Raw genomic sequence first — 230,686 nt, 5'->3', positions numbered from 1 at the left:
ATCGCCGCCAGTGAGCGAGAAGAGGGCGGTGAGCAGCAGATTGCCCATCGAGTGTCCGTCAAGCGCATGGTCGCCCTGGACAGACTGGAAGCGGAATTCAAGCAGGTCGCGGTAGATGCCTTCGGCCTCGGACAGCGCGATCAGCACGTTGCGGATGTCGCCGGGTGGCGGCACCTGCCAGTCACGCTGCAAGCGGCCCGAGGAGCCGCCGTCGTCAGCGACGGTCACGATCGCGGTGATTTCGACCGGAAAATGCTTCAGCCCGCGCAGCAGTGCGGCCAGACCTGTTCCGCCGCCGATGGCGACAACTTTGGGATAGGCGGACATCATCTCGACTGGGTAACTCCACGTGGCGGCAAGGCAGCCTGAACGCATTGTAAGTCGTGCCGGCAGGCTGCAGAAAAATCTGGCGGGCCGCTGACATGGTTTTGCAACAGTCTGGCAGGAAAACGCAGCAGGCAAAACCGCTTTGGTCGCTGGAAAAGCAAAAAGGCATCCGGAGATGCCTTTTTGCGGGTGAGTTGCGACTGCCGCTCAGGCGTTTTCGCGGGCCAGTTCTGCGTCGTCGTCGTCCACCGATTCGTCAACGCTGTCTGCCGCGATGCAGGCAGCGGCGGTGAACAGCACATCGGTCGAGCTGTTGAGCGCGGTTTCGGCCGAATCCTGCACCACGCCAATGATGAAGCCGACCGCCACGACCTGCATGGCCAGATCGCTGCTCATGCCGAACAGGTTGCACGCCAGCGGGATCAGGAGCAGCGAACCGCCGGCCACGCCCGAAGCGCCGCAGGCGCCGATGGTGGAAACCACGCTCAGCAGCAGGGCGGTGGCGATGTCGACCTTGATGCCCAGTGTGTGAACGGCGGCGAGGCTCAGCACCGAAATGGTGATGGCTGCACCGGCCATATTGATGGTGGCGCCCAGCGGAATCGATACCGAGTAGGTGTCTTCATGCAGGCCCAGCTTCTTGCACAGGTTCATGTTCACCGGAATATTGGCCGCCGAGCTGCGAGTGAAGAAGGCGGTGATGCCGCTTTCGCGCAGGCAGGTGAAGACCAGCGGATAGGGATTGCGGCGGATGGTGAGGAACACGATCAGCGGGTTGACGACCAGCGCCACGAACAGCATGGCACCGACGAGCACCAGCAGCAGGTGCGAATAGCCCAGCAGCGATGCAAAGCCGGTGGTGGCCACCGATTCGGCCACGAGGCCCAGTACGCCGATCGGTGCGAAGCGGATGACGATCTGCACGATTTTCGATACGCCGCCCGATACATCACTCATCAGCTGCTTGGTGCTCTCGCCCGCATGCTGCAGCGTGATGCCAAGGCCCACTGCCCACGCCAGAATGCCGATGTAGTTGCCATCAGCAATCGCCTTGACCGGATTGCTGAAAATCTGGAACAGCAGCGTTTTCAGTACTTCACCGATGCCGCCGGGCGGGTTGGTGCTGCCGGCCGGGGCAACCAAGGTCAGGTTGGACGGGAAAAGGAAGCTGGCCAGTACGGCGACAAGAGCTGCAGCAAAGGTGCCGAGCAGATAGAGCACGATCACGCCGCGCATATTGGTCTGGCTGCCGTGCTTCCTGGTGGCGATCGAGGAAGTGACCAGCAGAAACACCAGAATCGGCGCCACGGCCTTCAGGCTGCTGACGAAAACGCTGCCGAGCAGAGCCGCAGCCTTGCCGGCCTCCGGCGAAATCAGCGCAAGAACGATACCGGCGATCATGCCGCAGAGAATCTGCAGCACGATATTGCCGTTCATGAGTTTTTTGAACACGGCTTTCCCCCTGGAATTGACTGGAACTGTCCTTATCCGCCCGCCTTCATGCGGGTTGGTCGCAGTTTGCAGGATCAATCAGAACATGTTGCCGGGATATGAAACATTGGGACAAGCCGCAATGCGCACCATCTCCTTGTTCCAGCGCAGAAATTTACGCCTGGGAAGGGGCGTGCACGGCCTAGGTGATGCGCTCCGCCGGCATGATGGGCGGTTTTATATACGGCTGCATGTATATACCTGTAGCCATTTGAATGAAATGGCTACAGGCGCATACCTTGTTGTGTGGCGAGGCTGGCGCGGCGGCTTATTTCTGCTGCAGCTCGTTCAGCAGCTCTTTCACCCGCACCGTGCGCAGGGCGCTTTCCGGCCAGTTGCCTTCGATGCGCAGGCGGTCGGGCGGCACCATCTTGTAGTGCTTCTTCGCCTGGACGAGCTGGATGATGCGGAAGGGCTCGATCACCGTGTTCTGCGCAAAGGTCAGCACAATGGCCGTATCGGCCGCATCGATTTTCTGAATGCCCAGCGGCTTGGCGAGCATTCTGAGCTTGTGGCAATCGAGCAGCACCCGCGCGGCGTCGGGAAGCAGACCGAAGCGGTCGATCAGCTCCTGCGTCAGCTCGTCAAGCTCGTCTGCGGTTTCGCAGTTGGCGAGGCGCTTGTAGAGGCTCAGGCGTTCGTGCACGTCCGGGCAGTAGTCGTCGGGCAAGAGCGCCGGGGCGTGCAGATTGATCTCGGTGGTGACGCCCAGCGGCTGCGACAGATCGGGTTCCTTGCCAGCCTTCAGCGCCTTCACGGCTTCTTTCAGCATCTGCGAGTAGAGCGCAAAGCCGATTTCCTGCATTTCGCCCGATTGCGAATCGCCCAGCACCTCGCCGGCTCCGCGAATTTCCAGATCATGCATGGCCAGATAGAAGCCGGAGCCCAGGTCTTCCATCTGCTGGATGGCTTCCAGGCGCTTTTTCGCGTCGCCCGAGAGGCCTTCCACATCCGGCACCAGCAGGTAGGCGTAGGCCTGGTGGTGACTGCGGCCCACGCGCCCGCGCATCTGGTGCAGTTGCGCGAGGCCGAACTTGTCGGCGCGGTTCATCACGATGGTGTTGGCGTTCGGGATGTCGATGCCGGTTTCGATGATGGTCGTGCACAGCAGCATATTGAAGCGCTGCGCGGAAAAATCGCGCATCACGTGTTCGAGATCGCGCTCGCGCATCTGGCCGTGTGCCACGCCGATGCGTGCTTCGGGTAGCAGCGCGGCGAGCTTTTCGCGCATATTGTCGATGGTGTCGACTTCGTTGTGCAGGAAGAACACTTGACCGCCGCGTTTCAGTTCGCGCAGGCAGGCCTCGCGGATGATGCCGTCGGAAAATTTGGCGACAAAGGTTTTGACCGAGAGGCGCTTCGACGGTGCGGTGGCGATGACCGAGAAATCGCGGATGCCTTCCAGGCTCATCGCCAGCGTGCGCGGAATCGGTGTGGCGGTGAGCGTGAGAACATCGACATTGGCACGCAGCGCTTTCAGCTGCTCCTTCTGGCGCACGCCGAAACGGTGTTCCTCGTCGATGATGACGAGGCCGAGATTCTTGAACACCACATCGGGCTGCACCAGCTTGTGCGTGCCGATGACGATGTCGACCGTGCCTTCTGCCAGCCCCTTGATCGCGGCGGCCGTTTCCTTGCCCGAGCGGAAGCGGCTCAGCTCAGCAATCCTGATCGGCCAGTCGGAGAAACGGTCGGTGAAGGTCTGGAAATGCTGTTCGGCCAGCAGGGTGGTGGGCACCAGCACCGCGACCTGCTTGCCGCCGGCGACGGCGGCAAAGGCAGCACGCAGTGCGACTTCGGTCTTGCCGAAGCCGACGTCGCCGCAGACGAGGCGGTCCATCGGCTGGCCGACGCGCATGTCGATGAGTACTGCCTCGATGGCGGCAGCCTGGTCAGCGGTTTCCTCGAAACCGAAACCGGCGGCAAAGGCTTCGTAATCGCGGTGGCTCCACTCGAAGGCATGGCCTTCGCGCGCGGCACGGCGGGCATACAGATTCAGCAGCTCGGCCGCCGTGTCGCGTACCTGCTCGGCCGCGCGGCGCTTGGCCTTGTCCCACGAGCCGCTGCCGAGCTTGTGCATTGGCGCGGCGTCAGTGGCTCCACCAGAATAGCGGCTGATGACGTGCAGCTGGCTGACCGGCACATAGAGCTTGTCGCCACCGGAGTATTCCAGCAGCAGCAGTTCGGTCGCACCGTCACCCAGATCCATGCTCACCAGCCCCTGATAGCGGCCGATGCCGTGTGCCTCGTGCACGACCGCATCGCCGACCTTCAGCTCGGTGAGGTCGCGCAGCATCGCATCGGTATTGCTGCGTTTCTGCTGCCGTCGGCTGCGGCCGGTGGCCACGCTGGCGTAGAGGTTGGCTTCCGCGATGATGGCCAGGCGGTCCTCATTGCGGATGAAGCCGTAGACCAGCGGACTGGCCGTCAGCAGCACCGGATCGCGCAGGGTCTGCGCCTGCTGCCAGGTTTCAGTGAGTACGGCCTTGATGCCGTATTCTGCCAGATACTGCGCCATCGTTTCGCGCCGGCCCAGGCTCTCGGCGCAGATCAGCACGCGGCCGGCATGGCTGGCGATGAAGTCCTGCAACTTGGCGAGCGGGTTTTCCGCGCGACGGTCGACATCCAGCGCCGGCAGGCTCTGGTAGGCCGGCGTGCTGTCGGCGTCCGAAATGCTGCCGATTTCGATGCGCGGCCAGTCTTTTGCGCGGGCGAAGAGCAGATCAGGCATCAGGAACAGTTCGCGCGGCTTGAGTACCGGACGGTCGGGGTCGGCGACGGAAAGCTTGTGGCGTTCTTCCACGTCCAGCCAGAACTGTGCGGCTGCATCATGGATGGCACCGTGCAGAACCAGCAGCGCGCTTGCCGGCAGGTAGTCGAACAGCGTGGCTGTCGAATCGAAAAAGAGCGGCAGGTAGTACTCGATACCGGCTGGAACGAGGCCGTTGCTCACATCCTTGTAAAGCCGGCTCTTGCTCGGGTCGCCCTCGAACACTTCCCGGAAGCGCTGGCGGAATTTGCTGCGACCGGCATCATCGGTGGGAAATTCGCGCGCGGGCAGCAGGCGGATTTCCGGTACCGGATACAGGCTGCGCTGCGTATCGACATCGAAGGTGCGGATCGACTCGATCTCGTCGTCAAACAGGTCGATGCGGAAGGGCAGCGTCGAGCCCATCGGGAATAGGTCGATCAGCCCGCCGCGAATGGAAAACTCGCCCTGGCCGTACACCTGCGTGACGTGGCTGTAGCCGGAGAAAATCAGATCAGCGCGCAGCTTTTCCGGATCGAGCTTCTGCCCTTTCTGGATGAAGAAACTATACCCTGTTATGTATTCGACCGGAGCCATTACACCCATTGCGGTCTGGACTGATACCAGCAGAATGTCGTTCTGCTGGTTGCGCAGCTGCCACAGGGCGGCGAGGCGGTCGGACACCAGCTCCTGATGCGGGCTGAAATGATCGTAGGGAAGGGTTTCCCAGTCGGGGAGCAGTGCAATCGATTTTTCCGGCAGCAGCCAGCTCAGCTCGTCTTTCAGCCGGTGCGCATCCTGTGCCTGGGCACAGAATACGATCAGCGGGCGTACTCGAGGGGCAAGTTGCGCCAGTTCGAGCGCATCGGCCGAGCCGGGCGGCTGCACCATGCGCAGGCGTTCACCGGGTTTGGGCAGGGCAAAGGTCGTCATGGCAGCAGACTGGGGAAGTGATGCAGAAAGGCCGCAAGTATAGCAGCAGCCTTATGCCATCCTTCTGGAAGATTTGATTTTTGGCCCCCGTTGGCGAATGATTGCCGAGTCCGTACGCGCGGGCGTGGGGGAGCAAAATAATTATGAACGCACCGGTAAATGACCGGGTGCGCTGCGTGACAGCATTCGGCCTGCTTGTGCTGGCGATGGCCGTGCTGCACTGGCTTGGCACTTTCTATGGGGAATTCGGCAGCTATGGCGTGCTGCTGGCCTGTAGCCTTCCTGCCCTTGCTTCGGGCAGGGCGCGCTGCATCGCCATGGTCGGCGCAGCTTTTCTCGTGTTTTTTCTTCTGCGTCTGTCGCTGCTGCAGTCACTCGGCCTGTCCACCCTGTTTGTCCTTTGCGGTCTCTGGATTGCCAGTGCCCTGCCGCGGCGCAGCCTGGTTTTTCATCTGGCGGATGCCCGCCAGCTCCTGTTGAGGGGCGCGCTGGCCGGCTGCATGCTGGTGGCTCTGGGCGATGTCGTGCTCATCCGTTTCGCCAGCCAGCCGCTGCCCGAGCTGATCTTCAGCGCGCTTGCCGATTCACTGACGGGCAGCCTGGTCCTCCTGCTTCTGCTACCCCTGTTGCATTCCTGGGCCGGCAACCGCTGGCGCTGGTCGAGTGCCGGCGAATTGCTGCTGATCGGCTTGCTGACTGCCCTGGTTTGTGTGCTGGTCAGTCGCAACGGGCAGGACACCCAGGCACTGCTTCTGCTGCTGTTTCCATTGATGATCTGGGCAACCCAGCATCGCCGCTATCCGGGTTTTCTGGTGGTTGCTTTTGCCGCAACGTCGGTCATGCTGGCCAGCAGGGGTATGGTGCCGCAGCAGGCTGACTATCTCTCATGGCTGGGGGATCTGGTTTTTCTGAATGCGCTCGCCGCGACCGGCTTGCTGCTGGCTGCCTCCGGCAGCGACGAGCGCGAGATGGCGCGCAAACTGGCCGCCGAACAGCAGAAACTCTCGCGCCTGCTTGACCACGTGCCGACCTACATTTTCATCGAGGATCAGCAGGGCAGGCTGACCTATGCGAATCGAGCCTTTGCCGCGCTGACCGGTCATCTGGCTGAAGACCTGCTTGGCAAGCCAGCCAGAACGGTGTGCAGCCTGCTCAGTCAGGGCGAGCCGCCGGGTATCTCGCCGCAGCCTTTCGAGTGGCGGATTCGCGGTGCAACGGGCGAGCATGTCCTGCTCGGTAGCTGCTTTCCGCTGCTCGACGGTAATGGCGAGCCTTGCGGACAGGGCTTTGCCGCCACCGATATCAGCGAACAATTGCTGGCCGATGAGCAGGCGCACCTGACTGCCAAGGTCTTCGAAAATGCCTCGGAAGGCATTCTGATTACCGATGGCAGCGGCATCATTATTGCGGTGAATGCCGCATTCAGCCATATCACCGGTTACACGGCCGCAGAGGCCATCGGCCGGCGCTCGCGCATGTTCGCGCCGCAGTCGAGACGCACCAGCGAACTGCAGGCCATTCTGCAGCAGGGCGGACACTGGCAGGGAGAAATGCTCGATCGGCACCGCAATGGTCACAGCTATCCGGCCTGGCTGTCGATCAGTGCGATATGCGGCAACGATGGTCGCGTGACCCACTGCGTGGGTGTCTTCAGCGATATCACCGCCCGCAAGGAAAGCGAAGAACGGCTGCAGTATCTGGCCAGTCATGATCCGCTGACCGCGCTGTTCAACCGCGCCGGCCTGCAGGAGCAGCTCAATGCGCGCATCAGGGCCAGCGAGCGGACCCAGCGGCCACTGGCCTTGCTCTTCATCGACCTTGACCGTTTCAAGGGGGTGAACGACAGCTACGGCCACGCGCTGGGCGATGCCCTGTTGCAGCAGGTGGCCCTGCGCCTGCAGACCAGCCTCAAGGAACAGGATCTGGTGGCCCGCCTGGGCGGTGACGAATTTACCGTCGTACTGGAAGACGTACCCAGCCATGCCGCACTGGCCGCGATTGCCGATTGCCTGGTGGGCGAACTGGCGCGCCCCTATCGTGTCGACGGGCACGAACTCTACCTGACCAGCAGCATTGGTGTGAGCCGCTATCCGCAGGATGCCGATGACGCGCAAAGCCTGCTCCGTACGGCTGATATCGCCATGTACCGGGCCAAGGAGCTGGGCAAGAACAATTACCAGTTTTACGCCAGCGAACTCAATTCGCGTGTGAGCGAGCGCATGAAACTGGAAAGCGAAATGCGCCGTGCCATGCGCGAGCGCCAGTTCCAGCTGCATTACCAGCCGCAGTACAATCTGGCGAATCGCCAGCTGATCGGTGTGGAAGCACTCTTGCGCTGGGATTCGCCGACGCGCGGGCAGGTCAGCCCGTCGGTGTTCATCCCGGCGGCGGAAGAGTCCGGGCTGATTGTCCAGCTGGGCGAGTGGATTCTGCGTACGGCCTGTTTGCAGATGCGGCAATGGATCGATCAGGGGGTCGATGTGCCGGTGGTTGCCGTGAACCTGTCTGCCCGCCAGTTCGTCATGCACAAGCTGGTTGCGATGGTGCAGCAGGCGCTGCAGGATGCCTGTATACCAGCATCAAGGCTGGAGCTGGAGATTACCGAGAGCATGATCATGGCGAACCCCGACGAGGCCGTCGCTATTCTGCGCGAATTGCGGGCGATGGGCGTAAAAGTATCGATCGACGATTTCGGCACGGGCTACTCGTCGCTGTCGAATCTGAGGAATTTTCCGCTCGATGCGCTTAAAATTGACCGCTCTTTCATTCTCAATCTGCCCGATGACGACGATAATGCGGCCATTACCGCAGCAATTGTCGCGATGGCGCGCAAATTGCGGCTGACTGTCGTGGCCGAAGGGGTCGAGTCTGCCGAGCAGGCCGCCTATCTGTGCAATCTGGGGTGCCATGTGGCACAGGGTTTCCTCTATAGTCCGGCCATTGCGGCGCCCATGTTGCCGAAATACCTGCAGGATGCGGCCGCGTCTGAGCTAGCCGTCGCCTGCTGAACCCGAAACTGGAATCAAATCAAATGCAAAAGAAAGTCATCCACGGTTTTCATGCCGTGCTCGCCCGCCTGCGCCGCATGCCTGACAGCGTGCAGGAAATCTATTTTTCCAGCGAGCGCCAGGATGCCCGGATGAAGGATGTGCTGCAACTGGCCGAGCGTGAAGGCAAGAAGGTGCATGGCATGCCGGCTGATCGTCTCGATGGCATGACCGGGCATGCCCGCCATCAGGGGGTCGCTGCACTGATTGATGCAGGCCGCAGTTATGTTGCGCTGGAAGATGTGCTGGACGATATCACCGAGCCGCCACTTCTGCTGGTACTCGATGGCGTGACCGATCCGCACAATCTGGGAGCCTGCCTGCGGGTGGCCGACGCGATGGGGGCGCACGCCGTGATTGCCCCCAAGGACAAGTCGGTAGGCTTGACTGCCACGGTGTCCAAGGTGGCCTGCGGTGCGGCAGAAGTGCTGCCCTACATCATGGTGACCAATCTGGCGCGTACCCTGCGTGACCTGAAGGATCGTGGCGTGTGGATTGCCGGCACAGCCGCGGAAGGCTCGACCGACCTGTTCCATTTCGGGCAGACTGGTGCGCTCGCCTGGGTGCTGGGTGCCGAAGGTGACGGCATGCGCCGTCTTACACGCGATCTGTGCGATGTGCTGGTGTCGATCCCGATGTTCGGCTCGGTTGAAAGCCTGAATGTGTCGGTGGCCAGCGGTATCGTGCTCGCGGAAAGTCGTCGGCAAAGGCAGATGGCCGTGCAGGCCTGATTTCCGGCATTGCTCAGCTAGTCGACAAGCCCGGCGTTTGCCGGGCTTTGTTTTGCCGGTGTGCATGGCACTGGCGTGGTGTGGCGCGGATGTCGCGGCTTGCGGTAACGGCAATGCCGCTAAATGGGGGCCCGGTTGAACTCGGGTAGAATGGGTTTTCTTGATTGGTGTAAAACCCGTTCGGCAGTCTTTCGCGCAGGAGCGCACAGATGACGGACAGGTTCAAAGTGTTTCGGGGCAGTGTATGACAGCAAAGCGTTTGTCCGGCGTATTACTCCTGTTGGCAGCAATGGTCTGCAATGGCGTGCTGGCGGCTCAGCCAGACCGTCCCCGCATCGGTCTGGTACTTGGTGGCGGCGGTGCGCGCGGCTTGTCGCACATTGGTGTGCTCAAGATCATGGAAGAGGCGCGTGTACCGGTCGACTGCATCGTAGGTACCAGCATGGGCGCGCTGGTTTCGGGCAGTTTTGCCGTAGGCAGAACCCCGGCCGATCTGGAAAGCCGCATCGTCAAGGCGCCGTGGGATCAGCTGCTCAAAGGTGGTGCTGATCGCGGTAGCAGCAGCTATCAGTCCAAGCGCCAATCGGATCTCAACCTGGCGCTTGAACTCGGCTTCAATGATCTTGAGGTTCAGTTGCCGGAAAGTGCCATTTCCACGCAGCGCATCGAATTTTTCCTGCGCGAGATGACTTATGCGGCAACCGTCAGCAGCTTCGACGAACTGGCAACGCCCTACCGAGCCGTTGCCACAGACCTTGTGACCGGCGACATGATCGTTCTGAAGGACGGCGACTTGGTCACGGCGATGCTGGGCAGCATGGCTGTGCCGGGTGTATTTCCTCCGGTTGATAATCGCGGGCACCTGCTTGCCGATGGCGGCCTGGTGCGCAATGTACCGGTCGACATCGCCCGCGAACTGTGTGCCGATGTGGTCATTGCGGTCAATGTAGGTACCCCGCCGCTCAAACGCTCGCAGCTGAAGAATGTGCTGAATATTGCCGACCAGTACACTCGGCTGATGATGAACCAGAATGTGCTGCCGCAGCTGGCCAGCCTGACGTCCAAAGACGTGCTGATCGAACCCGAGCTGGGCGAGCTGACCTCGTCAGATTTCGACAAGTCCGTCGAATTCATCAAGCTGGGGGAGGAAGCTGCTCGCAAGGCCTTGCCCAGTCTGCAGCGCTACAGCCTGTCGCCGCAGCAATACGCGGCCTGGCTGGACAGCCGCGCACAGCGCCTGCCCAAGGCGCAAACACTCGAGTCGGTGGAGATCGGCACGCAGAAATGGGTCAATCCCGAGGTCGTGCAGAATATGGTCGAAGTCTCCGCAGGTGAGGTGCTGGATCAGAATGCACTGGATGAAAGCCTGCACAAGCTGCAGGGCACTGGCGATTTTTCCCAGGTCAATTACCAGCTCTTGCAGGGCAAGCATGGGCAGCGCCTGGTCGTGCATCCGGTGGAGAAAGTCTGGGGGCCGAATTACCTGGGCCTGGGCCTGAATTACGGCACGGATTTCGATGGCTGGTCATCGTTTGATCTCACCGCGCAATACCGGCGCACCTGGATGAACAGCCTCGGTGGCGAATGGCGTGTACTGGGCCAATTCGGCAGCAATTTCAATGCGTATACCGAGGTATTCCAGCCGCTGTTTGTTGATCGCTCCCTATTTGTTGCCCCATACATGGGGTACAGCAAGGAAGGTGAAGACCTCTGGATCGGGAACAACAATATTGCTTCCTACGACAACCAGACCACGCAATTCGGTGTTGACGTGGGTACCATCCTCAGCACATATGGTGCGGAATTCCGTATTGGCCCGGTGTATCACGATTACAAATCAAAAGTCACGATCGGTATTCCTGCCATTGCCGATCACAGCAGCAAGGACTATGGCGTGCAGCTGCAGGTTTATTACGATCAGCTTGATGATGTGTCTTTCCCGAGAAGTGGCGCGATGGTGCATCTGCTCGGTTATCAGGCGCTGGGGGGGACGGACGGTTATGATGATTACAACCGCCTGCGCTTCACCGGCCGCTGGGCATTTGATACAGGCAAGCTGGCCGGCAATCTGAAGGTAGCCGGGCAACTGGGGCAGGGCGACCAGCCTGTTCCGGAATTGGCGTATCTGGGCGGTTTCATGAATCTTTCCAGTTACCATCACAACCAGCTCTTTGCCGAGCAGATGGCCTATGCCGGGCTGAATCTGTATTACCCGATCGACATCGGCTATCTGGGCCTGATGCTGGAGGGCGGGATTGCGCAGGGGTGGCCGGGCAGCAGCCGTTTCTATTCGGACGACGTACATTATTCCGGCATGCTGTACTGGGGGATGAAGAGCATACTGGGTCCGTTCTACCTGGGCATGTCGTATGGCGACAACAAGTCGGGCAAGTTCTATCTGATCCTGGGTCAGCCGAACTGATGTGGCTGCCCTGAATGCAAAGCCCGCCGGCGGAACCGCGGCGGGCTTTGCTGTTGCCGGCCAGAGTGTCGCGTGCACCGATCCTGGCTGAGGCATGGTTTTTATTTGTAGGTATGTGCTTGCAGCCTTTCTGATTGTTTGGCTTTGGTGTAATACGGTGCCGTGTATGTATCTGGGCTGACACTGGCGGCAGCACGTCGGCCTGACGTCTTCCTGCCACCAGTTCAGGCCTGTGCCAGCAGCGTGGCAATCCTTTTTTCCAGTGTGAGGCGATCAGCCGAAGTGGCGAGCAGTGCTTCGCCAGCGCGGAGCGCAATTCTGGCGCGGAAGCGGCGCGGCCATTTCAGCATGGCGCTGCCGTCCTTGCGGCTGAAGAAACTGCCCCACAGCCCCTGCAGGGCCAGCGGCACCACTGGCACGGGAGTGTCGCGCAGGATGCGGTCCGTGCCGGGCTGAAAGCGCGCGAGCTTGCCGCTGCGCGTGATGTGACCTTCGGGAAACAGGCAGACCAGCTCACCGGCACGCAAGGCTGCGGCAATCTGCTGGAAGGCGTCTTCCTTGATGCCGGCATCCTCGCGTTCCGGCGCGATCGGAATGGCGCCGGCCAGGCGGAAAATGAAGTGCAGCACGGGCAGGCGATAGATGCGGTGATCCATCACGAAACGCACCGGGCGGCGCACCGAGCCGGCGATCACCAGCGCGTCCATATAGCTGACATGGTTGCATACCAGGAGCGCCGCGCCTTGGTCGGGAATGTGATGGAGATCCTGTTCGCGCACGCGGTAGAGCGTATTGACGAGCAGCCAGACCAGAAAGCGCAGGATGAATTCCGGAATCAGCGTGTAGATGTAGATGGCGACCAGCACATTCAGGATGGTCACGGTCAACAGGAGTTCCGGCACCGTCAGCCCGGCGCCGAGCAATACAATGCTCATGCCGGCTGCAACGACCATGAACAGTGAATTGAGGATGTTGTTCGCGGCAATGGCTCTGGATGTGAACTCCTTTTCGGTGCGCGTTTGCACCAGCGCATAGAGCGGCACGATGAACAGGCCGCCAGCCACACCCATCAGCAGCAGATCGAGCATCACGCGCCAGTGGCCAGCAGCAGCGATGAAATTCAGTGGCGTCCAGACTGTCGTGCTGGCGGGCAGGCTGTTCAGTGCGAAGTAGAGGTCGATGCCGAAAAGGCTGAGGCCCAGCGAGCCCAGCGGTACCAGGCCGACTTCCACCTTGCGGCCGGAGAGCTTTTCGCACAGGGCTGAGCCCGCGCCGACGCCTACCGAGAAAATCGTCATCAACAGCGTGTAGACGCCCGGGTCGCCATGCAGTACCGATTTGGCAAGATCCGGCAATTGCGTCAGATAGACGGCGCCGAAGAACCAGAACCACGATATGCCGAGAATGCTGTTGAATACTGCCTTGTTGCGGCAACTGTGGCGGATGATGTGCCAGGTTTCGCTGGCGATGTTCCAGTTGAGGCGCAAATTTGGCGCGGTTGGTGGCGCTGCGGGCATGCTGCGGCTGGCGAGCCAGCCCAGCAGAGCCACGCCGAGGCAGGCGGCAACAATCAGATATTCGCCGTGCTCATGCTGGATCAACAGCGTGCCGGAAATTTGTCCCAGCAGAATGGCGACAAAGGTGCCCATTTCGATCATGCCGTTGCCGCCGAGCAGCTCGTCGTCACGCAGGTATTGCGGCAGGATCGAGTATTTCAGCGGACCGAACAGTGCCGAATGCACGCCCATCAGGAACAGGCAGGCCATCAGGAGGCTGGCGATGTGCCAGACAAAGCCGATGCCGGCCAGCGCCATGATGATGATTTCGAGAATTTTGACCGCGCGCGCCAGCACTGCCTTGTCGTATTTTTCGGCCAGTTGGCCGGCAAAGGTCGAAAACAGGAAAAAAGGCAGGATGAAGATGCCGGCAGCCGCATTGACCAGGGTCTGAGCATCCATGCCGGCGGCAGCCAGACCATGGAAGGTTATCAGCACCAGCAGGGCGTTCTTGAACAGATTGTCGTTGAAAGCGCCAAAGAATTGCGTGATGAACAGCGGCAGGAAACGGCGGGTTCTGAAGAGGTCAAACTGGTTGGGCTGGTGCATGACGTTCCCGGCAATTGGACGATGGGGCTAGTCTAGCCGAATCATTCGGCAGGTGTATGAATCGGCGGGCAGCTATCGGGAAAGCAGCAGAATCTGACCGCCGGCCGTGCAAATGGTGTTCGGGGTGCAGCGGTTCAGGCCCGCCAGATGGCGCCGAGAATGCGCGGTCCGCGCGCGCCGGTGACAGCCGGCAGGCTGGCCGGGCGCTGTTCCAGGCAGTTGCGCGCCAGCCAGGCGAAGGCATAGGCCTCGACCCATTGCGGATCGACGCCCAGTTCGGCGCTTGTCGCGATGCGGCTGTCCGGCAGGCATTTGGCCAGATCGCCCAGCAGGGTTTGATTCAGCGCGCCGCCACCGCAGACATATGCCGTGTCGGCACGCCCCTTGCGTGCCAGTTCGGTAGCAATGCTGCGTGCGGTCAGCATGCTCAGCGTCGCCTGTACATCTTCTGGCGCAGCCGTGCCGATTGCCGGAGTGGCCAGCAGCCAGTCGGGGTTGAAGTAGTCCCTGCCGGTGCTTTTGGGCGGAGCCTGCCGGAAGTAGGGGTCCGCCAGCCAGTGTTCGAGCAGGCCCGTAATGACCTTGCCGCTCGCTGCCCAACGGCCAGATTCATCATGGGTATGCCCTTGTGACCTTTGTATCCAGAAGTCCAGCAGCACATTACCCGGGCCGGTATCCCAGCCGCTGACGCTGCCGTCCGCCCCCAGCCAGCTCAGGTTGGCGAAACCGCCGATGTTGACGACGGCACGATCAAGCCCCGGCATGGCAAACAGCGCCTGGTGAAAGGCGGGAACGAGCGGCGCCCCCTGGCCCCCTGCAGCAATGTCGCGGCTGCGGAAGTCACCGACAACGGTGATGCCAGTCAGCTCGGCCAGCAGGGCATGGTTACCGATCTGCAGGGTGTAACCGAGTTCCGGCCGATGCCGGATGGTCTGGCCATGATTGCCGACTGCAGCAATGGCGCTGGCCGGCAGGGCGCTTTGCCGCAGCAATTCATGCACGACCGTCGCATAGCATTCGCTCAGCGCATTGGCGGCGAGGGCGCTGGCGTGCAGTTCATCGGCAGCGCTGGCCTGCAGGGCCAGCAGGGTTGTGCGCAAGGCTGCCGGCATGGGCAGGGAATGGCTGGCAAGCAGCCGCGGGGTTGTACCGCCCCAGTCGAGCAGTACACCATCGATGCCGTCGAGGCTGGTGCCACTCATCAAACCGATATACAGGTCTTGCGCCATTGCACCGTTCTCCCGCCGGAAGTGCATAAAAGCGCGATTTTAGCAGGCTGGCGGCAAACGGGCCGTGTGTTGCCTTCTGCCGTGCGGCAGCAGAAGCACGCCGCACGGCAGAATTGCGCAGGGTGAAGGGATTATTGAATCATTCGAATCGTGCGGGATGATTCAGGGCGAGGGCAGTCTGGCTGGCGGTCTGCAACTGTGTCAGCAGTGCGGGCAGCTGTTGCCGGAAAGCCTGCAGATTCTGCCCGCCGAGCGCTGGAAGGCTTGGCAGTCGGGTATTGTCCGGGTTCAGTGCAATGCCGTTGCGGCGGATTTCATAATGCAGATGAGGGCCGGTGGAGCGGCCCGTGCTGCCGACATAGCCGATCACATCGCCCTGCTGCACGGCTTGTCCGGTTTTCAGTCCGGCGGCGAAGCCCTGCATGTGGCCATAGAGCGTGCTCATGCCGTTGGCGTGTTCCACTTCGACAAAATTGCCGTAACCGGCCTCGGTGCCGATACGGCTTACCTTGCCGGCTGCGGCACTGTAGATATTGCTGCCAGCGGGTGCGGCAAAATCCGTTCCCTTGTGCTGGAGCCACACCCCCAGAACCGGATGCAGGCGCATGGCGAAGCTTGAGCTGATTGCGGCGTGGTCGACAGGGACACTCAGAAAGGCGGGCAGGGCCGCGCGGCCATCGCTGAAATAGTATGAGCCAGTCTCGCCCTGGTGGTGCAGGAACACCTCGATCAGGCGGCCATTGCCCGGCAGGCGCGCAGCCAGCAGACGTGGCGGACGCAGTGTTTCGCCATCCACGCTAGCGGTTTCGATGACGAGGCTGAAGGCTTGGCCCGCCGGTATTCCCCGTTCCCCGCCATACTGTTGCTTGATTTCATCAAGCTGACGCAACGTTTCCGGATTCAGGGCTGTCGCTGCGAAACTGGTCAGAAAATCTTCTTTAATCAAGCCGTTGATCAAGCGCTGGCTGATGAATGGCGTGGGCGTTTGCGATTCGGCGTTCCAGTCATTTCCCGTTCTTTGCACAAGAATCCGCTTGCCTGAGCTGTGCAGGTAGCTGATGGATTGAACTTTGCCGCTCTCGTCGATGCGTGCTTTCAGCAGACGCCCGGCCTGGAGTTCCAGCAGTTCGCGCGCAGTGGCATCGCTGCGAACGAAGCGCAGTAGTGATGGCTCGTTGGCGTTCAGCCGGTGTAGTGCACTGCCCAGCGTGTCGCCGCGCCGCAGCAGGGTGTCCTGCCAGAACGGGCCGGAGGCTACCGTACTGCCGAGATCGGGCGTGGGCAGCTCGCTGCGTTTCACGTTGCGTTCGGGCGGGACAACTGGTGCCAGTTCAGCAACGCCGTATGCACTCAGGGTGAAGACGGAGGAAAGGAGCAGGCTGCCCAGCAGCCAGGGGCGCAATGCGCGGGGCGAAGGCAGGTGGCGGGCAAGGTCTGTGGAATTCGGAAGAAACTGAAACGGCATCGGGCTGTCTGTGCTTGGTGTCGTGATTCGGACAGCGCGCAGCCTAGCAAAGTTGCATCGAAAAGCGAATTTCCCTTATCCAACATTGGCTTATATTTTCTTACACAAGCTCTGTGCCCGTGACTCAGATCCAGCAGGGCTGACCGGCCCGCTTGATTGGCAAGGGCAGCCCGGCCTGAATCAGTGTGACATCCGGAACGCAAGCGGCGATACGCTGGTGCAGGCGGCCGGCTGCATCGCGAAATTGCCGTGCCACTGCATTGTCCGGAACAATACCGCTCCCCACCTCATTGCTGACGAGCAGGATGCGCTGCCCCGTTGCGCCGGCCAGATGAGCCAGTAGTGCATTTTCCTGTTCGTCATGGCTGGTTCCCGTCGCGTCGAACAGGCAATGGCTCAGCCAGAGCGTCAGGCAGTCAACGACGATCAGTGTTTCCGGGGCATGACCTGCGTCGCGCAGGGCGCGGGCCAGCCACAGTGGCTCTTCGATGGTGCGCCAGTGAGCGGGGCGTTCGTGGCGGTGGCGTTCGATGCGCTCGCGCATTTCGCTGTCACAGGCCTGTGCGGTGGCAATCCAGCATACATCGCCGTGCCAGGCCAGTGCCGAGCTCAGTGCATGGCTGCTTTTCCCGCTGCGCGCGCCGCCAAGGATCAATTCTGCTGCAACAGGGCGGGGGAAGAAGTTCATTGATTGGTGCCGGAAGTCAGGGTCATCGGTGCGGCAGTATAAAATATCAACGCCGGCACGCGGGGCCGGCGTTGCGTAGCGAGGTGCGAGAGCTGGCTTAGCTGAAAAGCTTTCCTTTCAGCAGGTCCAGTCCGGCTGCCAGCAGGTTGCCATCGCCTTCGGGCAGTTCACCGTTCGGTGTCAGCTGGTCAATCAGTTGCGGCAGCAAGGCGGAAATCTGGCCGGCTGCCGTCTGCGGGTCAATGCCGAGTTTTTCGGCCAGCGGTGCCAGGGTTTCGCTGCCCAGCACGGCTTCGATCTGCTCGCTGGATACCGGCAGGTTTTCACCGCTCGCTACCCAGGACTGTGCGACTTCACCCAGTCCGCCTTGCTGAAATTTATCCAGCAGTCCGCCGATGCCGCCTTGCTGTTCCAGCAGATTGCCCAGAAGATTGCCTGCCTCATCGCCGCCAAGCTGGCCGGCCAGTGAATCGAGTAGTCCCATGCTGAATGCTCCGTCATGTCGTTGGTCGCGAAAAGGCCGTATGAAGCCAGCCCGAACTCCATCCTAGCTGCTTTGTATTACACGTGAGCTTTTTGCATGCCGGGCCGGAAGCAGTCAGCGGAATGGGTGCTGCTGGACGGCAGGGAATTCGGTATAATCCGTCGTTTTTCCGTTTTCGGGGATGAATGATGCCGATCTATGCTTACCGTTGCGCTGCGTGCGGTCATGAGGGCGAGCACATGCAGAAAATGGCCGATGCTCCACTGACCGATTGCCCCGCCTGCCATGCCGCCGAATACAAGAAACAGCTGACTGCCGCAGGCTTCCAGCTCAAGGGTTCTGGCTGGTATGCCACCGATTTCAAGGGGGGAGGGGCTTCGTCGGCCAAGTCCGGCGATTCGGCTGCGCCGTCCTGCCCCGGGGGCAAATGTGCCTGCCACTGAACATCCCGCCAAGGTTGCCAGCGGCATGGCCAGTCTGCGCCGCTACCTGATAGCCGGTCTGCTGATCTGGGTGCCGCTTGCCATTACGATCTGGGTGCTGAACCTGATCATCGGTACCATGGATCAGTTGGGTGCGCTGCTGCCTACCATCATGCGGCCGGATTTCTGGCTCTTGCAGGGTGTGTCCTCGACACTTCCGTTCCTTGCTGGTCGCGACCATATACCCGGCTTTGGCGTCATTCTGACGGTGCTGGTGGTGCTGGGGACGGGCGTGCTGGCAACCAATCTGCTGGGGCGTCGCCTGCTGCGGGTGTGGGAAGGACTGCTGAAGCGAATTCCGATCGTCAATTCCATCTACTCCAGCGTCAAGCAAGTGTCGGATACGCTGTTTTCCGATTCTGGCAATGCGTTTCGCGAGGCCGTACTGGTGCAGTTCCCGCATCAGGGTGCCTGGACGGTTGCATTCCTGACCGGTGTTCCGGGCGGCGAAGTCGCGCAGAAGCTGGCGGAGGAACTTGATGGTGAGCTGGTTTCGGTTTACGTGCCGACCACGCCCAATCCGACCTCAGGTTATTTCATTATGGTCAGAAAGGTTGATGTCAAGCCGCTGGCGATGAGTGTCGATCAGGCGCTGAAATACGTGATTTCCATGGGGGTTGTCATGCCGGGAGCACCGGCGGCGGCGCCCGCAACACTTTCTGCTGCGCCGGCTGGCCAGCACACCGCATAAACAACAAGGATAGCTGTCAATGCGTACCAACTATTGTGGTTTGATCAACGAGCATTACCTCGGCCAGACTGTTACCCTGCAGGGCTGGGCCCACCGTCGTCGTGATCATGGTGGCGTGATCTTCATTGATCTGCGTGACCGCGAAGGCATCGTACAGGTCGTGATCGACCCCGATACCCCGGATGCTTTTGCGACGGCCGATGCGTCGCGTTCTGAATACGTGCTGGAAGTGAAGGGCATCGTGCGCGCCCGTCCGGAAGGAACCACCAATGCCAAGATGATTTCCGGCCAGATCGAAGTGTTGGCGAAGGAAATCGTCATCCTGAACAAGGCCGACACGCCGCCGTTCCAGATCGACGATGAAAACCTGTCGGAAAACGTGCGTCTGACCAACCGTGTCATCGACCTGCGCCGCCCGACCATGCAGCGCAATCTGCGCCTGCGCTACAAAGTGGCGCTGCTGGTGCGCAACTTCCTCGACACCAAGGGTTTCATCGACATCGAAACGCCGATGCTGACCCGCTCGACGCCGGAAGGCGCGCGCGACTATCTGGTGCCTTCGCGCGTGCACGACGGTCAGTTCTTCGCGCTGCCGCAATCGCCGCAGCTGTTCAAGCAGCTTTTGATGGTGGCCGGTTTCGACCGCTATTACCAGATCACCAAGTGCTTCCGCGATGAAGATCTGCGCGCTGACCGTCAGCCTGAATTCACCCAGATCGATATTGAAACCTCGTTCCTGAACGAGGAAGAAATCATGAACATCACCGAAGAAATGGCGCGCCATGTTTTCAAGGAAGCCATCGGCGTCGATCTGGGCGCATTCCCGCGCATGCAGTATGACGACGCGATGTTCTACTACGGCTCGGACAAACCCGACCTGCGCGTTGACCTGAAATTCACTGAACTGACCGACGTGATGAAAACCGAAGAATTCAAGGTTTTCCACCACGCGGCAAATATGGACGGCGGCCGTGTCGTCGGCCTGCGCATTCCGGGTGGCGCCGATTTCAGCCGTTCGATGATCGACGAGTACACCAAATTCGTCGGCATCTATGGCGCCAAGGGCCTGGCCTACATCAAGGTCAATGACGTAAGCAACATCAGCAACGAAGAAGGCTCCGGTTTGGCCGCGCCGATCGTCAAGTTCCTGTCGAACGACGCGCTGAAAGCCATCATCGAGCGCACTGGCGCGCAGAACGGCGACATCATTTTCTTTGGCGCCGACAAGCGCAAGATTGTCGACGAGGCCATCGGTGCGCTGCGCATCAAGATCGGTCATGAGCGCGGCGAAGCCGGCGGCTACTTCACCAAGAGCTGGAAGCCGCTGTGGGTCGTCGACTTCCCGATGTTCGAATACGACGAAGACGACAAGCGCTGGAACGCGTGCCACCACCCGTTCACCAGCCCGAAAGCCGAACACATCGATCTGCTCAAAACCGATCCGGGCGCCTGCAAGGCGCGCGCCTACGACATGGTGCTTAACGGCTGGGAAATGGGCGGCGGCTCGGTGCGTATCCACTCGGCCGAAGTGCAATCGACCGTGTTTGACGCGCTGGGCATCGGCGAGGAAGAAGCGCAGAACAAGTTCGGCTTCCTGCTGGACAACCTGAAGTTCGGCGCGCCGCCGCACGGCGGCCTGGCCTTCGGTCTGGATCGTCTGGTGACGCTGATGACCGGCGCCGAGTCGATCCGCGACGTGATTGCCTTCCCGAAGACCCAGCGTGCGCAGTGTCTGCTGACCAATGCACCGAACGCGGTCGACGAGAAGCAATTGCGCGAGCTGCACATCAAGCTGCGCAACCCGCCGCAAATCGTATAAGCCGGAACAGGTGAGAGAAGGCCCGCGCAAGCGGGCTTTCTTTTTGCGCATATCCCCGTGACTCCGGAAATTCGGGGTCTGTGCAATTGAGAAAATGCTTGCCAATGGCGGGGTTGAGGGCTATTATGCGGCCTCTCTTGCGGAGAGATGGATGAGTGGTTTAAGTCGCACGCCTGGAAAGCGTGTATAGGTTAATAGCCTATCGGGGGTTCGAATCCCCCTCTCTCCGCCAGCCGAATCAGTTAAAGCCCCAGTGTTTACACTGGGGTTTTTATTTGTCGCATCTTCGCGCATTTTCAGCGAAAAGTTGACAAAACCGGATTGCAGGCCGGCGTTCTGCCGTGTATAGTTCGCCTCCTTGTCCGGAGAGATGGATGAGTGGTTTAAGTCGCACGCCTGGAAAGCGTGTATAGGTTAATAGCCTATCGGGGGTTCGAATCCCCCTCTCTCCGCCAGTTTTCACACAGAGCCCCGCCAGTCGGGGCTTTGTTGTTTCTGCCGTATCCCTCCCTTTTTTTACCGTTTGGCGCTTTTTGTTGCACCGCAGAACAATTACTCGGAAATTATCTATAATTTTCACATGTGTAAGTATTGGCATGTGTTCATGTGTGATGATGCCGGCAAGCGGTTCACATGAGCGCTTTGATTATGTGCTGGAGGTGTCAAATGAGCTGGTTCAGAAACATGCGGGTGGGCGGAAAGCTGATTCTTGCGTTCCTGTTGCTTGCCCTGATTGGCGCGATTATCGGTGTGCTGGGCATTCGCAGTGCGGCCCAGATCAACGGTATGACCGAGCGCATTTATGAAAAAGATCTGCTTGGCATCAACGCAATCCATGAGGCCAAGGCTGCCCAGCTGAATGTCGCACGTGCTTACCGTAATATTCCGCTGGCAACGAGCCAAGCAGAAAAAGAAGCTGCGCAGGCTGATCTGAATCGGTGGCGCGCTGAGCTCAATCAGAAAATGACTGAGGCCCGGACGTACTACACAACCGATAAAGGCAAGCAGATGCTGTCGAATTACGACACTCTGGTTGCTGAATATAACCGCAATCTTGATCAGCTTGTGCCGTTGCTGATGCAGCAGCCGTTGTATGCCAGCTCGCCAGCCAGTGTCATGATGAATGGCGATCTTGATCGTAATGGGAAGGCTGTTCGCCAGCAAATTGACGAACTCGTTGATCTCAAGGTCAATTTTGCCAAGGGCGTGTTTGATGAAGCGGTCAGCCTCTATGGCAGTGCCAGGCAGACACTCATCATCATCGTCGTGCTCGGTGTCGCGCTGGGCATCATCATGGGATTCCTGATCGCACGCAGCATTACCCGTCCGCTCGGGCGTGCGGTCGAGGTGGCCAATGCACTTGCTGCCGGCGATCTGTCCGGCCATGTCGAGGTCAGCTCGCGTGACGAAACCGGCCAGCTGCTTGCTGCCATGCAGAACATGCAGGATGCCCTGAAGCGCATCATCGGCGATGCGCAGGGGCTCGTCAGCGCGGCCAGGCAGGGGGATTTCAGCCGCAGCATCGATGTGAAAAATCATCAGGGTTTTGCAGCAGAGCTTGGGCAATCGCTGAATGATCTCTCCGTAACAACCGATGCGGGTCTCAAGGATGTGACCCGTGTTGCCAATGCGCTGGCTGCTGGTGACCTGACCCAGAAGATCGACCGCAACTATCCGGGCGTTTTCGGTGAGGCTGCAGCTGGCGTAAACGGTACGGTAACGGCACTGTCCACCGTGATCGGGGAAATCCAGGGAATGGTCGATGCAGCCGCCAATCGCGGTGATTTCACCCGCCGGCTTGAGCTGTCCGGCAAGCAGGGCTATACGCTGACACTGGCCGAACTGCTCAACAAGCTCTCCGCCACAACGGAAGAAGGCCTCAACGACATCAATCGTGTTTCGCAGGCTCTGGCTGCCGGAGATCTTGGCCAGAAGATCAGCAAGGATTACCCGGGCGCATTCGGGCAGACGCGGACTGCGGTCAATGGCATCGTGCTTGCACTCAATACGACTGTCGATGAAATCCAGCAGCTGGTGGATGCGGCTGCCAATCGTGGCGATTTCAGCAACAAGCTGACGCTGGCCGGCAAACAGGGCTATACGCTGACGCTGGCCGAGCTGCTCAACAAGCTCTCTGCCACCACCGAGGCTGGCCTCAATGACGTAACCCGTGTTGCCGGGGCGCTGGCCGAAGGTGACCTTACACAGCGGATCACCGCCCAATATGCCGGTCTTTTTGACCAGACCGCGCAGGGCATCAACGGGACAGTCGACCACCTCAAGCAGCTGGTTGGCGAAATCGTTCAGGCGGCCAGCCAGATCAATACCGCTGCCGGTGAAATTGCTGAAGGCAATATGGATCTTTCCAGGCGCACCGAATCGCAGGCGGCCAGCCTGGAAGAGACGGCGTCCAGCATGGAAGAGCTCACTTCGACCGTGAAACAGAATGCCGAAAATGCCCAGCAGGCCAACCAGTTCGCCATCGGCGCGCGCGAGGTGGCCGGCAAGGGTGGGGCTGTGGTCGGGCAGGTCGTGGAAACGATGCAGTCGATCAGCGATTCGTCACGCAAGATTGTCGAGATCATCAGCGTCATCGACAGCATCGCCTTCCAGACCAATATCCTGGCGCTCAATGCAGCGGTCGAAGCTGCGCGTGCCGGCGAACAGGGCCGGGGCTTTGCAGTGGTGGCCAGTGAAGTGCGCACGCTGGCACAGCGTTCCGCCTCTGCCGCACGGGAAATCAAGGGGCTGATTGGTGACTCGGTCGAGAAGGTCGATGGCGGTGCGCGGCTGGTCAATCAGGCGGGCAGCACCATGCAGGAAATCGAAACCAGCGTGAAGCGGGTGACTGATATCATGGCAGAAATTTCGGCGGCCTCGATCGAACAGAGCGCGGGCATTGCCCAGGTCAATCAGGCGGTCTGCCAGATGGATGAAACCACGCAGCAGAATGCCGCGCTGGTGGAAGAAGCTGCCGCGGCGGCCGGCTCTCTGCGTGAGCAGGCCCAGGTTCTCAGCCGTGCCATTGCTGCCTTCAAGCTCGATAATGTGGTCAGCCGGAGTCTGCCTGCCGCAGCCCAGCCCGTGCGCAGCAGCAGTGCCACCACTGCGGCAGCCAGGCCCAAGCCGGCATTGGCTGCCAGCGGCAAGAAGCCGGCCAAGCCTGCCCCGGCGCGGGGTGTGACTGAGCACGACGAAGAAGCCTGGGAGGAATTCTGATCCGGGTAGAAGTTGGCAGTAGAAAGGCCGGGTATGTTTGCCCGGCCTTTTCATTTAAAGGGTTGTGGCGACATACTATGTTTGGTATTCAAGCCGCTACTATTGGTTTCAGTGTGGATGCTGGTTTCAGTGCAGGTGCTGGGGTGTCTGTTCCTGGGCTTCTTCCGGCGGTTCCGTATGCAATAGTTCGCCATCGGCGTTCGGGAAGAAAGGGCTGCCGCAATCGTCGCAGAAGTCGGTTGGAAAGGTATGGTCATGCACGGTGATGTTGCTGACACCGCATTCGCGCAGGATGGCCTCGATATCACTGATGCAGTCGGTGTGTTCGCCCTCGCCATCCAGCAGTGGCCACACCACACCGTGAATGACCTGGCTGCTGCGTTTGAGCATGAAGCCGACACGGTATTCTTCCAGGCGCTGGCCATGGCAGGCGGCAATTGCCGCCGAGATCTCGCGTGCTTCCACATTGAGCGTAAGCTGTAGAAACGCGACCGTGGCGCGCACTGAATAAGCGCGTGAGGCGTGATCGGTGGCACGCCATGCGGCGAAATAGGCCTGTGGCAACAGCGCTTCCATCGCGCAGCCGGCAAAAACGGGAGCGAGCGCTCCGCCACCCTGTTTCAGCCATTGCTGCTCGGCTTCACGGCGCTCGCCATCGTCTTCCTGCCAGCGGAACAGGGCCTGGCCGAGAGGTGCGGCAACCGCGCAGACGATGTAGCGCGAGTCGGACAGAAAGGCCGCCGTTTCCGGCATCTGGCTGCCGGCGAGGGAGAGGTCTTTGCCAGCGACGGCCAGTGGCGCGAGCTCCTGCAGTAGCCCGTATGTCGGGCAGAAGCCCTGCGGAAGCTGGTCGGGGCTGAACAGATAATCGACCATCGCCAGCCGCGTGTCGCGGGCCAGAACATGCGCCCCAAGCTGCACGCGCAGCGTCTGCAGCAGCTCGCGGCCAAGCATGCCTGCCGGAATGCCATAGCGCGACCAGCTCAGAACCGGTGCTGCGAGCAGCACGACCTGCCAGTCGGTGCCGTCGGCGTGGATGATCCGGGTTTCGCAGGCGGTCTCGATTTCATTCGCCAGCTCGTTCCACGCTTCGCTTTCGATCTGTGCGAGGCTTTCCAGTGCGGTATTCAGGGTTTCCTCGTCACCAGTTTGCAGCAGATGCAGTACCGCTTCGCCGAGCGCTGCCTGCCAGAATTCATCTTCCGGCCGCGTGCAGGATTCCGACAGGCCGGTGGCGAGACGGATCAGCTCGTCGATGTCAGTCGTGCGGCGGTTGCGGCGGGGAGTGCGGGGGCGTTTCAGCATGATCGTGCGCTTGAGCGATGGTGTGTCTCGGAAGGCTGATTCTAGCACCCGGGCCGGTTGCCGGCTTGGCAAGACGCAAGGAAAACGGTAAAAGCCTCTGCATTCCCATTGTCACGCACACGGTCATGGACAATCCCTGTCTGAGCTGCGGCGCCTGCTGCGCCGCCTTTCGCGTCACCTTTCATTCTTCCGAGCTGGAAAGCGAGGGTGGGCGCGTGCCCGATGGTCTGGCCGACATGGAGGGGCGCGAGCATGCTCGCCTCAAGGGCACCGACTATGCCAGCCCGCGCTGCCTGGCTCTGTGCGGCAAGATTGGCGAGAAAGTCTGGTGCGGCATCTACAGCGAACGCCCCTCACCCTGTCGCGAATTCGCGCCGCTGGCCGAAATCGGCAATTACGCCTCGGCCTGTAACCGCGCGCGGGCGAGGCACGGGCTGCCGGAATTGCCTGTCGTGGATGGCTGAGCGTATCAGGCGTGCAGCCGGGTATGCGCTGCGGTGCTGCGGTTGCGGGCAGGTTACAGATCATCCGGCACGGTCAGCTGAATGCTGAGCCGCTTGGGCAACTGGAGCGGCTGCAATTGTTCACGGAAGTACTGATCCATCAGCCGCTGCTGCAGCCCGCTTGCTTTTGCCGCGCGTAGCGCTTCGGTGATGGTCTTTTGCAACTGCGGGTCCGTGCGACTGACATAAAACACAAAGTCGCGGTCATAGATCAGCACTAGCCGGGGCTCGATCTCCAGCTCTGGGTGTGCCTGCTGCTCGCTGACAATTTCCAGTGCGCCACGTGGCAGGTAATTGATCTGCCGGTCTGCGGTGCTGACCATCCGGTAGAGCAGTTGCCAGTCTCCCGGCTGCTCAAGCACCGGCAGCTGGTTGGCCTGCCAGATGCGGACATCGAACCAGTCCTTTCCCATCCCGGCACGCAGCTGCAGGGCCTGAAAATCGGCCAGATTGTTCACTGCGGCAAAGCGCCCCGCAGTACCCCTGGGGATGAGCAGCAGGCGCTGGCCGATCAGCCCCTTGGTCAGGTCGACCGGAACCTGCAGATACATGCCATCCCGCTGCTTGCTGCGCAGTAGCCAGTGCACGTTCAGTTCGCCGGTTTCCAGCATGCGGTTGCGCCGGGTGGCAGGTAACTCGGGGCTGGCCAGCAGTGTGACGGTATGCCCCTGCGCGCGCAGGGCGTCGGCCAGCAGGCGATGATAGTACTCGTGCTGGCCATCGCGGCGGGTCATCATCCGCAGGGTGATGTCTGCTGCCAGCGCGGAGGGCGCCAGCAGGATGAGAAGAACGAGGATCAGGGCTCGCATGATGTTGCTCCCCTGTTGTGATCTGATCTTCGAAGCTTAGCCTGACATTGCGCCAGAAATTGGCATTTAAATTCCGCTGGCCCGACGGGGCGCAGGCGGGCGGGTAATTTCTGCCTGCGCCGTGCGGGGCCGGCATGGCCAGTTACAGATACAGCATCGCCCTTCCGACCTGCTGTGCGGTGGCAGCGTCAGTCAGGCGCTGCAGGATGGTCAGCGCAAAGCTGGCTGCGGTGGCGGGTCCGCGCGAGGTGATGACATTGCCGGCTTCGACCACGTTGTAGCTCCAGACTTCCGCACTGCCCTCAATCAGGGCCGGCTCGCAGCCCGGGAAGCAGCAGGCATCCAGCCCGGCAAGCACGCCGGCCTTGGCCAGCACCATCGGTGCCGCGCAGATGGCGGCGACCAGTTTGCCGGCAGCCTGGTGTTCCTGCAGACGGGCGTGCAGGGCGGGGCTGGCGAGCAGTGCCTGTGTGCCCGGGCCGCCGCCGGGCAGGATGATGGCGTCGGCCAGTGCGTTGTCTGCCGTGCTGAAAGAGAGGTCTGCCGCGATTGCAATGCCGTGCGCGCCGATCACTTGCAGTGAGTCGCCCAGTGCGACCATTCTTGTGTCCACGCCGCCGCGGCGCAGGATGTCGACGATGGTGACGAGTTCGACTTCTTCAAAACCGGGGGCGACGTAAACATGAGCGACGGGCATGGCGGACTCCTTGCGGGGCGGTGGATGTGCGTGTCCGGCAATCATAGCCGATCATGCCGGTCCTGGCCGCATGGAGGGTGGCTGGCAGCAAGGGCGTTCCGGTCGGACTTTGGAGTGAAGCCATGGGTATGTCCTTGTATCCATTTAAATATAATGGCTACGGTGATATATCTTGCATGGTTTTCTTGTTGCTATATTTGGCAGCTAGCCGGTTTTTGGTGCAAATGAAGGATTGTCGGGATGAGTCTGCAGTAGGGCCGGTGCCGCCAGAACCTCGGCAAAGGCTCTGCGGTGAGCAGCCAGCAGCACCGACCAGTCGAATTCCTGCTCGGCCCGTTGCCGGCCTGCGTCTGCCAGCTGCCGGCGCAGTGCGGTATCGCGGTAGATGCGCGTGAAGCAGGCCAGAAAATCCTGCGCATCGTCAGGCCTGAACAGCAGGCCGTTGTGTTCATGCCGCACCACGCTGGGAATGCCGGCGCTGTGGCTGGCGAGCAGCGGCAAGCCTGCCGCGTTGGCCTCGCACAGCACCCGTCCCATGGTTTCGGCGTCGGCAAGCCCGCTGACGCGGTTGATGCTGATGCGGCTGGCCAGGACAAACAGATCACTGGCGGCGTAGGCGTGCTGGATCGCTTCCTGTGCAATGCGACCGGTGAAGGTGACATGCTCCGCGATCCCCAGAGAGGCAACCAGCGTTTCGCAGCGCCTGCGTTCGCGCCCGTCGCCGACCACCAGCAGGTGCAGCTCGGGCGCGATGCGGCGCAGGGCCGGCACTTGCGCCAGCAGAAAGTCGATGCCTTTCTTGGCAACGAGTCGGCATGCCGTCATCAGCACGAAGGCCTGCTCCGGAATGCCATGGTGCCGGCGCCAGCCATCCGGCGGGGCTGCCCGAGCAAAACGCCGGCTGTCGACGCCGCCCGGCAGGACACGGATGCGGCCACTGGCCAGTCCGACCTGCTGCAGCAGGTCACGGGTGTAGTGGCTGTTGGCCAGTACCAGTGCGTTGCCGTGTGCGCTACGCTGCATCAGCTGCAGGCGCTGTTGGCGCAGCAGGGCTTCCAGCCACTCCGGCGTATTGCAGCGGCGATACAGCCGGTGCAGCCATCGTTCCAGTTTCGGGTGACTGACCAGCTGGCTGCCGGTACGGAAGGGGTAGCTGATCCACGGACGCTGCACGTCATTGCCGACCGAGCGGCAGATGACGGGAATGCGGAGTTCCTCGGCCAGCAGGCCGTAATACACATTCGATGCATACACCAGATCGGGAGCGAAAGCCCGCAGCTCGCGCATGAGCAGGTGGTGGTTATGCCAGAAGCCGATGCGGCTGAGGATGCGGCGCACCGGATAGCCGGAAGCGGCATCGAAGCTTGCCGCTTTCTCCTGCAGCTCGTTCTGGTCGGCGCGATAGGTGAATACCATGCAGGCATGGCCGTCGGCATGCAGGGCGTGTGCCAGATGCTGTGCATGCGTCTGCATGCCGCCAAACGAGGGCGGGAACTCGGTCAGGATGAGGGCGATGCGGGGCAGGCGGGCAGGGGGCATGAGAGGATGATGCCCAAGCACCGGGCTGGCGCAAAGCAATTCATCCGGGCTGTTGGATTTGCTTCATCCGGGGAGTAATGCGCTGATAGTCATGCCAATATGCGGTAATTATTAACATCTATTGGATTGTGGTGTTTGATAGATTTATGATCAATCAACGGTGCTTGCCGGCATCCGCAATCCATTTCACGGAAGGAGATCCATCATGGCAAAACAGAAATCACCGCGCATCGACATCGGTATCAGCGACAAAGACCGCAAGGCGATTGCTGCTGGTCTGGCAAAGCTGCTGGCCGACAGCTATACCCTGTACCTAATGACGCACAATTTCCACTGGAATGTCACCGGCCCGCAGTTCAACAGTCTGCACAACATGTTCATGACCCAGTACACCGAACAATGGAATGCGCTCGATGTGATTGCCGAGCGCATCCGCGCGCTGGGTGAGCCTGCTCCCGGCACCTATCGTGAATTCGTGCAGCTCGCCTCGATCAAAGAAGTGGAAGGTGTGCCGAAAGCGAACGAGATGATCCGCCATCTGGTTGCCGCGCAGGAAGCCACTGCCCGCACCGCCCGCAGCCTGTTCCCGCTGGTGGATGCTGCCAATGACCAGCCAACGGCGGACATCCTGACGCAGCGGCTGGAAATCCACGAGAAAACCGCGTGGATGCTGCGCAGCCTGCTCGAAGAATAAGCGGCAGGCAGGAGAAAAACAGCGCGTTCTGCCGGCATTGCAGGTCTATACTCAACAGCATCCGTTTACCGTTGAGTGAAGGAGCTGTCATGTCGGACGTTCTGCTGCGATTTGCGCGCTTTGGCGTGCTGCTGTTTGTGCTTGGCCTCTTCCCGCTTGCCGCCCATGCGGCCGGCCCGAGCAAGGCCGAGCTGGAGAAAACCTCGAAGGCTGCGCTGCAGACGCTGCTGGCGACGACGCCGGCCGCCAAGTCGCTGAATGCGCAGGCGGTTGCCGTGCTGGTTTTTCCTGCGGTCAAGAAGGGCGGCGTGATGGTTGGCGGGCAATACGGTGAAGGTGTGCTGTGGCGCAATGGCAAGGCCAGTGCGTACTACAGCACGGCCGGCGCGTCATACGGCATGCAGATTGGCGTGCAGAAATATGGCTACGCCATGTTTTTCATGAATGAAACGGCGCTGCAGGCGCTGGATGCTGCCCAAGGATTCGAAGTCGGCGTGGGACCGAGCGTGGTGCTGGTCGATGAAGGCATGGCCAGGCAAAAAACCACCACCACGATGAAGGATGACATCTACGCCTTCATCTTCAGCCAGAAGGGGCTGATGGCGGGGCTGGGCCTGCAGGGCAACAAGCTTACCCGCATCGAGAAGTAAGAGGCCGCGACAACTGGCCGGATAATGCTGCCGGCCAGGCTTGCTCTTCGGTACAATCGGCGCACCGCCTTTTCCCCGAGTCGCCGTGCGCCTTTCCCACATCAAGCTGGCCGGTTTCAAGTCCTTTGTCGATCCCACGAGCATTGCCGTGCCGGGTCAGCTGGTGGCTGTGTGCGGTCCGAATGGCTGCGGCAAATCGAACGTGATCGATGCCGTGCGCTGGGTGCTGGGTGAGTCGAGTGCCAAGCAGCTGCGCGGCGAATCGATGATGGACGTGATTTTCAACGGTTCGACCACGCGCAAGGCGGTCAGCCGGGCGTCGGTCGAGCTGGTGTTCGACAATTCCGCCGGCCTGATCCAGAGCCAGTGGGGCCAGTTTTCAGAGATAAGCATCAAGCGCGTGCTTACGCGCCAGGGCGATTCCAGCTACTACATCAATAACCAGACCGTGCGCCGCCGCGATATCACCGACCTGTTTCTCGGCACCGGTGTGGGCAAGGGCGGCTACGCCATCATCGGCCAGGGGATGATCAACCGCATCATCGAGGCCAGCCCCGAAGAATTGCGGCATTTTCTCGAAGAGGCTGCTGGCGTTTCCAAATACAAGGAGCGCCGCCGCGAGACCGAATCCCGCCTCGCCGACACCCGCGACAATCTGGCGCGCGTCGAGGACATCCGCCAGGAGCTCGAACGCCAGCTGGAAAAACTCGCCGCCCAGGCCGAAGTCGCCAGCCGTTACCAGAATCTGCGCGAAACCATCGTCGAAAAGCAGAATCTGCTGGCGCTGCTCAGAAAGCTCGACGCCGCCCGTGAAGCGGAGGCCGCCCGACAGGCCATCGAAACCGCCCTGACCGCACTGGAAGGCCAGCTTGCCGCCCTGCGTGCCCGTGAAGCCACTATTGAAAGCCTGCGCGAAAGTCACTTCACCGCCAGTGATGACGTCCACCATGCGCAGGCGCATCTTTATGATGCGAATGCTGCGGTCGCGCGCCTGGAACAGCAGCTGCAGCATCTGCGCCAGAATCGCCAGCGCCTGACCGGAGAATGCCAGCAAACGCGCGACGGTCTGGCGCGGCTGGACGATACGCTGCGCCAGTTGCAGGCCGAGCAGGAAGAATGGGAGTCGCGCAGCGAAGAGGCAGCGCTGCAGGCCGAAGAGGCGGCACTGGCCGCCGAAGAAGAATATCTGCGTCTGCCCGAGCAGGAGGCCGCCCAGCAGGACATTGATGGCCGCTACCAGCAACTGCGCGAGCGGCATGCCCAGGCGCGCGCAGCAGCCCAGCTGGCGCGCCAGCAGGCACAGAATCATGCCCGTGCACGGGATGCGCTGCGCGATCGCCTTACGCGGCTGATGACTGAATCCGCACGCTTTGCCTCGCCCGATACGGATGACGAGGCCCTCCTGCAGCTCGAAGAACGCCGCCTCGCACTTGAAGAGCGCGTGCTGGCGCTGGCGGATGCCGAGGCGGCAGTGCAGGCTGCACGTGGCCGAGCGCAGCAGAGCCGTCAGCAGCACGACGCCTGCAGGCTGGACGTCGCACAGATGCAGGCTCGCCATGATGCCCTGGCCGGCATGCAGCAGCGCCGTGACGCGGATGCGCTGGCAGGCTGGCTGCAGCAGCATGGCTTGCAGGATGGCGCGCGTCTGTTCGAACTGCTGGATGTTGCCACCGGCTGGGAACAGGCTCTGGAAGCGGTGCTGGGTATGCGTCTGCAGGCAATTATTGGAAAGGGCTTCACCGATATACCTCCTGATGATTCGCTGATGCTCATCCATCCTGCCTCCCATGGCGAGTACATCCGCGTCGCCGGGCTGGCCGGCGCGCAGCCTTTGCAGCCGCTGGTGCAGTGTCGTGATTCTCGTCTGGAGTCCGCGCTCGATGACTGGCTGGCTGGTGTCTTCGTGGTCAGTGACTGGGCTGCGGCAAAGGCATTGCAACCGCAACTGTCAGCCCGGCAGCTGCTGGTGACGGCGGACGGGCATCTGCTCGACCGCAATGCCGTTCATTTCCATGCCGGCACGACTGGCGATAGCGGTGTACTTGCGCGGCAGCAGGAATTGCTGGCGCTGCAGGAGCGGCTGGCCGCCGGTGAAGAAACCCTGCGGCAGGCGGCGATTGAACTGGCGCAAAGCGTTGCCGCCAGCGAAGAGGCGGAGGCGCAACTGCGCACCCTGCGGCAGCAGGAGCAGGTCGAGCGGCAGCAGCTCGGGCAGCTGGAACGGGAACACGCACGCCGCGAAGAAGCCCGCGTGCAGTCACAGAGCCGCCTGCAGGCGTTGCAGGACGAGCTGAAACACCTGCGGCAGCAGCTTGATGCCGAGGAGGCTGCGCTGCGCGACTGCGAAACCGAAGCCGTGATCCAGGAGGCCGCGCTGGCACCGCTGGATGATGAGCTTGAGACGCTGAAGCTGGACCGCGTCGAGGCGGAAACTGCGCTGACACTCTTGCGCAGCCGCCTGCGCGAAGTGGATCGCCGCGCGCAGGAAGCGCGTTTTGCTGTGCAGAGCGCGACACAGCGGCTCGCCGATCTGGCGCGCCGGCACGAGGATCTGGTGCAGCAGCGCGAAGCGCAGGAAGAGCGCCTTGGCATGCTGCTGGAAGAGCTGGCAGGCATCGACGAGGGTGATTTCGACGTCGGCTTCCAGGAAGCCGTCAATGTTCGCACGGACAAGGAAAGGGCGCTGGCGGCCGCACGCGATGTCCTCAACGGCATCACGCAGCAACTGCGCGACGAAGAGGCGGGCAAGCAGCTGATCGAGACAACGCTCGAGCCGGCGCGCGAAGCCGTGAGTGCGGCGCGGCTGGCCGAGCAGGAAGCGCGCCTTGCGCTCGAGCGCTTTGCGCTGGAGCTGGCAGAGGCCGCCGCCGATGAGGCGGCGCTGCAGCAGAAACTCGAACCCGGGATGAAGGTTTCCGGGCTGGTATCGGAAATCGGCAAGCTCTCGCAGGCGGTGAATGCGCTGGGCGCGGTGAATCTGGCTGCGCTGGAAGAGCTGGAGGCTTCGCGCGAACGGCAAGGCTATCTGCAGGCGCAGAGCGAGGATCTCTTTGCCGCGATGGATACGCTGGAAAATGCGATCCGCCGCATCGACCGCGAAACGCGCGCCCTGCTGCAAAGTACCTATGACGCGGTGAACGGCAATCTGCAGGAGCTTTTTCCGCTGCTCTTCGGTGGTGGCCATGCGGAACTCGTGCTGACGGGTGAGGAAATCCTCGATGCCGGCCTGCAGATCATGGCCCAGCCTCCGGGCAAGAAGAACGCGACGATTCACCTGCTTTCCGGGGGCGAGAAAGCACTTACGGCGCTAAGTCTGGTATTCTCGCTGTTCCGGCTGAACCCGGCGCCTTTCTGCCTGCTGGACGAGGTGGATGCGCCGCTGGATGATGCCAACACCTTGCGCTTTTGCGATCTGGTCAAGAAAATGGCCGAACGCACACAGTTTCTGTATATCAGCCATAACCGGCTGACGATGGAAATGGCGGAGCAGCTGGTGGGAGTGACCATGCAGGAGCAGGGCGTGTCGCGCGTGGTGGCGGTGGATATTGCCGCTGCCCTGTCGATGCGCGAAGCGGCTCCGGCCTGAGCGTTGCACTGGGTGCAATGGATAAATGCAGAGCGCAAAAGCGCCGCACAATGGATGAAAACGCGTAGCCGGCGATGCCGGCTGCGAAGAATCACATGCTGATACTGTCTGATCTGATATGACCGACTTACAACTGGGATCACTGATTGTCGGTGGCGTTATCGTCGCCGCTGTCTATGCCTTCAACTGGTGGCAGGAATACCGCTATCGTCGCGAAGCCGGTCAGGCTTTTGCGCGCAATCAGCCCGACGTGCTGATGGATACACCGCGGAATATGGTGCGCCAGGGCGAAAGTCTGCGTGTCGAGCCAATGGTCGACGAACCGCGCCTGCGTCCTGCGCTGGTTGACGATGTGCCCGAGCCCATCGTCGGAGAAGACGATATTCCGCCGCTGCCGGTCGGTCTGGCCGGCCGTGCTGCGCCACAGCCAGAGCCGGTTGCACCTGCCTATGTTCCGGCCGAACCGGTGGTTCGCCCGGTAGCCCCGGCCGCGACGCCGGCATCAGCTCCGGTGGCAGAGGAAGAGGATGCTCCTGCTGAAGCACTGGCAGGCAGCCTGCTTGATCCGGCGCTGGATTTCATCGCCGAAATCCATGCCGGTGAGCCGGTGAGCGCCGGTGAGGTACCGCCATTCCCGGCAGCGAAGCGCGTGCAGGTGATTGGCCGCACGCTGCAGGATCATTGGGAAGCGGTGCAATCCACCAGTCGCAGCCGCTTTACCGAACTGCGTGTCGGTCTGCAGCTGGCCGACCGGCAGGGGCCGGTGACTTCCGAGCAGCTCAATGCCTTTACCATGGGCGTGCAGCAGTTCGCCGACAGCATCGAGGCCAGTGTCAGCTACCCGCAGCGCAGCGCCAAGCTCGCCGCCGCCCAGGATCTTGACGAATTCTGTGCCAGTGTCGATGTGCTGATCGGACTGAACGTGCTGGCGATTGATCGCCCCTTCCCGATGGAAAAGGTGCGGGTGCTGGCCGAGCAGGCCGGCCTGGTGCGCGGCCCCGATGGCGCCTTCCATTACCGCAGTGATTCCGGCAAGACCCTGTTCACGCTGACCAACCAGGACCAGACCCCGTTCGGCAAGACGTCTGAGGCGCTGACCCTGCTGTTTGACGTGCCGCGAGTAGCGGGCGGTCTGGCGGTATTCGATTACCTGAGCGAATTCGCGCAGAACCTGGCCGGGTCGGTGGCCGGAAATCTGGTCGATGACAATGGCAAGCCACTGACGCCAAGCAGCATCGCCAGCATCCGCAAGCAGCTGGCCGGGATTTACGCCCGCATGGATGATCGTGGCATTGCGCCGGGGTCGATGGCGGCGCTGCGCCTGTTTGCCTGAACGTTTTCCGAATCTGAATTGAATACCGGACGCCGCTGTGATCAGCGGCGTTTGCATTGGAGCCCGCCGTGCCCGAACCGACCTCCGCCGAACTTGCCCGCGCCGCCGATCTGCGCGACCTGCTTAACCGCTATGCGCATGAGTATTACGTGCTGGATACACCCAGCGTTCCCGACTCTGAATACGACCGGCTGTTTCAGGAGCTTGAGGCGCTCGAAGCGCGCTATCCCGCACTGAAAACCGTCGATTCGCCCACCCTGCGCGTCGGCGGCAAGCCGCTGCCGTACTTCGAGCCGGTCACGCACGTCGTCCCCATGCTGTCGATCCGCACCGAAACCGACGTGACAGCCGCCGGTGCCGAGGCGTTTGACGCCAGCGTGCGCCGCGAGCTGGATCTGCTGCCGCTCGATCCGCCGGTGGAGTACGCCTGCGAACTGAAATTCGACGGCCTGGCGATTTCGCTGCGCTATGAAAACGGCGTGCTGGTACAGGCCGCGACGCGCGGCGACGGCGCGACCGGCGAGGATGTGACGCAGAACATCCGCACCATCGGGCAGATTCCGCTGCGGCTCAATGGCGTCGCGCCATCTGTGCTGGAAGTGCGCGGCGAGGTTTACATGCGCCGCGACGATTTCGCGGCGCTGAACGCGCGCCAGCTTGCCAGAGGCGAGAAAACGTTTGTCAATCCGCGCAACACGGCCGCCGGTGCCGTGCGCCAGCTCGACCCGGCGATTGCCGCGCAACGACCGCTGTCATTCTTCGGGTATGGGCTTGGAGCCATTGAGAGCTGGAGCAATCAGCCTGATACACATGCCGGTATTCTGGACGCGCTGGCGGGGTTCGGCTTTCCGGTCTGCGACGTGCGCGCGGTGGTGCAGGGCGGAGCGGGCCTTGCCGCCTTTCATGATCGCGTCGCCGAGCTGCGCGAGACGCTGCCCTTCGATATCGACGGCGTCGTCTACAAGGTCAACGATCTCGCACTGCAGGCGCAACTGGGATTCCGCACCCGCGAACCGCGCTGGGCCGTCGCGCACAAATACCCGGCGCAGGAAGCGCTGACCACCGTCGAAGCCATCGACGTGCAGGTGGGGCGTACCGGTGCGCTGACGCCGGTCGCGCGTCTGGCGCCGGTGTTTGTCGGCGGCGTGACCGTGACCAATGCGACGCTGCACAACCAGGACGAGGTCGACCGCAAGGATGTGCGCGTTGGTGACACGGTGGTCGTACGCCGTGCCGGCGATGTGATTCCCGAAGTGGTCAGCGTGGTGCTGGAGCGCCGGCCAATGGTCGAGGTATCTGGCGCTGACCTTTTTGATGCAAGGGCTGTAGAGCAATACCCCCGTTATCGTTTGCCCGATGCCTGCCCGGTGTGCGGCTCGCACGTGATCCGTGAAGAGGGCGAGGCGGTGACGCGCTGCTCGGGCGGGCTGTTCTGTTTGGCGCAGCGCAAGGAAGCAATCCGCCACTTCGCCGGCCGCCGCATGATGGACATCGAAGGTCTGGGCGAGCGCTACATCGACAATCTGGTCGAGCTCGACTATGTGAAGACACTGGCCGATCTGTACCGGCTGAGCTTGGACGATTTTCTGGAAATGAAGCGCCGGGCTGATTTGCTTGAATCCGGGGGGCGCGACGGTGTCGTGCCGGAAACCGTAAAGGCCGGGCAGGTGACGACGAAATGGGCGGAAAACCTGCTCGCCGGCATCGCCGGCAGCAAGACGCCGCCGCTCAACCGCTTTCTGTTTGCGTTGGGTATCAGGCATGTCGGCGAATCAACGGCCAAGACGCTGGCCGACTGGCTGGGCAATCTGGCGCTGATCCGCCGTGCACCGGCGCCGCTGTTGCGCCTCCTGCCCGACGTTGGTGCAACAGTTGCCGAAGCGATTGCAGACTTTTTTGCCGAAGCGCACAACCAGCAGGTCATTGATGATCTCCTCTCTTTGGGTGTGCTACCGCAGGGAGAGAAGGCGCCGAACCCGGCGCTGCGTTCTGATCTGGTACCCGAAAAGCTGCTGGCTGCGCTCGATGCGCCCAAGCTCACCGCAGCACGTGCGGCGTCGCTGGCGCAGGCCTTGCCGGATGGCCAGCTTGCTGCATTGCGTGACTTCAGTGCCGGACGCCTGCAGGATGCCGGGCTGACTGCGGATGGCGCACAGGCGCTGCTCGGCTGGTTGCATTGCCATCCGGGCATGCTGGAGCAGCTCGATGCCTTGCGTGCGGAATTGCTGGCGCAGCTGCCTGAAACTGCCGCCCAAGTGGAAGGTGTGCTCAGCGGCAAGACGCTGGTGCTGACCGGGACGCTGCCGACACTGACGCGCGATGCTGCGCAGGCACTGATCGAGGCGGCCGGTGGCAAGGTCAGCGGCAGTGTCTCGAAGAAAACCGATTACGTGGTGGCGGGCGAGGCTGCCGGCAGCAAGCTGACCAAGGCCGAGCAGCTTGGCGTACCAGTGCTTGACGAGGCCGGGTTGCTGAATCTGCTGGCTGAGGGAAGCGCATGATGGGAAAGTTGCTTGCGGGTATCGGGCTGGCCGTATTGTCAGTAAATGGCTGTGCGGAGGTACTTTCCGGGGTATATGGCCACGCCTTCACCGGCAAACGCAATGACGCGGTATGGACTGTGCAGCGCAGTACTGCCGGTATTTATCAGGTGCTGCAGCATGGTGACGATAGTTGCATGGCGGGCAAGGTGCTCGATGACGCGGCACGCCTGCGATTCTGGCAGAAAATGGACTGGCCCCAGGCAACGGTGAGCGTTGCGCAATGCCTGCAATTCGGTGATGGCATGATTTGCCATGTACCACAGCCGCAGCGGCGGCAGATCGTCTGGCTGGCGGATAATCGCAGTGATTACTTCTACTACGACACCATGGCCGGGGTGATGGAGGTGCATCGCATCGGCTAGTCATGGATTCGATTCGGCCCGCTGGCTTTGCGGAATACTACTCTTGTAGATGGTGTTTAATTATTTGAACATTTTTTGGTGCTTTCGGATGTTGACATTGCTGTTCAATAGTTTGAACATGTGCTCATGCGCAAATCCGAAGCCCTGCAACTGTTTGGCACCCAGACCCGTCTTGCCGAAGCACTCGGCCTCGGGCGCTCGGCCATTTCGCAGTGGCCCGATCTTTTGCCGCAACGTCAGGCCGATCAGGTGCTGGGTGCGGCATTGCGGCTCGGTTTGCTGAAACACCATCCCCGACTTATCCCTTCGATTGCAGAGGACAGCAGCATGCAAAAGGTTCGCAAGGCCGTTTTTCCGGTTGCCGGTATGGGCACCCGCTTCCTGCCCGCCACCAAGGCCAGCCCCAAGGAAATGATGCCGGTGGTCGACAAACCGCTGATCCAGTATGCCGTCGAAGAGGCGCTGGCGGCCGGCATCACCGAGATGGTCTTCATCACCGGGCGCAACAAGCGCAGCATCGAGGACCACTTCGACAAGGCCTACGAGCTGGAAAACGAGCTGGAAGCCAAGGGCAAGGACAAGCTGCTGGAAATTCTGCGCGGCATTATTCCGAAATCGGTGACCTGCATTTACATCCGCCAGCCCGAGGCGCTGGGCCTGGGCCACGCCGTACTGTGCGCCAAGCCGGTGGTCGGCGACGAACCGTTTGCCGTGATTCTGGCCGATGACCTGATTGATGGTCCGGAAATGAAATACATGGTGGATGTGTTCAACGACACGCATTGCTCCGTGCTGGGCGTCGAGGAAGTGGCGAAGGAAGAAACCGGCTCCTACGGCATTGTCGAGGTGCAGGATGCGCCGGCCAATCGCCTGCGCATCAACAACATCGTCGAGAAGCCGAAGCCCGAAGAAGCGCCGTCCAACCTGGCTGTCGTCGGTCGCTACATCCTCACTCCGCGCATCTTCCATCACCTCCAGCACGTACAGCCGGGCAAGGGTGGCGAGATTCAGCTCACCGACGGCATTTTTGCGCTGATGCAGGAGCAGCACATCCTCGCGCACAAGCTTGAGGGAGTGCGCTATGACTGTGGCTCGAAGCTGGGTTACCTGAAGGCAACGGTCGAACTGGGGCGCAAGCATTACGAGGTGGGCGAGGAGTTTGACCGCTACCTGCGGGCATATTGCGCGCAGAAAGGCTGATTCCACTTTTTCTTGCCGAGGGCCTCGGAGTCGCGCCTCCGGGGCCTTTTTGTTTGGCCTGCATAAAGTCGTGTGCTTTGTCGCCGATATGCTTTGCAGAATAAGCATCCGATTGCTGTACTTACAGCAATAAAGGTAAGCTGCCATTTCGGCAGTAAGCCGCCTAACGACCAGGGAAGCGTATGTTTGACCAGAAATCCATTCTAATCACTGGTGGCACAGGATCATTCGGCAAAATGTTCATCCGAACCTTGCTGCAGCGTTATAAGCCGGCACGTATCGTTGTTTTCTCTCGTGACGAACTGAAGCAGTTCGAGATGCAGCAGGAGTTTACTGACCCTTGCATGCGTTTCTTTCTAGGTGATGTGCGTGATGCTGATCGCCTGAAACAGGCCATGCGCGGCATCGATTATGTAGTACACGCTGCTGCGCTGAAGCAGGTTCCTGCTGCCGAATATAATCCGACCGAGTGCATTCGTACCAATGTCTCAGGGGCAGAGAATGTCATTAGCGCTGCGATCGAGAATGGGGTTGAAAAAGTCATCGCACTTTCAACCGACAAGGCGGCCAGTCCGATCAATCTCTACGGCGCCACCAAGCTGCTGTCAGACAAACTGTTCATTGCAGCAAACAATATCGTTGGCGGTCATCGCACACGCTTTGCCGTCGTGCGCTATGGCAATGTGGTCGGTTCGCGTGGTTCCGTCGTACCGTTTTTTCGCAAGCTGATTTCCGATGGTGCGCAGAGTCTGCCGATTACCGATGCGCGAATGACCCGTTTCTGGATTACCTTGCAGCAGGGAGTGGATTTTGTGCTGGCCAATTTTGGTCGCATGCAGGGCGGCGAGTTGTTCGTTCCGAAAATTCCGTCGGTGCGCATCACCGACCTTGCGCGCGCGATGGCACCGGATTTGCCCCAGCACATCATCGGAATCCGGCCTGGCGAAAAACTGCACGAGCTGATGATTTCCAGCGATGACAGCTTTCATACCTATGAATTTGCCGATCATTATGTGATCGCGCCATCGATCACTTTCATCGTCAAGCACGGCTACGAATCGAATGAGGCCGGCGAAACCGGCGTGCTGACGCCGGAAGGATTTTATTTCGCATCGGATAACAACCCTCAGTTTCTCGATATCGCCGAACTGCAGGCGCTGGATCGGGCAACGCCATGATTCCGTATGGCCGCCAGCAGATCAGCGAGGACGATATTGCCGCTGTCGACGGGGTGTTGCGCTCCGACTGGCTGACGCAAGGTCCGGCTGTTCCTGCCTTCGAGGCTGCGTTGTGCGCGCGTACTGGTGCCAGGCATGCAGTGGCAGTCAGCAGTGCTACGGCCGCACTGCATCTGGCGTGTCTCGCCGCTGGCGTTGGTGAGGGCGATCAGGTCTGGACAAGTCCGAACACCTTTGTAGCTTCGGCAAACTGTGCAATGTATTGTGGGGCAACCGTTGATTTTATTGATATTGATCCATATACCCTCAATATCGATATCGGGCTGCTGGCTGAGCGGCTGGCTGTAGCCTCACAGTGCGGCAGTTTGCCGAAAGCCGTGATCCCGGTGGCGTTTTCCGGGCGTAGTGCGGACATGCAGGCACTGTGGCAATTGGCCCGAGAGTATGGCTTTGTCGTGATCGAAGATGCCTCGCATGCGGTGGGTGCAAACTATCTCGGGCAGCCGGTGGCGAGTGGTGAATATGCCGATATGACGGTGTTCAGCTTTCATCCGGTGAAAATCATCACCACCGCCGAAGGTGGAGCGGTGCTCACCAACCGTCGCGAGTGGGCTGATCAGCTGCAGCGCCTGCGCAGTCACGGAATTACCCGCGACCCGGCACTGATGAATTCGGCCTGCGAGGGAGAATGGTACTACCAGATGCTGGAGTTGGGTTTCAATTACCGCATGACTGATCTTCAGGCTGCGCTGGGGCTGTCCCAGCTGCAGCGGCTTGACGTATTTCTGCTGCGGCGTCGTCAGTTGGCACGCCGTTATACCGCGTTGCTCGCCGATCTGCCGCTGATTCTGCCGCCCCCTAGTGAGGAATCAGCCTGGCACCTGTATGTGGTGCAGCTGGCCGATGCATCCCGTCGCAAGGCCATTTTTACCGAGCTGCGCGCACGTGGCGTCGGGGTGAACGTGCACTATATTCCCGTGCATCTGCAGCCTTATTACCAAGCGCAAGGCTTCACTAGGGGCTATTGCCCGGTTGCCGAAGCATATTATCAGCGGGCAATCACGCTGCCACTGCATGCCGGAATGACGGATGCACAGCAGGATGAAGTGGTCAGTGTATTGAAGGAGTTGCTGCAATGAGCGGGAGCATTGCCATCATTCCGGCGCGCGGTGGCAGCAAACGGATTCCGCGCAAGAACATTCGCCTGTTCCACGGCCAGCCAATGATTGCCTATTCGATCAGGGCTGCGCTGGATTCGGGTTTGTTCGACCGCGTTGTGGTTAGCACGGACGACGCTGAGATCGCCGCTGTGGCGCGAGACCTTGGAGCAGAAACGCCGTTTGTGCGTCCGGCCGAGTTTTCCGGTGATTATTCCACTACGGTCGAGGTGATCCGACACGCCATTCTTGCGCTTCGCGAGCAGGGTAATACTGCGGAGTTTGTCTGCTGCATCTATGCAACCGCTCCTTTTGTGCAGCCACAGTATCTCCGCCAGGGCTATGAGCAGCTCACCGCGCACCCCGATGCCGCCTACGCTTTCTCGGTGACTACGTTTCCGTTTCCGGTGCAGCGGGGTATTCGGCTGAATGCCGCTGGCCGTGTTGAAGCCATGTACCCGGAGTTCCGGAATACCCGCTCGCAGGATCTGGACGAGGTCTATCACGATGCGGGCCAGTTCTACTGGGGGCGTTGTGAGGCTTGGGTAAGCGGAGAGGTGATTTTTTCGCCCGCTTCTCTGCCGGTGATTCTCCCGCGCCATCTGGTGCAGGATATTGATACGCCAGAAGACTGGATTCGTGCCGAACTAATGCATGCTGCGCTGACCGATTCGGCGCAGGCGCAGGCATGACACAGATCCTGTTTCGGGCTGATGCTTCACCGGCAATCGGGACGGGCCATATCATGCGCTGTCTGGCACTGGCCGATGGTTTGTCTCATTCCGGAGCGGAAATCACCTTCGCATGTCGCGAGTTGCCGCAGTCCTTGCAGGATATGCTGCGGCAGCGCCAATACCGCTTGCTGCCTTTGCTTGGCGCGGTCGATGCGCAGGAAGAGGCTGACTGCATACTGCAGAGCCTGCCACAGCCTCCAGACTGGCTGATCGTTGATCATTACGAACTCGATGCCCACTGGGAACTGGTCATGCGCCCCCGGGTGCGGCATCTGCTGGCGATAGATGACCTGTGCAATCGTCCTCATGCAGCAGACATTGTGCTTGACCATAATCTTTCCTTTTCAGAGAGTGACTATCGCCCTCTGGTGGGTAAGGGCTGCCGTTTGCTGCTTGGGCCTCGCTATGCCCTGCTGCGCGAGCAGTTTGCCGGCAAAACATACCAGGTATCCCGGACGATAAGGCGGGTGCTGGTCAGTTTCGGCGGGAGCGATCCAGGTGGTGAATTATTCAAGGTCATGGACGCAGCGACCGGCCTGCCGGGCATCCACTTTACTTTTCTGGCAGGGCAGGCCAACCTGGCCTGGAACGCCTTGCAGCAGCGTGCAGTGAGTCAGCCTGACTGGTGTCTGCTGCGGCATGTTGACAATCTGGCCGAGCTGATGCTCGAGCACGACCTGTTTATTGGTGCTGCCGGAGGAATGGCTCTGGAACGCGCTGCAATCGGCCTGCCGGGGTTGGTGATTGCCGTCGCTGACAATCAGATACCGGGAGCGGAGGCAATGGCCGAAGCGGGTCTTCATCATTATCTTGGTCGGGCTGATGAGGTGGATGCGCCCGCGATTCGCGCAGCTGTGCTGGCAGCCGATTACCAGCAACGCACACACTGGTCGGCGGCGGGGCGAAAACGAGTCGATGGCAAGGGTATTGCCCGGGTAGTCAATGAAATAAGAGCATGTGCGCTGATACTTAGACGTGTATTGGAAGTGGATCGTGACTTGCTGTTCGCTTCGCGCAATGCGCCTGAAATCCGCCGCTGGGCATTGCAGACAGATGAAATCAGTCGCCCTGTTCACGATCGCTGGTTTAGTGCGCGGCTCAAGGACGAGGATTGCCTGTTCCTGATCGGCGAGCTTGATGCGGAACCTGTCGGTGTGGTGCGTTTTGATCGTTTGCCGCAGCAAACTGATGTGTGCGTATCAATCTATCTGTTGCCCCAGTTCATCGGACAAGGGTTGGGCGCGGCTTTGCTGCGGCGCGCACAGCACGAACTGGTTTGCCACTGGCCCGATGTTACGATGATACGGGCTGAAATTTTGCCCGCTAATCATGCATCACTAGCCCTTTTTCAAGGCGCAGGCTATCAACGTGATGGCGAGGCCTATGTCCTTTCTATTGGAGATATCCGCACATGAGCGAGATGCGTATCGGCCCCATGCCCATCGGAGAAGGTCACCCGCCCTTTGTGATTGCTGAAATGTCCGGCAATCACAATCAGTCACTGGAGCGGGCGCTGGCAATAGTCGATGCCGCTGCCGCTGCCGGGGCCCATGCGCTCAAGTTGCAGACGTACACTGCTGACACGATGACACTGGATATTGATGAAGGCGAATTCCGCATCGCCGATCCTGCCAGTCTGTGGGCGGGTACGTCCTTGTACCGGCTGTATCAGCAGGCTCATACTCCCTGGGAGTGGCATGCACCCATCATGGCTCGTGCAGCTTCCCATGGCATGCTCTGTTTTTCGACGCCATTTGATGAAAGCGCCGTCGATTTTCTGGAGTCGCTGGCTGTTCCTGCATACAAGATTGCGAGCTTTGAAAATACCGATCTTCCCCTGATCCGCAAGGTTGCCGCGACCGGTAAGCCGATGATCATTTCTACCGGCATGGCAACCGTCGCCGAGCTGCATGAGGCGGTGACCGCGGCAAGAGAGGCCGGCTGCCGGCAGTTGGTGCTGTTGAAATGCACCAGCACCTATCCGGCGTCGCCGGAAAATACCAATCTGCGCACCATTCCGCACCTGCGCGAGCTGTTTGGCTGCGAAGTCGGATTGTCGGATCACACAATGGGCGTCGGAGCCTCGGTCGCGGCCGTGGCGCTGGGTGCCACGGTGATTGAAAAGCACTTTACGCTGAGTCGCGCCGACGGCGGTGTGGATTCGACCTTTTCGCTGGAGCCGGAGGAAATGGCCCAACTCGTGGTCGAAACCGGTCGGGCGTGGCAGGCGCTGGGGCGCGTGAGTTATGGCGCCACCGTCGCTGAGGAGAAATCCCGCGTGTTCCGGCGTTCGCTCTACATTACGGCAGATTTGCCGGCAGGAACGGTGCTGGATGAAAGCAATGTCCGTGCGATTCGCCCCGGTTTGGGCTTGCCGACGAGGCATCTGCCTCAGGTGCTGGGACGGGAACTGAAAGTGGAAGTGAAGCGTGGCACGCCCTTGACCTGGGAGTTGCTGCGGTGACCTTGCGAGCGGGCCTGATCGGTTGCGGCCGGATCGGCTTTGGCTTTCAACAGGATGTGCAGCGGGTTGGCATTGCTTCGCATGCCGGTGCCTACGCTGCGCTGGATGGGCTTGCATTGCAAGCGGTGGCTGATCCGGATTTGGCCACAGCCAAGCGCTGTGCGACCCTGTTCGGGGCGCCGGATTGCCGGGTATTCCGCGATCCGGCCGAGATGCTCGCGACAACCGAGCTGGATGTGATCAGTATTGCCAGTCCGGATGAGCTGCATGCCGGTCATCTGGACGAGTCGCTTAAAGTGCCGCAATTGCGGGGAGTCTTGCTGGAAAAGCCGCTGGCGCTGTCCACCGGCGTAGCCGAGTCGCTGTTGTCACGGATTGCTGCTTGTGGCATTCCCGTGCTGGTGAATTATTCGCGCCGCTTTTGCTCCGCGCATCAGGCTGTCCGTCAGGCGATCATTTCCGGTGAGCTGGGTGAAATTCGCACGGTCACCGGCTTCTACGGCAAGGGTCTTCGCCATAATGGCACGCACTGGCTTGATCTGGCGCGCTGGTTTTTTGGCGAATTGGCCGTGCATGAGGTGAGGCAATCGCATGCTAGGCCATTCGGGGTTGATGCAACCCCCGACGTGATACTGTCTGCGGCGTCAGGCTTGCTGCTTCATCTGCATGCAGCCGATGATCGCGATTACACGCTTTTCGAGATGGATATTGTCGGTACTCATGGCCGAGTGCGGGTGCTCGACGGAGGGCTGAATATCGAATGGTATCGCGTGGAGGCCAGCCCGTATTTCAGTGGTTACCAGCAGCTGGTGCGCTGGCAGACCGTATCGGGCTTGCGTGACAGTTTGCTGCACGCAGTGGCAAATCTGCGTGATGCTGTTACGCAGGGGGCCGCCCCGCTGTGCTCGGCGGATGATGCTGCGCAGGCCTTGCGGCTTGCATGTCAGGCTGCTGCATATCTGCCTGTTGCCAGCGAGGGCGCTTGATTGATGCGCGTGGCCGTTGTTGCGGGCGATCCCGGAGGTGGAAATGTGCTCCTGCCGGTTTTGCAGGAGTTGCGGGATGCTGGCTTTTCGCTGCGCCTTTTTGCCTATGGCTCGACTCTTGCCCGCTGGGCTGCTGAGGGCTGGGTTGTTGTATCAGCGGAAACTCCTGATCTGAGCGATTGTGATGTGTTGCTGACGGCAACCTCAGTCAACGCCATGATGCATGAATTGCACTGGTGGCAAGCCGCGAAGGCGGCAGGCATACCTTCATTTGCCGTGGTGGATTTCTGGAGCAACTACCTGGCACGTTTTACCACAGCGGATGGCAAGCCTGTTTTTCCTGACCGGATCGGCCTGCCAGATGGGGCGGCACTTGCTGCGGCAGCAGATGCCGGCTTGCCGGCCGAGCGCTTGTGTGTTGCCGGGGTTCCGGTGCTGGAGCAGCTTGGTCGGCGTCCGCCGTTGACCGCTACGCGTAAAGCTGAAATCCGCCGCATCAATCATGTGGCTGCCGGGAAAGAGTTATGGATATTTGTCTCCCAGCCTCTGCGCGAGATGGCTGCCCTGACGGGGCGGGGCGGGCTGGATGAGTTGCAGATTCTGCAGGATATACAGCGTGCGCTTGCCGAGTTGCAGCTGCCTGTGGCCTTGCGTCTGCGGCAACATCCACGCGAACCCGCTTGCGAGTTTACGAGTGACTGGGCGGATTTCGCTTTGCTGAAAGCGGATGATATTTACGATTGCCTGTGTGCTGCCGATAAAGTACTGGGGATCAGTTCCATGCTGCTGCTGGAGGCAGCTGCGTTGGGCTGCCCTGTGCTCAGTTACCAGCCCGGCATGACAGCCTGTACAGATGGGCTGCCCTGGCAGGAACAAGGGGCGATTGTGCGTGCCTATGGATTTCCGGAATTGCTGGTTCGGCTGCGGCAAAGGAATACGCATGGGTGTATGATCATGAAGCCCAATGAAATAAATGCATCTAGTCGTATACGATACGAATTGGAAAAGATGAAGGGATTGTGATGGCAGAGAAATTGGCGATTGAAGGTGGAAACCCGGTACGAACTACCTCCATGCCGCTGTACAACACACTGGGTGAAGAGGAGCGTGCTGCAGTCAATGCGGTGCTGGATCGCGGCATCCTGTCCCAATTTCTGGGAACCTGGTCGCCCGATTTCTATGGCGGCCCCTGTGTGCAGGCGCTGGAGAGGGCCTGGGAAGCTCATTTTGGTATTGCCCACGCCGTCAGCATGAATTCGGCTACCTCGGCACTCTATGCGGCCGTCGGTGCCGCAGGAGTTTCACCAGGTGACGAGGTAATCGTCTCGCCCTATACCATGTCGGCGTCGGCTGCCGCAGCCCTGGTCTATGGCGGGATTCCGGTGTTTGCCGATATTGATCCTGATACCTTCTGCATTTCTCCGGCGACCATCGCTGCCCGGATTACGTCGCAAACCAAGGCCATCATTGTTGTCGATATCTTCGGTCATCCGGCTGATTTCGACGGCATCATGGCTCTGGCTCACGAACATGGTCTGGTGGTGATCGAAGATTGCGCGCAGGCACCCGGAGCAAGCTATCACGATCGTCCGGCCGGTACGCTGGCTGACATTGGTGTTTACAGCCTGAATTATCACAAGACCATTCACTGCGGCGAAGGTGGTGTGGCAGTGACCGACGATCCGGCGCTGGCAGAGCGTTTGCAGCTGATTCGCAACCATGGCGAAGTGGTTGTGAAGGGAAAGGGAGTGGAAAACCTGGTCAATATGGTCGGTTTCAACTACCGGATGACAGAGATCGAGGCTGCAATCGCCGGCGAGCAGCTGAAGAAATTACCTGCTCTGGTCGCAAAACGGCAGCAGAATGCCGATTATCTGCGGTCCTGCATGGCTGAGCTTGCCGGTATTGCGCAGCCCCTGGTGCAGGAGGGCTGCACGCATGGCTACTACGTCTACGCGATGAAATTCGATTCCGCCAAATTTGGCGTACCCCGCGAAGAGTTTGTCGCTGCAGTATGCGCCGAGGGTATTCCACTGCGTCAGGGCTATGTCGAGCCGCTGTACTTGCAGCCACTCTACCAGCAGCGCATCGCCTTTGGAGCGCATGGCTATCCGTTTACTGAAGCGCGCAATATGCTGGATTACTCGCGCGGAAGTTGCCCTGTGGCTGAGCGCATGTATTCGACTGAATTGTTGCTGGGTGATTTTTGCCATTCAGCACTGACTGTTGACGATCTTGATGACATCAGCAAATCGATACGCAAGGTATGGAAACGGTATGCGCGATGAAACAACTTGGCCTTGGTCCGTAAGCGAATCTGCCCCTGGGTTGCAGCTATATGGAGCTCTTGTGCACCTGCGGGATTTTCGTGCTGCAGATATATCCCCTGAATATGTTGGCTGGCTGAATGACCCACAGATCGTTGCCTACAGCAGGCAGCGCTTCTATGTGCATTCGCTGGAAAGCTGTGCAGCTTATGCAGCCAGTTTCCACGGGACGAGCAATCGCTTCATTGCCATTGATGATGTCGCTAGCGGCAAGATGGTTGGAACGATGACAGTGTATGCCAGCCTGCAGCATGATACGGCTGATGTCGGTATTCTTCTTGGCGCTGCGGAAGTGCGGGGTAAGGGATATGGGCGTGATGCCTGGAATACATTGCTTGCGTTTTTGCTGAGTTCTTGTCGCATTAGGAAGGTAACGGCAGGAACATTGTCTGTGAATGAGCCCATGTGTGCGATTCTTGAGCAATCCGTGATGCACCGGGAGGCAGTGCTGGCTGGCCAGGAATTGCATGGCGGATGCCCTGTTGATGTCTATAAATATGCAGCTTTCTTGAGCAAGGTGATATGAATAAAACTGCCGCATTGAAAAATATGGCTCTTGCACGTGATATTGGCATGAAGGGCGATATTGAGCGAGCTTACAGAATTGCGAGGAAAAACGAGGAAGGACTGCGTGACCATTATGGTTCGCAACTCCTCTATGGTTCTCTTGCTGCCATGCTTGCTAAATATGATGAGGCGGAAATGGCTGCGCTTCGCGCGTTTGATCTGGATAATGCCTCATATGATGCGGCGGTTTTACTTGCAAAGATATATGTTAATTTAAATAATCGCGATGGGGCGTTGAAATTTTCAAAGCTTGCCTATCAGATACTGCCGTCCAGTAAAGAGGCGGCTATTTATTATGCTGTGGAGCTTCATCACCAAGGAGATCCCAAGGCGGCGGAAGAGATTCTTATTGATCTGTATAAACGTGATCGCAGTGATCCCGATGTGGCTTCATTGCTCGGGATGATGTGGGCAAATGCCGGACATTTTTCCCAGGCTCTGATGGTGGTTGAGGGAACGGATTATAAGAATAATGAAAACATTGAATTTTTGAGTAGATATTTTGAGATCTTGATATCCAATGGAAAAGCTTCTGAAGCTAAAGAAGTGGCTAGAAAATGCATTGGCATCATCGATCGAAGTGGTGGTGATAAGAGGCAGCTAGCTTCTGCGTGGGAGGATCTGGGGGCTGCTCACATGGCTGCAGATGAGGCTGATGAGGCCATGCGGGCCTTTGATATGGCGCTTGCGATAAATCCTGCTAGTAAGCAAGCACTGGTAAATAAAGCCGCCCTCTATAAATCCCTAGAGCGGTTCGGAGATGCTGTGGCTTGTTATAAAGCTGCGGCTTTGGCTAATCCAGATGACCCACGTATTTATCATCATCTGAATAATATATTGCGTGACATGGGTTTTCTGGAGGAGTCTGCGAGATATGGCGAAATGGCCCTTGCTGCACGCCCGGGGAATGTGCATTACCAAACGAATTTGGGGACTTCCTATTTTTGCATGGGGCGGCTTAAGGATGCTTGGCCTTTGTATGAGGGGCGTTTAAATGAGTCCTCATCAACATATTTTGAGCTGGGGATTCCTGTTTGGCAAGGTGAAGCATTGGATGGCAAGCGGCTGCTGGTTTTGCGTGAGCAAGGTGTGGGAGATGAGCTGCTGTTTTCAAGTATGCTGCTGGATTTGCCTGCCAATGCAGCAAAAATCGGCTTTGGATGCCAGCCGAAGCTCTATAGCCTGATGAAGCGCACTTTCCCTGAGATTGATGTTTTCTCGATTGATGCTTGTAATGAGGCGACACTCCGTGATGACTATGATTATGTGATTTCGCTTGCCTCTCTGGGCAAGTTTTATCGCAACAGGCTCGAAGACTTTGCAGGGAAAGCGATTGAGTTGGTGCTGGATGAAGGGTTGGCTGCCAATTTGCAGGAACGTGTTGCTGCTTTGCCTGCGGGTTTGCGGGTTGCCTTTTCCTGGCGCAGCATACGCCGCGGTTTGCGCCGTGATCATCATTATCCAGATTTGGAATTCTGGCAGCCGCTGTTTGATTTGCCTGGAATACAGTGGGTGTGTGCGCAGTACGGCATAAGCGATGAGGAAGTCGCTGATTTGCGTGCCCGTCTTGGAGACCGATTTCACCTCTTCGAAGATGTGGATCATCTTGACGATCTTGATGCATCAGCCGCCCTTCTGCGCGCCTGCGACCTTGTGATGGCGCCATGCAACACGATTTCGGTTCTTGGTGCCTGTGTTGGCCGGCCGGTACTGCGCATGGGGTACTGCATTGATTATTTCATGTTTGGTACCGAGCACTATCCATGGCTGCCAACCGTGCAGCCCATGCTTCGTGCATATGATGAATCATGGACCTGCGTTTTTGCCAGGTTGCGTCAGATTCTGGCCGGGCTTACGAGCTGATCTTATATACCCTATGTTGTATGCTTGTGTGGATCTTTATTTTAAATGGATGCAGGCCTATACGTTATTGTTTTCTGGGTTTTTGAGCCTGCCGACGGCGATGGACCTATTTTGTTGGAAAAAGTGAAATCTTGCTAAAGTTGCCTTGGATACGGTCGATATATGCACCAAGAGCAGTCGGGCAGTCGTGAACGACTAAGCTCCCTTAGCCGAGATGCCCTCTCACACCAAGGAGAACGATCATGCAAGTCATTAACACAAACGTGCCCTCGCTGAACTCGCAGCGCAATCTGGCCAACTCCGCCAACTCACTCAACACCTCGCTGCAGCGCCTTTCCTCTGGTCTGCGCATTAATAGCGCCAAGGATGATGCAGCTGGTCTGGCGATTTCCGAGCGCATGACCAGTCAGATTCGTGGCCTGGATCAGGCTCGTCGCAACGCAAATGACGGCATTTCCCTGTCGCAAACGGCTGAAGGCTCCCTCCAGTCCAGTGGCGACATCCTGCAACGTATTCGTGAGCTGGCTGTACAGTCGGTTAACGGCTCCAATTCGGGTAGCGACCGCCAGGCACTGAACGCCGAAGTGTCGAATCTGGTCGGCGAACTGGAACGCATTGCAAACACCACTGAATTCAACGGCCTGAAGCTGATGAACGGCTCGAACGGGTCGATGACCTTCCAGGTCGGCGCCAATGCAAATCAGGTGATTACCGTTGGTTCGGCCGATGTACGTACCAATAAGTATGGTCTGAACACGATTGGAGGTTCTGCCGTTGCCGCTGCTGCAGCAGCAAACTTGACTGCCGGCTCGTTGGTGATCAATGGTCTGACTCGCGCTACGGTTGCCGTTCTTGCAGGCGATAGCGCGAAAGATTTGGCAGACAAGATTAACTCCAAGTCCGAAGCGACTGGCGTTTCTGCATCTGCTCGTACCCTGGCGCGTTTGACATTTACATCGTCCGGCTCCAATACCATCAGCATCAAGTCGAATAATTCGACTGCGGTCAATGTAACCTTCAATATTGGTGTAGGTGCCAATAGTGCAGATGATTTCGCTCAAGCTGTCAGTGAAATCAATAAGAAGTCGTCTGAAACCGGTGTCACCGCACAAGTTAACAAAGCCGGTACTGGCATCGATATCTTGAACGACTCTGGCCAATCCATTACATTGGGATCATCCAATGTCATCAATATGGCTACCGGTGGGCAGCGTGCCCAAGGAACGATCAGCTATGTTGCTGGTGTTGCCCTGACTGCTGGTGGCATCGAGGCTCAAGGGGTTATCAACCTTGATTCTACTAGTGGCTTTAGCTTGGGTGGTCCTGCTAATGTTAATTTCAAAACAACCAAGTCGGACTCTAATAACACGGTAAGCACTATCAGCGTGGGTTCCGCAGAATCGGCAACGATGGCAATTCGCATCGTTGATCAGGCACTGAACAATATCAATAATGTTCGTGCCAACTACGGTGCTATCCAGTCGCGGTTTGAAACCACCATCAAGAACCTGGCAACCACTTCGGAAAACCTGTCTGCATCACGTAGCCGCATTCGTGATACCGACTTTGCCAAGGAAACGGCTGACCTGACTCGTTCGCAGGTGTTGCAGCAAGCGGGTACTGCGATGCTGGCACAGGCAAATGCTCTGCCGAACCAGGTCCTGAGCCTGCTGCGTGGCTAAACTTCAGGCTAGTGCTGGAGTAAACTGAAAATGCCCCGGAGCGCAGGCTTCGGGGCATCTGTCCAAAAGGAGTATGGCCATGCAAATCAATTCAGTAGGCGCAACACAGCAGCCGTTGCCCAAAGGCGATGAAGCTGTCCGGTCGCAAATGACGACCCAAACATCTTCCAGGCTGGCAAATGAAACCGCCAAGCCGGTCGAGGCTAGTCGCGATGCAGTGCAGGCCATTGATCCCAAGGAGCAGGCACGTCAGATTGATGAAGCTGTGAAGCAGATCAATGAGACGATCAAGACCCTGAACAAGGATGTAGGGCTTGAGTTTTCAACGGATGAAGATACCAAGATTAAAATGGTAAAATTGGTCGATACGCAGTCCAAAGAAATATTGCGCCAAATTCCATCGCAAGAAGTCCTGAATATTGCGAAAGCTATTGACAAGTTGCAGGGTTTGCTGGTTAGGGATAAGGCTTGATTTATTGTTTCATGTGTTGTGCAGAATTAATCTGTACGGCAGTTTGCTTGAAGAGGTGGGGAAATGGCAATCACTACTGGCGGTATGAGTGGCATCGATATTAACAGTATCGTTAGTCAGTTGATGGCCATTGAGCGGCAGCCTGCACAGAAAATGTCTGTGAAGGAAGTAAGTCTGCAAGCCAAAATCAGTGCGTACGGCACGATAAAAGGAGGGTTGTCCTCTTTTCAGGCCGCGCTGGCAAAGCTGAATAATGTGGCGAGTTATGTCGGTTCGACCAGTGCGAGCTCGTCGGATGATGCGGCGGTGAAGGTCTCTGCCGGTTCTACTGTCCAGGCCGGCAAGTACAATATTGAGGTCACTCAGCTGGCTTCATCGCAAAAATTGGCCAGCAAGGTTTTTACAAAGACGAGCGATGAAGTAGGTCTGGGTAAATTGACGATTGACTTCGGTAGCTATGCAAGTGGGGAGTTTGTCCAGAACCCCAGTCGTACGGGTGCATCAATTACGATTGATGCCAGCAATAATTCACTGACGGGTATGCGCGATGCCATCAACAAGGCCAATGCCGGCGTAACCGCGAGCATTGTCAATGATGGCACAGGCTATCGCCTCGCACTGTCTTCGAATGAAACCGGTAGTAATAGCGCCATGCGCATCAGCGTCGATGAAGGGGGAGCTGCGGCTGCCAATATCGACATGACAGGCCTGTCTGCATTTGCATATAACGCATCAAGTACTGGCACGGTTTCCAATCTGACGCAGAATATGGCTGCGAAGGATGCCATATTCAAAATTGATGGAATTGCAATTACCAAGCCGAGCAATACCGTGACTGATGCGATTGATGGCTTGACGCTGAATCTTCTCAAGGAAACAACCACTGGTGTCAAAGTTGACGTCAGCAAGAATGCAGCATCCATCAGTGCCCCCTTGAAGGAAATGGTCAAATCCTACAATGAGCTTATTTCCACCATGCGTGGCCTGACCAAGGCAGATGTTGCCAATGCCAAGCCCGGTGAATCCGTTAATGCCCAAATTTTGAGCGGTGATTATGGCCCGCGGGTGATTGAATCAGAATTGCGCAGTGTAATGAATCAAGCGCTGGATTTTACAGGCGGCAATCTGAAGCGCCTCAGTCAGGTTGGAATCAGTATAGATCGTGAAGGTGTGATGAAGCTGGATGAAAGCAAGCTTTCCAAGGCCATGGCCGACGATCCCCAGGGCGTTACCAGCCTGTTTGCTTCAAATGGCCGTATTGATGATCCTTTACTTAAAGTCGAATCACTTGGGAAGACGCTGGCGACGGGTAATTATGCCTTGAATATAAGCCGGCTTGCTACCCAGGGCAGCTATGTGGCAGCAGGAAGTGTAGCCTTTGATGGCACTGGAAAACTGGCTATCACTTCCGGTAATCGGAGTATGTCTCTTAGTGTTGATGGCAAGGCGATTTCGGTTGATTTGACTCAGGGGACTTATACCGGTGCACAGTTGGCCGCAGAACTCCAAACCCGCATCAACTCGGATGCTTCGCTGAAAGCAGCTGGCAGTAGTGTTAGCGTGACCATTGACGGATCTGGCAAGCTGAGTATTTCGTCACAGAAATACGGCGCTGCGTCGAGTGTGACGATCAGCAGCTCTCATGCTGATCTTGGTTTGAGTGGTGGGGTGGCAACAACGGGGTTGGATGTTGCAGGTACAATGAATGGTGTTGCCTTGAAGGGCGAGGGCCAGAAACTTTATAACGATGACGGCTTCAAATTGCAGGTCCAAGGCGGTGCAACTGGTAGTCGTGGAACCCTGGCGGTATCGCAGGGGTTTGCATACCAGCTTGACAAGGCTGTTGCTACGATGCTTGATTCCAAAGGCACCGTTGGAACCAAGCTGGACTCACTGAACAAGAGCGTCAAAGACGTCCAGCAGCAGAAAGTGGTATTCGAGCGTCGTATGACCGCATTGGAAGCACGTTATCGCGCCCAGTATGTTGCGCTGGATACGATGCTGACCCAATTGCAGCAAACCAGCAGCTCGCTGACCCAGCAATTGGCAAGTTTGCCGAAATTTCAGTAGTACAAGAGGAGCTTCTCATCATGAGCGCTAATTTGCGACGTGCAATGTCTGCCTATGGTGTGCAAAGTCTGGATGCTGATGTCTCGACAGCATCGCCGCATCGTTTGATCATCCTTTTGTATGAAGGGGCGATCAAGGCGGTAACGCTGGCAAAGCTTCATATGGAAAGTGGGCAGATCAGCGAGAAGGGGTCTGCAATTTCGAAGGCCATTGCAATTGTCGAAGACGGCTTGCGCCTGAGTCTGGATCGCGAGGCCGGAGGCGAACTCGCCGAGAATCTCGATGCCCTGTATGAGTACATCGCGCATTTGCTGCTCGAGGGTAATTTACACAATGATCCCGATCGTCTCGATCAGGCTTTGACTCTTCTGCGTGATCTGAAAGATTCATGGGCTTCGATTGCTCCGGCAGCGCAAAGTCCGCAGGCTGCCCCAGCCGAGCAGGCGGTACAGTATGGCCGCGTCTGACAAGGTACGTTTCGAGGAATTGCTGGACATGCTCCAGCAAATGCGGCAGCAACTGGATGAGGAAGCCTGGGACGATACAATCGAAAAATTCCCCGCGCTGTCCCAGGCATTGCAAGCAATCTCCAATGCTGATTTGGCTGCATATCCCCCTCCTGAGCGGCAGAAGCTGGCAATTCTGGCCCAATCGGTACAAGATGAATTGCAATTTCTGATGCCGCATCTTGAGGCTTGGCGCCAGGAGACTCAGCAGATTCTGCAAAGTATGAATAATCAGGGAAAACTGCAGCGTACCTATCGGACCTGATGTTTTCCATTACGTCAGGAAGTTCAATTCATGGCCCCTTCTACAATAGCCATCAGTTTTGAGACCGCGTTGCTATTGCTGGGGGTATGTCTGGCTGTCTATGCCATCGAGCTCTTATTCTTCTGGTCAAAGAATCGCCGCCAACTGCATCAGCAGCAGCTGCTCCTGCAGGAGCAATCTCGGCTGAGAAATGATGTTGAACTCTTAGGACTCAGACTGGCTGCTCAGGAAGCGCAATTGCGGCTCATCTCTGCATCGTCTGATCACGTAGCAGCAGATGACGCGGAGATTTCAGGTCGCAGCCCATATGCTCAGGCCATTCGCTTGGTTCATGAAGGGGCCGGTGTTGAGGAGATCCAGCGCAATTGCGGTTTGGCCCGTGGCGAGGCCGAGTTGATTGTGGCCTTGTATCGGTCAGAAGGAAAAACCTGATCGCCTGGGGTTGCTGAGAGTGGAGAGTGTTCACCATGTTGCCTGGTAGCGGCCCTGTCAGTCTGGTTCAGAATTATTTGCGTGCCCAGCAGGGCGTGATTGACGTTGCACGCCCTCCCGAGGGGGCGCAGGTACTGCTGACTGTCGGGGAACGGGTACAGGCAACGGTGCAGGCTATGCTGCCGAATGGGCGCTTTGCCGTGCTGGTGAAAGACCAGTTGCTTGATATGAATCTCCCCAGTAATACCCAGCCGGGTAATAAGCTGGACCTCACTGTTCTTCAGGGGTCTCCTCAGATACGGTTTCAAATGGATGCTGCAGCGCCGCAACAGTCTCCGCAGGCGCCAAATGTGGCATTAAGCCAGGCTGCGCAGCGTCTTGCCACTCTCGTGACGCAACTTGCTTCAAACGATGCTGCTCCAGTGTTGCGGCAGTCCGAGCCGCTGTTTTCCGGTTCGCCTGATCCGGCAAAGTTGGCAAGCCAACTGGCCGGGCGTCTGGGAGAGAGCGGCTTGTTTTACGAGTCGCATCAGGCGCAATGGGTCAGCGGGCAGCGTAGCTTGCCGCAGTTGCTGCGCGAGCCTCAGGCCGCAATGGTGAATGCTGACTCGACCAGGCTATCTGGCTCGGAGCAGGCTGTAAAAACGCAACTTGCTCCATCGGCCAATGATGCTCAGGAATCGTTGCAAGGTTCACGCCCTGAACCTGCGACTTCCCAGGCTGCAAGGCCTGCCGATCATGCGGCGAATGACCGCCTGTTATTCATGGCAAATCAGGGTATGCAGCCGGATGATTCGGCCGATCCAGCGCAGCAGTTGCGCCAGCTCGTGCAACAGCAGCTCGGAATGGTGGAACAGCGCCCCTTGCACTGGCAAGGGCAGGCGTGGCCCGGTCAGCCCATGGAGTGGTCACTGGGCTGGGAGCGCGATGCCCGTGATCCACAGGCTGATGAGGCGGAGACGAGGGCCTGGCAGAGCCGCATGGATTTGCAGATGCCTCATCTTGGCTCAATTGGCGTGATTGCCCGTCTGCAGAATGGGCAGTTCTCCGTGCGCTTTGTAGTTCCCGAGTCCGCGAGCCGGACTGCAGTGACTGCCGCCTTGCCTGTGCTTGCGCAGCGATTTTCCGCTGCCGGCTTGCAGTTGGCGCAGGCGCTTGTTGCTCCGGATGAAGAGGCCGGTGCATGAAGAAAGTACAGCGCAGCTCCGGGCAGCTTCAGGCCGTTGCGCTGGCCTATGCGGAGGGCAGTGGTGCTCCGCGAGTTTCCGGCAAGGGGCGTGGGCTGATGGCGGAGAGAATCATCGAAAAAGCCCGCGAAGCCGGTGTTTTCGTGCATGAATCCCCCGAGCTGGTGTCCTTGCTCATGCAAGTGGATCTGGATCAGCACATCCCGCCGCAGCTCTACCGGGCCGTAGCCGAACTGCTGGCTTTCATTTATCTGCTGGAAAATGGCGCTTCGCCGGAAACTCCCGAGTTGACAGCGCTGTTGCCAAAGCCTGAGGATGCGGGTTCCTCTTCCGACTCGTCCGGCAGTACCGGCTAAATCAATCTGATGACTTTTTCTGATGTACGCCTGCAGCAGGCTCATGCAGCGATTGCCGCTCTTTTTCTTTGTCTCGGGCTTAATTACGGCACTTGGGCGGCTCGTATCCCGGCACTGAAAGCCCAGCTGGGGATCAATGATGCGCAGCTGGGCTTCTTTTTGCTGGCCTCAGGTTTGGGGGCGGTATTTTCATTTCCGCTTACTGCTTGGGTGTTGCAGTGGTTTGGCACGCGAAAAGTTTGCCTGTTTGCCGTTTCGGGATTGCCGCTGGTGTTGCTCGCACTGTCTGCTGTGGAAAATTATGCGCTGGCCATCGTGATCATGCTGGCGGAGGGCGTACTTGCGAGCTGTCTGAATGTGGCGATGAACACCCAGGCGGTTGAATTCGAGCAGGCCTCGGGGAAAATGATCATGTCGCGTCTGCATGCCATTTTCAGCCTCGGGCTGCTGGCCGCTGCAATGCTGGCTTACATGCTGGTCCAGCATGCCACGCCAGTGCTCGGCTGGCATTTCGGCCTTGCCGCCGCAATGATCGTGCTCGGTGCGCTCTATGCCGGTCCAAGGCTCATTCCATCCGAGCCGGCGGCAGTTGGCAGCGGTAGTGGCAGGCGCTTTGTTCTGCCGGCAGGCGCCGCGGTCGGATTTGGCCTGCTGGCATTCTGTGGCACGATTGTCGAAGGTTCGATGAATGACTGGAGCGCGCTGTATCTCAAAGATGTCGCCGGGGTGAGCCAGCAGCTGGCAACGCTTGGCCTTGCTGCATTTTCTACGACCATGTTTCTGGCGCGCTGGTTTGGCGATGGCTGGCGCTTGCGTTTCGGTGCTAGGACACTGCTGGTCGCCGGCGGCTTGCTGTCTGGTGGTGGTCTGCTGCTTGGCATCGTAGCGGGAGGTTACGTTGCCGGCTTGCTCGCGTTTGCTCTGATCGGGGTCGGGATGGCTGCGGTTTCGCCATGTGTTTATCAGGGCGCTGCGAAGCATGGTGCCGTCACGCTGGCAGCCGTTACGACGATGGGCTCAGTCGGGGCTCTGCTGGGGCCTCCGCTGATCGGCTTTGTCGCACATACAACATCACTGTCCTTTGGGATGGGGCTGGTGGCCTGCATGGCGTTATTCATTGCCATACTGGCAAGAGTGGTGCGCTGGTAGTTTCTTGTAGTGTATATGGCTACAGCCCTTTATTTAAAAGGGCTGTAGCCATATAGGTAGATGTGTTTAGCAGATCAGTGTGTACGGGAGGTGGTGGCTGAACTGGCCACGGACCCGATCCACGACATCCTGTGCCGGCGGCGGAGTATCAGTCAGTTCATACTTCATGCCCAGTTCTTCCCATTTGTGCTCGCCCATCTTGTGGAAGGGCAGTACTTCAACGCGCTCCAGCAGACCAGGCCCGCGCTGGTTCAGGTCAGCCAGATAGACAGCCAGTTTTTCCACGTCTTGCTCATCGTCACTCCAGCCGGGAACCAGGACGTAGCGGATCCAGATTTTCTTTTTGAGCCGGATCAGCCGCTCGGCAAAATCGAGTGTTGGCTGTAGCGGTTTGCTGGTCAGTTTCTCGTACTTTTCCGGATTCATCTGCTTGATGTCCAGCAGGACGAGATCCACATTGGCAAACCAGGCATCATCAAGGTGTGCAGCCAGAAAACCCTGCGTATCGAGTGCGGTATGCAGCCCCCATTGTTTCTTGACGCGATAGAACACCTCGCCAACAAAGTGAGCCTGCATCAGCGGCTCGCCACCGGTGATGGTCAGGCCGCCGGCAAACTTCAGGAAATTGGCGTACTTTCCGATCTCGGCCACGACTGCATCAATGGTCATCTGCCGTCCCGAGTAGATTTTCCAGGTGTCCGGATTGTGGCAATACAGGCAGCGGAACTGGCAGCCGGACATGAAGAGGGCAAAGCGCATGCCTGGCCCATCAACAGCAGCACCTGTTTCAAAGGAGTGGATATAGCCGACCAGATGACCCTCGTCATCAACGGTCGCAGGAAAGATCTCTCCGGCTGGTTTTTTTTCTTCAGTCATGGATGGCTCAGTGCGAAGCGGAATGAGATTTTCAGTCATTGTAGCGTGTTGCCGATAAAAAACGGGCCAGCTTTTCAGCTGGCCCGTGCTTGCCGCCCTTGCGGGCGGCGCGGCTTGTCAGCCTATCAGGCGTGCATGTGGAAGGTGCGGTTGATTACATCCATCTGCTGTTCGCGAGTCAGCTTGATGAAGTTGACCGCATAGCCCGACACGCGGATGGTCAACTGCGGGTAGTTTTCCGGGTGTTCCATGGCGTCGATCAGCATCTCGCGGTTCAGCACGTTGACGTTGATGTGGAAGCCCGAAGCGCCGCAGAAACCATCCAGACAGTTGGTCAGGTTGTTCACGCGATCAGCCAGCGTGTGACCCAGGGCATCCGGAGTGGCCGAAGCTGTCCAGCTGATGCCGTCCAGTGCGGCTTCATACGGCAGTTTGGCGACCGATGCGCCTGCAGCGACGAAACCAGACTTGTCGCGGCCGTTCATCGGGTTGGCGCCCGGAGCAAACGGTTCGCCAGAGCGACGACCATCCGGGGTGTTGCCGGTTTTCTTGCCATATACCACGTTGGACGTGATGGTCAGAACCGATTGGGTCGGCATCGAGTTGCGATAGGTCTTGTGCTGCTTGATCTTGTTCATGAAGGTTTCAGTCAACCACACGGCAATGCTGTCGACACGATCGTCGTTATTGCCGAAGGCCGGGTAATCACCTTCAATCTCGAAATCGGTGGCTACACCGGCTTCATTGCGGATTACTTTTACCTTGGCGAACTTGATGGCGGACAGGGAGTCGGCAGCTACCGACAGGCCGGCAATACCGCAGGCCATGGTGCGCAGAATGTCACGATCATGCAGTGCCATTTCGATGCGTTCGTAATGGTACTTGTCGTGCATGTAGTGGATAGCATTCAGTGCCTTCACATAGGTCTTGGCCAGCCAGTCCATCATCTTGTCGAACTTGGCCACGACTTCGTCGTAGTCCAGGTATTCGGCTGTGATCGGCTCGAAGCCCTTGGCAACAACGGCGCCAGTCTTTTCATCAACGCCACCGTTGATTGCATACAGCATGGCCTTGGCCAGGTTGCAGCGTGCGCCGAAGAACTGCATCTGCTTGCCGACGCGCATGGCCGAAACGCAGCAGGCAATCGCATAGTCATCGCCCCATTGCGGCAGCATCAGGTCATCGGATTCGTACTGGATGGCCGATGTTTCGATGGACATCTTCGAGCAGAAGTCCTTGAAGCCTTTGGGCAGCTTGGTGGACCACAGTACAGTGAGGTTGGGTTCCGGTGCCGGGCCGAGGTTGCAGAGCGTCCAGAGGGTACGGAAGCTGGTCTTGGAAACCAGTGTGCGGCCGTCTTCGCCCATGCCACCGATCGATTCAGTCACCCAAGTCGGATCGCCCGAGAACAGTTGATCGTACTCCGGAGTGCGCAGGAAGCGCACGATGCGCAGCTTGATGACCAGATGGTCGATCATTTCCTGGGCTTCGGATTCGGTGATGCGACCTTCTTTCAGGTCACGCTCGAAATACACGTCGAGGAAAGTGGAGATGCGGCCAATCGACATGGCGGCACCGTTCTGTTCCTTGACGGCAGCCAGGTAGCCGAAGTAGGTCCACTGTACGGCTTCCTGGGCTGTTGCAGCCGGGCGACCGATGTCAAAGCCATATTTGGCGGCCATTTCTTTCAGCTCGCCCAGAGCCTTGATCTGCTCGGAGAGTTCTTCGCGGGTGCGGATGACGTCTTCGGTGAAATCAACATCGTCGAGTTCGGCCTTTTCGCGTTTCTTGTCCTTGATCAGGAAATCAACACCGTAAAGAGCGACGCGACGATAGTCGCCAATGATACGGCCACGGCCGTAGGCATCCGGCAGGCCGGTAATCACGCCGGACTTGCGGCAGGCCAGGATATCAGCGTTATAGGCATCGAAAACGCCCATATTGTGGTCTTTGCGGTAGAAGTTGTAGGCTTCCTCTACCTTGGGGTCGAGCTTGAAACCATATGCTTCGAGGCCGGTCTGCACCATGCGCAGGCCACCGTTTGGAACGATCGCGCGCTTGAGCGGAGCGTCAGTCTGCAGGCCGACAATCACTTCCAGATCTTTGGCAATATAGCCGGCATCGTGTGCAGTGATACTGGCGCCGCGATCAGCGGAAACATCCAGTACGCCCTTTTCACGTTCCTGCTTCAGGAGTTCGGACAGAACAGCCCATTGTTGCTTGGTGCGTTCGGTCGGGCCGGCAAGGAAACTGTCGTCGCCTTCGTACGGGGTGTAATTCAGCTGGATAAAGTCACGTACAGCGACCTTGTTTTGCCACTCGCCGGTGGTAAAACCGCGCCATGCGTCGAGTTGGAGAGTGGTTTCCGGTGCGTTCATGGTGATGCTCCTAATGGCGATGTCTGGTTGACGACCTGTTGAACCAGCCCCGGTCTGGTGGGCCCGGGTTGGTGTAATCCCTTATCTACAAGATGTAGATTAGCACTGCGATATGCTGTAATGCTTGGTAAATATGCACAAAGAATCCTAACAAGGATTCATAATCAAAATTTGATCTGCATCATGATTGGCAGGCTGTTGTTGGAATAGAGAGTGCTACATTTTATGCTGCTTTGCAGCATATTGGCGGCATTGTCATTTTGCTGCTTTGCAATATAAAGTTGAAAACAAATGCAGGGTAAAGATCATATTCGAATTGCAGAAGGCGATTTGGCAATGAAGACCGCAGTATTTTCCGGACGAGCGTCCCTGTTCGTTTTTGTGCTGCTGATGGCGGCATGCAGCAGCACTCAGTCACCACCGGCAGGGCAGGATAAAAGGCGGGGCTCCCCCCCAACGTCTTCTAGTCAAGCGCTGCGGCTTCCACCCAATGCGGGGCAGGAAGTGGCCATGCGCGCGCTTGGCCTGATTGATGTCGGTTATACCTTTGGCGGGGCCAATCCTGAGGCGGGTCTTGATTGCAGTGGTCTTGTGCGGTACGTGTATGCGCAGGCCGCAGGAGTGAGTTTGCCGCACAATGCTGCACAGATATCACAGCTGGCCCGCCTGGTTTCCAGGGAGCAATTGCGACCTGGCGATCTGGTATTTTTCAATACTCTGGGCAAGCCGCGCTCCCATGTCGGTATCTATATTGGGGATGGGCGATTTGTCCACGCACCCAACTCCCGAGGCAAGGTCAGGGTCGAATCCATGACGCAGCCGTACTATCTGAGCCGATTTGAAGGAGGGGGGAGCTTTCTGGTCGATTGATTTGCTGTTGGGCTAGACGAGGTCACGTCGGCGGGCTGCGCTGCCTGCACTACTGATTTTGCCGTCTGCGGAATAGGAGGGCAGCTCGTCGCTGTCTGGTCTGACGGCTTGCTGCAGGAATTGCTGTTCTATTTCCTGGCGCGTGCTGATGAGTTGGCCATTGGTGCGGTTCAACAGCTCAGCCATGCGGGCTTTATCCAGCAGCTGCTCCCACTTCGGAAGTAGATTGCTTTGGTGGGTATGCAGCCAGCTGCGGATTGGACCGGCTTGGTCGCTGATGCCTAGTTTCGCAAATGCCTGACGCCTTGCCTGGCTGCGGTTTTCCAAGTGCCGCAACTGGGTTGTCTTTTCTTCAAGCAGCGGAATCAGATCATCCAGTTTGCGCTCTGTAAGCAGCTGCTGCTCTTTCTTCAGCAGGCCAAGAAGCTGCTCCAGCTGCTCCAGCTCCGCATCGAGGCTGAGTTCAAGTTCCGAAGTGGGCATGTGCTGTTTCGTGATCAGGCTTGGCGGGTCAGGAGGTCTTTGACGCTATCGAGCAGGCCGTCGGCAATGGCTTCCGGCTTGACCTGGAAGCGGCCTTCACTGATTGCCTGACGGATGGCTGCGACCTTGTCGGCGTCAAACGTGCTTTCGCCTTGGCTGATGCCTGCGCTGCTGCTCAGTTGAACACTGTCCTGCTGCAGGCTGGCTTCACCTGCCTTGCTGCTGGTACTGCTGCGATTTTCCGCTGTCCGCAATTGCGGAGGGGCTAGCGGTTTGCCCTGGCTGTCGATTTTCATGGCCTGCTCCGGTCCGGGTACACATGCCCATGTGTAGCAATAGTTATATTAAGCTCTATATCGGCGCTTGGGTGATTATCTTTAACTGGATTTTTTAAACGCTCAGCAAAGAAGTTTACATGGAATCCTGCTGGTTCGGCTGCCACTGGAAATTGCATTGGTTGCACTGGCAGCTGAAATCGATATGGTGCGGAGGCAGGCCGTTGCTGATGATTGCATCGCAGCGGGCGCCGCAGGCAGGGCAGGCATCGGTCAGTGGTGCTGGTCTGGTCTTGTTGTTGCCCCGCTGCAATGCATGTGCACAGCCTGTCGTGTATTTGTTCTGCATGGTACCTTACTCGGTATTCGCCTCTGTGCCTCGTATTTAAAGCGCTGGCTGACTATATATCACTACCTGTGTCCACGTTGAGTAGCTTGCTATAGGTTTCTTCATCAAATCCGGCAATCACCATACCTTCATGCTCAAGTAGAGGGCGGCGGATCAGCGAAGTATGGGCATGCATCAGCAGGCAAGCACTGTTCGCGTCCGTGATGCTGGCTTGCACGGCTTCATCCAGTTTGCGCCAGGTCGTTCCCTTGCGATTCAGTAATGCTTCCCAGCCGAGTTGTTGGCTCCAGTCGTGCAGTCGCTCGAGGGTGATTCCCGATTTTTTGTAATCATGCCAGGTGTAATCAATGCCGGCGTCATCGAGCCAGCGGCGCGCCTTTTTGATGGTGTCGCAGTTGCTGATGCCATAAAGAGTAGTCATCGCTCAGTGCAGTTCCATGTTGAAGCTGATTTCCGGTTCATCGTCCGGTTTCTGCTGCGCGGTCTGCTTGTTGGCGACAGCCGCTTTTTCCTGTTCCTCTACGGATTGCGAGTTGTTTACCATCCAGGAGAGGTTGGTGGCAGAGTCGGCATTGCGCAGCGCCTCATCCAGTTCGACTTCACCGGAGCGGTAAAGGCGGTACAGCGATTGCTCGAATGTCTGTGAACCTTCGGACAGTGACTGTTCCATGGCCTCCTTGATGTCGGCCAGATCACCGTTTCGAATGAGCTCCGCGATACGGTTGGTGTTGAGCATGACTTCAACCGCAGGAACCAGAACACCCTGCTTGTTGCGCACCAAGCGTTGCGACACGATCGCTTTCAGCGATGTCGATAGGTCGTAGAGCAGTGCTTCGCGGGCTTCCTGCGGGAAGAAATTTACAATACGGCTAAGCGAGTGGTAGCTGTTGTTGGCGTGCAGTGTCGAAATGCAGAGGTGGCCGGCCTGGGCATACTGCATGGCGTAAAGCATGGTTTCGCGATCGCGGATTTCGCCCATCATCAGCACATTAGGAGCCTCGCGCATCGCGTTCTTCAATGCTTCGGAGTAGCTCAGCGTGTCGATGCCCACTTCACGCTGGTTAAAAATCGATTTCTTGTGTGGATGCAGGAATTCGACCGGATCTTCGATAGTCAGGATGTGGCCGGCATGATTCTCGTTGCGGTAATTGAGCATTGCGGCCACGGTGGAGGATTTACCCGAGCCGGTGGCGCCAACCAGCAGGATGATGCCGCGCTTCTCCATGACCAGATCCTTGAGGACCGGTGGCATGCGCAGCTCTTCAATCGAAGGAGCATTTATGCGGATGTAGCGCACAACGACGGCAACATTGCCGCGTGCCTTGAAGATATTGATCCGGTAGCTGCCTACTCCTGGAATGGAGAGTGCAAAATTCATCTCCAGTTCGCGCTCGAAGCGTTCGATCTGGCCCTCGTTCATCAATTGATAGGCGAGTTGCTTGACGTGTTCCGGGGCTAGCACCTGATTGTTGACCGGGTGGCATGTGCCCTGAATCTTGATCACGATGGGGGAGTGCGCCGACAGGAACAGATCTGAGGCATTGCGTTCGGCCATCAGCTTGAAAAAGGGAAGCAGATTCATTGGAATGTGTCCGGCAGAATGTGGGCTGGGGAATTTTACCTGTTTCGGGTAAGTGCGGTATTCGGAATATGCTCCCGGTGTTGCATCGGAAGTGAGTCGAGGCAGAGCGCCTGTCTGGAGGATAGTCGATATGGCAGGACATGCAGCCTGCCGGATGAATCCATCCGAAGCGTTCCGCAGCGGTTTTAAACTTGTTCGCATTCTGTTATGATGGCGCAAAGCTCATGGCAGATTGCCGGGAGCTGTCCTTGATCGAATGGGCGCAGTCTTGCAGCCCATTTTTTGTTTGTGGTGCAGGAAGCGTATATGGCAGTAAGTCTGCAAAGTCTGGTTGATGCGACCTTGCCGGGCCTCGGGTTCGAACTGGTGGACCTGGAAATTGGTGCCGGCGGCATGGTTCGCCTGTTTATCGACAAGCAGCCTGATGGCGTGACCATCGATGATTGCGTACTGGTCAGCAACCATCTGACACGCCTGTTCATGGTGGAAGAGGTGGCCTACGAGCGTCTTGAGGTGTCGTCTCCGGGGCTGGACCGACCACTGAAAAAACCGGCGGATTTTGAGCGCTTTGCCGGCAGCATGGTCAAGGTCAAGTTGCGTATTCCATTGCCGGACAAGCGGCGGATGCTGCTTGGCAGTCTGGTAGGTTTGCAGGGCGAGGAACTCGTCCTGCTGGTGAATGGAGAGGAGCTGCGCTTGCCGCACTCTCAGGTTGATCGTGTGCGGCTTGAGCCGCAGTTCTGACATTGTCCCGGCACGAAAGAGCCGTACCGGAGGAAGGATTGCAATGAATCGTGAAATTCTCGTGCTGGTTGATGCGCTGGCGCACGAAAAGAATGTGGATCGTGAGGTGGTTTTCGGCGCGCTGGAGCTGGCGCTGGCATCCGCGACCAAGAAGCGTCTGGATGATGACGAGGCCGAGGTTCGAGTCGAAATCGATCGCCATACCGGTGAGCATCGCGCTTTGCGCGTCTGGACCGTGGTCGAAGACAATGACCATGAAATGCCGGCCTGCCAGATCGCGATTACCGATGCGCCGGACTATGACGCGAACCTCAAGGTGGGTGACGTCTGGGAAGTCGAGCTTGAGCCTATCGATTTCGGTCGAATTGGTGCCCAGTCGGCCAAGCAGGTGATTTTGCAAAAAATCCGTGATGCCGAACGTGAGCAGAATCTGAATGACTTCTTGCAACGCCGCGAGCACATTGTATCCGGTGTGATCAAGCGTATCGAGCGTGGCAATGCCATCATCGAAATCGGCAAGCTGGAAGCAATCCTGCCGCGCGACCAGATGATCCCGAAGGAAAACCTGCGTGTTGGCGACCGCATCAAAGCCTTCCTGCTGCGCATTGATCGCCTTGGTCGCGGTCCGATGCTGGTACTGAGTCGTACAGCCCCCGAATTCATGGCCAAGCTGTTCGAGCTGGAAGTGCCGGAAATCGAGAATGGTTTCATCGAACTCAAGGGTGTGGCCCGCGATCCGGGCATGCGTGCAAAGATCGCGGTCAAGTCGAATGATCAGCGTGTCGATCCGCAAGGTACCTGCATCGGCGTGCGTGGCACCCGCGTGAATGCGGTCACCAACGAGCTTGCCGGCGAGCGCGTCGATATCGTGCTCTGGTCACACGATGCAGCCCAGTTCGTGATTGGCGCCCTGTCTCCGGCCGAAGTAAATTCCATCGTGGTGGATGAAGACAATCACAGCATGGATGTCGTGGTCGACGAGTCAAACCTGGCAATGGCAATTGGCCGAGGCGGGCAGAACGTCAAGCTTGCTTCTGAACTGACCGGCTGGAAGCTCAATATCATGACCGTCGAGCAGGCCGAGCAAAAACACGAGGAAGAATTCTCCAAGGTCCGCCAGCTCTTCGTGCAGGCACTGGATATCGGCGAGGATGTCGCTGATGTACTCGTGCAGGAAGGCTTCAATACCCTGGAAGAAGTGGCTTATGTGCCGCTGAACGAAATGCTAGAAATCGAGGCTTTTGACGAAGATACCGTCAATGAGCTGCGAGCCCGTGCGCGCGATGCCCTGCTGACGCAGGCCATTGTCCGTGAAGAAAAGCTGGAGCATCAGTCCGAGGATCTGAAAACCCTCGAAGGCATGACTCCGGAGCTCGCCGCTCTCCTGGCCGAGAAAGATATCCATACCCGCGACGATTTGGCCGAGCTCGCGGTAGACGAATTGACGGAAATGACCGGCATGAACGAGGACTCGGCCAAACAACTCATCTTGAAAGCGCGCGAGCACTGGTTCGTTGATGCGCGGGAGGAAAACGCATGAGTGAACTAAAAGTCAGTCAGTTTGCAGCCGAATTACGAATGCCGGCACAGGAGCTGCTGGAGCAGCTTCGCGCAGCCGGAGTCAACAAGACGACCGAGCAGGACTCCCTGACGGCAGATGACAAGGCTCGTCTGCTGGAACATCTGAAGCAAAAGCATGGCGCAGGAAACAAGGGAGGCATTACGCTGACCCGCAAGGAAACCAGCGAAATCCGCAAGACCGATGCAACCGGCAAGGCAAAGACCATTACGGTTGAAACACGGAAAAAGCGGGTTGTCGTTGCGCCGGAGATCGTCGCAGCTCCGATTGCTGCTGCGCCGACCAATGCCGCGCCGGCAGCAGCGGTCATTGATTCCGAGCAGCAGGCCGCGCGTGAAGTAGAGGCCCGCCGTCAAAATGAATTGCGTGAACGCCAGGCAGCCGAAATGCGCGCCAAGCAGCAGCGCAATGAAGCGCCGGCTCGCGCCGAACCGGCTGTGGCAGAGCCCCCCCCCCCTGTGATCGAGGCTGCACCCGTTGTAGCCCCCAAAGTGGAAGAAGTCGTTGCGCCTCGTCATGCGCCGCGAGTCGAGCCACGCAGCGAACGTCCGGCTACTGCAGAGCGTAAGCCTGAGGTGCGCGCACCGGAATCACGCGGCAATGACAATCGCCCGCGTGTTGGTCAGCGTGTTGAATTGCGCAAGCCCAGCGACAAGCCGATGCGTGCGCCCGAGCCTGTCAAGCCAGTGGCTCCGGCTCCGGTTGCCAGCAAGCCTTCCGACAAGAAGGACAAGAAGGATGGCAAGAGCAGCTGGGAAGAAGGTCGCGGCAAGAAAGGCATCAAGACGCGTGGTGGCGATACCGGTGGTGACTGGAAATCCGGCAGGAAGGGTGGCAAGCGCCAGCAGCAGAATGACAACAATGCCCACGGCTTCCAGGCGCCGACCGAGCCGCAGGTGAAGGAAGTCAGCATTCCGGAAACCATTTCGGTTGCTGATCTCGCTCACAAAATGGCGGTGAAGGGCGTTGAAGTCGTTCGTGCCCTCATGAAAATGGGCATGATGGTAACGATCAACCAGGTGCTCGACCAGGAAACCGCGATGATTGTCGTGGAAGAAATGGGCCACACCCCGATTGCAGCCAAACTGGACGATCCGGAAACCTATCTGGGCGATGATGCTGCCGGTGAGCACGAAGCCATTTCGCGCGCCCCTGTCGTTACCGTCATGGGTCACGTCGATCATGGCAAGACCTCGCTGCTGGATTACATCCGTCGCGCCAAGGTAGCGGCAGGTGAAGCTGGCGGCATTACCCAGCACATCGGCGCCTATCACGTGGAAACCGAGAAGGGCATAATTACCTTCCTCGATACCCCGGGTCACGAGGCATTTACCGCCATGCGTGCACGTGGCGCCAAGCTGACCGATATCGTTGTACTGGTGGTGGCGGCTGATGATGGCGTGATGCCGCAAACGATCGAAGCGATTCACCATGCCAAGGCGGCCGGCGTGCCGATCGTGGTTGCAGTGAACAAGATCGACAAGCCGGAAGCCAATCCGGAGCGCATCCGCCAGGAACTGGTGACTCACGAAGTGGTGCCGGAAGACTGGGGTGGCGATACCCAGTTCGTGCATGTTTCCGCCAAGAAGGGCGAGGGCATTGACGAACTGCTCGATGCAATCCTGCTGCAGGCCGAAGTGCTGGAGCTGACCGCTCCGGTCGATGTACCGGCGAAGGGTATCATCATCGAGGCGCGCCTCGACAAGGGTCGTGGTCCGGTCGCATCCTTCCTGGTGCAGAGCGGTACGCTGAAGAAGGGCGACATGCTGCTGGCCGGTCAGGTTTATGGCCGTATTCGCGCCATGCTGGATGAAAACGGCAAGCCGATTGACGAAGCCGGCCCGGCCATTCCGGTCGAAATTCTTGGTCTGTCGGATGTGCCGGCAGCCGGTGAAGACGCCATGGTGCTGGCCGACGAGAAGAAGGCGCGTGAAATCGCGCTGTTCCGTCAGGGCAAGTTCCGTGATGTCAAGCTGGCGCGCCAGCAGGCCGCCAAGCTGGAAAACATGTTTGCCCAAATGACCGAAGGCGAAGTACAGAACCTGCCGGTCATCATCAAGGCCGACGTGCAGGGTTCGGCCGAAGCGCTGTCGCAATCGCTGGCGAAACTCTCCACCGACGAAGTGCGCGTGCAGATTCTGCACAACGCCGTTGGTGCGATCAGCGAATCCGACATCAACCTGGCACTGGCCTCCAAGGCTGTGGTAATCGGCTTCAACGTCCGTGCTGACGGCTCGGCCCGCAAGCTGGCCGAAGCTGAAGGCGTTGATCTGCGCTACTACAACATCATTTACGATGCGGTAGATGAGGTGAAGGCTGCGCTGTCCGGCATGCTGGCTCCGGAAAAACGTGAGCAGATCACCGGTCTGGTCGAAATCCGCCAGGTGTTCACCGTCTCCAAGGTTGGCGCGATTGCCGGTTGTCTGGTGATGGATGGTGTCGTCAAGCGTCATTCCGGTGTCCGCCTGCTGCGCAACAACGTGGTGGTGTTTACCGGCGAGCTGGATAGCCTCAAGCGCTACAAGGACGATGTCAAGGAAGTCAAAGGTGGCTTCGAGTGTGGTTTGCAGCTCAAAAACTACAACGACATCCAGGTGGGCGACCAGCTGGAGGTCTTCGAAATCATCGAAGTGGCCCGTACCCTCTAATTGGTTTACGGCCGGCTTTGCAAGTCCGCACAACCGCAGGGATGCCTCCCTGCGGTTTTGTGCTTTTGATATGGCGAGCCGGCGCAAACAGGAGCAATCATGCCCAAGAAAAGCTTTACCCGTTCCGACCGCGTTGCGCAGCAGTTGCAGCGCGATGTGGCCGAATTGATCCGCGGCGAGCTGGATCACCCCAAGGCCAGCCTGATCACGGTGACTGACGTGGAAGTCACCCGCGATTATTCGCATGCCAAGATTTTCTATACCTTCCTCGGCGATGCCGAAGCTCAGGCGGCGATTGCCGAAAAGCTGGAGCAGGCCAAGGGTTTCCTGCGCAGCGAGCTGGCGCGTGGCATTTCGCTCTTCAAGATGCCCGAATTGCACTTTGTATATGACCACTCGGTCGAGCGCGGCATGCAGCTGGAAAGCTTGATCAACCAGGCGGCCAGCCTGCCCAAGGCGCCGGACGAAGAGAACTGATTTACAAGGGTATGCCTCTATAGCTTTTTAAATAAAAGGGCTATAGCCATATACCCAGGATATATGTATGGCTAAACGCAAGATTGACGGGGTGCTGCTGCTGGACAAGGCGCACGGCTGGTCCAGCAATGGCGCCCTGCAAAAGGCCCGCTGGCTGCTGCAGGCGGAAAAGGGCGGCCATACCGGTGTGCTCGATCCGTTTGCGACCGGTTTGTTGCCGCTCTGTTTTGGCGAGGCGACCAAATTTGCGCAGCGCATGCTTGATGCCGACAAGGGCTATCGTGCCACGCTGTGCCTGGGCAGGGTGTCGACCACGCTGGATGGCGAGGGTGAAATCAGTGAATCCGGCGTTGCGCCGCATGATGCCGCAGTGATTGCTGCTGTTTTGCAGCAATTCACCGGGCCGATCAGCCAGGTGCCGCCGATGCATTCGGCGCTCAAGCGCGATGGCAAGGCGCTGTACGAATACGCCCGCGCCGGCATCGAGGTCGAGCGCGCGCCGCGTGCGGTCACCATTTACGGGATTGAACAGGTCAGTTACCAGGCGCCGGAACTGGTGATCGATGTGCGCTGCTCGAAGGGCACCTATATCCGCGTACTGGCCGATGATATCGGCAAGGCACTCGGTTGCGGCGCGTATCTGACCGGGCTGCGTCGCACGCAGACCGCCGGTTTTACGCTGGCGGGCGCGGTGGATATCACTGCTTTCGAGGCCATGAGCATGGCGGAGCGCGAAGCCCTGCTGCTGCCGGCGGATGCCTTGCTGGCCGAATTGCCGGAATTCGTGCTGGATGATGCGCAATTCCAGTTGATCAGTCGCGGCCAGCGGCCGCGCATCAACGCTTGTCCGGCGGGTGAATATCGGCTTTACGCCGGAGCGGAAACCACGGATAATCGGCGGTTTATCGGTTTGGGCGAAGTGGTGGTGGTCGGCGACGGCTGCGAACTGCGGTCCAAACGTCTGCTGGCTGGTTTGTAAACCAGTTGGTGTAAGAAGCAGAGGCTGGTTCCGACTCGCCCCTGCTCGTCTGACCGGGCAACCGGTCCATTTGGAGAAAGTAATGACTGTAACAGTTGCAAGCAAGGCTGAAGTAGTAAAGCAATTCCAGCGCGCCGCTGGCGATACCGGCTCCACTGAAGTTCAAGTGGCTCTGCTGACCGCCCGCATTAACGACCTGACCCCCCACTTCAAGGAACACAAGAAGGATCACCACTCCCGTCGTGGTCTGCTGAAGATGGTTTCGCGTCGTCGTCGTCTGCTGGACTACCTCAAGCGTACCAATGTAGACAGCTATCGCGATCTGATCGCCAAGCTGGGCCTGCGCAAGTAAGCGCAGCGCCAAAAAGTCGCAGTCATCTGACTGCGACTTTTTTGTTTTCGGGGTGCATGAATCGTTATCAGTTCAGCGCCCCAAACCCTCGCGCCGGCTTAACAGCGGATCCGGCGGCAGGCGGGGGGTAGGTTGTGCCGGAACCGGCGGCAGTGTCAGGTATGTACTGACAGGATCCTGCTGACAGTTGACTGCAGATTATTGCAAACGCGACGCGCCATGATCCGGTGCGAAAAATGTGAAAAGGAAAACATCAGTGTTCAACAAGATCGTCAAAACCTTCCAGTACGGCCAGCATACCGTCACGCTTGAAACCGGCGAAATCGCCCGTCAGGCCAGCGGCGCCGTTCTGGTCAGCATGGATGACACCGTTGTACTGGTTACCGTGGTAGCCGCACGCGACGTCAAGCCGGGTCAGGATTTCTTCCCGCTGACCGTCGATTATTTCGAACGGACTTATGCTGCCGGCAAGATCCCCGGCGGCTTCTTCAAGCGCGAAGGCAAGCCCAGCGAAAAGGAAGTACTGACTTCCCGCCTGATCGATCGCCCGATCCGTCCGCTGTTCCCCGAAGGTTTCTACAACGATATCCAGATCATCGCGACCACCGTGTCCGTTGACCAGAACATCGATTCCGACATTGCCGCCATGCTGGGCGCATCCGCTGCGCTGGCGATTTCCGGCGTGCCGTTCCAGGGCCCGATCGGCGCTGCGCGCGTGGGCTATGTTGACGGCCAGTACATCCTGTGTCCGACCAACGAGCAGCTGGAAAACTCGCAGATGAATCTGGTGGTCGCCGGCACCGAGCAGGCTGTGCTGATGGTCGAATCCGAAGCCAACGAGCTGTCGGAAGAAGTGATGCTGGGCGCCGTGGTGTTCGGTCACGATCAGATGCAGGCCGCCATCAAGGCAATCAACGAGCTGGCTGATGAAGTAAACCCGGAGCTGTTCGACTGGGAAGAGCCGCAAGTCAATGTCGAACTGACTGAGAAGATTCGCGGCATTGCCGGTGAAGGTCTGAAGCAGGCATTCAAGCTGCGCCAGAAGCAGTTGCGCACCCAGAAGATCAACGAAACCTGGGCGCTGGTAAAAGAAGCGCTGATCACGGAAGAAACCGGCACGCTGGAAGCCAACGAAATCAAGTCGATCTTCAAGGGCCTGGAAGCCGAAATCGTGCGCGGCCAGATCCTGAACGGCGAGCCGCGCATTGATGGCCGCGACACCCGTACTGTGCGCCCGATCTCGATCCGTACCGGCGTGCTGCCGCGTACACACGGCTCCGCACTGTTTACCCGTGGCGAAACCCAGGCGCTGGTTGTTGCGACCCTCGGTACCAAAATGGATGAGCAGAAGATCGACGCCATCCACGGTGAATACACCGACCGCTTCATGCTGCACTACAACTTCCCGCCGTACTCCACAGGCGAAACCGGCCGCGTCGGCGTGCCGAAGCGTCGTGAAATCGGTCACGGTCGTCTGGCCAAGCGTGCGCTGATCGCCATGCTGCCGGGCAATGACGAGTTTGCATACTCCATGCGTGTCGTATCCGAGATCACCGAGTCCAACGGCTCCTCGTCAATGGCTTCCGTCTGCGGCGGCTCGCTGGCGCTGATGGATGCAGGCGTGCCGATGAAGAAGCACGTAGCCGGTATCGCCATGGGCCTGATCAAGGAAGGCAACCGTTTTGCCGTGCTGTCCGATATTCTGGGTGACGAAGATCACCTGGGTGACATGGACTTCAAGGTGGCCGGTACCGATGGCGGCATTACCGCGCTGCAGATGGACATCAAGATCAACGGCATCACCAAGGAAATCATGAAGGTGGCGCTGGAGCAGGCCAAGGAAGGCCGTCTGCATATCCTGGGCATCATGCAGGGTGCTCTGGAAGGTGCGCGTGAAGAAGTCAGCACGCACGCTCCGCGTCTCTATACCATGAAGATCAACCCGGACAAGATCCGCGACGTGATCGGCAAGGGCGGCTCCGTGATTCGCGCACTGACCGAGGAAACCGGTACGCAGATCGACATCCAGGAAGACGGCACCATCACCATCGCCTCCGTGTCGAGCGAAGGTGCTGACGAAGCCAAGCGCCGCATCGGCCTGATCACGGCTGAAGTGGAAATCGGCAAGGTCTATGAAGGTCCGGTCGTCAAGATTCTGGACAACAATGTCGGCGCCATCGTTTCCATCATGCCGGGCAAGGATGGTCTGGTGCACATCAGCCAGATCGCCAACGAGCGCATCAAGAACGTGGCCGACCACCTCAAGGAAGGTCAGGTTGTTCGCGTGAAGGTGCTGGAGCAGGACGAGAAGGGTCGCATCCGCCTGTCGATCAAGGCGCTGCTGGCTGAAGAAGTAGCTGCACCGGCTGCAGACGCACCAGCTGTCGAGGGCGAATCGGCCTGAATGGCCTGACGCTTTCCGACATGAAACGCCCTCCGGATGGAGGGCGTTTTTAATGGGTATATCGCTGCAGTCATTTAATCACAATGGCTGCGTGACAATACCCATTATTATGATGGTTTCGATGGAAAAACAAACGGGCCCGAAGGGCCCGTTTGTTTTTGTGTTTCGACCGCTCTCGGCTTAACGCGCCGGGATGTCGAAAATCCGCAGCGAATTGGCGCCGCCGCCGGCAGGTACACCGAAAGTGACGGCCAGGCGATCGCCGGGAACCATCTTGCCGCTGCGAACCAGTTCGGCCTGGATGTGCGTGATTTCAGTTTCACGATCCGCGATGGCCGGAATCAGTACGGGCTGGATATGGCGATACAGGGCCATTTTCCGGTAGGTGCTGACCGAGTTGGTGAAAGCATAAACCGGCACCTTGCCGATGTAGCGCGACAGCCAGAGAGCCGAAGTGCCGGAGTTGGTCAGCGCGGCTACGGCATTGAGCTCCATGTGCATGGAGGCGTAGACGACCGACATGGCGACGGTCTGGTCGATACGCTTGAAGCTGTCAGCGGTGGTGAATTCGCGATCAACACGGCTTTCACCCGAGCGCTCGGCTTCCAGGCAGGTGCGAACGAGAGCCTCAACGGCTTCGACCGGGTACTTGCCGGCAGCAGATTCGGCAGACAGCATCACGGCATCGGTGCCGTCCAGTACCGCGTTGGCGCAGTCGGAGACTTCGGCGCGGGTCGGAACCGGGCTGTTGGTCATCGATTCCATCATCTGGGTGGCGGTAATGCTGATCTTCTGCTTGGTGCGGGCACGGCGGATCATCATTTTCTGCAGCGCCGGAACTGCCGCATCGCCGACTTCCACAGCCAGATCACCACGGGCGACCATGATGCCGTCGGAGGCGTCCAGAATTTCATCCAGATTGGCAACAGCTTCCGTGCGTTCGATCTTGGCGATCAGGCCGCCAGTACCACCGGCTGCGCGCAGCAGGGTGCGGGCCATATACATGTCGGCGGCGGATTTCGGGAAGGACACGGCAATGTAGTCGGCTTGCAGGGCAGCTGCCGTCTTGATGTCTTCCATGTCCTTAGCGGTGAGCGCGGGAGCAGTCAGGCCGCCGCCCTTGCGGTTGATGCCCTTGTTATTGGAGAGCGGGCCGCCGAACAGTACGGTGGTGTGGACTTCTACGCCTTTGACAGATACAACTTCCAGCTGGATTTCGCCGTCGCCCAGTAGCAGGGTGTCACCAGCGGACACGTCATTGGGCAGTTCCTTGTAATCGAGGCCAACGCGTTCCTGGTTACCCATTTCGCAGCTGGCATCAAGAATGAAGGTCTCGCCTTTTTTCAATTCGATGCGATTCTTTTCAAATTTGCCGATGCGGATCTTCGGGCCCTGCAGATCGGCGAGAACGGCAACGGGGCGACCCAGCTTGTCGGCAATGGCGCGAACGGTATTCGCGCGATCAATATGATCCTTGGCGCTGCCGTGCGAGAAATTCAGGCGGACGGTGTTAACACCGGCTTCGATCAGTTTTTCGAGAACGGCGGGCTCGGTCGAGGCCGGGCCAAGGGTAGCGACGATTTTGGTGCCGCGAGGCAGTGTTGCAGATGACATGGGGTTTATCCAGTGTTGCAAAATGTAAGACGCATTATATGCGGTCTTGCATGACGGCAAGAGGTCTTCTGTAGTGCTCGCGTCAGAAATAGGAGGGATTCTTGATGCTGGTCAGGCCGGCGCGGGCGGCTGCAGGAGGTGCGCCCGGAAAGCGGGCAAAAAAATAGCCAGCTTTGAAAGCTGGCGTCCCCACGGGGATTCGAACCCCGGTTATCGCCGTGAAAGGGCGGTGTCCTAGGCCTCTAGACGATGGGGACTGAGGCAGTGTGTGGTTGGCGCGCCCGGAGCGATTCGAACGCCCGACCCTTTGGTTCGTAGCCAAATACTCTATCCAACTGAGCTACGGGCGCGCTGACCATTTTCTGCTTCATTCCGTGAGGTCTTCAGCAGAGAGGCCGGACTATACGGGTCTTTTGAAAAATTGGCAAGCGTCTTTGGCAAAAAACGGTTAACGGTATTTTCTGATCAGACCGGTCAGCACGCCGAAGATTTCCAGGCTGTGCGTCGGCCGAATGGGGGAGAAGTCCGGATTGTGCGGAATCAGCAGGTAGCCCTGCTTGTCCCGGCCCAGTTCTTTCAATGTGTATTCGTTGTCGACGATGGCAAGGACATAATCTCCGAGATTGGCAGCATGCCGCTTCTCGATGACGGCAATGTCGCCATCGAAAATGCCTGCATCCATCATCGAATCGCCCTTGATCCGCACAAGGATGGAGCTGGAAGGGCGTGGAATCAGGTAGTCATCGACCGAAAGCGATTCACTCATCGCATCGTTCGCGGCAGCGGGCAGGCCGGCCGGCACATTGAAATCGGCCAGTTCGCGCTCGAAAAAGCGCTTGGTAGGGGCGAGGCGCTTGTCTGGACTCATCTCCAGATAACCGGCGAGACTGAGTCGCTTGACCAGTGCTGAAACGGCCGATTTGGATGCCATGCCAAGCAGTTCGCCGATGACGGCGTACGACGGGATGCTGCGGTAGCTGGCGAAATAATCCTGCAGTTTGGCCAGGTATTCGTGATCGCGGTTTGGGTTGCCCATGCGTGGACCCTGACGTGAAAGGTTGGGTAAGAAGCGCCGCAGTCTGGTGTTGCCGCTGACTGTGGGTGGCGAACATTCGTTCCATGTAGCTTAGTGAACGGGCGTTCTGCTGTCAATTGCCGGTACGTTTCCCACGGCGTGCTACGCCTGTGGCATAGTCTGTTCACTGTCATATATACCCTCGGAAGTGCTGACATGATTCGAACCGCTTTACTTGGTTTTGGTTACGCCGGGCGTACTTTTCATCTGCCCTTGCTGCGCGCAGAGGCAGGGATCCAGGTCACCACTGTTCTGAGCAGCAAACCCGCTGAAGTTCATGCCGCCTTGCCTTCAGCGAGAGTGGCAACCGCTCTCGAAGAGGTGCAGGATGATCCGGATATCGACCTCGTGGTGATTGCTACGCCGAATCATCTGCATGCCCCGATGGCTGCCAGCGCCTTGCGGGCTGGCAAGCATGTGGTGGTGGACAAGCCATTCACGGTGACGCTGACGGAGGCGAGGGCGCTGGCAGAACTGGCACAGCAGCGGCAGCGTGTTCTTTCTGTCTTCCAGAACCGGCGCTGGGATGCGGATTTTCTGGCTTTGCAAGCCTTGTTGCAGCGGGGAACGCTTGGCGATGTAGTGCAGTTCGATAGCCAGTTCAACCGCTTCCGCCCGCTAGTCCAGCCGCGCTGGCGGGAGGGGGATGGGCCGGGAGCCGGGCTCTGGCATGATCTGGGTCCACACCTGATTGATCAGGCTCTGCTGCTGTTCGGTGTGCCCCAGTCTGTGAGCGCCTCGATCCGCATTACCCGTCCGGAAGGCATTTCACCGGACTGGGCTCATGTTCAGTTGCATTACCCCGACAAGGCGGTGCTGCTGCACGCCTCCATGCTGGTAAGCGGTGGCGTGCCGCGTTTTGCGGTCCATGGCACAGCCGGCAGCTGGGTCAAGTACGGTCTGGACGAACAGGAAGGCCAGCTGAAAAACGGCCTGCTGCCTGCGAGTCCTGATTGGGGTATCGATCTGAATGCCAATCAGCTATTTGGCCATGAGGCTGACGGGGCTGGGGGTATAACGCTGCCGCGCGGCAATTATCCGGCATACTATGCCGCCGTGGCTGCAGCGGTACGTGGGCAGAGCTGCAATCCCGTTACTCCGCTCGAAGCCGTTGCAGTGATGGCCGTGCTCGAGGCAGCACTGGAAAGTTCGGCTTCGGGTTGTCGTGTCGCACCTGCTCTGAGCTGCGACGAGCAAGAGGGTCTGGCGACGCTCAGGCGGAAGCGGGCAGAGCAAGCCCGAGATGCGGAGCTCCTTTGACATGACAGGCGAAGATCGCTTGCTGCCGTGTCTGAATTTTTGCTGCGTCATGGAATAATCGTTTCCCACTTCGGCTTGACACGCCTATAATGCCGGAGCGGCTACCCCCCAGTCTTGGTGGCCGGCGCGCCCTCTGCGCGTTACTTGATAATCACTTTTCTTGATTGATTCGCGCTGCCGCAGACTGGTGCCGTCTCCCGACGGCTGCCGGCAGATGCAATGACGCCATTCCGGAGCTTGCATGTCGTTTGCCGCCCTCGGCCTGTCGGACGAAATCGTCCGTGCCGTGACGGAGCGTGGCTATACCACGCCCACCCCCATTCAGACCCAGGTCATCCCCGCTGTACTCGGCGGCGGAGACATTCTCGCCGGTGCACAAACCGGCACCGGCAAAACTGCCGGCTTCACGCTGCCTCTGCTGCAGCTGCTCAGTACCCGCCCGGCCAAGGCCGAAGGCAAGATTCGTGCGCTAATCCTGGCGCCAACCCGCGAACTTGCTGCCCAGGTGGAAGAGTCGGTGCAGGCCTACGGCGCACACCTGAAAATTCCATCGATGGTGATGTTCGGCGGTGTCGCGATCAACCCGCAGATCAAGAAGCTGCAGAAGCGGGTCGACATTCTGGTGGCGACACCGGGACGTCTGCTTGATCATGCCCAGCAAGGCACGCTCGATCTCTCCGGTGTCGAAGTTCTGGTGCTGGATGAGGCTGACCGCATGCTCGACATGGGCTTCATTCATGACATCAAGAAGGTGCTGGCCCTGTTGCCGGTACAACGCCAGAATCTGCTGTTCTCGGCCACTTATTCCGACGAGATCAAGGAGCTGGCCGACAAGCTGCTGAACCAGCCGGTGCTCATCGAGGTCGCTCGCCGCAACGCTGCTGCCGAAACGGTGGCCCAGCGTGTGCATATCGTTGATCGCGACAAGAAGCGCGATCTGCTGACCCGCCTGATCCAGGACAATAATTGGCATCAGGTGCTGGTATTCACGCGCACCAAGCATGGCGCAAACCGCCTTGCCGAGCAGCTCAACAAATCTGGTGTCACCGCCATGGCGATTCATGGCAACAAGAGCCAGAACGCCCGCACCAAGGCATTGTCCGAGTTCAAGTCGGGCGAGCTGCAGGTACTGGTCGCAACCGACATCGCGGCGCGCGGCATCGACATTAGCGAATTGCCCCACGTGATCAATTTCGAATTGCCCAATGTGCCGGAAGACTATGTGCACCGCATTGGCCGTACCGGCCGTGCCGGTTCCGAGGGCGAGGCCCTGTCACTGGTCTGCGTGGATGAATTCAAGCTGCTGGCCGATATCGAAAAACTGCTCAAGCGCGAATTGCCGCGTTTTACGCTGGAAGGCTTCGAGGCCGATCTGAGTGTTGCCCCTGAACCCTTGCGCGCACCGCGCGAGGCGAGAGGTCCGCGCAGCGCACAGTCTCGCCCGGCACGCAACAAGCCGGCGGGAGCCAGATCGCAGTCCAGCAAGCCCGCGGCAGCAGAAACCGGAAACGGTTCGGATGCAGAGCGTCCCGCTCGCGCTGCGCGAACCCGCAAGGCAGCGCCTGTGGCCGCCCTGATGGGCGGTAGCGGTGTAGTCGAGAAGCAGGAACCCATAAGCACCGAAGGCGAAAGCACGGCAACTGCCACGCAGCCAAACACCGGCGATCAGCAGGTGCGCAGCAACAAGCGGCGGCGACGCAACAAATCCGGCCAGCGGGACGGTCAGCCGCGTGAGCGTGCTGCGCAAGAGCAGCAGGGCAACAGTAATGGCCAGCAACGTCGCGAGCAGAAACCGCGCAAGCCACAAGGCCAGGCAACCTCAGGCGCCGCAAGTACCGGTTCCCGTCAGCAGGACGGCAATCGGCGGCGCGACCCGGACGCCCAACCGCTGAGCAATGAAAACACGCCGCTCTGGGCCTATTTTGGTGACAGTACCGGCCGCAACCGTGGCGGTGGTGGTAATCGTGGCGGGGGCAATCGCGGTGGTGGTGGCAACCGTGGCGGAAATGGCGGTGGCAATCGTGGCGGCGGCGGCCGTCACTCCTGAGCTGGAGCCCGGCAGACATGACACACAACACCGTCTTCATTACCGGAACCAGCCGCGGGCTCGGACTTGAGTTCACCCGGCAGTATCTGCAGGAAGGCTGGCGGGTGCTGGCTGCCCGCCGTCATGCCGCTGCGCAGCTCGATGAGCTGCAGCAGCAGTATCCGCAGCAGCTGCGACAGTTGGAGCTCGACGTGGGCGATCTGGCGGCCATTGACCGCCTGCCTGCCAGTCTTGCCGGCGAGTGTATTGATTTGCTGATCAATAATGCCGGCATTTATGGCGGCATCCACCAGCAGTTGGGCGATTGTGACCTCGCCGAATTTCAGCGTGTACTGGCGGTCAATGTGCTGGCACCGCTGCGCCTGACCGAGGTTCTGTTGCCACTGCTCAGGTCCAGTGCCCGCATCGCTCATCTGAGCAGCCTGATGGGCAGTATGGCTGATAATGGCTCCGGCGGCGATTATGCCTATCGGGCTTCGAAGGCCGCGCTCAACGCCATTGGCAAGAGCATGGCGGTGGATCTCGCCGGCAGGCATACCGTGGTGCTCCTGCACCCGGGCTGGGTACGCACCGACATGGGTGGCCCGGCGGCGCTGATTGATGCAGCCAGTAGCGTGAGAGGAATGCGCACGGTCATCGCCAGTCTGCAGGACTGGGATAGCGGTCGGTTTTTCAAGTACGACGGCAGCGAATTACCCTGGTAAGGGGCGCAGGGCTTGTCCGGCCTCTTCTGGGAATTGCTGTTGGCCGGCGCAATTGCCGCATCTTGACATCAGCTCCTCGGCCGACATGAGGGTCAGGTAACGCCAGGCCCCCGACGCCGCTTGAAGAGTCAGAACTCATCACCTGCTTTGTTCCTTCTGGCTTTCCATGGACATCATGGATAAGGATGGCGCGAGGCCTTCACCTGGCACTGCTGCAGTGGGTTTGGTGAAACTTGCGGCACCTTACGACGGCTACTTGCCTGCCAAATTGCCATCTCGCCAGACCAGTGCTAAATCGCGACAGCAAAGAAAGGTTATTTTTTGTAAAAACTCGTCAAATCCCGCTATTTGTCTTGCTTAGTCCTTTCGTGTTTGTTATTTTTCCATGAGTTCCCCCTTGGTTGCGGAGATCATGGATTCCCCGATCCTGTTTCTGTTGTGTTTATTGCTGCTAACCGTACTGCTTTGTGCACTGCTCTTGCTTGTGCAGCGGCGGCGCAATTCAGCCGAAGAAATGCTCACCTGCATGGCAACCTTGCCGGGTGATCTGCCCAAGCACCAGCGCAAGGGACGCCGACAGGTTCTGCGCTCCCCGCATACCATGCCGCGCGATGAATTCCTACCCAGCTTGCCGTGGCTGATTGGCCTGGGTTGCGCATTCCTGATTGTCTTTGCACTGTCGCTTTTTGCAATTGGTTGATGGGTATATCGCCGTAACCCTTGCTTTTATTTGGTTGTGAAGCATTACATTGCCCCGTATTCCAAGGGCAGCCTATTTCGCCCCCAACTCTTCTGCTTGCCATGCTGCCAGCCCGGGTAAAATGGCGTTTTACCGTGCTGGTCCTGCGCATGTCCGCCTCCCCATCGCCATTTTCAGACGAGCTGCTCGAGCAGGTTCGCAACCTGCCTGATCTGCCCGGCGTATACCGTTATCTGGCTGCCGATGGCTCTGTACTCTATGTCGGCAAGGCCAACAGCCTGAAGAAACGCGTTGGCAGCTATTTCCAGAAAAGCGATCTGAGCCCCCGCATCCGCCTGATGCTGTCGCAGGTCGCACGGCTGGAAACCACCGTAGTGCGCAGCGAAGCGGAAGCCCTGCTGCTGGAAAACAATCTGATCAAGGCGCTCAGCCCGCGCTACAACATCCTGTTCCGCGACGACAAGAGCTATCCCTACCTCATGCTGTCCGGCCATGAATTCCCCCGGCTGGCGTATTACCGCGGCGCACTCGACAAACGGCATCAGTACTTCGGGCCCTATCCGAATGGCTATGTGGTGAAGGAGTCCATCCAGCTGCTGCAGAAAGTATTCCGGCTGCGTACCTGCGAGGACAGCGTATACAGCAACCGTTCACGACCTTGTCTGCTGCACCAGATCAAGCGCTGCACCGCGCCGTGTGTCGGCCTGATATCAAGCGAGGATTACCGTGCCGACGTGCAGAATGCCGTGCAGTTTCTCAATGGCAAAACCGGTGAGCTGCTGAGCGGGCTGGAAGCCCGCATGCAGGCGCTGGCAGGGGAATGGAAATTCGAAGAGGCCGCAGCGGTGCGCGACCAGATCGCGGCACTGGCCCGCGTGCAGGAAAAACAGTTCGTGGAAAGCAAGGGAAGCGAGCTGGATGCCGACATTCTGGCCTGCGTACTGCAGGATGGCCTCCTGTGTGTCAACCTGGCCATGGTGCGCGGCGGGCGGCATGTCGGTGACAAGAATATCTTCCCCGCGCACGCCGAAGGCTACGGCGCGGCGGAAGCGCTTGCCGCCTTCATCGCCCAGCACTACCTGAATCGCAGCGTTCCGCCCGTGCTGTTCTGCAGCCCGGAGCCGGCAGATGCAGCCATTCTTGCGGCGACGCTGACCGGACAGGCCGGACGCAAGGTCATCATTAACGCCAGCCCCAAAGGGGGTCGCCGCATCTGGCTTGAAATGGCGAGCAAGAATGCCGGGCTCGCCATCGCCCAGCGGCAGAGTGCGGCGGCAACCCAGCAGGGACGCTTGTTCGCGCTGATCGAGGCGCTGAATCTGCCCGAGGAAACGCGGCGCATCGAATGCTTCGATATTTCGCACACAATGGGCGAAGCCACCGTTGCCTCCTGCGTGGTGTATGACCGCTTCGACATGCAGCCCAAGGAATATCGCCGCTATAACATCGCCACGCTGAAAGAGGGCGAAGCCGCGCGCGACGATGCAATTACTCCCGGCGATGACTACGCCGCGATGAAGCAGGTCTTGACAAGGCGCTACAGCAAAATAGCCGCCGGCGAGGGCGTTGTACCGGATCTGATCCTCATCGACGGTGGCAAGGGTCAACTCACGCAAGCTGAGGCCGTGATGGCGGAAATCGGGCTGGCCGAGCCGGTACTGCTGGGAGTGGCCAAGGGCGAGACGCGCAAGGCCGGGCTTGAGCAGCTGATCATCGAAGGAAGCCATGCCAGCGTGCGCCTGCCGGCCCATCATCCTGGGCTGCATCTCATCCAGCAGATCCGCGATGAATCCCACCGCTTTGCCATCACCGGCCACCGTGCACGCCGTGCCAAAATCCGGGTGTCTTCGAGCCTTGAGGACATTCCCGGCGTTGGCCCCAAACGCCGGCAAAAGCTGCTGACCCGCTTTGGAGGCATCCAGGGCGTGAAAGCAGCAGGTGTGGAAGAGCTGATGCAGGTGGAAGGTATCAACGCGGCGCTGGCCGAGCAGATCTATGCGGCATTGCATGGCTAGCCAGGCTGGTTTGCAGGCTTCTTCCCGCGCTACAAACCTGCTGTGCAGGACTGGTGGCCGGCTTTTTCGAGCTTATACCGTATCGCTATGCAATCGCATGCTGTTGTGTAGTGCTCAAGCCTGGGTATGTAGGCAAAGATCTTGGTTTTAAATAGTTGTGAAGGTATACCTATGCCTGTTTTCTGAATTGCCGCAGGGCGAAGCGGCCCGGGTCAACGGCATCGAGCAGTTTTCTTTCCAGCGGAAGTGGTTCGCCATTGAGCAGGCAGCCCAACAGGTCGCCGGCCAGAATGGCCCAGGTCAGCCCGCGCGAGCCAAAGCCGAGCGCGCCATACAGGCCGGGCAGGCGGGCCAGTTGCCAGAGCTGGTGCGCCGGCCCCGTCTGTGCGTGCGGCGCTGGCAGCTGGCCGATCAGCGGCAGGCGGTCTGGTGAGGCGGGACGGGAGCAGTCGCGCCAGTCGTAGATCATGTCATCGTCCAGCACGATTCTGGGCAGCAGTTTGCGCAATTCCTGCAGGTTTTTTCGTGCGGCGGCGGCCACATCGCCATCCCTGACTTCTGCCGCACCCGCGCAGCGCAGCCCTTGATAGCCGGGGGTCAGATAGCCGGGGCCGGACAGTGCATATTCGGGCGCATCGAGGCGACTGGCTGCGATGCGGGTGACCACGCGCCGGCTGTCAGTGAGTGGGAGTCCGGCTTGCGGGCAGAGCTGCGCCGCTGCGGTGGCATTGGCCAGTATTACGGTCTCGCTGCGGGTCAGAATTTCGCCCGCATCACCGCTCAGCAGCCAGACACCATCTTCCCGTTTCATGCCGGCAACGCGGCAGCCCGTGTGCACCGTGATGCCAGGATGATGCAGCAGGGCGGTACATAAACCGGGTGGATGTATCCAGCAGGAGGCTTTGTAGAACAAGCCACCTGCACTTATGCCTTGCCCGGAAAGCTGGCTCCCAGTCTGCTGGTCCAGATGGTGCGCCAACTCGCCCGGCAGTTGCAGCTCAGCCGCAATCTCGGCAAAGAGGGCATCCTGCTCCGGTGTCTTGGCGATTTGCAGGTGGCCCGGCCGGCCGTGGGCGACGGGAGTACCGGCATGTTCCAGCAATGCCAGCGCCTGCAGCGTCTGTTCGCAGCCTGCACGCGTCAGCCGGGCCTGCAGATTGTCATCACGGCTGAAGGTTGGGTGCATCAGGCCGACGTGGTTGCCCGAGGAGCCCCCGGCAATGGTGTCGCCCGCCTCCAGAACACTGACTTCCCAGCCGCGCCGGGCGAGTTGCCAGGCGGCGCTGGCGCCAGCCATGCCGGCACCGACGATGACTGCGCTGCGCGCAGGGGCCTCCTGGCGCAGCGAGCTACGCCAGCGAGGGCCCTGCGCACTCTGTCCGCGCAGCATCTGCCGCTTGCCGGCAAACCCCTGTATCCGTTCTACGGCAAAGCCGGCATCGGCCAGGCCGCGCCGTACATGACCGGCGACGGTGTAGGTGGCTAGCGTCGTCTGATCGTGCGCCAGGCGGCGCAACTGCCGGTAGATGGCCGGGCACCAGAGCCCGGGGTTCTTGTCCGGAGCAAAGCCATCCAGATAAATGGCGTCGGCGGCCAGTTGCAGTTCGGGCAGCCATTGCGATGCGTTACCGAGCACCAGTGTGAGAATGACCCGGCCTTCTGCCAGTTCGATCCGGTGTATGCCCTCGGTCAGCCAGGGCCAGGCGGCGCACAGTTCGGCGGAAAAAGCGGCAATTTCCGGATAGTGCGCGTGCAGCAGCGCCAGGTCATCGCGCCTGAACGGATATTGTTCGACGGAGACGAAATGCAGGCGCTGGCTGCGCGCCGGATCGGCCTTCCAGGCCTGCCAGGTGGCCAGAAAACTCAGGCCCTGGCCAAAACCTGTTTCCAGTACGGTGAAATGCGTGCGGCCTTGCCAAGCCTGCGGCAGGCCATTGCCGGCCATGAACACCTCACGCGCCTGGGCTAGCCCGCCGCCCCGCGAATGGTAAATGTCGTCAAACTGGCTGGAGTAGGGGATGCCTTCCGGGCTGAATTCAAGTGGGGCGCAGTTCAGGATGGTCATTGCGGTATCTGGGTGTTTGGCGTCGTGCAACGTTCGATTTTACCCCGAGAATCTCTTCGGTATCTTTTCGCCCCGCGTTCACGGAGAGTATCCACCCTGAGAGGCGACGCGCGCGGTTCGCCGGATTTGCGCGTAGGCAAAAGAAAGCGGTTTAATGTTGATCTGGTTAGCCCTTGCCAGCCACGACAGTATGGGAGAATGGCGGAGCAGGCATATGGGGAGGCAAAACAATGAAATTCTTCCGCAGACAGATCAGCTCGGCGCAGTTCTTTTCTCCTGCCACAGTGCTGACTTTGGGGGATAACGCCGCAGCAGGCGATGCCGCGCAGCCCGCATCGGTACTCCAGCCAGGGCGTCAGCATCTCCTCCACCAGCAAATCGCCGCCTGGTGCAGCCTGACCGCTGCCTGCCTGATGCTGCCGCTGCATTTTGCTTTCGGCCCGAAAGATCAGCATCACCTGGTCTATGGCATGTACCTGCTGCTGGCAGCCTGGTTCGGCCTTCTGGCATTCGGCCTGCACGGCCGCCATTATGTGGCGATGATCTGGGGGCAGCGGGTGCTGGTTGCGATCGCCATTCCCTGGGCTGCGGCGCTGCTGGCTGCACTGAATCATGCAACGCAGCCGATTCTGCCCTTGCTCTGGCCCGTGCTTGGGCTGTGGCTGCTGCTGCTGACGACCTCACCGGCACAATGGCTGTTCTGTGTGCTGCTCGCCGCACCAGGGCTGCTGTATGCCGCCCGCTTCGGGTGGGAGGCGGATGCGCGGGCGATTTCCATGCCGGTGCATTTTGGCATCGTCTTTGTTTTTCTGCTGGTGGCAAGCCTGCAGATGGCCCGCTTGCGGCAACGGGTCGGCGTGGTGCGGCAGCGGGTAGCCGAACGCGAGGCTCATCTGCATGCCAAAGCGGATCGCATGCGCAAGCTTGCGCTGCGCGATGCGCTGACCGGCTTGTCCAATCGCCTGCATCTGATGGCAAGGCTACGCCGTATGCTTGACCATGGCGCAAGGCGCAACGACGGGGCAACCCTGTTTCTGATTGATCTGGATCACTTCAAGGAAATCAACGATCAGCACGGGCATGACGCCGGCGACGCCGTGCTGATCGAAGTCGCGCATCGTCTGCGTCATCTTGTGCGGCATGAAGATCTGGTCAGCCGGCTGGGTGGTGATGAATTCGTGCTGCTGGTTGAGGGGCAATTGCAGCCGGAGCATGCTGAGCTGCTGGCGGCCAAAATCCTGCAGGGTCTTGCAGCGCCATGTCGTTACAAAGAGATTTTGCTGCCGCTGGGAGGTAGTGTGGGGGTAGCTCCGCTGCATGCTGGCATTCATGATCCCGATGCCTGGCTCAAGGAAGCGGATGCCGCAATGTATCTCGCCAAGCATGGCGGGCGTAATCGCTACGCCTTTTCCGGAACGGCGCCAGCAGCCCAGTAACGAGAGCAGTGATTGGCATCACAAATGGTAATGTCGACGTAATTTTGTGTAGTGGTATAGTAATCACACATAAAAACAAGCACGACACACAAAGGCGCATACCATTGAGAGGCTTATCCATGCAGACACGTTACCGCTGCGGCCATGCACTTGAGCACAGCCAGGACCACACAGACTGGCATCTGGCTGCAGTCAGCTATCCTTGCCCGGCCTGCCTGCGAGCCGTTGCCGCCGGCCAGCAAAAGCAGACCGCTGCTTATGTCAATCTGCAGCAGCTGAGCCCGGCGATGGCTGCTTTCGTACTGGAAGTGGCCGATGCTCCGGCAGCTCTGGGTGAATTGCTGGCCCAGCAGGGCTATGCAAGCAGCACGCCTTCACGGGATGAGTGCACGCCGGGTTATCCGGAGCGGCTTGAGACCGGCGCAGTCTGGCGCAAGGAGTTCCATTTTGCCGTTGATATTTCGCCTGGTTTTGTGCTGGCGCTGATGGAAATGCTCAAGCACGAAACCATGCTGCTCAGCGCCTACTTCCCCGCTGGCAGCAAGGCGGTCGCTTTCATGGCATTTCCGCAGCGCAACCGGGAGCTTGAATCGGAGCTGTTCGAACACGGTTGCCTGGAAAAGGCCTGGCACGCCAGCGCGCTGCCTGCCTGAATCCGTTCACCTGAAAAGCCGGTGCAGGGTGGGAACCCGCCATTCTGCACCGGCTTTTTACTGCTTCAGCTGCCTGCGCCGAACAGTTCGCGCCAGAGTGTTCTGACGGCGGCCAGATGGTCTTGCAGTGCCGCCAGCGTGGCCGGATTGGGCTTGCTGTCATTCAGGCGTCCCGCATGCTGCAGGCGCCGCAATTCGCGGTAGGCGTGGCGTGCGGCATCGGCTTCAGTTGGCGGGATATAGCCGTGCCGTGCCGCGACGTCGAGCAGGGCAATATTGCCGCTGTTGGCGGTCAGTGCCGGACACTCTCCGGCATGGGCCAGAATCAGGAACTGCACGATGAATTCGATGTCAACGATGCCGCCGCGCACATGCTTGACGTCGGTTTCCAGCGCTGGATGCGTTTCCAGCATGCGCTCCCGCATGGTGCGTACTTCATCGCGCAGCGAAGCCCGGTCGCGCGGCAGGGCCAGAATGTCGCGGCGGAATGCCTCGAACCATTCTCCGATCTTGCGATCTCCCGCCGCATAGCGTGCCCGGCTGATGGCCTGGTGCTCCCATACCCAGGCCGATTTGTGCTGGTATTCGCTGAAGGCCGTCAGCGTGGAAACCAGCAGGCCGGACGAGCCGTTCGGGCGCAGACGCAGGTCAATGTCGTAAAGCTGGCCGGCCGAGGTGAGCGATGTCAGCCAGTTCACGATGCGCTTGGCGTAGCGAGCGTAAATTTCCTGTGCGCTGGCATCCTCGTCGTCATAGAGAAACACGATGTCCAGGTCGGAACCGTAGCCCAGCTCCTTGCCGCCGAGCTTGCCATAGCCGATGACCGCAAAGGCTGGCTCGTCACGGTGCCTGCCGGGCAGTTCGCGCCAGACTTCTTCCAGCGTGACGGACAGGATCAGGTCGGCCAGGTCGGACAGGTGATCGGATACTTTCTCCAGCGTGAGCATGCCGGCAATATCCTGCGCGACCAGCCGGAAAATCTGCGTGTGCTGGAAATGGCGCAGGCAATCCATCTTGCCCTCGGTATCGCCGTCCAGATCGCGGACTTCCTCGCGCAGCAGCAGCCCCAGGCGCGGCCAGTCCGGCTCCTGGTAGAGCAGTCGGGCATCCAGCAATTCGTCAAGCAGGATGGGGTGGCGGGTCAGGTATTGCGATACCCAGGCGCTGGCGCTGTAGAGATCGGCCAGGCGCTTGAGTGCCTGCGGGTGTTCGGCAAGCAGTGCCAGATACGATTCGCGCCGACTCACTGCTTCGATCAGATCCAGTACGCGCAGCAGTGTGGTGTCCGGGTTGTCATAGCCAGCAGCCGTGTTGACGAGGGCTGGCAGGATGACGTCGATCCGCCGGCGGCAGCGCTCGGGCATCTGCAGGTATTTGTTGCTGGATGTATAGCTCTGCAGCCTTCTCTGTACCTCGTCTGCATCGCCATACCCCTTGTTTCGCAGCAGTTCACCACCGCTTTCGTCCTGCAGGCTGAGCAAATCGCCGGCCGCTTCGCTGCCGCCGTCAACCGGCGAATGGGCAAACACCTGCTCGAAGTGGCGAGCCACTTTTTCACGATGATAGTCGAGGGCGGTCCGGAAGCTTGCCCAGTCGGGAAAGCGCATGCTCGCGGCGATGCGGGCCTGGTCGGCTTCATTGCCCGGCAGCATCTGTGTCTGTGCATCATCAAGATACATGATGCGGTGTTCCAGATTGCGCAGGAACACGTAGGCAGCATCCAGATCGGCAACGGCCTCTTCCGGCAGCGTACCTTGTGCACCAAGCTCGCGCAGGATGATCTGTGTCGCGCGCTGGCGCAGCGCCTTGTTGCGCCCGCCGCGGATCAGCTGGAACACCTGGCCGATGAATTCGATTTCGCGGATGCCGCCGGGCCCCAGCTTGATGTTGTCGAGCTTGTCGCGCCGCTGCACTTCCCGCCGGATCTGGCTGTGCAGGTCGCGCATCGACTGATAGGCACCGTAATCAAGATACTTGCGGAACACGAAGGGCTGCACCAGTTCATAGAGGCCGTCCGCGTCGCCGGACAGCGCGCGTCCCTTGATCCAGGCATAGCGTTCCCACTCGCGACCCTGCGTGAGCAGGTAGTTCTCCAGTGCGCCAAAAGAGCACACCAGCGGGCCCGAATCGCCGAACGGGCGCAGGCGCATGTCGACCCGGAAGACAAAACCTTCATCGGTGACGTCGCCGATCAGATTGATGAGCCGCTTGCCCTGCAGAGCGAAGAATTCATGGTTGCTGATCTTGCGCGGGCCAGTCGTTTCGCCGTCCTCGGGGTAAACAAAGATCAGGTCGATGTCGCTGGAAACGTTGAGCTCGCGCCCGCCCAGCTTGCCCATGCCGACCACGATCAGCTGCTGAGTGGTGCCTGTCTCTTCTCCGACTGGTTCGCCATGCCGTTCATCCGGTTGTGACAGCCAGCCCAGTGCGACTGCAATGGCCACTTCGGCCAGATCGCTCGTCGTGTGCATGGCTTCATCCAGATTCGACAGCCCGGCCAGTTCACGCGCAATGAGGCGCGCCATCACGGCTTGCCGGAGCTGACGCAGGTGCAGTTTCAGTTCGTCATCGCTCAGGCAGGGCCTGCTTGCGAGGAATGCAGTCATTTCATCGCGGCTGAACGGCTGATCGATCGTGGCTTCGGTATCCGCCTGCAGTTGCGGGTGGCAGCGGAACAGGCGCTGGAGATACGTGCTGTGCTGCAGGGCTGGTTCGAGCAAGGAGGCTGGGGGAGCTATCATTTCGGTCATGAGCGTGGCGCTTACTTGGTAGAATCGGATTCCTGTTTCCATAACCCTAACACAGGCACCGCCAGTCTGGCGTTCCCGTGCCTGCGGATGCGCGATGCAATTTCTGACCCGGCTGCGTGCGGCGCTGCCATCCTTCCCAGTGTTCTGCCAGCGCATTCCGGCCGCGATGCTGCGCGGCGCCTGGCGCCTGCTGCTGGGTTTTTTCATGCTGCTGCTGCTGCTGGCTCTGGCGTGGCAGTTCCTGCTTGTTCCGCGGGTCAACGAATACCGCGGCTGGGTGGCCGGGAAAATCGGCGCGCAGACCGGGATGGTTGTGCAGATCGATGCCCTGAGTGCCGGCTGGGATGGCGCACGTCCCGAGCTGACCTTCAGCGGCGTGCATATCCGAGGGCGCAAGGGCGAGCAATTGCTCGATCTGCAAAGCCTGTCCGGCAGTCTGTCCTGGTGGAAGCTGCTGCTGGGGGATGTGCGCTTCAGCATCATCGAACTGGATCGCCCTGTACTTACCCTGCTGCGCAATCCGCAAGGGCGCTGGTTTGTCGGTGGTAGCGGGTTCAGCGGGGGCGAGCAAAGCAGTGATGGCAATACGCTCCTGCGCTGGCTGCTGGACCAGGGTGGGCTGCGGATTCATTCCGGCACACTGCTGGTCGTCGATCAGCAGCGCAGCCAAGGCAGGACGCTGCGGCTCGAGCAGGTTGACTTCGATACGTCGCAGCTGTTCGGCTTTCGCTCGGTGGCGCTGGGTATGAATCTGCCCGCCGGGATGGGCGGAAGGATGACACTCGGCGGCAAGCTGCACGGGCGCGATCCTGATCAGCTGGCCGATTGGTCCGGATCCCTGGATCTGCATATTCCGGATACAGATCTGGCCCGACTGGGCGACTGGCTATCGCTGTTCCGCAGCCAGGAACGCCTGCGGGGCGGGCATGGCGAGCTGAATCTCGCCATCAGTTTTGACGGAGAGCAGCTCGAGCAGCTCGACGGCCGGCTGCTCATGCGCGATCTGCAGCTCAGGCTGGGGGAGGAAAGCCTGGTGTTGCCCTCGGTGGATGCCGGGCTGAGCTGGCAGGCTACCCGTTCCGGCGAAGAAATCCGCCTCGATGGCCGCCGCATCGTGACACCCAGCGGCGACGTATGTCAGCCCTGCCGACTGGATTTCAGCCGCAAGGGCGAGCAATCGTCACTGTCCGGCGAAGGCGTCCAGCTGAGCGGCCTGAATGCCTTGCTGCCTTTCCTGCCGGCAGATTGGCGCGCGCGCACAGAAGGGCTGACCCTCAATGGCCAGCTGGCCCGATTTTCGCTGGACTGGCAGGGCAAGCTGATTGATGTGCGCCGCTATGATGGTGAAGTGCAGTTCGCCGGCCTTGCCCTGGCCTGGCCGGGTGTGCTGCCGCAGCTTGGCGGAGCGACGGGGGGCGGTCTGGATGGCGAGCTGAGCTTTACGCAGGACAAGGGTGAATTCCTGCTGCGTGGCGACAAGGTGACGCTCGACTATCCGGCGCAATTCATCGAGCCGCTGCATTTCAGCGAGGTGAAACTCGAAACCCGCTGGCAACGCCAGTCACAGGGCTGGAAAGTGCAATTCCCGGAAGTGCGCCTCGCCAGCGCGGACATGCAGCTGGCGGTACAGGGGCAGTATGAGTGGCCCGGCAAGGGGCTGGGACGGGTGATGCTGGATGGCGATATCGTGCGGATGGACGCGAATCGTGTGTATGCCTACCTGCCGCGCGAAATCGGCGATGACACGCTGGCGTGGCTGAAGCATTCCCTGCGCGCCGGGCGAGCCGAGGCGGGCAAGATACGCTGGCACGGAGAGGTGGCCGATTTCCCCTATCCGGATGCCGGCAAGGGGGCTCCAGCCGGGGGTGTCTTTGATATCACTGCACGGGCTCGCGCCGTCACGCTGGCATTTGCCGATGATTGGCCTGCCATCGAGCAGATCAACGGGCAACTGCACTTCAGCGGCCTGAACATGAAAATCGATGCACCGGAGGCGCGGGTATTCGGTGTCAGGTTGCTTGACGTCAGAACCGAAATTCCCGATCTGGGCCAGAACCAGCACGTCCTGATTGAAGGTCGCGCGCGAGGGCCGATCAATGATTACCTGCGTTTTCTGGCCGGCAGCCCGCTGGTCAAGCAGGCCGCCGGCATTCCGGCCTCGCTGAAGGCCGATGGCAATGGCGAGCTGGCGCTGAAACTGGACATTCCGCTGGATGATGTCGATGCCACGCAGCTTAGCGGACGCTATTCCTTCAGGGCCGACCGGCTGGATTTCGGTGAAGACGTACCACTGCTGCAGCAGGCTCATGGCCAGCTGCTGTTTGACCAGGATCGCTTTCGCATCGAAGAAGCCAGCGCGCAGGCGCTTGGCGGACCGGTGCACCTGACCGCTGGCAGTGATGGCAAGGGCGGAATGAATTTCACCCTGAAGGGCGAAGCGCAAAGCGAACAACTGCTCAAACACTATGCATTGCCCTTGCCAATGAGCGGGCCGTTCGCGTATCAGGGCAATCTGAATTTCCGGCCGGGCCAGTTCGATTTGCAGTTGCAGTCGGCACTCAAGGGGGTTGCGGTGGAGCTGCCGCGCCCGATGCGCAAGGCGGCGGGAACGGAGTTGCCGCTGCGCATCAGGCTGAGTGGCAGTGAAAAGGGGCGTCAGCTGGCATTATCCTATGGTCAGCTGCTGCAGCTTGACTGGCTGAAAAACAAAGGTATGCCGGTACAGACAATGATTTCATTGGGGTCTGTGGCAATACCCTCAAGCAAGCCCGGGCTTGTCATTCAGGGGGGCTGGCCTGAGCTTGCCGTGCAGGAATGGTATGGCTGGCTGCAGACCCAGTCTGCGCAGCAAGGCAAGGGCGAGTTGCCCGTCCCCGCACTTTCTGCCGCCGATGTGACCTTTGGCAGTATTGCCGGCTGGGGGCGTCAGCTGCAGGATGTCAGGCTGAATTACGCCGATCTGGGCACTGGCTGGATGCTGAAGATGAGCAGTCGCCAGCTTGCAGGGCAGCTCATTTCCGGCGGACAGGGGCGGCCACTACAGGCAAGGCTCGACCGCCTGCAGCTGCCATGGCCGGAGCTGACCGGTGTCAGTGCGGGAAATGCCGACATGGCGGCCAGCCCGCTGACCAGGCATTGGTCGGCATTCGATGTGGAAATCAGACAGCTTGCCTACAAGAGCGCCCAGCTGGGGGTACTCTCGATCAATGCGAAGGCCATCCCGAACGGCTGGCAGGTCGATTCCCTGTCCATCGTGAATCCGGATGGCACTTTGCGCCTGTCCGGGCAATGGCTGCTGGCAGATGCACAACCGCGCGGCAATGTCCGCTTCACACTGGAAAGCAGTGATACCGGCAAACTGCTGGGGCGGCTTGGCTACCCGCAGAGTCTTTACCGGGCACCGGGCAGCTTCAATGGCGAGCTGGGCTGGACGGGGAGTGATGCCGTTCCCGATTTCACTACGCTGCAGGGCAAGCTGCACCTTGACCTCGGCTCCGGGCGCTTTGCCAGAGTCGAGGCGGGCAATGCGGCGCGGCTGCTGTCGGTGCTGAGCCTGCAGTCGCTGGCGAGAAGGGTGCGGCTCGATTTCAACGATGTGGTTGCCGAGGGCATGGAGTTTGATCGCATCCGCGGTGATGCCCAGATTGATCGCGGCATGCTGCGTACCGGCAATCTGCTGATCGACAGTCCAGCCGCCGACATCAAGTTCAGTGGCGAAGCCAATCTGGTCGCGGCCAGCCAGAATATGCGCGTCAGGATTGTCCCCAAAATTGGCGATACGGTGGCGCTGGCGGCAACAGCGGTCAACCCGATTGCCGGCATTGCCACACTGGCGCTGGGCAAGGCATTCAACGATCCCTTCGGGCAGATGATCGCCATGGAGTATGCGATCACCGGCAGCATGGCAGATCCGCAGATCAACCGTATCGACCGCCTCGACACGCTGCGCGGAATGATGCCCGGGGCAAGTGCCACTTCCGTGGCTCCGGGTCGCAATTGAGCAGGAAAGCACCATGACCGTATTCAGTACATTGCAGGCCGCAGTCGTGCAGATGGTGTCGACTCCCGATGTCGTGGGCAATCTGGCCGTAGCTGCGCGGCTGCTGCAGCAAGGCGCGGCCGCTGGCGCCAGTCTGCTGGTGCTGCCCGAATATTTCGCCATCATGGGCGCTCGCGATACCGACAAGCTGGCCCATGCCGAGCCCTTCGGGCGTGGCCCCTTGCAGGATTTTCTGGCCGGGCAGGCGAAATCGCTGGGTATCTGGCTGGTCGGTGGCACGATTCCGCTGACGAGCGGGCAACCAGGCAAGGTGTTCAACAGTACACTGGTATTCACCCCCGCAGGCGACGTCGTGGCGCGCTACGACAAGCTGCATCTGTTCGATTTTGACAGCGGCAGCGAGTGCTTTCGCGAGTCGGATACCATCCAGCCCGGCAGCGAGCCGGTGCTGTTCGACAGCCCGTTTGGCCGCATCGGTCTGGCTATCTGCTACGACCTCCGTTTTCCCGAGCTTTTCCGGCGCGACCGGGCCGATCTCTGGATCATTCCAGCCGCGTTTACCGCCACGACCGGGCGTGCGCACTGGGAAGTGCTGCTGCGTGCGCGTGCCATCGAAAACCAGTGTTTCGTACTCGCCAGCGGGCAGGGTGGCCAGCACCCGACCGGGCGCGAAACCTTCGGCCACAGCATGCTGATCGATCCCTGGGGGCAGGTGCTCGCCTGCCTGCCGCAGGGCGAAGGGGTGGTGATGGCAGAGCTGAAAGCCAGCCAGCTCGAGCGTACGCGGCGCATCCTCCCGGCGCTCGCGCACCGGCGCCTGTGATTTCTATGGTTTAATGCGGCGGTAACCGAATTGACACGTCGCACAGGCGACCTGAATGGATAGCTGATGACTCACCTTGATCTTGCCCGCAATGCCTTGCTGACCCCGTTCGCGCTTGACGACGAGCGCCTGGATGCCGTTTTTGCCGCCATCCTGCAGCACGATGTCGATTATGCCGACCTCTACTTCCAGTATTCGCGCAGCGAGGCCTGGAGTCTGGACGAAGGCATTGTGAAATCGGGCAGTTTCAACATTGATCAGGGCGTAGGCGTTCGCGCCGTTTCGGGCGAGAAAACCGCGTTTGCCTATTCGGATGACATCGGCCTGCCGGCACTCATGCAGGCCGCCGAAGCGACCCGCGCGATTGGCCGCCAGGGGGGCGAGGGCAAGGTGGGCTTGCTTCGTGGTGTTGCAGGCCATGCGCTGTACGGGATTGATGACCCGATTGCCAGCCTTGATTCGGCCGCCAAGGTGGCGCTGCTGGAACGGCTGGAGCAGATGACCCGCAGCCTTGACTCCCGCGTGGTGCAGGTGATGGCGAGTCTCGCCGGCGAGCACGAACTGATCTACATTGCACGCCACGACGGCGTGCGCGCCGCTGACGTCCGCCCGCTGGTGCGCGTATCGCTGCGTGTGATTCTGGAGGAAAACGGCCGGCGCGAGCAGGGCAGTAGCGGTGGCGGCGGGCGTTTCGACTTCGCCTGGTTTACCGATGATGTCCTGCTGGATTACGCGAAAAAAGCCATTGACCAGGCCGCACTCAATCTGCAGGCACGGCCGGCACCGGCGGGTGAAATGACCGTCGTGCTGGGTTCGGGCTGGCCGGGTATCCTGCTGCACGAAGCCATCGGCCACGGGCTGGAAGGCGATTTCAACCGCAAGGGCAGTTCGGCCTTTTCCGGGCGCATCGGCGAACGCGTTGCTGCCAGGGGAATCACCGTCGTCGACGATGGCACGATTGCCGACCGGCGCGGTTCGCTCAATATCGACGATGAAGGCAACCCGACCCAGCGTACCGTGCTGATCGAAGACGGTATCCTCAAGGGCTATCTGCAGGACAATCTGAACGCCCGCCTGATGAATGCCAGTGTCACCGGCAATGGCCGGCGCGAATCCTACGCGCACCTGCCAATGCCGCGCATGACCAATACGCTGATGGAAGCCGGCAGCGTCGATCCGCAGGAAATCATTGCCTCGGTCGAGCGCGGGCTGTATGCCGCCAATTTCGGCGGTGGCCAGGTCGACATCACCAGCGGGAAATTTGTGTTTGATGCGGCCGAAGCCTGGTGGGTGGAAGGTGGCAAGCTGCAGTATCCGGTCAAGGGTGCGACCTTGATCGGCAACGGCCCGGACGTGCTCACGCGCGTTTCGATGATTGGCAACGACATGGCGCTTGATCCCGGCGTGGGCACCTGTGGCAAGGAAGGCCAGAGCGTGCCGGTAGGCGTCGGCCAGCCGACGCTGCGCGTGGATGGCGGGCTGACCGTGGGTGGTACTGCCTGACACACTTATTCAGAATGATTTGTTGCCAGTCTTGCAACTTTTCCGGTTTGCCCGCATCTTAAGCGTGAAGCGGGCAAACTGATCCGCTATTCCTCAAGGAGAAATGACCATGCAATTCAATCCGGCATCCTATGGCAGCCCTTCGCTGGCCGTGGAGCGCAATCGCGTACTGCGCAATACCTATGCGCTGCTGGCGCTCACCATGATTCCGACCGCCATCGGTGCGCTGGCCGGTATCCAGATGCAGTTCCAGATGTCCGGCCTGATGGGCTTTCTGGTTTTCATGGCCGTGAGCTTCGGTGCGTTCTGGGCCATCAACAAGAACAAGAACAGCGCCATGGGCGTCGTTCTGCTGCTGGCCTACACCGGCTTCATGGGTCTGTGGCTCTCGCAAATTCTGCAATTCGCGCTGCGCTTCAGCAATGGTGCGCAACTTATCGCGACAGCGGCAGTTGGCACCTCGGCGATCTTCTTCACGCTGGCGACCATTGCCACGGTGACCAAAAAGGATTTCAGCTTCCTCGGCAAATTCCTGTTCATCGGTCTGGTGATCGGCCTGCTGGCGATGGTTGCCAACATGTTCTTCGCGATTCCGGCGCTCTCGCTGGCGATTTCCGCCGCCTTTGTGCTGATTTTCTCGCTCTACATCCTGTATGACGTGAGCAATATCGTGAATGGTGGTGAAACCAACTACATCACTGCAACGCTGAACCTGTATCTGGACGTGTACAACCTCTTCATCAGCCTGCTCAACATCCTGATGGCCTTTACCGGCAATCGCGATTAAGCATCTTGCTACCCAAACAAAAACCCGCCGCTGGCGGGTTTTTGTTTGCTTGCCGACCAACATACATTGGGTTCTATAGCTCTACAGTCATTGCATTCATTTGGCTGCGGGCCTATACCTCGATGAAATCAGGCCGTGTTATCGCGCCGTTCGATCAGCGCCTGTGCCAGCGTTGCCGGATCGGCGTGCTCCAGTTCGCCACCCACGGGCAGGCCGCGGGCAATGCGGCTCACACGCAGGCCGCGCGCACGCAGCAGCTCGGCGAGGTAGTAGGCCGTCGCCTCGCCTTCGGTCGTGAAATTGGTGGCGAGAATGACTTCCTCGACTTCACCATCCAGCGCACGCGCGAGCAGGGGCTTGAGGGCGATGTCGTTGACGCCGATGCCGTCCAGCGGGCTGAGGCGCCCCATCAGCACGAAATAGCGTCCTTCAAATGCGCGCGTGGCTTCGATCGACCACAGATCGGTCGGCATTTCCACCACGCACAGCTGGCTGTGGTTACGCTGTTCGTCCAGGCAGATGTCGCACAGCTCGGTTTCCGCAAAGGTGTTGCACAGCCGGCAATGCTGCAATTTGCCCTGTGCGTCGATGATGGCCTGTGCGAGCTGGACTGCACCGGCCGGGTCGCGCTGCACGAGGTGGAAAGCCATGCGCTGCGCCGATTTGGGGCCGACGCCGGGCAGCACTTTCAACGCATTGATCAGGGATTGCAGGGAAGGTGGTGTGGACATCTTGTCGGGTATCCGCCTGCAGCCATCTGGATTAAATGGCTGCAGGGCTATCGGTTGATGGGTATGGTCAGGCGTCTTTCTTGATGACGATTTTCGGGAAACGGCTGGAGAAGTCCTGTGCTTTTTCCGCGATACGGATCGCAATCTTGCGCGCGATTTCCTTGTAGATGGTTGCCGCCTTGCCGTCCGGCTCGGCGATCACCGAGGGATGGCCGCCATCGGCGTTCAGGCGGATGGACAGCTCCAGTGGTAACTGGCCGAGCAGTTCTGTGCCGTAGTCCGCGCACATCGCCGCGCCACCGCCCTCGCCGAAAATCGGCTCGGCGTGGCCGCAGTTCGAACAGACGTGCATGCTCATGTTTTCCACGATGCCCAGAATCGGCACGCCGACCTTTTCGAACATTTTCAGCCCCTTGCGGGCATCGAGCAGCGCGATGTCTTGCGGCGTGGTGACGATGACGGCACCGGTGACTGGTACTTTCTGGCTGAGCGTCAGCTGGATGTCTCCAGTGCCAGGTGGCAGGTCGATGACCAGATAATCGATGTTGTCCCACTGCGTGTCGTTGAGCAGCTGCATCAGCGCCTGGGTGACCATCGGGCCGCGCCACACCATTGGCTGCTCCGGGTCGATCAGAAAGCCGATCGACATGATCTGGATACCATGGTTTTCGATCGGCCGCAGATGCTGGCCGTCAGCGGATTCGGGATGCGCACCGGCAACGCCCAGCATGGTCGGCTGCGAGGGGCCGTAGATGTCGGCGTCCAGCAGGCCGACACGCGCGCCTTCCGCGGCCAGCGCCAGCGCCAGATTGGCGGCCGTGGTCGATTTGCCGACGCCGCCCTTGCCGGAGGCTACAGCGATGATGTTCTTCACGCCGGAGAGCAGTGGCACGCCGCGCTGTACCGCGTGCGCAACGATCTGGCTGCTGACGCGTACCTCGACACGGCCCACGCCTTCGACCTGCAGCAGGCGGCTGCGGATCTGTGCGGCCAGCTGATCGGCCTGGCTGGCGGCAGGATAGGGCAGGACGAGATCCAGACTGGCCAGATCGCCGCTGAGTTGCAGATTGCGGATGCATTTGCTGGCGGCGAAGCTGCGCTGCGTATTCGGGTCAATCAGCTCAGCCAGTGCGGTCTGAAGGGTATCGATAGTGGCCATGGGCGTGCTCCGGTACTGCGGGTCGTAAGTGGGCGGACAATATGCCAGAGATGGGGGTGGGCATGGCATGCTTCAATAGCGGCGATCACCAGAATTTCTGCGGCATGCGGCCAGGTTCTGTTGACGTTTTGTTTGCGTTCCCGCTGGATCGATTTTTGCGCCGAATCAAGGCATTGCGAGCGCCGCATAACGGGCTATGTTAGCGAAGCAACAACGCGGAGTCGGCGCAAAAAGCGCCCAGCCATGGAGGGTTTGGCTGTTTTTGGCCTGACCCTGCGTTGCAAAGCCCTCACATGGAATGACCATGCACCGGGCTTCGCGCCTGGTTTCAGGCCAAAAACAGCACAAACGGGCATCGTAAACAAAACGTCAACAGAACCTAGGCGCTCGGCTATCATTCCGGCACGATGAAAGGTTTCAATACTATGCAAAAAGAACTGTCCGGTGGCCGCTTCAGGATTATCCGCAAACTGGGCCAGGGTGCACAGGGGCTGGTGTATCTGGCCGAGGATCAGCGCCTTGGCCGCCAGGTTGCTATCAAGATGCTGCACAGCCAGGGCCAGCAGGCGCTGGACGAGGCGCGGGTGGTCAGCAATCTGCAGCACCCCAATATTGTCGCGCTGCACGATGCGTTTGCCGAGGCCGGGCATCCCTGTCTGGTGTTCGAGTATGTCGAAGGCCAGACATTGGCGGGCCTGCTGCGCGAGCGCGGCCATTTGCCTGCGACGGAAGCCGTGCGGCTCCTGCTGCCGGTGCTTGATGGCTTGGCGCAGGCGCATGGACAGGGCCTGGTACACCGTGACATCAAGCCGCAGAACATCATCATCGATGCAAGACAGCAGCCCCGCCTGATGGATTTTGGCGTGGCTACGCCGCGCAAGACCGGCACCAGCAATCTGACGGGCACGGTGGGCTATATGGCGCCCGAAATCCTGCAGAATCTGCCGGTCGATGCCCAGGCCGACGTGTTCGCTGCCGGCATGACGCTCTATCAGATGCTGACTGGCAAGCTGGCGGCGGAAGGCGATTCGGCCTTTGCCGTCCTGCAGCGCACGCTCAGCGCCGATTTCGTACCGCCATCCCGCTTGCAAGGCAGCATCGACGACCGCATGGACCAGATCGTGATGACGGCGCTGTGCAAGAATCCGGACGAGCGCTATGCCGATGCGGCCGCATTCCGGCTGGCCCTGCAGAGCTGGCTTGAGCGCCCGGACGAGCCGAAGCAGGATGAGGATGCGGCTGCCCGTCACAGTACACTCGATTTTCTGCTGCGGCGCATGCGCCATACGTCCGATTTTCCGGCTCTGTCGCAGACGATCAGCGCGATCAACCGCATTGACGAAGCGGATACCGAGCGCCTGCAGAATCTGTCTGAAGTCATCCTGAAAGATTTCTCGCTGACCAACAAGCTGCTGCGGATTGTCAACTCGGCCAGTTACGGCCAGTTCGGCGGCACGATCAGCACGATTTCGCGTGCGATTGTCATCCTTGGTTACGACAACATCCGCAATCTGGCGATTTCACTGCTGCTCTTCGAACACATGCATAACCGCAGCCATGCAATCAAGCTGCGTGATGCGGTGCTCAGCGCCTTTTTCGGTGGCCTGCTGGCCCGGATGCTGGGCCTGAAAACCGGCTGGCGTGATACCGAAGGCGTGATGATCTGCGGCATGTTCCAGCATCTGGGCAAATTGCTCACGCTCTACTATTTCCCCGAAGAGAGCATGGAAATCGAGCGCCTGGCACAGCTCGAGAGCATCAGCAACGAGCTTGCCGCGGCAAAAGTGCTGGGCATTTCGTATGGCGAGCTGGGCCTCGGGGTGGCGCAGAGCTGGAATTTTCCCGAGCGCATGATCGCCAGCCTGCGCCCGCTGCCCGAAGGCACGCTGCGCGAGCCGCAGAGCACGCCCGAACGCCTGCGCATGTTTGCCAATCTGTCCGCCGAGCTGCTGCCCTGCATTGAAGCCAGCGACAAGGCATTGCCGGCCATGATGGCGGCGCTGGTCAAGCGCTTTGCTCCCGCAGTCGGCTTGCATGCCAATGATTACGACAAGGTGCTCCAGGAAACGGCCAAGCAGTATCTGTCCTACCTGACCATTCTGGGGGTTGATGTCACTGGCAGTGCCTATGCCAAACGGCTGGCGCAACTGGCGGGGCAGCCGCTGACCTCAGTCGCTGCCGGGGTGGGCGCACCGGAAGATACGCTCACCGGACACATTCTTACCGCGGCCACGCCGGCTGGCAGCGCGAATACGCCGCAACAGGTGACCAGCATGCTGGCCGCCGGTGTTCAGGACATCACCAATACGCTGGTGGGTGACTACCGCCTCAATGATCTGCTGCGCATGATCCTGGAAACCATGTACCGCAGCGTGGGTTTCGAGCGGGTGCTGTTCTGTACCCGCGATGCGCGCAGCAACCGCATGATGGCCCGCTTCGGTTTCGGCGATGACATCCAGCGCATCATTCCGGTGTTTGCGTTTGATCTTGCCGGCCTGCAGGATGTGTTCCAGCTGGCGGTAGGAAAGAATGCCGATGTGCTGATCGAGGACATTGATGCGGACAGTATCCGGGAGCGTATTCCAGCCTGGTTCCGCTCGGCGATGCCTGCGCATACCTTCATCATCTTTCCGCTGGTGATCGACAAGAAACCGATCGGGATGTTCTACGGCGACCGCAGCGAGGCACATACCCTGCAGATTCCGCATGACCAGCTTAACCTGCTGAAAACAATGCGGAATCAGGCGGTGCTTGCGGTCAGGCAGAAGCAGAGTGGCGGCTAGCTGTCTCGTTTTGTGCGGTGCAACAAAAAAGTGTTGACATCTCCTGTTTGCAGGATACAATGGGTTCTGATGATGCACTGCACAAAAGGAGAATACATCATGTACAACGCACAGCAATTCGCCGAGTTCAACCAAGCCAACATCGAAAAGACCCTGCGCCTGACCAACATCGCACTGGCCGGTGCCGAAAACCTGCTGCAACTGCAGTTTTCGCTGGCTCGCGACCTGATCGCTGAAAACGTGGAAACTGCCAAGGCTGTTGCCAACGCCCGTTCCGCACAGGATCTGGCCGAACTGCAGAAGACCCTGAGCCAGCCGGCTGTTGGCAAGTCCCTGAATCTGGCCCGCACCGTTTTCGACGCTGCCAGCAACACCCAGCAGGAAATCAACAAGCTGGTTGAAGAGCAGGTCCTGGAATTCAACAAGAACCTGCTGGCTTCGCTGGATCAGGCCGTCGCTCAAGCCCCGGCTTCCGGCGCTGCCGTATCCGTGCTGAAAAACGTGGTTGAAACCGCCAACACCGCCTACGACGCCCTGAACAAGACTGCTCAGCGCATCAGCAGCAACATCGCCGATGCGACGGTTGCTGCGGTTGAAACCGGTGCCAAGGCTGCAGCCAGCGCCCGCAAGAGCGCCTGAGCTTTCCGCCAGTAACAAAAAAGGAGCCGCAAGGCTCCTTTTTTGTTTTGCACCTTCTGCATAAGCATCCATGTATATGCCAAAAACCCTTGATCGTGAAGGGCTGTAGTCATATACCCTGATGTTTACAGGAAGTAGTTCAGTACGCCTTCCAGACCGACGCGGTTGATCGCATACGGCGCTTCGGCGACCACCTTCGGCTTGGCATGGCAGGCGACGCCAAAGCCGGCCTCATGCAGCATGGGCAGGTCATTGGCGCCATCGCCCAGCGCAATCACCTGCTCGCGGCGCAGGCCGAGCTCTTCGCGCATGCGGATCAGTTCGGCTTTCTTGCGTTCGGCATCAACGATATCGCCATCGACGCGGCCGGTCAGTTTGCCGTTTTCGATTTCGAGCACATTGGCAATCGTGCGGTCGAGCGACAGGCGTTCGCGCAGGCGGTCGGTGAAAAAGGTGAAACCGCCCGAAATCAGCAGGGTCTTCGCGCCTGCCTGCCGGAAGCCGGCCAGCATGGTTTCGGCGCCCGCCATCAGTTGCAGGCGCTCGTCATAGACGCGCTGCAGTGCGCTGGCTTCGAGTCCTGCCAGCAGCGCCACGCGGCGGGTAAGGCTGGCGCGAAAATCCAGTTCGCCACGCATCGCCGCGGCGGTGATTTCGGCAACCTGTGGCTTGATGCCGACCATGTCGGCAATTTCATCGATGCACTCGATGGTGATCAGCGTCGAATCCATGTCCATGACGACGAGGCCGATGTCGCGCAGCGCGATGTCTTCCGGAATAAAGGCGTAATCAAGCTGGTTCGATTCGCAGAAATCGGCCACGGCCTCCATATTGGCAATCTGCGCGCCCGGCAGCTTGAAGGCCTGCGGGCTGATGGCCTGAATTTCCTGGGCATCCGACAGGCGGGCCAGCTGTTTGAGATCCGGGGTGGCAATGTCCGGTGCCTGAATGACAAGACGGTGCATGGTGATCGTGATCTGGAGGAACGGAAGTGCGCGATTCTAGCAAACCCGTCCGGTTCTGTTGTGACAATTGCCGCGCCAGGCTGCGCGCTCCGGCAAGATGGCGGGCCTGCGTAAAACCAAGGCAAAGCTCAACAGAGCCTAGGCCGGTTTGCGCCGGTGTACCAGTGTCAGCAGCAGCCAGCCGGCAAGCCCGGCGCTGATCGAGCCCAGCAGCGTATCAAGTACCCGGAATTCCAGCATCCTGATCGCACCGTGACCATGCAGACCCAGAATGCCCAGCAGCATCATCAGTACGAAGGTATTGCAGAGCGAGAACCAGGCCATGCCGCAGGAAAAGGCCAGCGGCAGCAGCAGGCATGCGACGAATGCCAGCCAGGTGTAGGGCATGGGATCATGGAAAAGCTTGAAGGCCAGCAGCGCGATCAGTGAGGCAACACTGACCCCGCAGAAGCGCTGCCAGAGCAGCAGTAGCGTGCGCTCGTGGTCGGGGCGCAAAACCAGCAGGGTGGCGATGCCGACAAGCGCGGGGTTCAGCAGATGCAGTGTGGTGGCAATACCCATGCTGGCGGTGACGGCCAGAGCCAGCGTGATGCCGAATGCAGGGCCGGCAAACCGCCCTTCAAGGCCGACGCGCAGATCATGCCGCCAGAAGGGCGCCGCAGGCAGCGGCGTCGGATTGTGGCGACGCGGTGCGAACAGGATGCTGACGGCCATGGTCCAGCATGCGCCGTAGAGTACCGGGGGAAGGCTGTCCAGCGGAAACAGCACGGGTGCCTTGCCAAGCAGGTAGCCGATGCCGATATAGCGCAGCAGCATTTCCAGGGCCATACCACCATTGAAGGCGTAGCCAAGAACGACAAAGCCGACGAGACCAAGCCACCAGACGGCGGCATTCTGCTGGCTGGCAAGCAGGCCAATGGCAAAGCCGAGGCAGAGTGCAGCAATGCCCAGAGCCATGTTTTCCAGTCGGTGCAGGCGTTTTTCTCCCATGTCCAGCAACAGCGTATAGAAGACGCCCAGCCCGAACATCGCGGCCTGCTGCAACTGGCCATTCAGCGCAAGAATGAGCAATGGCAGCGAGAACGCGAGCAGGTTCAGCATTACGCGCTGGCGTTGCCAGGGGTGTCTGCTGGGTTTCAGTGCCGGTAGCAGCGATGGAAAAGCCATGAATGGGCGAGCAGGGGAAGTGGTGACCCTGTCATGGTTGGCCATTTCCAGTGCTTTGTCATGGTAAAACTCACTGCGCCGGAGTACTCAGGGTGAACTGCAGCTCTGCCAGTGCCTGCGGCAGCTCTGCCAGTGCATGGATCGTCGTGTAGCCCGGGCCGGTGACACTGCGCGAATCCTGCGGGTTGAACCAGACGGCCGACAACCCCTTGCCGGCCGGAACCCGCACGTCGCTCATCAGCTGATCGCCCACCATTACCAGTTGCTGCACGGGCAGAGCCAGCTTCTTTGCCACCTTGTGCCAGTACTGCGGATTGCGTTTTTCCGCACCAACATTGCGCCAGCAGAAGATGGCGCCGATGTAATCCGCCAGCCCGACCCGCGCCAGTGCCGCGCGGATTTCGGCTTCGGTCGAGACCCGCGCGCTGCTGGCAATACCACAGGGAATGCCGGCGGCGTGCAGTTGCGCAAGCAACTCACCTGCACCGGTGATGGCTCGGACGTCCGGCCAGCCGACCATCGGATCGGTGCGGCTGGCATCATCCGCCATCAGGGTGTCACCCCAGTCAAAAAGGAGATATCCGGGTTTGGGCATGACGCGGGTATGTGGCTACAAGTAGCTATTCGAAAAGGCTATGGCCTGATGCGGTGGCAGGTATATGCGATCAGACGCCGTGGCACTTCTTGTATTTCTTGCCGCTGCCGCACGGGCAGGGGTCGTTGCGGCCGACCTTGGCTTCCTCGTTGCGCACGGTTTCCACCTTGCCGATTTTGGCTTCGAGCCAGTAGTGCATGATGTCTTCAACGATCCAGGGCAGCTCGGTGAGGCGTTCTTCGCGTCCCTTGATGCTCAGCGTGTCGCTTTCGTTTTCCGGATGGTGGCCGAGTTCCAGTGCCAGAATCTTGGCGCAGGTTTCAAAGAAGGCATCGCTTTCGTCCAGCGCCGCCTGCCAGGCTTCTTCGCGCAGCAGCATCCCGGCGCGGAAACCCGATGCCCAATAGGCACCCAGCGATTCCTGCCATTTCTCGTCAACGCCTTCGTCTTCCAGAATCAGCGGGAAATACAGCGGCTGTTCGCCGACACGCTCGCGGGCGCGCAGCGAAAAGGCAGTGCTGACGGTGCCGGCATGGCGGCGGATCAGCCCGAGGATGGTGTCGGCTTCCGCTGCATCGTCGAATTCCGGTACGGCACCAGCAAACACCTGCGGCAGCCATTCTTCTTCAGTCACCTCTTCGGGGCCGATGGCCAGCGCGACCAGCAGGCCATCGAGCATCTCCAGATCCATCGTTTCTTCCGGTGTCTTGCCGGACATCAGGAAGTTGTCGAGCTGCTCGAGTTCGGTTTCGTTGAGTGCTTTATTCATGGCAGGGCTCGCGTGGGCATTGAAACCGGAGATTATACCGCTCGCGTCAAGAGCCCGGCGCCGGATACGGCCGGACGCGGGAAGGGAAAAGCGCAAGAATTACCAAAACGCGCCGGTCTGGCTGTGCCATCATGGGGTGCACTGACTGCCTGTGCAGGGATTGCAACGGGTATGGCCATCAAACCATTGCGAATGAATGGCTATATGCATAAACACCGGAGGGTATCAATATGAAAGGATTGAAGTCATTGTGGCTTGCGGCAGTGCTGGCACTGCTGGCGGGCTTCTTGCACGCGGCAGAGCCGCAGAAGGTGCGCACCCCATTCATTGACAACTGGGGGCAGATTCCGCTGGAAGAACTGGCAAGGCAGGCTGCCACATTCCCGGGGGTTTTCTACTTGCAGGGCAATGAGAGCCAGAAGGTGATTGCGCTGACGTTTGACGACGGCCCAAGCCAGTTCACGCCGGCGCTGCTGGATGTGCTGAAAAAGCATCAGGTAAAGGCGACCTTTTTTGTGCTCGGCAAGTCGATGGAACAGTCGCCCGAACTGGTCAAGCGTGCGCATGCCGAAGGTCACACGCTGGGCAACCACTCGTGGGACCATCCGAACCTGAGCGAAATGTCCGGCGAGGCCTACTGGACCAAGCAGCTGCAGCCGACACAGGACATGTTCCAGAAGGTGCTCGGTTTCAAGCCCAGCCTGATGCGCCCGCCCTATGGCTTTCTGACCGATGCGCAAATCAAGGGCATTGATGGCCATGGCATGAAGGCGATTCTGTGGTCGGTGGCTTCTGACGACTGGTACCTCACACACACGATGCAGAATGCCGCAGCAGCGGATGCCATCGCCGGGCAGGTCGTCAAATACGCTCATCCCGGCGCCATCGTACTCGCACATGATGCCGGTGGCCGCACGCGCCAGCCGACCATCGAGGCGACCGACCGCTATATCGCTGAACTGAAAAAGCAGGGCTACCGCTTTGTCACGGTTGACCAGCTGCTGGGTGTGAAGCCAACGCTGAACTGATGGCCTGGTGATCCAGACGCAGGGGCGAGCTGCTTCGCTCCTGCAAACTTCACAAGACTGCCAGAAACATCTCCTGTGTCCGGCCGTTTGCAATAGATGGGGTGACTCCGGTCATCCGCTGCAGCCTGCCGTCGCCCGCACTTTGTGCGTAGAATGCCTGCCTTTCCGACCATTCCCCAAGCCGCCATGCGCATCCTGCTAGCCCCGATGGAAGGTCTGCTCGACCATATCCTGCGCGACATGCTCACGCGTGTCGGCGGCATCGATCTCTGTGTCACCGAATTTGTCCGGGTTTCCGGTACGCTGCTGCCGCACCGGACGTTCGAGCGGATTGCGCCCGAGCTGCTGCACGCCAGCCATACGCCGGCCGGTGTGCCGGTGCGTGTACAGCTGCTGGGTTCCGACCCGGTCTGTCTGGCTGAAAATGCCGCGCGGCTCGCCGAGCTGAACCCGTGCGGCATCGATCTCAACTTCGGCTGTCCGGCCAAAACGGTCAATCGTCACAAGGGCGGGGCAATCCTGCTGCGCGAGCCAGAACTGATGTACCGCATCATCAGTGCGGTGCGTGCGGCCGTGCCGGCGGAAATGCCGGTGACTGCCAAGATGCGGCTGGGGTATGAAGACACCAGCACTGCACTGGCCTGTGCCGCAGCCATCGAAAGTGCCGGGGCGGCGGAAGTGGTCGTGCATGCGCGTACCAAGGTCGATGGCTACAAGCCACCGGCCTACTGGGAGTGGATTGCCACGATTCGCGAACAGGTTTCGATTCCGGTCGTGGCCAATGGCGAAATCTGGACGGTGGAGGATTTCCATCGTTGCCGTGAGGTTTCCGGCTGCGAGGATGTGATGCTCGGGCGCGGTATTGTCGCCGACCCGGGTCTGGCTTTGAAAATCCGTGGCGAAGCGGCACCAGACTGGATGGCCTTGCGGCCGATTTTCGAGCTGTTCTGGCAGAAGGTGCAGGCCTCTGTTCAACCTGCGCATCAGGCGGGCCGCATCAAGCAGTGGCTCAACTACATGCGCCGCGCGATTCCGCACGCCGAGGCGGCGTTTGCCGAGCTGCGCCAGATCAGCAATCCCGACGAATTTGCCCGGCAGTTTTTTGCGAATTACGAGCGCTACTAAGCCAGGGTATTGCCATGTAGCCTTTTGGTGAAAATGGCTGTGGCAATATAGGCTGGTATGTATGAATAAAGCTCACGTCGCTTTGGGTGTGAGCCGACAAACAAAAAGGCCCTTGCGGGCCTTTTTGTTTGGGCTGCAATCAGCGATGCAGGGAATCAACCCAGCAGGTGCTTGATTGCGTCGCGCTCTTCCGACAATTCCTTGGCGGAGGCGTCCATCTTGCTGCGGCTGAATTCGCTGATTTCCAGGCCTTCCACGATGGTGTACTTGCCATCCTTGCAGGTGACCGGATAGCCGTAGATCAGGTCGCTGTAGCCGTATTCGCCATTGGCCGGGATGCCCATGGTGACCCAGTCGCCTTCCGGCGTGCCCAGCACCCAGTTGCGGATGTGATCGATGGCAGCGTTGGCGGCCGAGGCCGCGGACGACAGGCCGCGTGCCTTGATGATCGCGGCGCCGCGCTGCTGAACGGTCGGGATGAATTCGCCTTCCAGCCACTTCTGGTCGTTGATCAGGCCGGCTGCGTTCTGGCCCTTCACTTCGGCGTTGAAGATGTCCGGATACTGGGTGGCGGAGTGGTTGCCCCAGATGGTCATTTTCTTCACGTCGGTAACGGCAACGCCAGTCTTTTGAGCGATCTGGGTCAGGGCACGGTTGTGGTCCAGACGCATCATGGCGGTGAAGTTGGCCGGGTTCAGATCCGGTGCGTTCTTCATGGCGATGTAGGCGTTGGTGTTGGCCGGGTTGCCGACGACCAGAACCTTCACGTCACGCGAGGCTACGGCGTTCAGTGCCTTGCCCTGAGTCGTGAAGATGGCGCCGTTGGCTTCGAGCAGATCCTTGCGCTCCATGCCCGGGCCGCGCGGACGGGCGCCAACCAGCAGGGCCACGTCGGCATCCTTGAAGGCAACCATCGGGTCATCGGTCTGCACGATACCGGCCAGCAGCGGGAATGCACAGTCATCCAGTTCCATCACGACGCCGTTGAGCGCCGGCAGGGACGGGGTAATGTCCAGCAGTTGCAGGATGACCGGCTGATCCGGGCCGAGCATGGCGCCGGATGCAATGCGGAACAGCAGGCTGTAGCCAATCTGGCCAGCAGCGCCGGTAACGGCTACGCGTACAGGTTTCTTCATTCTCATGAACTCCGTGGGCTTGGATGACTGACTTCATCCTGTATTCATCTGGAGCACCGGGTACGGCCAGCGGGCGTACCGGTACGAACGATCAGTTTAACACGCGAGGTGGTGTCGTGCCGCTATTGTGCCAGTTTTTGGAAATTTCGTGGTATATCTTTTGTCTTATATAAGACTTGTGCTAGACTCGCCAGAATATCTGTGATAAAAAGCTTGGTAAATATTGATCATGAGCAAACTTGCCGCACAGCCTCTCTACCGTCAGGTGCTTCGCGAAGTGATGGTTGCCATCGAAGCGGGTGAGTGGGATGAGGATGAATCCCTGCCCAGTGAAACTGATCTGGGCAAGCGTTTCGGCGTGAGCCAGGGGACAGTTCGCAAGGCGCTGGATGTGCTGGTGACGGATGGCGTGCTGTACCGCCGCCAGGGTGTTGGTACCTTTGTTGCCGGCACCAGTGATTTCCTGCTGCGAGGCCAGTTCCTGTCGCTGGCGGGGCGCGATGGCGTCAAGCCCAGCGTGGACTTGCTCGGTTGTGTACGGATTCATGCCGGCGAGCAGTTGGCCGAAATTCTGGGTTTGCGTCGCGGCGCAGCCCTCTGGCAGGTCAGGAGGTTGCTCCGGGTTGAAGGCCAGGTGATCGGTCTTGAGGAGATGCTTTTGCCTGAGGCGAATTTTCCAAGTCTGGAAATCCGCCGCATCCGGGAGCTGAAGGGTAATCTCCGCGAGTTATGCTGGCGTGACTTCGGGGTGCGCCTGAAGGATGGTGAAGTGCGTTATCGCGCGGTGCTGGCCGGTCAGACCGAGGCCCGTTTGCTGATGATGGATGTGAATGAGCCCTTGCTGCAGCTGGTGCGGCTTGCCCGGGATTTTGACGGCAAGCCGCAAGTCTGGAGTGTGGCGTGGCTGCGTACCGAGCAACTGGCGTTCGAACCGCCGGCGCAGTTTGGTGCCCAGGCAGGGTGAACGATAGAAAGAATCTGGAGTGATGTCTTATATAAGACATTAATCCGAGGGTGGCGGTGTCAACACCGCCTTGTTTTGAGTGAAGAGGAACGCGCGTTATGCAGAAGACACGCCCCAAGCACCTGGATCTGAGGGTCATCAAATTCCCGTTGCCAGCCATCGTCTCCGGCTTGCACCGTATCAGTGGTGCGCTGCTGGCTTTATCCATTCCTTTCGTGCTGTATGCACTGGAAGGTTCCTTGTCCAGTGCCGAGCGTTTCGAGGCCTTCCGCGCCTGTCTGGGCAATCCGCTGGTAAAGCTCTTTCTGCTGGTTGTGCTCTGGGGCTTCCTGCACCATGCCTGTGCCGGAACGCGTTTCCTGTTTCTGGACATGCACAAGGGTGTTGATCTCAAAACCGCCCGCCTGACCTCCTGGATCGTCATGATCGTCAGCCTGTCCCTTACTGCCGCGATTGGAGCCTACGCATGGTAAATCGTATCGTTGTTGGCGCTCATTACGGCCTGCGTGACTGGCTGGTGCAGCGTGCTACCGCCGTCATCATGCTGGTCTATGCCGTTGCTGTCGGTGCGTTTGTCCTTTTTGCCGCCAAGGCAGGGTATGCCGACTGGCAGCAGCTGTTCTCCTGTACCTGGGTGAAGGTCCTGACCACCGTTACCGTGCTCGCGCTGCTGTGGCATGCGTGGGTCGGCATCCGCGACATCTGGATGGATTACGTTCAGCCGCTGGGTCTGCGCGTCACGCTGCACGTGCTGACCATTGTCTGGCTGGTTGGCAGTCTTGTTTATTCGGTTAAAGTTGTGTGGGGTGTTTGAGCATGGCCATTCCTGTTCGCAAGTTTGATGCAGTGATCGTCGGTGCTGGTGGTGCCGGTCTGCGCGCTGCGCTGCAGCTGTCGGAAGCCGGCCTGAAAACCGCCGTTCTGTCGAAAGTTTTCCCCACTCGCTCGCACACTGTAGCGGCGCAAGGCGGTGTTTCTGCGTCGCTGGGCAATTCCGAGCCGGATCACTGGCACTGGCACATGTACGACACCGTCAAGGGTTCGGACTGGCTGGGTGACCAGGACGCCATCGAATTCATGTGCCGCGAGGCACCGAATGTCGTGGTCGAGCTGGAACATTTCGGCATGCCGTTCGATCGCAACTCTGACGGCACCATCTATCAGCGCCCCTTTGGTGGCCACATGTCCAATTTCGGCGAAAAGCCGGTGCGTCGCGCCTGTGCTGCTGCTGATCGTACCGGCCACGCCATGCTGCACGCGCTGTACCAGCGCAATGTGCGCGCCAATACACAGTTCTTCGTCGAATGGATGGCACTGGATCTGGTGCGCGATACTGATGGCAATGTGCAGGGCGTCGTTGCCATGGAAATGGAAACCAGCGACATCTACGTATTCCAGGCCAAGGCAACGCTGTTCGCTACCGGCGGTGCCGGTCGCATCTTCGCATCCAGCACCAACGCCTTCATCAATACCGGTGATGGTCTGGGGATCGCTGCCCGTGCAGGCATTCCGCTGGAAGACATGGAGTTCTGGCAATTCCACCCGACCGGTGTGGCTGGCGCTGGCGTACTGATCACCGAAGGCGTGCGTGGTGAAGGCGGTATCCTGCGCAATGCGCAGGGTGAACGCTTCATGGAGCGCTATGCACCGAACGCCAAGGATCTGGCGTCGCGTGACGTGGTTTCCCGTGCCATGGTGACTGAGATCAACGAAGGCCGTGGCTGTGGCCCGAACAAGGATCACGTGCTGCTCGACATCACGCACCTTGACCCTGAAGTCATCATGTCCAAGCTGCCGGGCATCCGCGAGATTTCGATCAAGTTCGCCGGTGTGGATCCGATCAAGGCGCCGATTCCGGTTGTGCCGACCTGCCACTACCAGATGGGCGGTATTCCGACCAACTACAAGGGCGAAGTGGTTGTCGATGGCAAGCCGGTCAGCGGCTTCTATGCCGCCGGCGAAGTGGCGTGTGCATCCGTGCACGGTGCCAACCGTCTTGGCACCAACTCGCTGCTTGACCTGCTGGTATTCGGCAAGTCGTCCGGCAACAGCATGATTGACTTCATCAAGGCTGCGCCGAAGGATCTGCCGGAGCTGAATACTGCCGATGTCGACCGCTCGGTTGCCCGTGTTGATCGGCTGAACAACCAGAAAAACGGCAGCAATGTGCACGAAGCGCGCGCGGCCATGCAGCGCACCATGCAGGCGCACTGCGGCGTGTTCCGTTTCAAGGACATGCTGGCGCAAGGCGTCGAGAAAATCCTCGAAGTCGAGCAGATGGTCAAGACCACCGAAATCGCCGACAAGTCGAAGGTATTCAATACCGCACGCATCGAAGCCCTGGAGTTGGAAAACCTGATCGAAGTCGCCAAGGCGACAATGATTTCGGCCAATGCGCGTACCGAATCGCGCGGCGCTCATGTTCGCGACGATGCTGCCGATACGCCGGAGCGCCCGAATGGCCGCGATGACCAGAACTGGCTCAAGCATACCCTGTGGCACCGTGAAGGCAATCGTCTGGACTACAAGCCGGTCAACATGAATCCGCTGACCGTCGAAACCATCGCACTCAAGACACGCTCGTACTGAGAGGGCTGCACATAAATGACTACCCAAACCGTCAAATTCCGCGTTTATCGCTACGATCCGGACAAGGATGCCAAGCCCTACATGCAGGACATCAGTGTCGAGGTGGATACCACCACCGAGCGCAAGCTGCTCGATGCACTGGTAAAACTGAAAGTGGTTGATGAAACCCTGTCGTTCCGTCGCTCCTGCCGCGAAGGCGTTTGCGGTTCCGATGCGATGAATATCAATGGCAAGAATGGCCTGGCGTGCATCACCGACATCGATACGCTCAAGCAGCCGATCGAAGTCCGTCCGCTGCCGGGTCTGCCGGTCATCCGTGACCTGATCGTCGACATGACGCAGTTCTTCAAGCAATACCACTCGATCAAGCCCTACGTGATCAACGACACGCCGGCGCCGGATCGCGAGCGCCTGCAAAGCCAGGAAGACCGCAAGGAACTCGATGGTCTGTACGAGTGCATCTTGTGTGCCTGCTGTTCGACTTCCTGTCCGTCGTTCTGGTGGAATCCGGACAAGTTCGTCGGTCCGGCGGGTCTGCTGGCGGCTTACCGCTTCATTGCCGATACCCGCGACACGGCCACCAACGAGCGCCTGGACAATCTGGAAGACCCATATCGCCTGTTCCGTTGCCACACCATCATGAATTGTGTCGATGTGTGCCCGAAGGAGCTGAATCCAACTAAGGCGATTGGCAAAATCAAGGAAATGATGCTCAAGCGCGTTGCTTGATCACGACTGGGTACCAAGGAAGGCAGGCATGGACGATGTTCATCTGAAACGGCTGGTGTGGCGTTCGCGCCGCGGCTTGCTGGAGCTGGATCTGCAGCTTGAGCGTTTTGTGGCAGAAGTCTTGCCCACGCTCGATGATGCCGCTCTGGCCGAATTTGAAAACGTCCTGCTGCTGCCGGACAACGATTTTCTCGATTATCTGAATGGCAAGGCCGACTGCCCGGACGAACGTCTCAAGCCCATGCTTGCGCGTATCCGGGGAGCACAACAATAACCACTTCGGCCTGGCCGAAACTGCTTAAACAGGAGTTTTTCTGCGATGGATAAAAAGGTTACTCTGAATTACAACGGCAACCAGACTCTGGACATGCCGGTTCTTGACGGCACCCTTGGCCCCTCTGTTGTCGATATCCGCAGCTTTGCCAAAACCGGCATGTTTACGTTTGACCCGGGTTTCCTGGCAACGGCTTCCTGCGAATCCAAGATCACCTTCATCGATGGTGATCTGGGCCAGCTCTACTATCGCGGCTATCCGATCGAACAACTCGCTGAAGGTGGTTCCGACTTCCTGGAAACCTGCTACCTGCTGATCTACGGCGAGCTGCCGAGCAAGGAGCAGAAGGAAGAATTCGTCAAGACTGTCACCGAGCACACCATGGTGCACGAGCAGCTGACCCGCTTCTGGCAAGGTTTCCGCCGCGATGCTCACCCGATGGCCATGATGGTGGGTGTTGTTGGTGCTCTGTCCGCTTTCTATCAGGACAGCCTGGATGTATCCGATGCCCGCCATCGCGAAGTAGCCATCTACCGCCTGCTGTCGAAGATTCCGACCATCGCTGCAATGTGTTACCGCTACAGCCAGGGCCTGCCGTTCGCCTATCCGCGCAACGACCTGAGCTATACCGCGAACTTCATGCACATGATGTTCTCCACGCCGTGTGCGCCGTACGAGCCGAATCCGGTACTGGTGCGCGCACTTGACCGCATCCTGATCCTGCACGCCGATCACGAGCAGAATGCATCCACTTCGACTGTCCGCCTGTCCGGTTCGTCCGGCGCCAATCCGTTTGCGTGTATCGCTGCCGGTATCGCCACGCTCTGGGGCCCGTCGCACGGCGGCGCCAACGAAGCCGTGCTTCTGATGCTGGACGAGATCGGCTCGGTTGAAAATGTTCCGGCCTTCATGGAAGGCGTGAAGAACAAGACCCACAAGCTGATGGGTTTCGGTCACCGCGTGTACAAGAACATGGATCCGCGCGCCGCGATCATGAAGCGTACTTGCGACGAAGTGCTGAACGAGCTCGGCCTGCACAACGATCCGAAATTCAAGCTGGCCATGGCGCTGGAAAAGATTGCCCTGGAAGACGAATACTTCGTTTCCCGCAAGCTCTATCCGAACGTCGACTTCTACTCCGGCATCGTGCAATCCGCACTGGGCATCCCGGTCGAAATGTTCACCGTGATCTTCGCCGTAGCGCGCACCGTTGGCTGGATCAGCCACTGGAACGAGATGATGTCGGATCCGGGCATGAAGATTGGCCGTCCGCGCCAGCTTTACACCGGCGCGCCGCGTCGTGACTATGTGAAGATGGAAGACCGCGGCTAACACACTGAGCGCCACTGCCGGTGACGGTGGTGGCGTCATTGCATTGACCGGAAAGGGCATCAGCTTGCAGCTTGCCCGGCATATAAAACAGGATTTACCACGGCAATGATGAGAGAACTCACGACCAATTCACATCTGTTCGGTGGCAATGCCCCGTTTGTGGAAGAGCTCTACGAACAGTACCTGTCCGACCCGACTTCGGTCGCCGATGAATGGCGCGGCTATTTCGACCAGCTGCAGCAGACTGCAGGTGGCAATGATCGCGACATACCGCGTGCACCGATCGAAGAGTCCTTCCGCCAGCTGGCCAGGCAGCCGCATCGTCCGGCAGTCGCCGTTGACGAAGCGGCGACCCGCAAGCAGGTCGATCTGCTGCGCATGATTTCTGCCTACCGCATCATGGGCAGCCGTGCGGCGAACCTTGATCCGCTGCAGCGCATGGACAAAACTCCGCTGCCGGCGCTTGATCCGAAAACCTATGGCTTCACGGACAGCGATATGGCGTCGAGCCTCGGCACCAATATCGACAGCATGCCGCGTGCGACAGTCAGCGAAGTCCTGGGCTTTCTGAAACAGACCTATACCGGCAATATCGGCCTGGAGTACATGCATGTCACCAACGCCGACGAGCGTGCATGGTGCATGGCGTTCTTCGAATCCCGCCGTTCCACGCCGGATTTCAGCCGCGAGCAAAAGCTGCGCATTCTCAAGCAGGTCACCGCAGCCGAAACGCTGGAGCAATACCTGCACAAGAAGTACGTTGGCCAGAAGCGCTTCTCGCTCGAAGGCGGCGACAGCATGATTCCGGCGATGGATTATCTGGTTCAGGCCGCCGGCAAGCTCGGCGTGCAGGAAATGGTCATCGGCATGGCCCACCGCGGTCGTCTGAACATGCTGGTGAATATCCTCGGCAAGCAGCCGCGCGATCTGTTCGGTGAATTTGAAGGCCGCTACAGCACCCAGCTGCCCTCGGGCGATGTGAAATACCACATGGGTTTCAGCTCGGACATCCCGACACCAGGTGGCCCGATGCACCTGACGCTGGCGTTCAACCCCTCGCACCTTGAAATCGTGAATCCGGTGGTCGAAGGCTCGACCCGTGCCCGCCAGCACCGCCGCAAGGATGTGAATGGTGATCAAGTTCTGCCGGTACTGATCCATGGCGATTCGGCCTTCATCGGCCTGGGCACCAACCAGGGCACGTTCAACCTGTCGCAGACCCGCGGTTACGGTACGGGTGGCACCTTCCATCTGGTGATCAACAACCAGGTCGGTTTCACCACGTCCGACGTGCGCGACAACCGGTCGACCCTGTTCTGTACCGATATCGCCAAGATGGTCGAAGCCCCGATCTTCCATGTGAACGGCGACGACCCGGAAGCCGTGTGCCTGGTGACCGAGGCTGCACTGGCCTATCGCCAGAAGTTCCACAAGGACGTGGTGATCGACCTCGTCTGCTATCGCAAGCACGGTCACAACGAGGCGGATGATCCCTTCGTGACCCAGCCGATGATGTACAAGAAGATTGCTGCGCACCCCGGTGCCCGCAAGAAGTATGTCGAGCGTCTGGTCAATGAAGGCGTGATTACTGAAGCCGATGCCAATGCGATGATCGACGCTTACCGCGCGGCGCTGGATCGCGGCGAACATGTAGAGCAGACCACGCTGACCGACTACAAGCGCTCCTACGCCGTTGACTGGTCCAAGTACATGGGCACGCACTGGCGCCATCCGGTCAATACCGCGATTGCCCAGGCCGATTTGCTGCGCCTGGCCGAGAAATTCACCGCCTATCCGCAGGATTTCAAGCTGCGCACCACGGTCGAGAAGGAACTGAAAGACCGTCTCGAAATGGCCAAGGGCAATCTGCCGGTGAACTGGGGTACGGCCGAGCATTTCGCTTATTCCACGCTGCTGACCGAAGGCTTCCCGATCCGCATTTCCGGTGAAGATTCCGGCCGTGGCACGTTCAGCCATCGCCATGCCGTGCTGCACGATCAGAACCGCGAAAAGTGGGATCAGGGCACCTATATCCCGCTGCAGAACATCAGTGACAACCAGGCGCATTTCCTGGTGATCGACTCGATCCTGAACGAAGAAGCCGTACTGGCCTTCGAGTATGGCTACTCCTCGTCGGCTCCGGACGAGCTGGTGATCTGGGAAGCCCAGTTCGGTGACTTTGCCAACGGCGCGCAAGTGGTGATCGACCAGTTCATCACCTCCGGCGAAACCAAGTGGGGCCGCCTGTCCGGTCTGACCATGATGCTGCCGCACGGCTACGACGGCCAGGGGCCGGAGCATTCCTCCGCTCGTGTCGAGCGCTATCTGCAGATGTGTGCCGAGCACAATGTCCAGGTACTGATGCTGTCCGAATCCGCGCAGATGTTCCACGCACTGCGTCGCCAGATGCTGCGCCCGTATCGCAAGCCGCTGATCATCATCATGTCGAAGAAGCTGCTGCGCTACAAGGACTCGATGAGCCCGATCGAACACTTCAGCAATGGCGAGTTCCGCACCGTCATCGCTGATGATGGCACGGCTGATCTGAAGAAGGCCAAGCGCGTCATCTGCTGCTCGGGGCAGGTGTATTACGACCTGTACAATGCCCGCAAGGAGCGCGAGATCAAGGATATTGCGATCGTCCGCATCGAACAGCTGTATCCCTTCCCGACCGAAGAGCTGCAGGCCGAACTGGCGAAATACCCGAATGCCCGCGAAATCATGTGGGTGCAGGAAGAGCCGAAGAACCAGGGCGCCTGGTACCAGATCCGCCATCGCCTCGAAGGCGTACTGCAGGCGAAGCAGACCCTGGCCTTTGCCGGTCGTCCGTCTTCCGCTTCGCCGGCAGTTGGCTACATGAGCAAGCACAATGCCCAGCTCAAGGCCTTCGTTGATGAAGCAATGACCTTGTAATCCGGTGCGGCCCCCGCCAGAGGGGGCCGCGTTCTGCGTTTGAGCCAGCCGCAAGGCAAACCGGCCCGATAAGCCGGAACCCAAGAACACTATGGAGTCGTAACCATGATCGTTGAAGTCAAAGTACCGCAGCTGCCGGAGTCTGTTTCTGAGGCAACCCTGATCAGCTGGAAGAAAAAAGTGGGCGAGGCCGTTGCCCGCGATGAAAACCTGATCGATATCGAAACCGACAAGGTCGTCCTTGAAATTCCGGCACCGCAAGCCGGCGTACTGGTCGAACTGGTGCAGGCTGACGGCGCAACCGTGACCAGCCAGCAGATCATTGCCAAGATCGATACCGCGGCTACTGCCGCTGCCAGCGCTTCGGCCGCAGCGGCACCTGCTGCTGCCCCCGCTGCGGTGTCCGCCCCGGCTGCCGGTGTGACTGGTGGTCACGCCATGCCTGCCGCCAAGAAGCTGGCTGCCGATGCTGGCATCAATGTCGCCGACGTTGAAGGTACCGGCCGTGGCGGTCGCGTGCTGAAGGAAGACGTGCAGAATCACCTCGCGAAGCCCGCAGCCGCTGCACCGGCTGCCGCACCGGCCATCATCATCCCGGGCGAGCGCCCGGAGCAGCGCGTGCCGATGAGCCGCCTGCGCCAGCGCGTGGCCGAGCGCCTGCTGCAGTCGCAGTCGACCAATGCCATCCTCACCACCTTCAACGAAGTCAACATGAAGCCGGTGATGGACCTGCGCAACAAGTACAAGGACAAGTTCGAGAAGGAACACGGCGTGAAGCTGGGCTTCATGGGCTTCTTCGTGAAGGCCGCCGTTGCCGCGCTGAAAAAGTACCCGATCGTGAACGCATCCGTTGACGGTAACGACATCGTTTACCACGGCTATTTCGACATCGGCGTGGCCGTTGGCAGCCCGCGCGGTCTGGTGGTGCCGATCATCCGTGATGCCGACAAGCTGAGTCTGGCCGACATCGAAAAGACCATCGCCGATTTCGGCAAGCGTGCGCAGGAAGGCAAGCTGGGCGTGGAAGAACTGACCGGTGGTACCTACACCATCTCCAATGGCGGCACCTTCGGCTCGATGATGTCCACCCCGATCATCAACCCGCCGCAATCCGCGATTCTCGGCATGCACGCCACCAAGGAACGTGCCGTGGTGGAAAACGGCCAGGTTGTCGTTCGCCCGATGATGTATCTGGCGCAATCCTACGATCACCGCATCATCGACGGCCGCGAAGCCGTGCTGAGCCTGGTGGCCATCAAGGATGCCATCGAAGATCCGGCCCGCCTGATTCTCGATCTGTAATACGGCCTGCAGCCGGTGCGGCTTGCTCGTGCCGGCTGGCCGGTGTTATGGGGTATAGCCCTGTAGCCATTGAAAAATAATAGATACACGTGCATATCCGGCTACGTATATTGCCGGGGTGCAAAAGGACAGCATCATGACGCAACAATTTGATGTGGTAGTAATCGGCGCCGGCCCCGGCGGTTATGTGGCAGCCATTCGCGCCGCTCAGCTTGGTTTCAACACCGCCTGCGTTGACGAATTCAAGAACAAGGCCGGTGAAGCCAGCCTCGGCGGCACCTGCCTGAACGTCGGCTGCATTCCGTCCAAGGCGCTGCTGGAGTCGTCGGAAAACTGGGAACGCATCGAGCACAAATTCGAAGCGCACGGCATTTCCGTCTCCGGCGCCAAGTTTGACGTGAAGAAAATGCTCGAGCGCAAGGACGGCATCGTCACCAAGCTCACCCAGGGCATCGGCTACCTGTTCAAGAAGAACAAGGTCGCCAGCCTGCACGGCCATGGCAAGATCGTCGGCCAGGCCGACGGCAAGTGGCTGGTCGAAGTGGCCGACGGTGACAAGGTGGAAACCGTTGCCACGACGCATGTCATCATCGCCACCGGCTCCACGCCGCGCCAGTTCCCGGGCGTGCCGACCGACAACAAGCTGATTCTTGACAACGAAGGCGCACTGGCGATCCCGGAAGTACCGAAGAAGCTCGGCGTGATCGGCGCCGGCGTCATCGGCCTCGAAATGGGCTCGGTGTGGAAACGCCTGGGTTCGGACGTGACTATCCTTGAAGGCGCGCCGGGCTTCCTGCTCGCCGCTGACGAAGCCGTTGCTCGCGAAGCCAACCGCATTTTCACCCGCGATCTGGGCCTGAAGATCAGCTGCGGCGTGAAGATCGCCAAGGTTCAGCCCAACAAGAAAGACGTGACCATCGAGTACGCCGACTCTGAGGGCAAGGAACACAAGGAAACCTTCGACAAGGTGATCGTCGCGATTGGTCGTCAGCCGAACACCTGGAATCTGGCCGCCGAATCGGTCGGCCTGCCGCTGGACGAGCGCGGTTTCGTGATCGTCGACGACGAGTGCCGCACATCCTTGCCCAACATCTGGGCGGTGGGTGACGTGGTGCGCGGCCCGATGCTGGCGCACAAGGCGTCGGAAGAGGGCGTGGCGGTTGCCGAGCGCATCGCCGGTCAGCACCCGCACATCGATTTCAATGTCGTGCCGTGGGTGATCTACACCAGCCCGGAAATGGCCTGGGTCGGCAAGACCGAGCAGGCGCTGAAGGCCGCCGGTGTTGAATACAAGAAAGGCCAGTTTCCGTTCAGCCCGAACGGCCGCGCACTCGGTCTCGGTGAAGTTGGCGGTTTCGTGAAGATGCTGGCCTGCGCCAAGACCGACCGCATCCTCGGTGTGCACATCATTGGCCCGTTTGCTTCCGAGCTGATTTCCGAAGCCGTCGTGGCAATGGAATTCAATGCGTCGTCGGAAGACATCGCCCGCATCATCCACGCTCACCCGTCGCTTTCTGAGGCGCTGCACGAAGCGGCCCTCGGTTGCGACAAGCGTGGCCTGCATTCGTAATCGTGGCGCGGGCAGGGCATCTGGCCCGCCCGGAGCTTGCATGAACATGGCAGGACCAGTGAGCGCTGGCCTGCCGGACAACCCTCTCCTTACAAAGGGAACACAGAGATGAATCTGCACGAGTACCAAGCCAAGGAACTGCTGGCCAAATACGGTCTGCCGGTACAAAAAGGCATTCTGGCAAACAACGCCGAAGAGGCTGCTGCCGCTTACGACCAGCTGGGCGGCAAGTTTGCCGTCGTCAAGGCCCAGGTGCATGCCGGTGGCCGTGGCAAGGCCGGTGGCGTGAAAGTGGTGAAGAGCCGCGAAGAAGCCGCCGCAGAAGCCCAGCGCCTGATCGGCACCAATCTGGTGACCTACCAGACCGACGCCGCTGGTCAGCCGGTCAACAGCGTACTGGTGTGCGAAGACATGTATCCGGTACAGCGCGAGCTGTATCTGGGCGCCGTGGTGGATCGCGGTTCGCAGCGCGTGGTGTTCATGGTGTCCACCGAAGGTGGCGTGGAAATCGAAAAGGTTGCCGAAGAAACTCCGGAAAAGATCATCAAGATCGAAGTGAATCCGCTGGTGGGCATGCAGCCCTTCCAGGCACGTGATGCCGCGTTTGCGCTCGGTCTGAGCGGCAGCCAGATCAACGCGTTCTCCAAGCTGATGCTGGGTTCTTACCAGGCCTTCGTCGAAAACGATTTCGCCCTGTTCGAAGTCAACCCGCTGGCCCTGCGCGAGAACGGTGAACTGGCCTGCGTGGATGGCAAGATCAACCTCGATTCCAACGCGCTGTTCCGTCATCCGGAGCTGCTGGCGCAACGCGACAAGAGCCAAGAGAACGAGCGCGAAGTGAAGGCTTCCGAGCACGAGCTGAACTACGTGGCACTGGAAGGCAACATCGGCTGCATGGTGAACGGCGCCGGTCTGGCGATGGCCACCATGGACATCATCAAGCTGAAAGGCGGCCAGCCGGCCAACTTCCTGGATGTGGGCGGCGGCGCCACCAAGGATCGCGTGATCGAAGCGTTCAAGCTGATCCTGGCCGATTCCTCGGTCAAGGGTGTGCTGATCAACATCTTCGGCGGCATCGTGCGTTGCGACATGATCGCTGAAGCAATCATCGCTGCCGTGAAGGAAGTGAACGTGACTGTTCCGGTTGTCGTTCGTCTGGAAGGCAACAACGCCGAACTCGGTGCCAAGATCCTGGATGAATCCGGTCTGAAGCTGACTTCCGCCCAAGGCCTCAACGACGCCGCCGAGAAGATCGTCGCTGCCGTTGCCGCCCTGTAATCACCAGCACCACAGTCAGAATTCGAAAGGAAATCGAAATGAGCGTATTGGTCAACAAAGATACGAAAGTGCTGGTGCAAGGTTTCACCGGCAAGAACGGTACCTTCCACGCCGAACAGGCGCTGAAGGTCGGCACCAAGGTGGTCGGTGGCGTGACTCCGGGCAAGGGCGGTTCCGAGCACCTCGGCCTGCCGGTGTTCAACACCATGAAGGACGCTGTTCGCCAGACCCAAGCTGACGCTTCCGTGATCTACGTACCGGCAGCCTTCGCCAAGGATTCCATCCTGGAAGCGGTTGAATCCGGTGTGAAGCTGATTGTCTGCATCACTGAGGGCGTGCCGACCATCGACATGCTGTACGTGAAGAAGGCTGTCGACGAAGCCGGCATCCGCCTGATCGGCCCGAACTGCCCCGGCATCATCACCCCGGGCGAGTGCAAGATCGGCATCATGCCGTGGCACATTCACAACCCGGGCCGCATCGGCATCGTTAGCCGTTCCGGCACCCTGACCTATGAAGCCGTAGCGCAAACCACCGCGCTGGGTCTGGGCCAGTCCACGTGTATCGGTATTGGCGGCGACCCGATCCCGGGCACCAGCCACATCGATGCCCTGAAGCTGTTCCAGGACGATCCGGATACCGACGCCATCGTGATGATCGGTGAAATCGGCGGCTCGGCCGAAGAAGAAGCGGCCGAATTCGCCAAGTCCTACGTAACCAAGCCGGTGGTTGGCTACATCGCTGGTGTCACCGCTCCGAAGGGCAAGCGCATGGGCCACGCCGGTGCGATCATCTCCGGCGGCAAGGGCACGGCCGAAGAGAAGTTCAAGGCCTTCGAGAAGGCTGGCATCGCCTACACCCGCAGCCCGGCCGAAATCGGCAAGACCATGTTCGAACTGCTGAAGAGCAAGGGCATGATCTGAGCGGTTTCATCCGCCCGGCAGTAACAACGACGCCACCGCAAGGTGGCGTTGTTGTTTGCTCCGCTGAATAATCCTTAGCGTAAAGTGCCTGTTGCCACCTCAACGCCACCAAGCTGTTCCAGCCGAACTTTGTTACCGTCAAAATTCAGCTTGATCCTGTATGCCCAGCTTTCGTCCAGCCACAGGGTTTCCAGCAGCAGTGTCTTCTGGTCAAGCCATTGCGCGCGCGAGCTGATCAGTGATTCCGGGCCGCTTTGCACGATCTGGTTTTTTACCGGCGGTCGAGGTGTGTCGCGCCATTGCCCGTCCAGGCCCGCGACCTGTTGCCAGGTTGGTTCGCTCTGCTGGTACAAGGGCCGATTGCCCACATCCCGGGTTGTTACCCCGAGCATGAGCTCATTGCCTTTAAATTTCATTTCCAGACGGGAAAACCAGAAGTCACTGCCAATTTCAATGGTTCGTCCGTTGAGTCGCTTTTCCAGTGGCGAGCGCTGGTTTTTCACGGCGATTGTTTCGCCCCAATTGGCTGCCTTGGCCTGCAATTTGGCGAAGGCAGCGGGATTGGCTGGCAGGCTGCTGGTGGCGGGTGTGATGAAATATTCGCGCAGGGCGGTAAAATCGATTTCGGTCGAATTCCGTTCACCATCAGGCCGGCGCGATGTTACAACCAGCGTCATGTCTTCGGCGGGATATACGACGATGTATTGCCCACCCCAGCCTCTGGCTGCAAACCACTGGCGATCCTTGAACACCCACCAGTGGTAGCCGTAGTAATACGGGTTTTCCGTATTGGCCTGAACCGGCAGGACAGGTTGGGTTGCTGCGCTTGCCCATGCCGCAGGAACAATCTCTTGTCCCTGCCATTGACCGTTTTGCCGGAACAGCTCGCCAAAACGCAGCATGTCTGCAGGGGTGATGTATAGCCCGCGGCCACCGTTAATCTGCCCACCCGTTGTAGTAAGCCAGCGGAAGTTGTCGATTCCCAAAGGGCCAAACAGCCTTTCCTGCGCATACTCCAGCAATGGGCGTCCCACCGCTTTTTCGGTCATCGCCGCCAGGAGTGCTGAACCGACACTGTTGTAGTTGAAGGTTCCGATCTGTTCGGGGTCAATGGGCTGGCGCAGGAATTCGCCAATCCAGTCCTCATGCTGCATGATTTTTTCCCAGCTGGATGAACGATCACGACCGACAAAGTCATTCCAGATCATGCCGGATTTCATCTGCAGCAGTTCTTCAACGGTGATCTTGGCTGCCGGCAAATCGCGGTACTGGGGCAGAATTTCACCAACCGTATCGGTGAGGTTCAGCCGGCCATCGCTGATGGCTTGCCCGACGAGGGTGGCGGTGACGCTCTTGGCCACCGAATTCACCTGATGTGGCATTCCCGGCCGAAACGGTGCGTAATAGGCATCCAGCACCAGTTTGCCATGTCGGGCCAGGAGCACGCTTTCGGTTTCAAATCCTTGTGTGCGCAGGTAGTCGAGCATGCTGCTCAGTTTTGCCGAATCCAGTCCTGCACTTTCTGGCGTTGCGCGTGGCAATGGACTTGCGTGGGCGATCCCCAGCAGCAGGATGGCAAGTCCGAGACAGAACCGGATGAAATGGCGTGGAGATGGCATATCTGGTATCCGTGCAGTGATTATCAGAAAACGGGAGCTTGCCTCCCAGGTGACAGCTTAATGCCGAGAACCCCGAGTGTGCACATTAGGCCCTAACAGAACAGACGTTATTTGATCTTAATTGCTGTCTTGTTAGCAGTACCGCTTGTTCAGCGTTGCTGCAGGGCACTGCCTTATGTATGGGCTTGTGGTCTGCTGCATGAAATGGTTAGGGCCTGGTACTGTGCAGGGTATTGCAGCCTGTCAACGCTGGCCGGGCAGGGTGGCATGCTGCTTTGCCCTGTGTGTTCGACAATCAAATACTGATATTCATGTGGCCATCCTTACATCAGATTTCTTTTTGCGTTGGTTGATCTGACGAAGATCGTTACACTCTGCCGATTGTTGTTGCTGGTGAATGGTATGCGCGGCTTGTTGCTTGCAGTAATCATGTTCGTGGTCGGGGCGCTCAGTTCGGGTGTGGGGGGCGGGCTGGCACTGGCGTTCTGCGCCTATGTGGTCAGCCTGTTTCTGTGGCCTGCTGCTAAGGACGACGGGCAGAAAGAGGGCGCAGCGCCGCAAGGCGGCCCGGCCATGCCGGAATCGACTGCGAGGGCTCGTGAGGTACACCGCCCGGCTGCGCCATCCGCAGCGGGCATGACCAAATTCGATGCACTGGCCCAGCGGGTCGCGCAGCTCGAGGATGAGGTGGCGCTGCTGCGGCAGCGGCTTGATGAACGCCCCGTCGCTGCTGCGGCAGAGCTGACATTGCCACCGCTTGACATTGCGCCGGCTGCCTTGCCTGTTGCCCCCGTTGCAGCGGCTGCCGAGCCAGAGCAACGGCAAGCAGCCGCAATTGAATTGCCGCCCTTGCCCGATTTGCCAGCCGCAGTGCCAGCAAACACGCAGCCCGCAGCGCTCGAATTGGCTCAGCCAGCTGAAATGCAGCTATTGCCGGTGACCGAAACGCAGCCTGTGATGCAGGAGCTGCCTGCGAGTGCGCCAGGTGATGCATCGACCCCGGCCCGCGCGGAGCCTGTCACGGTGACAGACCGCGCCGGCACTCCGGAAGCCGCGCAGGACGCTGTGGCGGAAGCCATCCAGCCACTGCGGTCAGAGTCTGCTCCGGCGTTCGTACCGGAAGTGCCGCAAGAGCAGATTCCCGAGGGGCCCGATCTTTTCCAGAAAGCCTGGAACTATGCCCGTGACTGGCTGCTGGGTGGCAATACCGTGGTGCGGGTCGGGATTCTGATCCTCTTCTTCGGCGTGGCTTTCCTGCTGAAATATGCCGCCGACAGCAATCTGCTGCCGATCGAACTGCGGCTGGCCGGCGTGGCGCTGGGGGCATGCGGCCTGCTCGTGACCGGCTGGCGGCTGCGCGAGAAGCGGCGTGGCTACGGGCTGATCCTGCAAGGGGGCGGGGTGGGCATGCTCTACATCACCGCCTTTGTGACGCTAAAGCTCTTCAACCTGCTGCCGGCCGGGGTGGTACTGGCCTTTCTGGTCATCCTTGCCGTGCTGTCTGCCTTGCTGGCCATCCGGCAGGATGCCCGCTCACTCGCCGTGATGGGGATTACCGGCGGTTTCCTTGCGCCTTTGCTGACCAGCACGGGCGGTGGCAGCCACGTGACGCTGTTCAGCTATTACGCGCTGCTGAATGCCGGCATTTTCGGCATGGCGTGGTTCAAGTCATGGCGTCCGCTCAATGTGCTGGGCTTTGCGTTTACCTTCGGCGTCGCCACCCTGTGGGGCGTGCTGAAATACGAGCCTGCACTGCGTGCATCTACGCTGCCTTTCCTCGCACTATTCTTCGCCTTCTATCTGGTGATTGCCATCCTGTATGCCCTGCACCGCGAGCTGAAGGTGCGTGACTATGTCGATGGCACGCTGGTATTCGGTACGCCGCTGGTGGGCTTTGGTCTGCTGGCGAAACTGATGCAGGGTGTACCCTTCGGCCTGGCGTGGGGCGCGGTCGTGCTCGGCGCTTTGTATCTGGCACTGACGTTCTGGCTGAAGCGCACATACCGGCTGCGCCTGAATCTGCTGGCCGAATCCTTTCTCGCATTGGGAGTGATTTTTGCGACTCTCGCCATTCCGCTGGCCTTTGACGGCCAGACTACGGCAGCGATGTGGGCGGTGGAAGGGGCTGCCATCGTCTGGATCAGCCTGCGCCAGCAGCGCAAGCTGGCTCTCGGGTTCGCACTGGTGTTGCAGCTGCTGGCGGCGGGCGCCGTGGCGATGCACTGGACACCGGCCGCTGGCGATGCCGTCGCGTTTTTCAATGGTGCCTGCATGGCTTTCCTGCTGCTGGCCCTGTCGGCGCTCTCGACCGGCTTCCTGTTGCAGCGCGATGCCGCGTGCCAATGGCTGGCTGCGTGCCGGCCGCTCGCCATGTGCTTTGCCGCGCTGGGTGGCATCTGGTGGTTTGCCGCCGGCCTGTATGAAATTCATCGCCTTGCCGGGCCTGCCAGCCTGTCGTCGCTCTACCTCCTCTTTACCACGCTGAGCCTGGTCATGGCTGGCGCACTCGCAAGGCGGCTTGTCTGGGAAGACCTGCGCTGGCCTGCACTGGCCCTGCCTGTGGTGCTGGCCGCCTGGGCCTTCTACCTGCTGAGTGTGCCAGCGCATCCGTTTGCTCACTGGGGCTGGCTGGTGCTGCCGCTGGCATATGCGGCTGGTTGGCTGGTGCTCAGGCGCCACGAGAATGGTCTGCAGGGCGGCGCGGCGTTGCATCTGCTGCTGGTCTGGAGCCTGAGCGCCTTGCTGGTGCGGGAAGCCGGCTGGCAATTGCTGCAGTACATTCCTGAGGGTATCTGGCTCTATACATCAATCCCATTGGGTTGTGGCCTGATACTGCTGCTTGTATCATTGCTGGCTCCGAGATGGGCCTGGCCGGTGCAACTGCATCGCAATGCCTATCTGCTGCTTGCCCCCTTGCCGCTGCTGCTGGCACAGGCGCTGTGGTTCGCTTTTGCACTCACCAGCAATGGTGATCCTGCGCCGCTGGCTTATCTTCCCGTCCTCAATCCGCTTGATGTCGCCGTGGGGCTGACGCTGCTGTCCGTGCTGGTCTGGTTGCGCATGCTGGGGCGTGAGCAACTCTGGACTGTGCCGGCGCAACTGCCGGCCTGGCTGCTGTGCGCCAGTCTCTTGCCCTGGCTGAGCAGCGATATCCTGCGCCTGTTCCATCACTGGGATGGCCTGGATTATGGCCTGGACACGCTGCTGATTTCGCTGAAGGTGCAGGCCGTGCTGGTGCTGTTCTGGTCGGCGGTCGTGGTACTGCTGCCCGGCCGCTTGCGCAACGAAGCGGCACGCCTGGTCGTGCAACAGGTTTCTGCTGCCGTGCTGGCGATGATGGCAGTCTGGGCCCTGCTGGCGAACCTCAGCGATGGCCAGCTGCTGTCGTTCAGCTATATTCCCTTCTTCAATCTGCTGGAGCTGGCACAGCTCGCCGCCATTGGCGCGGTTTATCTCTGGTGGCAGCAGCGCCGCACGCGCGGCGAGGCGCTGCCCAGCAAGCCGGACTGGCTGCTGTACGGTGGCTGCGCGGCGGTGTTCCTGCTGCTCAACGCCGCGCTGCTGCGCGCGGCGCATGGCGGCTGGCAGGTGGAATATTCCCTGCTGGGTATCGCCCGCTCGCTGGGTGTGCAGCAGCTCTTTGTCCTGCTGTGGGCACTAGCTGCTGCTTTCGGCATGTGGCTGGCGTGGCGCGGGCGCGAGTTGCGACTCCTGCCGGTTGCGGGCGGTTTGCTGCTGGTGCTCTGGCTGTGGACTTTCCATGCCAATGTGGCGGATTCCGGCGGGCGCATGGCGGTGGTACCGCTTCTGAACCCGCTAGATCTGCTGCAGGCTTTCATTCTTGCGCTGCTGGGAGCATGGTTCTGGCTGATGCAGCGTCGGCAGGGAGTTCCGTTGCTCTCTGAAAATGCCTTGCGCGTGGTTTTCGGACTCACCGGTTTTGTCTGGCTGAATGCCGTGCTGCTGCGTACCATTCATCACTGGACGGGAGTACCGTATGTCTGGCATGAGCTGATGCAATCGATGACCGTCCAGACCGCTCTGTCCCTGTTCTGGACCCTGCTGGCGCTGGTATTGATGGTGCTGTCTACCAGACGGCGCGACCGCGCGATCTGGATTGCCGGCGGCTTGCTGCTGGTGCTGGTCGTCGCCAAACTCTTCATGTTCGACCTTTCCAAGGTTGCCGGCATTGCCCGCATCATCAGCTTTATCGGCGTGGGCGTACTGCTGCTGCTGATCGGCTATCTGGCACCGTTGCCGCCAGCCCGAAAAGCACCGGAAGGCGAGGAGCAGATCAATGCGTAACTTGCTGGTTGTCCTGGCCTGGCTGGTACCGCTGGCCGTATTGGCTGCTCCGGCGCAGCAAGCCGCAGCAGCCAGAGACACGCCCGACGGCTATGCGCTGCGCCAGCCTATTGTGCTGCAGGGCGAGGCGCCGGCGTACCGTGTCACCATTCCGGCCAGTGTCTATGACTTCAGCCGTCAGGAAGGTTTGCGTGACCTGCGCGTCTTCAATGCCGCTGGCGAACCTGTGCCATTTGCGGTAGATGTCGTCAGGCCGTCCGCCAATGACCGCGAAAACCAGCAAGTACTTCCATTTTTCGCGGTGCCGGCGCTGGCTGCCGAGCAGGTGACACAGGATGCTGACGGCCGCTTGCTGCTGCAAAAAACCGTTTCCGAGAAGCCGGTTGGCTTGCTGCTGGATGCCAGCCAGATTCCGTCCGGCCAATGGCAGACACTCACTCTGCAGCTTGCTGATGCCAATTACCGTGGTCGCGTGCAGTGGCTGCTGAGCGACGACCTGCAGGTCTGGCGCACAGGTGGTCAGCAGGAATTGCTGAAGCTTGCCAGCGGCCCCGGCCAGACAACGGTGAATCTGGACGGCCAGCACGCCCGCTATCTGCGGCTGGACTGGCTGGACAAGCCTTTCCGGCTGCAAGCGGCTACCTTGCGCTGGCGTGAGCGCGGTGATGCGCCCGCAGCACTGAACTGGACAGGCTGGCAGCGCGCCAGGCCGGGGCCGTCGCCCGGTGAATACCTGTTCGATCTCGGCTTGCGCGCCCCCTTCGAGCGACTGGACATCCGCCTGCCGCAAGCCAATACGGTGGCTGGCGCGCAGTGGTACAGCCGCGAGTCGGAGAGCATGCCCTGGCAGGCCATTGCCAGCAGCAGGCTGAGCCAGCTCGGGCAGGCATCCGTAGCGCTGCAGGGCTTTGGCAGCGTGCCCTGGCGTTACTGGCGGCTACTTGTCGACACGCAGCAGGGCGGGCTGGGGCAGGGCATGCCCGAGCTGCGGGCTGCCTGGCCAACTGAACAGCTCACCTTCATTGCCCGTGGGCAAGCACCTTTCCTGCTGGCCTGCGGGCGTGAAACGCCTGGTGCTGCGCCGCAGACACTGGACGCGCTATTCGATGGCAAGGCGGTGCAGCTTGCCTCCGCCAGCCTTGCCGCCCCCTTGCCGGCAGCGGCCAGTTCGACGGCAGCCAGTGCGATTCCGCCAGACAGTGACCGCTGGCGCAAGGCCGGCCTGTGGGGCAGCCTGCTGCTGGCCGTACTGCTGCTGGGCGCGATGGCATGGAAGGTGCTGCGCGAGCCCGCAGTCGGGCAGGGCACGGAAGACGGGGGCTGATCAGAGAGCGCAGCCAGCTTTGCACACATTTCATGTCTGCTGAAGGCTTGTCGCTGCTGCCATTGTGATCAGCTTCAAAGTGCGCAGGCGCATCGTCCCGTTTGACTGCATGCAGTCTGGCCAGAATCAAACTACAGTGAGTACCCTGATTTGCCTCAAGCGCATGCCGGCAAATTGCTGCTAGCGTGTAAGCAGTCGTCCCGATCGCCGCTTTAGCCGGAGCAAAACCATGCACGAGCTCAGCCTTGCCGAAAATGTGATCCGCATCGCGGAAACGGCCGCCCGCAATGCGGCCGCTGCAAGAGTCACGCGAGTCCGGCTGGCCGTGGGGGCATTCGCCCATGTCGATCCTGACACGCTGCAATTCTGCTGCGAGCTGGCTGCAAGGCAGACGCTGCTGGACGGCGCCGAGTTTCTGGTGGAGCGCACGCCGGGCCAGGCCTTCTGCATCGACTGCAAGCAGGATGTGGCACTGGAGCGCATCGGTTTTCCCTGCCCGCAGTGCGGCGGCTTCGACTTGCGGGTGACAGCCGGTGATGAAATGCAGGTGCTGGATATTGCGGTGATGTGATCTAATGGGTATACAGCTTTAGCCCTTTAAAATAAATGGCCTTGGGCATATACCCGGATATTGGTCTTTGCCGGACAGGGTGCCGGCAGACACAAGGAGCAGAGCATGTGTACCACTTGCGGTTGCGGTCACGGTGAAACGACAATCAACGGCATTGCGCCGGTCAGGAAACGCCACGCCAGCGGGCCGCTGGGCGCCTACCGACGGCTGGAGCAGGGCGCGGCGCACGCAGCTGAAGCAGCGCCGCTGGGCGCGGTGCATGCACCTGAAGTCGATCCAGAGCGCACGCTGCGCCTCGAACACGACATCCTCGCCAGCAATGACGCACTCGCCGAGGTCAACCGCCGGCAACTGGCGCAGCAGGGGATTTTCGCGCTGAATCTGGTGTCCAGCCCTGGCTCGGGCAAAACCACGCTGCTGGTCGAAACCATCCAGCGCTGGGCGCGGCAAACACCGGTGGCGGTGGTCGAGGGCGACCAGCAAACGGCGAACGACGCCGAGCGCATCCGCGCCACCGGCGCGCCGGCGGTGCAGATCAATACGGGCAAGGGCTGTCATCTGGACGCGCACATGGTCGCCGGTGCCCTGGCGACGCTGCGGGCCGAGCATGCGCTGCAGGACAACAGCCTGCTGCTGATCGAAAACGTCGGCAATCTGGTCTGCCCGGCGGCGTTCGATCTGGGCGAGGCGCACAAGGTCGCCATCCTGTCGGTGACCGAGGGCGAAGACAAGCCACTGAAATACCCCGACATGTTCCGAGCTGCCGACCTGCTGATTCTGAGCAAGATCGATCTGCTGCCCTATCTGGATTTTGATGTGGATGCCGCCATCCGCATGGCGCGGCAGGTGCGCCCGGGGCTGGAGGTGATTCGCCTCTCGACCCGCAGCGGCGAGGGCTTTGACGACTGGCTGGCCTGGCTTGCTGCCGGCTGTGCCAAAGCGCAGCGGGGCTGAGATGGATCGCCAGCGCCTGCGCCTCACCGTTCGTGGCATTGTGCAGGGCGTTGGCTTTCGGCCTTTTGTGTATCGGCTGGCGCACGAGCTGGGTGTGGCCGGCTGGGTGCGCAACGACGGGCAGGGCGTAACGCTGGAAATCGACGGAGATCCGGCCTGCCTGCAGGACTTTGCCCGGCGCTTGCAGGACGAGGCACCGCCGCTGGCGCGCATCGACGCCTGTGAAATGGTCATGGTGGCAGCAGGCGAGCCGCATTGGGGGTTTGAAATTCTCGATAGCGACGCGACGGCTGCATCCGTCGTCAGCGCGAGCATCGGTGCGGATTCCGCGGTCTGCCCGGCCTGCCTGTCTGAACTGTTCGACCCGGCCAACCGTCGCTACCGCTATGCCTTTATCAACTGCACCGACTGCGGCCCGCGCTACACGCTGGTCAGACACCTGCCTTATGACCGTGCTTCGACCAGCATGGCGGCGTTTGCCCAGTGCGCGCCGTGCCTGATGGAGTACCGTAATCCGCTGCACCGGCGCTTTCACGCCGAGCCGAACGCCTGCCCGGATTGCGGCCCTGCGCTGCAGCTGCACGACGCCAATGGTGCCGAAATCGGCGGCGATGCGATTGCCGAGACGCTGGCGTTGTTGCAGGCCGGGCAGATCGTCGCCATCAAGGGCCTGGGTGGTTTTCATCTGGTGTGCGATGCGCGCAACGCCGACGCGGTTGCCCGCCTGCGGGAACGCAAGCACCGCGAGGAAAAACCGCTGGCGGTGATGGCGGCGAATGCCGCCTCGCTCGCCGGCATCGCGCAGCTGCACGAGGGCGCGCAGCGCTGGCTCGAATCGGCGGCGCGGCCGATCGTGTTGTTGCCAAAAGCCGCGCAGACTGAGCATGCCTTGCCGGGTATCGCGCCGGGGCTTGCTGAAATCGGCGTATTGCTGCCCTATACCCCAATTCATTTTCTGCTGTTTCATGAGGCCGCCGGCTGCCCTGCGGGCACGGACTGGCTGGCAGAGCCGCAGGATTTGTTGCTGGTGATGACCAGCGCCAATGCCAGGGGCGAGCCGCTGGTGACCGGCAACGCGGAAGCGCTGGTGCAGCTGGCCGGCATTGCCGATGCCTTCCTCATGCACGACCGCGATATCGTGATTCGCTGCGACGATAGTGTGTTGCGAGTCGGGTATGACGATGCAGCCCAATTCATCCGAAGGGCGCGTGGCTATACCCCGCAAGCGGTGCCGCTGGCGCATGCTTTGCCGCCAGTGCTGGCGCTGGGCGGTTTTTTCAAGAACACGCTGTGCGTGACCAGAGGAAGTCAGGCCTATCTGTCGCAATACCTCGGCGACCTCGACCGCGTCGCCAACTGCACGGCGCTGCAGGATGCCAGCACTCACCTGCTGCACCTGCTGCAAGTGAAACCGGAATGCATCGCGCACGACAAACACCCCGATTTCTACAGCAGCCAGCTGGCGCTGCAGCTGGCCGATCAATGGCAGATTCCGTGCATCGCGGTGCAGCACCATCACGCGCACATCGCGGCGGTGCTGGCCGAGCATCAGCTCGACGAACCGGTGCTGGGGCTGGCGCTCGATGGCGTCGGTTTAGGAGACGATGGCACCGCCTGGGGCGGCGAGCTGCTGCTGGTCGATGGTTCGCAGTATCAGCGTCTGGGGCATTTGCGCACGCTGCCCATGCCCGGCGGTGACAAGGCCGCGCGCGAGCCGTGGCGGATGGCCGCCAGCGTGCTGGTGGAACTTGGGCGTGGCGACGAGATCGCCAGCCGCTTTGCCGCGCAGCCTGCCGCCAGCCTTTTGAATCAGCTTTTGAGCCGCCCGCAGCCGGCCACCAGCAGCATGGGCCGCTATTTCGATGCCGCCGCCGGGCTGCTGGGTGTTGCTCCGGTGATGAGTTTCGAAGCGCAGGCCGCCATGCAGCTGGAAGGGCTGGCCGCGCGGCATGGCGTGTGTGCGACCGTGTCTGGCCTGTACCGCATTACTGACGGCGTGCTGGATCTGCTGCCGCTGCTGGCGGTGCTGGCTGATAGCCCCGATCCGGCACACGGCGCGGCGCTGTTTCATTCTGTGCTGCTCGATGCGCTGGCGGACTGGGTGGCAGAGGCAGCCGAACGTACCGGCATCCGCACGGTGGCCGGTGGCGGTGGCTGTTTCCTCAACGCGATCCTGTTGCGTGGCGTGCGGGAGAAGCTGCTGGCTCGCGGCTTGCGTTTTTTCACCAGCCAGGCCGTGCCGTGTGGCGATGGGGGGCTGGCGCTGGGGCAGGCGTGGGTGGCGCAGAGGAGCATGCGATGACTGGCGCAGTCTTTACTCAGGCGGAAGGGTTTATAGCGCCTGCGGCGCGGGGTTTTACATGCCGGTTCCGCCCGGCGGACGGGATACTTTCTTTGCTTCGCCAAAGAAAGTATCCAAAGAAAGGCGAGCCCGGTCAGCCGGCCCTTCGGGCTACCCTGCGATGCTCGCTTTTCCGGGGGCGCGGGACAACTCGGCCCTGCGAGCCTCAAACACGTCCCGCGCCTGATCCCGGAAAACCTGCGCTTCTCGGCGGCTTTCAGGGCGATTCCGTACTAACGGACGTTTGTATGTCTCAATCGTTGCCAAGTCACGACTGGTGGTTGGCACGCCAATGCCCTCGCAGTCGCCGAGAAGCAGAGTTGCAGCCAGGATTTCGGCGTGACGAGTGTTTGAGCCCCGTAGGGGCGAGTTGCGGCACGCCGCTGGATGCAACGAGCATCGCAGGGGACCCGCCGCAGGCGGGCGACGGAGCGGGCGCGCCTTGGGGGTGTCGGGGGGCTTGGCAAGACAAGCCCCCTGACGTGCCGCCGGGCACCCCCGGCATGCAAACACCGCGCCGCAGGCGCTGCAAACCCGACACCTAGCCCATTGCCAACTGGCAACGAGCACCATTTATAAAGAGGAACACCCCATGTGCCTGGCAATCCCCGCGCGTGTCACCGAGCTGCTTGACGGCGACCGGGCGCGTATCGAACTGGGCGGCGTTCACAAGGACGTTTCCATCGCGCTGGTCGAGGAGGTCGCCGTCGGCGATTACCTGATCGTCCACGTCGGCTTTGCCATCGGCAAGCTCGATCCGGTCGAGGCCGAGGAAACACTCGCGCTGTTCGCGCAGATGGCAAAGATCGACCCCGCCAACCCAGCCCCTTACCAGTGAGAATCGCATGAAATACATCGACGAATTTCGTGATGGCGAGCTGGCCCGCGGGCTGGCGAAAGCGATTGCCGCGGCTGTGAACCCCGCGCGCGAATACCGGCTGATGGAGTTCTGCGGCGGCCACACCCACGCCATTTCACGCTATGGCCTGCAGGATTTGCTGCCCAGTAACGTGCGGCTGATCCACGGCCCCGGCTGTCCGGTGTGCGTGCTGCCGATCGGCCGCATCGACAGCGCGATTGCACTGGCGACGCAGCACGACGTGATTCTCTGCACCTATGCCGACACGCTGCGCGTGCCGGCCAGCAACGGGCTGTCGCTGTTGAAGGCCAAGGCGCAGGGCGCCGACATTCGCATGGTGTATTCCTGTGACGACGCGCTGCGCATCGCGCAGGACAACCCGCAGCGCGAGGTCGTGTTCTTCGCCATTGGTTTTGAGACCACCACGCCCCCCACCGCCGCGATCATCCTGCAGGCGCAGCGCCTGCAGCTTTCTAACTTCAGCGTGCTGTGCAACCACGTGCTGACGCCGGCGGCGATGGTGCACATCATGGAAAGCCAGAACGATCCCGCAGCAGTCGCCATTGACGGCTTCGTCGGTCCCGCGCACGTCAGCACCGTGATCGGCTCTGGCCAGTACGAAGGCTTTGTCGCACGGTATCAACGACCCGTCGTCATCGCCGGCTTCGAGCCGCTCGACGTCATGCAGGCCATCCTGATGCTGATTCGCCAGATCAACGACGGCCGTGCGGAAGTCGAAAACGAATTCACCCGCGCAGTCACGCGCGAGGGCAACCGCAAGGCGCAGGGCCTGTGCGAACAGGTCTTCGAATTGCGCGAAACCTTCGATTGGCGCGGCTTGGGCGAAGTGCCACTCAGCGCGCTGAAAATCCGTTCTGAATTCGCCCGGTTCGACGCCGAAGTGCGTTATCAGGTTGGCTACGCGCAAGTGCCCGACCACAAGGCCTGCGAATGCGCCGCGATCCTGCGTGGCCACAAGCGCCCGGCGGATTGCAAGGTGTTCGGCACGGTCTGTACGCCCGATCACCCGCTCGGCGCGTGCATGGTATCGTCGGAAGGCGCATGCGCGGCGCACTATACGTATGGGCGGTTCAGGGTTGAGGTTGTTGCGCCGGTTGATGAAGCGTAATTGCAGGGATGAAAAATAATATTCGTGCGAATATTCTGGGTTATTCGTGCCTATTTGCTAATTGCTGATTTTTTATGTGTTTTGGATTTTTATCGATTATGAAGCGATATCGTATTTTCTGTTTTGACTTTGATAGTCGTGCTATTTTATTGAAGCCATTCCGCGATGACTGGAGGGTGGCTTTTGAAGGTTCTGAATATCCAAGTGAAGCAGGAATGATCACTAGACTAATGAAGCAGTATGGTGATGAGTTTTTCGATAGAAAATTCAAGGATTTTGTGGATGTAGGGGTTAAGCCGTTTTCTGTTGTTTCATTTCATAATAAATTTTTGTCTCAAATTAGGAGTGCATTTATTCATGGGCAGTATTACCCTGCTTTGACTGGTGCTTGTGCGCTTGGTGAGAGAATTTTAAATCACTTAATGAAAGGTCTTCGCCATTCCTATTGTGGTCACGATAATTACAAGAAAATTTATCGGAAGGAGTCCTTCGATTATTGGCCGCAAGCGATTGATGCTCTAAATGATTGGGGGGTGTTGACGCCGGAGGCTAGGCGATTATTTTGTGAGCTTAATGATCGGAGAAATTTCGCAATTCATTTTAATGAAGAAGTTGATTTCAATGATCGTCAACTTTCATTAGATGCAATTCGCAGTCTTGAGGGCGTGATTGATAATCAATTTTCATCTTTCAATGCGCTTCCATGGGTGCTTCCTTCTCCTGGTGAGTCTTATATTAGGAAGGATTGGGAAGATGCCCCATTTATTAAGCTTGTTTATTTGCCAAATTGCATGAATGTGGGATATATGCACAAAGTTGTAAGTGTGATTCCTCTAAGTGTTGAGGATCGTGCTGATTATCCTGAGAAGGAAGTCAGTGATGATGAATTTGTGGAGCTTCGAAAAGAGCACGGTAGGTAGGGTCCAGCGTCCGGGAAACCCAACACAATTGCGGCAACTTTTCTCATGCACGGTGCCAAGTAGTAAGTAGAGTGCAATCGCCGCAGGCATTGCGCCGTATTACAACCCTCCGGCGTATTGCCGCTTCGCGGCGAATACGCCCTACAACAATAAAACCAGCAGGCCCATCATGAAAACCTACACCCGCCCCCTTGATCTGAAAAACGGCCGCGTCGACATGAGCCACGGCAGCGGCGGCCGGGCGATGGCGCAGCTGATCGACGAGCTGTTCGCCCGCCACTTCACTAACCCCATCCTTGCCGAGCAGGGCGATGGCGCGTGTTTTGCGCTGCCGGTGGGGGCGGGCCGCATGGTAATGGCGACCGATTCGCACGTCGTCTCGCCGCTGTTTTTTGCCGGTGGCGACATCGGCTGTCTCTCGGTGCACGGCACGATCAACGATGTGGCGATGATGGGGGCGAAGCCGCTGTATCTGTCAGCCGCCTTTATTCTGGAGGAAGGCTTTCCGCTGGCTGATTTGCTGCGCATCGTGCAATCCATGGCGCAGGCCGCGCGCGAGGCGGGCGTGCCGATCGTCACCGGCGACACCAAGGTGGTGGAGGCCGGCAAGGGCGACGGGGTATTCATCACCACCACCGGCATTGGCTTGGTTACAGAGGGTATTGATCTGAAGCCTTCAAATATCAAAGCAGGTGACAAGATACTGGTGTCGGGTATGCTGGGCGATCACGGCGTGGCGATCATGTCGCAACGCGAAAATCTCACCTTCGAGACCACGATCCAGTCCGACACGGCGGCATTGAATGGCCTGGTGGCGGCGATGCTGGATACGGTTCCAAATATTCATGCACTTCGCGACCCGACCCGCGGTGGCCTGGCCGCGGTGCTCAACGAATTCGCCCAGGCCAGCGGCCATGGCATGGTCATTCATGAAAAGGCGATTCCGGTGCGCAGCCAGGTTGCTGCTGCGTGCGAGCTGCTCGGGCTGGATCCGCTGTACGTGGCGAACGAGGGCAAGCTGGTGGCTTATTGCGCGGCGGAGGATGCCGAAAACCTGCTGGCCACGATGCGCGCGCATCCTTTGGGCGCCGACGCGGCCATCATCGGCGAGGTGATCGCGGACACGAATGCCTTCGTGCAGATGGAAACGGTGTTCGGTGGGCGCCGCATGGTTGACTGGATCAACGGCGAGCAGCTGCCGCGGATTTGCTGAGGGTATTCAGGAGCTCGACTGCGTGGCATGGGTTGAGCGAGTGCGAAGTCCAATATGGCATCTCTTGAGCGTTGGGCTTCGCTTCACTCAAACCAGAAAGACTTGATTCTGCCTGATGATGTCTCTGCTTCATAATCGTTATTCCCGCGTACGCGGGAATCCAGATGACGGTGTGAAATCAAGCTTTGCTCTGGATGCCCGTCTTCGCGGGCATGACGAAAAAGCTTCTGAAATAGAGACATAATCAGGTGCTTCTTTCGGGTATTGCTCTGCAGCCTTTCTGTGTAAATGGCCGTGGCTATATGGGTTGCCGTGTATATATCGGAAAATCTGCAAAGTAACAGGCCGGCTTGCGCCGGCCTGATTCGTTTTACCCCACCATTTCCTGCAACTTGTCCAGCAGCGTATCCAGCTGCACCGGTTTGCTCAGCATGCCGGCAATCGGTGGCAGGTAGCTCTGCTTTTCATTCAGTGAAAAGCGGAAGTGGGTATTCTGGTCGATGCCGGTGAGCAGCAGGATGGGCGTGTGGCGGATCTCGCGGTAGCGTGAATCCGGGCGCTCGTCGCGGATCTGGTAGACCAGCTCGAAGCCGGCGGTGTCGGTCTCCAGCATGGCTTCCGTTACGATGGCGTCGGGCTTTTCTGCCAGCGCCAGCTTGCGGCCGGCTACCGCCGAATTCGCGCATTTCACGTCAAAGCCGTGCCCGGCGAGTTGGGCCGCGAGCTGTTCGCACAGCGCCGCGTCGTTGTCGATCAGCAGGATTTTCTTGGTCATGGTCCAGGCCCCGTCTTACTTCAGCAGTTCGTAAATGACGTTGCGCTTTTCCCAGGCTTCGTTGCGCTCGTACATGTCGATGGGGAATTCCATCTGCTTGAGTTCCACCGGCGCGGCCTGCTTGTCGACGAGGCCGAGTGCCAGCGCCACGCCATACAGAATCGCCTCGGGACGGGGCGGGCAGCCGGGGATGTAATAATTCACCGGCAACACTTTATCGGCACCGCCGGTGACGTTGTAAGTATCAAACCACGCGCCGCCACCGGTGGCGCACGAGCCGATGGCGAACACCAGTTTCGGGTTCGGAATCGCCTCGTAGGCGCGCTTGACCAGCGGCAGTGTCGGGCGGGTGACCGCGCCGGAAATCAGCATGGCATCGGCGTGCCGCGGCGAGGCCACCAGCTTGATGCCGAAGCGCTCGACGTCGTAGAACGGCGTGAGGATGTTCAGGATTTCGATGTCACAGCCGTTGCACGCGCCGGTGTTGCAGTGATAAACCCAGATTGATTTCCCGAACATGCGTTTGCAGAGATTTTTCAACATGATTTACTCCTTGTCGCTCGGGCGCTGGTAGTTGTCGGATTCCTTCAGCAGCGCGGGATCGAAGGTTTCGCTGGTCTTGCGAACCAGTGCGCGCTGTTCCAGGTTGTCGTAGCGGAAGCCCTTCAGGTTGATGCGGTCGATGGCGTTGGTCTTTTCCATCTCGTAGCAGCGCCCGCAGCGCTGGCAGGTCATCATGAAGAGCTCCATGCGCGTGGTGATGTCTTCCTTCTGGTCGCAGGCAATCTCGAAGCTGTTGCTCATTGTGATCGCTTTTTCCGGGCAGATGTCGGCGCAACGACCGCAATAGGTACAGCGCGAGCCGTCATACAGCATCACGCGCAATTCCTGGCACACGTCGCGCACCAGAATGCAGCGCGCCGGACAGTGATCCGAACAGCCGCCACAGCCTATGCATTTCTGGTGATCAAATACCGGCTGGCCGCGCAGGTTGGCGGGCACGGGCGGGCGCTCGTTCGGGTAATCGAGCGTGACCACACCCGGCTTCATCACCATCAGGAGCTGCTTGATTTTGCTGGTAATCCACATGGCTTTCTCCTTTGCCGGGTCAGAAAATCACGGCAGCGCCGATGGCGGCCAGTGCGATGACGAAAAGAACGCCGAAATAACGGATGGCCTGGTCAATGCGGTAGCGCGGATGCGTGGCGGACAAGAGCCCGATCAGCAGGAACACGACTACCGTCAGCACCATCTGCAGCGCCAGATCGACCAGATAGAAACCGGACCCCAGCAGCGGTACGAACATGGCGATCGGCAGATAGGCGTAAAACATCTGCTTGAGCATCATGTAGTACTTGAAGAGCGCGTAGTTCGGGCCGCTGTACTCGATGAAGGGCCCACCCAGCAGTTCCTGTTCGGCCTCGGCGATATCGAACGGCTGGCGGGCAACAAAGGCCTGCAGGCCGAAGAGGCTGACCGCGATCATTACCACCCCGGGCACACCAAACGCCGCCATCGGCGTGCCGTAGATGACGGCGGTGAGGTCGAGACTGCCGGTTTTCAGTACACCCAGCAGCAGCACCATGAAAAGGATCGGCTCAACCATGATCATCGTCGTCATTTCACGGCTGGCGCCGATCAGTGCGTAGATGTTCTTGCTGGCAAACGCGCCCAGCAGCACGGCCACGCCGCCTAGCGTGAGCAGATAGACCAGCGAGATGGCGTCGGCATAGGGCGTCAGCGCCGTCGCACGGCCGGCGACCGGCAGGATGGCAATCACGCACAGGATGGACGCGAACGCCACCAGCGGGGCGAGTCTGAACGGGAGGATGCCGGCAGAGTCGATGTTTTCCTTGCCCAGCAGTTTCAGCACATCGTAGTAGGACTGCGCGAGCGGCGGCCCCTGGCGGCTTTGCACGCGAGCCATGACCCGGCGCACGACGCCGTCCAGAAAGGGGGCAATCACTAGGAACAGCAGCAGATTGCCGAAGACCTGCGCAATGCCGATGGCGATCTCAGTAAATTGGCTCATTTTTGCACCTGTTGAAGTTGATTTCCCTGCAGGCGTTTTCTCGACATGACGTCCAGTTCCGCCTTGGAGATCGAGCTGGATTTGCCGGTTTGCAGATCAACCACCGCCACACGATCCGTGCACGAGAAGCAGGGGTCGATGCTGCCCATGATGATGGGGAAATCGCCGAACTGTTCATCCAGCAGCATCAGTGGCACGGCCTGCAGGTTGGTAAATGTGGGGGCACGCACGCGCCAGCGTTCCGGGCGATTGTCTTCGCCAGTGACCACGTAATGCACCGACTCGCCGCGCGGTGCTTCGACAACCGTGATGGCATGGCGCTGGGCGGGAATCTTGTCCTTCATTTCGACGAAGATTTCGCCGCCCGGCATCTTGTCCAGACACTGACGGATGATCTTGATCGCCTCGAAGGTCTCTACCACGCGAACCACCAGCGTGGACCAGACATCGCAGCCATCGAGCACCGGCACTTCGAACTTCATTTCGTCGTAGGCCGCATAGGGGTGATCCCGGCGCGCGTCGATATCCACACCACGGGCTCGCGCGACCGGCCCGATCAGGTTCCAGTCGATGGCCTGTTGTCTGGTGATGGTGCCCACGCCCTTGGTGCGCTTGTGGATCGAGGTGTCTTTTTCGATGGCGCGATAGATGACCGTGAGTTCATCTTCGATCTTCTTGACCACATTCAGGATGTCTTCCGCGATATCCGGCGTGATGTCACGGCGTACACCGCCGACCAGAATCATGCCGTAGGTCTTGCGGTTGCCGGTCAGGCGCTCGCACAGCCACATGATCTGTTCGCGCACGCGCCATGCCTGCATGAACACGGTGTCAAAGCCGATCAGGTGGCCGGCCACGCCGAGCCACAAGAGATTCGAGTGAATGCGCTCGATTTCCAGCATCATCGTGCGGATGAACTCGGCGCGGCGCGGGATGATGAGGCCAGCGGCGGATTCCACTGCCTGTGAAAACGCGGTGGCATGCACCGAGCCGCAGATGCCGCAGATGCGCTCGGCAATGAAGGGAACTTCGTTGTAGCTGACCTGCGTCTGGCACAGTTTTTCGATGCCGCGGTGCGTCATGAAGCCGCGGTAGTCACAGCCCTTGATGGTTTCACCATCGACATACACGGCAAAGTGCTCGGGCTCGTGCAGGCTGGGGTGAAATGGCCCGACCGGAACAATCTTGGTTCCCGGTGGTGCTTCGTCGAGCTGGTAGGCGACGTCTTCGGCACCTTGCGGCACGAAATCGTGCGGTACTTCCTTTCGGAGCGGGTAGATGCCTTCGGGCCAGTCGTCCGCCAGTACCAGCTTTTTCGGCTTCGGGTGACCGGCAAAGCGCAGCCCCAGCAGGTCGGTGACTTCGCGCTCCGACCAGCCGGCAGACGGCAGGTCGGGCGTGATGGATTCGAGCACCGGATCATCAACGGGGGCCGAGGCGCGGCAGCAGACAAAGCGGTTGCTGTCGTCCAGTGCATAGGTGTGCACCATCGCCAGCGTGCCGTCGCGCTCGATGTTGTCATAGCCGATGCTGCACAGGTAGCGGGCGCCGGAGGCGGTGATGATCTGGCTTGCTTCGCGAAAGCCGGCGCGCTTGACATCGATGTAGATGGTGCGTTCGTCAGTTTTCTCGACGCACACCACATCGTCACGCAGGCGGGCGATCAGTTTGGCTTCCAGTTCTTTTCTTATCGACATGGTGGTAACTCCGGAAAATCAGGCGCCGCGCACATTGCCGCCAGTCCATTTCATGAACTTCTTGAAGGCGTCGAAGATGTGACTGCTTAGGTAACGGTTGGCATTGTTCAGCGTCTGGTAGCCGCACAGCCACACGGGTGCGGTGCGCTCTTCTGCGCCACCGGCGCGGCGCAGCCACAGTGCGGCGAGCAGCGCCACCACCAGCATGGCGATCATCACCAGCGGCAGGGAGAAGGCGACAGGTGACCCATTGGCAGCAGCAAAGCTCACGCCGGCATAGTTTTGCGACAGCGAAGCGAGCACTTCGGGTGTCCCCAGTGTCTGCGTCAGCACGCCTTCCGAAGTGGCGAGCACGCGACCGAACAGTGCGACGAAAAGCCAGGGGAAGAAGCCCTGCACCAGGCAGACGGCCGCCAGTACCAGCTTGGGCGCCAGCATCACCTTGCTGACTTCGTGCACATTGTTCTTGTCGTTCCACTCGACGCCGACCGAGGTAAAGGTCATGCCGTAGAGTTTCACGTAGGTGGCCAGTGTCATCGCGCTGGTCACCAGTGCAATCACGCCGAAGATCACGAAGATGCCGGCGGTTTTGCCGGAGAGCAGCGTCGAGCCGACGATGGCCCACTTGCTGGTGAAGCCCGAGAAGGCCGGCACGCCGGAGACTGCTATCGCGGCAATGCCGGCAATGATGGCAGTGACGGGCATCAGCGCGAAAAGACCGCCCAGCTTGTCCAGGTCCTTGGTGCCGGTAGTGAACTGCACGCTGCCTACGCAGAGGAACAGCAGGCTCTTGAAGATGGCGTGATTGAGCACATGCAGGAAGGCACCGAGGATGGCCAGCAGTGCCAGCGCATGCAGTGCGGCATTGGCGCCGAGGTAGTAGCGCGCAGCACCGACAGCCAGAATGATGTAGCCGATCTGGCCGATCGAGCTGTAGGCATTCAGGCGCTTGGCATCGACCTGCTTGAGTGACTGGGATGTCCCGATGAAGAGTGTGACCACGCCAATGATCGCAACCACCAGCCCCCAGTACTGCACTTCCTGTGCCGGCAGGGTGTCGGGCATCATCCAGAACAGCGTGCGGATCATGCCGTAGATGCCGGTTTTGAGCATCACACCTGACAGCAGGGCACTGATCGGCGAGGGAGCAACCGAGTGGGCATCAGGCAGCCAGAGCTGGCCCAGTGGGAACATACCGGCCTTCATGCCGAAGCCCAGCAGCGTGAGCGTGAGTACCAGTGTGCGCAGGCCTGCATCGGCCATGCCCAGATGCTCCGCAATCTGGTGCAGCGGCGTCCCCCAGGTACAGCCCGGCAGCATCAGCCCCGCGGCCAGCACCGCAGCCCAGGCGAGTTCCATCAGGATCAGGTATTTGTTCGCGCTGCGGACAATCACTTCATCCCTGTAATCGAAACGGATCAGGAAGAAGGACGCGATGGTCATCATCTGCCACGCAATCGTAAAGCCGGTGGTAAGGTCATCAACCGTCACCAGCGCGATCATGCCGGCGATGAAGACCGGATAGCAGAAGAAGAAGCTGCGCAGGCTGTAATGGCGATAGTGATCCATCTCCATGTAATCGATGCAGTAGAACGCGGTCACCGCAGCGACGGATGAAATCAGCACCATGAATACAGCCGAAAAACCGTCAATCATCAGCGGGATTGCCAGGCTGCCCCATACCAGATCCACGTGCAGGTCAAACGTCGCCGGTGCCGCACTGCCGCCGAGTACCTTGACGGCAATGCCGGTGAAAACGACTGCGGCGGCAAGTGTGGCGAGGAAATTCAGGCTGCCCGCCCATTTGCGCTTGCCCGCCAGCAGGGGCGTGATGAGCGCCGAGGCCAGCAGCAGCAGGATGCCGGTCTGCAGGCTGGTGTAGATACTGTGGTCCATTTTTAATGACTCCTTCCTGCATGCCCGGCGAGCATATCGATCACCGCGTCGGCACTGGTCTGTATTTCCTTGCTCATGCTCATCCCGAAATCGATGTTCTCAGCGGCTACGCCGAGCAGGTAAACCTGCTTGCCGTGACGCTCAAGCAAATCGCCGGCCATGGTCAGCGCCAGTTTGTGGGTTGAATAGCCACCACCGGTTTCAAGCTCGGCCAGCCGGCCGAGCACCAGCGAACCCGGAGCCTGGCCGCTGCCCTGAATGGCGTCGATGAGCAGCACGTGCTCAGGCGCGCTGTCGGCGAGGCGGAAAACATGGTTCTCGATCACATCCTCGGCGTTGATCACCCGGTGGGGGCTGTGTGCAGGCAGCGAGGCCTCCAGCCGTTCGGCGATGTAACAGCCGACGGCATCATCGCTGCGCAGGGCATTGCCGATGCCGACGATGCTGGTGGGGGTGGCGAGAATATCCGCAAGTTCAGAAGCGAAGCTCATATCTGTTCGCCCAGTGTCTTGATCTGCCGATAGGTGTAAACGGGCCCGTCAGTACAGACGAGTGTTCTCCCCACCGCGCAGTGCTGGCATTTGCCGATGCCGCATTTCATCTGCCGCTCCAGTGTCGAGATGATCGCGTCCTCGCTCATGCCGCGCTTCAGGAATTCACCGATCACGCTGTTGAACATGACCGGCGGGCCGCAGACGAAGGCCACGCTATTGTCGACCGGCACCTTGGCTTTTTCGATCAGCTGGTTCACATAGCCTGTTTCGCCATGCCAGCCTTCTTCTGCGCGGTCGATGGTGATGAAGGTCTCGAAGCCGGCGTTTTCCTGCCACACCTTGATGTCCGGCTGGTACATCAGGTCCTTGCTGCTGCGAGCACCGTACAAGAGGATGATGCGGCCGAAGTCTTCGCGGTGCTGCAGCGCATGCACGATGGAGCTTCGGAGCGGAATCAGGCCGATACCGCCGGCCACGTAGATGATGTTCTTGCCCTTGATCTCGTCAAAGGGGAAGCCGTTGCCAAACGGGCCGCGCACGCCGAGCTTGTCGCCGGGCTTGAGGGCATGCAGCGCGTGGGTGACCTTGCCTACAGCGCGTACCGAGATGTGGAAACGGTCGTTTTCAGGGCTGGGCGGCAGCGAAACTGCAAATTCCCCGGCACCAAATACGGTGCACATGATGAACTGCCCCGATCTGATGCGGAATTCGCGCTCGACGTCCTTGTTGGGAAAGGACAGGTAGAAGGTCTTCACCTCGGGGATTTCATCGCGAATCTCGTCAATGTTCACCACTTCGGGGAAGGTCACAATCGGGCACAGGCCGGTGGTCTTGCAGTTGCCGTGCTCGTGATTGCCGTGACAATTGGACATCAGGCTTCTCCTCCGGTGATCTCTCTGCGGATGTACTGCACGACGTTCGGCAGGCCGATGTCGCCTGGGCAGACCCACTGGCAGCGGCCGCAGCCGACGCAGCCGGGGCGCAGGTATTTTTTCGACTGGGAATAGGACAACTTGCAGAAGAAACGCTTGTTGCGACGGTCTTCCACTGGCTGGCGCGGGTTGTGGTCACCGGCCATGCGGGCATAGCCTTCGAAGGAACAGGAGTCGCGCGTGCGCAGACGCTCGCATTCGCCGCATTCCGTCTGGGCGTCTTCGATGTTGAAGCAGCTACAGGTCGGACAAACGAAGGAACAGGCACCGCATTCGAGACACTGGTCGCCGATGTATTCCCAGGTTTCGCTTTTGATGAAGCCGGTGGTGATGCGGTTCATCACGCGTGAGACCCAGGCCTTGTTGTCGGTGGCCATGTCCGGGAACAGGTCGATGCACTTGTCGACGACCGCTTTCTGTTCGCTCAGCTGTTGTGGCTTGGCTGGCGTCCAGTTGTGGGCGTCGGCCAGTGCCCGGCCTTTTTCGCTGCCTACTTTCACCAGGTAACCGTCTGCCAGTTTGGTCAGGTCAAGATCGAAGCCTTCATCGGCATCCGGCCCCGAGTGCGTACAGACGCAGAAGCACTGCGGGAAGGGATGCAGACAGGTATTGCTGATCAGCAGGCACTGGCGACGATGGGTGAGGTAGACGTCGTCGACGAATTCCTGGCCAAGGAAAAAGCGGTCGAGCGCCTGGATGCCGGCCAGATCGCATGGCCGCAAGCCGAACAGCACTTTGGGCTGTTCGAAATACTGCCGGGCCATCTCGACGCTCTGTGTTTCGGCGTCGTACTTGTATTTCAGGATGCGTTCCATCTGCGGGAACAGGATTTCCTTGACCGGCATCGATGGAATCGGCGCTTCGAGATCAAGCGCAGTCGCATCGTTGATCAGGTCAAAGAAAACCTGCCGGGTCTGCGGCTCGACCTGCGGGCCGTAGACGGCATAGCTTGCCTGCAGTTCGGTGACCAGCTGGCTGATTTCGTCTGAGGACAGGATGTACATGGACATGGAGAGGTTCCTCGCCTTAGCAGGCTGTCAAAAGACAGTCTGCGTTCCGTTTTTCCCGGCTCGGCCGGGAAAAATGCATTGCAAACAAAAAGCCGTTGATTGGCATGCAGCCGTGTTGCGGCAGGCTAGGCCTGGCGCTTGCTGCCACTGGAGTTGTCGCCATCGCGTCTGATGCCCCCGTTATTCTTGGATCTGGATCGGAATCACGCTTTCCTCGCCAGCTGCATAGGCGTTTTCATACGGCAGCAGGAAGTCGGAAATCATGTTCTTGATGAAGTAGGGGATGTAGGCGGTACCGCTCTGTACATCGGGCGAGATCTTCACGGCGATCTTCATGTGCGTGCCGATGCTGGAGCGCACATTGACCAGCCACTTGTCCTTTACTTTCAGGCGCGTGGCGTCGTCGGGCGAAATCTCGATATAGCCGTGCGGGTAGAGCCACAACGTCTGGTCATACTCGCGGCGCGGCACGATCGTCTTGCGCATCAGGTTGTTCTGGTGCCAGTAGTGCTGCGCCTTGCCGATCATCAGCGCGAAGGGGAATTCGGGGGTCGTCGGTGATTCCCAGTATTCGATGTTGATCGCGTTAAATTTGCGCCTGCGCGAATTCGGAAAGGCTTGGGGATTCCAGTGCTGACCGAAACCCTGGCTGAGCTGCTGATGGCTCAAGCCAGCATAACCAGGGGTATTGTTTGCCAGCTCAATAAAGACATCGGCTGCATTTGCATACCCCCATTGATGCCCTGCAGCAGCGGCGATTTTCTGGAAGAGCGCCCAGCCAGGCAGCACCTTATGCGGGTTGTCGACATTCTTGCGGGTAATCTGTACGCGGCGGTCCGAGGCGGTGTAGGTGCCGTCGGTTTCATTGAACGCCGGCAGCGGGAAGACCACATGCGCCAGATCCATGAAGGCGCTCTTGTACGCACAGGAATACACGACGAAATCCAGGCTGGCGATGCGTTCCCTGTCGCGGATGATGCCGTCATCGTGGTCGATCACGAACAGCGCGCGAATGGCTGAATCGGGGCTGGCGAGCGCCTTGAAAACGCTGTTGCCGGGCTCGCCGGACACGCCCATGTCGAAGCTGCCCTGCAGATTGCTGATGCCGGCCACCGGAATGACGGCGGAATGCTCGTGGTCCATGCGATCGGTCAGCAGAGCCAGATTGGTGATGGCGTCAATTGTCGGGCGATCCAGCCCGGAAATGCCGCTGGAGAACAGGATGACAATGGATTTGGCCTGTTCCAGATATTTGGCTTCTTCCTCGATTTCCTCGTAGCGGATGCCGCTGGCACGCTCCAGTGCCACCGACGAAATGCTGCGCAGCGAGGCGACGTAGTCGGAGTAACCCGGCATCTGGTCGATGTTGGCCTTGCGCTCGCGATTGGCGGTGCGGATACCCAGCAGCGCCTTGGCCAGCGCATTGACCAGCAGTCCCTTGGTGCCAGGCTTTTGCTGGAAGTGTTTGGTCGAGAGCTTGGCAATCTGCGTGCGTGAGCTTGATAGCGTCACCACACGCGCGCCACGGCGCTGGGCCGCGTGGATATTGCCGCCGATGATCGGGTTTTGCCGCGTGATGTCGGTGCCGACCACCAGGATATAGTCAGCATGGTCGATGCTGGTCAGGCTGCCATGAGCGCCGGGGTAACCGAATGCATGCTCGAGTGATGCCATGCTCTTGCGGTGGCCGGCTTCGGCACCGATGCCCTGCAGGCGGGTGCCGAACACTTCATGCGCCAGCCGCCCCAGCGTGTAGCCATCTTCATTGGAAGAACGTGCCGAGGCGAGAATGCCGATCTCACCCTTTGCGCCATCAAATTGCTGCATTCGGCTGGCAACAAGGGCGATCGCTTCTTCATAACTTGCCGGTCGCAGCTGGCCGTTCTCGCGGATCATTGGCTGCGTGATCCGTTCGTTCGTGTTCAGCAGTTCGTTGGCATGCCAGCCGCGAATGCAGAGCTTGCCCTTGCTGACCGGGTGAGCGATGAGCGGAGCCACGCCGAAGACTTGCCTGCCATCCGTCTTCAGAAACTGTCCGCACCCTGTGCCGCATAGATTGCACACGCACGTCTTATAGTTCATGAGTTGCATAAGTCACGAGCCTTTTGCATCACGCAGAGTCATTGCCGGAAATAAAAAAAGGCGGACGAAAAATCGCCGCCTTCGGAATTGTTTTTGGTGAGTGCATCGCAGCGGATGCCGATTGATCGGCGCAGCCAGATGAATGAAGTGGTGGCCGCCCGGAAGACTCCGGGCAGGAACTCCAGGCTGGAGAGTGCGGGCGCAAATGCAGACTGATGGGATGCACCGGTATCGACCGGCCAGGCAGCCCCTTCTGTTGCAATGCAGCGGCGCATGCAAGCGTTGACGCGCCGCTTTTCCTGATTCCCCCGCATGAATCAACTCCTGAAAAATGCCAATTGATCAAGATGTTGCGCAGCAGGAAAAGCGTCGCGGAATTGATACACCTCTGCTAAACCAGAGGGGTGGCAATCACCCGAACAGGACCCTGGCCATTTATTGGTCGCCGGCAATCGTATCCGGCTGGCTCATTTCCCCGTCGTACAGCATTTTGCGCTCTTCTCACTGTCTTTCTTTTTTGCAAACGCGGCTTTGCCCCATGACAGGGTGTTACTGATTTTTTCCGCTGCTTGCCTTTTGTAAAGAAGTTTAACGCTCCGTTTGGTGCTAACGTTGCGCGAGGTCAAACAGCCCGCACGGCTGAACGATAAAAATGGAAACACCCTGATCGGCTCTCCGGAGAATTATCGATGCACATTCCAAATGAAATGCTTAATGGCAGCATCTGTCCCCTCAGTGCGACCGTCGCTGTCGCAGGCATCGCGCTGGCTAGCCGTGCAGCGATGAGGTCGCCCGACAAGCCGGGAGCACTGCGCTTTGCGGCGGTTTCTGCCCTGATTTTTGCCGCGCAGATGATCAACTTCCCTGTGCAGGATGGAACATCGGGCCACTTGCTCGGTGGCGTACTGGCCGCGGCACTCCTGGGTGTACCCTTTGGCGTGCTGGCGCTGGCGCTGGTCGTGACGGTGCAGTCCCTGGTGTTTGCCGACGGCGGTCTGCTTGTGCTGGGCGCCAATGTATTCAACATGGCCCTGCTCGGCGCAGGCGCGGGCGGCTTGCTGAACAGATATCTGGCGCAGCGCGGCATGCACCGTAGCCTTGCGCTGCTGCTGGCAGGCTGGACTTCGATCATGCTGGCAGCCTCGGCCTGCAGCATCGAACTCGCATTCAGCGGCACCATCACTGCCGGCAAGGTGCTGCCGGCGATGCTGGGTGTACATGCCCTCATTGGTGTGGGCGAAGCCCTGATTACGCTGGTTCTGGTTACTGCACTGAGTAGTGCGCGCAGCACGTCCGGCCGAATGGATGTAGCGGTCCCGCTTCTGGGCGCATTGCTGATCGCTGCGCTGCTCAGCCCCTTTGCCAGCAGTCATCCTGACGGGCTGGAATGGGTCGCTCAGCAATACGGCTTCCTGAAAGAAGGTGCTCCGCTGTTTGTCGCACCGCTGGCCGACTATGCCGTGCCAGCGCTGGGTGATTCCAGCCTCTCGACCGCTCTGGCAGGGCTTGCGGGGGTAATGCTTGTTGCTGCTGCCGGAGTGCTGCTGGCCGGTTTGCTTCGACTCACTGCTCCAGCATCTGCCGGCTGAATTGCGCTGGGCGTATTCTGTGCTCGATGGATAGCCTGCCATTCAGGCAGGGTACTGCATCGCAGGAGGCAGGGCCTGGCATGTGATGCTTTGAGCGCTTGCCCGACCGCGGCCATTGGGAGTGATAAGGGACTGCCTGCTTTTCCTACCTCCCGATGAGCCTCGGCAGTTCGTGGCGACATATCGCAGCCCGCCGCCTATACTGCGCAGCCGTGCCGTGCAGATCTCTCAGTGATCTGCACGGTCGCCCATTCCGCTGCTCAGGTTGATCCATGTCGTTTCTCTCACTGGGCCTTGCGCCCGAACTGGCCACTGCGGCCAGCCTGCAAGCCTGGCTTGCGCCCACACCCATACAGTCTGCCGTGGTTCCGCTGGTTCTGCGCGGCGCTGATGTGCGTGCTTGCGCGCAGACTGGCTCCGGCAAAACAGGGGCGTTTGCACTGCCTTTGCTGCAGCGCTGGCAGGAGCAGGGCGAACGTGTTCTGGTGCTGGTGCCCACGCGCGAGCTGGCCATGCAGGTCGCTGATACCTTTGTGCAGCTGGCCAGTGCCCTGTCGCGAAAACCCAAGGTTCGCGCGGTGTACGGTGGTGCATCGGTCAATGCGCAGATGCAGGATTTGCGTGGCGTGGTTGATGTGCTGGTGGCAACGCCGGGCCGCCTGCTTGACCTGATCGGCAAGAATGCCGTGCGTGCCGCAACGTTTTCCACGCTGGTGCTTGACGAAGCCGACCGGCTGCTGGATTTGGGGTTCAGTGCCGAACTGGCGGCGATCCTGGATTTGCTGCCGGCGCACCGGCAAAGCCTGCTGTTTTCGGCGACCTTTCCGCCAGCGGTGAACCTGCTCGCGCAAGGTCTGCTGCGGGAGCCGGCATGTATCGAGATTGCATCCGCGCCGGAAACGAGACCGCAAATCCGGCAGCGCGCGATCAATGTCGATACGGCGCGCCGTACCGCCTTGCTGCTGCAGCTGCTGGCAGATGCCGGTGATGCGCGAGCCCTGGTGTTTGCAGCGAGCAAGCAGGGCTGCGAGCAGCTGGCGCGTGAGCTTTCTGCCGCAGGGGCACCGGCTGCGCCATTTCATGGCGAGCTGAGCCAGGGTCGGCGCAATCAGGTGCTCGATGGTTTCAAGGCGGGCAAGCTGCGGGTGCTGGTGGCGACTGATCTGGCTGGTCGCGGCATTGATATTGATGGCTTGCCGCTGGTGGTGAATTACGATCTGCCCCGTTCGCCGGTCGACTACACGCACCGCATCGGCCGTACCGCACGTGCCGGTTTGAGCGGCACGGCGATCAGCCTGATCGGCACCGGTTGCGAAGCGCATTTCCGCCTGATCGAAAACCGGCTGAGCATGCGCGTGCCGCGCGAGCAGATCGCCGGTTTCGAGCCGGTGGCAGTGCCGCTGGCCGTGGCCAATACCGGTGGCGTCAAGGGCGCGCGCATGAGCAAAAAGGACAAATTGCGTGCAGCGGCGGCTGCTGCAGCGGAAAGCGATGATCCCGGGAACGGGCAGTAAATCAGCCGTCAGTCCGGAAACGTCCTTCGTCAGGTGCACCTCACGGCCAGATCGGGTGGATCAGGTCTGCGTGTTGCTTACCAGTTTGGGGAGCATTGTTTGCCAGGTTTGCAAATAAACTTGCCTATGTATTGACCTGTAGCCTTTTTAATAAAAAGGTTGTAGGCCAATACCTATGTAAATCATCACTCGGCATAGTATTGCAGGTTGTCGAGCTGGTAGCGCAGCGATTCCATACGACGCTGGTCACGCCGCTGTTCGTCCTGGATGCTGCGCAGGCGGCTGAGCAGGTGGCGCCGCTCGTCTTCCTTATCCGCGCGGGCAATGCGCTCTTCGAGTTTCCAGCGTTCGCGATCCAGCCGGTCCTGCTCATATTCCAGCGAGCTGATTTCGCTGACGATCAGATAGCGCTGACGCCCGCGCTCATGGGCGCGCTGGAAAGCCGGCTGCAGCGCGGCCGGGCAGACGGCATTGTCGCTGTCGCCGGCCAGCCCGACGCGATAGCCGTTTTCCGGGGTGCAGTAGGCCAGCAGGCCCTGGTTGCGTCCGCGATTGTAATCGGCCAGCAGCGGTTTCACGCCCAGATCGCGGCAGGCTTCGTAATAGGCCGCAATCTGCGAAGTGCGTCCCTGCTGGCCGTCACGCAATCCCAGCCCATACCAGTCACCCACGCGGCATTCGCTCTCGGTGAGTGCGGCACAGCCGGACAGACACAGCGCCGACAGGACGAGGAGGGCGGTTTTCATGGCTGGCTCCTTGTTTTTAGAAGAGGGGGAAAGCGCGGATTGCGCCGTTCGGGCCGGCAATGGCGAAACGGGAACAGGCAATACCCTGATTGCGGGCGGTTACCTGAAAGGTCCTTTGCATTACCGCTGTTTCCCCAGTATGGCCATTGCCGGCTGAATGTGTGCTGAATGCCGCATCTTGGCGCTCTGCACCGTGAATGCTACAGCCGGAAATCCAGCGACCTGGGCAAGGCCTGCATTGCGTGGCGCCCAATTTCTGCCTGCGCGAATGACGCCGGTATTTTTACCGCTCAAGGGCATTAATCCGGCCAAGACGATGTGAAAAAGTACCAGATGCAGCAGGAAATAGTGCCGCGCTGCCTGCCATTCATCGGTGAACAATAGCTCTGTCGTAGTGACTTTCCGACCAATTACACACAGGGGATCAATCAATGTTCACATTCAAACGCAGTTTACTCGCCGGCAGCATGGCGGTGATCGGACTGGCCGCTGCAGGCCAGGCCAGCGCCGCCGAACGCCTGGAATACTGGACCATGAACATGGCACCGGCATTCAAGGATTACTTCACCGCGTTGACCGCGGATTTCAACAAGCAGAACCCGGGGCTGGAAGCCGTCTGGGTCGACATGAACTGGGATCAGATCCAGCCCAAGCTGATTGCCGCGCTGGCAGCTGGCACCCCTCCGGCGCTGGTCAACTTCAATGTACCCTGGACGCATGAGTTTGCCCGCCAGGGCAACATCCTGCCGGTCGATGCCTATATGGGTGCCGACAAGGCCAAGTTTGAAGCCAATGCCATCAAGGATGTGACCGTCAACGGCAAGACCTACGCCTTCCCGTGGTACAACTCGGTATCCGTCATTGCCTACAACAAGGAACTCTTTGCCAAGGCTGGCGTAAATGGTCAGCCCAAGAGCTTTGATGAGCTGCTGAGCCAGGCGCGCGCCGTCAAGCAGAAAACCGGCGTTCCGGCGTTCGCGCCGAAGCTGGCCCCGGGCAGTGGTGGCGGCATGCTGGGCTGGTTCTATTACGCCGGCCTGCCGGTCATCAAGGATGGCAAGGCTGTGTTCAATTCGCCGCAGCACGTTGCCATGCTCCAGCAGTTTGCCGACATGTACAAGCAAGGCGTGATTCCGCGCGATGTGTTCAAGCTGGAATTCGAGCAGGAAATCGCAGCGTATAACGCCGGCAAGCTGGCCATGATGACCACGGCACCGCAGGCGCTCAAGCGCACGCAGTCTGATGCCAAGGCCGTGTATGCCAAAACCGACGTTGCGCCGTTCCCGGTCGCCAACGGCCAGATGGCCTGGGGTGGCTGGCTGATGACCTATGTGATTCCGAAGGGCGTCAAGAATCCGGAGGCGGCCGGCAAGCTGGGCATGTTCCTGGCGAATGACGCGAACCAGCTGGCCTTCTCCAAGGCAACCAGCACCACCTTCCCGTCGACCAAGCTGGCCGCGAAGGATGCTTTCTTCATGGCGGGTGCCAACAGCCAGGACCCGGTCGAGAAGGCGCGTGCGGTGGCGGCCGGTTCGATGGCCGGTGCCAAGACCATCACGCTGGAGCCGGGCACGCTGCCGGATGAAACCACGATGATGCGCAAGTTCAATGATGAAATGCAGCAGGCCATCACCGGTCGCAAATCGGCGAAGGCAGCACTGGATGCTGCGGTGACCGACTGGAACAAGCGTCTGGTCAAGAAGTAAGCCGCTGGCAGGGTATTGCCATGTAGCCATTAATCTGTAATGGTCGTGTAGCAATACATTGCCAATGTATGTGAAAAGGCAAGGGCCCGCATGCCCGGTCGGTGGTGCAAACCATCATGCCGGAATGCGGGCTTTGCTGTCTTTTCGGCACCATCACGAACCGGATATCCTGGCAATCGGGGGAAACGTAAGGATTTTTGGTGCAGCGCAAAGAAACAAGGTTATAGTCGCGTTAAGCTGATAACCAATCTCAAAACGAGGACGGCCGCATGACCCGAAATCACCCCAAACTCACCGAGAATCCATATTACGAGGGCGTGCCCGATTACATGACCGAGGTGTATGACTGGGCCTATGTCGATCCGGACTGGGTGAAGTTTCTTGATCGCAACATCGTTGTGACCACCTTGCTGTTCGGGAATGACCAGCGGCTGATGAAATCCTACCTGGCCGAGATCGAGCCGGGCATGCGCGTGTGGCAAGTGGCGCACGTGTACGGTGACCTGGTTGCGCGCGCTGCGGAGAAAGTCGGCCCGGCCGGCGTGTTCCACCTCACCGACGTCACTCCCATCCAGGTCGAGCACGGCAGCAAGAAGCTGGCCGGCAAGCACTGGAGCCGCGTGATCCGTGCCGATGCGGCCAACTGGTACAACGACGATACGCCGTACGACCTGATCTGCAGCTTCTTCCTGCTGCACGAAGTGCCGGAAGACCGCAAGGAGCAGATCGTGAACAACATCCTCGACCAGCTGCCCGCGCACGGAAAGGCGGTGTTCGTCGATTACCACCGCCCGCATCCGCTGCATCCGGTCGGCTGGATTCTGCGTGGCGTGAATGCCTGGCTGGAGCCGTTCGCCAAGGCACTGTGGGATCGCGAGATCAGCAGCTATGCCCATGATGCCGACCGCTTCGAGTGGAAAAAGCAGACGTTCTTCGGTGGCGTCTACCAGCGGGTCATCGTCACCCGCAAATAAGCGTGGCAATGAAATACATCGGGATGTATGCGCTGCTGGCCCAATAATCCCGGGCAATAAAAAAGGATACCCGCAGGTATCCTTTTTTATTGCCCGCCGGCTTGCGCCAGCGGGGTCAGCCCGGACCGATCAGCCGAAGCGGGGGGCGCGCGGCTTGTTGCTGCCGAAGCTGCTCGGGCGGCGTTCGCCACCTTCACGGCCCTGGCTGCGGCCTTCACCCTGACGGGCAGCGCCATAGCCGCCTTCACGGCGCTGACCTTGTGCAGCACCAGCGGTACGATCACCTTCGCTGCGACGGGCGCCGCCATCGAAGCGAGCTGCGCCACCTTCACGACGCGGCGCGTGTTCGCGGCGTGCCGCGCCTTCGCTGCGATTGCCATCGAAGCGGTTTTCACCGCCGCGGGCTGCACGATCACCATAGCCTTCACGTGCGGCTTGCGGCTTGCGGGTGGTGTGCGTATCGGTAAAGCCGCGGGTTTCGTGGTGACGGGCTGCACCTTCGGTCTGACGACGGCCTTCCTGCTGGCCACCTTCGCTGCGGCTGCCGTCAAAACGGGTATTGGCACCATCAAAACGCTGGCCGCCTTCGAAGCGCTTGCCGGAATCGAAACGGTTGCCGCCTTCGGTACGACGGCCTTCGCCGCTACCTTCGAAACGGCGACCGCCACCGTTGCCCTCATAGCGACGGCCACCGCCGTTGCCACCGTGAGGACGACCGCGACCGGCACCGCCACCGGACTTGCCACCGCGTTGCTGCGGACGGAAGTTGGCTTCGAGGCCTTCAACGCTCAATTCTTCGAAATCGATCTTGTAAGTGCTGCGGATGCGGATCAGCGGCACGGCATCGTTGCGGCCGATCAGCGAAATCGCCTGACCGGTGCGACCGGCACGGCCGGTACGGCCAATGCGGTGAATGTAATCTTCCGCAGCGCGCGGCAGGTCGAAGTTGATCACCAGATCGATACCGGCCACGTCGATACCGCGGGCGGCCACATCGGTGGCGACGAGTACATCGACGTCACCGCGGCGAACGCGATCCAGCGTGCGGCGGCGTGCGGTCTGCGGCAGATCGCCGTGCATGGCGGCGGCGCGGATGCCTTCGAGCTTCAGCCAGTCGGCGACCTGGTCGGCATCAGCCTTGGTGGCGGTGAACATCACGGCCTGCTGGGTGCTGTGGCTCTTCAGGAAAGACGCAGCCAGCTTCAGCTTGTGGTCGTAACCATCGGCGTAGTGCAGGGCCTGGGCAATCGGCTCGCGTTCGGCCGGAGCCACGGTGATGCGCTGCGGGTCACGCAGGATCGGTGCGGCGAAGTCTTCAACCGATGCGGAAATGGTCGCCGAGAACAGCGCATTCTGGCGTTCGGAAGGCAACGCGGCAGCAATGGCTTCGACTTCTTCGATGAAGCCCATGTCCAGCATGCGGTCGGCTTCGTCCAGAATGAAGGTTTCGAGACGGCGGAAGTCGATGCGGCCGGATGCCATCAGATCCTGCAGGCGGCCCGGAGTGGCAACCAGCACTTCATAGGGTTGGGAAATCTGGCGGTTCTGCACCGGATACGGTACGCCACCGACCACGCAGACAACCTTGCAGCGCGGAATCGGGCGGCAGAAGGAAATTGCCACCTTGGAAACCTGCTCGGCCAGTTCGCGAGTCGGGGTCAGAATGAGGATGCGCGGGCCGCGAGCCTGGGTCTTGGCCGGGTGCATCAGTTTTTGCAGTGCCGGCAGCAGGAAGGCGGCGGTCTTGCCGGTGCCGGTCTGGGCCGACGCAAGGACGTCGTTGCCTTCCAGCAGGGCGGGGATGGTGGCAGCCTGAACCGGGGTGGGTTCGGTAATGTCCTGATCGGCAAGCATTTTTGCCAGAACGGGGTCGAGGCCGAGCGCGACAAATGCATTGTCTGCGAGAGAGTGCGTCATGGTGTGTCCTGATTAGGGAGGTTGGCTCGCGAAAGGTGCGAGATAAACATCGGCGCCAACCACGTCACACCGCAAAGCGGGAAGGGCTGTATCTGCTGCAGCGCGATGGTGCGCTACGTCATTGACACATGCCTGAGGTCAGGATCGATGCAAACAAACAAGCCCGCGCAGCTGGCGGGCTTCGGAATCGGATGCATTATTGCAAAGTGTGGCGCGAAACGCAACAGCTATCTTATTTTTCTGTGCAGCGTGTTTGAGTTGTGCTTGTTTCGCGCAGAAAATGCCGCAGGATTTCCTGCTCGGTGCGGGAGCGGTCGCCGAGCGCGACGGGCATCTGCAGGTGCAGGGTGATCGTCTCATGATCATCCAGCGTCAGCCGCACGCGCGGCGTGAGCGAAGGGCTTTCCAGCGCGAAACTCTGCTCGATGTCGCGGCGATGGCGTTCGAGATCCTCCTGATACGTGGCGACCAGCAGGTTGGCAGCATCCAGCAGCACCGTCTCGCCTTTTTCCCAGTCGGCATCGCGCGGCAGGGCCACGTGGATGGTGTGGATCACATAGCTGCCGAGCTTGGTTTCATTGAACACCGGCTCGGTAAGCAGCACGCTATTGGGAATGGTGATGGTACGCCCGACCGTACCCTTGCTGCTGCCGGCATGGCTGGATTCCAGCAGGGTCGTCGACAGCAGCGAGGTGTCGAGCACCTGCCCCTTCAGGCCGCGCAGCTCAATGCGGTCACCGGCCTGGTAGGCGTGCGTGCTGGTGCGATAGATCGAACCCAGCATGCACATGATCAGTTCCTTGTTGGCAATCACGATGGCGGCGGCAATCGCCACCATCGACACGGCGACGGCCTCGATCTCGTTGGCCCAGATCAGCGCGAGTCCGATGAGCAGCAGCAGCAGCACGCTGTTGCGCAGGGTGATCAGCCAGCGCCGTTTTACGTCCGGGTGCAGGTCTTCGCGCCGCAGGATGGCGTGACGTGCCGAGCTGCGCAGCAGCAGCAACAGGCCGATCAGCACCAGCGATGCGATCAGGTCGTGCAAGAGCGCCTTGTCTACAAAATCGGGCAGATAGTTTTTCAGCATGGCAAGCAATGCAGGAGGGATGTTCATTCTCCTTAGTGTAGCCTGCCTGCCGCGTAGTTCACCGCAGGGCGGGTAAATAATACCCGGCAGGGCCTATCCGGCCAGCCATTTTGCGCAAAGGGCTGCAGACACATACCCGGGTCGTGGCATTCAATTCGCCAGCAGAATGCCGGCAATCAGCAGCATCACCGCACCGATCAGGCCATCCAGAATCCGCCAGGCCAGCGGCCGGGCGAAGAGTGGCGCGAGCAGGCGTGCGCCGAAGCCCAGGCTGATGAACCAGAGGATCGACGCTGTCCACGCGCCCAGCACGAAGGTCGGACGCAGTTCGGGTGCCTGCTGGCCACCGATGCTGCCGACCAGCAGCACGGTATCCAGATACACGTGCGGATTGAGCAGTGACAGGCTCAGTACCGTGATGATGGCCGTGCGGCGGTCGAGCTGCGGTGCGCCGCCGTGGCTCATGCTGTTGCTGGCGAGCGCACTGCGCCAGGCGCGCAGGCCGTACCAGATCAGGAAGGCCGCGCCGCCCCAGCGCGTGAGCGCCAGCAGGACAGGTGTGTCTTCGATCAGCTTGCCCATGCCGGCCACGCCGAGCGCGATCAGCAGGCCATCGAGCACGATGCAGATGGCAATCGTCGGCTGCACATGCTGGCGCGCCAGCCCCATGCGCAGCACGTGCGCGTTCTGGGCGCCGATGGCCATGATCAGGCTGGCACACAGGCCCAGCCCTTGCAGGAAAACGGTGGCATTCATTCTTTTCTCGATCCGCTTGCGACAAACAATGCCGCAAGCATGCCCATGCTCGCCTTCCAGATGAAGCAGGATTAATATTTCTCCGGATAGCTGAATAAAACTTGATCTATGGTGCCCCATGCAATTCGATCATCGCCACGGCGAAGCCTTTCTGGCCGTCATTGATACCGGCAGTTTCGAGCAGGCCGCCGTGCAGCTGCACCTGACTTCTTCTGCGGTATCGCTGCGGGTGCGGGCGCTGGAAACCCAGCTCGGCACGCCGCTGATCGTGCGCTCGCGTCCCTGTCGCGCCACGCTGGCCGGGCAGAAGGTGCTGCAATACCTGCGCCGTGCCCGCCTGCTGGAGGACGATTTCCTCAAGGAACTGGCCGGCAGCGAAGGCGGCGCCATCAATGTGCCCCTGGCTGTGAATGCCGATACGCTGGGCACCTGGCTGCTGCCAGCATTGGCACCATTCCTGATCGCCGAGCACGTGATGATCGACCTCACCGTCGATGATCAGGACCACACCTATGCGCTGCTGGCCGGTGGGCAGGCACTGGCCTGCGTGAGCACCGAGCCGCAGGCGATGCGCGGCTGCGTGGCCGAGCCGCTGGGCATCATGCGTTACCGCATGCTGGCGTCGCCCGCCTATGTGGCACGCTGGTTTGCCGCCGGTTTCACGCGCGACGCCGCACGGGTGGCGCCGCTCTTGGTTTTCAACCGCAAGGATGCGCTGCAGGCCGATTTCCTGCGCCGCCACTTCGGCCTGGCTGGTGGTTATCCCTGTCACCATGTGCCGGCAACCGAACCGTTTCTGTCCGCCATCGAGCACGGACTGGGCTACGGCATGGTGCCCGATCTGCAATCCGGGCCGGCACTGGCTGCCGGACGGGTGGTCGACCTGGCGCCGGCAGCACCGGTGGATGTCCATCTCTACTGGCACCGCTGGAAAGTGCAGTCGCCCAGGCTGGAGCGCCTCTCCCGCGTGGCCGTGGCAGCGGCGCGCGCGGTACTGCTCCAGCCAGCGGAAAACCTCCAGCAGGCTGTTGAAAACAGGCTGTGACCCATTTTTTACGGTTTTTCGGTAAAAAATGTATGAAAACAAGAAAACAAGAGCTTGATTTTGCAGCCAATAATTTGCGCCGGGCTTTGCCCGGTGCTTGATGCCGGCCGATAGGCCGACTTTTTCAGCACCTTGCCAGGCCAGAGCTTGCCTTACGCATTTGCCGCAGGCCGGGCGCCCATCTCTGCTAGAATGCGGCAACTCTGCAAACGGGCAAATTCGAATGCCGCTCAATCTCCCCATCATCCTGACCTGGCTGCGCGTCGCGCTGATTCCGATCATTGTCGGCATTTTCTATCTGCCCGAATCCATCCTGCCGCTGCATCTGCAGAACCTGCTGGGCGCGGTGGTGTTTGCGCTGGCAGCCGTGACCGACTGGTTTGACGGCTTTCTGGCGCGGCGCTGGAACCAGACATCGAGCTTCGGTGCCTTTCTCGATCCGGTGGCCGACAAGCTGATGGTCGCAGCGGCGCTGATCCTGCTGGTCGAGCTTGCGCGGGCACCGTCCTGGCTGGCCGTCATCATCATCGGCCGCGAAATCACCATTTCCGCCTTGCGCGAATGGATGGCGCAGATCGGCAAATCCAAGAGCGTCGCGGTGGCGACCATCGGCAAGTTCAAGACGACCGCGCAGATGATCGCCATCCTGCTGCTGCTGTGGTGGGATCCGATCATTCCGGGCATCAAAACCAGCATCATCGGTCTGGTGGCGCTCTACATTGCCGGTGTGCTGACCATCGTGTCGATGTTCTATTACCTGCGCGTGGCCGCCGAGCAGTTTCGCGAAAACAGATAAAGCAATGCAGTGGGTATGACTGTGTGGCCCTTTTTAAAAAAGGGCTACAGTCATATACCCCTATTGACCAGTAACACACCCTCCCATGCCACAGCGCTCGGCCTTGCTGGCGATAGCCGGTTTCTATTTCTGCTACTTCGCCTTCAACGGCCTGTTCTCGCCCTATTGGGGGCTGTACCTGGCCGCGCTGTCGTTTCCGGCCTGGCAGATCGGCATCCTGACCTCGCTCACCCAGATCAACCGCATCTACGCGCCCACCATCTGGGGCTGGCTGGCCGACCGCAGCGGCCGCCAGCGCAGCATCCTGCGGCTGGCCGGCGTGATGGCCCTGCTCGGATTTACCACGCTGCTGGTGAGCAAATCCTTCTGGCCGCTGCTGATCGGTGTGCTGCTGGCGAGTTTCTTCTGGAGCGCGGCGCTGCCGCTGGTCGAAGCCACGTCGATGACCCTGCTGCGCGGCAATGGCGGCGCGTATGCGCGACTGCGCATCTGGGGCTCGATCGGCTTTGTCGTCGCCAGCGTCGTGGCGGGTTATCTGATCCAGTCCTTCGGCACCATGGTCCTGCCCTGGGCCGTCATCAGCGTGATGAGCGGGCTGGCGGTCTACAGCTTCATGGTGCCGCAGGCACCGCACTCAGCCACGGACCAGGCCGGCGACGCCGGCTTTGGCGACATCCTGCGCCGGCGCGAAGTGCAGGCGCTGCTCGCCAGTTGCTTCCTGATGGCGTTCGCGCACGGGCCTTACTACAGCTTTTATTCGATCTATGTTGCCGATCATGGCTGGAGCAAGAGTGCGATCGGCTGGTTGTGGACGCTGGGCGTGGTCGCCGAAATCGGCGTCTTCTGGCTGATGCCGGCGCTGACGCGACGTTTCTCGCTGCGCGCCATCATGCTGGCGGGGTTGCTGGTGGCGATGCTGCGCTTCCTGCTGATTGCCTGGGGCGTTAGCCACCCCGTGCTGCTGTTGCTGGCACAGCTCGGGCACGGCATGACCTTCGGCAGTCATCACGCGGTGACCATGGCCTACATCCACCGCCATTTCCAGGGGCGCCATCAGGCCAAGGGCCAAGCGCTCAATATCGCGTTTTCCTTCGGCCTGGGCGGCAGTGCCGGCGGCATGCTGGCCGGCTGGCTCTGGCCGTACTGGGGCGGCGCCTGGGTATTCAGCGCGGCAGCATTGGCCGCTCTCGCCGGCGCGGCAATTACATGGATGGGTATTGATCGCAGGCCCTTTTCTGAAAAAGGCTAGATCGGTATACCTATTGCCTCGATGATGCGCAGATTCAGCCCGGCGCTGATGCTGCGGCTGAAATCGCCCACCAGTTCCTCATCAACGACCGGGGCCTGAAAGGGCAGCTTGCGGCCGGTTGCACTCAGCAACCAGTCGCCATCACGCCCCAGCACGCGCAGCTCGCCATGGCAGGCCGGGCACCAGGCGCGATCACCCGAGCGTGCACGGCGTGTCAGTGCCACCGTGGGGCCGCAGCTCGGGCAATTCTGCAGCGGAATGCCGGGTTCGCTGTGGCCGACGATGTGGTGCAGCCTGCCGGCGCGCCCCAGCTGCAGCAGCCGTTCTCCCCATTCACGGTCGAACTGCGTGCCGAGGTTGCGCTCGATTTCTGCGAGCGCAGCGGCAATCGGCATGCCCTTGCGGTAAGGGCGGTTTGACGTCATCGCATCAAAGGCATCGGCCAGCGCGACGATCCGTGCTTCGACCGGTATCGCCTCATCACTGAGCTGGTAGGGGTAGCCGCGCCCGTCCGGGCGCTCGTGATGCCAGGCAATCGCACCGCGGATCAGCGGCGCGAGCGGATGCTGCGCAATCATCTTTTCGCCGATGCCGGGGTGGCGCTGCATGATGGCCCACTCGGCCTCGTCGAGCTTGTCCGGCTTGTTGAGAATGGCATCGGGAATGCCGACCTTGCCGAAGTCATGCATGAAGCCGCCCAGCGCAACCCTGGCGGTTTCATGCTCATCCAGACCGGCATCCTCGGCCAGCAGGCGCGCGAATTGCGAAACACGCCAGAGGTGGCCGCCGGTATACGCATCGCGCGCCTCGACGAGCATGGCGACGGTGTGCAGGCTTTGCAGCAGATGGGTGAGCAGCGGGCTGGGCATGATGGTCCTTGCCGTATGGCAGTCGTTGATGCTCCTTGAGCATAGGCGAGGCAGACCTCTGGCGACAGATGAGCAGCACAACGCTTTCAGGTGGTGCTGCCGAGCAGTGCGCCCCAGCTGCTGCCGCCGCGCGGCCGCAGGTCGCAGGAGCCTGTCGTCCGCAGGTCCTGTAGCGCGCCGGGAATCTGTGCCAGCCAGCGCAGATATAGATGATCGGCCAAGCGGTGCAGGCGGGCAGTTTTGACGGATGCATTACCCAGAATTTCAGCGGCGGACTGCACCGACGGCAGGTGTTGCCAGTGCTGCAGTGTGGCTGCGTCTTCCCGGCACCAGTCGCGGATGCTCTCGACCGTGACTTCCAGGTGTGATTGCAGGCCAATGTGCGGGCCGCAAGCAAAGGCCTTGTTCATGCAGTAGTGGCCAAACAGGATGCGCTTGGCGCCACGCGGAATCTCGAAGGTATCGAAGTGCCAGTGAAACAGCTCCAGCTCACGCTGCGGGCCCAGCCAGTGCCGGGCTTCGGGAAACACGGTGCCAAGCACCTTGCCCCAGCCGATCTGCGGCACGCTGTTGCGGCGCACCTTGCCACCCAGGGCGCGTGCCAGCATCTGCCCGCCGAAGCAGTGCCCGAGAATCGGGCAGGAGAGCCGCAGGGCATCCTGCAGCAGGGCATCTTCGCGCCGCATCCAGGCCGTGCCGTCGTTGGCGCTCGCATTGGAGCCAAGAATCACGATGCCGCCATATTCGCTGGCACGGTTGGGAGGAGTTTCCCCGGCATGAATCGCGAACACGCGATGGGGAAGGGCATGACGCTCAAGTACGGTCAGCAGATAGCCGGGCCCCTGAGTGGCTTCGTGCTGGCAGATGGCGATCGGTTTCATGAGTCAGTCCTGTGCGGTGAAGACAGGGCAAGACTAGAAATCCGCAGCACAAAACACTGCAAAAAAAGAGGGCGCTTCTGTCAAGAAGGCATAAAGGCGCGCATGAACTCCTGGGCTGGCAGGCCATTTTTATGCGTTTTTTATATGTGCCGTCGTGATCTTTGCAGCAGCTTTAGGCCCGAATTTTTACAGTCTGGGTGTGGGCGAGATCGCCCTTTGGAGCACAACGATGACTGATATTGCCTATCTGGGCCTGTTGCTGGTTCTGCTGATTCTGATGCCACTACTGGTGACGCTTTGCATCCGTAGCGGAGGCCAGCCATGAACCTGATCGAACTACTTGCTGCATTACTCGCGCTGGTACTGCTGGTTTACCTATTTTATGCGCTGTTCAAACCGGAGCGTTTCTGATCATGACTGCCAATGCTGTTTTGCAACTGGGGCTCTATCTGGGCCTGTTGCTTGTTCTGGGCTGGCCGCTTGGCCTGCTGATCAGCCGGGTGATGGCGGGAGCGCCGCCGGTGTGGCTGCGTTTCCTGCGACCGCTTGAGCGCGGTTTTTATCGCCTGGCCGGTGTGCAGCCTGCTGAAGAGCAGGGCTGGCGCAACTATGCACTGGGCCTGCTGCTGTTCAATTTCATCGGCGCTGTCGCACTTTACGGCCTGCAGCGCCTGCAGGGTGCCTTGCCGCTCAATCCGCAGGGTTTTGGCGGCGTATCGCCGGATTCGGCCTTCAATACGGCCATTTCCTTTGTCAGCAATACCAACTGGCAGGGCTACAGCGGTGAATCGACCATGAGCTATCTGACCCAGATGCTGGGGCTGTCGGTGCAGAATTTCCTGTCGGCAGCGACCGGCATTGTGGTTGCCATCGCGCTGATCCGTGGTTTTGCGCGCAAGACGGCGAACACCATCGGCAACGTCTGGGCCGATCTGACGCGAATCACGCTCTACATCCTGCTGCCGATTGCGTTGGTGATTGCGCTGCTGCTGGTCAGCCAGGGCGTGCTTCAGAACTTCAGGCCTTATCAGGAAGCAAGCACGGTTGAAGCGGTGAGTTTCCAGCAGGCGAAGCTCGACGCGGCCGGCCAGCCGATGAAGGATGAACAGGGCCAGACGGTGATGGAAACCGTGACTACCCAGACGCAAACCCTGCCGATGGGGCCGGTCGCTTCGCAGGAAGCCATCAAGCTGCTGGGTACCAACGGTGGCGGTTTCTTCAATGCCAATTCAGCGCATCCGTATGAAAACCCCACGCCGCTGAGCAATCTGATTGAAATGCTGGCGATTTTCCTGATTCCGGCGGCCCTGTGCTTCACCTTCGGCAGCATGGTTGGCGACCGCCGGCAGGGCTGGGCGATTCTGGCCGCGATGACCGTGCTCTTCGTGCTGGCGTATGGTGTGCTGGTCAGTGCCGAAACCGCCGGCAACCCTGCCTTTGCGAAGCTGGGTCTCGATAGCGTGGCCAATCTGGAAGGAAAGGAGGCCCGCTTCGGGATTGTCGCATCCAGCCTGTTTGCCACCATCACCACGGCGGCATCGTGCGGCGCGGTCAATGCCATGCACGACTCGCTGACACCGCTGGGCGGCATGGTTCCGACCTTGTTGATGCAGCTGGGCGAGGTGGTGTTCGGCGGCGTGGGTTCGGGCCTCTATGGCATGCTGGTCTTCGCCATCCTGGCGGTGTTCATCGCCGGGCTGATGGTCGGGCGTACGCCGGAATACCTCGGCAAGAAGATCGAGACGTTCGAAATGAAGATGACCGCACTGGTCATTCTGGTCACGCCCTTGCTGGTGCTGCTGGGTACGGCGCTGGCCGTGTCGGTAGCCTCCGGGCGCGCCGGGATCTTCAACCCGGGAGCGCACGGTTTCAGCGAGGTGCTGTATGCGCTGTCAAGCGCGACTAATAACAACGGCTCCGCGTTTGCCGGCCTGTCTGCCAATACGCCGTTCTACAACGTGCTGCTGGGGCTGGCGATGTGGTTCGGGCGCTTTGCCATCATCGTGCCAGTGCTGGCGATGGCTGGCGCACTGGCGGCCAAGAACCGCCTGCCGGTCAATGCCGGCACGCTGCCCACGCACGGCCCACTGTTCGTGACGCTGCTGGTGGGCGCCGTGCTGCTGGTGGGAATGCTGAACTACATCCCCGCGCTGGCGCTGGGCCCGATCGTCGAACATCTGCAGATGCTGGGCCATTGAGGCTGACTGGCGATTCTGTCCTGAATATGTGGTGGCGGGCCGTGCCTGCCACCGGAGAGGATTCAAAATGACGAGCAAGAAATTATCACTGCTTGATCCTGCGCTGGTGAAACCGGCGGTGATCGAGTCGTTCCGCAAGCTTTCGCCGCAAGTGCAATGGCGCAACCCGGTCATGTTTGTCGTGTATGCCGGCGCAATCCTGACCACCTTGCTGCTTGGGCAAGCGCTTTTTGGCAAGGGCGAGGCACCAGGCGGCTTTATCGCCGCCATCACCCTGTGGCTGTGGTTTACCGTACTGTTTGCCAATTTTGCCGAAGCCCTGGCCGAAGGACGCAGCAAGGCTCAAGCGGCGAGCCTGCGCAGCAACAAGAAAAACGTGCTGGCCAAGAAACTGAAAATCGCGACGCATGCATCGGGCTATGAAGTCACCGACAGCGCCAGCCTGCGCAAGGGGGACGCCATTCTGGTGCAGGCCGGTGACGTGATCCCGGCCGATGGCGAAGTGCTGGAAGGTGTGGCATCGGTTGACGAATCCGCCATTACCGGCGAATCGGCACCGGTGATCCGCGAGGCCGGTGGCGATTTTTCGGCCGTGACCGGAGGTACCCGCGTACTGTCGGACTGGATCGTTGTCAGGGTAACGGCCAATCCGGGCGAGGCCTTTCTGGACCGCATGATCGCGATGGTGGAAGGCGCGAAGCGCCAGAAAACCCCGAACGAAATCGCGCTAACCATCCTGCTGGTGGCACTGACCATCGTGTTTCTGGTCGTGACCGTCACGTTGCTGCCGTTTTCGCAATTCAGCGTGCTGGCGGCTGGCAGTGGCGAGCCTGTATCGCTCACCGTGTTGGTATCGCTGCTGGTGTGCCTGATTCCGACGACCATTGGCGGCCTGCTGTCGGCCATTGGCGTGGCCGGCATGAGCCGCATGCTGGGTGCCAATGTGATTGCGACTTCAGGGCGCGCGGTGGAGGCCGCCGGTGATGTGGACGTGCTGCTGCTCGACAAGACCGGCACGATCACGCTTGGCAACCGCCAGGCGGTGCGCTTCATTCCGGCACCGGGCGTAACGGAAGCCGATCTCGCTGATGTAGCACAACTGGCGTCGCTCTCAGATGAAACCCCGGAGGGCCGCAGTGTGGTGGTACTGGCGAAGCAGCAGTTCAATCTGCGCGAGCGCCAACTGCTGAGCCACGAGGTCGAATTCATCCCCTTCAGCGCCCACACTCGAATGAGCGGTGTCAATTACGACAACCGACAGATCCGCAAGGGGGCGACCGATGCCATCCGCAAGCATGTGGCCGCACAGGGGGGGCATTTCCCGGAAGAAGTCGCCCGGCAGGCCGATGAGGTGGCCCGGCGCGGCGCGACCCCCTTGCTGGTGTGCGAAAACGCTCGCGTCATGGGTGTGATCGAACTCAAGGATATCGTCAAGGGCGGTATCAAGGAACGCTTTGCCGAGCTGCGCGAAATGGGCATCAAGACCGTCATGATCACCGGCGACAACCCGCTGACCGCCGCAGCCATTGCGGCCGAAGCCGGCGTGGATGATTTTCTTTCGGAGGCCACGCCGGAAGCCAAGCTGGCGCTCATCCGCCAGAATCAGAGCGAGGGCAAGCTGGTCGCCATGACCGGTGATGGCACCAATGATGCGCCGGCGCTGGCGCAGGCTGACGTGGCGGTGGCTATGAATACCGGCACGCAGGCCGCCAAGGAGGCCGGCAATATGGTCGACCTGGACTCCAACCCGACCAAGCTGATCGAGATCGTCGAAATCGGCAAGCAGATGCTGATGACGCGCGGCTCGCTGACGACCTTTTCGGTCGCCAACGATGTGGCCAAGTATTTCGCCATCATCCCGGCCGCGTTCGCGCTGACCTACCCGCAGCTCAATGCACTGAACGTGATGGGGCTGAATTCGCCGGCCTCGGCGATTCTGTCAGCGGTGATCTTCAACGCGCTGATCATCGTGTTCCTGATTCCGCTGGCGCTGCGTGGCGTGAGCTACAAGGCGCAGGGCGCGGCACAGCTGCTGAGGAACAATCTGCTGATCTACGGTCTGGGCGGGCTGATCGTGCCGTTTGCCGGCATCAAGCTGATTGACATGCTGCTGGGCCTGACCGGTTTGGTCTGATTCCCATAAATAATGATGGGTATAGGTCTGCAGCCAAATAAATGAAATAGCTACAGAGATATACCCATAAGGTAATGGCAGGGTTGCGCCATCCGGCGCGCCCGCCACACAATCAAGGAGATTGCCATGCTGCAACACCTTCGCCCCGCACTGAACATTTTTGCCCTGCTGACTTTCTTGACCGGCGTGGCTTATCCGCTGGCAACGACAGGCCTTGCCAAAGTCCTTTTCCCGTATCAGGCCGGCGGCAGCCTGATCGAGCATGACGGCAAGACGGTCGGCTCAAGCCTGATCGGGCAATCCTTCACGGGAGATCACTATTTCTGGGGGCGTCCGTCCGCGACCGGGCCGATGCCGTATAACGGCGGCGCATCGGGTGGCTCCAATCTTGGTCCGACCAATCCCGCGCTGCTGGATGGCATCAAGGGGCGTGTCGAGGCGCTGAAAGCGGCGCACCCCGGAGAGAAGGGCGTCGTGCCCACCGATCTGGTGACCACCTCGGCCAGTGGCCTCGATCCGCACATCAGCCCGGCTGCGGCCACTTACCAGCTGGAGCGTGTGGCCACGGCCCGCAATCTGCCGGTGGAGCAGGTGCGGAAACTGGTCAGCGAGCACACGGATGGCGCACAATTCGGCATTCTGGGCGACCCGGTCGTCAATGTACTTGAACTCAATCTGGCACTGGATGCGCTGCAACGATGAGCGAAAACAACCGCACCGACTCGGCGCGACCTGACCCCGATGCGCTGCTCGCCGAGCTGCAGCGCGAAGAAGCCAGATCCAGCCGGGGCAAGCTCAAGATCTTCTTCGGCGCCTGCGCTGGTGTTGGGAAAACCTATGCCATGCTGGCGGCAGCACAGGCCAGGCTGCGCGAAGGAGTCGAAGTGCTGGTCGGGGTGGTGGAAACGCATGGCCGCGCCGAAACGCAGAAAATGCTGCAGGGTCTCGAAGTCCTGCCCGCACGGGCGCAGGAATACCGCGGACGCACGCTGCCGGAATTCGACCTTGATGCGGCACTGCTGCGCCGGCCGGTACTCGTGCTGGTGGATGAGTTCGCGCACAGCAATGTGCCTGGCAGCCGGCATGTGAAGCGCTGGCAGGATGTCGATGAATTGCTGGCGGCTGGCATCGACGTCTATACGACACTGAATGTGCAGCATCTGGAAAGCCTGAACGACATCGTCGGTCAGATTACCGGCATCATCGTGCGCGAAACCGTGCCTGACCACATGTTCGATGCGGCCGACGAAGTGACGCTGGTCGATTTGCCACCCGAGGAGCTGCTTGATCGTCTCAGTCAGGGCAAGGTCTATCTGGGCGAGCAGGCGGGGCGCGCTGCACAGCATTTTTTTCGCAAGGGCAATCTGCTGGCGCTGCGGGAACTCGCCCTGCGTCGCACGGCTGACCGTGTCGATGCGCAGATGCGCGCCTACCGCGCCGATCAATCCATCCAGCCGGTCTGGCAGGCACGCGAGCGTTTGCTGGTGTGTGTCGGCCCAGGTGCCGATGCGGAAAAACTGATCCGCAGCGCGGCACGGCTCGCTGCCAGCCTGCATGCCGACTGGCTGGCGGTCTACGTCGAAACGCCGGCCCTGCAGCGACAAGTCAAGCAGCAGCGCGAACGGGTAATTGCAAACCTGCGGCTGGCGCAGGAAATGGGCGCCGAGACCAGTGTGCTGGCCGGCGCGGAGCTGACCGTGACACTGCTGGCTTTTGCCCGCAGCCGCAATGTTTCCAAGCTGGTGGTCGGCAAATCGCTGCGCAGTGGCATCTCCCGCCTCTGGCGTCAGCCTTTGTCGGAACGGCTGGCGCAGCGCGCGCAGGATGTCGATGTGTATGTGGTCGCGCACGAACTGGCCGGTGACGAAGCACCGCCGTCGCGGCGTTCGGCCAGCAGCCTGTTTTTTGGCGACGAGAAGCCCTCGCAGCGCTGGCAAGGGTATCTGGCCGCAGTCTTTGCCTGCGGCCTGACATCCGCATTGGCAGCGGCACTCCTGAATGTGTTTGACCCGGCCAATGTGGTGATTGTATTTCTGCTGACGGTGGTGCTGGTTGCCATCCGCTTCGGCAGGGGGCCGGGGATCGCCGCCTCGTTTCTCAGCGTGCTGGCATTCGACCTGTTTTTTGTACCACCGCAATTATCACTCACGGTCAATGACACCCAGTATCTGTTCACCTTTGTCTTGATGCTGGGGGTGGCCCTGATCATCAGCCAGCTCGCCGCGCGGCTGCAGTTTGAAGCCCGGATTGCCACCTACCGCGAACGGCGCACGCGGGCACTCTACGAACTTGGCCGGGATCTGGCCGGGGCGCTGACGGCGGCCAGTGTGGTTGAAATCGGCTTGCGCAAGCTGGAAGAGCTGTTTGCGGCCCGTCTGTTGTTGCTGTTGCCGGATGCCCAAGACAAGCTGCAGGCTGCCGGCGAGCTGGGCAGCTTCGATCTCGGGCTGGCCCAGTGGGTGTTCGATCATGCCGAGCCGGCAGGCATGGGTACGCAAACCCTGCCGGCTGCCGGTGCGCTCTACATACCCCTGAAGGCACCAATGCGGCTGCGTGGTGTGCTGGCGCTGGTGATCGACGATCACGCCCTGATCGCCACGCCCGAGCAACAGCGCCTGCTGGAAACCTGCGCCAGCCAGATTGCGCTGTCGCTTGAGCGCGTTCATTACGTCGAGGTTGCCCAGGATGCCATTGTTGCGATGGAATCCGAACGTCTGCGCAACAGTGTGCTCTCTGCCGTATCGCACGATTTGCGTACGCCCTTGACCAGCCTGATCGGCATGCTCAGTCTGCTGCAGTCGGAAAAGCTCGATGCCGGCGAGCAGCGCTCAGCACTTGGCGCGATGAATGATGAAATCCTGCGCATGAACAGTCTGGTTACCAATCTGCTGGATATGGCCAGCCTGCAGTCGGGCGTGAAGCTCAAGCGTGAATGGCAGTTGCTGGAAGAAGTGATCGGCAGTGCCGCGCGTGGCTGCGCCGGCCAGTTGCAGCAGCACCGCTTGCGGGTCGAGTTGCCGCGCGATCTGCCCATGATCGAGTACGATGCGGTTCTGATCGAGCGCGTGCTGGTCAATCTGCTGGAAAATGCGGCCAAATACACCCCGGCCGGGTCGGAAATCGTGATCAGTGCCCGCATTGAGGGCGAGCAGGTCGCCGTGAGTGTCTGCGATGATGGTCCGGGACTGCCGGCCGGTGCTGCCGAGCGGCTATTCGACAAATTCACCCGCGGTACCACTGAGTCATCCACCCCGGGCGTAGGGCTGGGTCTGGCCATCTGCCGCACGATCATCGCTGCGCACGGCGGCGGCATCCACGCGGAAAACCGCCAGCCGCACGGCGCTGCCTTTACCTTTACCCTGCCGCGCGGTACGCCGCCGGCGCTGTCCCTGGATGCCGAATGAACGACCTGACCATCACCGTGGTGTTTATCGAAGACGAAGCGCCGATCCGGCGCTTTCTGCGGACCACGCTGGAGCACGCCGGCATGCAGGTTTTCGAGGCTGAGAACGGGCAGCGCGGCCTGTTGGCGGTGGCCAGCCGCAAGCCCGATCTGGTGATACTCGATCTCGGCCTGCCGGACATGGACGGTGTTGAAGTTATCCGCCAACTGCGCGACTGGACGGCGCTGCCGATCCTCGTGCTCTCGGCGCGCGCACAGGAGGCGGAAAAAGTGGCCGCACTGGATGCAGGGGCTGATGATTATCTGACCAAGCCTTTCGGGGTGGACGAATGCCTTGCGCGCATCCGCGTGCTGCTGCGCAGGCATGCCGGCAGCAGCGCGAAGAACGAGCAGGTGTTCGTGTTCGGCTCGGTGCAGGTGGATCTGGTGCAGCGACAGGTCAGCAAAAACAGCCAGTCCATCCACCTCACGCCCATCGAATACCGCCTGCTGACCACGCTGATCCGCCACGCCGGCAAGGTGATGACGCACCGCGAGCTGCTGCGCGAAGTCTGGGGGCCGAACCATAGCGAATCCAGCCAATATCTGCGTGTCTACATGGGACACCTGCGGCAGAAGCTGGAGGACGACCCGGCGCTGCCACGGCATATCCAGACCGAAACCGGTGTCGGCTACCGGCTTGCACCCTGATTGTCGCTGAAGTGGCCTCGCAAGGCGCAGAGGGCGGGCTTCTGCTAAAGTAGCGGCCATATTTCAGTTCAGAGCAGGAAGCCGCCCCATGATCATCGTCATGCAGTACCACGCCACCGACGCGCAGATTGCCAATGTTGTTGACCACATCCGCGAAGCGGGGTTGCAAGAGCATGTTTCGCGCGGGGCGGAGCTGACCATCATCGGCGCCATTGGCGACGAGGACAAGCTGGACATGCCGCGTTTCGAGCGCCTGGACGGCGTGGATCGCGTGACCCGGGTGGCCAAGCAGTACAAGATCGTTTCGCGTGTAACGCATCCGGATGGCTCCATCATCAAGATTCGCGGCATTCCGCTGGGTGGCGAGCAGATCCAGGTGATTGGCGGTCCGTGCTCGGTTGAAACGCCGGAGCAGATGGCGCTGGCCGCTCAAGGTGTGGTGGATGCCGGCTGCCGCATGATGCGCGGTGGCGCCTTCAAGCCGCGCACCAGCCCGTATGCCTTCCAGGGCCTCGGTGTGCAGGGGCTGGAATACCTGAAGGAAGCCGCTGGCCGTCACAATCTGCCCATCGTTACCGAGCTGATGGATGTGCGCATGCTCGACACCTTCATGGAATACGACGTCGACGTCATCCAGATCGGCGCGCGCAATATGCAGAATTTCGATCTGCTGAAAGAAGTGGGGCGCGTGAACAAGCCGGTAATCCTCAAGCGCGGCCTGTCGGCCACGATCAGCGAATGGCTGATGGCCGCCGAATACATCGCTGCCGGCGGCAACCACAACATCATTTTCTGTGAGCGCGGTATCCGCACTTTTGAGACCGCGTATCGCAACGTGCTCGACGTGACTGCGATTCCGGTTCTCAAGCGCGAAACCCATCTGCCGGTGATCGTCGACCCGAGCCATGCCGGCGGCAAGGCATGGATGGTCGCCTCGCTGTCGCAGGCGGCAATTGCCGCCGGTGCTGACGGCCTCCTGGTCGAAATGCACCCGAACCCGTGCGAAGCCTGGTGCGATGCCGATCAGGCGCTGTCGCCGGACGAACTCAAGCAGCTGATGGCCACACTGAAAGCCATTGCTGCCGCGGTGGGGCGAATCTTGTAAGACATGGACCTGGCAATGAATCCTGTAAACAAACTGGTGCTGCTGGGCACCGGGCTGATTGGCGGCTCCTTTGCGCTGGCCTTGAAGCGCGCCCGCCTGGTGAACGAAGTGGTCGGCGTCGGCCGCAGCATGTCCAACCTCGAGCGTGCGATCGAACTGAAGGTGATCGATTCGGCCAGCCTGGATGCGGCCAGCGCCGTACAGGGTGCTGATCTGGTCATGCTGGGAACGCCGGTCGGCCAGATGGGCGCGCTGATGCAGCAGATTGCCCCGCATCTTGCTCCGGATTGCATCGTGACTGACGGTGGCTCGACCAAACAGGATGTCGTCGCGCTCTACCGCCAGCATCTGCCGCAGCAATTGGCGCACTGCATACCGGGTCATCCGATTGCCGGCTCGGACCTGAGTGGTGCTTCGGCGGCGCAATATGGCCTGTATGAAGGTAGACGTGTTGTGCTGACTGCCTTGCCGGAGAATACCCAGGAGAGTATTGCGCGCGTGCGCGCGCTGTGGGAAGCCTGCGGCGCGGTGGTACATGAACTGAGTGCGGAAGAACACGACGGCATTTTCGCCTGCGTCAGCCATGTGCCGCATCTGCTGGCGTTTTCCTACATGAATGCCGTACTGGATCGTGACAATGCCGATCGTTGCCTCGATTTTGCCGCCACGGGCTTTCGCGACTTCACTCGCATCGCCGGCTCGCACCCCGAAATGTGGCGCGACATCACGCTGGCCAACCGCGACGCCATCCTGCGTGACCTGAACGCCAACCGCGCGCGGCTGGATGAACTGATCGCGCTGGTTGAAAGTACCGATGCTGACGCGTTGACTACCTTCATTGATCGCGCCAGCAAGGCGCGCAGCAAGTGGGGCAAGCCCGGGGGCTGAAGACGCGGCCGGCTGTGTCTGCGCACGGCAGACATTGCCTCTGGCCGATACGTGGACCCGTATGCCCGTTCAGCGATTATAATGAAAGGGTTGTGGTTGCATACCCTTGTTACTGCCATGTGCAAGGCCTGCCCGCCACGCCAGGCTGCGCCGGCAGGCACTGGCAACTGGTGCACGATGAAGCTGCGAACATCCCGCAAGGCAGCGCATTTTTATCCGCTCTTGCCATAATGGCTTGCAGGTATATCCGGCCGGCATTTCTTCGGCCAGACTCTGCCCATTCGCTCACCAGCAGGAGTAGTCCAGATGGTCTATCAGGCAGCTGCAAACCGTTATGAACCGATGCCTTACCGACGCTGTGGCCGCAGCGGCCTCAAGCTGCCGGCGATTTCGCTGGGCCTGTGGCACAACTTTGGCGAGAACCGGCCCTACGACAACAGCCGCGCGATGCTGCTGCACGCTTTCGATCACGGCGTGACGCATTTTGATCTGGCCAACAACTACGGCCCGCGTCCCGGTGCGGCAGAGGAAACCTTCGGGCGGGTACTGGCGCAGGATCTGCGGCCGTATCGCGACGAGCTGATCGTCTCCACCAAGGCTGGCTGGCAGATGTGGGAGGGGCCGTATGGCGAGTGGGGTAGCCGCAAATACCTGATGGCGAGCCTTGACCAGAGCCTCAAGCGCATGGGCCTCGATTATGTGGATATTTTCTATTCGCACCGTCCCGATCCGGAAACACCGATGGAAGAAACCATGGGGGCGCTTGATGCCATCGTGCGGCAGGGCAAGGCGCTGTATGTGGGCATCTCGTCCTATTCCGCCGAGCAGACCGCCGAGGCTGCTCGCATCCTGAAGCAGCTGGGTACCCCTTGTCTGATCCACCAGCCAAGTTTTTCAATGTTCGACCGCTGGATCGAAAACGGCCTGACCCGTGTGCTGGACGAGCAGGGCATCGGCTCGATTGCCTTTTGCCCGCTGGCGCAGGGTTTGCTGACCAGTCGTTATCTGAATGGTATCCCAGAGGATTCCCGTGCCGGCTCAGTCGACAACCCCTTCCTGACGCCGGAAAAAGTCGAGGCGAGACTTGCGCAGGTGCGGGCCCTCAATGCTCTGGCCGAAGCGCGCGGGCAGACACTGGCACAGATGTCGCTGGCCTGGGCGCTGCAAACAGTGACCTCGGTCATTATCGGCGCGAGTCGCGTCAGTCAGATCGAGGAAAATCTGGGTGCAGTGCGCAAGCTGGATTTCACGGCCGGCGAGCTGGCACGCATTGAAGAAATACTGGCAACTGTATAGGCTTGCGCCTTTCGTTTTTAAAAGGTTCAGGGGCTATACCCATGAATATTCCTGTTATCGCCATTGATGGTCCGTCGGCCTCCGGCAAGGGTACGGTCGCGCAGCGCGTTGCCGCCGAGCTGGGTTTTCACTATCTGGATTCCGGCGCACTCTACCGCCTGACGGCACTGGCCGCGGAAAAAGCGGGTGCCGGCTGGGATGACGAGGCCGCCGTTGCCCGCGTGGCTGCCGCGCTGGATGTGGTATTCGATGGTGACGTCGTTTTGCTGGCCGGTGAAGATGTCAGCACAGAAATCCGCAGCGAACACATCGGCGTCGGAGCGTCGAAAGTGGCCGCCCTGCCGGCGGTGCGTAGCGCACTGTTGCAACGTCAGCGCGACTTTGCCCGCGCACCTGGCCTGCTTGGTGATGGTCGCGACATGGGTGAGGTCATCTTTCCGCAGGCTGAGCTGAAGGTATTTCTGACCGCAACGCCCGAAGCCCGCGCCGAGCGCCGCTACAAGCAGCTGATCGCTCGCGGTGAGGCGGCCGACCTTGCCGCCATCACGGCCGACCTGGCCGCACGCGACGAGCGTGACCGCAATCGGCTCGTTGCACCGCTGCGGCAGTTGCCGGATGCGAAGCTGCTCGATACCACCGCAATGGGAATCGATGAGGCGGTTGCAACGATATTGCGCTGGTGGCGGGAGAAATAATCACTAAAGGCTTGATCGGAAAAAAGGATTTCTTTAAAATACTGCCTTCGCTGCTGGTTGTTCCGGTGGCGGATGTGCCCCGCAAGGGGTGTTTGCTGGCCGGATGCGCAACGCTTTCCGGCCTTTTGTCCAACTAACCCCGCTCGCAGACGTCTGTCTGGCGAGTATTTGGATCCTATCCCAATATGACTACAGCTACTTTGTCCGGTATGGACAGTTTTGCCGCCCTGTTTGAAGAAAGCCTCAAGAGCCAGGAAATGCGCTCCGGTGAAGTGATCACCGCCGAGGTTGTTGGCATCGACCAGAACTGGGTAACTGTCAACGCCGGTCTGAAGTCCGAGTCCCTGATTGCCCTCGAAGAATTCAAGAACGACAACGGCGACGTTGACGTCAAGATCGGCGATTTCGTGACCGTTGCTATCGATAGCCTGGAAAACGGCTACGGCGAAACTAAGCTCTCCCGTGAAAAAGCCAAGCGCCTGGCTTCGTGGATCGAGCTGGAAGATGCTCTGGAAAAGGGTGCGATCATGTCCGGCGTTATTTCGGGCAAGGTCAAGGGCGGCCTGACTGTCATGGTCAACGGTCTGCGCGCATTCCTGCCGGGTTCGCTGGTTGACACCCGCCCGATCAAGGACACCACTCCGTTCGAAGGCAAGCTGGTTGAGTTCAAGGTTATCAAGCTCGATCGCAAGCGCAACAACGTGGTTGTTTCCCGTCGTGCCGTACTGGAAGAATCCCTGGGCGAAGAGCGTCAGAAGCTGCTCGAAACCCTGAAGGAAGGCGCGATCATCAAGGGTATCGTCAAGAACATCACCGACTACGGTGCGTTCGTTGATCTGGGTGGTATCGATGGTCTGCTGCACATCACCGATCTGGCATGGCGCCGTGTCAAGCACCCGAGCGAAGTTCTGGCTGTGGGTGATGAAGTTGAAGCCAAGGTTCTGAAGTTCGATCAAGAGAAGAACCGCGTATCCCTGGGTCTGAAGCAACTGGGTGAAGATCCGTGGGTGGGCCTGTCCCGTCGTTATCCGCAAGGCACCCGTCTGTTCGGCAAGGTGACCAACCTGACCGACTACGGCGCGTTCGTTGAAATCGAACAAGGTATCGAAGGTCTGGTACACGTGTCCGAAATGGACTGGACCAACAAGAACGTTCACCCGTCCAAGGTTGTTCAGCTGGGCGACGAAGTCGAAGTCATGATCCTCGACATCGACGAAGAAAAGCGTCGTATCAGCCTCGGCATGAAGCAATGCCTGGCCAATCCGTGGGAAGAGTTCGGTCAGAACTTCAAGAAGGGCGACAAGCTGCAAGGCGCGATCAAGTCCATCACCGATTTCGGTGTGTTCGTTGGTCTGCCGGGCGGCATCGATGGCCTGGTTCACCTGTCCGACCTGTCCTGGCACGTTGCCGGCGAAGAAGCCGTTCGCAACTACAAGAAGGGCGATGAAGTCGAAGCCGTGGTTCTGTCCATCGATATGGAAAAGGAACGCATCAGCCTCGGCATCAAGCAGCTCGAAGGTGATCCGTTCAACAACTACGTAGCAAGCAGCGACAAGGGTGCAATCGTCAAGGGTACCGTGAAGTCCATGGATGCCAAGGGCGCAACCATCCAGCTGGCCGACGATGTTGAAGGCTATCTGCGCGCCACCGAAGTATCGCGTGACCGCGTTGAAGACATCCGTACCGTCCTGAAGGATGGCGAGGAAGTCGAAGCCATGATCATCAACGTTGATCGCAAGAACCGTTCGATCAACCTGTCGATCAAGGCCAAGGATGCCGGCGAAGAGAAGGCTGCCATCAGCCAGCTCACTTCCGATGCCAGCGCTGGTACAACCAACCTCGGCGCACTGCTGAAGGCCAAGTTGTCCGGTCAGGAATAAGGTTTGGGATTGTGACTGGCATGACCAAATCCGAACTCATCGCAAAACTCACCGCCCGCTATCCGCAGCTGGTGGCGAAGGATGCGGAGTTGGCCGTGAAGACGATACTCGATGCGATGGCCAAAAGCCTTTCGCAAGGTCAGCGTATCGAGATTCGTGGCTTTGGCAGCTTCGACCTGAACTATCGTCCGCCAAGAATGGGGCGCAATCCGAAATCCGGCACCAAAGTCGAGGTTCCGGAGAAGTTTGTTCCTCACTTCAAGGCTGGCAAGGAGCTGCGTGAGCGCGTTGATGTAAACGCGTAACGCATTCCGGCAACAAGAGAAAGGCGGCATTTGCAAGAATGCCGCCTTTTTTGCGCATTCCGCCATGAAATAAACCGGCGGTTTTCCGCTACAATACCCATCTGACTGCCATTTATGGATTTGCCATGCGATACCTGATGTGGGCCATCAAACTACTGCTGTTCTGCATTCTGTTTGTTTTTGCGATGCATAACGCTGACCCCGTCCGCCTGCATTTCTTCCTTGGCTACTATTGGGAAGCACCGCTTGCGCTGTTGCTGCTGATTACACTAGCCCTGGGGGCTGCGCTGGGCGTACTGGCCGGCCTTGGACAGCGCATCCGTCTGCGCCGGGAAGTCCTGCTGCTGCGCAAGGAAAGAAAGGCGCGTTTCGAACAAACCACAACACCGCTGCAGGGTATTACGGCTGATGCATCCCGCGACCCGGCCTGACCGCACTATTCATCCGCTTTCCATTTTCCGGTTTTTCCCATGATAGAAATCCAGCTGTGGTGGCTGATTATCCTGCCCGTCTTTTTCGGGCTGGGCTGGCTTGCCGCCCGCATCGACATCAAACACGTCCTCTCCGAGAGTCGCTCACTGCCGGCCCAGTATTTCCAGGGGCTGAATCACCTGCTCAACGGTGAAACCAACCGTGCGGTCGACGTGTATGTCGACATTGCGAAGTTGCATGCGGAGACCAGCGAGCTGCAGTTTACGCTCGGACATCTGTTCCGCCGGCGGGGTGAGCTCGAGCGAGCAATCCGCATGCATCAGCGCCTGCTGGATCGCAAGGATCTTTCCGATAATCAGCGCCAGCAGGCACAACTGGAGCTGGCCATCGATTTCATGAAATCGGGCCTGTTCGACCGTGCCGAATACCTGCTGCATAACCTTGCCGACACCGATTACTCACGGCAAGCCCGGGTTGAGCTGCTCGGCATCTATCAGCAGGAGCACGAATGGAAGAAAGCCATCGAGCTGGCACAGCACCTGCGGGATGACAGCCACAGCTATCAGCACGAAATTGCCCATTTCCACTGTGAGCTGGCGGCCCATGCCATGCTGCATTCGCGTGAAGATGAAGCCGAGAATGAATTGAGGGCCGCACTCCAGGCCAATCGGCAATGTGCGCGTGCACGGGTCATGCTGGGCGAACTGGCCGCCAGATGCGAGAAGCATGAACTGGCCATCGGCGAGTGGCTGGGGATGGAAAAGCAGGACATCCTCTACCTGGCTCTGGTCGCACGTCAGCTGCTGGCCGCCTACGATCAGCTCGGACGAGCTGAAGAAGGCGAGCGTTACCTGATGGGTCTGCTCAGACAGAATCCCGATCTGGATGTGCTGGATGTGCTCTACGAGCGCATTCTGGCGCGAAATGGCCCGGATGCGGTAAGCGCATTTGTACGCGAGCGGCTGCGCGAGCACCCGACGATGTCCGGCCTGCGCAAGGTGCTGGAAGCGTATCTGCTGCAGGCACCGGCAGATCAGCAACCCGATCTTGAAATCATCGTGCGCCTCATCCACGAAGAAACGCGCGAAAACACGGTTTATTACTGTAAGGCCTGCGGCTTCCGCACGCGCCAATATTTCTGGCATTGCCCGGCCTGCAACGAATGGGAATCCTATCCCCCGGTTCGTGGCCAGCGCCGGTTAGGCCATTAAGAGGAAAGCATGTCCGATCCAAGAATCATTGTGGCGCTGGATTTTCCGGCCGCCGAGCCCGCCCTTGCCTTTGCTGCCCGTGTTTCGCCCGCGCAATGCCGGTTGAAAGTGGGCAAGGAACTCTTTACCTCGGCGGGGCCGCGGTTGGTCGAGGAACTGGCTGGAATGGGCTTCGACGTCTTTCTTGATCTGAAATTTCACGATATTCCGAATACGACGGCTCACGCCTGCGTTGCTGCAGCGAAACTCGGGGTCTGGATGGTCAATGTCCATGCTTCTGGCGGTCGCAAGATGATGGAAGCAAGCCGCGATGCCCTTGATGCGCTGCCGAAGCGGCCTCTCCTGATTGCCGTGACGGTTCTGACCAGCATGGGTGATGCTGACTTGGCCGAACTGGGGCTGCCGCCTGCAGCCCAGCAAGTTGAGCGCCTCGCGAGGCTGGCAAGTTCCAGCGGGGCGGATGGCGTGGTGTGTTCCGCCCAGGAGGCCAGCCTCATCAAAAATGCCTGCGGCCAGTCGTTCAAGCTGGTTACTCCCGGCATCCGCCCGGCCAACAGCAGCGCGGATGACCAGAACCGGATCATGACACCGCAGGCTGCCATTGCGGCTGGTTCCGATTATCTGGTCATCGGCCGGCCAATCACGCAAAGCGTCGATCCGATGCAGACGCTGGCTGAGATCAATGCCAGCCTGGCAGCCTGATTGCCGGACTATTCGATATTGAGGTTATAAATGGACTGGTTGAAACGACTGGCTGCGGCCCGTGTACTGGTAGTGGGTGACGTGATGCTGGACCGTTACTGGTTTGGCGATGTAGAACGAATTTCGCCGGAGGCACCGGTTCCGGTGGCTCGTATCCAGAAGACTGACGAGCGCGCTGGTGGCGCCGCAAACGTTGCACGCAATATTGCCGCACTGGGTGGGCAGGCTCATTTGCTCGCTGTGGTAGGTGATGATGAGGCCGGCAGCGCACTGGAACGCCTGCTGACCGCTCATGGCGTAAAGGCTTCGCTGCATCGCGATCCCGACATAGCCACCACCGTGAAATTGCGTGTTCTGGCGCGCCAGCAGCAATTGCTGCGCATCGATTTCGAAAACGAGCCGAGTCACGAAGTCTTGGCAGCGAAACTGGATGAATTCGAAGCAATGCTGCCGCAAGTCGATGTTGTCATTCTATCCGACTACGGCAAGGGTGGTTTGCGGCATGTCCAGCGCATGATCGAGATCGCTAAGGCGCATGGCAAGCCGACGCTGGTTGATCCCAAGGGCGATGACTATGATCGCTACCGTGGCGCGACGCTGCTTACTCCGAACCGCAGCGAATTCAGGCAGGTGGCCGGGCGCTGGGCATCGGAAGATGAATTGTGTGCCAAGGCCTGCCAGTTGCGCGAAAAACTGGATCTCGACGCGCTACTGGTGACGCGCAGCGAAGAAGGAATGACGCTGTTTGCCGCTTCTGAAATTGTCCACCAGCCGACGCAGGCACAGGAAGTGTTTGATGTTTCCGGTGCCGGTGATACGGTGATCGGCACGCTTGGTCTCATGCTGGCAGCTGGGCTTACGCTGCCGCAGGCGATGGAATGGTCCAATCGTGCCGCCGGCATTGTGGTCGGCAAGCTTGGTACGGCCGTGGTTCATCCCGAAGAGCTGTTCGGCGATAGTGAGTGAAGGGGGGGCGGGTTAAGTAGCTCGAACTGTGCCGCATTGTCCAGGCACCATCCTGAATAGTGCGGTGCAGCCTGCTTTTGGGAGCAACTTTAGTCAGTACCCGGGTATGTATAGGCCTCGACCCTATTCTTGCCATGCTTCTTGGCCAGATACATGGCATGGTCAGCGCGTTCCAGCGCAGCCTGAGCGCTTTCACCGGGAATCACCTCGGTTACTCCGGCACTGAAGGTGATCAGCAATTTCTCGTTATTGTGCAGGAAGAAACGGCGCGTCAGCTCGCGCTGTACCCGCTGCATCGCCACGATGGCATTGTCCGTGTCGGTTTCCGGCATGATCAGCACAAATTCCTCGCCGCCATAACGGGCGACCGAATCCATCGGCCGGATGATGGATTTGATGACGCCAACCAGATGGCGCAGAGCATCATCACCGGCACCGTGGCCACGGGAATCATTGAGCTTTTTGAAATTGTCGATATCCAGCAGCGCCAGTGACAGCGTGCTGCCATTGCGCTGCGCCCGGGCCATCTCGGTTTCCATCGCTTCTTCCATGCCGCGCCGGTTGAGTGCTCCGGTAAGCTGGTCTTCACGAATGCGCTGGCTCATCTCGGTCAGCTCTTTTTCCAGCTCCAGCACGCGCTCATGCGCTTCATCAGCGCGACTGCGTGCTTCATTCAGCTCATCCCTGGAGCGCTGCACGTCCAGCTGCATGCTGCGCGTATCCTGCAGCAGGCCTTCCATCACATCGCGAATGCTGCCCAGATCCCTGGCCTTTTCGATCTGCTCGGCATAACCACTGATCTTGTCGTGATAGCGGTCGGTACTGACCGACATATTACCCAGACGGTCGATGAACGAAGTCAGCATCTGCTTAAGCGCTTCCTGTGCCTCGACCAGTGAGTGCTTGAGCTGGCTTTGCTTGAACAGCACCTCTTTCAGGCCGGATTCGGCATCGTAGAGCACGCGCATGTCGAGTGGCTGCGCCATGATGTGCTGGACGACGGCAATCTGCCCGCGCACCCATTCGTCGTCAATGACGATTTCCGCCATATTATCCGTGAGCAGACGCAGCAGATTCATCAGTGCATCGCAAAGCCGCAGTTCCTGGTCATTCTGCAGCTCAAGCCGCAGCCAGAATTTGCGCAGGCGTGGCAGCAGTTTCTCTAAGCCGGCCTCATCCTGGACCACGGCCGCTTCTTCGGCGAGCGAGGCCGCATCTTGCTGGAGATCCGGACTGTGCGCCAGCCGCGCCCTGACGCCGATCTGCAGTGTGGTGGACAGGGCATTGGCCCAGGATGCGTGGGAGATGCTACCTGCAGATGTGGCGGGGAAAACCATGCCGACAGTCGGTACTTGGCTGGTAGCTTCGGCAGAATCAGTCGAAGTCAGGTCGCCTTCCAGAACGCCACCGCCTTCTGCTCCGCCCTCGCTCCAGGCCCGAACCAGCGAGGCCAGTTTTTCATTGAGCTCAGCCGAGTTGCCGCCAAAATTGATCAGCACTTTTTCCAGGCTTTCCTGCTTGCGGCTGGGCGTGTAGAAGGGATTTCGCAGATCCCATTGCCGGATCAGATCCCGGATCAGATCTGCCCAGGAGCGACTCAGCTCACCCTGATTACCAAGACCCTGGACACATCGGAACAGCAAATCCGGGAAGTCGCCCCATTTCTCTGTCTGTGCCGTGCGCCTTAGCTGGGTCAGCTGGCGCTGGAATTCGGCGGACTGCCTGGGTTGCGCATCCAGCGCAGCGATCAGCTCACGCAGGGCAGGGTGCAGGCGCTCGCTTTCCGGGGTGCCGGCAATTTCATGGAATATCGCCTCATAGTGATCCGGAGTCGGTGCCACGCGCCGAACTGCGAGCTGCTTCAGCGTTTCACGAGCGATGACGGTTGGATTGCTGGGCGGGGATGGAGGGTTCATGGCCATTCATGGAATAGGGCTGACAACTGCAAGTATATGCGCCTGCCACAAAAGGGAAAGGCCGCCAGAGGCAGCCTTTTCTGCTTGAGTCCTGCCGGTCAGGCAAGGCCCTTGGGCAGGCTGAATACGACGTTTTCCTCGATGCCGGACATGGGGGTGACATCCAGTGCTCCAAAACCGCGAATGCGGTCGATCACTTGCTGCACCAGTATTTCCGGGGCCGATGCACCTGCAGTGATGCCGACCCTGGCATCGCTGGCAAACCACTCGGCCTTCAGTTCGCCGGCATTGTCGACCATGTAGGATGAGATGCCGAGGCTGGCACCGACTTCACGCAAGCGGTTGGAATTCGAGCTGTTGGGCGAGCCAACCACGATCAGCACATCGACATCGCGAGCGAGCTGCTTCACCGCATCCTGCCGGTTTTGGGTGGCGTAGCAGATATCGTCCTTTTTCGGACCAACGATATCCGGGAAACGTTCGCGCAGGGCATTGATCACGACCTGGGCATCATCGACCGACAGGGTTGTCTGCGTCACATAGGCCAGCTTGTGCGGGTCAGCTACTTCCAGTGTTGCCACATCGGCAGGCTCTTCAACCAGGTACATAGGACCGTCGCCCTGACCCATGGTGCCCTCGACTTCCGGGTGGCCCTTGTGGCCGATCATGATGATGGCAAAACCCTGCTGCTGCAGGCGACGAACTTCGAGATGCACTTTCGTTACCAGCGGGCAGGTGGCATCGAATACATTCAATCCTCGAGCTTCAGCCTCGCTGCGTACTGCCTGCGAAACACCGTGCGCCGAAAAGATCACCGTATTGCCGGCAGGAACGTCGGCCAGATCCTCGATAAAGATCGCGCCCTTGGCTTTCAGGTCTTCGATCACGAATTTGTTGTGCACGACTTCGTGGCGCACATAGATCGGCGCGCCATATTTCTCCAGCGCTTTTTCAACGATGGCAATGGCGCGGTCAACGCCGGCACAGAAGCCGCGCGGCTGGGCCAGGATGATGTTCATGCGGCTTTTTCCTTCTCGCGTTTGAAGCTATCCAGAATGATCAGGCCAGCTCCACCGACAATGGCGGAGTCAGCCAGGTTGAAGGCCGGATAATGGCTGTTCCGGATGTAGAAATCCAGAAAATCGATGACATGCCCGAAAACAATCCGATCAATCGCATTGCCGATGGCCCCGCCCAGAATCAGGGCCAGGGCCAGGGCGAAGCGGGTTTCGTGCTGGTGGCGCTTGAGCAGATGCACGATATAGCCGGAGACCGCCAAGGCAAGCACGGTGAAGAAATGCCGCTGCCAGCCACCGGCGTCGGCCAGGAAGGAAAAGGCTGCGCCGGGGTTGTAGGCCAGGGTCAGATTGAAAAAGCCAGGTATCACCGTCAGGCTCTCGCCCTTGTTGAAGTACAGCTCGATACCGTGCTTGGTAATCTGGTCGAGCGCCAGCACGCCCAGTGCCAGCAGCAGCCACTGTTTCAGGCCGAAACCGGCCAGTCGCTTAAGCATGCTGGCGTACCTCGCCGGCGCCGTGCAGATTGTCGTCGCAGCGCGCGCACAGCGTCGGGTGTCCATCTACGGTGCCCACCGTGGGGTGGTAGTGCCAGCAGCGTTCGCACTTCTCGGCTTCCGCGACCTTCACGCTGATCGCGGTCTCACTGCCTTGCTGCAACTCGGCCTTCGAGACGATGAGCAGGAATTTCAGCTCGTCACCAAGGGCTGCCAGTGCCGCATGTGTGTCACCGTTGGTCGTGATGATGACCTCGGCCTGCAGGCTGGAGCCCAGCTTGCCGTCGGCACGCAGTACTTCGATGTCTTTCTGGGCCTGCGCGCGGATTTCACGCGCCAGCGCAAATTGCGCATTCAGCGCAGCCGCATCGGCAACGGTCGGGACGACGTGCCAGCGGTCAAGGAAGACGCTGTCGCTCGTGCCATTGAGCACTTCCCAGACTTCATGCGCGGTAAACGAGGTGATCGGTGCCAGCAGACGCACCAGCGCCTGCGTGATGTGCCACAGCACGGTCTGCGCCGAGCGGCGGCCGGCGCTGTCTGCGCCCATCGTGTAGAGGCGGTCCTTGATGATGTCCAGATAGAAGGAGCCCAGTTCTTCCGAGGCGTAGGCCGTAATGTCCTGCACGGCCACATGGAACTCGTACTTGTCATAGCAGGCCAGTACGCGCTGCTGGAATTCGCCCAGTTGCACCAGCGCATAGCGATCCAGTGTCGTCAGCTGTTCGACGGGCAGGGCATTTTCAGCCTTGAAGTCAGACAGGTTGGCCAGCAGGAAGCGCAGCGTATTGCGGATGCGGCGATAGGAATCAGTGGTGCGCTTGAGGATTTCGTCGGAAATCGACAGCTCGCCCGAGTAATCCGTGCTGGCGGTCCACAGGCGCAGCATGTCGGCGCCCATCTGGTTGATGACGGTCTGCGGCGCGATCACATTGCCCTTGGACTTGGACATCTTCATGCCCTTGCCGTCCACCACAAAGCCGTGGGTGAGCAGCTGGTCGTACGGTGCACGCCCTTCGGTCGCGCAGGCTGTCAGCAACGAGGACTGGAACCAGCCGCGGTGCTGGTCGGAGCCTTCCAGATACAGGTCGGCCGGCCACTTCAGTCCTTCGCGCGCGCGCAGCACGGCAAAGTGGGTTGAGCCGGAATCGAACCACACGTCCAGTGTGTCTTTCAGTTTTTCATAGGTCTCGGCCTCTGCGCCCAGCAGCTCGCTGGCATCCAGACTGAACCAGGCTTCGATGCCTGCTTTTTCGATGCGTTGGGCGACCTGTTCCAGCAGTTCGGCAGAGCGCGGGTGCAACTCGCCGGTTTCCTTGTGCACGAAGAAGGTCATCGGCACGCCCCAGTTGCGCTGGCGCGAAATACACCAGTCCGGGCGGTTCTTGATCATCGCTTCCAGGCGTGCGCGGCCCCAGCTCGGGAAGAAGGCGGTGTCGTCGACGGCCTTGTTGGCCTTGTCGCGCAGTACGCTGCCGTCATGCGCGGCATGCTCCATGGCGATGAACCACTGGCTGGTCGCGCGGAAGATGATCGGCGTCTTGTGGCGCCAGCAGTGCGGGTAGCTGTGCAGCAGTTTTTCGTTTGCCAGCAGGTTACCGTTGGCTTCCAGCACTTCCAGCACCAGCGGGTTGGCCTTCCAGACGGTGAGGCCGGCCAGTTCAACGGATGCTTGATTACCTTGGGCATTCATCGCCGGCGTGTTGCTGATGTAGCGGCCATCGTTGCCAACCGGATTGTCGACCGGCAGCTTGTAGTGCAGACCAACCTGGTAATCCTCGACACCGTGCGCGGGGGCCGTGTGCACGAGGCCGGTACCCGCGTCGGTGGTAACGTGCTCGCCGACAATCACCGGCACCTGGCGGGCAAAGAAGGGGTGCTGCAGCTGCAGGCCTTCCAGCGCCGCGCCCTTGGCTTGCGCAATCACTTCATTGGCATCCAGGCCATAGCGCTTGATGGCCGCTTCGGCCAGATCGCGCGCCAGAATCAGCAGGCCCTTTTCAGTCGCGATCAGGTCGTAATCCAGATCAGCAGAAACACACACGGCCTGATTGGCGGGCAGCGTCCACGGCGTGGTGGTCCAGATCACGGCAAAGGCCTGCTGGTCGCCCACATTCACGCCGCCGAAGGCTTTGGACAGGGCCGTGCTATCCACAACACGGAAGCCCACATCGATGGCCGGCGAGGTTTTGTCTTCGTATTCGACTTCCGCTTCGGCCAGCGCCGAGCCGCAATCCACGCACCAGTGCACTGGCTTCTGCCCGCGCGTCATGTAGCCGTTGGCGTTGATTTTGCCCAGTGTGCGGACAATTTCGGCCTCGGTCTTGAAATCCATGGTGCGGTAGGGATTTTCCCAGTCACCCCACACGCCCAGGCGGATGAAATCGACTTTCTGGCGCTCGATTTGCTTGGCGGCATATTCGCGGCACAGTTCGCGGGTGAAGGACGCCGGCAGCTTGGTTTCCTTCTCATCCAGGCCGTTGACCTTGCGGTATTCGACAATGCGCGCGTGGATGTCGGGGTTGTTCTTTACCGCATCCTTGTCGCTTTTGACGATCTTCTCGATCTGGTGTTCGATCGGCAGGCCGTGGCAATCCCAGCCCGGCACATAGGGCGCATCAAAACCAGCCAGCGACTTCGACTTGATGATGATGTCCTTCAGGATCTTGTTGACCGCGTGACCGATATGGATATCGCCGTTGGCATAGGGCGGGCCGTCATGCAGCAGGAATTGCGGGCGGTTTTCCGTGCGGGCCTTTTCGCGCAGCTTTTTGTAGAGCTGCTGGTCCTGCCATGCTTTCAGGAAACCGGGCTCGCGCTTGGCCAGATCGCCACGCATCGGAAACGGCGTGTCGAGCAGGTTGACGGGGTACTTGTTGCTGGTCTTGTCGGTCATGGCTGTTCCGGTATGCAGGGTATTGGTCTGTATGCTTTGAATATGTTGGGTTGCGTGTCTATACGATCAAGGGTTCTTTCGCTGCGAACCATGCTCTGGCCGCTTCGCAATCCCTCGCGATCTGGGCTTTGAGCGCATCCAGATCGGGGTACTTCTCTTCGTCACGCAATTTGACGAGGAAATCGACGCGCAAATGGCGGCGGTATATCTCCTCGTTGAAATCGAACAGGTGAACTTCAAGTTTGGGCAGCAGGTCGCCGCCACGGATGGTCGGACGAAAGCCCAGGCTGGCGACACCCTGCCGTACGCCGCCCAGCCCATGTACTTCCACCACGAAAATGCCCAGCAAGGGCGGGCGGTTGTGCTTGAGCTGGATGTTGGCGGTCGGGAAGCCGAGCTCGCGGCCGATACGATCGCCGCCAACCACGCGCCCAGAAATCGAATAGGGGCGGCCAAGCAGTCGGGCGGCGTGATCCAGCTCGCCGGCAGCCAGCGCCGCGCGCACGGCCGTCGAGGAAATGCGCTCATCACGATGCTGGATTTCCGGCAGACCATGCACTGCAAGTGCTGGAGAGGCCTGCAGAAGTGAGATATCTCCACGGCGCTGGCGGCCAAAGCGAAAATCGTCGCCGACCAGCACATACCGGGCATTCAGATGACTGACAAGCACATCATCGCGGAAGGCTTCGGCTTCGACTGCGGCAAAGCGGCGATCGAAGCGCTGTACGACCAGATAATCAACACCCGCAGCAGCCAATAGCTCTATTTTCTCGCGCAGGCTGGTCAGGCGGGCAGGAGCCTGCTCGGGCGCGAACAGTTCGCGCGGGTGCGGTTCGAAGGTAAGCACTGCGGCAGGCAGGCCCCGCGACTGTGCCTCACCGCGCAACTGGCGCAGCAGGGCCTGATGGCCGAGGTGCAGCCCGTCAAAATTGCCGATTGCCAGAACACAGGGAGGGAGGTTGGCGCCGGTAGCGCCGCGGACCACGCGCATCAATGACATGCTGCCGATTTATTCAAACCGCCGATTGTAGCGCCAGCGCGCCGATTTGTCTTGAAACGGCCTCAGGCGAGGCGCCGGACAGGAACTCAGCGACCGACTTCGACTTCGCCGCTGGCACGCGCTATGCCGGTCACGATCGTGCCATTGCTGACACGGACGCGCACCGGGCTGCCTTCCGTCGCCGCTGCTTGCGCAATGCCGTCATTCACGATCTCGACACCGTCCTGACGGTAAACCACACGCACCTTCTGGTTCTGCTGGATTACCATGGCCGCGCGCAGCATTTCACGACGCACCGGCTGGCCGGCCGCAACAGCCGAATTCAGCGTGCGGCCAATGGCCATTGCCGGGTCGAGAATCACCGAGCCGGGCAGGTTGGCCAGATCGCCCTGCTGCGGGAGCAGATCCTGATCCTGGATGGTCTGATTGGCCGCTAGCGGGCGAGCTGCCGTGTAATAGGTCATCACAAGGCTGACCTGTACCGGCACGTTCAGGCTCCAGGTCGCGCCCGCTGTGCAGCGTACCCGCAGCAGCACATTGCCGATGAGTTTCTGGCCGGAGGGCAGGCTGACTTCCATCTGCTGGCAGGGATCGAGCCGCAGGCGCGAATCCACCTTGCCGACACTGTAGGAGCTTTGCCCCTGGGCGTTGGCAAGCGAGGCATCCAGCCACTGCGCCACCGTGCGCAGCACCTGTGACATCTCCTGGGTCGCAGGCGACGCGGCACGGCACAGTGGCGAAATCAGCAGAATCAGAAGCAGCGGGGCGAGGAATCGTTTCATGCCGGCGATTATAGGCTTTGGTGACTGCTTCGCCTACAATCGCGCCCTTGAATGCCTTCAACCGCAAGGACCGCCATGTCGATCGAAATGCTGTTTGCCCTGTCCACCATCGTGGTGCTGATTGCCGGTGCGCTCTCGGTATTCAGCCTGCAGCAATTGCGCCAGACGCAAAGAAACGTGCTGGACCAGCTGCTGGCAGAAATGGATGCGCGTCATCGCGAACTGCAGGGCGAACTGGCGCAGGGGCTGGCACGCCAGACCGAAGCAAACCACGCCGCGCTCACCCAGCATGGCGCGGTACTGAACAACGCCGTCAACAGCTCGGCAGAACGCCTGCGCGACGGTCTCAACCAGTCCTTCGAGCGCCTGCGCAGCGGAGTCGGCACCGAGCTTAACCAGTCACGCGAAAACCAGCAGCGCATGGCGCAGCTGCAGGCTGAAACCATGCAATCGCTGCAGCTGGCATTGACATCCACACTGGCGGACAGCCGCGAGCAGCAGATGCAGAAACTCGCCGACATGGCAGCTGAGACCCAGTCACGCCAGGAAAACCTGCGCCTGGCACTCAACACCAGCCTGGGCGAAACGCGCGAACTGGTGTTGAAACAGCTTGCCGACATCGCCGCCAGCCTGCAGGCCAAACAGGATGCGCTGCGCGAGGATGTGCTGCTCAAGCTCTCGACCATGCTCTCCGAGCAGGCCAAGCGCGAGATGGACATGCTGCAAAGCATGCTGACCACCTCCACGCAGCAGCTCACGGCCAGCGTGGGTGAACTCACCAAGACCGCCGACGGGCGCCTGGCAGAAATTTCCGGCAAGGTGAATGAGCGGCTTGACGACGGCTTCAAGAAAACCAACGAAACCTTCGCCAATGTGATGGCGCGGCTGGCCACCATTGATGAAGCACAGAAGAAAATCGACGGGCTGACCACCAATGTGGTCAGCCTGCAGGAGCTGCTGGGTGACAAGCGCAGCCGCGGCGCCTTTGGCGAGGTGCAGCTGGAGCACCTGATCAGCAATGTACTGCCCCAGCAGGTGTACGAACTGCAGGCCTCGCTACCCAACGGCACGCGCGCCGACTGCCTGCTGCGCCTGCCGGAGCCGACCGGCACGGTTGCCGTGGATGCGAAATTCCCGCTGGAAAACTACCACCGCATGTTCGCCGCCGGCGAAGACCGCAGCGTCGCGCAGCGTGCCTTCAAGGCGGATGTGAAGAAACACATCGATGACATCAGCAGCAAATACATCATTCCCAATGTCACGGCAGACGGTGCGGTGATGTTCGTTCCGGCCGAAGCGGTGTTCGCCGAAATCCACGCCTACCATCCGGAGCTGGTGCAGTACGCGATGGGCAAGCGCGTGTGGATCGTGTCGCCGACGACGCTGATGGCCGTGCTCAACACCGCGCGCGCGGTGATCAAGGACGTGGAAACGCGCAAGCAGGTGCACATCATCCAGGAAGCGCTGGGCAAGCTGTCCGCCGAATTCGGCCGCTTCGACAAGCGGATGAAGAAACTCGCCGATCACATCCGCATGGCGCATGACGATGCGCAGGAAGTCAGCATCACCAGCGAAAAGATTTCAAAACGCTTTATCGAAATCGAGCAGGTGAAGCTGGATGACCTGACTACTCCTGCTCCGCAGGCGCTGGCTGAGTAAGGTTGGTGGGTATTGCTCTGCAGCCCTTTAAGATAAATGGCTGAGATGCAATACCTGGCAATCTATCTTCGGCGCAGTCGGCTGACTGATTGCATCAGCAACACGCCGGCCAGCGCACCTGCGCCATTGGCGAGCATGTCGGCCAGCTCGAATGCGCGGTAGCCACTCAGCCCCTGCAGGAATTCGATCACCACGCCCACCAGCGTGCAGCAGAGCCAGACGGGCAGGGGGCGGGCAGCATTCCACATCGCCAGCAGGGCAAGCACGCCGTAACCGGCAAAATGCTGCAGCTTGTCGCCACCGGGGACGACCGGGCCGGTCAGCGGCCACAGCGAACCAAGACATATCATCACAGGACAACAAACCAGCAGGCCACGCCGTAGTAGGGGCGGCAGAGAGACGGATTCAGCGCTCATGATTTCCCTTGAGCAGGACCAGCACCGCGCCGCTGCCACCATCAAAGGGGCGTGCCTGGCAGAAGGCCAGCACTTCGTCGCGTTGCGCCAGCCAGTTTTTCAGTTTGAGCTTGAGCACCGGCTCCTTGTTTTTCGAGCCCAGACCCTTGCCGTGCACGATGCGCACGCAGCGGCGGTTTTCCACGCGGCAGCGGTGCAGGAATTCACCGACGACCGGGCGCGCATATTCGCTGGTCAGTCCGTGCAGATCGAGTTCGCCCTGGACGACCCATTCGCCGCGCCGCAGCTTTTTCAGTGAGTCGGGGCGCACGCCGGGGCGCAAATAGAGCAGTTCCTCACCGGTTTCGAGTTCATCCCACGGCCAGAAATCGGTCATTGCGTCGCGCATCACTCGCGCTTCATCTCGCCAGCGCTGGACAGGATGGGGTGACGGGTATTTGGCCGGGTGCTCGAAGTAATCGTTTTTATGGGGCAATACCCCCTGCATTGCCTCAAGGAATAGCTCACGATCGCTCTTGGGAGGCGGTGGCAGTTCGCGATAGGCGACAAGCCTGGCCTCCAGCGTTTCGCGCTGATGGCTGCGCATCGCCCGGGCCAGTGGCTTGAGGGCATCGGTAAACGGAGAGGTTTTGCTGGGCTTGGCCATGGTGCGGCGAGTCTAAAGTGCGCTCGTCACACAGGCAAGGCTTGTACGCGGCAAGGGCGACTGTGCGACAATCGCTGCTTGTTTTCCAATATTCCGGACCTGATTGCATGCAGCGTGGCCGTTTTATTTCTGTCGAGGGTGTCGATGGTGCCGGCAAGAGCACCCATCTGGCCTGGCTGGCTGAGCACCTGACCGCCGCCGGTGTGCCGCTGCTGCAGACGCGCGAGCCCGGCGGCACGCCGCTGGGTGAAGCGTTGCGCGGATTGTTGCTGAGCGAGGCAATGGCGCTCGATACCGAAACACTGCTGATGTTTGCCGCGCGCAGCGAGCACCTGCAGCAGGTGATCTGCCCAGCGCTGGCGCGCGGACAGTGGGTGCTGTGCGACCGCTTCAGTGATGCCACTTTTGCCTATCAGGGTGGCGGACGCGGCCTGTCTGACGCGCGCTTTGCCGCACTGGAAAACTGGGTGCAGGGTGAGGGCGCTGCGCGTATCGAGCCGGATCTCACGCTGCTGTTCGATGTACCACTTGAAGTCAGCCAGGCGCGGATGGCCAATGGGCGCGTGCTGGATCGCTTCGAACGGGAAGCGCTTGATTTTCATGCCCGCGTGCGGGAGGCCTATCTGGCCCGTGCCGCTGCGGCGCCACAGCGCATTCGCGTGATCAACGCCAATCGCCCGCTGGACGTCATCCAGTCCGAACTGGCCGAATTGTTTGCCGGGCTGGGGTGGGCATGAACGCGCTCTATCCCTGGCAAAAGAAGGACTGGCAGGCGCTGCTGCGGGAGCGTGAACGCCTGCCGCATGCGCTGCTGCTGACCGGCCCTGCCGGCATCGGCAAGCTGCGTTTTGCCGAGCGTCTGGCCAATCTTCTGCTGTGCGAAACCCCGGGCTCCGCTGAACCATGTGGCGAGTGCGAAGGCTGCCGCTGGTTTGCCGCCGGCAATCACCCCGATTATCGCCTGCTGACTCCGGCCGAGGCCGAAGAGGATGAAGACGGCAAGACCAAGCGCAAGCAACCGGTGATCCCGGTCGATGCCGTGCGCGAACTGGAAGACTTCGTGAACCTCACCTCGCACCGCCGTGGCGTGCGGGTGACGGTCGTGGCTCCTGCCGAAACCATGAATGTAGCAGCTGCCAACGCTTTTCTGAAGACGCTGGAAGAACCGCCGGCCGGTGCCGTCTTCATTCTGGTGGCGCATCACTGGCGGCGTCTGCTGCCGACCATACGCAGCCGCTGCCGGCAATTCCCGCTCAGCCTGCCTGACCACCACGCTGCAGAAAGCTGGCTGGCGGCAGAAGGCGTGGTCAATCCGCAGTTGCATCTGGCGCACATGGGCGGCGCGCCACTGGCGGCACTGGAAGATGCCAGCGCGCCGTGGCTTGCCCAGCGCAACGAACTGCTGCAGCATCTGGCCAACCCGGCAGCACTCGATGTGATCGGCATAGCCCAGACCCTGGAGAAAACCCGGCTGGATGTGGCGCTGGTCGTGGATTGGTTACAGAAATGGGGACATGACATTGTCAGCTTGGGTTTAAGCGGCAATATTCGCTATTATCCGGACTGGCGGGATGATCTGCAGCGCCTGAGTGTGCGTGCAGTGCCCTTGCTGGAGTGGCAGAAAACCCTGCTGTCTGCCCGCAAGGCGGCGCATCACCCGCTGAACCCCAGGCTGGTTTATGAATCCCTGCTGTTTGCCTATCTGGACGCACTGCGCACGCGCGCAGTAAAACCGCAGTGACAATAACCACGGCCGCGCATGCGCAGTGAGACAAAACCATGAGTGAACCGACCCGTCAGCCCGTCACCCGCCCCGGTGTACTGTCGCTGAACATCAAGGAAAAAGCGGCGCTGTATGCGTCCTACATGCCCTTCATCAAGGGCGGCGGAATTTTCATTCCCACCAACAAGAGCTACAACCTCGGTGACGAGGTCTTCATGCTGCTTTCCTTGCTGGATGATCCGGCCAAGATCGCCGTTTCGGGGCATGTCATCTGGATCACGCCGCAGGGCGCACACAATAATCACCAGCAGGGCATCGGCGTGCAGTTTTCGAATAATGAAGCCGGCGCCCAGGCGCGGGTGAAGATCGAAAACCTGCTGGGCGGCTATCTGAATTCGGGCCGCACCACGCATACGATGTAAACTGGGCGCTTCGCGCCTTCAGACGTACCCCGAAGGCCGCAACGATGCGGCCTTTTCCATTGTCAGAGCAGCCCCAGAGTACCCATGTTTGTCGATTCCCATTGCCATCTGAATTTTCCCGAGCTCAGCAAAGACCTGCCGCAGCACCTGGCCGACATGCAGGCGGCCCAGGTGAGCCATGCGCTGTGTGTCTCGGTCAACCTGCCCGAATATCCGCAAGTGCTCGCGCTGGCCGAAGCCCATCCGCAATTCTTTGCCTCGGTCGGCGTACATCCCGATTACGAGGACACGCCCGAACCCACGATTGCGCAACTGATTGCCGAGGCACGCCATCCGCGTGTAGTGGCCATCGGAGAAACCGGGCTCGATTACTATCGCCTCGAAGGGCGCAGCATTGCCGACATGGAATGGCAGCGCGAGCGGTTTCGCGTGCACATCCGCGCCGCACGCGAAGCCGGCCTTCCGCTGATCATCCACACCCGCGCCGCCAGCGAAGACACGCTGCGACTGATGCGCGAGGAAGGCGCCAGCGCGGCGGGCGGGGTAATGCACTGCTTTACCGAATCGATTGCTGTAGCCGATGCCGCGATGGAGCAGGGCTTCTACATTTCGCTCTCCGGCATCGTCACCTTCAAGAAAGCGGTGGAGTTGCAGGATGTAGCGCGCCATGTGCCGCTGGAGCGGCTGCTGATTGAAACCGACAGCCCTTATCTGGCGCCGGTGCCGCATCGCGGCAAGCTCAACCGTCCGGCCTGGGTGCGTCATGTCGGTGAATTCATTGCCGAACTGAAGGGGGTCAGCGTCGAGGAAGTTGCCGCCACGACTACTGCCAATTTCTTCCGGTTGTTTGCCAAGGCCGGCCCGGCATGAGCGCGGCGCCTCGTGTCGAAGTGCTGGTGCTCGGTGTCGGATCCAGCGGCGGCACGCCTGCACTGGGCTGCACCTGCCCGACCTGCACATCACCTGACCCGCGCAATGTGCGCACGCGGGCGTCAGCCGTATTACGGGCCGGCGGCCAGACTTTCCTGATCGACACCGGCCCTGACCTGCGGCAGCAAAGCCTGCGCGAGCAACTGCTGCGTGTGGATGCCGTGCTGTACACCCATCCGCATGCCGATCACCTGAACGGCATCGACGATCTGCGTGCGTTCTGCTGGCTGCAGAAAGCACCGCTGCCGGTGTTTGGCAACCGCCTGATGTTCACGCACATCCGCGAACGCTTTCCCTATACGCTGCTGCAGCCCACCGCGATGTGGGACAAGCCGGTACTCGATTTTACCGAGGTGCACGCAGAGCCATTCGAATTTGCCGGCGTGACGGTGCAGCCCATCCCGCTGCTGCACGGCAAATGGCCGATTCTGGGCTGGCGCATCGGCAATGTGGCTTACCTGACCGACGTGTCCGACATTTCCGACGAAAGCCTCGCCCTGCTGCAGGGACTGGATATCCTGCTGCTGGATTGCCTGCGCGAACGCCCGCATCCGACGCACCTCTCGGTTGCACAATCGCTGGAATGGGCTGGCCGGGTTGCCGCACGCCAGACGGTGCTGATCCACATGACACACGAACTGGAATACCATGAACTGGGCCGTCGCCTGCCGGAAGGTGTGTGCGTCGGCTTTGATGGCATGCAGCTGGTTTCTGGGAGTGGTGAATAACAGGGTATTCCATTGTAGGCATTCAGGAGAAATGGCTACAAGTCAATACATAACAAGGTATTAGAATGGGACTGTTGCGCTCGACGCCATTTCTGGTTGTACTCTGGCTCGCCGTTTTCGGCGGCGGCTACCTGGTTTTCAGTGACTTTCTCGTCAGCCGGCAGGCACCAGCCGCGCAGATTTCCGGCAGCGGCAGCCTGAGCCTGCCGCGTGCGGCGGACGGACATTACCGCACCAGCGGCAGCATCAACGGTCAGCAGGTGATGTTCATGCTTGATACGGGCGCGAGCACCGTCACGCTGGACCAGCAACTGGCCGACCGGCTGGCCCTGCCGCGCGGTGCGACGGTCAGCACCCAGACAGCCAATGGCACGGTTGAAGGCTACGAAACCGTGCTGCCGCAGCTCGATATTCCGCCCTTTTCCCTGCAGCAGGTGCGCGCTGTTGTCGTGCCTCAGCTGGGCGATGAAGCGCTGCTGGGAATGAATGTACTGAACCGCTTCGACATCCTGCTGCGCGATGGCGCCATGGTGCTGGAGCAGCGCAAATGAAAGTGGCATCGCCGATGATGGAGCAAACATGAGCAACGCCGATCAACCTATCCCGCAAACCGTTTTCGGCTACATGCTGGCGCGCCATCTGCCTCATGTCCTGATCGTACTGGCCGCACTGGCTGCCTTGATGGGTCATCCGGCCGCGCTGGCCTATATCCTGCTCCTGAAAGTGGCATATCCGGTCTGGGTTGGCATGCAATTGCAGCAATGGGAAAACCGCGGGCTGGCGCGGCGTGAAACGGTGCAGGTCCGCTTCAAGACCGAGCTGAATGGCATTCCGCTCAGCCACGATGGGAGCGCGCTCAGCAATGTCTTTTTCCTCAGCCGGAAAGCACTCGTCGAAAAACTGACCCAGCTGGCGATGGTGCGCGTGATGTGTGATTGCTGGATCATCGTGTTTGCTGCCCATCAGTTCTGGCAAGGCATCGTGCATGGCAAGCGCATTCTGGTCGAGGCGGGGAGTGCTGCCTGGTGGCTTGCGGGCCTGAGTGTGGCAGGCTTTGTGCTGTACACCTTTTCACAGAGCATCAGACTGCTGCTGGCCGCACGGCGGGAAGAATGGGTGCTCAGTGAGTCAGCGGGAGCGGGCACCAGTCTCGTCAGCGCTTTCCTTCCGGTGGGCAAGTCTGAGCAGACTTCTTACCGCCCTTATCTGCAATGCCTGCTGGGTCAAAAATAAGTACCGGTTGGGTATTTGGATTAATCCATTGCCTGTAAATGGCTTTGGACATATACATTACCAAGTATAAGGAGTCTGCAATGCCGGCACGCAACATCCTTGGCCAGCCGCTGCAAGCTTGCAGCATGGCGCCGCTCACGGGTTATCTTCGCGATGGCTGCTGCCGCAGCCTTGATTCCGACCCCGGCCAGCATACGGTCTGTGTGCAGGTGAGTGCCGAATTCCTGAACTTTTCCCGTTCGAGAGGCAATGACCTGAGTACGCCACGCCCCGAATACGGTTTTCCGGGCTTGCAAGCGGGTGACCGCTGGTGCCTGTGCGCCCTGCGCTGGGTGGAAGCACTGCAGGCCGGCGTGGCACCGCCGATTTTTCTGGCTGCCAGTGACGAACAGCTGCTCGATCATGTATCACTGGAAACGCTGGTCGAGTACGCCATCGACCGGCCAGCTGCCGGCTAGGCAACATGTTCACCGGTGGAATCCTTTACTGGCTCTGCATCACGGTCGCTGCGCTGGCGGCTCTGCTCATCGTTTTGAACTGGATCATGCTGCTTGCGTTCGTTCTGCGCCGGGATAAGGGGGCGTTTTCATTTGCACCACCATTTCTTTGTGGCCTGGCTGGTGCCGGTGCCAGCCTGTGGGTCTGGCAGGAGCATGCCGGCTGGTTTGCGGTTGCGTTTCTCTTGCTTGATCCAAGCATTGCACTGCCAATGGTCTGGCTTGCCATAAAGCGATGGTTCAAGCGATCTGGTTAGTTTCCGCCGGACAAGCAAACAAAAACCCCGCAAATGCGGGGTTTTTGTTTGCAGAGGAAATGCAGGCGGATTACTTGGCCTTCACTTCTTCACGCTGGTAAGCCTCGACATACGGACGGCCGTAGTAGGTGTCGATCAGGATCTGCTTCAGTTCCGAGATCAGCGGGAAGCGCGGGTTGGCGCCGGTACACTGATCATCGAAGGCTTCTTCGGCAATGCGATCCACCTTGGCGAGGAATTCTTCTTCGTTCACACCAGCATCCTTGATGGAAGCCGGAATGTTCAGAGTCTTCTTCAGCTCGTCGACCCAGGCCACCAGTGCCTCAACCTTCTGGTCGTCATTCTTGCCCGGCAGACCGAGGTGTTCGGCAATGTCGGCGTAACGGCACTTGGCTTGCGGACGGTCATACTGGCTGAATGCAGTTTGCTTGGTCGGGATGTCAACCGCGTTGTAGCGGATCACGTTCGAGATCAGCAGGGCATTGGCCAAGCCGTGAGCCAAGTGGAATTCGGCACCGATCTTGTGCGCCATCGAGTGACACACACCGAGGAAGGCGTTGGCAAAGGCCACGCCGGCAATCGTCGCTGCGTTGTGTACGCCTTCACGAGCCTTCGGATCCTTCGCACCGTTGAGGTAGGAGGAGGGCAGGTGTTGCTTCAGCAGCTTCAGTGCCTGCAAGGCTTGCGGATCGGAAAACTCGTTGGCCATTACCGAAACGTAAGCTTCCAGTGCGTGAGTCACCGCGTCGATACCACCGAAGGCGGTCAGGCTCTTCGGCATGTTCATCACCAGGTTGGCATCAATGATGGCCATGTTCGGGGTGAGTTCGTAATCGGCAATCGGGTACTTCATGCCGCTCTTTTCATCAGTCACGACGGCGAACGGAGTGACTTCGGAGCCGGTGCCGGATGTGGTCGGGATCGCGATCAGCTCGGCCTTGATACCCATTTTCGGGAAGGTGTAGATGCGCTTGCGGATATCCATGAAGCGCAGCGCCAGATCTTCGAAGTGAACTTCCGGATGCTCGTACATCACCCACATGATCTTCGCGGCATCCATCGGCGAGCCGCCACCCAGGGCAACAATCACGTCCGGCTTAAAGCTGTTGAGCATGGCCACGCCCTTGCGCACCACGGCCAGAGTCGGGTCGGCTTCAACCTCATAAAATACTTCGACTTCAATGCCCTGATTCTTCAGGATGCGGATGGTTTCATCCACATAGCCGTTGTTGAACAGGTAGCGGTCAGTCACGATCGCGGCGCGCTTTTTGCCAGCCAGTTCTTCAAGGGCAACGGACAGGCTGCCGCGACGGAAGTAGATGCTCTTCGGCAGTTTGTGCCACAACATGTTCTCGGCCCTCTTGGCAACGGTCTTCTTGTTGATCAGGTGCTTCGGACCGACGTTCTCGGAAATCGAGTTGCCGCCCCAAGAACCGCAACCCAGCGTCAGCGACGGCGCCAGCTTGAAGTTGTACAAGTCACCGATACCGCCTTGCGAGGAGGGGGTGTTGATCAGGATACGGGCGGTTTTCATCTTGTCGCCGAAGTAGGCGATGCGTTCACCCTGCAGATCCTGGTCGGTGTACAGCGACGAGGTGTGGCCGATACCGCCGAGCGCCACCAGTGCTTCGGCCTTGGTAACGGCGTCGAAGAAATCCTTGGCGCGGTACATGGCCAGCGTCGGGGACAGCTTTTCGTGGGCAAAGGCTTCTTCTTCGCCAACGGAAGTCACTTCACCTACCAGCACCTTGGTGTAGGCCGGAACCTTGATGCCGGCCATTTCGGCAATCTTGACCGCAGACTGGCCGACGATTTCAGCATTCAGGCCGCCATTGACCAGGATGACCTTGCGAACGGCCTCGGTTTCCTTCTTGTTCAGGATGTAGCCACCGGTGCTGTTGAAACGTTCCTTCACCTGCTCGTAGATGCTGTCAACGATGATGACAGACTGTTCGGATGCGCAGACGACACCGTTGTCGAAGGTCTTCGACATCAGAATCGATGCAACAGCACGCTTGATGTCAGCGGTTTCGTCGATCACGACCGGCGTGTTACCGGCACCTACACCAATGGCGGGCTTGCCGGAGGAGTATGCTGCACGCACCATGCCCGGGCCGCCGGTTGCCAGGATCAGGTTCAGATCCGGGTGGCGCATCAGGTGGTTCGACAGCTCAACGGTCGGCTCGTCGATCCAGCCGATGATGTCGCGCGGTGCACCAGCGGAAACGGCAGCTTCCAGAACCAGACGGGCAGCTTCACAGGTTGATTTGCGAGCGCGCGGGTGCGGGGAGAAAATAATGCCGTTACGGGTCTTCAGTGCAATCAGTGCCTTGAAGATCGCAGTGGAGGTCGGGTTGGTGGTCGGTACGATGCCGCAAATGATGCCCACTGGCTCGGCGATGGTGATGGTACCGAAGGTCTTGTCTTCCGACAGAACGCCGCAGGTCTTTTCATCCTTGTAGGCGTTGTAGATATACTCGGAAGCAAAGTGGTTCTTGATTACCTTGTCTTCAACAATACCCATGCCGGTTTCGGCAACGGCCATCTTGGACAGCGGCAGGCGCGCATCGGATGCGGCCAGTGCAGCTACACGGAAAATCTCGTCAACCTGTTCCTGCGAATAGCTGGCGAAAAGTTGTTGAGCTTTCTTGACGCGAGCTACCAGAGCATCGAGTTCTTGAACATTGGTGACAGCCATCGTTTTCTCCTTGCTTGCGCGCTACGTGGCGCGCAGTTTTGAAACCTGAAACGGAACCGCTATAGCTAACCGCGGTTTTGCTTAACCTTTGACAGCAGCATAGTCCTGCGTGTCACCACATTATTTGATATATCTCAGAGGTAGCAAGTGACTTATTTACTACATCGCATAATGTATATTATGTCAAGTTAATGCTTACAAAATACGTTGGCGACTTGTAGTATTACTACGACCTTTCGACCGTTCGTCGGCTGGTGCAAAAAATGAAAAAGTCATCTAAAAGTGTTCCCTCTAAGCCACAATCTGCAGGCGCTCGCCGCCTGAATGCCCGCTTCGATCTGATCTACCGGACTGGCCGCGCCAAGTCAGACGCGTTGCTCGCAGGCTGGCAACTGGCTACAAGCCAGCAATTGCGTGATTCTGACCGTCTGTATTGGCTGATCTTCATTCATGGCCATGATGCAATCAATGCAAGACCTGACCACACGGCCTCCATTCTGAAGTCATGGCAGGTAGATAGCAAAATTGCACGATCAAAGGCCGCTGGCGAGTGGCCGCCAGAGCCGCGCCGTAATCATCAGGTGCTGCCGTGGTTCCTGGCTGTGTACCCCGATTACGCAAAAGCCGCCATTCTTGCGAAATGGCGGCCCCCGACTTACCTGAGAAAACCCTGACTACTTGAATACGTGGTTCTTGAGCCAGTCATAGACCAGCATTGCCGCCACGCCCGTTCCTACGGCAATCACGATCTGTCGCAGTCGCATGGCTTATTCCTGCGACGGCGACGACGGGTCGGGAAGAAAGCAGGCCACCACGCCGGCCACCACCGGGCCGAGATTGATCAGTGCGTTGGCCTTGTCGCCGGACATACCGAAAGCGACCCCAGCGGCGGCAGCGCCGGCCCAAGTAGACGGCTCGCGCAAGCGTGCGAGCAGGAATTGCAGAGACTTCTTCATGTGTTGACCCTCCCCGAGTCTTTTGTTTTGAGCCACCACGGCCCGTAATCACCTGTGCCACCGATGCCGGTTTCCGGCTCCCGGTAGGTCGGCGTTTTTGTTGGCGGCTTCGGCTCAATGCCGACGGCCTGCCGGTATTCGTGTACTGCTCGCCCTGCCATCACTGCCTTGATTGCCGGGTAGGCTTCCAGAATGGGGAAGCCGTCTAGCGCCATCATTGCGGCTGGCATGTAGGACAGGATGATGTTTTCCTCGATTGGCGACTGCGGCACCACGCCGGCCAGTGCCTGCACGTCGAGCAGGAAGGCTTTGCGGTTCTGCTGGCCGGCTGCGGTCTTGATGTCCTGCAGCCACATTTCGGCCCCCTCGTACACCACGCCGCCTGTTGCCTTCACAACTTCAATCGCGGCCTCTCCGGTTTGCGTGACCAGTGCCTTGCCCAGCGTTTCGCCCGGCTTCTTGTTCAGCCACACCCACGCCAGCCAGCCGGCTCCGGCCACAGCGGCCAGCATGATCGGATTGGCGCGTGTGATACCAGACACAATGCGCCCCGCGTTCATCGTCAATTCAGCCTCCCCGGCCCTATACTTCGCTCAAACAAGACCACAACCGCGAACGGTGCAACCATGAAAACCCTTTTCCTTGTCCTGGCCCTGCTTTCGGCCCCTGCTTTTGCTGGCAAGCTTGAACAGACCATCACGCTTGCCAACTTTGAAGCTCAAACGATTACCACCAGCTGCGACAAGATCATTTACACGCCAGCAATGGATAAGTGTTCCAGCCATACATGCTTCAATGCCGAATCCTCTCAAGCAATCGCCCCAATGAAGAAAAGGGCAAAAAAACTCGGCCTTACAAATCAGCAAATAGATTCTGAAATGAAGCGTGCATATCAATACCTAAAATCAATTGACGTCCTTCGCAGTGAAGGCGATGCCGGTATTGATGGCATCGGCATCGTTGAGCAGGCATATTGCCTCGCCCTTGAGGACAAAGCGGGCAAACCGCTTTTCTAAACGTCGCCCATTGCTCTGTATTTGTTCCAAAGATGGCGGTAGCTCACCGCCATCGCTTCCATTTCTGCCGCATCCTTAGGCCACTGAAAATCCCCGCCAGAAATCCATGCGGCAATATCAATCGACCTGCGCTTGATCAGCCCACCCATCGGATTTGCTGCGCTCGGCCCTGTCCTGAATGCCATAAACCGCAGCATTTTTTCAGTGTCGCCCGAATTTGCAATTGCAATTGCTTTCGCCCTGTTCACCTCCCCAAGACCGAATGCAAGGTTAATCAGTGCGTCATACTGCGCTTGATTCAGGTTTTTATTTCGCAGGCGCTCATTTACCCAATCGTTGAAAAACTCCAAATCCTTATAAAGCCATTCCCACGCCTGTTCTGTGGTGATTCCATTCATCATCCACATATCAAGCTTCTGCTCGCCCGCTTTCGTTCCACGGATATTGTGCCCAAATCCGATTGCATAACCACCTGCTGCGCCAGTCTTGCTTTCAGGACGAATATACGGTTTCAGCTTTGGCGATTCCGGCCCTGCCGCTTCCCAAATTGTGATAGCCCGAGCTAATGATTTTGTTGATCTCATATTTACCCCACCCCCAACCAGCCCCCCGGCTGCTGTTGCGAACATCGCCGCGATGCGCTGCACTTCGGCCCACACGGTTTGCGCGATGCCCTTGAACCATTCGTAGAACTTCTGCAGGATTTCCGTCGGCATAGCCACGACGGTCGACCAGTTCGACCAGTCCTGCTTGACCTGTTGCGTGCGTTCATCCAGCCACGGATAGAGGCCGTCCGGCGCGACAATGGATTTGTTCATTGCTTCGGTGAACCATTCATAAATGCCAGTCGGCGCTACCTTGGTACCGCTGCCGGCGTCATAACTGGACGGGCTTTTTTCGTCTGGCTTGAACCAGTCATACAGCCCGAACGGGTCAGCAGCGCTGGTCATTACTGCGGCGCCGTGAATGCTTTTGTGACGTTGTTGTACGTGGCACCAATGACGGCATTGGCTTTGCCGTCTGCCAGCACTGCGCCGTCCCACATTTTGTAGACGTCAACAAACAGCGATGCCGTGGCCGCGTCGGCTACGATCAGGTTGTCAACTTTGTTGCCCTTCAGCATTGCGTAGATCATAGAAATTCGTCCCATTCGATAAGTAAGGCACCGCCGACGTTTTGCTTGCCATAGCCTTCAAACGTCAAATCGCCTACGGTGTCACTGCCGGCACTGATGCCGTTGAAAACGGTATTACCGTTTACTGCGCCGATTGCAGCCGGATAGGCCTGCCCCGGCAGTAAATCCATGCGGCGCTTGATGCGCACGCCAAGCGGCGAATAGGCTGTGCCGCCACCGCAGAGCGTGACCACGGCACTGCCGCGAATCAGGGTAGCGGGTGCATTCCAGACGCCCGATGCGGTAATGAGCTGGCTCATGGCCTTGCGGCTCTGCAGCCGGCCCTGACTGAGGTATCCCATCAGCGCACCTCCATGACGCGGCATTTGCCGCCTGCCACGTCGCTTGTCGCGTACCACGCGCACGTTGGCACCTGCGTTTCGTCAATGTAGCCACCCGGCCCAATTTGCATTACCGCGTTGGCCGCCGTGACGCCGGCACCGCCGATGTAGAGTGTGGTGCCGCCCGCGTTGTAGATGCGCAGCCCGCGCCGGCCTGCGTCGCCCGCGGCGATCTGCTGGGCGGCCCCGGTGTTGATGGTCGCTTCCGGGAAGTGGCCGATACTCTGGTCGAGCGCGATCTGGATGCCGCCCGTGACGCTGATGCTGCCCACGGCGCGGTCATAGCCGCCTCCGCCTGATGTGATGGCGATCTTGACGTTTTGCGTACTGGCGCTGACGATTTCAACCCGGTCGAATCCGCCTTCCGGCAGGGTATAAAACCCGGATTCAATGCCCTGCGCCTCTTCTACGACGCGGCCAAGTTGGTAGATTTTCACGTCTACCGGGTAGGCGAGCTCGAGAATGCGGAAGTATTTGCCGGCAATGTGGTAGTTGACCGATTCGCCGGCCAGAATGCTTGCCTTGATTGTGCGCATATCAGCCCTTTTTCCAGACCATCAGCAGCACCAGTGCGGCCCCGGCCCAAATCAGATATTTGAAGTCGCCCAGCGATTTACCATCCGCTGCGGCTTTTGCGTTGTTCCAAGCGTTTGCCACTTCGCTGACGGCGAGGCGGTTTACTTCCTGTGTGGCCGATGTGACCTTGTTATTCGCGGCCATTACCGCGTCAATCACGTTCTTGCCCATCGTGGCGGTGATGTGCTGTGCATCACCGATGGCGGAAAAGGCGTTATCCGCGATCTTGGTTGAAAACTGGTAGCTGGACTGCTGCGACTTGGCAGCGGCATCCAGTGCGGCCTGCAGTGATGCGCTATTCGACTGCAGCGCTTCCTTGGTAATGTCGATTGCGCCCGCGATTGCGCCATGATCGGTCGTTGTCTGCGTCAGTGTGTTGGTGCTGTTGTTCGACATATCGACGCTGTTGCCGTCGCCCGAAATGCCGAGCCCGTCCTGCACGGCCACGCGCCGGTCATAGTTGTTTACCGTTTGATCGGTGCTGTTACTGCTGCGGCTTCCCATTGCTTCGCCTCATGACTATTTCTGTCTGCTCGAAACCCAGCGCCTCATAAAGTCGCTTCAGGCCGGGCCTTTGAATGTGGGTTCTGATGGAATCAAACCCGTTCAGGTGTTCGACCAACAGGCGCATTGCCTGCCGGAACTGTTCTGGTGTCGCCCGGCTCGCACCGGTGACGATGACGGCCTGATTGTGGCCGTTGACCCGGCTGGCGGTGACCATCGCGGATCCGATGCGGACCGGGCCGGCGTGGAACTCGAACAACACTGCCGCGCCGGCTTCTACCCATTCGCGGAATTCGGCAACGCTGGCGAGCGGGTCGCCATTCAGGGCACTTTCGGTCTCTGCCGCTGCCTGATCTGACCAGCCCGCCCGCCGTAGCGTTACCGTTTCCATTTCTTGATGACCACGACCAGAATCAGCGCTGCAGCGGCAATCAATACCGTTTGCTGACTGATGCCCGGCGCGGTGAAACCGCCGCCGCCGCCAGTGCCGCTACTGCCGCCGCCACCGCCCTGCCCGCCCGGAAACACTGCGCCCCCCTTGCCGCCGTTGTCCCGGTTGCCGCCGTTCAGTGTGCCGCTGCCGAAATTCGTCAGAAAATCGCCACCGACCCACGGATTTTGCTGCACGTCCTGAAATGCCGAGGACGGGCCACCGCCCGCCGCTTGGCCGAGGCCGCCGAGCAGGGAGCCAAAAACGCCAGTCAAATCCAGCGGTTTGATTTCCATGCTCAGTCCTTGAGAATTAGCAGCAGCACAACCCCGACGCCGGCCAGCAGGAGATAAGGCGCGATGCTGGCCCCGGTGGTGGTGATCGGGTTGCCGTTGACGGTTTCCTTGCCGGGTTCGTAGACGCGACCCGTATTCGGGTCAACGGCAATGCGGCCCTGCCGGTATTGCTGCCACATCGAATAGGACTGCATCCCGGTATTCAGCAGGTCTTTGATGCCGGCAAAAATGCTGGCGTTGTCGCTGCTGTAGCTGACCGGTGCGCCGTCGCCCAGCCCCTCCCAAGGGCCGAGCGCGGTTGAAGGTACGATGACGCCGTTCATAGCGCCCCCTTACAGGTTTTCGAACAGGTCGATGTACTCGACGTAGACGGTGATTGCTTCGGCAGCGCTCATGGTCACGTTGAATTCAAAGGTCTGCGCGTCAGCCGTGGACAGCATGTCGCCCAAGTTCTTGTCGGCAATCGGGTCGAAAACGTACCAGCCCGGTTGAGGAACGCACTTGTTTTCTTTCTGCCAGAATTCGTTGATAGCCTTGTCGGAATCGTGGTACGTGATGCCGTTCTTTTTGATTTCGAGCGCTGTCATGTTGTTGGACTTGATGTACACGCGCTTGATGATGGAACCGTTCTGGCCGTAGGGCAGTGCTACGGGCCACTTGCCCGCGCCGCCGATGTTGACCGGGTACCGCAGCAGCTTGTTCAGCACGGCCAGCGGCTTCGGGCCGGATACCTGGGCGTAGGCTTGCAGCGTCGGAGCGGTAGCCGGGCCAATATCGACTTCCAGCATGAGCGAGGCCACACCAGACAGAGTGCCGATTGCACCTACCGACTGGCCGAGCTGGTCGCGGGCGAACAGTTCGGAAAAGTCGATTGTGAGCATGGTCGGGTCAGAGGCCAGACTGGTATAGCTGTTCATGGCGTCAAGATCAGGGCCGGTACATTCGCTGATTACCTTCTGGTTCATGCGAACACGAATGCCGGTGATGTGGGCCTTGGTGAACGTGGTGCCGCCGAGCTTCAGGGTAATACGCTCATAGGTATCACCCGGCGGCAGGGACAGCGTAGCTACCGAGTTCGGCGCGACGTTGGTGAACGGCAGCAGTTTTGCGGTGCGACTCATTGCCGACCCCCTTACGCGCCGGTAACGACGGTGCGAATCTTCGGCACGCGGTAAATCACGGCCAGAATAACGGCCACTTTGGCCGCGAAAATCAGATGTGCTTTCATGGAAAATTTCCCCTAGTGAATGGATGGCCGCCCCCGGCCCTTGTTGCACTTCCCATTTCGCGCCAAAAAAAAGACCCCCGCAAAGGGGGGTCTAAGAGGGGTAGAAATAGGGGTCTAAGACCCGTAGAACTACCCCCGGTGCGAGGTGCAAAAATCCTTCAAAAAGTCAGCTTTCCGCGTGAAATTCCCTCCCGCGAGTGTTGCAAATATGCCAAATCCGGCATGTTCAGCAGCTCTTCCGGCTTGCACTGGAAGCGTTGCGCCATGATTTTGGCGTCCGGCATCCAGACCAGCTTGCCGCAGCGCACCAGCGAGGCATTGCCGAGCGTGTTCTTGTCCATCAGCGCCGGGCGTTGCGACAGGGCGTAGATGGTCAGTCCCTCTGTGCGGCCTTGCGTGATGCACTTGCGCCAGCCTGCCGAATCGGATTGCCCGCCGATGCACACGTCCGAGAGTTCTTCAGCGACAAAGGTCAGGTTTTTGGCTTCAAACGCCAGCATTGCGACCAGATCGAATGCCCGCCTTACTTGCGCGGGATTTCCTTCGGGCCGGATGGCAAGGCGAAACGAGCCGGACGGGCCAGCGCCCCGGACGGCCCGAACAAGATCAGCCAGAGTCGGGACAGTTTTTGCGTAGTTTTCTGCACTGAATTCCCCCTTGGAATCCCAAATAATCAGGCGCGACGGCTTGAGCCGGTCAAGTTCGCGCATGACGTAGGTGGTTTTGCCAGACCCGGACGCGCCGAGAATGGCGTTTATATCGGCCTGCCGCGCACGCTTATTCGGCGGCGGCTGCTGCTTCACCTTGCGGCTCGCCATGTGCTACTGCCCCCTTGCTGCTGTGTTGTCCTGGCTGATTGCCCTGCGCTTCGCGCATGGCGGCAATCATGGCGTTTTCCTGCTTGATGGCCGATACCGTCGCAATGCCTACCGGCAGCAGCACGCCGGCAAGCTGAATTTCCGGCCCCCACTGCTCGAAAAAGCCGCCCGCCGTCCAGCCGTACTTCGTCATGACCGGGCCTGCAGCATCGGCAATGCGGGCAATGGTTTCATCGGTGTAGACCCGGCGCAGGCAGGGGTATACCGGCCCGAGCAGTTCGCGTGCTGTTTTCAGCAGGCATTCGGCCTCAATCGACGGGTTGTAGATGGGTTGTTCTACCCCCTCCCCAGCCGGGTTGCTGTCGTCGGGTATGGCGTAGCTCTGCTGCACTTCCGCGTCATGGCCTGCCGCGAGGTGTTCCAGTGCCAGCAGTTGATTGCCGCCGTAGTTTTCGCCAATGTTTTTTTCCATGTTGCTCTCCCTGAGCCTTGTTGATTATTCAGCCAGTGCCTTTGCCAGCTCTGCCAGAAACCCGCTACCCGCTGGCGGATTGGCCGGATTCGGCTTCCTGATCGGTGCCGGCGTCCCTGCCGGTGCCGGTTCTGCGGATTTTTCCTGTTCTGTGCTGATGCCAGCCTTCTTGCGCAACAGCGCATCCGATTCCTGCCCGTAGGCTTGCAACTTCACGCTGCACCAGCTACACACCAGCATGGCGAACCCGTTTGCCTGTTCGGTCAGCGGTTGCACCCTTCCGCAACATGGGCAGGCGAGTTCGCCAATCTTTCGGCGCGGCTTCATAGCATTGCCCCGGCCAGACCGTTGCGGGCGCACAGATCGGCCACGACAGCACGCAGCCGGGCCAGCTCTGCGGCCAGATTCGCGTTGTCCTGGCGGACCTCACGCAAGGCCGATTCCAGAAATGCCGCGTGATTGACTGCGGCCTGTGCGAACTTATCCGCCGCGCCCTTCGCCGTCATCATGCTGGCCGCCTTGACCCCTTCAGCGGCGTGAATCAGTTGCAGCGCTGTTGCGCTGCTGGTTTTTTCGTTCATCGTTCAGCCCTCCCCGGCTCACACACAAAATCCATCATGAAAATGAAGCATGTCCAAACCAAAAACATAAGCCGCTGCCACGCATCCCACTCTCCGAACACATCCGTTTTGAGCGTGACAAAGGCAATTGCCGCATAGACCAGCAAGGCACTCCCCAAAAGGCTTCCCGCCAGATTCCTTTTTTTCCGCACGTTCAGCCCTCCCCGGCTTGTTTCTTGATAATTCCTGCATCCGGTGAATAATCCCGGCCATATTCGATAGGCGTTACAAGGCGATTTCTGATGTAAATTCCGCCCCTGACTTTTCCTGCTCTTTTTCCGCACCGCCGACACAGATAGCCGTTGTCGACAAACCCGAGCCAATCAGGCCTTACCTGTAAATCGTGCTTCCACCAAAGGTGCCATCCCATGCGGCAGCAAAGCAGCCGGCATGACCGCCAAAGCCACCACTTCATACCCCATCCCCTGCCTGCGTTTGCCGGAATTCCCCCGGCTTCCAGAATGAATATTTCTTGCCCTTCGCCTTCGGCGCGGCCTTTTTCCGTTGCTGTTGATCGGTGATCAGGCGCCGGACGTTCGCCCGGTGATCAACCCCCGGTGACCAGCCCCCGGCCAGCGGGTTTTCTGCCGCGTATTTCTCCGGCTCCAACCCCCTGCCGGCTTCGCCGGTTACAGTTAGTGCCACAAGTCCGAGGGGCTGCGGCTGCGCCGCAACCCTGCCGGGCTGCGCCCGGTGCGATTCGTCCTTGACCTTGCCCCACTTCACCGTCCAGCCATCTTCATGGGTTATGACGGATTCGCCGGACGGGCCGACCAGCCCCCGGATAATCTTGACCGGCTCGCCGTAGGTGTTTTCGCGCTCTTCCTTCAGCAGCGAAACCGGCGCTTTCTTCATGGCGTGCATGTAGCGCCTAAACTGGCCCTGATCTGCCGCCGTCCAGCATTCGCCCAAGGCTTCCGCGTCTGCGTTCGCCTTCCAGCCGGCCAGATTGATGTTCCGCATGATGGTCAGCAGTTCCAGCACATCGGCATGACCGCCTCGCATGGCTTCCGTGGCGCAGCGGCCCAGCGGTGCGGCATTACCGGCAAGCAGCCCCTTTGCGGCTTCGGCCACGTGTTCGCTCTTGTGCTCTGCCGCCTTGCGCAGCACTTCCGCTACTTCATCGCGTACCCGGCGCAGCTCGCGCCAGACGGTGATAGACGGTGCGCCAAAGGTCTGAAACTGCCGGATTCCCCACAGCCGCGCCCATGCGGTTGCACGCTGCGCGCCGTTAACGGCATCGGTGCCGGCTTCGGTATCGCCCTGCACCCCTTTACCGTCCAGATTCTTGGAGATATACCCAATCGCGTATGCAACGGCGGCATACGTCATATCCTGCCCTTTCTTCGGCTTGATGCGCTCAATCAGTACACGTCGCTTTGCCGCGCCTCTTTCATCGCCCAGCGTCTGTAGGAACTTGCCCCGCAGTGCGGTCAGCAGCAGGCGGGCATGATTCGGACGCATGAACAGGACGAGGTGCCAGTGTGGCGTTCCGTCCTTGTGTGGCTCGACTGTGCGCAGGCCGATAACCGGCACATCGGCTTTCGCCATCAGCGCCCTGAACTCTGCCCAGCGGGCGCACAGGTATTTGTGTGTGTCTTGCGGGCTGGTGTCGCGCCATGCCGGATTATCGACAAGGCGCTTTTCGCCGCTGGCGTCCTCGACAGTGCGCAGGCGGTGAAATGCCCCCGGCGCGGTCAGGGTGACGGCATAGGCCACATACCCGCCGCGCTGGCACCATTCGGCAATGCCCTTCATGCGCACCACCAGTTCCAGGCGCTTGTTCTTCGGATTGGCAATGCTTGATTCGATAATGGCCTGCAGCGGGATTGCCTCGCCGTCTGGGCTGATGACTTCAGCCGCCGCAATCGCTGCATCACTGCGCGCCTTGCGCTGGCTCATGCGCCACAGTCCGGCGCTGCTGATGTATGCCCCGGTCTTTCCGATGTAGCCCCAGCCGTATTCCTTTCCTTCCATTGCCCGGATTGACTGTCGCATGAGCTGCCGCCGCCACCATTCTGCGCGGCAAACCCGCTTTGCCAGCCCCACGGCCCGCAGGTATGCCCGGCCATCACAGGCCAGCGGCAAGGCTTCATCCAGCCAGCCCGCCGCAATGGCGAACAGCAGCGGGTCAAGCGCATCTGCGCCCGTCACGTCCCGGCATTGCTTCGCCATTTCTTCAGCGCGTTGCTTGCAGTCCGCATCGGTAGCCGTTTCCAGCCATTCACGGAACTGCAGGCGCTTTTCTTTCAGGTGATCAGGCAGCACGCTTCGCCAGCCCCTTGGCGCGCGCGTGCCATGCCCTTTGATAGGTGTTCTCGGCGTCGCCAATCAGCGCACCGCACAGGTTCTGGATGACTTGCAGGTTTTGCAGATTGGCCGGCGTGCCGGATTGCTGCAGGCGGTCAGCGCGTGCCGCCGCCGCTTTTGCCAGTCTCTTGGCCCACTGTTGCAGCTCGACCAGTTCCAGCTCTTGCTCGTCGGTGAGCACATCATCGGCGGTCAGCTCTGCCGACTTCGGCAGTACCAGAGGCCGGCAGTTTGCGTGTGTGTCCAGGCGCGGCATGTTTGCCATGCCCGCCGCGATGTGGCCCCGGCATTCAGCAAGGGCCAGCGGTGCGACCTTGCCGGCGTCCATTACTCGCCCGCCTGAACTGCTTTCTCAACAAAATCTGCGGCGGCAAGCAAGTCCTGCGCAAAAAGCCTTGCCTGAGCCGCCGTAAAATATCCCGTTGCCCCGCATCCATGAAAATCCATCGACACTTGCACATCAGCATCAAGCACCTCATTGACCCGATACACATTTACCGATGTACGCCCCTTGTTTTCGCCCGAGGCAGAAAACCCCTCTCTACGACTCACGCCAAACACACGTTTACTTTCAGTCATCGCTCGCACCTTTTCCGCTTGTTCATCCTCGGTTCAGGAGCTAACAGTTAGCTTACGAAATAGCCGACTGACGCCCCTCAGGAGCGAACACTAGCCCATTCGCAGTCCCCATTGCTTACAGGCTATGACGGTAGTGATGTAGCGCCCATCCCCCAAAACTACATTGGATGACACGAAAAATGATGACGACGAAATACTTAATTTTCTGTGCAAAATCAAAGCTAAACATCAAGTCAGACTACGCCCTTGCCATGCATTTGCAGGTGACGAAAAAGGCCATAGCTCAGCACCAAAACAAGCAAGCCACCATGTCGGACAATACTTGCGAGAACCTTGCAGAAATCCTTGAATGTGATGTGGCAATTCTCTACGCTGCCATGCACGCAGAACGCGCAAAGAATGAATCCGCCCGGCAGGTATGGCTGCGCATCTGGCGAACTCTTGGCGGTCAGGAATTGCTTGATTTACTTCAGAAAAAATACCCGCTGCCCCGGCAGGTGCAGCTGCTTGATGTACCTTTTCAAGTCACCCACGAACCCCCGCGACTGACCTTCACGGCATGAAAGGAAAAGGGCCGATTTCGCAATAATCGGCCCTTATTCTGTATATTATGTCAAGTTAACTAACCGGCAAAAAGGCGCGGGATTAGAATCGACGCGCCTTTTGTATGTCTGCGGTGCTGCAAGGAAATTTGCTTACTCGCTAATCCGCACTCTTCCCTGCAACGATTCCGCGCAGGGATTGGGTACGGCGCTCGCCCAGCCCTTGGCGGATGTTGACGGCGTGGTATCTCGCCAATGCCTGCCGCTGTTCTTTGGGTAAGGATTCATCGTGATAAGCGGCCTGGATCAATTCCTTCTGCACGAAGGCAAGCTGGCGGGCCATCAGTTCACAATTTTCCATCTGCCGGCCCTGGTTCATTTCGGCGACGATGTGCAGTGCATCGCGCTTGATGCGATAGATCAGTGATTTCTTCAGCAGATCGTGCCGTTCGCTGTAATCGTGCTTGCGTGCCGGCATCAGCTCAGTCGGCGGAAACATGCTGGACGCGGCGGTATTGGCACGTTGGCTAGGCTTGCTCATGATCCGGCTGATCCAGTCCAGCATGGATTATTGTCTCCCGATGAAAGCTTGTCTTATACCACAAGCATGTGCCGCTGGCATGTTTGTGCCGTGACAGCAAGGGGATATCCCGAATGGACAGGCTTTGCCTGCCTGGCAGATAGTCCGCCCAATCAGGTCAACAGGGAGCGCAAGCTCATGAGTGCAGTTAATCGTGACGGTTTTACTTCCACCTTCGGCGTGCTGGTTGCCACGCTGGGGTCGGCTGTTGGCCTCGGTAATATCTGGAAATTTCCCTACCTGACCGGCGAAAATGGCGGCGCGGGCTTTCTGCTGGTTTATCTGCTGGCAACCCTGCTGGTCGGCTTGCCGGTCATGATCAGTGAAATCATGCTGGGCCGCACCGCGCGTGCCGATGCCGTCAGCACATTCCGCAAGCTGGCGCCGCAGCAGCCCGCCTGGCAGGCGATCGGTTACATGGGGCTGGTATCGGCCATCCTGATTCTGGCCTTCTACACCGGCGTGGCCGGCTGGGTATTTGCCTATATCTTCAAGTCGATTTCCGGCAGCATTGCCACCACCGACCCCAAGCAGGCAGAGGCCGCTTTCGGTTCGCTGGTCAGCAATCCCTGGCAGGTGCTGCTGTGGCAATGGGCGGTACTCGCCTTTACCGGCGGCATCATCATCATGGGTGTCTCCAAGGGTATCGAGGCAGTCACCAAAAAGCTGATGCCGATTCTCTTCCTGCTGCTGGTCCTGCTCTGTATCCGCAGCCTGACGCTGCCCGGTGCGGTGCAGGGACTGAAATTCCTGTTTGCCCCCGATTTTTCCAAGATCACCGCCGGCGTGGTACTCACTGCGATGGGGCTGGCCTTTTTCAAGCTGTCGGTAGGCATCGGCACCATGCTGACCTACGGCAGTTATTTCCGTGCGGAACAGAATATTCCAGCCACCGCGCTGCGGGTAATGCTGGCTGACCTCACCGTTTCCATGCTGGCCGGCATGGCGATCTTTCCGGCCGTGTTTTCCTTCGGTTTCCAGCCCGCCGGTGGCCCGTCGCTGGTGTTCATGACCATTCCTGCCGTCTTTGCCAGCATGCCGGGTGGGCAAATTTTCATGGTGCTGTTCTTCGTACTGGCGGCGATTGCGGCCACGGGGGCCATGCTGTCGATTCTGGAAGTGCCGGTTGCCGTGCTGTCCGAGCGCTTCGGATTCACGCGCCGCAATGCCACCCTCCTCTCGGTATCCATTCTGGCGCTCGCTGGCGCCCCGGCCATCCTGTCGTTTTCGACAACGGCAGACTGGCTGGTGTTCGGCAAGAATCCCTTTGATCTGTTCGATTACCTCAGCTCCAATGTGCTGATGCCCATCGGCGGTATCCTGATGTGCCTGTTCGTCGGCTGGGTGTTCGGTTTGCCGCAACTGGAGGCCGAGTTGTCCAACCGCGGCCTGCTGCAGAATCGCGCCCTGATCCGCGTGCTGTTCGTGCTGGTGCGCTTCGTATCGCCGCTGCTGGTACTCATCGTCATGCTGAAAGGCTTGAACGTATTCTGAGACCTCAAATACATCAATGCGTATGTCGCTGCAGCCATTCCAATGAAATGGCTGCAGCGACATACCCTGAAAATTACATTCGCACCTACAAGCTGAAAACCAAGCCGGTACAATCCGGCTTTTGTTTTTCATGCTCCATGAGTCAGCCATGAGTGACGCAAGCCTTTCCCCGCTGGGCAAAGTATCCGCCTACATCAGCGAATACGACCCTTCCCTGCTCTTTCCGATTCCGCGCCAGGGCAAGCGCGATGAAATCGGCATCACCGGTAAGCTGCCCTTCATGGGCATGGACATCTGGAATGGCTATGAATTGTCCTGGCTGAACCTGCGCGGCAAGCCGCAGGTAGCCACTGCCGTATTCATGATTCCGGCCAACAGTCCCGCCATCATCGAATCCAAATCGTTCAAGCTCTATCTGAACAGTTTCAACCAGACCAAACTGACTGACGCCAATGCACTGGCCGACTTGCTGCGTGCGGATCTATCAGCCGCCAGCGGCGCCCCCGTGATCGTGCAGATCCGCGAGCCGGACACGTTTGCGGGCTGCAAGTTCGGCGAACTGGCGGGCTACAACATTGACAATCTGGATATCGATGTCGAGAGCTACAACCCTGAGCCGCAACTGCTGCGCTGTGATCTGGACGAAGATCACCCGGACGCCGGCCCGATCGAAGAAACACTGACATCCAATCTGCTGAAATCCAACTGCCTCGTGACCGGCCAGCCGGACTGGGCCAGCGTGCAGATCAGCTACACCGGCCAGCCGATCAATCGCGAAGGCCTGCTGCGCTACCTGATCGGCTTTCGCAATCACAATGAATTCCATGAACAATGCGTCGAACGCATCTTCATGGACATCCTGCGCCAGTGCGAACCGCTGAAGCTCAGTGTCTACGCGCGCTACACCCGCCGCGGCGGCCTCGACATCAACCCCTGGCGGGCCAATCACAACGCCGCCCTGCCCCCCAATCTGCGCACTGCACGCCAATAAGCATCAGACCTGCCAGGGCTGAAAAACTGGCAGGCCGGCAGCCTAGACACCATACTTGGAGCAGAACACTCGGGGAGTATGGTGCATGGCTGACGTCGATTTTCTGCATCCGGTCATTCGCGACCCGGAAAGCTTCCAGGATTTCCGCGATGCGCTGGCCGACTATGCCCCTCGTGTCGAACAGTTACTGGCCGAGCTGAAGCTCGCCCCGGGCAATTCGGCGCTGATCGCCGACCTCTTTCGCGCCTTTCACAACATCAAGGGCGATGCCGGCCTTTGCCAGATCGACTTTGTCATCCCGCTCGTGCATGGCATCGAAAGCATCCTGACCCGCATCCGTGCTGGCGATCTGGTTTTCACTGATCTGCTAGGCGAAGTGATGCTGTTGACGCTGGATCGCATCGAGCAGGCCGTGGAAACTCTCGCGCAGGGGCGCGGCCTGCAGAATCTGCATCTGGGCTCACTGGCTGACGGGCTGACGCAAATGGATGGTCTGGCAGGCCCAGCACTGGACGAAGCAGCATCGGCGCTGATTCATTCGGTGACCGGCTTTCGCCCGGCCACCGTACAGCTCCCCTTCCGGTTGGGGCAACAGAGTGCGCTGGCTGCCGGTGCAGTACACGAAGACCTGCATTTCTTCCGGCAGCTGGCCTTGCAGCTTGAGGCGCATTCGCCACTGCTGCACGGTCGGACGGCCCGCAATCTGCGCCTTGCGCTTGATACCAACCGCGAAGCCGGCGAACCCGTGGACATGATCCAGCTGGAAGCCGCCGTCTACATGCACGATATCGGCATGATGCTGCTGCCGTCCGAGTGCTGGCTGCAGCCCGGGCCACTTGGAGATCCCCAGCGGCAGCAACTGGAGGCTCATCCTGGCTGGGCTGCCGGCTTGCTGGCGCGCATGCCGGGCTGGCAGATGGCGGCTGAAATCTGTCTGCAGCATCATGAACGACCTGACGGCACCGGCTATCCGAATCGCCTGCCCGTGGTCTCCATCCATCATGGTGCTCGGATTCTGGCCCTGATCGATGCGTTTGAATCCGTCATGCTCAAACACAGTCATCGAGGCCAGCAGCGCTCGGTCTTGCGCGCAATCTCGGAAATCAATGCCACGGTCGAGCAGTTTGATTCCTTCTGGATTGCGCCCTTCAATCGGGTGATCCGCGCCACCCTGGAAAGCTGACCGCGAGGGAAAAAATCATGCGCACCGATCCATGCGCTGCCACTGTTAGCCCGGGCATGCATCAGTCCCGGCCGAAATGAAGCGAGGCCAGAATGGATGAGCCAGGCATCAGCCCCCAGCTACAGCAAGCTGTAGATCTCATCGCCGAGCTGTGCCACAACAAGCGCAGTCAGGCGTATGAACTGTGCGAGTCGACGCTCGCCCGGGCGCGTGAGCTGCATGATGATGCAGCATTTGTCACTGTGGCTCAGCACTATGCCTTGCTGATTGACCAGCAAGGTTATCCGGATGCCGCGATCGACATCCTGCATGAAGCCCTTCAGCTTGCGCAAAGCCATCACCTGTTTGCCGAAGAAGCCCGCTTGCTGAACCTGATCGGGCGCTCGCTCTATACCCGTGCCGAATACCGGCGAGCCATGCAGGCCTGGGGGCGTTGCCTTGAATGTGCCGAGCTGGCCAGTGACAAGGTGACCTGGATTTATGCCAAGATCGGCATAGGGCAGATCTACGATGCACTTGATGATCCGGCGACAGCCGTCGATGTACTAAGCCTTGCGGCCACGCAAGCCGAGCAGCTCCAGGACGGCGACCTGATATTGAATGCCCACCTCAATCTCGGGGTGAACCTGTACCGGCTGGGGCGACTGGATGAAGCCGAAGCCGCTTATCGCCAGGTGATCCTGCTCGCCCGACAGCTCGGCCATCAGGATGATGCGGGTGAAACCCTGTTCCGCCTGGCCGAACTCGATATCGCGCGTGGCAGGCCGGATGAAGCACTGGCCTTGCTGGATGAGGCATACCGCCTGTGTGAGGGATCCAGCCACTGGTGGGGACTGGCAAATGTCTGCCTTGCGCGGGGCGAAGCACTGGTCTTGCAGGGCAACAGCTCGCTTGCCACGACCAGTGTTCGTGAAGGAATCGAATTTGCCAAGCATGCCGGTGCCGCTCACATCGAAGCGCGCCTGTGGCATGCGCTGGCACGGCACGCTGAATGCGGGGGAGATATCCCGCAAGCCTATGCTGCATTCAAGATGGCCAGCGCGCTTGATCAGTGCATTCTGCTCGGCAGCCATAATCCGCACCAGCAGCGTGAACTCGAAGACCTGGCCGGCTTGCGCATCAGCCCAAGCCGGCAACTGCTTGAGCTCTCCACGGATCAGAGCCTTGAGCAGCGCTCATTGCAGGACGCCATGTGCCTGCTGGCGCAGAAAGGATGTGACATCCTCGATTTGCCGCAATGCTCGGTCTGGCTGCACGATCATGACGGGCAGCAGGCCTTGCACTGCGCCTGTCGCCATGCAGCCAGCGAAGGCACACAGGTTGAAAGCGGCGAAATGCTTTTTCAACATGAGCTGCCGGAGTTTTTCGCCCAGCTCGGGCAAGGTGACAGCGTGATCGCCCATGTCGCGCGTTACCATCAGCACACTTGGCAGCTTTATGAACACTATCTGTCCAGTCACGGTATCGAAGCGCTGCTGTGCCAGCCGCTTCTTTTGCATGGCCAGCTCGCTGGCGTAATGATGTTCGAGCACCGCAAGCGGCAGCACAACTGGTCGGCGGACGAACTGCTGTATGCCAGTCAGCTCGCCACCATTGCCACACGCACCATTGCCAATATCGATCGCCAGCATTTTCTGGAAGATATTGCCAAGCTGAATGTGGCGCTGCGTGAAAGCAACGAATTGCTGGAAGACCGGGTGAAGGCTCGCACCACCGAGCTGGAAAATGCCAATCAGGAACTGGCGCAGGCCATGAATCATCTGGTGCAGTCGGAGAAAATCGCTGCACTTGGCAATCTGGTCGCCGGGCTCGCCCACGAGCTCAATACGCCGCTCGGCATCAACCTTGTTTCCGCGACCACGCTGGAGGAGAAACACCGCGAACTCAGCGAGGCCATGACTTCCGGCACACTGAAAAAAACCATGCTGGAAAGCTATCTGCATGAAGCGGGCGATGCGCTGCAGCTGATCGTCCGGAACTCCCGCCGAGCCAGCGATATGATGAACAACTTCAAACAGGTCGCCGTCGACACCTCGTCCAACCAGCGCCGCCATTTCGACCTGCGGGCAACGGTAGAAGAAGTGCTCTGGACGCTCTCGCCGCAGTACAAGAAGCGCCCCATCACCTTCCGCATCGACATTCCTGCCGGGCTGGGCATCGACAGTTACCCGGGCCCCTTCGAGCAGATCATCAATAACCTGGTCATCAACTCACTGGTGCATGCCTTTGCACCGGATCAAGCCGGGGAAATCAGCATTACGGCACGGGTAGAAAATGACGTTTGCCTGCTGCACTACCGTGACACCGGAAAAGGCATCGCCGAAGCCTTGCAGTCCAGGGTGTTCGAACCTTTCTTTACTACCCGCTTCGGACAGGGCGGCAGCGGACTGGGGCTCTATCTCGTGTATTCGCTGGCCACCGGCTCGCTCGGTGGTGACGTGCGTCTCCTGCCTCCGGAAGAAGGTACGGGAGTCTGCTTCGAACTGCACTTCCCGGTATCGGCTCCGGCGGCCACCGCATCTCCGCCTGCCGCTCACTGAAGCAATGGGTGGCAGATTCGAAGCGCAGGGGACGGCAGGCAACATTCAGCGCTTTTCGTATTCTGGCGTCATTGGCCGGGAAAAGCATGAATACCTGTCAGGTGTGCGCTGAGGGCGGCTCCGTATAAACGACATAGTATTTGCGCACGGCCTCGACCACTTCGAATCGCCCTGAAAACCCGGCCGGAATAACCGCCGCCTCTCCTGCGGCCACGCAAACCACGCTACCGTCCTCGTCATGCAGGCGCACCAGGCCGCTGATCACGCAGAAAAATTCATGCTTGTCATCCGCGAAGCGGATACGCCACTCGCCAGGCTCGCATTCCCAGATGCCACAGCTGAATGCACCATCGCCGCTGAGGTAGTGTTCATATGTCGTTCGCCTGGGCGAGTGGGCACTCAGCAGGCGGTCGGGACGGGGTTCATCATGGCTGGGGGCAACAGCCGCACGGAAGTCGGTGATCTTCATGGAACAGGCCTAGGGTAAAGCAGGAGGAAATGGCGTCAGGACACCAGCCGCCCCGATTGTAATCGTTGCACCGTATGATTGCAGGCCGCAATCGGGCTTATAATTTCGGATCTTGCGGTCGGTTTGACCCAGCCACTTTCCCGAGCCCAGCCATGACCTCTCCCATTGCGGCAATTCACCCCGTCAAGCTTGACCACACACCCGATATCCGGCTGATTGCCTGCGATATGGACGGCACGCTGCTCGATGACGAGCATGCCATTCATGATGATTTCTGGCCGCTGATCGAGGAACTGCACCGCCGCGACATCATTTTCTGCCCGGCGAGCGGTCGGCAGTATTACAGCCTGCTCGAACGCTTCGCCCCCGTCGCAGACGACCTGATTTTCATCGCGGAAAACGGCACCTACGTCGTGCAGCAGGAGCGTGAGCTGAGCTCGGATTGCCTCGCGCTCACCGATGCCCGTGCCCTGCTCGCGGCCTATCGGGAGCTCAGGGAGCAGGAGGCCGATGTGAGTGCCGTGCTGTGCGGCAAGCGTTCGGCCTATATCGAAGGCGGGACGCCGGAATTCCATGCCGAGGTCGGCAAATACTACCCGCGGCTCGAAGTCGCCAGCGACCTGCTCATGATCGAGGATGACATCCTGAAAGTCGCCCTCTTCACCCCGCGTTCGTCCGAGACTCTGATCTATCCGGCTTTTCGCCCGTTCAGCGCGCAGCATCAGGTCGTCGTTTCCGGCGCGCACTGGCTCGATGTCATGGCCGCCGGAGTCAACAAGGGGTCTGGCATTCGTCACATCCAGCAGATGCTGGGCATCACGGCCGAGCAGACCATGGTATTCGGCGATTTTCTCAATGATCTGGAAATGATGGACGAAGCCCGCTACTCCTTCGCCATGGCGAATGCGCATCCGCAACTGAAGGAACGCGCCAATTATCTGGCGCCGGGAAATACTGACAATGGTGTTGTCCGCACCATCAAGGCCGTGCTCGGTCTGGAGTAACGCTCAGGGAGATTGCCTGATAAGTAACCGATAGGCAATCAGGTATATGATCAAAACCCTTTATCTAAAAGGGCTATGATCATATACCCCATGAACATCAGGACTCCAGGTCGCTATTCCAGCCTTCCGGACGCATCATGGCGTTGCCGAAGCGGGAATACATGCCCTGGAACACCAGCGGGACACGGCCGACCGGGCCGTTCCGGTGCTTGCCGACGATGCACTCGGCCAGGCCCTTGTGCGGGCTGTCGGGGTTGTAGTACTCATCGCGGTACATGAACATGATCAAGTCGGCATCCTGCTCGATCGCGCCGGACTCGCGCAAATCGGACATCATCGGGCGCTTGTCGGTACGCTGTTCGACCGAGCGGCTCAACTGCGACAGCGCGATGATCGGCACCTTGAGTTCCTTGGCCAGCCCCTTGAGCGAACGCGAAATTTCGCCGAGCTCGGTGGCGCGGTTCTGGTCCTTGGCGCCCGCGCGGCCAGCCATCAGCTGCAGGTAATCGATCACCACGAGCCCGAGGCCATCCTTGTGCTGACGTGCCAGCCGCCGGCAGCGCGTGCGGATGTCCAGCGCGGTAAGCGCGCCGGTTTCCTCGATGAAAATCGGTGCCTCGGACAGCTTGCCAACCGCATGCGTGAGCTTGAGCCAGTCTTCATCGTCAAAGCGGCCCGTCTTCAGCTTGTGCATGTCGATGCGGCCCACCGAGCCGACCATCCGCATGCCCAGCTGCGTGGCCCCCATTTCCATCGAAAAAATGGCCACGGCCTTTTTCAGCTCGCAACCGACGTGCTCGGCAATATTGACCGAAAACGCCGTTTTACCCATCGAAGGACGCCCGGCAACGATGATCAGGTCACCCGGTTGCAGGCCGGAAGTCATCTTGTCCAGATCAATAAAGCCGGTCGCGGTGCCGGTGACTTCAGAAGGATTTTCCTGCTGGTACAGATGATCGATGCGCTCGACGATTTCTTTCAGAATCGGCGGCATGGCAAAAAAGCCCTGCTGGCCCTTGCCGGACTGTTCGGCAATCTGGAAAACCTTGGATTCGGCTTCGTCGAGCAGATCCTTGGCCTCACGCCCGCCCGGATTGTAGGCCGAATCAACGATTTCGGTGGCCACACTGGCAAGCTGCCGCATGACCGATTTTTCGCGCACGATTTCCGCATAGCGGCGGATATTGGCTGCCGATGGCGTGTTCTGTGCCAGGCTGCCCAGATAGGCCAGCCCGCCGACGTAGACCAGATCATTATTGGAGTCGAGCGCCTCGGATACGGTGATGACGTCGGCCGGGCGATTCAGCTCGATCAGCTTGGCGATGACCTCAAAAATGCGGCGGTGGTCATCTCGGTAGAAGTCGGCGGCAAAGAGGATGTCGGCAATGCGGTCAAAAGCGCCGTTTTCCAGCAGTAGGCCACCCAGCACCGATTGCTCGGCTTCGATCGAATGTGGCGGGAGCCGAAGGTTTTCCAGTTGCGCACTCTCGAAGGCGGCAGTAGCATGCTCGTTCATTTTGGCCGGACAGTGGTATTGCAAGGCCGCCTATTCTAGCGTTTTTGGCCCTCTCCATGCAGTGCATTCGCAAATCCGTTCTGGTTCCCCATTCCGCCGCACAGATGTACGAGCTGGTTGCTCGCTGTGAGGATTATCCGAAATTCCTGCCGTGGTGCGGTGGTGTCGAGGTGCATGAACGCAGCGAGGCGGTGCTCGATGTGACCGTGCGCATCGAGTTCATGAAAATCAGCAGCCATTTCCGTACCCGCGACCTGCTGACAGAAAACCGCATCGACATGGAGTTCGTCGACGGGCCGTTCCGCCATCTCAATGGCATCTGGCAGTTCACGCCACTGATGGAAGATGCCTGCAAGATCGAATTCGAGCTCGATTATGAGTTTTCCAGCAAGACACTCGAGGCCGTAATCGGCCCGGTGTTCAACAAGATTACGTCCACCTTCGTCGATGCCTTCATCAAGCAGGCCGACAAGCTTTATGGCTGAATGCAATGTCCCAGATTACCGTTGAAGTGGTTTATGCAACCCGAGAAAAGCAAAAGCTGGTCATTCTGAAAGTCGATGAAGGCTGTACGGCGCAACAGGCGGTTGAGCGCTCGGGACTTCTGACCGAGTTTCCCGAGATTGATCTGGCAAAGAACAAGATCGGTATTTTCGCCAAGGCCGTGAAAGCCGACACGGTGCTACGGGACAAGGATCGTGTGGAAATCTACCGGCCGCTGATTGCCGACCCGAAAGAAGTGCGCCGCCAGCGTGTCGCCGACGGTAAGGTCATGAAAAAGGGCGGCGGCGAGGCCTGACTGGCGCGGTTTGCTCAGTCGTCCTGTTTGCGGGCACCTGCCAGCAGGACCCCGGGGCTCGACTTGACCGCACTGTCACTCCCTCTGGCGCGCAGGCTCAGCCAGCACCAGACGGCAATAGCCAGCACCAGCAGTGCGGCAACAATTGAAATCAGCAGAAACACGTCAGTTCGCTCCAGTCAGCGGGTTTATTATCCGGCCCTTGGGGTTATCCCCTATTTGCGCACGGCCGGATCGCACCATACGGCACCAGCCAGTCCTTTGCCAAGCGCGCACCGGCAGACGGCCTGACCGCACCGGGAAATTCTGCCTCTTGCGGCATTTTTGCTGCAAAAATGCCACAACTGGACGCTGAACATGGCATGATGCGCGCCTTCTGACGTTTGCCCCGCATTTGCCCATGTCCACTGCTCCCACCATTCTGATTACCGGCTGTTCCTCGGGAATCGGCCATCATGCTGCCCATGCCCTGAAAGCGCGCGGCTGGCGCGTCTTTGCCTCGGCACGCAGGATCGAAGATGTCTGCCGACTGCGTGCGGAAGGTCTTGAAGCCATCCTGCTGGATATCGCCGACAGCCATTCGATCGAAACCGCCGTGCAATGGCTGGCCGGAGAAACGGGAGAGCGGCTCGATGCCCTTTTCAATAACGCCGGCTTCGGTGTTCCCGGCGCAGTGGAAGACCTGAGTCGCGCCGCCTTGCGTCACCAGTTCGAGACCAATGTGTTTGGCAGTATCGAGCTCTGCAATGCGGTACTGCCCTGGATGCGTCGCCAGGGGCAGGGACGCATCATTTTCAACAGCTCGGTGCTCGGCTTTGCTGCGATGCCGGTGCGCGGCGCCTATAACGCCAGCAAATTTGCCCTTGAAGGCTTTGCCGACACCCTGCGCCTGGAGTTGGCCGGGTCCGGAGTGCACGCCATCCTGCTTGAACCCGGCCCCATCACAAGCCGCTTTCGTGAAAACGCCGCGCGTGAATTCGCCGAGTGGGTCGAACCGGTGCAAAGCGGCATTCATGCCCCACTCTACGCCACCATGCGCGAGCGTCTGCACAAGCCCGGCGCCAGCACGCCGTTCACGCTGGGGCCGGAAGCAACAACCCGCGCGCTGCTTGCCGCACTCTCTGCGCGCACACCCGCAGCCCGCTACCGGGTCACAACACCGACCCACGTGTTCTGGCATCTGAAGCGCCTGCTGCCAACCCGCTGGCTGGATGTGCTGCTGCGCAAGGCTGGCGCCTGATACCCTGCTGGATATGTGACTGAAGCCATTCCAAGAAAATGGCTGCAGCCATATACCTATCGCAAGACCCTCGCCAGCCGTGCCGAGATAGCTGTAAGGCGTGTTCCGCCCCTATAATGGGCTGATTCATTCCGCCACTTCCTCTGCCGATACACTGCCTGTGGAGCCTCTGCATGAGTCAATCGCTGCGCGTCATCCTGTCTGCTGCCAGCCTGATGCTGGGAGCCTCAGCATTGCCGCAGGCGCAGGCGGCGCTGATGACGCCGGCGGAAGCGGAAAAACTGGGCGACCGGCTCTGCACACCGACCAGAAATGGCCTGCTGGATTGCGTACTGATCGCACCGCCGCCCGCGCGCGGCGGCAATGCCCCCGAAATCGTCCCCCTGCCCCAGGCCTCATTCAGCGAATCATTCGGCCCGGAAACGCTGGAAGCCCCCATGCGCCCTGTACTGGAGCCGCTGCCGGAAAAACTGGATGGCCGCAGTGCTACCATTGCCTGGGATATTGGCTACGGCACGCCCGCCGAATACTGGGAAATCTGGGACAACCAGGAACTGCTGCTGCGCAGCCGGCAATTTGTGCAGCGCGATCTTGCCAGCAAGCTGCGCCAGAACGAGGACAGCTTTGTCATTGATGCACTGTCGGTGCAAAGCGGTGTCCAGACGCTCAATAATCTCGCCGATGGCCGGCATGAACTGGAAATCCGTCTCTGCAATACAAGCAAGGCTGGCCAGCCCGTCTGCACAGCTGCGTCGACCGCCACCTGGGTTGGCGCGGCAGTCAGCGAAATCGGTGACGAACGGCAGGGCTTGCCCGCTGTTCCCGAACTCGGCTGGTTCCCCCAGATCAATACCGGAGAAGCCTTCCTGCTGGAATGGCACGTCTGGTGGGGTAATCCCGGCAGTTACTGGCAGGTGGTGCTGGACGGCAAAGTCAGTAGCGAATCCCGCGTCTTCACGGAAAATGCGCCCAACAGCCAGGCCGGCAGCATGCAGATACTGGGCATGCAGCCCGGCAAACATCAGCTGAGCGTGCGTCTATGCAACCAGCTGCTGTGCGCGGAAAGTCAGCCCGCCACACTGGAAGTGCTGCTGCCCAGCGAAGAGGAAATTCGCCCTGTACTGACCATCGAGCGCGGCACGCCCGACAGCATGCTGCTGTTATGGACGATTCCGCAATACCGCCTCAAGACCGCCCCGGTGCAATGGCGACTGCTCAATGGTGAAACCGGCAGTGAAATTGTCACTCCACCAGAGCTCGGTGCCTGGCAGCATTCGATCCGTGCCTGCCAGAGTGCTGACCGCGCCCGCCCCGGTGTATCGGCCGCGAGCTATTGCGGCGAATTGCGCCTGCCCGTGGCCCAGACGCCAGCCAGCGTACAGGTCGAGGTGTGTACTTCCGCGACTGACTGCCTTTACAGTACCGCACGCAGCGTCAGCCTCCCCCCAGCGAAAAATTAATCAGTTGCGGGCATGACCCAGCCGGTATTCAAGCAAGCCGTCAAAATGAGGCAGCACCTGCGCCAGGTAGCCCAGCGGCGTGCCGGCCCGCTTGTTGAGCGCCACACAGACAAAGTGCCATTCCTGCATGCGCTCGCGCACTTCGATGCTGATGCTGCCACTCGCCACTTCGTATCCATGGGCACGGGCAAAGTCGCGCAGCTTGTTTTCCGATACGCAGGCATCCAGATTGAAGCGCAATGTAACGGCAATCGCTGGCCGTGATGGCAGCCAGGACTCCAGCCGTCCGCCCCACATCATGCACACCACGCACAGTAGCGTGAGCAGCATGCCGGCCAGATAAAAACCCAGTCCGATCAGGATGCCGATCGCGGCGGAACACCAGATCGACGCTGCTGTGGTCAGCCCGCTGATGTTGAACCCTTCGCGCATGATGACGCCCGCACACAGAAAGCCAAGACCACTGACGATCCCCTGGATCACGCGCGTCGGGTCACCGAACGAGGCCTGACCATGGCCTGCTGCAGCCAGCTGACCGCCAAACCAGAGCTGCGGATAGCCCAGTGCCACGACGAGCGCGGTCGATGCCATGCAAACCAGGCCATAGGTGCGCATGCCGGCCGCGCGCCCCCGGTAGCTGCGCTCGTAGCCCAGCAGTAAGCCGAGCACCATGGCGCCCAGCAGGTGCAGTCCCATCACAACGTTGGAGGATAGTTCGGCTGGTGACCAGTACGAAGCAAGCTGGCTGGAATCAAGCATTGGGGCTCCCCTGCAGCAAGCAATGCTGCCTGTCCTTTCAGACTAGCCCCCTGAAACGCTGGCTGCCACAGCATTCCCCAGAGCAACGCTTTGCATTCAGTCAAAACTGAACGAGTAGTAGGCATCGACGGAGCTCTTGTCGAAGCCGATGCGGGTTACCAGCGACCAGCCACGCGTGAGGTTAAAGGAGAACTTCACCGCATCCGACAGGCCATCGATGCTTTTCTCCAGAGACATGCGCAAATTCCGGTTCAGCTGCTTGCTGACCGAAACGATCTGCGTGCTGGTGCCGTCCTCGTTTTTCTCGGTGCGATAGCCCACTTCATCGATACCGACCTTGTCGAGGATTTCATCGGTCAAGCCCTTGCCAAGTCCATCCCCTGCCATGCTGTTGAGCATCTGCAGCAAGAGCGCGCTATCGGATTTGTCCATCGAATCCGAGCCATGGCCGAACATCAGCCAGGACAGTTTTTCCGTATCGGATACGGTGGGTTCGGAATACAGGCTGACTCGAGGACTGCGTGCCGAGCCGGTAACTTTCACGCCAGCCTCCACCTGCTGGTTCCGACGAACCGCCAGAATATCCAGCCCGGGATTGTCCAGCGGTCCCTGGAAGGAAAGAATCCCGCGATCGATATCGAGCTTTTGCCCGTAGGCACGGAATTGCCCGCCTTCTTCGACCGAAAGCGTGCCAGAGCCGGCCAGTGGCTTGCCGGGCTGGGCGCGCAGGCGCAACTGTCCGGCAAGTGTGGCATCCAGCCCGTAGCCGCGCACGCGGAAATCCTTGCCCAGATCGAGATCCAGCTGCAATGCCATTTTCATCAGATTGCCTTCCTGCTTGGGGGCTCGCCCGACGATGACCACGTCATCTGAAAGTTTTGGCACTTCATTGTCAACGTACTGGATGTCGCCCTGATCGGCCTTGAACGCGCCATTGATCTGCAGAGTGCCGTCGGCAACCCGGATCTGGCCCTGCCCCGAAGCCACCAGCAGCATGTCTGCCTTGCTGACAAGCGTAAACTGATTCAGTTTCAATTCGGCCGTCGCTGCGAGCTGGTCTGCGGCATCGAGTGCGATGACACCTGCTCCGTCCAGCGTTCCCTTACCCCCTTGGAAATGCAGCTTGCTGAGCTGGATCTTGCGATCAGCCAGCTGCAAGTCCATCACGCCTTCCCTGAGCTGGACACCGAGCGCCGGGTCGCTGACTGCCAGCTGCTTGCCATTGACGTGGCCGGCGTAACTTGCTGCCTGCAAGGTGCCACTGCGGGTGATGTCGAACTGCAACTGGCCGTTGAGGCGCAGGTCGCCCCCGGCGAGTGCAGCAAGTGGCGCCAGATCGGGTATGCGGCCCTGCACACCAAGCTGCAGCGGTGCCGCAGTGGCGATGCCTGTAGCAGGATCGAATGTCGCCTGCCCACGCAATTCAGCCTGTCCGAAAGCCGATTGCAGCATGCCACTCAGCGCGAGCTTGCTCGCATCGCTGCGCAGACTCAGTTTTGCCGCCTCCAGACGCAGCGGCTCTGCCTTGCTGCCCGGGGTGGCTGAGCGCCAGACCAGGTCGCCACGCTGCCGCTCGACCGTCAGGCTGCCATTCAGCACATTACGGTATGCGAGCTGCCACTGCGCGCCAAGCTGCAGGTCGCCAGACAGCGATTTTTGCGGCAACAAGGCCAGCAATTCACCCGCATGGAGCTGCGGCAGTTGGCCGGAACTTTCCCAGGATTGGCCGTCCCAGTTGAAATAGGCCATGTTCAGCTGGCTGCGACCATAAGCAAGATTCAAGGCGCCGATGTGTGCCTGCCCTGCACCCACCTTCAGCGGGACCGGTGCTGCCAGATGGATGGGCTGTCGCCATTCACCATCCAGCTTGGCAAGCTGGCCCTGCCAGACCCACTGCGCATCCAGCCCGCCGGAAAACCCCGCCTGAACGCTTGCCGGAGCTCCGGCGTAGTTCATGCTGGCCTGCAAGGTGCCGGCATGCTGGGCACGGGTTCCATTGATGGCCAGATCCAGCTGGTCCAGCCGGTTCGCTCCGGCCTCGACGCCGGCAAGCCTGGCGTTCAGATCGAAAGGGCTATTCAGGTCGGGCTGCAGGCTGCCAGCCAGCCTGGCTTGGGCGATGCGGACACCTCCGGGAGCGGCAAGTCCGGCTGCTTCCAGCTGGAGCGTCGTGCGCGGATTGCGCCACTGCCCCTGCAGATTCACCGTGCCGGCGATGCGGCCGCTAAAGCCGGGTCCCAGCTGCTGTAGTGCGGGCAGGTCAAGATCAAGCAGCAGCTGATCGGCCGGATTGCCCAGTGCGCCCTTGGCTCCGAGACGGTTGCTGCCCAGCGAGAGCCAGGCATCTGCCTGCTGGAGCCGGTCAGCCTGCAGCTGCAGCCGGCCTTCG

At 59.9% G+C, this 230,686-nt stretch carries 204 protein-coding genes and 4 tRNA genes (2 of these 208 only partly in view); 125 read left to right on the top strand and 83 right to left on the bottom strand.

Annotated features, from left to right (window positions below; translation table 11 throughout):
* From H559_RS0102445 to mfd, 3 genes are all read right to left on the bottom strand, one after another.
* Window positions 1-327: the beginning of a gluconeogenesis factor YvcK family protein gene (locus H559_RS0102445; RefSeq protein WP_028451386.1), read on the bottom strand. It extends 645 nt beyond the left edge of the window; the window shows 327 of its 972 coding nt (coding positions 1-327); the start codon lies at window positions 325-327; the stop codon falls past the left edge of the window.
* 207 nt (window positions 328-534) lie between these two features.
* On the bottom strand, window positions 535-1,779 hold the full coding sequence (gene sstT, locus H559_RS0102440) for a serine/threonine transporter SstT (protein ID WP_028451385.1): 1,245 nt from the start codon (window positions 1,777-1,779) through the stop codon (window positions 535-537).
* A gap of 307 nt (window positions 1,780-2,086) precedes the next feature.
* The gene (gene mfd, locus H559_RS0102435) at window positions 2,087-5,500 is read right to left on the bottom strand and encodes a transcription-repair coupling factor (RefSeq protein ID WP_028451384.1); all 3,414 of its coding nucleotides are present in this window, start codon (window positions 5,498-5,500) and stop codon (window positions 2,087-2,089) included.
* 143 nt (window positions 5,501-5,643) lie between these two features.
* Between mfd and H559_RS18455 the strand changes: the two genes are divergently transcribed.
* From H559_RS18455 to H559_RS18450, 3 genes are all read left to right on the top strand, one after another.
* Window positions 5,644-8,508 carry a putative bifunctional diguanylate cyclase/phosphodiesterase gene (locus H559_RS18455; protein WP_051278826.1) on the top strand — a complete coding sequence of 955 codons (2,865 nt, stop codon included), beginning with the start codon at window positions 5,644-5,646 and terminating at the stop codon, window positions 8,506-8,508.
* Window positions 8,509-8,531: 23 nt separating this feature from the next.
* A complete protein-coding gene (rlmB, locus tag H559_RS0102425) occupies window positions 8,532-9,278 on the top strand; it encodes a 23S rRNA (guanosine(2251)-2'-O)-methyltransferase RlmB (protein ID WP_028451383.1) in 747 nt (248 codons plus the stop codon).
* A 244-nt stretch (window positions 9,279-9,522) separates the two neighbouring features.
* The gene (locus tag H559_RS18450) at window positions 9,523-11,700 is read left to right on the top strand and encodes a patatin-like phospholipase family protein (RefSeq protein WP_081412826.1); all 2,178 of its coding nucleotides are present in this window, start codon (window positions 9,523-9,525) and stop codon (window positions 11,698-11,700) included.
* A gap of 224 nt (window positions 11,701-11,924) precedes the next feature.
* Here the strand turns inward: H559_RS18450 and H559_RS0102415 are convergent, their stop codons facing one another.
* The 5 genes from H559_RS0102415 to H559_RS0102395 all read right to left on the bottom strand — a co-directional run bounded on the left by H559_RS0102415 (window position 11,925) and on the right by H559_RS0102395 (window position 17,671).
* Entirely contained in the window at window positions 11,925-13,805 is a 1,881-nt protein-coding gene (locus H559_RS0102415) for an MFS transporter (RefSeq protein WP_028451382.1), read from the bottom strand.
* 134 nt (window positions 13,806-13,939) lie between these two features.
* Window positions 13,940-15,034 (bottom strand): anhydro-N-acetylmuramic acid kinase, encoded by a 1,095-nt coding sequence (locus H559_RS0102410; RefSeq protein ID WP_028451381.1) that lies wholly within the window; start codon window positions 15,032-15,034, stop codon window positions 13,940-13,942.
* A gap of 139 nt (window positions 15,035-15,173) precedes the next feature.
* Window positions 15,174-16,499: a M23 family metallopeptidase gene (locus H559_RS18445; RefSeq protein ID WP_034639328.1), complete on the bottom strand. Its 1,326-nt coding sequence runs from the start codon at window positions 16,497-16,499 to the stop codon at window positions 15,174-15,176.
* A gap of 124 nt (window positions 16,500-16,623) precedes the next feature.
* Complete coding sequence (cobU, locus tag H559_RS0102400; RefSeq protein ID WP_028451380.1) at window positions 16,624-17,187, bottom strand: bifunctional adenosylcobinamide kinase/adenosylcobinamide-phosphate guanylyltransferase; 564 nt, start codon at window positions 17,185-17,187, stop codon at window positions 16,624-16,626.
* Window positions 17,188-17,284: 97 nt separating this feature from the next.
* Window positions 17,285-17,671 (bottom strand): YidB family protein, encoded by a 387-nt coding sequence (locus tag H559_RS0102395; RefSeq protein WP_028451379.1) that lies wholly within the window; start codon window positions 17,669-17,671, stop codon window positions 17,285-17,287.
* A gap of 185 nt (window positions 17,672-17,856) precedes the next feature.
* On the opposite strand from H559_RS0102395, the gene H559_RS0102390 reads away from it, so the two are divergent.
* The 6 genes from H559_RS0102390 (at window position 17,857) to H559_RS23375 (ending at window position 23,882) form a co-directional block, all read left to right on the top strand.
* Window positions 17,857-18,114 (top strand): FmdB family zinc ribbon protein, encoded by a 258-nt coding sequence (locus tag H559_RS0102390; protein ID WP_308417167.1) that lies wholly within the window; start codon window positions 17,857-17,859, stop codon window positions 18,112-18,114.
* Between the two features lie 25 nt (window positions 18,115-18,139).
* Complete coding sequence (locus tag H559_RS0102385; protein ID WP_211230883.1) at window positions 18,140-18,844, top strand: DUF502 domain-containing protein; 705 nt, start codon at window positions 18,140-18,142, stop codon at window positions 18,842-18,844.
* 19 nt (window positions 18,845-18,863) lie between these two features.
* A complete protein-coding gene (gene aspS / locus H559_RS0102380) occupies window positions 18,864-20,663 on the top strand; it encodes an aspartate--tRNA ligase (protein ID WP_028451376.1) in 1,800 nt (599 codons plus the stop codon).
* Window positions 20,664-20,804: 141 nt separating this feature from the next.
* Window positions 20,805-20,895 (top strand) — tRNA-Ser (locus H559_RS0102375).
* 132 nt (window positions 20,896-21,027) lie between these two features.
* Window positions 21,028-21,118 (top strand) — tRNA-Ser (locus H559_RS0102370).
* Between the two features lie 211 nt (window positions 21,119-21,329).
* Window positions 21,330-23,882 carry a methyl-accepting chemotaxis protein gene (locus H559_RS23375; RefSeq protein ID WP_051278824.1) on the top strand — a complete coding sequence of 851 codons (2,553 nt, stop codon included), beginning with the start codon at window positions 21,330-21,332 and terminating at the stop codon, window positions 23,880-23,882.
* Between the two features lie 126 nt (window positions 23,883-24,008).
* On the opposite strand, the gene H559_RS0102360 is transcribed toward H559_RS23375, so the two are convergent.
* Window positions 24,009-25,187 carry a DUF2863 family protein gene (locus H559_RS0102360; RefSeq protein WP_051278823.1) on the bottom strand — a complete coding sequence of 393 codons (1,179 nt, stop codon included), beginning with the start codon at window positions 25,185-25,187 and terminating at the stop codon, window positions 24,009-24,011.
* 125 nt (window positions 25,188-25,312) lie between these two features.
* On the opposite strand from H559_RS0102360, the gene H559_RS0102355 reads away from it, so the two are divergent.
* Window positions 25,313-25,651, top strand: coding sequence for a YkgJ family cysteine cluster protein (locus tag H559_RS0102355; RefSeq protein ID WP_034639325.1), 339 nt, complete (start codon window positions 25,313-25,315; stop codon window positions 25,649-25,651).
* 53 nt (window positions 25,652-25,704) lie between these two features.
* Here H559_RS0102355 and H559_RS0102350 read toward each other — a convergent pair whose 3' ends face one another.
* From H559_RS0102350 to H559_RS0102340, 3 genes are all read right to left on the bottom strand, one after another.
* Window positions 25,705-26,499 (bottom strand): type 2 periplasmic-binding domain-containing protein, encoded by a 795-nt coding sequence (locus tag H559_RS0102350; protein WP_028451373.1) that lies wholly within the window; start codon window positions 26,497-26,499, stop codon window positions 25,705-25,707.
* Between the two features lie 142 nt (window positions 26,500-26,641).
* Window positions 26,642-27,196, bottom strand: a complete 555-nt coding sequence (locus H559_RS0102345) for a DJ-1 family glyoxalase III (RefSeq protein WP_028451372.1) — start codon at window positions 27,194-27,196, stop codon at window positions 26,642-26,644.
* A gap of 204 nt (window positions 27,197-27,400) precedes the next feature.
* Window positions 27,401-28,735: a glycosyltransferase family 4 protein gene (locus tag H559_RS0102340; protein ID WP_028451371.1), complete on the bottom strand. Its 1,335-nt coding sequence runs from the start codon at window positions 28,733-28,735 to the stop codon at window positions 27,401-27,403.
* A gap of 205 nt (window positions 28,736-28,940) precedes the next feature.
* Here H559_RS0102340 and H559_RS0102335 point away from each other — a divergent pair, with 205 nt between their 5' ends.
* From H559_RS0102335 to H559_RS0102210, 26 genes are all read left to right on the top strand, one after another.
* Window positions 28,941-29,429: a Dps family protein gene (locus tag H559_RS0102335; protein ID WP_028451370.1), complete on the top strand. Its 489-nt coding sequence runs from the start codon at window positions 28,941-28,943 to the stop codon at window positions 29,427-29,429.
* A gap of 89 nt (window positions 29,430-29,518) precedes the next feature.
* Window positions 29,519-30,079 (top strand): lipid-binding SYLF domain-containing protein, encoded by a 561-nt coding sequence (locus H559_RS0102330; protein WP_034639323.1) that lies wholly within the window; start codon window positions 29,519-29,521, stop codon window positions 30,077-30,079.
* An 85-nt stretch (window positions 30,080-30,164) separates the two neighbouring features.
* Window positions 30,165-33,665, top strand: coding sequence for a chromosome segregation protein SMC (gene smc, locus H559_RS0102325; RefSeq protein ID WP_028451368.1), 3,501 nt, complete (start codon window positions 30,165-30,167; stop codon window positions 33,663-33,665).
* 118 nt (window positions 33,666-33,783) lie between these two features.
* Window positions 33,784-34,998 (top strand): cell division protein ZipA C-terminal FtsZ-binding domain-containing protein, encoded by a 1,215-nt coding sequence (locus tag H559_RS0102320; RefSeq protein ID WP_028451367.1) that lies wholly within the window; start codon window positions 33,784-33,786, stop codon window positions 34,996-34,998.
* Window positions 34,999-35,066: 68 nt separating this feature from the next.
* The gene (ligA, locus tag H559_RS0102315) at window positions 35,067-37,499 is read left to right on the top strand and encodes an NAD-dependent DNA ligase LigA (RefSeq protein ID WP_028451366.1); all 2,433 of its coding nucleotides are present in this window, start codon (window positions 35,067-35,069) and stop codon (window positions 37,497-37,499) included.
* A complete protein-coding gene (locus H559_RS0102310; RefSeq protein WP_028451365.1) occupies window positions 37,499-37,903 on the top strand; it encodes a hypothetical protein in 405 nt (134 codons plus the stop codon). Before ligA ends, H559_RS0102310 begins: the two co-directional genes overlap by 1 nt.
* A gap of 126 nt (window positions 37,904-38,029) precedes the next feature.
* Window positions 38,030-39,103, top strand: coding sequence for a UTP--glucose-1-phosphate uridylyltransferase GalU (galU, locus tag H559_RS0102305; RefSeq protein ID WP_155845255.1), 1,074 nt, complete (start codon window positions 38,030-38,032; stop codon window positions 39,101-39,103).
* A 182-nt stretch (window positions 39,104-39,285) separates the two neighbouring features.
* Window positions 39,286-40,281, top strand: coding sequence for a UDP-N-acetylglucosamine 4,6-dehydratase (inverting) (gene pseB / locus H559_RS0102300; RefSeq protein WP_028451363.1), 996 nt, complete (start codon window positions 39,286-39,288; stop codon window positions 40,279-40,281).
* The gene (pseC, locus tag H559_RS0102295) at window positions 40,278-41,420 is read left to right on the top strand and encodes a UDP-4-amino-4,6-dideoxy-N-acetyl-beta-L-altrosamine transaminase (protein WP_028451362.1); all 1,143 of its coding nucleotides are present in this window, start codon (window positions 40,278-40,280) and stop codon (window positions 41,418-41,420) included. Before pseB ends, pseC begins: the two co-directional genes overlap by 4 nt.
* The gene (gene pseF, locus H559_RS0102290) at window positions 41,417-42,130 is read left to right on the top strand and encodes a pseudaminic acid cytidylyltransferase (protein WP_034639320.1); all 714 of its coding nucleotides are present in this window, start codon (window positions 41,417-41,419) and stop codon (window positions 42,128-42,130) included. The genes pseC and pseF overlap by 4 nt, the downstream gene beginning before the upstream one ends.
* Complete coding sequence (pseG, locus tag H559_RS18435) at window positions 42,127-43,587, top strand: UDP-2,4-diacetamido-2,4,6-trideoxy-beta-L-altropyranose hydrolase (RefSeq protein ID WP_051278821.1); 1,461 nt, start codon at window positions 42,127-42,129, stop codon at window positions 43,585-43,587. The genes pseF and pseG overlap by 4 nt, the downstream gene beginning before the upstream one ends.
* Window positions 43,584-44,636 (top strand): pseudaminic acid synthase, encoded by a 1,053-nt coding sequence (pseI, locus tag H559_RS0102280; protein WP_028451360.1) that lies wholly within the window; start codon window positions 43,584-43,586, stop codon window positions 44,634-44,636. The genes pseG and pseI overlap by 4 nt, the downstream gene beginning before the upstream one ends.
* Window positions 44,633-45,622 carry a Gfo/Idh/MocA family protein gene (locus tag H559_RS0102275; protein ID WP_028451359.1) on the top strand — a complete coding sequence of 330 codons (990 nt, stop codon included), beginning with the start codon at window positions 44,633-44,635 and terminating at the stop codon, window positions 45,620-45,622. Before pseI ends, H559_RS0102275 begins: the two co-directional genes overlap by 4 nt.
* A gap of 3 nt (window positions 45,623-45,625) precedes the next feature.
* On the top strand, window positions 45,626-46,645 hold the full coding sequence (locus H559_RS0102270; protein WP_028451358.1) for a hypothetical protein: 1,020 nt from the start codon (window positions 45,626-45,628) through the stop codon (window positions 46,643-46,645).
* Entirely contained in the window at window positions 46,645-47,910 is a 1,266-nt protein-coding gene (locus tag H559_RS0102265; RefSeq protein ID WP_028451357.1) for a DegT/DnrJ/EryC1/StrS family aminotransferase, read from the top strand. The genes H559_RS0102270 and H559_RS0102265 overlap by 1 nt, the downstream gene beginning before the upstream one ends.
* Window positions 47,900-48,475 (top strand): GNAT family N-acetyltransferase, encoded by a 576-nt coding sequence (locus H559_RS0102260; protein ID WP_034639318.1) that lies wholly within the window; start codon window positions 47,900-47,902, stop codon window positions 48,473-48,475. Before H559_RS0102265 ends, H559_RS0102260 begins: the two co-directional genes overlap by 11 nt.
* Window positions 48,472-50,379, top strand: coding sequence for a tetratricopeptide repeat protein (locus H559_RS0102255; RefSeq protein WP_028451355.1), 1,908 nt, complete (start codon window positions 48,472-48,474; stop codon window positions 50,377-50,379). Before H559_RS0102260 ends, H559_RS0102255 begins: the two co-directional genes overlap by 4 nt.
* A 242-nt stretch (window positions 50,380-50,621) precedes the next feature.
* Window positions 50,622-52,061: a flagellin N-terminal helical domain-containing protein gene (locus H559_RS0102250; RefSeq protein WP_034639316.1), complete on the top strand. Its 1,440-nt coding sequence runs from the start codon at window positions 50,622-50,624 to the stop codon at window positions 52,059-52,061.
* A 79-nt stretch (window positions 52,062-52,140) separates the two neighbouring features.
* Window positions 52,141-52,533 (top strand): flagellar protein FlaG, encoded by a 393-nt coding sequence (locus H559_RS0102245; RefSeq protein WP_051278820.1) that lies wholly within the window; start codon window positions 52,141-52,143, stop codon window positions 52,531-52,533.
* 63 nt (window positions 52,534-52,596) lie between these two features.
* Window positions 52,597-54,603 carry a flagellar filament capping protein FliD gene (gene fliD, locus H559_RS0102240; RefSeq protein WP_028451352.1) on the top strand — a complete coding sequence of 669 codons (2,007 nt, stop codon included), beginning with the start codon at window positions 52,597-52,599 and terminating at the stop codon, window positions 54,601-54,603.
* A gap of 20 nt (window positions 54,604-54,623) precedes the next feature.
* On the top strand, window positions 54,624-55,070 hold the full coding sequence (fliS, locus tag H559_RS18430; protein WP_034639314.1) for a flagellar export chaperone FliS: 447 nt from the start codon (window positions 54,624-54,626) through the stop codon (window positions 55,068-55,070).
* Complete coding sequence (gene fliT / locus H559_RS0102230) at window positions 55,057-55,374, top strand: flagellar protein FliT (RefSeq protein ID WP_028451351.1); 318 nt, start codon at window positions 55,057-55,059, stop codon at window positions 55,372-55,374. The genes fliS and fliT overlap by 14 nt, the downstream gene beginning before the upstream one ends.
* Before the next feature lie 30 nt (window positions 55,375-55,404).
* Window positions 55,405-55,806, top strand: a complete 402-nt coding sequence (locus H559_RS0102225; RefSeq protein WP_028451350.1) for a DUF2802 domain-containing protein — start codon at window positions 55,405-55,407, stop codon at window positions 55,804-55,806.
* Window positions 55,807-56,006: 200 nt separating this feature from the next.
* Window positions 56,007-56,993, top strand: a complete 987-nt coding sequence (fliK, locus tag H559_RS0102220) for a flagellar hook-length control protein FliK (RefSeq protein WP_162143284.1) — start codon at window positions 56,007-56,009, stop codon at window positions 56,991-56,993.
* On the top strand, window positions 56,990-57,349 hold the full coding sequence (locus H559_RS18425; protein ID WP_051278818.1) for an EscU/YscU/HrcU family type III secretion system export apparatus switch protein: 360 nt from the start codon (window positions 56,990-56,992) through the stop codon (window positions 57,347-57,349). Before fliK ends, H559_RS18425 begins: the two co-directional genes overlap by 4 nt.
* A gap of 9 nt (window positions 57,350-57,358) precedes the next feature.
* Window positions 57,359-58,498: an MFS transporter gene (locus H559_RS0102210; RefSeq protein WP_028451348.1), complete on the top strand. Its 1,140-nt coding sequence runs from the start codon at window positions 57,359-57,361 to the stop codon at window positions 58,496-58,498.
* A 66-nt stretch (window positions 58,499-58,564) separates the two neighbouring features.
* Here H559_RS0102210 and pflA read toward each other — a convergent pair whose 3' ends face one another.
* Together pflA and pflB are read right to left on the bottom strand one after the other, a co-directional pair.
* A complete protein-coding gene (pflA, locus tag H559_RS0102205) occupies window positions 58,565-59,374 on the bottom strand; it encodes a pyruvate formate-lyase-activating protein (protein ID WP_028451347.1) in 810 nt (269 codons plus the stop codon).
* Window positions 59,375-59,499: 125 nt separating this feature from the next.
* Window positions 59,500-61,752, bottom strand: coding sequence for a formate C-acetyltransferase (gene pflB, locus H559_RS0102200; RefSeq protein WP_028451346.1), 2,253 nt, complete (start codon window positions 61,750-61,752; stop codon window positions 59,500-59,502).
* Window positions 61,753-62,043: 291 nt separating this feature from the next.
* On the opposite strand from pflB, the gene H559_RS0102195 reads away from it, so the two are divergent.
* Complete coding sequence (locus tag H559_RS0102195) at window positions 62,044-62,622, top strand: C40 family peptidase (protein WP_245579321.1); 579 nt, start codon at window positions 62,044-62,046, stop codon at window positions 62,620-62,622.
* A gap of 12 nt (window positions 62,623-62,634) precedes the next feature.
* Here H559_RS0102195 and H559_RS0102190 read toward each other — a convergent pair whose 3' ends face one another.
* The 4 genes from H559_RS0102190 to H559_RS0102170 all read right to left on the bottom strand — a co-directional run bounded on the left by H559_RS0102190 (window position 62,635) and on the right by H559_RS0102170 (window position 65,311).
* Window positions 62,635-63,105, bottom strand: coding sequence for a flagella synthesis protein FlgN (locus H559_RS0102190; RefSeq protein WP_028451344.1), 471 nt, complete (start codon window positions 63,103-63,105; stop codon window positions 62,635-62,637).
* A 14-nt stretch (window positions 63,106-63,119) separates the two neighbouring features.
* Window positions 63,120-63,401: a flagellar biosynthesis anti-sigma factor FlgM gene (flgM, locus tag H559_RS0102185; RefSeq protein ID WP_028451343.1), complete on the bottom strand. Its 282-nt coding sequence runs from the start codon at window positions 63,399-63,401 to the stop codon at window positions 63,120-63,122.
* Between the two features lie 380 nt (window positions 63,402-63,781).
* Window positions 63,782-64,150 carry an ArsC family reductase gene (locus H559_RS0102175; protein ID WP_028451341.1) on the bottom strand — a complete coding sequence of 123 codons (369 nt, stop codon included), beginning with the start codon at window positions 64,148-64,150 and terminating at the stop codon, window positions 63,782-63,784.
* Window positions 64,151-64,153: 3 nt separating this feature from the next.
* Window positions 64,154-65,311, bottom strand: a complete 1,158-nt coding sequence (locus H559_RS0102170) for a PilT/PilU family type 4a pilus ATPase (protein WP_028451340.1) — start codon at window positions 65,309-65,311, stop codon at window positions 64,154-64,156.
* A gap of 306 nt (window positions 65,312-65,617) precedes the next feature.
* On the opposite strand from H559_RS0102170, the gene rimP reads away from it, so the two are divergent.
* The 7 genes from rimP (at window position 65,618) to pnp (ending at window position 74,494) form a co-directional block, all read left to right on the top strand.
* Window positions 65,618-66,055: a ribosome maturation factor RimP gene (rimP, locus tag H559_RS0102165; protein WP_034639309.1), complete on the top strand. Its 438-nt coding sequence runs from the start codon at window positions 65,618-65,620 to the stop codon at window positions 66,053-66,055.
* 43 nt (window positions 66,056-66,098) lie between these two features.
* Window positions 66,099-67,595, top strand: a complete 1,497-nt coding sequence (gene nusA, locus H559_RS0102160) for a transcription termination factor NusA (RefSeq protein WP_028451338.1) — start codon at window positions 66,099-66,101, stop codon at window positions 67,593-67,595.
* Window positions 67,592-70,282, top strand: a complete 2,691-nt coding sequence (gene infB, locus H559_RS0102155) for a translation initiation factor IF-2 (protein WP_028451337.1) — start codon at window positions 67,592-67,594, stop codon at window positions 70,280-70,282. Before nusA ends, infB begins: the two co-directional genes overlap by 4 nt.
* A gap of 99 nt (window positions 70,283-70,381) precedes the next feature.
* Entirely contained in the window at window positions 70,382-70,759 is a 378-nt protein-coding gene (gene rbfA / locus H559_RS0102150; RefSeq protein WP_028451336.1) for a 30S ribosome-binding factor RbfA, read from the top strand.
* Window positions 70,760-70,826: 67 nt separating this feature from the next.
* Window positions 70,827-71,738: a tRNA pseudouridine(55) synthase TruB gene (gene truB / locus H559_RS0102145; RefSeq protein WP_028451335.1), complete on the top strand. Its 912-nt coding sequence runs from the start codon at window positions 70,827-70,829 to the stop codon at window positions 71,736-71,738.
* An 82-nt stretch (window positions 71,739-71,820) separates the two neighbouring features.
* The gene (gene rpsO / locus H559_RS0102140; RefSeq protein WP_028451334.1) at window positions 71,821-72,090 is read left to right on the top strand and encodes a 30S ribosomal protein S15; all 270 of its coding nucleotides are present in this window, start codon (window positions 71,821-71,823) and stop codon (window positions 72,088-72,090) included.
* Window positions 72,091-72,346: 256 nt separating this feature from the next.
* Window positions 72,347-74,494 (top strand): polyribonucleotide nucleotidyltransferase, encoded by a 2,148-nt coding sequence (pnp, locus tag H559_RS0102135; protein ID WP_028451333.1) that lies wholly within the window; start codon window positions 72,347-72,349, stop codon window positions 74,492-74,494.
* Window positions 74,495-74,674: 180 nt separating this feature from the next.
* Here pnp and pyk read toward each other — a convergent pair whose 3' ends face one another.
* The 4 genes from pyk to H559_RS0102115 form a co-directional block, all read right to left on the bottom strand.
* Window positions 74,675-76,108 carry a pyruvate kinase gene (gene pyk, locus H559_RS0102130; protein WP_245579320.1) on the bottom strand — a complete coding sequence of 478 codons (1,434 nt, stop codon included), beginning with the start codon at window positions 76,106-76,108 and terminating at the stop codon, window positions 74,675-74,677.
* Between the two features lie 181 nt (window positions 76,109-76,289).
* A tRNA-Glu gene (locus tag H559_RS0102125) sits at window positions 76,290-76,365 on the bottom strand.
* 16 nt (window positions 76,366-76,381) lie between these two features.
* Window positions 76,382-76,458: transfer RNA gene (locus H559_RS0102120), tRNA-Arg, on the bottom strand.
* Between the two features lie 98 nt (window positions 76,459-76,556).
* Entirely contained in the window at window positions 76,557-77,144 is a 588-nt protein-coding gene (locus H559_RS0102115; RefSeq protein WP_028451331.1) for a LexA family protein, read from the bottom strand.
* Window positions 77,145-77,339: 195 nt separating this feature from the next.
* Here H559_RS0102115 and H559_RS18420 point away from each other — a divergent pair, with 195 nt between their 5' ends.
* From H559_RS18420 to uvrC, 5 genes are all read left to right on the top strand, one after another.
* Window positions 77,340-78,443, top strand: coding sequence for an oxidoreductase (locus H559_RS18420; protein WP_051278817.1), 1,104 nt, complete (start codon window positions 77,340-77,342; stop codon window positions 78,441-78,443).
* A 241-nt stretch (window positions 78,444-78,684) separates the two neighbouring features.
* Window positions 78,685-80,490 carry a DEAD/DEAH box helicase gene (locus H559_RS18415; RefSeq protein ID WP_081412821.1) on the top strand — a complete coding sequence of 602 codons (1,806 nt, stop codon included), beginning with the start codon at window positions 78,685-78,687 and terminating at the stop codon, window positions 80,488-80,490.
* A 17-nt stretch (window positions 80,491-80,507) separates the two neighbouring features.
* Window positions 80,508-81,194, top strand: coding sequence for an SDR family oxidoreductase (locus H559_RS0102100; RefSeq protein ID WP_028451330.1), 687 nt, complete (start codon window positions 80,508-80,510; stop codon window positions 81,192-81,194).
* A 397-nt stretch (window positions 81,195-81,591) separates the two neighbouring features.
* The gene (locus H559_RS0102095) at window positions 81,592-81,894 is read left to right on the top strand and encodes a hypothetical protein (protein ID WP_034639306.1); all 303 of its coding nucleotides are present in this window, start codon (window positions 81,592-81,594) and stop codon (window positions 81,892-81,894) included.
* 149 nt (window positions 81,895-82,043) lie between these two features.
* Window positions 82,044-83,909: an excinuclease ABC subunit UvrC gene (gene uvrC / locus H559_RS0102090; protein WP_028451328.1), complete on the top strand. Its 1,866-nt coding sequence runs from the start codon at window positions 82,044-82,046 to the stop codon at window positions 83,907-83,909.
* Window positions 83,910-84,078: 169 nt separating this feature from the next.
* On the opposite strand, the gene mnmC is transcribed toward uvrC, so the two are convergent.
* A complete protein-coding gene (mnmC, locus tag H559_RS0102085) occupies window positions 84,079-85,974 on the bottom strand; it encodes a bifunctional tRNA (5-methylaminomethyl-2-thiouridine)(34)-methyltransferase MnmC2/FAD-dependent 5-carboxymethylaminomethyl-2-thiouridine(34) oxidoreductase MnmC1 (RefSeq protein ID WP_028451327.1) in 1,896 nt (631 codons plus the stop codon).
* 230 nt (window positions 85,975-86,204) lie between these two features.
* Between mnmC and H559_RS23285 the strand changes: the two genes are divergently transcribed.
* Window positions 86,205-87,410 (top strand): GGDEF domain-containing protein, encoded by a 1,206-nt coding sequence (locus H559_RS23285; protein WP_028451326.1) that lies wholly within the window; start codon window positions 86,205-86,207, stop codon window positions 87,408-87,410.
* 119 nt (window positions 87,411-87,529) lie between these two features.
* Window positions 87,530-88,063 carry a hypothetical protein gene (locus H559_RS0102075; protein WP_028451325.1) on the top strand — a complete coding sequence of 178 codons (534 nt, stop codon included), beginning with the start codon at window positions 87,530-87,532 and terminating at the stop codon, window positions 88,061-88,063.
* Between the two features lie 65 nt (window positions 88,064-88,128).
* Here H559_RS0102075 and glnE read toward each other — a convergent pair whose 3' ends face one another.
* Entirely contained in the window at window positions 88,129-90,804 is a 2,676-nt protein-coding gene (glnE, locus tag H559_RS0102070) for a bifunctional [glutamate--ammonia ligase]-adenylyl-L-tyrosine phosphorylase/[glutamate--ammonia-ligase] adenylyltransferase (RefSeq protein WP_028451324.1), read from the bottom strand.
* 103 nt (window positions 90,805-90,907) lie between these two features.
* Here glnE and H559_RS0102065 point away from each other — a divergent pair, with 103 nt between their 5' ends.
* From H559_RS0102065 to H559_RS0102050, 4 genes are all read left to right on the top strand, one after another.
* Complete coding sequence (locus H559_RS0102065) at window positions 90,908-94,813, top strand: YhdP family protein (protein WP_028451323.1); 3,906 nt, start codon at window positions 90,908-90,910, stop codon at window positions 94,811-94,813.
* Window positions 94,814-94,826: 13 nt separating this feature from the next.
* The gene (locus H559_RS0102060) at window positions 94,827-95,636 is read left to right on the top strand and encodes a carbon-nitrogen hydrolase family protein (protein ID WP_028451322.1); all 810 of its coding nucleotides are present in this window, start codon (window positions 94,827-94,829) and stop codon (window positions 95,634-95,636) included.
* Window positions 95,637-95,702: 66 nt separating this feature from the next.
* Window positions 95,703-97,139 (top strand): metalloprotease TldD, encoded by a 1,437-nt coding sequence (tldD, locus tag H559_RS0102055; protein ID WP_028451321.1) that lies wholly within the window; start codon window positions 95,703-95,705, stop codon window positions 97,137-97,139.
* Window positions 97,140-97,248: 109 nt separating this feature from the next.
* Window positions 97,249-97,926 (top strand): Bax inhibitor-1/YccA family protein, encoded by a 678-nt coding sequence (locus H559_RS0102050; protein ID WP_155845253.1) that lies wholly within the window; start codon window positions 97,249-97,251, stop codon window positions 97,924-97,926.
* A gap of 128 nt (window positions 97,927-98,054) precedes the next feature.
* Here H559_RS0102050 and recR read toward each other — a convergent pair whose 3' ends face one another.
* Both recR and apbC read right to left on the bottom strand, forming a co-directional pair.
* Window positions 98,055-98,657: a recombination mediator RecR gene (gene recR, locus H559_RS0102045; protein ID WP_028451319.1), complete on the bottom strand. Its 603-nt coding sequence runs from the start codon at window positions 98,655-98,657 to the stop codon at window positions 98,055-98,057.
* A gap of 67 nt (window positions 98,658-98,724) precedes the next feature.
* Complete coding sequence (gene apbC / locus H559_RS0102040) at window positions 98,725-99,816, bottom strand: iron-sulfur cluster carrier protein ApbC (RefSeq protein WP_028451318.1); 1,092 nt, start codon at window positions 99,814-99,816, stop codon at window positions 98,725-98,727.
* Between the two features lie 425 nt (window positions 99,817-100,241).
* Between apbC and H559_RS0102035 the strand changes: the two genes are divergently transcribed.
* Together H559_RS0102035 and H559_RS0102030 are read left to right on the top strand one after the other, a co-directional pair.
* On the top strand, window positions 100,242-102,599 hold the full coding sequence (locus H559_RS0102035) for a serine/threonine protein kinase (RefSeq protein ID WP_028451317.1): 2,358 nt from the start codon (window positions 100,242-100,244) through the stop codon (window positions 102,597-102,599).
* A gap of 99 nt (window positions 102,600-102,698) precedes the next feature.
* Window positions 102,699-103,238, top strand: coding sequence for a phasin family protein (locus H559_RS0102030; RefSeq protein ID WP_028451316.1), 540 nt, complete (start codon window positions 102,699-102,701; stop codon window positions 103,236-103,238).
* Between the two features lie 125 nt (window positions 103,239-103,363).
* Here the strand turns inward: H559_RS0102030 and serB are convergent, their stop codons facing one another.
* From serB to H559_RS0102010, 4 genes are all read right to left on the bottom strand, one after another.
* On the bottom strand, window positions 103,364-104,203 hold the full coding sequence (gene serB, locus H559_RS0102025) for a phosphoserine phosphatase SerB (RefSeq protein WP_028451315.1): 840 nt from the start codon (window positions 104,201-104,203) through the stop codon (window positions 103,364-103,366).
* Window positions 104,204-104,341: 138 nt separating this feature from the next.
* Window positions 104,342-105,370 (bottom strand): FUSC family protein, encoded by a 1,029-nt coding sequence (locus tag H559_RS0102020; RefSeq protein WP_162143283.1) that lies wholly within the window; start codon window positions 105,368-105,370, stop codon window positions 104,342-104,344.
* Window positions 105,371-105,440: 70 nt separating this feature from the next.
* The gene (locus H559_RS0102015) at window positions 105,441-105,965 is read right to left on the bottom strand and encodes an HAD family hydrolase (protein WP_028451313.1); all 525 of its coding nucleotides are present in this window, start codon (window positions 105,963-105,965) and stop codon (window positions 105,441-105,443) included.
* A gap of 70 nt (window positions 105,966-106,035) precedes the next feature.
* On the bottom strand, window positions 106,036-106,734 hold the full coding sequence (locus H559_RS0102010; RefSeq protein WP_028451312.1) for a UPF0149 family protein: 699 nt from the start codon (window positions 106,732-106,734) through the stop codon (window positions 106,036-106,038).
* A 230-nt stretch (window positions 106,735-106,964) separates the two neighbouring features.
* Between H559_RS0102010 and H559_RS18405 the strand changes: the two genes are divergently transcribed.
* Entirely contained in the window at window positions 106,965-107,762 is a 798-nt protein-coding gene (locus tag H559_RS18405; protein WP_081412818.1) for a polysaccharide deacetylase family protein, read from the top strand.
* Window positions 107,763-107,948: 186 nt separating this feature from the next.
* Window positions 107,949-108,887: a tRNA dihydrouridine synthase gene (locus H559_RS0102000; RefSeq protein WP_028451311.1), complete on the top strand. Its 939-nt coding sequence runs from the start codon at window positions 107,949-107,951 to the stop codon at window positions 108,885-108,887.
* 155 nt (window positions 108,888-109,042) lie between these two features.
* On the opposite strand, the gene H559_RS0101995 is transcribed toward H559_RS0102000, so the two are convergent.
* A complete protein-coding gene (locus H559_RS0101995; RefSeq protein ID WP_028451310.1) occupies window positions 109,043-110,023 on the bottom strand; it encodes a malate dehydrogenase in 981 nt (326 codons plus the stop codon).
* 229 nt (window positions 110,024-110,252) lie between these two features.
* Between H559_RS0101995 and H559_RS18400 the strand changes: the two genes are divergently transcribed.
* From H559_RS18400 to sucD, 12 genes are all read left to right on the top strand, one after another.
* Window positions 110,253-110,987: a GntR family transcriptional regulator gene (locus tag H559_RS18400; RefSeq protein WP_051278813.1), complete on the top strand. Its 735-nt coding sequence runs from the start codon at window positions 110,253-110,255 to the stop codon at window positions 110,985-110,987.
* Between the two features lie 98 nt (window positions 110,988-111,085).
* On the top strand, window positions 111,086-111,460 hold the full coding sequence (sdhC, locus tag H559_RS0101985) for a succinate dehydrogenase, cytochrome b556 subunit (RefSeq protein WP_028451309.1): 375 nt from the start codon (window positions 111,086-111,088) through the stop codon (window positions 111,458-111,460).
* A complete protein-coding gene (gene sdhD, locus H559_RS0101980) occupies window positions 111,454-111,801 on the top strand; it encodes a succinate dehydrogenase, hydrophobic membrane anchor protein (protein ID WP_028451308.1) in 348 nt (115 codons plus the stop codon). Before sdhC ends, sdhD begins: the two co-directional genes overlap by 7 nt.
* A gap of 2 nt (window positions 111,802-111,803) precedes the next feature.
* Window positions 111,804-113,576, top strand: a complete 1,773-nt coding sequence (sdhA, locus tag H559_RS0101975) for a succinate dehydrogenase flavoprotein subunit (protein WP_028451307.1) — start codon at window positions 111,804-111,806, stop codon at window positions 113,574-113,576.
* A gap of 15 nt (window positions 113,577-113,591) precedes the next feature.
* Window positions 113,592-114,305, top strand: coding sequence for a succinate dehydrogenase iron-sulfur subunit (locus tag H559_RS0101970; RefSeq protein ID WP_028451306.1), 714 nt, complete (start codon window positions 113,592-113,594; stop codon window positions 114,303-114,305).
* 28 nt (window positions 114,306-114,333) lie between these two features.
* Window positions 114,334-114,579, top strand: a complete 246-nt coding sequence (locus H559_RS0101965) for an FAD assembly factor SdhE (RefSeq protein ID WP_028451305.1) — start codon at window positions 114,334-114,336, stop codon at window positions 114,577-114,579.
* Between the two features lie 45 nt (window positions 114,580-114,624).
* Window positions 114,625-115,911 (top strand): citrate synthase, encoded by a 1,287-nt coding sequence (gene gltA, locus H559_RS0101960; protein WP_028451304.1) that lies wholly within the window; start codon window positions 114,625-114,627, stop codon window positions 115,909-115,911.
* A gap of 105 nt (window positions 115,912-116,016) precedes the next feature.
* Complete coding sequence (locus tag H559_RS0101955) at window positions 116,017-118,824, top strand: 2-oxoglutarate dehydrogenase E1 component (RefSeq protein ID WP_028451303.1); 2,808 nt, start codon at window positions 116,017-116,019, stop codon at window positions 118,822-118,824.
* A gap of 105 nt (window positions 118,825-118,929) precedes the next feature.
* Window positions 118,930-120,126, top strand: a complete 1,197-nt coding sequence (gene odhB / locus H559_RS0101950) for a 2-oxoglutarate dehydrogenase complex dihydrolipoyllysine-residue succinyltransferase (RefSeq protein WP_028451302.1) — start codon at window positions 118,930-118,932, stop codon at window positions 120,124-120,126.
* A gap of 136 nt (window positions 120,127-120,262) precedes the next feature.
* The gene (lpdA, locus tag H559_RS0101945; protein WP_028451301.1) at window positions 120,263-121,696 is read left to right on the top strand and encodes a dihydrolipoyl dehydrogenase; all 1,434 of its coding nucleotides are present in this window, start codon (window positions 120,263-120,265) and stop codon (window positions 121,694-121,696) included.
* Window positions 121,697-121,804: 108 nt separating this feature from the next.
* Window positions 121,805-122,974, top strand: a complete 1,170-nt coding sequence (gene sucC, locus H559_RS0101940) for an ADP-forming succinate--CoA ligase subunit beta (RefSeq protein ID WP_028451300.1) — start codon at window positions 121,805-121,807, stop codon at window positions 122,972-122,974.
* 38 nt (window positions 122,975-123,012) lie between these two features.
* A complete protein-coding gene (gene sucD / locus H559_RS0101935; protein ID WP_028451299.1) occupies window positions 123,013-123,897 on the top strand; it encodes a succinate--CoA ligase subunit alpha in 885 nt (294 codons plus the stop codon).
* A gap of 74 nt (window positions 123,898-123,971) precedes the next feature.
* Here sucD and H559_RS0101930 read toward each other — a convergent pair whose 3' ends face one another.
* Window positions 123,972-125,516, bottom strand: a complete 1,545-nt coding sequence (locus H559_RS0101930) for a serine hydrolase domain-containing protein (RefSeq protein ID WP_034639298.1) — start codon at window positions 125,514-125,516, stop codon at window positions 123,972-123,974.
* A gap of 402 nt (window positions 125,517-125,918) precedes the next feature.
* On the opposite strand from H559_RS0101930, the gene H559_RS18395 reads away from it, so the two are divergent.
* From H559_RS18395 to hypE, 9 genes are all read left to right on the top strand, one after another.
* Window positions 125,919-129,821 carry a DUF2339 domain-containing protein gene (locus H559_RS18395; RefSeq protein WP_051278812.1) on the top strand — a complete coding sequence of 1,301 codons (3,903 nt, stop codon included), beginning with the start codon at window positions 125,919-125,921 and terminating at the stop codon, window positions 129,819-129,821.
* On the top strand, window positions 129,814-131,145 hold the full coding sequence (locus H559_RS18390) for a DUF3999 family protein (RefSeq protein ID WP_034639295.1): 1,332 nt from the start codon (window positions 129,814-129,816) through the stop codon (window positions 131,143-131,145). Before H559_RS18395 ends, H559_RS18390 begins: the two co-directional genes overlap by 8 nt.
* 229 nt (window positions 131,146-131,374) lie before the next feature.
* Window positions 131,375-131,716: a hydrogenase maturation nickel metallochaperone HypA gene (hypA, locus tag H559_RS0101915; RefSeq protein ID WP_028451297.1), complete on the top strand. Its 342-nt coding sequence runs from the start codon at window positions 131,375-131,377 to the stop codon at window positions 131,714-131,716.
* 105 nt (window positions 131,717-131,821) lie between these two features.
* Window positions 131,822-132,670 (top strand): hydrogenase nickel incorporation protein HypB, encoded by an 849-nt coding sequence (gene hypB, locus H559_RS0101910; RefSeq protein WP_028451296.1) that lies wholly within the window; start codon window positions 131,822-131,824, stop codon window positions 132,668-132,670.
* A gap of 1 nt (window position 132,671) precedes the next feature.
* Window positions 132,672-134,972 (top strand): carbamoyltransferase HypF, encoded by a 2,301-nt coding sequence (gene hypF / locus H559_RS0101905; RefSeq protein ID WP_028451295.1) that lies wholly within the window; start codon window positions 132,672-132,674, stop codon window positions 134,970-134,972.
* A 631-nt stretch (window positions 134,973-135,603) separates the two neighbouring features.
* Entirely contained in the window at window positions 135,604-135,849 is a 246-nt protein-coding gene (locus H559_RS0101900) for a HypC/HybG/HupF family hydrogenase formation chaperone (protein ID WP_028451294.1), read from the top strand.
* A gap of 7 nt (window positions 135,850-135,856) precedes the next feature.
* Window positions 135,857-136,999 carry a hydrogenase formation protein HypD gene (gene hypD, locus H559_RS0101895; RefSeq protein ID WP_028451293.1) on the top strand — a complete coding sequence of 381 codons (1,143 nt, stop codon included), beginning with the start codon at window positions 135,857-135,859 and terminating at the stop codon, window positions 136,997-136,999.
* Window positions 137,000-137,097: 98 nt separating this feature from the next.
* The gene (locus H559_RS22510) at window positions 137,098-137,919 is read left to right on the top strand and encodes a hypothetical protein (RefSeq protein ID WP_155845252.1); all 822 of its coding nucleotides are present in this window, start codon (window positions 137,098-137,100) and stop codon (window positions 137,917-137,919) included.
* A gap of 169 nt (window positions 137,920-138,088) precedes the next feature.
* Complete coding sequence (hypE, locus tag H559_RS0101885; RefSeq protein ID WP_034639290.1) at window positions 138,089-139,132, top strand: hydrogenase expression/formation protein HypE; 1,044 nt, start codon at window positions 138,089-138,091, stop codon at window positions 139,130-139,132.
* Window positions 139,133-139,502: 370 nt separating this feature from the next.
* Here hypE and H559_RS0101880 read toward each other — a convergent pair whose 3' ends face one another.
* The 11 genes from H559_RS0101880 to H559_RS0101830 all read right to left on the bottom strand — a co-directional run bounded on the left by H559_RS0101880 (window position 139,503) and on the right by H559_RS0101830 (window position 150,364).
* Window positions 139,503-139,907 (bottom strand): response regulator transcription factor, encoded by a 405-nt coding sequence (locus H559_RS0101880; protein WP_028451291.1) that lies wholly within the window; start codon window positions 139,905-139,907, stop codon window positions 139,503-139,505.
* Window positions 139,908-139,922: 15 nt separating this feature from the next.
* Window positions 139,923-140,450: an NADH-quinone oxidoreductase subunit B family protein gene (locus H559_RS18385; RefSeq protein WP_034639288.1), complete on the bottom strand. Its 528-nt coding sequence runs from the start codon at window positions 140,448-140,450 to the stop codon at window positions 139,923-139,925.
* Between the two features lie 3 nt (window positions 140,451-140,453).
* Window positions 140,454-140,996 carry a 4Fe-4S binding protein gene (locus H559_RS0101870; RefSeq protein WP_028451290.1) on the bottom strand — a complete coding sequence of 181 codons (543 nt, stop codon included), beginning with the start codon at window positions 140,994-140,996 and terminating at the stop codon, window positions 140,454-140,456.
* A 19-nt stretch (window positions 140,997-141,015) separates the two neighbouring features.
* Complete coding sequence (locus H559_RS0101865) at window positions 141,016-141,939, bottom strand: respiratory chain complex I subunit 1 family protein (RefSeq protein ID WP_028451289.1); 924 nt, start codon at window positions 141,937-141,939, stop codon at window positions 141,016-141,018.
* Window positions 141,936-143,636: a hydrogenase large subunit gene (locus tag H559_RS0101860; RefSeq protein ID WP_245579317.1), complete on the bottom strand. Its 1,701-nt coding sequence runs from the start codon at window positions 143,634-143,636 to the stop codon at window positions 141,936-141,938. Before H559_RS0101860 ends, H559_RS0101865 begins: the two co-directional genes overlap by 4 nt.
* An 18-nt stretch (window positions 143,637-143,654) precedes the next feature.
* Window positions 143,655-145,532, bottom strand: a complete 1,878-nt coding sequence (locus tag H559_RS0101855; RefSeq protein WP_028451287.1) for a proton-conducting transporter transmembrane domain-containing protein — start codon at window positions 145,530-145,532, stop codon at window positions 143,655-143,657.
* Window positions 145,533-145,534: 2 nt separating this feature from the next.
* Complete coding sequence (locus tag H559_RS0101850; protein WP_028451286.1) at window positions 145,535-146,023, bottom strand: hydrogenase maturation protease; 489 nt, start codon at window positions 146,021-146,023, stop codon at window positions 145,535-145,537.
* Window positions 146,020-146,898, bottom strand: coding sequence for an FAD/NAD(P)-binding protein (locus H559_RS0101845; RefSeq protein ID WP_051278810.1), 879 nt, complete (start codon window positions 146,896-146,898; stop codon window positions 146,020-146,022). The genes H559_RS0101850 and H559_RS0101845 overlap by 4 nt, the downstream gene beginning before the upstream one ends.
* Window positions 146,898-147,968 (bottom strand): 4Fe-4S dicluster domain-containing protein, encoded by a 1,071-nt coding sequence (locus tag H559_RS0101840; protein ID WP_245579316.1) that lies wholly within the window; start codon window positions 147,966-147,968, stop codon window positions 146,898-146,900. Before H559_RS0101840 ends, H559_RS0101845 begins: the two co-directional genes overlap by 1 nt.
* A 180-nt stretch (window positions 147,969-148,148) precedes the next feature.
* Window positions 148,149-150,050: a molybdopterin oxidoreductase family protein gene (locus H559_RS0101835; protein ID WP_028451283.1), complete on the bottom strand. Its 1,902-nt coding sequence runs from the start codon at window positions 150,048-150,050 to the stop codon at window positions 148,149-148,151.
* Window positions 150,051-150,088: 38 nt separating this feature from the next.
* A complete protein-coding gene (locus H559_RS0101830; protein ID WP_028451282.1) occupies window positions 150,089-150,364 on the bottom strand; it encodes a hypothetical protein in 276 nt (91 codons plus the stop codon).
* 375 nt (window positions 150,365-150,739) lie between these two features.
* Here H559_RS0101830 and H559_RS0101825 point away from each other — a divergent pair, with 375 nt between their 5' ends.
* Complete coding sequence (locus H559_RS0101825) at window positions 150,740-151,639, top strand: energy-coupling factor ABC transporter permease (RefSeq protein ID WP_028451281.1); 900 nt, start codon at window positions 150,740-150,742, stop codon at window positions 151,637-151,639.
* Between the two features lie 272 nt (window positions 151,640-151,911).
* Window positions 151,912-153,153: a DEAD/DEAH box helicase gene (locus tag H559_RS0101820; RefSeq protein ID WP_028451280.1), complete on the top strand. Its 1,242-nt coding sequence runs from the start codon at window positions 151,912-151,914 to the stop codon at window positions 153,151-153,153.
* Window positions 153,154-153,338: 185 nt separating this feature from the next.
* On the opposite strand, the gene H559_RS21240 is transcribed toward H559_RS0101820, so the two are convergent.
* Window positions 153,339-153,899: a DUF2799 domain-containing protein gene (locus H559_RS21240; protein ID WP_051278809.1), complete on the bottom strand. Its 561-nt coding sequence runs from the start codon at window positions 153,897-153,899 to the stop codon at window positions 153,339-153,341.
* Between the two features lie 120 nt (window positions 153,900-154,019).
* Window positions 154,020-154,280 (bottom strand): hypothetical protein, encoded by a 261-nt coding sequence (locus tag H559_RS22995; protein WP_155845251.1) that lies wholly within the window; start codon window positions 154,278-154,280, stop codon window positions 154,020-154,022.
* Window positions 154,281-154,330: 50 nt separating this feature from the next.
* Here H559_RS22995 and H559_RS0101805 point away from each other — a divergent pair, with 50 nt between their 5' ends.
* Both H559_RS0101805 and rquA read left to right on the top strand, forming a co-directional pair.
* Window positions 154,331-155,605, top strand: a complete 1,275-nt coding sequence (locus H559_RS0101805; RefSeq protein WP_028451278.1) for an ABC transporter substrate-binding protein — start codon at window positions 154,331-154,333, stop codon at window positions 155,603-155,605.
* 269 nt (window positions 155,606-155,874) lie between these two features.
* Window positions 155,875-156,579, top strand: a complete 705-nt coding sequence (gene rquA / locus H559_RS0101800) for a rhodoquinone biosynthesis methyltransferase RquA (protein ID WP_028451277.1) — start codon at window positions 155,875-155,877, stop codon at window positions 156,577-156,579.
* 129 nt (window positions 156,580-156,708) lie between these two features.
* Here rquA and H559_RS18375 read toward each other — a convergent pair whose 3' ends face one another.
* From H559_RS18375 to H559_RS0101785, 3 genes are all read right to left on the bottom strand, one after another.
* On the bottom strand, window positions 156,709-158,496 hold the full coding sequence (locus H559_RS18375; protein ID WP_051278808.1) for a DEAD/DEAH box helicase: 1,788 nt from the start codon (window positions 158,494-158,496) through the stop codon (window positions 156,709-156,711).
* 232 nt (window positions 158,497-158,728) lie between these two features.
* Window positions 158,729-159,610, bottom strand: coding sequence for a mechanosensitive ion channel family protein (locus H559_RS0101790; protein WP_081412817.1), 882 nt, complete (start codon window positions 159,608-159,610; stop codon window positions 158,729-158,731).
* Window positions 159,611-159,733: 123 nt separating this feature from the next.
* Window positions 159,734-160,339, bottom strand: a complete 606-nt coding sequence (locus tag H559_RS0101785; RefSeq protein ID WP_028451275.1) for a LysE/ArgO family amino acid transporter — start codon at window positions 160,337-160,339, stop codon at window positions 159,734-159,736.
* A gap of 118 nt (window positions 160,340-160,457) precedes the next feature.
* Between H559_RS0101785 and argP the strand changes: the two genes are divergently transcribed.
* The 3 genes from argP (at window position 160,458) to H559_RS0101770 (ending at window position 163,429) form a co-directional block, all read left to right on the top strand.
* Window positions 160,458-161,384, top strand: a complete 927-nt coding sequence (gene argP / locus H559_RS18370; protein ID WP_051278807.1) for an HTH-type transcriptional regulator ArgP — start codon at window positions 160,458-160,460, stop codon at window positions 161,382-161,384.
* A 223-nt stretch (window positions 161,385-161,607) separates the two neighbouring features.
* Window positions 161,608-162,180: a CDP-diacylglycerol--glycerol-3-phosphate 3-phosphatidyltransferase gene (gene pgsA / locus H559_RS0101775; RefSeq protein WP_028451274.1), complete on the top strand. Its 573-nt coding sequence runs from the start codon at window positions 161,608-161,610 to the stop codon at window positions 162,178-162,180.
* A gap of 85 nt (window positions 162,181-162,265) precedes the next feature.
* The gene (locus H559_RS0101770; protein ID WP_028451273.1) at window positions 162,266-163,429 is read left to right on the top strand and encodes an MFS transporter; all 1,164 of its coding nucleotides are present in this window, start codon (window positions 162,266-162,268) and stop codon (window positions 163,427-163,429) included.
* On the opposite strand, the gene H559_RS18365 is transcribed toward H559_RS0101770, so the two are convergent.
* Window positions 163,426-164,298: an HD-GYP domain-containing protein gene (locus H559_RS18365; protein ID WP_081412816.1), complete on the bottom strand. Its 873-nt coding sequence runs from the start codon at window positions 164,296-164,298 to the stop codon at window positions 163,426-163,428. The genes H559_RS0101770 and H559_RS18365 overlap by 4 nt on opposite strands.
* Window positions 164,299-164,384: 86 nt before the next feature.
* On the bottom strand, window positions 164,385-165,179 hold the full coding sequence (locus H559_RS18360) for a type 1 glutamine amidotransferase (protein WP_051278806.1): 795 nt from the start codon (window positions 165,177-165,179) through the stop codon (window positions 164,385-164,387).
* 321 nt (window positions 165,180-165,500) lie between these two features.
* Here H559_RS18360 and kdpF point away from each other — a divergent pair, with 321 nt between their 5' ends.
* The 16 genes from kdpF to rfaE1 all read left to right on the top strand — a co-directional run bounded on the left by kdpF (window position 165,501) and on the right by rfaE1 (window position 183,084).
* Window positions 165,501-165,590, top strand: a complete 90-nt coding sequence (kdpF, locus tag H559_RS22090; protein WP_081412815.1) for a K(+)-transporting ATPase subunit F — start codon at window positions 165,501-165,503, stop codon at window positions 165,588-165,590.
* Window positions 165,591-165,592: 2 nt separating this feature from the next.
* The gene (gene kdpA / locus H559_RS0101745; RefSeq protein ID WP_028451272.1) at window positions 165,593-167,377 is read left to right on the top strand and encodes a potassium-transporting ATPase subunit KdpA; all 1,785 of its coding nucleotides are present in this window, start codon (window positions 165,593-165,595) and stop codon (window positions 167,375-167,377) included.
* A gap of 67 nt (window positions 167,378-167,444) precedes the next feature.
* Window positions 167,445-169,511 (top strand): potassium-transporting ATPase subunit KdpB, encoded by a 2,067-nt coding sequence (gene kdpB / locus H559_RS0101740; protein WP_028451271.1) that lies wholly within the window; start codon window positions 167,445-167,447, stop codon window positions 169,509-169,511.
* Between the two features lie 126 nt (window positions 169,512-169,637).
* Window positions 169,638-170,213 (top strand): potassium-transporting ATPase subunit KdpC, encoded by a 576-nt coding sequence (gene kdpC, locus H559_RS0101735; protein ID WP_028451270.1) that lies wholly within the window; start codon window positions 169,638-169,640, stop codon window positions 170,211-170,213.
* Complete coding sequence (locus tag H559_RS0101730; RefSeq protein ID WP_028451269.1) at window positions 170,210-172,915, top strand: DUF4118 domain-containing protein; 2,706 nt, start codon at window positions 170,210-170,212, stop codon at window positions 172,913-172,915. Before kdpC ends, H559_RS0101730 begins: the two co-directional genes overlap by 4 nt.
* A complete protein-coding gene (gene kdpE / locus H559_RS0101725) occupies window positions 172,912-173,604 on the top strand; it encodes a two-component system response regulator KdpE (RefSeq protein ID WP_028451268.1) in 693 nt (230 codons plus the stop codon). Before H559_RS0101730 ends, kdpE begins: the two co-directional genes overlap by 4 nt.
* An 88-nt stretch (window positions 173,605-173,692) precedes the next feature.
* Window positions 173,693-174,709, top strand: coding sequence for a 3-deoxy-7-phosphoheptulonate synthase (gene aroF / locus H559_RS0101720; protein WP_028451267.1), 1,017 nt, complete (start codon window positions 173,693-173,695; stop codon window positions 174,707-174,709).
* 15 nt (window positions 174,710-174,724) lie between these two features.
* Window positions 174,725-175,597: a prephenate dehydrogenase gene (locus H559_RS0101715; RefSeq protein WP_028451266.1), complete on the top strand. Its 873-nt coding sequence runs from the start codon at window positions 174,725-174,727 to the stop codon at window positions 175,595-175,597.
* Window positions 175,598-175,903: 306 nt separating this feature from the next.
* The gene (gene mgrA, locus H559_RS0101710; RefSeq protein WP_028451265.1) at window positions 175,904-176,893 is read left to right on the top strand and encodes an L-glyceraldehyde 3-phosphate reductase; all 990 of its coding nucleotides are present in this window, start codon (window positions 175,904-175,906) and stop codon (window positions 176,891-176,893) included.
* A gap of 41 nt (window positions 176,894-176,934) precedes the next feature.
* On the top strand, window positions 176,935-177,588 hold the full coding sequence (gene cmk / locus H559_RS0101705; RefSeq protein ID WP_028451264.1) for a (d)CMP kinase: 654 nt from the start codon (window positions 176,935-176,937) through the stop codon (window positions 177,586-177,588).
* 209 nt (window positions 177,589-177,797) lie between these two features.
* The gene (rpsA, locus tag H559_RS0101700) at window positions 177,798-179,468 is read left to right on the top strand and encodes a 30S ribosomal protein S1 (protein WP_028451263.1); all 1,671 of its coding nucleotides are present in this window, start codon (window positions 177,798-177,800) and stop codon (window positions 179,466-179,468) included.
* A gap of 20 nt (window positions 179,469-179,488) precedes the next feature.
* Complete coding sequence (locus tag H559_RS0101695; RefSeq protein WP_028451262.1) at window positions 179,489-179,773, top strand: integration host factor subunit beta; 285 nt, start codon at window positions 179,489-179,491, stop codon at window positions 179,771-179,773.
* 125 nt (window positions 179,774-179,898) lie between these two features.
* Window positions 179,899-180,204, top strand: coding sequence for a lipopolysaccharide assembly protein LapA domain-containing protein (locus H559_RS0101690; RefSeq protein ID WP_028451261.1), 306 nt, complete (start codon window positions 179,899-179,901; stop codon window positions 180,202-180,204).
* 39 nt (window positions 180,205-180,243) lie between these two features.
* A complete protein-coding gene (gene lapB / locus H559_RS0101685) occupies window positions 180,244-181,416 on the top strand; it encodes a lipopolysaccharide assembly protein LapB (protein WP_051278805.1) in 1,173 nt (390 codons plus the stop codon).
* A 9-nt stretch (window positions 181,417-181,425) separates the two neighbouring features.
* Complete coding sequence (gene pyrF, locus H559_RS0101680) at window positions 181,426-182,118, top strand: orotidine-5'-phosphate decarboxylase (protein ID WP_028451259.1); 693 nt, start codon at window positions 181,426-181,428, stop codon at window positions 182,116-182,118.
* Window positions 182,119-182,148: 30 nt separating this feature from the next.
* A complete protein-coding gene (gene rfaE1, locus H559_RS18355) occupies window positions 182,149-183,084 on the top strand; it encodes a D-glycero-beta-D-manno-heptose-7-phosphate kinase (protein ID WP_051278804.1) in 936 nt (311 codons plus the stop codon).
* An 89-nt stretch (window positions 183,085-183,173) separates the two neighbouring features.
* Here the strand turns inward: rfaE1 and H559_RS0101670 are convergent, their stop codons facing one another.
* The 6 genes from H559_RS0101670 to flgA form a co-directional block, all read right to left on the bottom strand.
* A complete protein-coding gene (locus H559_RS0101670; RefSeq protein ID WP_034639437.1) occupies window positions 183,174-185,000 on the bottom strand; it encodes a sensor domain-containing diguanylate cyclase in 1,827 nt (608 codons plus the stop codon).
* A gap of 98 nt (window positions 185,001-185,098) precedes the next feature.
* Window positions 185,099-186,019 carry a 4-hydroxy-3-methylbut-2-enyl diphosphate reductase gene (gene ispH, locus H559_RS0101665; protein WP_028451257.1) on the bottom strand — a complete coding sequence of 307 codons (921 nt, stop codon included), beginning with the start codon at window positions 186,017-186,019 and terminating at the stop codon, window positions 185,099-185,101.
* Window positions 186,016-186,513 (bottom strand): signal peptidase II, encoded by a 498-nt coding sequence (gene lspA / locus H559_RS0101660; protein ID WP_028451256.1) that lies wholly within the window; start codon window positions 186,511-186,513, stop codon window positions 186,016-186,018. Before lspA ends, ispH begins: the two co-directional genes overlap by 4 nt.
* Window positions 186,506-189,409 carry an isoleucine--tRNA ligase gene (gene ileS / locus H559_RS0101655; RefSeq protein WP_028451255.1) on the bottom strand — a complete coding sequence of 968 codons (2,904 nt, stop codon included), beginning with the start codon at window positions 189,407-189,409 and terminating at the stop codon, window positions 186,506-186,508. The genes lspA and ileS overlap by 8 nt, the downstream gene beginning before the upstream one ends.
* Before the next feature lie 58 nt (window positions 189,410-189,467).
* On the bottom strand, window positions 189,468-190,400 hold the full coding sequence (locus H559_RS0101650; RefSeq protein ID WP_028451254.1) for a bifunctional riboflavin kinase/FAD synthetase: 933 nt from the start codon (window positions 190,398-190,400) through the stop codon (window positions 189,468-189,470).
* Window positions 190,401-190,495: 95 nt separating this feature from the next.
* The gene (gene flgA, locus H559_RS0101645; protein ID WP_028451253.1) at window positions 190,496-191,191 is read right to left on the bottom strand and encodes a flagellar basal body P-ring formation chaperone FlgA; all 696 of its coding nucleotides are present in this window, start codon (window positions 191,189-191,191) and stop codon (window positions 190,496-190,498) included.
* 75 nt (window positions 191,192-191,266) lie between these two features.
* On the opposite strand from flgA, the gene rmuC reads away from it, so the two are divergent.
* Window positions 191,267-192,850: a DNA recombination protein RmuC gene (rmuC, locus tag H559_RS18350; protein WP_051278803.1), complete on the top strand. Its 1,584-nt coding sequence runs from the start codon at window positions 191,267-191,269 to the stop codon at window positions 192,848-192,850.
* Between the two features lie 62 nt (window positions 192,851-192,912).
* Here rmuC and H559_RS18345 read toward each other — a convergent pair whose 3' ends face one another.
* Entirely contained in the window at window positions 192,913-193,266 is a 354-nt protein-coding gene (locus H559_RS18345; protein ID WP_162143281.1) for a VanZ family protein, read from the bottom strand.
* Window positions 193,256-193,912, bottom strand: a complete 657-nt coding sequence (locus H559_RS0101630) for a Smr/MutS family protein (RefSeq protein WP_245579315.1) — start codon at window positions 193,910-193,912, stop codon at window positions 193,256-193,258. The genes H559_RS18345 and H559_RS0101630 overlap by 11 nt, the downstream gene beginning before the upstream one ends.
* A gap of 107 nt (window positions 193,913-194,019) precedes the next feature.
* Here H559_RS0101630 and tmk point away from each other — a divergent pair, with 107 nt between their 5' ends.
* The 9 genes from tmk (at window position 194,020) to H559_RS0101585 (ending at window position 199,702) form a co-directional block, all read left to right on the top strand.
* The gene (gene tmk, locus H559_RS0101625) at window positions 194,020-194,649 is read left to right on the top strand and encodes a dTMP kinase (RefSeq protein WP_028451251.1); all 630 of its coding nucleotides are present in this window, start codon (window positions 194,020-194,022) and stop codon (window positions 194,647-194,649) included.
* Window positions 194,646-195,653 (top strand): DNA polymerase III subunit delta', encoded by a 1,008-nt coding sequence (holB, locus tag H559_RS0101620; RefSeq protein ID WP_034639280.1) that lies wholly within the window; start codon window positions 194,646-194,648, stop codon window positions 195,651-195,653. The genes tmk and holB overlap by 4 nt, the downstream gene beginning before the upstream one ends.
* A gap of 38 nt (window positions 195,654-195,691) precedes the next feature.
* Window positions 195,692-196,057, top strand: coding sequence for a PilZ domain-containing protein (locus H559_RS0101615; RefSeq protein ID WP_028451249.1), 366 nt, complete (start codon window positions 195,692-195,694; stop codon window positions 196,055-196,057).
* A gap of 84 nt (window positions 196,058-196,141) precedes the next feature.
* Window positions 196,142-196,927, top strand: a complete 786-nt coding sequence (locus H559_RS0101610) for a TatD family hydrolase (RefSeq protein ID WP_028451248.1) — start codon at window positions 196,142-196,144, stop codon at window positions 196,925-196,927.
* Window positions 196,924-197,715, top strand: a complete 792-nt coding sequence (locus H559_RS0101605) for an MBL fold metallo-hydrolase (protein WP_028451247.1) — start codon at window positions 196,924-196,926, stop codon at window positions 197,713-197,715. The genes H559_RS0101610 and H559_RS0101605 overlap by 4 nt, the downstream gene beginning before the upstream one ends.
* A gap of 65 nt (window positions 197,716-197,780) precedes the next feature.
* Complete coding sequence (locus tag H559_RS0101600; RefSeq protein WP_034639278.1) at window positions 197,781-198,266, top strand: retropepsin-like aspartic protease family protein; 486 nt, start codon at window positions 197,781-197,783, stop codon at window positions 198,264-198,266.
* 28 nt (window positions 198,267-198,294) lie between these two features.
* Entirely contained in the window at window positions 198,295-198,948 is a 654-nt protein-coding gene (locus tag H559_RS0101595; RefSeq protein WP_028451245.1) for a hypothetical protein, read from the top strand.
* Window positions 198,949-199,028: 80 nt separating this feature from the next.
* Window positions 199,029-199,406, top strand: a complete 378-nt coding sequence (locus H559_RS0101590) for a DUF2237 family protein (protein ID WP_028451244.1) — start codon at window positions 199,029-199,031, stop codon at window positions 199,404-199,406.
* Between the two features lie 5 nt (window positions 199,407-199,411).
* Window positions 199,412-199,702, top strand: a complete 291-nt coding sequence (locus H559_RS0101585; RefSeq protein ID WP_028451243.1) for a hypothetical protein — start codon at window positions 199,412-199,414, stop codon at window positions 199,700-199,702.
* A gap of 70 nt (window positions 199,703-199,772) precedes the next feature.
* Here H559_RS0101585 and adhE read toward each other — a convergent pair whose 3' ends face one another.
* On the bottom strand, window positions 199,773-202,400 hold the full coding sequence (gene adhE / locus H559_RS0101580) for a bifunctional acetaldehyde-CoA/alcohol dehydrogenase (RefSeq protein WP_028451242.1): 2,628 nt from the start codon (window positions 202,398-202,400) through the stop codon (window positions 199,773-199,775).
* 263 nt (window positions 202,401-202,663) lie between these two features.
* Here adhE and H559_RS22505 point away from each other — a divergent pair, with 263 nt between their 5' ends.
* A complete protein-coding gene (locus tag H559_RS22505; protein WP_155845248.1) occupies window positions 202,664-203,074 on the top strand; it encodes a hypothetical protein in 411 nt (136 codons plus the stop codon).
* Window positions 203,075-203,167: 93 nt separating this feature from the next.
* On the opposite strand, the gene H559_RS0101570 is transcribed toward H559_RS22505, so the two are convergent.
* Window positions 203,168-203,356, bottom strand: coding sequence for a hypothetical protein (locus H559_RS0101570; RefSeq protein ID WP_028451241.1), 189 nt, complete (start codon window positions 203,354-203,356; stop codon window positions 203,168-203,170).
* On the bottom strand, window positions 203,353-203,898 hold the full coding sequence (locus tag H559_RS0101565) for a hypothetical protein (RefSeq protein WP_155845247.1): 546 nt from the start codon (window positions 203,896-203,898) through the stop codon (window positions 203,353-203,355). The genes H559_RS0101570 and H559_RS0101565 overlap by 4 nt, the downstream gene beginning before the upstream one ends.
* Before the next feature lie 84 nt (window positions 203,899-203,982).
* Here H559_RS0101565 and H559_RS0101560 point away from each other — a divergent pair, with 84 nt between their 5' ends.
* Window positions 203,983-204,372, top strand: a complete 390-nt coding sequence (locus H559_RS0101560; RefSeq protein ID WP_028451239.1) for a hypothetical protein — start codon at window positions 203,983-203,985, stop codon at window positions 204,370-204,372.
* On the opposite strand, the gene H559_RS0101555 is transcribed toward H559_RS0101560, so the two are convergent.
* The 16 genes from H559_RS0101555 to H559_RS0101470 form a co-directional block, all read right to left on the bottom strand.
* Window positions 204,369-205,322, bottom strand: a complete 954-nt coding sequence (locus tag H559_RS0101555; protein ID WP_028451238.1) for a glycoside hydrolase family protein — start codon at window positions 205,320-205,322, stop codon at window positions 204,369-204,371. The genes H559_RS0101560 and H559_RS0101555 overlap by 4 nt on opposite strands.
* Window positions 205,322-205,507: a hypothetical protein gene (locus H559_RS0101550; RefSeq protein WP_028451237.1), complete on the bottom strand. Its 186-nt coding sequence runs from the start codon at window positions 205,505-205,507 to the stop codon at window positions 205,322-205,324. The genes H559_RS0101555 and H559_RS0101550 overlap by 1 nt, the downstream gene beginning before the upstream one ends.
* Window positions 205,504-205,848 carry a hypothetical protein gene (locus tag H559_RS0101545; RefSeq protein ID WP_028451236.1) on the bottom strand — a complete coding sequence of 115 codons (345 nt, stop codon included), beginning with the start codon at window positions 205,846-205,848 and terminating at the stop codon, window positions 205,504-205,506. Before H559_RS0101545 ends, H559_RS0101550 begins: the two co-directional genes overlap by 4 nt.
* On the bottom strand, window positions 205,848-206,423 hold the full coding sequence (locus tag H559_RS0101540) for a hypothetical protein (RefSeq protein WP_028451235.1): 576 nt from the start codon (window positions 206,421-206,423) through the stop codon (window positions 205,848-205,850). The genes H559_RS0101545 and H559_RS0101540 overlap by 1 nt, the downstream gene beginning before the upstream one ends.
* 1 nt (window position 206,424) lies before the next feature.
* Entirely contained in the window at window positions 206,425-206,967 is a 543-nt protein-coding gene (locus tag H559_RS0101535) for a hypothetical protein (RefSeq protein ID WP_028451234.1), read from the bottom strand.
* A complete protein-coding gene (locus H559_RS0101530) occupies window positions 206,948-207,358 on the bottom strand; it encodes a hypothetical protein (RefSeq protein ID WP_028451233.1) in 411 nt (136 codons plus the stop codon). Before H559_RS0101530 ends, H559_RS0101535 begins: the two co-directional genes overlap by 20 nt.
* Entirely contained in the window at window positions 207,346-207,693 is a 348-nt protein-coding gene (locus tag H559_RS21235) for a hypothetical protein (RefSeq protein ID WP_028451232.1), read from the bottom strand. Before H559_RS21235 ends, H559_RS0101530 begins: the two co-directional genes overlap by 13 nt.
* Window positions 207,694-207,695: 2 nt before the next feature.
* Entirely contained in the window at window positions 207,696-208,016 is a 321-nt protein-coding gene (locus H559_RS0101520) for a hypothetical protein (RefSeq protein WP_028451231.1), read from the bottom strand.
* 9 nt (window positions 208,017-208,025) lie between these two features.
* Window positions 208,026-208,814, bottom strand: coding sequence for a major capsid protein P2 (locus H559_RS0101515; RefSeq protein WP_028451230.1), 789 nt, complete (start codon window positions 208,812-208,814; stop codon window positions 208,026-208,028).
* 265 nt (window positions 208,815-209,079) lie between these two features.
* The gene (locus tag H559_RS0101505; RefSeq protein ID WP_155845246.1) at window positions 209,080-209,739 is read right to left on the bottom strand and encodes a hypothetical protein; all 660 of its coding nucleotides are present in this window, start codon (window positions 209,737-209,739) and stop codon (window positions 209,080-209,082) included.
* Window positions 209,699-210,211, bottom strand: coding sequence for a hypothetical protein (locus H559_RS0101500; protein ID WP_028451228.1), 513 nt, complete (start codon window positions 210,209-210,211; stop codon window positions 209,699-209,701). Before H559_RS0101500 ends, H559_RS0101505 begins: the two co-directional genes overlap by 41 nt.
* Before the next feature lie 24 nt (window positions 210,212-210,235).
* Window positions 210,236-210,538 (bottom strand): hypothetical protein, encoded by a 303-nt coding sequence (locus H559_RS0101495; protein ID WP_155845245.1) that lies wholly within the window; start codon window positions 210,536-210,538, stop codon window positions 210,236-210,238.
* Complete coding sequence (locus H559_RS0101490) at window positions 210,535-210,792, bottom strand: hypothetical protein (RefSeq protein WP_028451226.1); 258 nt, start codon at window positions 210,790-210,792, stop codon at window positions 210,535-210,537. Before H559_RS0101490 ends, H559_RS0101495 begins: the two co-directional genes overlap by 4 nt.
* 450 nt (window positions 210,793-211,242) lie before the next feature.
* Window positions 211,243-213,099, bottom strand: a complete 1,857-nt coding sequence (locus H559_RS21230; protein ID WP_028451224.1) for a replication endonuclease — start codon at window positions 213,097-213,099, stop codon at window positions 211,243-211,245.
* The gene (locus H559_RS0101475; RefSeq protein WP_028451223.1) at window positions 213,089-213,469 is read right to left on the bottom strand and encodes a hypothetical protein; all 381 of its coding nucleotides are present in this window, start codon (window positions 213,467-213,469) and stop codon (window positions 213,089-213,091) included. Before H559_RS0101475 ends, H559_RS21230 begins: the two co-directional genes overlap by 11 nt.
* Window positions 213,469-213,720 carry a hypothetical protein gene (locus tag H559_RS0101470; RefSeq protein WP_028451222.1) on the bottom strand — a complete coding sequence of 84 codons (252 nt, stop codon included), beginning with the start codon at window positions 213,718-213,720 and terminating at the stop codon, window positions 213,469-213,471. The genes H559_RS0101475 and H559_RS0101470 overlap by 1 nt, the downstream gene beginning before the upstream one ends.
* A gap of 179 nt (window positions 213,721-213,899) precedes the next feature.
* On the opposite strand from H559_RS0101470, the gene H559_RS0101465 reads away from it, so the two are divergent.
* On the top strand, window positions 213,900-214,283 hold the full coding sequence (locus H559_RS0101465) for a hypothetical protein (RefSeq protein ID WP_028451221.1): 384 nt from the start codon (window positions 213,900-213,902) through the stop codon (window positions 214,281-214,283).
* A 139-nt stretch (window positions 214,284-214,422) separates the two neighbouring features.
* On the opposite strand, the gene H559_RS18330 is transcribed toward H559_RS0101465, so the two are convergent.
* Window positions 214,423-214,803, bottom strand: a complete 381-nt coding sequence (locus tag H559_RS18330) for a hypothetical protein (RefSeq protein ID WP_155845244.1) — start codon at window positions 214,801-214,803, stop codon at window positions 214,423-214,425.
* A gap of 177 nt (window positions 214,804-214,980) precedes the next feature.
* Between H559_RS18330 and H559_RS0101455 the strand changes: the two genes are divergently transcribed.
* The 4 genes from H559_RS0101455 (at window position 214,981) to H559_RS21225 (ending at window position 221,050) form a co-directional block, all read left to right on the top strand.
* Window positions 214,981-216,336: a sodium-dependent transporter gene (locus H559_RS0101455; protein ID WP_028451220.1), complete on the top strand. Its 1,356-nt coding sequence runs from the start codon at window positions 214,981-214,983 to the stop codon at window positions 216,334-216,336.
* Window positions 216,337-216,484: 148 nt separating this feature from the next.
* Complete coding sequence (gene queF / locus H559_RS0101450; protein WP_028451219.1) at window positions 216,485-217,327, top strand: NADPH-dependent 7-cyano-7-deazaguanine reductase QueF; 843 nt, start codon at window positions 216,485-216,487, stop codon at window positions 217,325-217,327.
* Window positions 217,328-217,412: 85 nt separating this feature from the next.
* Window positions 217,413-218,510, top strand: a complete 1,098-nt coding sequence (locus tag H559_RS0101445; protein ID WP_028451218.1) for an HD-GYP domain-containing protein — start codon at window positions 217,413-217,415, stop codon at window positions 218,508-218,510.
* Between the two features lie 92 nt (window positions 218,511-218,602).
* Window positions 218,603-221,050 carry an ATP-binding protein gene (locus H559_RS21225; RefSeq protein WP_051278800.1) on the top strand — a complete coding sequence of 816 codons (2,448 nt, stop codon included), beginning with the start codon at window positions 218,603-218,605 and terminating at the stop codon, window positions 221,048-221,050.
* Window positions 221,051-221,147: 97 nt separating this feature from the next.
* Here H559_RS21225 and H559_RS0101435 read toward each other — a convergent pair whose 3' ends face one another.
* Complete coding sequence (locus H559_RS0101435; RefSeq protein ID WP_028451217.1) at window positions 221,148-221,519, bottom strand: cupin domain-containing protein; 372 nt, start codon at window positions 221,517-221,519, stop codon at window positions 221,148-221,150.
* Window positions 221,520-221,671: 152 nt separating this feature from the next.
* On the opposite strand from H559_RS0101435, the gene H559_RS0101430 reads away from it, so the two are divergent.
* Window positions 221,672-222,523, top strand: a complete 852-nt coding sequence (locus H559_RS0101430; protein ID WP_051278799.1) for a Cof-type HAD-IIB family hydrolase — start codon at window positions 221,672-221,674, stop codon at window positions 222,521-222,523.
* 97 nt (window positions 222,524-222,620) lie between these two features.
* Here the strand turns inward: H559_RS0101430 and dnaB are convergent, their stop codons facing one another.
* Complete coding sequence (gene dnaB / locus H559_RS0101425; RefSeq protein ID WP_028451215.1) at window positions 222,621-224,039, bottom strand: replicative DNA helicase; 1,419 nt, start codon at window positions 224,037-224,039, stop codon at window positions 222,621-222,623.
* A gap of 56 nt (window positions 224,040-224,095) precedes the next feature.
* Between dnaB and H559_RS0101420 the strand changes: the two genes are divergently transcribed.
* Window positions 224,096-224,524 carry a type II toxin-antitoxin system RatA family toxin gene (locus H559_RS0101420; RefSeq protein WP_028451214.1) on the top strand — a complete coding sequence of 143 codons (429 nt, stop codon included), beginning with the start codon at window positions 224,096-224,098 and terminating at the stop codon, window positions 224,522-224,524.
* Between the two features lie 5 nt (window positions 224,525-224,529).
* On the top strand, window positions 224,530-224,838 hold the full coding sequence (locus tag H559_RS0101415; RefSeq protein WP_028451213.1) for an RnfH family protein: 309 nt from the start codon (window positions 224,530-224,532) through the stop codon (window positions 224,836-224,838).
* Window positions 224,839-224,852: 14 nt separating this feature from the next.
* Here the strand turns inward: H559_RS0101415 and H559_RS22500 are convergent, their stop codons facing one another.
* Window positions 224,853-225,002: a hypothetical protein gene (locus tag H559_RS22500; RefSeq protein WP_155845243.1), complete on the bottom strand. Its 150-nt coding sequence runs from the start codon at window positions 225,000-225,002 to the stop codon at window positions 224,853-224,855.
* Window positions 225,003-225,238: 236 nt separating this feature from the next.
* Between H559_RS22500 and H559_RS0101405 the strand changes: the two genes are divergently transcribed.
* Together H559_RS0101405 and H559_RS0101400 are read left to right on the top strand one after the other, a co-directional pair.
* Window positions 225,239-226,078, top strand: coding sequence for an SDR family NAD(P)-dependent oxidoreductase (locus H559_RS0101405; RefSeq protein WP_028451212.1), 840 nt, complete (start codon window positions 225,239-225,241; stop codon window positions 226,076-226,078).
* 173 nt (window positions 226,079-226,251) lie between these two features.
* Window positions 226,252-227,538: a chitinase N-terminal domain-containing protein gene (locus H559_RS0101400; protein WP_028451211.1), complete on the top strand. Its 1,287-nt coding sequence runs from the start codon at window positions 226,252-226,254 to the stop codon at window positions 227,536-227,538.
* Here H559_RS0101400 and H559_RS0101395 read toward each other — a convergent pair whose 3' ends face one another.
* Window positions 227,539-228,297, bottom strand: a complete 759-nt coding sequence (locus H559_RS0101395) for an MgtC/SapB family protein (RefSeq protein WP_028451210.1) — start codon at window positions 228,295-228,297, stop codon at window positions 227,539-227,541.
* A gap of 96 nt (window positions 228,298-228,393) precedes the next feature.
* On the bottom strand, window positions 228,394-230,686 hold the 3' portion of the coding sequence (locus tag H559_RS0101390; RefSeq protein ID WP_028451209.1) for a translocation/assembly module TamB domain-containing protein. Its footprint extends 1,541 nt past the window's final position; the window shows 2,293 of its 3,834 coding nt (coding positions 1,542-3,834); its start codon lies beyond the right edge, outside the window — the gene reads right to left on this strand; its stop codon occupies window positions 228,394-228,396.

The sequence above is a fragment of the Chitinilyticum aquatile DSM 21506 genome (assembly GCF_000430805.1).
GTDB lineage: Bacteria > Pseudomonadota > Gammaproteobacteria > Burkholderiales > Chitinibacteraceae > Chitinilyticum > Chitinilyticum aquatile.
The sequence above is the reverse complement of the archived record's forward strand: the minus strand, read 5'-3'. Positions and strand labels throughout refer to the sequence as shown.

Bases quoted from the DNA above. Each gene is read 5' to 3' on its own strand.
- mfd (WP_028451384.1), bottom strand. From the start codon at position 5,500: ATGACGACCTTTGCCCTGCCCAAACCCGGTGAACGCCTGCGCATGGTG.
- H559_RS18455 (WP_051278826.1), top strand. From the start codon at position 5,644: ATGAACGCACCGGTAAATGACCGGGTGCGCTGCGTGACAGCATTCGGC.
- rlmB (WP_028451383.1), top strand. From the start codon at position 8,532: ATGCAAAAGAAAGTCATCCACGGTTTTCATGCCGTGCTCGCCCGCCTG.
- H559_RS18450 (WP_081412826.1), top strand. From the start codon at position 9,523: ATGACAGCAAAGCGTTTGTCCGGCGTATTACTCCTGTTGGCAGCAATG.
- H559_RS0102415 (WP_028451382.1), bottom strand. From the start codon at position 13,805: ATGCACCAGCCCAACCAGTTTGACCTCTTCAGAACCCGCCGTTTCCTG.
- H559_RS0102410 (WP_028451381.1), bottom strand. From the start codon at position 15,034: ATGGCGCAAGACCTGTATATCGGTTTGATGAGTGGCACCAGCCTCGAC.
- H559_RS18445 (WP_034639328.1), bottom strand. From the start codon at position 16,499: ATGCCGTTTCAGTTTCTTCCGAATTCCACAGACCTTGCCCGCCACCTG.
- cobU (WP_028451380.1), bottom strand. From the start codon at position 17,187: ATGAACTTCTTCCCCCGCCCTGTTGCAGCAGAATTGATCCTTGGCGGC.
- H559_RS0102395 (WP_028451379.1), bottom strand. From the start codon at position 17,671: ATGGGACTACTCGATTCACTGGCCGGCCAGCTTGGCGGCGATGAGGCA.
- H559_RS0102390 (WP_308417167.1), top strand. From the start codon at position 17,857: ATGATGCCGATCTATGCTTACCGTTGCGCTGCGTGCGGTCATGAGGGC.
- H559_RS0102385 (WP_211230883.1), top strand. From the start codon at position 18,140: ATGGCCAGTCTGCGCCGCTACCTGATAGCCGGTCTGCTGATCTGGGTG.
- aspS (WP_028451376.1), top strand. From the start codon at position 18,864: ATGCGTACCAACTATTGTGGTTTGATCAACGAGCATTACCTCGGCCAG.
- H559_RS23375 (WP_051278824.1), top strand. From the start codon at position 21,330: ATGAGCTGGTTCAGAAACATGCGGGTGGGCGGAAAGCTGATTCTTGCG.
- H559_RS0102360 (WP_051278823.1), bottom strand. From the start codon at position 25,187: ATGCTGAAACGCCCCCGCACTCCCCGCCGCAACCGCCGCACGACTGAC.
- H559_RS0102355 (WP_034639325.1), top strand. From the start codon at position 25,313: ATGGACAATCCCTGTCTGAGCTGCGGCGCCTGCTGCGCCGCCTTTCGC.
- H559_RS0102350 (WP_028451373.1), bottom strand. From the start codon at position 26,499: ATGCGAGCCCTGATCCTCGTTCTTCTCATCCTGCTGGCGCCCTCCGCG.
- H559_RS0102345 (WP_028451372.1), bottom strand. From the start codon at position 27,196: ATGCCCGTCGCTCATGTTTACGTCGCCCCCGGTTTTGAAGAAGTCGAA.
- H559_RS0102340 (WP_028451371.1), bottom strand. From the start codon at position 28,735: ATGCCCCCTGCCCGCCTGCCCCGCATCGCCCTCATCCTGACCGAGTTC.
- H559_RS0102335 (WP_028451370.1), top strand. From the start codon at position 28,941: ATGGCAAAACAGAAATCACCGCGCATCGACATCGGTATCAGCGACAAA.
- H559_RS0102330 (WP_034639323.1), top strand. From the start codon at position 29,519: ATGTCGGACGTTCTGCTGCGATTTGCGCGCTTTGGCGTGCTGCTGTTT.
- H559_RS0102320 (WP_028451367.1), top strand. From the start codon at position 33,784: ATGACCGACTTACAACTGGGATCACTGATTGTCGGTGGCGTTATCGTC.
- H559_RS0102310 (WP_028451365.1), top strand. From the start codon at position 37,499: ATGGGAAAGTTGCTTGCGGGTATCGGGCTGGCCGTATTGTCAGTAAAT.
- galU (WP_155845255.1), top strand. From the start codon at position 38,030: ATGCGCAAATCCGAAGCCCTGCAACTGTTTGGCACCCAGACCCGTCTT.
- pseB (WP_028451363.1), top strand. From the start codon at position 39,286: ATGTTTGACCAGAAATCCATTCTAATCACTGGTGGCACAGGATCATTC.
- pseC (WP_028451362.1), top strand. From the start codon at position 40,278: ATGATTCCGTATGGCCGCCAGCAGATCAGCGAGGACGATATTGCCGCT.
- pseF (WP_034639320.1), top strand. From the start codon at position 41,417: ATGAGCGGGAGCATTGCCATCATTCCGGCGCGCGGTGGCAGCAAACGG.
- pseG (WP_051278821.1), top strand. From the start codon at position 42,127: ATGACACAGATCCTGTTTCGGGCTGATGCTTCACCGGCAATCGGGACG.
- pseI (WP_028451360.1), top strand. From the start codon at position 43,584: ATGAGCGAGATGCGTATCGGCCCCATGCCCATCGGAGAAGGTCACCCG.
- H559_RS0102270 (WP_028451358.1), top strand. From the start codon at position 45,626: ATGCGCGTGGCCGTTGTTGCGGGCGATCCCGGAGGTGGAAATGTGCTC.
- H559_RS0102265 (WP_028451357.1), top strand. From the start codon at position 46,645: ATGGCAGAGAAATTGGCGATTGAAGGTGGAAACCCGGTACGAACTACC.
- H559_RS0102260 (WP_034639318.1), top strand. From the start codon at position 47,900: ATGCGCGATGAAACAACTTGGCCTTGGTCCGTAAGCGAATCTGCCCCT.
- H559_RS0102255 (WP_028451355.1), top strand. From the start codon at position 48,472: ATGAATAAAACTGCCGCATTGAAAAATATGGCTCTTGCACGTGATATT.
- H559_RS0102250 (WP_034639316.1), top strand. From the start codon at position 50,622: ATGCAAGTCATTAACACAAACGTGCCCTCGCTGAACTCGCAGCGCAAT.
- H559_RS0102245 (WP_051278820.1), top strand. From the start codon at position 52,141: ATGCAAATCAATTCAGTAGGCGCAACACAGCAGCCGTTGCCCAAAGGC.
- fliD (WP_028451352.1), top strand. From the start codon at position 52,597: ATGGCAATCACTACTGGCGGTATGAGTGGCATCGATATTAACAGTATC.
- fliS (WP_034639314.1), top strand. From the start codon at position 54,624: ATGAGCGCTAATTTGCGACGTGCAATGTCTGCCTATGGTGTGCAAAGT.
- fliT (WP_028451351.1), top strand. From the start codon at position 55,057: ATGGCCGCGTCTGACAAGGTACGTTTCGAGGAATTGCTGGACATGCTC.
- H559_RS0102225 (WP_028451350.1), top strand. From the start codon at position 55,405: ATGGCCCCTTCTACAATAGCCATCAGTTTTGAGACCGCGTTGCTATTG.
- H559_RS18425 (WP_051278818.1), top strand. From the start codon at position 56,990: ATGAAGAAAGTACAGCGCAGCTCCGGGCAGCTTCAGGCCGTTGCGCTG.
- H559_RS0102210 (WP_028451348.1), top strand. From the start codon at position 57,359: ATGACTTTTTCTGATGTACGCCTGCAGCAGGCTCATGCAGCGATTGCC.
- pflA (WP_028451347.1), bottom strand. From the start codon at position 59,374: ATGACTGAAGAAAAAAAACCAGCCGGAGAGATCTTTCCTGCGACCGTT.
- pflB (WP_028451346.1), bottom strand. From the start codon at position 61,752: ATGAACGCACCGGAAACCACTCTCCAACTCGACGCATGGCGCGGTTTT.
- H559_RS0102195 (WP_245579321.1), top strand. From the start codon at position 62,044: ATGCAGGGTAAAGATCATATTCGAATTGCAGAAGGCGATTTGGCAATG.
- H559_RS0102190 (WP_028451344.1), bottom strand. From the start codon at position 63,105: ATGCCCACTTCGGAACTTGAACTCAGCCTCGATGCGGAGCTGGAGCAG.
- flgM (WP_028451343.1), bottom strand. From the start codon at position 63,401: ATGAAAATCGACAGCCAGGGCAAACCGCTAGCCCCTCCGCAATTGCGG.
- H559_RS0102175 (WP_028451341.1), bottom strand. From the start codon at position 64,150: ATGACTACTCTTTATGGCATCAGCAACTGCGACACCATCAAAAAGGCG.
- H559_RS0102170 (WP_028451340.1), bottom strand. From the start codon at position 65,311: ATGAATCTGCTTCCCTTTTTCAAGCTGATGGCCGAACGCAATGCCTCA.
- rimP (WP_034639309.1), top strand. From the start codon at position 65,618: ATGGCAGTAAGTCTGCAAAGTCTGGTTGATGCGACCTTGCCGGGCCTC.
- nusA (WP_028451338.1), top strand. From the start codon at position 66,099: ATGAATCGTGAAATTCTCGTGCTGGTTGATGCGCTGGCGCACGAAAAG.
- infB (WP_028451337.1), top strand. From the start codon at position 67,592: ATGAGTGAACTAAAAGTCAGTCAGTTTGCAGCCGAATTACGAATGCCG.
- rbfA (WP_028451336.1), top strand. From the start codon at position 70,382: ATGCCCAAGAAAAGCTTTACCCGTTCCGACCGCGTTGCGCAGCAGTTG.
- truB (WP_028451335.1), top strand. From the start codon at position 70,827: ATGGCTAAACGCAAGATTGACGGGGTGCTGCTGCTGGACAAGGCGCAC.
- rpsO (WP_028451334.1), top strand. From the start codon at position 71,821: ATGACTGTAACAGTTGCAAGCAAGGCTGAAGTAGTAAAGCAATTCCAG.
- pyk (WP_245579320.1), bottom strand. From the start codon at position 76,108: ATGTCATCTGCAACACTGCCTCGCGGCACCAAAATCGTCGCTACCCTT.
- H559_RS0102115 (WP_028451331.1), bottom strand. From the start codon at position 77,144: ATGGGCAACCCAAACCGCGATCACGAATACCTGGCCAAACTGCAGGAT.
- H559_RS18420 (WP_051278817.1), top strand. From the start codon at position 77,340: ATGATTCGAACCGCTTTACTTGGTTTTGGTTACGCCGGGCGTACTTTT.
- H559_RS18415 (WP_081412821.1), top strand. From the start codon at position 78,685: ATGTCGTTTGCCGCCCTCGGCCTGTCGGACGAAATCGTCCGTGCCGTG.
- H559_RS0102100 (WP_028451330.1), top strand. From the start codon at position 80,508: ATGACACACAACACCGTCTTCATTACCGGAACCAGCCGCGGGCTCGGA.
- uvrC (WP_028451328.1), top strand. From the start codon at position 82,044: ATGTCCGCCTCCCCATCGCCATTTTCAGACGAGCTGCTCGAGCAGGTT.
- mnmC (WP_028451327.1), bottom strand. From the start codon at position 85,974: ATGACCATCCTGAACTGCGCCCCACTTGAATTCAGCCCGGAAGGCATC.
- H559_RS23285 (WP_028451326.1), top strand. From the start codon at position 86,205: ATGAAATTCTTCCGCAGACAGATCAGCTCGGCGCAGTTCTTTTCTCCT.
- H559_RS0102075 (WP_028451325.1), top strand. From the start codon at position 87,530: ATGCAGACACGTTACCGCTGCGGCCATGCACTTGAGCACAGCCAGGAC.
- glnE (WP_028451324.1), bottom strand. From the start codon at position 90,804: ATGATAGCTCCCCCAGCCTCCTTGCTCGAACCAGCCCTGCAGCACAGC.
- H559_RS0102065 (WP_028451323.1), top strand. From the start codon at position 90,908: ATGCAATTTCTGACCCGGCTGCGTGCGGCGCTGCCATCCTTCCCAGTG.
- H559_RS0102060 (WP_028451322.1), top strand. From the start codon at position 94,827: ATGACCGTATTCAGTACATTGCAGGCCGCAGTCGTGCAGATGGTGTCG.
- tldD (WP_028451321.1), top strand. From the start codon at position 95,703: ATGACTCACCTTGATCTTGCCCGCAATGCCTTGCTGACCCCGTTCGCG.
- H559_RS0102050 (WP_155845253.1), top strand. From the start codon at position 97,249: ATGCAATTCAATCCGGCATCCTATGGCAGCCCTTCGCTGGCCGTGGAG.
- recR (WP_028451319.1), bottom strand. From the start codon at position 98,657: ATGTCCACACCACCTTCCCTGCAATCCCTGATCAATGCGTTGAAAGTG.
- apbC (WP_028451318.1), bottom strand. From the start codon at position 99,816: ATGGCCACTATCGATACCCTTCAGACCGCACTGGCTGAGCTGATTGAC.
- H559_RS0102035 (WP_028451317.1), top strand. From the start codon at position 100,242: ATGCAAAAAGAACTGTCCGGTGGCCGCTTCAGGATTATCCGCAAACTG.
- H559_RS0102030 (WP_028451316.1), top strand. From the start codon at position 102,699: ATGTACAACGCACAGCAATTCGCCGAGTTCAACCAAGCCAACATCGAA.
- serB (WP_028451315.1), bottom strand. From the start codon at position 104,203: ATGCACCGTCTTGTCATTCAGGCACCGGACATTGCCACCCCGGATCTC.
- H559_RS0102020 (WP_162143283.1), bottom strand. From the start codon at position 105,370: ATGGCTTTTCCATCGCTGCTACCGGCACTGAAACCCAGCAGACACCCC.
- H559_RS0102015 (WP_028451313.1), bottom strand. From the start codon at position 105,965: ATGCCCAAACCCGGATATCTCCTTTTTGACTGGGGTGACACCCTGATG.
- H559_RS0102010 (WP_028451312.1), bottom strand. From the start codon at position 106,734: ATGAATAAAGCACTCAACGAAACCGAACTCGAGCAGCTCGACAACTTC.
- H559_RS18405 (WP_081412818.1), top strand. From the start codon at position 106,965: ATGAAAGGATTGAAGTCATTGTGGCTTGCGGCAGTGCTGGCACTGCTG.
- H559_RS0102000 (WP_028451311.1), top strand. From the start codon at position 107,949: ATGCGCATCCTGCTAGCCCCGATGGAAGGTCTGCTCGACCATATCCTG.
- H559_RS0101995 (WP_028451310.1), bottom strand. From the start codon at position 110,023: ATGAAGAAACCTGTACGCGTAGCCGTTACCGGCGCTGCTGGCCAGATT.
- H559_RS18400 (WP_051278813.1), top strand. From the start codon at position 110,253: ATGAGCAAACTTGCCGCACAGCCTCTCTACCGTCAGGTGCTTCGCGAA.
- sdhC (WP_028451309.1), top strand. From the start codon at position 111,086: ATGCAGAAGACACGCCCCAAGCACCTGGATCTGAGGGTCATCAAATTC.
- sdhD (WP_028451308.1), top strand. From the start codon at position 111,454: ATGGTAAATCGTATCGTTGTTGGCGCTCATTACGGCCTGCGTGACTGG.
- sdhA (WP_028451307.1), top strand. From the start codon at position 111,804: ATGGCCATTCCTGTTCGCAAGTTTGATGCAGTGATCGTCGGTGCTGGT.
- H559_RS0101970 (WP_028451306.1), top strand. From the start codon at position 113,592: ATGACTACCCAAACCGTCAAATTCCGCGTTTATCGCTACGATCCGGAC.
- H559_RS0101965 (WP_028451305.1), top strand. From the start codon at position 114,334: ATGGACGATGTTCATCTGAAACGGCTGGTGTGGCGTTCGCGCCGCGGC.
- gltA (WP_028451304.1), top strand. From the start codon at position 114,625: ATGGATAAAAAGGTTACTCTGAATTACAACGGCAACCAGACTCTGGAC.
- H559_RS0101955 (WP_028451303.1), top strand. From the start codon at position 116,017: ATGATGAGAGAACTCACGACCAATTCACATCTGTTCGGTGGCAATGCC.
- odhB (WP_028451302.1), top strand. From the start codon at position 118,930: ATGATCGTTGAAGTCAAAGTACCGCAGCTGCCGGAGTCTGTTTCTGAG.
- lpdA (WP_028451301.1), top strand. From the start codon at position 120,263: ATGACGCAACAATTTGATGTGGTAGTAATCGGCGCCGGCCCCGGCGGT.
- sucC (WP_028451300.1), top strand. From the start codon at position 121,805: ATGAATCTGCACGAGTACCAAGCCAAGGAACTGCTGGCCAAATACGGT.
- sucD (WP_028451299.1), top strand. From the start codon at position 123,013: ATGAGCGTATTGGTCAACAAAGATACGAAAGTGCTGGTGCAAGGTTTC.
- H559_RS0101930 (WP_034639298.1), bottom strand. From the start codon at position 125,516: ATGCCATCTCCACGCCATTTCATCCGGTTCTGTCTCGGACTTGCCATC.
- H559_RS18395 (WP_051278812.1), top strand. From the start codon at position 125,919: ATGCGCGGCTTGTTGCTTGCAGTAATCATGTTCGTGGTCGGGGCGCTC.
- H559_RS18390 (WP_034639295.1), top strand. From the start codon at position 129,814: ATGCGTAACTTGCTGGTTGTCCTGGCCTGGCTGGTACCGCTGGCCGTA.
- hypA (WP_028451297.1), top strand. From the start codon at position 131,375: ATGCACGAGCTCAGCCTTGCCGAAAATGTGATCCGCATCGCGGAAACG.
- hypB (WP_028451296.1), top strand. From the start codon at position 131,822: ATGTGTACCACTTGCGGTTGCGGTCACGGTGAAACGACAATCAACGGC.
- hypF (WP_028451295.1), top strand. From the start codon at position 132,672: ATGGATCGCCAGCGCCTGCGCCTCACCGTTCGTGGCATTGTGCAGGGC.
- H559_RS0101900 (WP_028451294.1), top strand. From the start codon at position 135,604: ATGTGCCTGGCAATCCCCGCGCGTGTCACCGAGCTGCTTGACGGCGAC.
- hypD (WP_028451293.1), top strand. From the start codon at position 135,857: ATGAAATACATCGACGAATTTCGTGATGGCGAGCTGGCCCGCGGGCTG.
- H559_RS22510 (WP_155845252.1), top strand. From the start codon at position 137,098: ATGAAGCGATATCGTATTTTCTGTTTTGACTTTGATAGTCGTGCTATT.
- hypE (WP_034639290.1), top strand. From the start codon at position 138,089: ATGAAAACCTACACCCGCCCCCTTGATCTGAAAAACGGCCGCGTCGAC.
- H559_RS0101880 (WP_028451291.1), bottom strand. From the start codon at position 139,907: ATGACCAAGAAAATCCTGCTGATCGACAACGACGCGGCGCTGTGCGAA.
- H559_RS18385 (WP_034639288.1), bottom strand. From the start codon at position 140,450: ATGTTGAAAAATCTCTGCAAACGCATGTTCGGGAAATCAATCTGGGTT.
- H559_RS0101870 (WP_028451290.1), bottom strand. From the start codon at position 140,996: ATGTGGATTACCAGCAAAATCAAGCAGCTCCTGATGGTGATGAAGCCG.
- H559_RS0101865 (WP_028451289.1), bottom strand. From the start codon at position 141,939: ATGAGCCAATTTACTGAGATCGCCATCGGCATTGCGCAGGTCTTCGGC.
- H559_RS0101860 (WP_245579317.1), bottom strand. From the start codon at position 143,636: ATGTCGATAAGAAAAGAACTGGAAGCCAAACTGATCGCCCGCCTGCGT.
- H559_RS0101855 (WP_028451287.1), bottom strand. From the start codon at position 145,532: ATGGACCACAGTATCTACACCAGCCTGCAGACCGGCATCCTGCTGCTG.
- H559_RS0101850 (WP_028451286.1), bottom strand. From the start codon at position 146,023: ATGAGCTTCGCTTCTGAACTTGCGGATATTCTCGCCACCCCCACCAGC.
- H559_RS0101845 (WP_051278810.1), bottom strand. From the start codon at position 146,898: ATGTCCAATTGTCACGGCAATCACGAGCACGGCAACTGCAAGACCACC.
- H559_RS0101840 (WP_245579316.1), bottom strand. From the start codon at position 147,968: ATGTCCATGTACATCCTGTCCTCAGACGAAATCAGCCAGCTGGTCACC.
- H559_RS0101835 (WP_028451283.1), bottom strand. From the start codon at position 150,050: ATGAACTATAAGACGTGCGTGTGCAATCTATGCGGCACAGGGTGCGGA.
- H559_RS0101830 (WP_028451282.1), bottom strand. From the start codon at position 150,364: ATGCGGGGGAATCAGGAAAAGCGGCGCGTCAACGCTTGCATGCGCCGC.
- H559_RS0101825 (WP_028451281.1), top strand. From the start codon at position 150,740: ATGCACATTCCAAATGAAATGCTTAATGGCAGCATCTGTCCCCTCAGT.
- H559_RS0101820 (WP_028451280.1), top strand. From the start codon at position 151,912: ATGTCGTTTCTCTCACTGGGCCTTGCGCCCGAACTGGCCACTGCGGCC.
- H559_RS21240 (WP_051278809.1), bottom strand. From the start codon at position 153,899: ATGAAAACCGCCCTCCTCGTCCTGTCGGCGCTGTGTCTGTCCGGCTGT.
- H559_RS0101805 (WP_028451278.1), top strand. From the start codon at position 154,331: ATGTTCACATTCAAACGCAGTTTACTCGCCGGCAGCATGGCGGTGATC.
- rquA (WP_028451277.1), top strand. From the start codon at position 155,875: ATGACCCGAAATCACCCCAAACTCACCGAGAATCCATATTACGAGGGC.
- H559_RS18375 (WP_051278808.1), bottom strand. From the start codon at position 158,496: ATGACGCACTCTCTCGCAGACAATGCATTTGTCGCGCTCGGCCTCGAC.
- H559_RS0101790 (WP_081412817.1), bottom strand. From the start codon at position 159,610: ATGAACATCCCTCCTGCATTGCTTGCCATGCTGAAAAACTATCTGCCC.
- H559_RS0101785 (WP_028451275.1), bottom strand. From the start codon at position 160,339: ATGAATGCCACCGTTTTCCTGCAAGGGCTGGGCCTGTGTGCCAGCCTG.
- argP (WP_051278807.1), top strand. From the start codon at position 160,458: ATGCAATTCGATCATCGCCACGGCGAAGCCTTTCTGGCCGTCATTGAT.
- pgsA (WP_028451274.1), top strand. From the start codon at position 161,608: ATGCCGCTCAATCTCCCCATCATCCTGACCTGGCTGCGCGTCGCGCTG.
- H559_RS0101770 (WP_028451273.1), top strand. From the start codon at position 162,266: ATGCCACAGCGCTCGGCCTTGCTGGCGATAGCCGGTTTCTATTTCTGC.
- H559_RS18365 (WP_081412816.1), bottom strand. From the start codon at position 164,298: ATGCCCAGCCCGCTGCTCACCCATCTGCTGCAAAGCCTGCACACCGTC.
- H559_RS18360 (WP_051278806.1), bottom strand. From the start codon at position 165,179: ATGAAACCGATCGCCATCTGCCAGCACGAAGCCACTCAGGGGCCCGGC.
- kdpF (WP_081412815.1), top strand. From the start codon at position 165,501: ATGAACCTGATCGAACTACTTGCTGCATTACTCGCGCTGGTACTGCTG.
- kdpA (WP_028451272.1), top strand. From the start codon at position 165,593: ATGACTGCCAATGCTGTTTTGCAACTGGGGCTCTATCTGGGCCTGTTG.
- kdpB (WP_028451271.1), top strand. From the start codon at position 167,445: ATGACGAGCAAGAAATTATCACTGCTTGATCCTGCGCTGGTGAAACCG.
- kdpC (WP_028451270.1), top strand. From the start codon at position 169,638: ATGCTGCAACACCTTCGCCCCGCACTGAACATTTTTGCCCTGCTGACT.
- H559_RS0101730 (WP_028451269.1), top strand. From the start codon at position 170,210: ATGAGCGAAAACAACCGCACCGACTCGGCGCGACCTGACCCCGATGCG.
- kdpE (WP_028451268.1), top strand. From the start codon at position 172,912: ATGAACGACCTGACCATCACCGTGGTGTTTATCGAAGACGAAGCGCCG.
- aroF (WP_028451267.1), top strand. From the start codon at position 173,693: ATGATCATCGTCATGCAGTACCACGCCACCGACGCGCAGATTGCCAAT.
- H559_RS0101715 (WP_028451266.1), top strand. From the start codon at position 174,725: ATGAATCCTGTAAACAAACTGGTGCTGCTGGGCACCGGGCTGATTGGC.
- mgrA (WP_028451265.1), top strand. From the start codon at position 175,904: ATGGTCTATCAGGCAGCTGCAAACCGTTATGAACCGATGCCTTACCGA.
- cmk (WP_028451264.1), top strand. From the start codon at position 176,935: ATGAATATTCCTGTTATCGCCATTGATGGTCCGTCGGCCTCCGGCAAG.
- rpsA (WP_028451263.1), top strand. From the start codon at position 177,798: ATGGACAGTTTTGCCGCCCTGTTTGAAGAAAGCCTCAAGAGCCAGGAA.
- H559_RS0101695 (WP_028451262.1), top strand. From the start codon at position 179,489: ATGACCAAATCCGAACTCATCGCAAAACTCACCGCCCGCTATCCGCAG.
- H559_RS0101690 (WP_028451261.1), top strand. From the start codon at position 179,899: ATGCGATACCTGATGTGGGCCATCAAACTACTGCTGTTCTGCATTCTG.
- lapB (WP_051278805.1), top strand. From the start codon at position 180,244: ATGATAGAAATCCAGCTGTGGTGGCTGATTATCCTGCCCGTCTTTTTC.
- pyrF (WP_028451259.1), top strand. From the start codon at position 181,426: ATGTCCGATCCAAGAATCATTGTGGCGCTGGATTTTCCGGCCGCCGAG.
- rfaE1 (WP_051278804.1), top strand. From the start codon at position 182,149: ATGGACTGGTTGAAACGACTGGCTGCGGCCCGTGTACTGGTAGTGGGT.
- H559_RS0101670 (WP_034639437.1), bottom strand. From the start codon at position 185,000: ATGAACCCTCCATCCCCGCCCAGCAATCCAACCGTCATCGCTCGTGAA.
- ispH (WP_028451257.1), bottom strand. From the start codon at position 186,019: ATGAACATCATCCTGGCCCAGCCGCGCGGCTTCTGTGCCGGCGTTGAC.
- lspA (WP_028451256.1), bottom strand. From the start codon at position 186,513: ATGCTTAAGCGACTGGCCGGTTTCGGCCTGAAACAGTGGCTGCTGCTG.
- ileS (WP_028451255.1), bottom strand. From the start codon at position 189,409: ATGACCGACAAGACCAGCAACAAGTACCCCGTCAACCTGCTCGACACG.
- H559_RS0101650 (WP_028451254.1), bottom strand. From the start codon at position 190,400: ATGCGCGTGGTCCGCGGCGCTACCGGCGCCAACCTCCCTCCCTGTGTT.
- flgA (WP_028451253.1), bottom strand. From the start codon at position 191,191: ATGAAACGATTCCTCGCCCCGCTGCTTCTGATTCTGCTGATTTCGCCA.
- rmuC (WP_051278803.1), top strand. From the start codon at position 191,267: ATGTCGATCGAAATGCTGTTTGCCCTGTCCACCATCGTGGTGCTGATT.
- H559_RS18345 (WP_162143281.1), bottom strand. From the start codon at position 193,266: ATGAGCGCTGAATCCGTCTCTCTGCCGCCCCTACTACGGCGTGGCCTG.
- H559_RS0101630 (WP_245579315.1), bottom strand. From the start codon at position 193,912: ATGGCCAAGCCCAGCAAAACCTCTCCGTTTACCGATGCCCTCAAGCCA.
- tmk (WP_028451251.1), top strand. From the start codon at position 194,020: ATGCAGCGTGGCCGTTTTATTTCTGTCGAGGGTGTCGATGGTGCCGGC.
- holB (WP_034639280.1), top strand. From the start codon at position 194,646: ATGAACGCGCTCTATCCCTGGCAAAAGAAGGACTGGCAGGCGCTGCTG.
- H559_RS0101615 (WP_028451249.1), top strand. From the start codon at position 195,692: ATGAGTGAACCGACCCGTCAGCCCGTCACCCGCCCCGGTGTACTGTCG.
- H559_RS0101610 (WP_028451248.1), top strand. From the start codon at position 196,142: ATGTTTGTCGATTCCCATTGCCATCTGAATTTTCCCGAGCTCAGCAAA.
- H559_RS0101605 (WP_028451247.1), top strand. From the start codon at position 196,924: ATGAGCGCGGCGCCTCGTGTCGAAGTGCTGGTGCTCGGTGTCGGATCC.
- H559_RS0101600 (WP_034639278.1), top strand. From the start codon at position 197,781: ATGGGACTGTTGCGCTCGACGCCATTTCTGGTTGTACTCTGGCTCGCC.
- H559_RS0101595 (WP_028451245.1), top strand. From the start codon at position 198,295: ATGAGCAACGCCGATCAACCTATCCCGCAAACCGTTTTCGGCTACATG.
- H559_RS0101590 (WP_028451244.1), top strand. From the start codon at position 199,029: ATGCCGGCACGCAACATCCTTGGCCAGCCGCTGCAAGCTTGCAGCATG.
- H559_RS0101585 (WP_028451243.1), top strand. From the start codon at position 199,412: ATGTTCACCGGTGGAATCCTTTACTGGCTCTGCATCACGGTCGCTGCG.
- adhE (WP_028451242.1), bottom strand. From the start codon at position 202,400: ATGGCTGTCACCAATGTTCAAGAACTCGATGCTCTGGTAGCTCGCGTC.
- H559_RS22505 (WP_155845248.1), top strand. From the start codon at position 202,664: ATGAAAAAGTCATCTAAAAGTGTTCCCTCTAAGCCACAATCTGCAGGC.
- H559_RS0101570 (WP_028451241.1), bottom strand. From the start codon at position 203,356: ATGAAGAAGTCTCTGCAATTCCTGCTCGCACGCTTGCGCGAGCCGTCT.
- H559_RS0101560 (WP_028451239.1), top strand. From the start codon at position 203,983: ATGAAAACCCTTTTCCTTGTCCTGGCCCTGCTTTCGGCCCCTGCTTTT.
- H559_RS0101555 (WP_028451238.1), bottom strand. From the start codon at position 205,322: ATGACCAGCGCTGCTGACCCGTTCGGGCTGTATGACTGGTTCAAGCCA.
- H559_RS0101550 (WP_028451237.1), bottom strand. From the start codon at position 205,507: ATGATCTACGCAATGCTGAAGGGCAACAAAGTTGACAACCTGATCGTA.
- H559_RS0101545 (WP_028451236.1), bottom strand. From the start codon at position 205,848: ATGGGATACCTCAGTCAGGGCCGGCTGCAGAGCCGCAAGGCCATGAGC.
- H559_RS0101540 (WP_028451235.1), bottom strand. From the start codon at position 206,423: ATGCGCACAATCAAGGCAAGCATTCTGGCCGGCGAATCGGTCAACTAC.
- H559_RS0101535 (WP_028451234.1), bottom strand. From the start codon at position 206,967: ATGGGAAGCCGCAGCAGTAACAGCACCGATCAAACGGTAAACAACTAT.
- H559_RS0101530 (WP_028451233.1), bottom strand. From the start codon at position 207,358: ATGGAAACGGTAACGCTACGGCGGGCGGGCTGGTCAGATCAGGCAGCG.
- H559_RS21235 (WP_028451232.1), bottom strand. From the start codon at position 207,693: ATGGAAATCAAACCGCTGGATTTGACTGGCGTTTTTGGCTCCCTGCTC.
- H559_RS0101520 (WP_028451231.1), bottom strand. From the start codon at position 208,016: ATGAACGGCGTCATCGTACCTTCAACCGCGCTCGGCCCTTGGGAGGGG.
- H559_RS0101515 (WP_028451230.1), bottom strand. From the start codon at position 208,814: ATGAGTCGCACCGCAAAACTGCTGCCGTTCACCAACGTCGCGCCGAAC.
- H559_RS0101505 (WP_155845246.1), bottom strand. From the start codon at position 209,739: ATGGCGAGCCGCAAGGTGAAGCAGCAGCCGCCGCCGAATAAGCGTGCG.
- H559_RS0101500 (WP_028451228.1), bottom strand. From the start codon at position 210,211: ATGGAAAAAAACATTGGCGAAAACTACGGCGGCAATCAACTGCTGGCA.
- H559_RS0101495 (WP_155845245.1), bottom strand. From the start codon at position 210,538: ATGAAGCCGCGCCGAAAGATTGGCGAACTCGCCTGCCCATGTTGCGGA.
- H559_RS0101490 (WP_028451226.1), bottom strand. From the start codon at position 210,792: ATGAACGAAAAAACCAGCAGCGCAACAGCGCTGCAACTGATTCACGCC.
- H559_RS0101475 (WP_028451223.1), bottom strand. From the start codon at position 213,469: ATGGACGCCGGCAAGGTCGCACCGCTGGCCCTTGCTGAATGCCGGGGC.
- H559_RS0101470 (WP_028451222.1), bottom strand. From the start codon at position 213,720: ATGACTGAAAGTAAACGTGTGTTTGGCGTGAGTCGTAGAGAGGGGTTT.
- H559_RS0101465 (WP_028451221.1), top strand. From the start codon at position 213,900: ATGATGACGACGAAATACTTAATTTTCTGTGCAAAATCAAAGCTAAAC.
- H559_RS18330 (WP_155845244.1), bottom strand. From the start codon at position 214,803: ATGAGCAAGCCTAGCCAACGTGCCAATACCGCCGCGTCCAGCATGTTT.
- H559_RS0101455 (WP_028451220.1), top strand. From the start codon at position 214,981: ATGAGTGCAGTTAATCGTGACGGTTTTACTTCCACCTTCGGCGTGCTG.
- queF (WP_028451219.1), top strand. From the start codon at position 216,485: ATGAGTGACGCAAGCCTTTCCCCGCTGGGCAAAGTATCCGCCTACATC.
- H559_RS0101445 (WP_028451218.1), top strand. From the start codon at position 217,413: ATGGCTGACGTCGATTTTCTGCATCCGGTCATTCGCGACCCGGAAAGC.
- H559_RS21225 (WP_051278800.1), top strand. From the start codon at position 218,603: ATGGATGAGCCAGGCATCAGCCCCCAGCTACAGCAAGCTGTAGATCTC.
- H559_RS0101435 (WP_028451217.1), bottom strand. From the start codon at position 221,519: ATGAAGATCACCGACTTCCGTGCGGCTGTTGCCCCCAGCCATGATGAA.
- H559_RS0101430 (WP_051278799.1), top strand. From the start codon at position 221,672: ATGACCTCTCCCATTGCGGCAATTCACCCCGTCAAGCTTGACCACACA.
- dnaB (WP_028451215.1), bottom strand. From the start codon at position 224,039: ATGAACGAGCATGCTACTGCCGCCTTCGAGAGTGCGCAACTGGAAAAC.
- H559_RS0101420 (WP_028451214.1), top strand. From the start codon at position 224,096: ATGCAGTGCATTCGCAAATCCGTTCTGGTTCCCCATTCCGCCGCACAG.
- H559_RS0101415 (WP_028451213.1), top strand. From the start codon at position 224,530: ATGTCCCAGATTACCGTTGAAGTGGTTTATGCAACCCGAGAAAAGCAA.
- H559_RS0101405 (WP_028451212.1), top strand. From the start codon at position 225,239: ATGTCCACTGCTCCCACCATTCTGATTACCGGCTGTTCCTCGGGAATC.
- H559_RS0101400 (WP_028451211.1), top strand. From the start codon at position 226,252: ATGAGTCAATCGCTGCGCGTCATCCTGTCTGCTGCCAGCCTGATGCTG.
- H559_RS0101395 (WP_028451210.1), bottom strand. From the start codon at position 228,297: ATGCTTGATTCCAGCCAGCTTGCTTCGTACTGGTCACCAGCCGAACTA.